This is a genomic window from Burkholderia sp. AU33423 (genome assembly GCF_002223135.1).
Taxonomy (GTDB): Bacteria; Pseudomonadota; Gammaproteobacteria; order Burkholderiales; family Burkholderiaceae; genus Burkholderia; species Burkholderia lata_D.
Genome location: NZ_NKFH01000007.1, coordinates 2,681,197 through 2,852,801, shown reverse-complemented (window position 1 = coordinate 2,852,801; position 171,605 = coordinate 2,681,197). Strand labels below are relative to the sequence as shown.

Below are 171,605 nucleotides of genomic sequence, written 5' to 3'. Positions count from 1 at the left end.
TTGCCTGATGACCATAGCGAGTCGGTCCCACCCCTTCCCATCCCGAACAGGACCGTGAAACGACTCTACGCCGATGATAGTGCGGATTCCCGTGTGAAAGTAGGTAATCGTCAGGCTCCCTAAGCCAAGAACCCCCGCCCGAAAAGGCGGGGGTTTTTGCATTTCGGCGGCGGAAATGCATGGGGGAGCGGAGTGGGCGGCCTGGCCATATCCAGGCGCCGCATGCGTCGATTCCGGCACTTTGCCGTTCTCGAGCAACCAACAGCGCTGCTACCACCAAAATTTTTAGGTGTGTTCCACCACGCCCCCACACCAATCTGGCAGGTACCGAAGCGTCGAATGCGGCGTTGACGCGGGCCTCCATTGTTCTCGAGCGACCTACAGCCCCGTACCACCGAAATCTCCCGGTGCGTTCTCCTTTGGCCCACATCAATCGGCACGTCAATGAGTGCCTATATAAGTCGATCCATTCATGGATGGCGCCGTAATGGCAGAGGATGAGCAATTTTGGCTGAAAATGGCTGGTAATTGAGACGTCTGGGCGAAAGACATCCTGAGGCATCGACCACGCCTTCGACACGTTGTGGCGACGTGATCGTCGGCGCACACAACGAACTCGGCGCCAAATCGTCATAAAAATCTATGCGCATAAAGTCCATTCGGGCGACATGCGCGGCAGAGCGGGGTGCAAGCCCTTCGGGGTAATATCGCCTTTCGTCCCGATTCCCGACGCTTCCAGGCAACCGTGGGTGATCGGTGTCCTCCGTATTCCGTCTCCTGCACAGTTCATGACTGACAGCCCAGCCCAAGGTGGTCGGACGACCGACTTCTTGCCATATCTCGTCGCCGCGACCTTCTTCATGGAGTACCTCGACACGACCGTGATCGCGACCGCGCTACCGCAAATGGCGCGCTCGTTCGGCGTCGGGCCGAACGCGCTGAGCCTCGGGATGACGGCCTACATGCTGGCGCTGGCAGTGTTCATCCCGATCAGCGGCTGGATCGCGGACCGTTATGGCTCCCGCACGGTGTTCGCCAGTGCAATCGTCGTCTTTACCGGTGCATCGGTGCTGTGCGGGTTGTCCGAGGGTGTCGTGACATTCACCGCCGCGCGCCTGCTGCAAGGCGTCGGCGGGGCGATGATGGTGCCGGTCGGGCGCATGATCGTCGTTCGCAGCACCGAGAAAGCGAAGCTGATGCGCGCGATCGCGACGATCACGTGGCCAGGCATCGTCGCACCTGTCGTCGGGCCGCCGATCGGCGGCTTCATCACGACCTATGCGTCATGGCGGTGGATCTTCCTGCTGAACGTCCCGTTCGGCATTGCCGCACTGGTCTGCACCTGGCTGATCGTCCGGAACACGCGGGCCGACGAGCAACGGCCGCTCGACTGGGGCGGCTTCGTGCTCGCCGGGGGCGCGCTGACCTGTCTGCTGATCGGCACCGAAGCGGCCGGCCAGCAGGACGTCCACTTTACGCGCGCAGCCGTCCTGGTGGGTGCAAGTGTGCTGTTCTGCGTCGCCGCCTGGTGGCATGCGCAACGTTGCGCGCATCCGCTGCTCGATTTCACCACATTGAAAGTGCCGACGTTCTCGGTGACCGTGATCACCGGGTCGATCACGAGAATGGCCATCAATGCCGTACCGTACCTGCTGCCGCTGCTGTTCCAGATCGGTTTCGGGCTATCGCCGTTCCAGTCCGGCCTGCTGCTGCTCGCGAGTGCGCTCGGCAATCTCGGGATGAAGGCGGGAACGTCGTGGATTCTCGACCGCTACGGCTTCCGGCGCGTCGCTCTCGTCGACGTGACGATAGTCGGCCTCTTCACGATCGCATGCGGCTGGCTGACTGCATCGACGCCGCTGATGATCACGCTGTTCGTCGTATTCGTCTACGGACTGACGCGGTCGATGCAGTTCACGACGCTCGCCACGCTCGCCTATGCGGATATCCCGGCCCGGCAGACAAGCGCGGCCAGCACCCTGTGGAGCGCTGCTCAGCAGATGACGATCGGGATGGGCATCGCGTTCGGTGCGTTGTCGCTTCGACTCGCGTCGTTGGTGCGGGGCGATGCGGTCGGCATGCACTACGTACTCGACGACTTCCGCTGGGCATTCGTCGCAGCGGGTGTACTGGCATTGCTGACGTTGCCGGGCTATGCACGGCTCGCCTCCGATGCGGGCGACCGGCTGCGGGCAAATGTGGCGCGCGGGTAGGCCGGGTTTTCTGTCGCCTGTGGGCGGCGACAGGTGAGCGTCTGGGCTCTCTGTCGCGCACTCCAAACATGGGCCCAGCGCGCAGCGACGGTCTGACGAGAAGCGAAAAGGTCATCTGTCATGGTGGCTGACCGAACTGACCGCCTGGTGATACCCGCTCGCGAAGAACCCTGATCGATCACGCGCGATTGGCACGTCGGATGCGCGGTATGTCCCGCGAGAATTCACCTGCGTGGCGGATGGCGCGGCAGCGTCGTGTTCGTTCCGATAGCCGTCACTGCGCGTCATGGAAGATGATGCCGACCGTGTGGCGATGGCCGCTCCGAATCCGGCTGACGCCGTGGCGCAGGTTGACGCGATAGACGCCGCGCGTTCCCTGCACGGGCCTGCCGTGCACGGCGAAGATGACGGCGTCGCCTTGTGTCAGCGGCACCACTTCCGCGCGCGACTGCATGCGTGGCCGCTGTTCCGTCAGCACGAATTCGCCGCCGGTGAAATCGCGGCCCGGCGCCGACAGCAGGATCGCGACCTGGAGCGGAAACACGTGCTCGCCATACAGGTCCTGATGAAGGCAGTTGTAGTCGTCGGCGCCGTATTGCAGGATCAGCGGCGTCGGTCGCGTCTGTCCTGCCGCGTGGCAGCGATCGAGGAAGGCCGTGTGGTCTGCCGGATAGCGGACGTCGATCCCGAGTGCCTTGTTCCAGCGATTCGCGATTGGCGCGAGATGCGGGTAGAGCGTCGCACGCAGCTCGGCGACGACCGCGGGGAGCGGATACGCGAAATACTTGTATTCGCCGCGACCGAACCCGTGCCGCGCCATCACGACGCGCGAGCGATAGAGTGCATCGTGCGGATAGCGCGATGCGATCGTCGCGCACTCGCTTGCCGAGAGCAGGCCAGGGACGCGCGCACATCCGTAGCGATCGAGATCGGCGTCGACAGTCGTCCAGTCGATCGCGTCGACGCGTGGCGCAATGTCGAGCGATTCGACGGCAGGTTGCAGGTCGGCAATGTTCACGGGCGTACCTCGGTTCGTCAGCAATGTGGCGCCATGCGGTCGTGCGGAATGCTTCGGGCACGTCGTCCGCACGATTGAGTCCACGGTCAATGTTGATGAGCCCAGTCTACGGATGTCCATGCGCCGGCGCGCTCCAGATCTTGCGCTTCAATTCGGGAAAGAAAGAGGGGGAGCGCTCGCGGCGGCATGGGCGCACCGAGTGCCTCGACGCGTCGAATTGGAGAAGCGGAGAAGCGGAGAAGCGGAGAAGCGGAGAAGCGGAGAAGCGGAGAAGCGGAGAAGCGGAGAAACGAGGGTCGAATTTTGGACGTGTCAGGAATTTCGTGTGCTGAGGCCGGTTAAAAATCTCAGCTGATGGCGGAGGTGAATCGCTCGCCGAACAGAATGGCGAACTGATTGACTGCTTGCCGCCAGGTGATAGGCGGCATCTTCCAATCCTTTTCGATGTTGCGCAAGGCAAGAAACAGCAGTTTGCTGGCGGCTTCGTCGCTCGGGAAGTGGCCGCGATTCTTTACGATCTTGCGCAACTGCATGTGCATGCTCTCGATGGCGTTGGTCGTATATACGATTCGACGCACCTCGGGCGGATAGGCGAAGAAGGGTATTACCTGCTCCCATTGGCGCTGCCACATGGCCGCGACGGTGGGGAATTTGCGGCCCCACTCGCTTTGCGCAAAGGCATCCAGCGCCGCTGCCGCCGCCTCGGCCGTGGCGGCCTGGTAGATCGGCTTGATCGCGGCGGCCAATGGCTTGCGGTCCTTCCAGCTCGCCAGATTCAGCGAATTGCGGATCAGATGCACGATGCAGGTCTGGATCTGGGCGGCCGGATAGACCGCCTCGATCGCTTCGGGAAAGCCGCGCAAACCGTCGACCACCGCGATCAGGATGTCGTGCAAACCGCGGTTCTTCAGCTCGTTGAAGACCTTCAGCCAGAACTTGGCGCCTTCGGTTTGCTCGATCCACAAACCCAGTACTTCCTTGCGGCCGTCGGCGCGGATGCCCAGCGCCAGATAGACCGCTTTGTTCTTGACCGTGCCTTCGTCGCGTATCTTCAGTCGCAGCGCGTCAAAGTACACGATCGGATACATGGCCTCGAGCGGGCGTTGCTGCCATTGCTCGACGTCGGCCAGCACCTCGTCGGTGACTGTCGAAATTAGGTCGGGCGACACCTGCAGTCCGTACAGTTCCAGCAGATGGCCCTGAATCTCGCGCACGCTCATGCCGCGCGCATACATGCTGATGACGTGGTCGTCGAAGCCAGGCAGCCGGCGTTGATACTTGCCGACCAATTGCGGCTCGAACGTCGCCTGCCGATCGCGCGGAATATCCAGCTTCAGCTCGCCGTTGGGCGTCAGGACCGTCTTGGGGCTGGTGCCGTTGCGGTGGTTGCCGGCCTTGCCTTGCTCGGCCTCGGCTTCGAGATGGTGGCTCAACTCGGCTGCAAGCATGCGCTCGGCCAGCTGCTTCTTGAGCTGGCCGGCCAGGCCCGATTCGCCCAGGATCGACTCGGCGTCCTTGCTCTGTACCTGGGCAAGCAGTTGATCGATTAGCTCATCGGGGAACAGCTTCGGCGCCTTCGGGTTCTTGCTCTTCTTGGTCACTGTTACATCGGTCATAGGACGTTATTTCCGTTATCGTCTCATGACCTCGGCACACTAAAAATCTGACAGGCTCCGAATTTTCTACGGCGGGTGGCCGGCTCCTGCCGGCCCCCGCCGCATCACCGCTTACGCCACCGACCGGAACAGCCAATAGAGCCCGCCGGCAAGCACGATCGACGCCGGCAGCGTCAGCACCCACGCCAGCACGAGGCTGCGCACCGTGCCCCACTGCAAGCCCGATCCGTTCGCCGCCATCGTGCCCGCGACGCCCGACGACAACACGTGCGTCGTCGACACCGGCAATCCGTACACGTCGGCCGCGCCGATCGTGAGCATCGCGACGAGTTCGGCCGACGCGCCCTGTCCGTACGTCAGATGCTGCTTGCCGATTTTCTCGCCCACGGTCACGACGATCCGCTTCCAGCCCACCATCGTGCCGAGGCCCAGTGCGATCGCGACCGCAACCTTCACCCACGTCGGGATGAACTTGGTCGCGTGGTCGAGCTGCTTGCGATAGTTGTCGATCGCGAGCTTGTCGTCGGCGGCGAACGCGGGCTGACCGGACTTCTCGATCAGGCGGATGGCTTCGGACACCAGATACATCGTATTGCGCACGTTGTCGACGTCACGTTGCGGCACGGCCGCCATCGAGCCCGATGCACCGACCGCGGTCGCGAGCGACGCGGATAACTGCTGCACGGCGGGGATCACGGCAGGCGTCAGTTCGCGATGCTGTACGTAAAGCTCGACGTCGGCACGCGGGTTCGCGGACGGTGCAACGCCGTTCGTGTACTTCCCGAACGTCGCGGCTGCCTGGTTCGCGACCGCCACGAAGGTCTGTGTCTCGGCCGGCGTGACGGCCTTGTTCAGCGCATAGGCGGTCGGCACCGTGCCGATCAGGATCAGCATGATGAGTCCCATCCCTTTCTGCCCGTCGTTCGAGCCGTGCGCGAACGACACGCCCGTGCAGGTCAGGATCAACAGGCAACGAATCCAGAACGGCGGCGGCTGGTCCTTCGGCGGCTCCTTGTACAGCTCCGGAATCCGCACGAGGGTTTTCAGCACGAGCAGCAGCAGCGCCGCGCACAGGAAGCCGACGAACGGCGAGAGCAGCAGCGACTTGCCGACGCCGAGCGCCTGGCCCCAGTCGACGCCGCTCGTGCCGGACGGCCCGTGCATCAGCTGGTTCATCAGCCCGACGCCGATGATCGACCCGATCAGCGTATGCGAGCTCGACGACGGCAACCCGAAATACCAGGTCGCGAGGTTCCATACGATCGCGGCGATCAGCAGCGCGAACACCATCGCGAAGCCCGCACCGCTGCCGACCTGCAGGATCAGCTCGACCGGCAGCAGTTGCAGGATGCCGAACGCGACGGCGCCGCTCGAGATCATCACGCCGAGGAAGTTCCACAGGCCGGACCAGATCACCGCGACGTTCGGTGTCAGCGAGTGCGTATAGATCACGGTCGCCACCGCGTTCGCGGTGTCGTGGAAACCGTTGACGAATTCGAAGCCGAGCGCGATCAGCAGCGCGGCGCCGAGCATCAGGTACGGGAACAGCGATCCTTCGCGCATCGGCGACAGATCGTCGATCAGGTGCGTGGCGATATAGACCGCACCGATCGCGAGCACCAGCAGGAAGACGGCATAGCCGAGCTGCTTGGTACGCTCGACGGAACCCGAATTGCTCGGGGCAGACGAAGCAGGCTGATTCATGACGGTATCTCGTAAGGGAACCGCGACCGATCCTAGCTTCGGCTAGCAGTCAGTTTGATGACAGCAGGGACAACGGGCGGCGTGTCTTACAGCGATGTAAGGTGAACATCGCCAGGCAATTGCAATACGACGCGACACGTCGGCTTGTGTCGTGGTCGATATCGCGAACGCAACATGGCAGGCGGCTACGTCGCAGTGTCGCGCCGATCGTCGTCGGCGATCAACGTCCATCCGTGCGGCGCCGCAGCGAATGTCGTGCACGACAGCGGTGCGACGTCGATGCGGGTTGCCGCGCCGGGATCCAGTCGCATGGCATGTGCGACGGCCGCGCGAACGATCGGCGCATGCGTGATGGCGACGATGTCGCGGCCGTGTTGCAGCGCGTTCAACCATGTGCCGACGCGGCGCATCGCTGCATCGAACGATTCGCCGCCGTGCGGCGACGCGCAGGGATTGCCGATCCACGCGCCCACTTCGTCAGGCATGTCGCGCGCGAGGTCGTGCAGCCGCTTGCCGCGCCAGTTCCGGTAGTCGATGTCGCGCAGCGCGTCATCGATGTCGGCATGCAGGCCGAGCGCATCGGCGGTCTGCACCGCACAGCGGGCCGGGCTGCACAGCACGAGCGCGCCGGTCACGCGTGCCCACCGATCGTGCAGCGCCGCGGCGTCGGCGAGCCCGTGCGCGTCGAGCGGGTCGTCGTCGGGAAACGTACCGGTGCGCATTGCCCGGGTCGAGGCGTGTGCGATCAGGCGCAGCGAGGCATGCATGTTCATGTCGATTTTCGGATGGGCCGGGACGAGTGAATTCGATCACCTGCCGCCGCTTCAATACGCGAACGTTCGCGCGTACAATTCGCCCGATACGAAACGCGGAAGCCGGTGCAATCCCGGCGCGGTCGCGCCACTGTAACCGGTGATCCATGATCCCGGAAGCCAGACCTGCCTTCGTACCCATCCAACATTTGTCGGGGCGCGATTCCCCCTGAGGTGCATCCATGAGCGAAGCAGTGCTGAAGCCGGCGGTCGTGCCGGCACCCATCCCCGTCCGTGAACTGTTGCCGTGGGCCGTGTTCGTCGGCTTGATCCTGTTGCTCGCGCTGTACTTCGTCGGTGCGGAACAAGGGGCGACGTCGCTCGTGCCGGGCATGTATGTCCACGAGTTCGTCCACGACGGCCGCCATCTGCTCGGCTTCCCCTGCCACTGACGCGGAGTTCACGATGGTCGGAAAGCTGCTCATGCGCGGGATGCTCGCAGGCATCGCCGCAGGCCTCCTCACGTTCGGTTTCGCGAAAATCGTCGGCGAACCGCAAGTCGATCAGGCAATCTCCTTCGAAGAAAAAGCCGAAGCCGCCCGAGGCGAAGCACCGGAACCTGAACTGGTCAGCCGCCACACGCAAGCCGGCCTCGGTCTGCTGACGGGCGTCGTGACCTACGGCGCGGCATTCGGCGGGCTGTTCTCGCTGGTCTTTGCGTATGCGTATGGCCGAGGCAGCCGTCTCCCGGCACGGCCGCTGGCTGCGTGGCTTGCGCTGGCGTCGTTCGTCGCGCTCGTGATCGTGCCGAACATCAAGTACCCGGCCAATCCGCCGTCGGTCGGAGACCCCGACACGATCGGCTATCGCACGGGGTTGTTCTTCCTGATGATCACGATCTCGGTCGCGACGATGGTGTTCTCGGTCAGCGTGCGCCGCCATCTGCTGGCGAAGCTCGGGCAGTGGAACGCGTCGATCGTCGCCGGGCTCGTGTTCGTCGCGATCATCGCGGCCGTGCAGATCGGGCTGCCGTCGGTCAGCGAGTTGCCGGCCGATTTCCCGGCGGCGTTGCTGTGGAAGTTCCGCGTGGCGGCCATCGGCATGCAGGCGATCATGTGGACGACGATCGGCCTGCTGTTCGGCGCATGGGTCGAGCGTACCGAACGCATCGGCATGCGCGCCGCCTGACGCGCATTGCTACGGGGCGCGCCTAGCGCAGCATGCGCGGCGCGCTCCACGTCGATTCGCGTGCCAGCGCGACGAACGCGGCCAGATAGTCGATCGACGAGGCCGCGCTGCGCGGCTGCCGCTGCGCCGCGCGCAGTGGGGCGAGTACCTGAAGTGGGCGGTCGAATCGTTCCGCATCACCGCGAACGGCGTGCAGGAATCCGAACGAAATAGGGCCGGCGTGTACGACATTCATTCGCCGAACATCCCGACGCAGGCGCACATCGTCGGCCTGATGAAGAAGGCGGCCGAGCGGATTCCGGCGGAACGCCTGTGGGTGAACCCGGACTGCGGCCTGAAGACGCGCCAGTGGGCGGAAGTGATTCCGGCGCTGACGAACATGGTCGCCGCCGCGAAGACGCTGCGCAACCAGGTGCACTGATCGGGGCGCGGTGCGGAAAACAGGAAGGGCGGCCAGACGGCCGCCCCCAGATGTACGAGCACCGGGCGGGCGAAGCTGCCGGGCCGGTGCGCGTGTGCGTCAAGCCGTGCGTGCTGCGCGCGGCAACGTGTCGGCCGTCTTGCGGGGCGCGCCCGCATCGTCGATGCTCACGCGGCGCGAGATCAGCCACACGCACAGCGACGACACGATCGCGGCGCTCGTGTACTGGAGCGCGAGCGGCCACCATTGCGGCGCGGTGTTCTGCGCGATGATGGTCGCGACGAGCGGCGTGAGGCCGCCGGCGAGCGCGCCGCACACCTGGTACGCGATCGAGATCGCCGTGTAGCGGATGCGCGCGACGAAGATGCCGCTGACGAAGCCCGCGACCACCGAGTAGTAGCCGGATTCCGCGAGCGTCGCGAGGCCGACGCCGACCGTGATCGACAGCGGCGTGCCCATGTGTACGAGCGGCAGCATGACGAACGGGACGATCGCGGCCCATGCGCCGGTGATCAGCAGCACGCGCGTGGTGCCGAAGCGCTGTGCGAGGAACGCGGCCGCGAGCTGCACGACGAACTGCAGCACGGCGACGATCGTCATGCAATGCAGCACCATCGACCGGTCGAGCGACAGGAACTGCGTCGCGTAGCTGATCATGAAGATGTTGCTGAAATACACGCCGGCGATGCCGTACACGTTCGCACCGATCGCGAGCAGCAGCAGCGGCCAGTACTTGAGCGCTTCGCGCAGCGGCTTTTGCGCGATGTTGCCGCTCTTCTTGACTTCCTCGAACTCGGGAGACTCGGACACGCTCGCGCGGATCACGAAGCCAACGATCAGCAGTACGGAACTTGCCAGGAACGGCACGCGCCAGCCCCAGCTCATCATGTCTTCCTTCGACAGCGTGCTGATCGCGCCGAACGCGAGCATCGACAGGATCAGGCCGCTCGCGCTGCCGAGCTGCGCGAACGACGCGAAGAACGTGCGCTTGCCTTCCGGCGCATGCTCGCCGGCGAGCAGCACCGCGCCGCCCCATTCACCGCCGACCGCGATGCCTTGCAGCACGCGCATCAGCACGAGCAGGATCGGTGCGATCACCCCGGCTTGCGCATGAGTCGGCAGCAGGCCGATCGCGACCGTCGACACGGCCATCAGCATCAGCGTCGCGAGCAGCGAGCGCTTGCGGCCGAAGCGGTCGCCGAGGTAGCCGAACATCACGCCGCCGAGCGGCCGCGCGAAGAAACCGACCGCGAACGAGCCGAACGACGCGAGCAGGCTGATGAAGCGGTTTTCGCCGGGAAAGAACAGCGGCCCGAACACGATGGCGGCGGCGGTCGCGTAGCTATAGAAGTCGTACCACTCGATCGTGGTGCCGACGAACGACGCGAGCGCCGCCCGCTTGGGTTGCTTGACGGAAGTCCCCATCTTTATGTGTGCTCCTCTGAATCCTCTGATTTGGAATAGGTGGCGGCGCGGGGATCAGTCGCGGTACGCGACGCCCGGCAGCACGCACAGCAGCTCGTATGCGAGGTTCGCGCCGAGCAGCGCCGTGGTGCCGAACGGGTCGTACGGCGGCGCGACTTCGACGAGATCGCAGCCGACGATGTTCAGCCCCTTCGCGCCGCGGATGATCTCGAGCGCCTGCGGCACCGTGAGGCCCGCGATTTCCGGCGTGCCGGTGCCCGGCGCGTAGGCCGGATCGATGCCGTCGATGTCGAAGCTGATGTAGACGGGCGTGTCGCCGACGCGCGCGCGCACTTCTTCCATCAGCGGCGCGAGCGACTTGTTCCAGCATTCCTCGGCCTGGACGACGCGGAAGCCCTGCTCGCGGCACCAGTCGAAATCCTCGGCGGCGTAACCCGTGCCGCGCAGGCCGATCTGCGTGACCTTGTCGCCGTGCAGCAGGCCTTCCTCGACCGCGCGGCGGAACGGCGTCCCGTGTGCGATCTTTTCACCCATCATCGTGTCGTTCACGTCGGCGTGGGCATCGACGTGGATCAATGCAACCTTGCCGTGCTTGCGGTGGATCGCGCGCAGGATCGGCAGCGCGATCGTATGGTCGCCGCCGAGCGTGATCGGCTTGCAGTCGTGCTCGAGGATCGCGTCGTACGCCGCTTCGATGCGCGCGATGGAATCGTGCAGGTTGTACGGATTGATCGCGACGTCGCCGATGTCGGCGATCTGCAGCGAATCGAACGGTGCCGCGCGCGTGGCCATGTTGTACGGGCGCAGCAGCACGGATTCGGTACGGATCTGGCGCGGGCCGAAGCGCGCGCCGGTGCGGTTGGAGGTGCCGAGATCGAACGGCACGCCGACGAAACAGGCGTCGAGGCCTTCGGCGCTCGCCACGTGCGGCAGGCGCATCATCGTCGCGATGCCGCCGCAGCGCGGCATTTCATTGCCGCCGAGCGGCTGGAAATGGGTGTGGTCGTTCATGGCTGTCTCTTCCGATGTGGGGTTGCCGTATCATGCGACGCGGCTTGACGCACAGTTTTACGCGCTCGGCCCGGAAAGAAGAATGCGAAGATATCGACGTAAACATCGATTTTCATCGATGTATGGAAGGGGATGAACGTGCTGGGGAATCTGTCGACCCTCGATCTGCGGTTGATCCGCGTGTTTCTCGCGGTCACGGACGCGGGCGGCGTCTCGGCCGCGCAGGCCGTGCTGAATGTCGGGCAGTCGACGATCAGCGCGCAGCTTTCGTCGCTCGAGACGCGGCTCGGCTACCGGCTCTGCGAGCGCGGTCGCAGCGGTTTCCGGCTCACGCCGAAGGGCGAGCGCTTCCACGCGATGAGCCGCAAGCTGCTCGCGGCGCTCGACGAATTCGGGATGGCCGCGCGGCACATGGACCGCCAGCTGGTCGGCACGCTGCACATCGGCCTGATCGGCCATACGCCGGTGAGCCAGAACGCGCGGATCGCCGAGGCGATCGCCGCGTTCCGCACCCGCGACGAGGCCGTGCGTTTCTCGATTTCCGTGCGCGCGCCGGGCGATCTCGAGGAGAAGCTGCTGAGCGACGAGATCCAGATCGCGGTCGGCTACTTCTGGCACCGCGTGCCGACGCTGCACTACACGCCGCTGTTCATCGAGCGCCAGGTCGCGTACTGCGGGCGCGGCCATCCGCTGTTCGACGGCGCCGGCGCGTTGACGCCGGCCGACGTCGTGGGCTTCGAATGGGCGTGGCGCTCGTATCCGCTGCCCGAAGCGCAGATGTCGACGACGCCCGACCGCGTGACCGCGACCGCCGACAACATGGAGGCCGTCGCGCTGCTGATCCTGTCCGGCCACCACCTCGGCTATCTGCCGCAGCACTTCGCGGCGCCGTACGTCGCGCAGGGGCTGCTCACGCCGCTCAATCCGGAGCAACTGCGCTACGACGTGACGTTCCACATGGTCGTCGCGCGCAACGGGCGCGGCAATCCGCTCGTGGAAGCGTTTCTCGAGGACCTCGAACGCGCGCACCAGCCGCCCGACATCGCGTAGGCTGTCGGCATCAACAATGTGGATGAGTGTTGCGGCAGCGTGCTCCGACGCGGCCCACATCGATCGGTGTCGAAGTGACGAACCGGGCGACGGGTTCGGCTTGCGCGTGCCGTTCGCCCGCCGGCATCACGGCACCGGCAGTCCCGCGTCATGCTTGACCTCGCGCAGCGACAGCGCCGATTCGATCGACGTCACGCCCGGCAGCATTCGCAGCGATTCGCGCAGGAACGTGCCGTAGTCGTCGAGGTCACGCGCCACGACCTGCAGCAGATAGTCGGCCGTACCCGCCACGTTGTGGCACGCCAGGATCCGCTCGATGCCGAGCACCTCCCGCTCGAAGCGGTCGGCGGTCTTGCGATCGTGCGTCGCGAACCGCACGAGCACGAATGCGACGACACCGAAGCCGAGCGCCTGGCGCGACAGCTGCGCGCGGTAGCGCTCGATGTAGCCGTCGTTTTCGAGGCGCTTCAGGCGCCGCGCGCAAGGGGTCTCGGAAAGACCCACGGAATCGGCGAGGCGGGCGATCGGCAGGCGGCCGTCGCGCTGCACCGCGGCGAGGATGGCGCGGTCGGTTTTGTCGAGTTCGGTCATGTTGGCGGAATCCTTTTCTGGATTTCGAGATTGTGGCGGATTCCCCTATGGATCGCCAATCCTGAACCAAAGATGGCCAATAATCCCTCGCCCTCTGGCGGCACCATATCGTCGTAAGAGGACAGGGGCAGACCATGATTTCCACGCATTTGCTGTTGATTTATCTCGCCGCGCTGGCGGCCATCTATGCCGTGCCGGGGCCGGACATGGCGCTCGTGCTGCAGACCAGCATCGGCCGCGGCGTGCGGCCGGGGATGGCGGCGGCGGCCGGCCTGTCGCTCGCGCGCACCGCGCACGTGACGCTGTCCGCCTGCGGCGTCGCGGCGCTGATTCGCAGCGCGCCGTGGCTGTACGAAGTGATCCGTTACGGCGGCGCGCTCTATCTCGCCTATGTCGCGATCCAGGTGTTCCGTTCGCCCGTGTTCGCGCTCGGCGACGGCGATGCGGCGGCGACGGCGGGCGAGCTGCGCCAGTCGTTCGTGAAGGGCCTGCTCACTAACCTGCTGAACCCGAAGGCGCTGCTGTTCTGCTCGGTGCTGCTGCCGCAGTTCGTGCGCCCCGAGGCCGGGCCGGTCGTGTTGCAGATGTTCGAGCTGGGCGCGCTGCTGGTGGCGGCCGGCGTGTGCTTCGACCTCGCGTGCGTGTTCGGTGCGTCGCGGATCGCCGCGTGGATGCGCGCGCATCCGCTCGCGCAGACGGTGCAGCGCTGGACGTTTTCCGCGGCGCTGATCGGTTTCGCGCTGCGCCTGTCGATGGACTGAGTGCCGGTGCGGTGTCGCGCCGCCGCGGGTCGCGGCGCGTCGCCGCATCCGAGGCGGGCCGCGCGCAACGCCGGCCCGCGCGTGCGCCCCGTCGCAGAAGGGCGTGCGCGCAAATCGTCTGACTGTTCTAAACTCCCTGTTACTTCGCGCTGCGCGAACCCGACCGACCGAACGGAACCGTCTCCCGCCGGCCCTGTCCGATTGCCTGGTTGTTCCGTGCAACGCGGTACCAAGGAGGGTCTGAACATGGCAAGGCATCTTCACGCCGACCGTGAACCCCGAATCGTCGCCGAGTCCAAGTGCCTCGGCCCGTGCGATCCGGCAGAACGCATCCACGTCACGATCATGTTGCGGCGGCAGGAAGAAGGGCAACTCGATACGCTGCTTCACCAGCTCGCCACCGGCGACGCGCAAGCGAAACCGGTGTCGCGCGCAACCTTCGCGCAACGCTTTTCCGCCAATCCCGACGACATTCGCAAGGCCGAGGACTTCGCGCATCGTCACCAGCTGACGGTCGATCGTGTCGATCCGGTCGAAAGCGTCGTCGTGGTGTCCGGCACGATCCAGCAGTTCGAAGCCGCGTTCAGCGTCAAGCTCGAGCGCTTCGAGCACAAGTCGATCGGCCAGTATCGCGGCCGCTCCGGCCCGATCGCGCTGCCCGACGAGCTCGGCGATGCCGTCACGGCCGTGCTCGGCCTCGACAGCCGTCCGCAGGCGCGGCCGCACTTCCGGCTGCGACCGCCGTTCAGGCCCGCGCGCGGCGGCGCGGCGGCCGTCACGTTCACCCCGATCCAGCTGGCATCGCTGTACGGCTTCCCGGCCGGCGACGGCGCCGGGCAATGCATCGCGATCATCGAGCTCGGCGGCGGCTATCGCGCGGCCGATATCCAGCAGTATTTCCGCGGGCTCGGCATCACGACGCCGCCGACGCTCGTCGACGTGAACGTCGGCACCGGCCGTAACACGCCGACCGGCGACCCGAGCGGCCCGGACGGCGAAGTCGCGCTCGACATCGAGATCGCCGGCGCGATCGCGCCGGCCGCGAAGATCGCTGTCTACTTCGCGCCGAACAGCGACGCGGGCTTCATCCAGGCCGTCAACGCGGCCGTCAGCGACACGACCAACAAGCCGTCGGTGATCTCGATCAGCTGGGGCGGCCCGGAAGCGATCTGGCAGGCGCAGTCCGCGCAGGCGTTCAACCGCGTGCTGCAGGCGGCGGCCGCACAGGGCATCACGGTGTGCGCGGCATCGGGCGACAGCGGTTCGGGCGACGGGCTGCAGGACGGCGCCGATCATGTCGACTTCCCCGCATCGAGCCCGTACGTGCTCGGCTGCGGCGGCACGCAGCTCGACGCGTTGCCCGGGCAGGGCATCCGCAGCGAGGTCACGTGGAACGACGAGGCGGCCGGCGGCGGCGCGGGCGGGGGCGGCGTCAGCACGCTGTTCGACCTGCCGTCGTGGCAGCAGGGGCTGAAGCTCACGCGCGCCGACGGCAGCAGCACACCGCTCGCGAAGCGCGGCGTGCCGGATGTGGCGGGCGATGCATCGCCGCAGACGGGCTACGAAGTGTCGATCGCGGGCACGGCCACGGTGATGGGCGGCACGAGCGCGGTCGCGCCGCTGTGGGCCGCGCTGATTGCACGGATCAATGCGGCGGCCGGTGCGACTGCCGGCTGGGTCAATCCGGTGCTCTACAAGAATCCGGGTGCGCTGCGCGACATCACGCAAGGATCGAACGGTACGTACGCGGCCGCGCAGGGCTGGGATGCGTGCACGGGCCTCGGCAGCCCGAACGGCGCGCAGCTCGCCGCGATCCTGACGCGCAAGCCGTCGAGCTGACGGCCGCGGGACACGTCTTTCCGTATGGCGCGGGCTTCCTGTCCGCGCCTTTTTCTCACCTCCAGGAGCAGCACGATGGGCATCGATTCCGCATCTTCCGGCGGCGTGTATCCGCTGCATCACGGCGACCACAACTCGCATGGCGTGCCGCCGACCATCAACCCGGTCGCGCTGAGCCACGGGCGCGACCAGCCGTTCTTCGATCCGGTCGCGTACGGCAACGGCCCCGACGACTCGGTGACCGACACGACCGAGGCGGCCGCGATCACGCATCACACGATCCTGATCGACGGAAAGCGCATCGCGTACACGGCGACGGCCGGCCATCTCGTGACGGTCGACCCGAGCAGTTCGCAGCCGGCCGCGAAGCTCTTCTACGTCGCGTTCACGGCCGATGGCGCGAAGGAGGAAACGCGGCCCGTGACGTTCTTCTATAACGGCGGGCCGGGCTCGTCGTCGGTATTCGTGCTGCTGGGCTCGTTCGCGCCGAAGCGCATCAAGACGTCGATGCCGGGGTTCACGCCGCCCGCGCCGTACCAGATGGAAGACAACCCGGACAGCATGATCGATCACAGCGACCTGGTGTTCATCAACCCGGTCGGCACCGGCTATTCGGCCGCTGTCGCGCCGAACAAGAACCGCGACTTCTGGGGCGTCGACCAGGATGCGAATTCGCTGAAGCAGTTCATCAAGCGCTACCTGACGAAGAACAACCGCTGGAATTCGCCGAAATACCTGTTCGGCGAATCGTACGGCACCGCGCGCAGCTGCGTGCTCGCGTACAAACTGCACGAGGACGGTGTCGACCTGAACGGCATCACGCTGCAGTCGTCGATCCTCGACTACCGGCAGGCCGGCAACCCGGTCGGCGCGCTGCCGACCGCGGCGGCCGATGCGTGGTATCACAAGAAACTCGGCGTCACGCCGGCGCCCGCCGACCTCGGCGCGTTCGTCGAGGAAGTCGCGCAGTTCGCGCGCACCGATTACCTGACCGCATTGCGCAACGTGCCGCATGCCGACCCGGCCGCCGTGAAGAAGCTGTCGCAATACACGGGCATCGACACGGCGACGCTGCAGACGTGGGGGCTCGACATTGCGGGTTACAACGCGCGCGGCAATTCGCTGTTCCTGACGACGTTGCTGCAGGCACAGGGGCTGGCGCTCGGTTCGTACGACGGCCGCGTGACCGGGATCTCGTCGGGCATCGCCGGCAAGATCGACCCGAACTCCGGCGGCAACGATCCGACGATGACGGCGGTGACGGGCGTCTATACGGCGATGTGGAACAGCTACCTGAACGAGCAGTTGAAGTTCACGTCGAGTTCCGCGTTCACCGATCTGAACGACCAGGCGTTCCAGAACTGGGATTTCCACCACACCGATCCGACTGGCGCGCAGCAGGGCATCGATGCGCAGGGGAACGTGATCCTCTACACGGCCGGCGATCTCGCGGCGGTAATGGCGTTGAACGTCGACCTGAAGGTGTTGTCGGCGAACGGCCTCTACGATTTCGTCACGCCGTTCTACCAGACCGTGATCGACCTGCAGCAGATGCCGCTCGAGGATCAGAAGGTGCGGCAGAACCTGTCCGCGCGTTTCTATCCGTCGGGGCACATGGTGTATCTCGACGGCGGCTCGCGCACCGCGCTCAAGCGCGATCTCGCGGCGATGTACGACGCGACGGTCAGCGATACGGGTGCGCGGATGCGGATTCGTGCGCTGCAGGCGACGAAGACGGGCGGGCACGCGTAGCGGTGCCCGTCGGCTGGACGCCGCGCGCAGCCGTGACGGTGCGCGCGGCGTTATTTTTCAGCGTGGGCGGCCGGCTTATGCCGTCGGCCAGTCGAACATCGTGTACGGCAGCGCGCGCTTGTGGCGCGACGCGTCGTAGAAGCGCAGCACCGTTTCGTACACGCGATCGGCGACGGGCTTGCCTTCGAGGAAGTCGTCGATCTCGTCGTAGGTGACGCCGTACGCGTGCTCGTCGGGGCGCAGCGGGCGCAGTTCCTCGAGGTCGGCCGTCGGCACCTTCATCACGATCAGTTCGTCGCCGCCGAGCGCACGGGCCACCGCGCGCACGCGACGCTTGTTCAGCCCCGCGAGCGGCAGGATGTCCGCGCCGCCGTCACCGAACTTCGTGAAGAAACCCATCAGCGACTCGGCCGCGTGATCGGTGCCGATCACGATGCCGCGCCGCGCGCCGGCCACCGCGTACTGCGCGATCATGCGCTCGCGCGCCTTGACGTTGCCGTGCACGAAGTCCTGCTGGGCCGGCGTCTCGAACGCATGGCCGGACGCGACCAGCGCGCCGAGCATCGCGTCGGCGGCCGGCTTCACGTTGACGGTCAGTTCCTCGTCCGCGCGGACGAACGCGAGCGCGCGCTGTGCATCGGCTTCGTCGTTCTGCACGCCGTTCGGCAGGCGCATGGCGATGAAGCGGGCGTCGTAGCCGCCGGCGCGCAGCTTTTCGACCGACAGCTGTGCGAGCCGGCCGGCCGTCGACGAATCGACACCGCCGCTGATGCCGAGCACGTAGGTCCGCAGGCCGGTCGAACGAAGGTATTGCGCGAGGAACTCGACGCGGCGGGCGATCTCGGCCTCGGCGTCGAAGTGCGGGGCGACGTTCAGTTCGGCAATGATCGCGCGTTGGCGGCTGGCGTAATCGGCGGATGTCATGAAAGGAGTTCCGGAACGAAATCAAGGCGCCCATCATAAGCGCATTCGCGCCGCGGTGCCGCGCCGGGCGTGCGATCCGGCGATTTCGCGTTGCTTCGGCGAGACGGGCCGCATCGCCGTGGTGCACGGTGCGCGTCGCGGGTGCAACGATGCCGCGTAACGGGCGTTCGCGCGGCCGGTATTCGATGCACGTGGCGGCCGGCGTGCATGCACCCGAGCGACCGCACACACGGGCGGCCGCGTCAGCGCCGCGCGAGCACGACGCCCACCAGCGCGAGCGCGAAGCCGGCGAGCTGGATCGCCGCGAGCGTTTCGCCGAACAGCCAGTAGCCCTGTAGTGCCGCCAGCGGCGGCGCGAGGAACAGCAGCGACGTTGCGCGTGCGGCATTGCCGCGCCGCAGCATCCACATCAGCATCGTGACCGCGCCGCCGGACAGGAACACGACGCCCCACACGAGCGACACCCACAGCGCCGGCGCGCCGATCCAGCGCGTCTCGTGCAGCAGCGCGACGAAGACGGCCGCGACGATGGCCGCACCGAGGTTCTGGATGGTAACCGCCGTGCGCAGGTCGCTCTGCGCGAGCTTGCCTTTCTGGTACAGCGACCCGGCGGTGATCGACCCGACCGCGAGCACCGAGACGGCGACGACGAGCCACGCCGGCGCGGCGCCCGGCGGCGGCGCGACGCCGCCCGCGACCTTCGGCGCCAGCACGAGCGCGACGCCGGCGAGGCCGAGCGCCATCCCGAACCAGCCGCGCGCCGGCAGGCGCTCGTTGAACAGCGGGACGGCGAGCACGGCGGTGGCGAGCGGCTGCAGTGCGCCGAGCAGCGCCATGACGCCGGCGTTCAGCCCTTGCGCGACGGCCCAGTAGCTCGCGCCGAGATAGACGCCCTGCAGCAGCGCGCCCGCGATCAGGTGGCGCGGCCATTCGCGGCGGGCCGGCCACGGCGCGCGGGAAACGAGCGCCACCACGCCGAACAGCGCGGCCGTGCCGGCGAAACGCGCGAGCAGGAACAGGTTGGGATCGGCGTAGGGCTTGATTGCCCGCGCAACGATGAAGCCGGTGGACCAGAGGGCGACGAAAGCGGCGGCGACGAGCGAGGTCAGCATGCGTGGCGGGCCGCGACGCGGCCGGACAGAATCGTGAAGTCGGCCAGTATCGGGGAAAGCGCTGCGGGCGTCTTGTCGAATCCTGCACTCATGCTGCGTGCCGCGCATGCGGCCGCCGGTGCCGGAAGAAGGTGGGGCGCCGCCCCGGGGACGCGGAGCGGGCGAGCGTGAAGAGCCGCGGAGATCAGTCGATCGAGAACGTGTCGAGCGGCTGGTTGGCGCGTGCGTCGGTCGCGAAGCGCGCGGCGAGCTGTTCGTAGAGCCGGCGGGCCTCCTCGAGCGTCAGGTCGATCCAGTACGGATCGCCGGCCGCGTCGTTGAGACGTTCGGGCGGAAACTGGATTTCGATCACACTGCCTTTGCGATACATGGCGCGAGCCCCTTTGCTTGGTCTGTCGTTCGGCGAAGCGCAAAGTGTAGCAACCGGCGCCGCGCCGATTCGCGCGCGTCAGGCAATACAGAATTTCGCTTTCGTGAAACGCGGCCCGGCGGGTTTCCCGGCGCAGTCAAATGCCCGTCAAACGGCCGTAATACAATGGGCGGCTTACCCATTACCAGTCGCCTCGGGCGCACACGCGATGCTGGCGGAACAACGTCATCAATTCATCCTGTCGGAACTCGGACGGTCGGGCGCATTGTCGGTCGCGGAACTCGTCCGCTCGCTCGACGTGTCGCGCGAGACCGTGCGGCGCGACCTGAACGCACTGGCCGCACGCGGCCTGCTCGTGATGACGCACGGCGGCGCGCTGGCCGCGGATCGCCGCGAGCCGAGCCTGTCCGAGCGCGAAGCCGCGAACGCGGAGGCGAAGCGCACGATCGGGCGGCGCGCGGCCGAGTTCGTGCCCGACGATGCATCGGTGCTGATCGATTCGGGCAGCACGCCGCATGCGGTTGCGCTCGCGCTCGCCGACCGGCACCGGCTGTCGATCTACACGAACGACTGGCGCACCGCGTTCGTGCTCGCGCGGCGCAACGGCAATCGCGTGACGCTGCTCGGCGGCGAGCTGTCCGACGACGAGGACGCCACCTTCGGGCTCGACACGATCCAGCAGCTTGCGCAGTACCACGTCGATTTCGCGTTCGTCGGCGCCGGCGGCATCACACCCGACGGCGAATGCACCGATTACTCGCGGCTCGCCGCCGAGGTGCGCAGCCGAATGATCGCGGCGGCCGGCACCGCGATGATCGTCGCCGACCATTCGAAATTCGGCCGTGTGACGCCGGTGCGGATCAACGGTACCGGCGCGGCCCGCTATCTCGTGACCGAACGCGCGCCCGACAAGGCCGTGCGCCGCGCGCTGACCGCACGCGGGATCGAACTGCTCGTGTGCGACTGACGCGCGTCCGACATACAAGGTTCATCGAACCGTCATTCGCAGGGAAGATCCGCCGTCAAGACTGACCCATTCACCTCGACCGGCCGCCAGGCCAGGGAGCAACGAATGACCGTCAGCGTGCGCAGCTATCTTTCCCCCACCCTGGTCCTGCTGGCCTTCGACTGGCCCGACGCGGCGTCGCGGTCCGATTTCCTCGGCTTCGCGATCCGGCGCACGCCGGGCTTCTGGTCGGCCGACGGCAAGACGCGCGCGCCGAACAGCTGGCTGCCGAACCGCCTGACGTTCGATGGCCCGGCCGCACACACGCAGGGCGATGCGCCGACCGACCAGGCGCCGATCCAGAAATTCATGTGGTGGGATGCACGCATCGATCCGCAGGATCGCGGTGCGGCGTTCCGCTACGACGTGTATCCGGTCGTCGGCACGCCGGCGAACCTGCAGGTGCTCGACGCGCAAGCCGGCGTGTGCGACGTCGTGCTGCCCGCGCACATCGAGGACGGTATCGGCACGTGGTTCAACCGTGCGGTGGTCAGCTCGCAGGCCTTCGCGAAGCAGGTGGCGGCGCTGGGCCTCGCGCCGAATGCGGCGCCGAGCGCCGCGCAGGCGCTGAAGCTGCGCACGTGGCTCGCGAACGACATGGAGCAGGTGTTCGCGGAGATGCTCGACCCCGCGTCGCGCGCGGCGTCGGCCGTCTATCACCTGACCGACACGCTGTGGGCGCTGCCCGCGTTCGAAGCGTTCGGGCGCACGCACGGCGAAGCGTCGCTCGCGATCGTCTACGACGCGCACACGACGGCGCGCAAGGGCAAGCCGCCGCTGCCGTCGCCGAACCAGCCGGCCGTCGATGCGCTGCAGGGTCTCGCGACGCTCGCGCCGCGCGACAAGACGCACATCATGCACGACAAGTTCATCGTGACCGATGCGTCGTCGAATGCGGTGCCTTCGCGCGTGCTGACCGGTTCCGCGAACTTCACGACCGAAGGGCTCACGGAGCAGGCGAACGTGCTGCACGCGTTCGACTCGCCCGCGCTCGCCGCGCTGTACAACGATCGTGCGCATGCGCTGGCCGGGAATCCGTCGATCGCGGAGACGGCGCGGCTGTCGCCGGGCTGGTCGGAACCGGTGACGATCGGCAGCGCGCAGGTGCGGCTCGCGTTTTCGCCGGAGCCGGCGGGGCAGCGCACCGAGATCGACACGATCGTCGCCGCGATCGCGGCCGCGAAGCATTCGGTGTCGTTCTGCCTGTTCATGCCGACCGACGCGGCGCTGCGCGACGCGTGCTTCGCGGCCGGCGACCGCGGGCTGATGATGTTCGGGCTGGTGAACAAGATCAACGTCGGCAGCGCGACGAAGGCCGATGCCGAGCAGCAGGCCGGCCAGACGCTCGATGCAGCGACGCTCGCGAACCTCGAGCTGTATCACCGCAGCCGCGACAACCACGACGTGATCGATGCCCAGTATTTCTCGCCGGCCACCGTGCCGCCGGGTTTCGAGCCCGAGCTGCGCCTCTTTCCGGGTGAACCGGCGCCGGCTTTTCCGCCCGTCGTGATCCATCACAAGTTCATCGTGATCGATGCGGAGGGCGCGAATCCGGTCGTCTATACGGGCTCGGCGAACATGAGCCGCAATTCCGAGCAGTACAACGACGAGAACCTGCTCGAGATCCGCGACCAGCGGATCGCGGCGATCTATCTCGCGGAATTCCTGCGGCTGTACGAGCACTATCGCGCGCGGGCACTGGCGATCAATGCGAAGCAGCACGGCACGGACGGCGGCACGGGCGCGCATGCGCGGCTCGCGCTTGCGCCCGATTCGAGCTGGGCGAAGAAGTATTACGTGGCGGGAAGCCCGGAAGAGAAGGCGCGGATCGCACTGGCGTCGACCGCGCCGACGGATTGACCCACGAGAGAACGACGGGCGCGGATGTCGCGCGCCCGGCTTGAATCTGGCCGGGAAACCGGCTGACGCCGCCGCTTATGCGGCGACGTAGCGCAGCACGGCGTCGGCGATCGTGTCGCGGTGCCGCACGCGCAGGCGCGGCGCCGACGGATCGCGGCCGAATGCGGCGCCGAACGTGTAGCGGTTCGACACGCGGTGGAAGCAGAACGAGCTGATCAGCAGGTGCAGGTCGAACGCGTCGATGTCCTTGCGGAACGCGCCGCTCGCCGCGCCGCGCTCGACCAGTTCCTCGAGCGTCTTGATGATGCTGACGTTGCGGTTCTTGAACGACTTGAGCTGTTCGAGATACTTCGCGCCGTGGATGTTCTCGATCGACACGAGGCGAACGAAGTCGCGATGCTTGTCGTGATAGTCGAACGTGAATTCGACGAGGCGGCGCATGCCCTCGCGCGGCTCCATGTCGCCGACGTGCAGCTCCTGCTCGAGTGCGCGGATGTCGCCGTACACCTTCTCCAGCACGGCCTCGTACAAGCCTTCCTTGCTTTCGAAGTAGTAGTAGAGCATGCGCTTCGTCGTGTTCGTGCGCTCGGCGATGGCGTCGACGCGCGCACCGGCGAGGCCCATCGCGGAGAATTCCTGCGTGGCGACGTCGAGGATGTTGCGCTTGGTTTGCTCGGGATCGTATTTGCGCCGCGCATCGGACGGAAGCGCGCGGGTGTCGGACGTGGCGGCCTTGCTTCCTGCTTTCATGTGAATTTATTGTGGCTTCGGCGGCTTGGAAAAGCCATTCTAACATGTGGGAAATCCCCGCCCGGCCGACCTTCCGCTCTAATCGGCAGGGCGGTTTCAGCCGCCGTGGCCGCCGCTCAGCGGCGGCAGGACGCGAGCGCGTCGCGGGCCTGGTATGCCGTATACGTGAGCTGCGCGGCGGCGAGGCCCGCCAGCCCGAACGTGCGCGTAAGCCCGAACGCGTTGAAGCCTTCCGGCACCGGCCGGCCTTCGGCCAGCGTGGCCGCGAGCACTTCGCCGGCCACCGTGGTCGGCGCCATCCCGTGGCCGCCGAACGCGATCGCGTGCCATACGCCGTCCGCGTCGCGGCCGATCTGCGGCATCTTGTGCCGCGCATAGCTCATCAGCCCGCCCCACGCGTAATCGACCTTCACGCCCTCCAGTTGCGGATAGACGCGCAGCAGGTCGCGCCGCAGCAGGCGCGCGATCGCGTCGGGGCCGCGGTCGAGCACGGAGATCCGGCCACCCCACAGGATGCGCGTGTCCTTCAGCGGGCGGTAATAGTCGAACGCGAAACGCGTGTCGTAGATCGCGTACGGTGCGTCGATCGCGTCCGGCAGGCGTGCGCCGAGCGGTTCGGTCGCGATCACGTAGGTCGCGATCGGCAGCACCGCGCGCTCGATGCGCGGCGACACGCCGCGCGCGTAGCCGCCGCCGGCGAACACGACGTCCTTCGCGCGCACCGTGCCCTGCGCCGTGCGCACGACGTACCCGGCGCCTTCGCGCGCGATGCCGAGCGCGGCCGAGCGTTCGTACACGCGCGCGCCGCCGTGCGAGGCGGCCGCCGCGACGCCGAGCACGTACTTGAGCGGATGGAAGTGGAACGCGTTCGGCTCGAACAGGCCGCCGTAGTAGCGCTGCGTCTTCAGCCGATTGCGCAGCGCGTCCGTCGAAACGGGTTCCCAGTCGACGCCGAGCTCGTCCTTCATCAGCGTGCGCACGCTGTCGAGCCGGGAAGGATCGTCGAACCAGTTCGCGAGCATCACGCCCTGGTCGACGATGTCGCAGTCGATCCCGTAGCGTGCAATGCGCGCGCGGATCAGGTCGACCGCATCGACGGTGAGCCGGTACAGCCGGCGCCCTTCGTCGCGGCCGAGCGTGCGCAGCAGGTCGGCGTTGTCGAGGCTGTAACCGCCGAAGACGAAGCCGCCGTTGCGGCCCGATGCGCCGAAGCCTACCCGTTCGCTGTCGAGCACGACGACGTCATGCACGCCGCGCTCGACGAGGCCGAGCGCCGTGCACAGGCCGGCGAGGCCACCGCCGACGATGCAGACCTGCGTGTCGATCGTGCCGGTCAGTTGCGGGTAGGGCTGGCGGGTAACGGTGGCTTCGTAGAAGTTCTGCATGCGATTTCGTTGACTCTTGACGGCGGAAAAACAGGCGGCGCGCGTCAATCTTGCCTGAACGTGCGCGCCGCGTCGAATGGGGCGGTGTCGGGGCGCCGGCCGCCGTGTTCGCATGGCGGCCGGTGCGATCCGGGTTGATCCGGGCCGATCCGCGCGATCAGGCGCCCGGCGTCGGGTTGGCCGGACGGGCGACGTAGCCCGCGTAGCCGGCTTCAGCCTGCGGCGCGGGTTCGGGCGTCGCGTTGCGTTCGATCCAGGGAGCGATCTCCATGTCTTCGTAGCGCACGAGACGGCATTTGCGCACGATCGCGTAGCCGAGCCAGATCGCGAGGAAGAACGGCAGGCCGATGTAGGTCGCGGCGACGCCGACCCAGTCGATCTTGTCGGAGAGGAACGCCTGGTAATCCTGGCCGAGCGCGATCACCGCGCACAGCGCGAACGCGAACAGCGGACCGAACGGGAACCACTTCGACCGGTACGGCAGCTGGTCGAGCCGGTAGCCCTGCTTCAGGAAGCCCTTGCGGAAGCGGTAGTGGCTGACCGCGATGCCGAGCCACGTGATGAAGCCGGCCATGCCCGACGTGTTCAGCAGCCACAGGTACACGGTCTTGTCGCCATACAGCGACGTGAGGAAGCACAAGGCGCCGACGGCCGTCGTCGCATACAGCGCGTTGCGCGGCACGCCGCCGCGCGACAGCTTCGCGAAGATCTTCGGCGCACGGCCTTCGACCGCGAGGTTGTAGAGCATCCGCGTCGATGCATACATGCCCGAGTTGCCGGCCGACAGCACGGCCGTCAGGATCACCGCGTTCATCACGCCGGCGGCGAATGCGAGGCCCGCGTGGCGGAACACGAGCGTGAACGGGCTCACGCCGATGTCGGTCACGTCGCTCTTCAGCAGGCTCGGGTCGGTGTAGGGAATCAGCACGCCGATCACGAAGATCGCGAGCACGTAGAACAGCAGGATGCGCCAGAAGATCTGGCTCACCGCGCGGGGGATCGTCGTGCGCGGGTTTTCCGATTCGCCGGCCGCGACGCCGATCATTTCGGTGCCCTGGAACGAGAAGCCCGCGATCATCGCGACGCCGAGCATCGTCGCCCAGCCGCCGGCGAACGGCGCGTCGCCGATCGTGAAGTTGCTCCAGCCCGCGCTCGGGCCGCCCTGCATGATCCCGAAGATCATCAGCAGGCCGACGCCGACGAACGCGAGCACCGTCAGCACCTTGATCAGCGCGAACCAGTATTCGGCTTCGCCGAAGCCGCGCACCGACAGCGCGTTGAGCGCGAAGATCAGCGTGAGGAACAGCGCGCTCCACCAGACGCCCGGCACATGCGGGAACCAGTAGTTCATCACGAGCTGCCCGGCGACGAGCTCCACGGCCAATGTCACGGCCCAGCTGTACCAGTAGTTCCAGCCGAGTGCGAAGCCGAAGCCTTCGTCGACGAACTTCGCGCCGTAGGTTGCGAACGAGCCCGACACGGGCATGAACGCGGCCATTTCGCCGAGGCTCGTCATCAGGAAATAGACCATCAGGCCGATCACCATGTACGCGAGCATCGCGCCGCCGGGGCCGGCCTGCGAGATCGACGCGCCGGACGCGACGAACAGGCCCGTGCCGATCGAGCCGCCGATCGCGATCATCCGCAGATGGCGTGCCTGCAACGCACGGTGGAGGGACGGCTTCGCGGGCGGCGAGCCGGAAGGGCGGGGCGAATCGGGGCGGGCGTCTGAATGCATGGCGGGCGCTGGGCGCTGTCTCCGGGATTGTTTTTCGGTGACGAAGCGCGACGCGTTGCCGGCCGCGGGCCGGGCAGCGGTGATGCGGTGCTGAAACGGACCGGATGAACCGGGCCGCGATGCGTGTCGCCTTCGTCTGTCGTCCGGCAGCCGTGATGGCGGCCGGCGGCGCGCCGGGTGCGGTGCACCCCGACGTCGCCACGATTGTGTGTGCCCGGTGCGCGGGCGGCAAACGATATTTCCGAACAGGGTGATGCGGGATTGTCATCAACTTGCGCCGTGCCGCGATGCGTCCGATCGCCCCGCCACGGGCTTTGGAAACGTCCCATATCGGCGCCAATCCGCATCCGGCCGATCCGTCGAGGTATTGCGTTTTCGGAATGAAGTCGTGAGTTAATATCAATAGCGGGCCGACTTGTGGCCACCGACAATGTGTTTCATGGATCGTGCCCTGCGAGGCGGGGCCGCGCCGGACGGCGCACCGGGCCTGCCGCGCGGCGCATCCGCTTGCACAGGGCGCGCGAACGCGCTCCAATCGAATCACGCGGGCGGCGCTGCCGCCGCACCGATCAATCTGTCCCTGAAGAGGAAGTGATGCAATTCAACGACATTCTTGCCGCGCTCGACATCGATCTCGCCCAGTGGAAAGGCAATGCGCTGACCGCGCGTTCGCCGCTCGACGGCGCGACGCTCGCGACGCTGGCTGTCGACACGCCCGCCGACGCCGAGCGCAAGATCGACGCCGCGCACGACGCATTCCTCAAGTGGCGCACGGTGCCGGCGCCGGTGCGCGGCGAACTCGTGCGCGTGTTCGGCAACGTGCTGCGCGAGCACAAGGCCGAGCTCGGCCGCCTCGTCACGCTCGAAGCCGGCAAGATCACGTCGGAAGGCCTCGGCGAAGTGCAGGAAATGATCGACATCTGCGATTTCGCGGTCGGTCTGTCGCGCCAGCTTTACGGCCTCACGATCGCCTCGGAGCGCCCGGGCCACCGGATGATGGAAACGTGGCACCCGATCGGCGTGTGCGGCGTGATCTCGGCGTTCAACTTCCCGGTCGCCGTGTGGGCGTGGAATGCCGCGCTCGCATTCGTGTGCGGCGATTCGGTCGTGTGGAAGCCGTCCGAGAAGACGCCGCTGACCGCGATCGCATGCCACGTGCTGCTGCAGAAGGCGATCCGCGAATTCGAGAAGACCCACCCGGGCGTCGCGCCGGCGGAACTGAGCCAGCTGGTGCTCGGCATGCGCGATGTCGGCGAGGTGCTGACGGCGTCGAAGAAGGTGCCGGTCGTGAGCGCGACGGGCAGCGTGCGGATGGGCCAGGAAGTCGCGAAGGTGCTGAGCCAGCGTCTCGCGCGCGGCATCCTCGAACTCGGCGGCAACAACGGGATGATCGTTGCACCGAGCGCCGATCTGGATCTCGTGGTGCGCGCGGTCACGTTCGCGGCAGTCGGCACGGCCGGCCAGCGCTGCACGACGCTGCGCCGCCTGATCGTGCATCGCAGCCTGGTCGAGCAGCTGCTGCCGCGCATCGAGAAGGCCTACGCGTCGGTGAAGGTCGGCAACCCGCTTGAAGAAGGCACGCTGGTCGGTCCGCTGGTCGATCGCGCGTCGTTCGATGCGATGCAGAAGGCGCTGGGCGATGCACGCGAGCAGGGCGGCGAAGTGAAGGGCGGCGAGCGCGTCGACGTCGGTCACGCGGATGCGTACTACGTGCGTCCGGCCATCGTGCGGATGCCGAAGCAATCGGCGGTGGTCGAGCGCGAAACGTTCGCACCGATCCTGTACGTGATGGTCTACGACAACTTCGACGACGCGATCGAACTGCACAACGCGGTGCCGCAAGGCCTGTCGTCGGCGATCTTCACGAACGACATGCGCGAGGCCGAGCAGTTCATGTCGGCAGCGGGCAGCGACTGCGGGATCGTCAACGTGAACATCGGCACGAGCGGCGCGGAGATCGGCGGCGCGTTCGGCGGCGAGAAGGAAACGGGCGGCGGCCGCGAGTCGGGTTCGGATGCGTGGAAGGCCTACATGCGTCGCGCGACGAACACGATCAACTACAGCCGTCAGCTGCCGCTGGCGCAGGGCGTGAAGTTCGACGTTTGATGCGGGGCGCCCGGATGGGCGCTGCGCAGGCGTAGAAAGGGCCGGCTGCCGCGTTGCGGTGCCGGCCCTTCGTTCATCTGCGCGACGGCAAGCGCGCGAGCCGCGTCATGCGTCTCCCGCCGCCGGCATGTTCTGCACGACCAGCATCTGCGGGCTCGACAGCGTGATTTCTGCCGCGCGCAATTGCTTCAGGATCTCGAACAGCAGGTCGCTCTTCGTCGAACCGGCGATCCGCGGGCTCGACACGTAGCCGGTCACGCTCAGCGTGATGCCGTCCGGCGTGAGCTGGCTGAACGTGACCGACGGCGCCGGCTTCTCGAGAATCGCCGCATGCGAGCGATAGGCTTCGAGCAGCAGGTCGCGCACCTGCTCGGGATCGGTGTTCAGCGGGAACGTCAGCACCAGCGTCGCGACGCCCTGCGTGCTGTTGCCCATCGTCACGTTGCGCAGGTTCTGCGAGATCAACTGCGAGTTCGGCACGATCACGGTCGAGCGGTCGCTGAGCTGGATCTCGGTCGCGCGCACGTTGATGCGGCGGATGTCGCCTTCGACGCCCGCGATGCTGATCATGTCGCCCACCTTCACCGGGCGCTCGGTCAACAGGATCAGCCCCGACACGAAGTTCTTCACGATCTCCTGCAGGCCGAAACCGATACCCACCGACAACGCACTGACGATCCACGCGAGGTTGTTCCAGCGGACGCCGAGCAACCCGAGCGTCATCAGCACGAGCAGCACGTAGCCGACGTTGGTGAACAGCGTGATCAGCGACACGCGCATCCCGGTATCCATGCCGAGCGCGGGCATGAACTCGTTGTCGAGCCAGCGGCGCAGCGAGCGCAGCAGGTAGAAGCCGATCGCGAACCCGATCACGGCGTTCATGATCCGGTCGGGCATGATGTTCAGGTTCTGCAGCCGCTGGCTGCCGATCATCGCGACCGCGCTGTCGAGCAGGTCGCCCGGCGTCGTGCCGAAGCCGCCCGTCAGCAGCGCGATGGCCGCGATCAGCATCAGCAGGCTCGTGCCGAAGCCGGACAGGACCGTGCGGGCCTGGTCGAGGTGACGATCCTCGAGTGCGAACAGGTGCTTGATCTGCTGGCCCGTCGTCAGGCTCGACGAGAACAGGCTTTCGCTCGCGTCGCGCGTCAACTGGATCAGGATGTAGGTGGCGCCCAGCACGATCTCGAACCACACGAGCTCGTAAGTAATGAAGCGCGCGACCGTGATGTAGCCGATCAGGAGTGCGATCAGGGTCGCGACGATGGCCAGCGTGACGGCGGCATGGATCAGCCCGGCGAGCGTCGAGCGATGCTCGGGCGCTTCGCCGGCGGCCGCGAGCGCGCTGCGCGCGCGGTTCGAGCGCAGCAGCGACGCACCGACCGTCACCGCGACGACGAGCGACACGATCCCACGGCCGAACAGCGTGACCGACAGGCTGGTGTCGACGATCCGGTTGATCGATTCGAGCGTGCCGGACACCAGCAGCAGCGCGGCCAGGATGCCGGGGAACGGCTTCATCGCGAGCGCGACGGGATCGGCGAGCGCGGGCAGGCGCCACGACGGATGCTTCGTGCAGAGCAGCGCACGGCCGAGCCCGGCGATCAGGGCACAGGTCGTGGCGAGCTTCGCGAACTGGTCCCACAGATCGTTCAGCGCCGGCGTGAGGTCGTAATGGCGCGCGACGGCGAGGTAAAAGATCTGGACGGCGATGGCGGTTGCCAGCAGCGTCGCCAGCGCGGTCGACAACGCCAGTGCGCTGCGGCGCAAACGGGTGGCCGGCAAGCGGTTCACGCAGAACCACGCGAGCCCGCGCTCGATGAGCCGGCGGCCGCCCATCCATGCCGCGAACGCGGCGACCAGCAGCAGCACCGTGATCGCCTTTTGTCCGGGCACCCACGACGAGCGCAGCATGTCGAGCATTTCTTCGTCGAAATCCCCGAGGCGCTGGGTGTCGTCCGGCGAAAGATGGAACAGCGGCAGCCAGAACTGCGCGCTGAAAATGCCGCCCGAACGGAACGCGAGCTGGTTCTTCAGCAGGCCGCGATGCAGCTTCGCGAACTGCTCGTTCAGGTTCGTGAGGCTGGCCTTCTGGTCGGCGGCCTGCTTCAGCGCTGCATCGAGCTGCGTCTTGCGCGCGTTGAGCGTGGCCCGTTGCTTCGCGACGGCCGGCGTTTCCGGCGCGGCGCCTTCCGCAGGGGCGGGGCCGAGCACGTCGAGCTGCCCCTGGATCTGCGCACGCTGCGGCACGAGATCGCTCTGCAGCTTCTCGACATCGGTGCTCAGCTCCTGCGTCGAGTCGCTGAGCCCGTCCAGCTCCTTGCTGTTGGACGCGGTCGAGGTCTGCTGCTTGATGCGGTCCAGTTCGGCCTGCATCTGCTTGAGTTGTGCGACCGCGTCGTTCAGCGAGATGGCCGGGACGGGCGCGCCGACGCCGCTCGCGTTCGGGGCCGAGGCGGCCGTCGGAAACGCCGACGCGGTCGCGATCGCCGCAAACTGCAGCAGCGCGATCAGGGCGATCCGGAGAGCGTAGGTGGATAGTCGTTGTATGGACATGGAATGCTTACGATTTGCCGACAATTCAGGTCGCCGAAAGGCGCCCGGAAGCCGGTGGTTGGCCCGGTAGCATGTTACCGGGGTGTGGGGACGAGCGATGTCCGAATCTGCGGGGGCGGAATTGGGGCGCGGTGAGGGGGTGACGGGCCACGTCCGGCGGCTTGTGCCCCGGTTTACCGGGCTTGCGTTGATCGTGCCACGCAGGAAAGGTCGCGGTTCATGGTGCCCGGTGACGCTGATCGGCCAGATAGATGGTTACCGAATTTACATAACATTCGGGGCAAGGCCTGCCAACAAATAGGGTGCAATGGCCCGTTTCGGGTGTGGGCCCGAGAGCCGTGACCTTTCATTTTCCGGTCGTCCATTCGTCGGTACAATGCCGCGGGTCGCTGGCACGACGTCCACGAGATGAACCGGGGACGGCTGCCGCGGGCCGAAAAAACGAACAACGAGAAGAATCCTGAGAGCATGGCAGATCAAAAACTCCCGCCGGGCGCGGAATATGAGCAGGCCACCCCGTGGCTGACCGATGTGCATCCGGACGATGTCGTGGCGTCCGGCGAAGGCTTCAACGCGTGGCTGATCCGCGTGACGGACGGCTACGTGAACGTCGACCGGCTGGCGACGGTGGCCAGCATGATTCCGGTCCTCAACAACCTCATGGCGCTGGCCGACGCGCTGACCGACATCGTCTCGATCATCCGCAAGCGTGGCGGTGAACTGCTCGACTATCTCGGGCTGGCGATCAACCTGATCGGCGTGATTCCGTTCCCGCCGGTACTGGCGCCGATGCGCCTCACGGCACGGCCGCTGCTGGCGCTGATCCGTAACCAGCTTCTGATTCACAAGCGCGACATCGGGGCCGCGGTCGTGTCGATCGTCGTCACGCACGTGCAGGCGTCGTTTTCGACCGAGGTCGAGGACTTCCTGACGAAACTGCAGGCCGTGGTCAACGACCTGATCGACCACTGCGCGGCGAAAGCGCAGGAGATCTTCACGGGTCTGGCCGACGGCATCGACGCGGTGGTGGCGGGCAAGCTGTTCGATCCGACGAAGAACGAACGGGAAGCCGCCGAATACCGGCAGTTGATGAAGAAGAGCGGATGGCTCAGCACGGACCAGGTAAAGGGGGCGTGGGGTTATCTGTCCGAGTCCCTGGTGGCGAAGGGCAAGCGCAACGCCAACTCCGCCGGCAGCACGGCGGCCGGGCTTGTTCCCGAGAAGTACGTCGCGCCGATTCGCTCGATTGCGGCGTCGTTGCGCACGTTGGCGCCGGTGGTGGTCGCCAAGATCAACGAACTGAAGGGCAGCGACGAAGGCAAGCTGATGTGGCTGCTTCTGAAGCTGATCAATGCATTGCGGCACAAGCGTGAAGCGATGCGGACCGCATCGATCAAGTCGCAGGGCACGACGGAAGCAGAGGCCCGGCGGCCGCAGGTACCGATTGCAGCGGCGAGGAAGGAGGCCAAGGCGAAGGGCTCTGGCGTCAACCATTGCGAAGAGTGCGGTAAGGGCGTATCGATCGGTTCGATCAGCTATTCGTTCGGCGACGAGACGTTTTCCCATGCCGATTTTGAATTGCCGGGTGCGATGCCTGTCGTGTGGATGCGGGTCTATCGGTCCCGGCTGGCCGGATACGACGACGGCGAACTGGGCGCGCGCTGGCTGTCGCCGTACATGACGCGGATCGATGTTCGGGGCGGTAAGTGGATCTACAGCGACTCAACCGGCCGCAACATCGAATATCCGGCGCTCGCGGCAGGTGCTGTTCACGACGATCGCGTGGAAGGCGTCACGCTGAGCCGGCTCGACGACACGTGGGTGACTGTCGCGTACGGTCACGATTTGCTTCGTGTCTACGAGAAGCGCGGCGATTCATTCCGCCTCGCATTGCAGAAGGACCGCGCGGGAAATACGATCGCGCTCGATTACGACGACGCGAATCGCCTGGCGCGGCTCGTCAGCTCGGCCGGGCATACGCTCGCGTTTCGTCACGACAGTCACGGGCGTATCGCAACGATCGAGCAGATCGTCGACGCGAACACCCGCAGGACACTCGCGCAGTACCAATACGACGAGAACGGCGACCTGGTTCGGGCAACTGATCGTTACGGCAACGCACGCCAGTATGCATACCATCGCCACCTGATTACCCGCTACACGGATCGCACGGGCCGCGGCATGAACCTCGAGTGGGACGGGGCCGAGCGCGACGACAATACGAACGCACAGTGCGTGCGTGAATATGCCGATGACGGTAGTCACGACATTCGCCTGATGTGGCATCCGAACATCCGGTTGACGTATGTGACCGATGCGCTGGGCAACGTCACGCGGTACTACTACAACATCCGCGGGTACATGTACCGGATCGCGTATCCGGATGGCACCGAGGAGTGGATGCGGCGCGACCAGGACAACAACCTGGTGATGCACGTTCATCGCGACGGCGGCATCGAGGAGATGGACTACGACGCGCGCGGGAACATGACGAAGCACTATCGCGTCGACGGGGCGGTTGTCGCGATGGAGTACGACGACAAGGATCAGCTCGTTCGGCTCAAGGATCCCGAAGGGTACGTGTGGGAGCGTTCGTATGACGACGCGGGCAATCTCGTGGGGCAGAAGGATCCGCTCGGGCGTGAGACGAAGTACGCGTACAACGCGGCAGGGATGCCGATCAAGACGATCGATGCCAAGGGCGGTGCGACTTCGCTCGTCTATGACGACGCCGGGCAATTGCTGCAGTACACCGACTGCTCGGGCAAGGTGACGAAGTGGAAGTACGACGGCGACGGGAGACTCGCGCAGTCGATCGACGCCGCGGGCAATGCCACGGTCTACCACTATGGCAAGAATGGCGGGTTGAGCGAGATATCGTCGGCGGCAGGTACTGTTCGATTCACGCATGATGCGGAAGGCCGGTTGCTGTCCCAAACCGATCCGATGGAGCGCGTCACGCGTTTTTCGTACGACGTGGCGGGGCGTGTGGCAAGCCGCGTCGATGCGCTCGGCTATATGCTTTCATATCGCTATGATCGTCTCGGTCGCTTGACTGCATTGACCGATGCGAATCGCGCGACCTATCAGTTCCACTACGATCCTGCGGGGCGCTTGCTGGAAGAGATCGGTTTCGACGGCAAGCGGACGACATACGGATACGCCGAAGGCACGCTGCAGCCGGTGAAGATCGATGAGGCCGGGCAGGTGACGGAACTCGAGTTCGATCAGGCCGGCCGGATTACGCGCCGGATCTCGGGTGCCAGCGAGGAGCGGTTCGCGTACGACGCGAGCGGACGGCTCATCGAGGCGCGCAACAGTCATAGCCGGATGCAGGTGTTCTTCGATCCGGTTGGTAATCCGGTTCGCGAGCATCACGCTTACCGGTTGTTCGGCGAATCGCGCAGCTACGTTTGGCATCACGAATACGATGAAATCGGCACGCGGATCAAGACGGTTCGACCCGATGGGCATGTGCTGGACTGGCTGACCTATGGCTCTGGTCACGTACACGGGCTCGTGCTCGATGGCGAGGAGCGAATCCAGTTCGAGCGTGACGATCTGCACCGCGAAACGGGGCGGACGCTGTCGAGCAAGCTGGCGCAGCAGACGCAATACGATCCGGCCGGCCGGATTGCCCGGCAGGCGGTTCGGCGATCGAATGCGCCGGCTGCGCTGGCCGAGCGCCGGTATCGGTACGATGCCGTTGGACAACTCGAGCATATCGAGGACAGCCGGAAGGGGCTGATCAGTTATCGCTATGACCCGATCGGCCGCCTCATTGCGGCGATCGGGCCGCTCGGCGCGGAGCATTTTGCGTTCGACCCTGCGAGCAACATCGTTGATCCAGGCAGTCCCAAGCACGCGCGTACGCCGGGGCTGGCGAAAGCGAGCCCGGTGGTGCCGGACAGCGTGGACAGCACGTTGCCGCCCGAAGTGCCGAAGGTGCTTGGCAATCTGTTGAAGGAATACGCTGGCACGCACTTCGAATACGATGCGCGCGGGAATTTGATCGGGAAGCGTTCGCCGTCGGGTAGGCAGCAGTACGAGTGGGACGGATTCAACCGGTTGAGAGTCGCGCGTGTCGAGGAATCTGAGCGGCAGCATGAAGCGCGGTATTTCTATGATCCGTTTGGACGTCGGATTGGGAAGGATGTCGATGGTGTGCGGACGGTGTTCGGCTGGGATGGCGATCAGCTTGCTTATGAAAGCAGCGAGGGCGGCGCGACGCAGTATGTGTACGAGCCGGAATCGTTTGTGCCGCTTGCCCAATATGTAACGGCTCAGCCGGTTGCGGGGATTCAGACACCGGTGTGGCGGGAAGGCGAGGCATATGTGCCGGAGAATGATCCGCTGCAACGTGTGCCGGAACGGCAGTCGGGCGCGCATTTGTTTTACTACCACTGTGATCAGATCGGTACGCCGTTGCTGATGACGGACGAGGCCGGCGAGGTAGTGTGGGAGGCGGCGTATCGGGCCTGGGGCGAAGCGCGGGAGGTTATCGCGCGGGTGTCGCAGCGGGCAGGTATCGTGGCGAGGAACCCGATTCGGTTTCAGGGGCAGCAGGAGGATGCGGAGACGGGGCTGAGGTATAACCGGAATCGGTACTATGATCCGAACAGTGGGCGATTCATCAGCGCGGATCCGATCGGCCTCGCCGGTGGCATCAACGTCTATCAGTATGCCCCAGATCCTGTAGGTTGGATCGATCCGATGGGTCTTGCGAAGGTAGGACAACTCGGCACCTACGGGGATCTTAATGGGGGAGATAATGTTGGCGATGGCCTGCAGGCTCACGAACTTCTTCGCCATGAATATCTAGTGCAAAAGGGGCTGGCTAGTAAAAATTGCAGAGATGCGGATAATCCTTCAATTGCGCTTGATCTCGATAGGCATACCCGAGGTCCTGCTACTGATACTCGCAAGATAGGCGGTGCGCATTATCACGAAGGAAAAATTAGACAGGCTTACGGGCTAGGTAGAAACGAATTTCATGACGATATTAAGCGAGAGCTAGATATTACTCAGGGTGGTTTGAGAAAGGCTGGGATTTCGGCAAGCCAAGCGAGGCGGCTCAGGAAGCGGGCAGAAGCATTCCTGGCAAAAAAATGTCCATGTATATGTGAGGTTTGATATGAAAAGGCTACTAGCAGATGCGGAGTGCCATGACGCACTTGAGCCGAGAATCGGAGGGGGAGCGCTTATAGGTGGGCTTATAAATTGGCCGACGACGTCATCCGGAGAAGAGCTTCAATTAGTGGCCTCTCTGCCCGCCAAGTTCCTTGGGGTTGAGGGCGGTGCGGAGTATGTTTCAGTGTTTTCGTTTTACTCGAGGGATGACTATTTCTTGGATCGCATAACATATCATGGTGATCCCGAGGAAATGGAAATTATTAAGAGGGGCGGGGCGACTCAAGTTGTCTTTCATGAGAAAGGAGGGGAGGTTTTTGGAAGGGATGTCATACCGGCTAGAAGGTTAATTGTCGGGGATGATGTGGCGCAGCCGTATCAAGGTAGCGGAATTGGTGCGCCGCCTGGATTCCTCCAAAACGAAAACTTGGCGCTCGACAAGGGGCTTGAGTTTTCCTTGCAATTGTACTCGGGTGATTTTCCGGCGAACTGGACGGATATATTTGGATTAAGCGATGCGCTGGGTTACTTGTTTGTCGATAGAAAAAGATCCGAAGGATTATTTTTTGTGCAAGTTACGTGATGCCTATTTCTGAAAATCTGGCGGGCTAAATGGAAGCAAGGAATGATCAACCGTGAAGTATTACGTTCTGTCTCAAAGAGCGGATCCAGGATGCCCGATCGGCATGCTGAATGGTGCGCTGTACGACAAGTACCATCAGGACGCCACGAGTGTAGGCGTCGGGCACTTCCCCTGGTATGCAAACCCGTCGCGGGGGAAGGCGCACGAAAAATTTCCGGATGGCGTCGTCTTCATCACCAAAGACGACCGATACGATTTTGATGTCCGCGCAGACTTGGGTTTTCATTACCTGATGAGCGAAAGATTTGGTGCTGTCGTTTCTGAACTGAACGTGCCGATGGTGGACGTCGCACCGGTCAAGATTTTGTCTTTGGAAGGAACGCCCGCATCGGGAGACGGCTATTGTGTTGCGATCTTCCCGAGCTTTCGACCTGAAGAGGTGGATGGCGGCGAATCGAAGTTTGTAGACGGGAAATTTGGCGGAATCGCAAGAATAAAGAAACTGGTTGTATCCGACGATTTCGAATGCCCTATCTTCAAGCTGATCGGCATGGAGGGGAGCAGCAACGCGCTGATCTGCTCCGAGGAATTTCGCCACGAAGCCATCAGGCGTGGCATCAAGGGAGTCGAGTTTCTGGATGCAGAGACCGTCGATTGGCCGGCGGTGAAGCCGGTATGACGTTGTGCTCCGGTCGCCAGTGACGGTGGAACCGGCTTGATCAAGGCTGCTCCCGTGCGTTGCGGAGCGCGACCGCGCGTCAGATGACTGATGTGTTCCGCCGCTCGCCTCGCTAAAATGCGCGAAGCCGCTCGCCAACGCCCCTCTGGTAGCGCCAAGACAATCAAGAATCCGGAGACTTGCCACCATGGCATCCACCCAGCCCGACCCGCTCGCCGCAGCGGCCGCCACCCGCGTCGCGGCGATCGACCCCGGCTCCATCTCGGCCCGTCTCGACCGCCTGCCGCCCACCCGCACCGTCTGGAAACTCGTCGTCCTGCTGAGCCTCGGCTTCTTCTTCGAGCTCTACGACCTGCTCTATAGCGGCTACGTCGCCCCCGGCCTCGTGAAAAGCGGGATCCTGTCGGCGACGACGCACGGCCTGTTCGGCACCACGGGCGTCGCGAGCTTCATCGCCGCGCTGTTCTCCGGGCTCTTCATCGGCACGATCGCCTGCGGCTTCCTCGCCGACCGTTTCGGCCGCCGCGCGATCTTCACCTGGTCGCTGCTGTGGTACACGGCCGCCAACGTCGTGATGGCGTTCCAGGACACGGCCGCCGGGCTGAACTTCTGGCGCTTCGTCGTCGGTCTCGGCCTCGGCGTCGAGATGGTGACGATCGGCACGTACATCTCCGAGCTCGTCCCGAAGCAGATTCGCGGTCGCGCATTCGCGTGCGAGCAGGCGGTCGGGTTCGTCGCGGTGCCGGTGGTCGCGTTCCTCGCGTACCTGCTCGTGCCGCACGCCCCGTTCGGCCTCGACGGCTGGCGCTGGGTCGTGCTGATCGGCGCGCACGGCGCGCTGTTCGTGTGGTGGATTCGCCGCGAACTGCCGGAAAGCCCGCGCTGGCTCGCGCAGCAGGGCCGGGTCGAAGAAGCCGATCGCATCATGCGTGCGCTCGAGGCGAAGGTCGAAGCCGAATACGGCCGGCCGCTGCCGCCGCCCGCGCCTGCCGAGCCCGTGCCGCCGCGCGGCAGCTTCCGCGACATGTGGGTGCAGCCGTATCGCAGCCGCACGATCATGATGACGATCTTCAACGTGTTCCAGACGGTCGGCTTCTACGGCTTCGCGAACTGGGTGCCGACGCTGCTGATCAAGCAGGGCATCACGATCACGTCGAGCCTGATGTATTCAAGCGTGATCGCGCTCGCCGCGCCGATCGGCCCGCTGATCGGCCTCGTGATCGCCGACCGCTTTGAGCGCAAGTCGGTGATCGTCGCGATGGCGGCGGCGATCGTCGTCTGCGGGCTGCTGTTCAGCCAGACGACGGTCGGCGCATTCCTGATCGTGCTCGGCATCGGCCTCACGCTCGCCAGCAACATCATGTCGTACAGCTTCCACGCGTATCAGGCCGAGCTGTTCCCGACGTCGATCCGCGCACGGGCCGTCGGTTTCGTCTATTCGTGGAGCCGCTTCTCGGCGATCTTCTCGTCGTTCGTGATCGCGGCCGTGCTGAAGGGCTTCGGCACCTTCGGCGTGTTCGCGTTCATCGCGGGCGCGATGGTGATCGTGATGGCCGCGATCGGGTTCATGGGGCCGCGCACGAAGGGCATCGCGCTCGAAACTATCTCGAAGTAACCGGTGGTTGCGCACGCATGCCGCATGGTTCGTGCGGCGTGCGTGCGATGCGATGGCGATTGCATCGCACGCAGGGTGTGTACCGCATATCGGGAATGGTCTGGCATGCGAATCGATTTGAAGATCCTGTCGTGCCCTGGCGAAACACACAGCTTCCCGTATCGATCTCGAACGCCCAATAGACCAGAGTGCCACGTAACGAAAAAGCAAGCGGCAACGAGTTGAAACAAAGCGTGACGAAGCACAAAACCGCGACGTTCGCGCCTGCCGATTCTTACCGAAACGCGTAAAATGAAGGGCCTGACGACTCATTAGCCGCCATCGGACCGACCGCGTTGCAACAGCGAACGGCTCCGCCGCGAAGAGGCGTCGGCGCCGGGCGCACACGATGCGCCGGACGTGTCGATGGCTCGCGCGGAAGATGCGCCGCCCGCAACTGCAGCATGCGGCGGACGGATCGGCCGACGGCTTCGAACGTATGATGCCTTTCAGCTTCACGCGGCGATTTGCGAAGCCGCGTTGTCTTGCCCGTGTCGCCGCTGCGTGTATTGGGATCGCTGCGGCACTGCCGATCTCCATGCTCGTCGAGCGGTCTGCCTTTGCGGCGTCCGACGCATCGTCGCCCGTCGCTACGTCCTCCTCATCAGTCGAGTCGCCCGCGTCGGCAGCTTCTCGGGCGCATCCCGCTTCGGCGGCGCATGCATCGTCGGGTGCGTCGGCGGCCAAGCCCGCGCCTGCCGCATCACACGCGCATCCCGTGGAGCCTGCCAGCGCGGCGTCGGGCGCTTCGAGTGCATCGGGCGCATCCGCAGCATCCGCGGCATCCGCCGCCGCACCTGCATCGGCCGCTTCTGCCGCGCCCGCCAGCGAAGCCGAGGCCCCTGCACCGACACCGCCGCGTCAGCATCCGCCCCTGTCGGCCGAAGAGGCAAAAAATGCGACGGCGCGCGCGATCGACATGCGCAAGCGCTTCACGCAGGAAGTCACGCGGCGCCTGAACGTGCCGGCAAGCGAGCAGCGCGCGTACGGCGAGCGGCTCCAGAAGGCGCTCGCCGACGCGGACCTCGGCGACCTCGCCGGCGAATACATCGCGATGGTCGACCGCGCGCCGAACGTCCAGGCGCTGTTCATCTACTTCCGCGCGACGCCGGCCAACGCATGGATGATGATCGGCGCATCGCCGGTCGGCACCGGGCTGCCGGGCAAGTACGACCATTTCCTGACGCCGCTCGGCGTGTTCCATCACTCGCCGGACAACATGGATTTCCGCGCGGAAGGCACGACGAACGAGAACGGCATTCGCGGCTATGGGCACCGCGACATGCGCATCTACGACTTCGGCTGGGTGGACGGCGAGCGCGGGTGGGGCAAGGGCGGCGTGTCGGCGATGCGCTTCCAGATGCATGCGACCGACCCCGATCGCCTCGAAGCGCTGCTGGGCATCCGGCACTCGAAAGGGTGCGTGCGTATTCCCGCATCGCTGAACACGTTCTTCGACCAGCACGGCTTGCTCGACGACGACTATCAGGCGCGCGTCGAGGCCGGCAAGTCGCTGTGGGTACTGCGTCGCGATCGCGACATCACGCCGATCGCGGGCCGCTACCTGGTCGTGATCGACAGCGCACGCAAGACGCGGCCGGCGTGGTCGCCGTTGCCGGGGCGCAAGGCGTGGTCGAAGCTGCCGAAGGGCGGCGACACGGCGGACTGACAGCCGGCTTGGCGGGCACGGGAGCGATCCGGATGAGAATAAATCCGTTTTATTGAACCATAATAAAAGCAAACTTTTATTATCCGATACGGGTTCGTATAGTCGAGGCCAGTTTCGCGGAACCCTGCCGCGCCTGGACCACCACCGATCACACGACCCGATGAAAACTCTCTACAAGCTCGCCCCGCTCGCGATGCTCGGCGCCTTCGCGACGCATGCCTGTGCGCAAAGCAGCATCACGCTGTACGGTCTGATCTCGGCCGGTGTCGGGTTCGCGACCAACCAGGGCGGCAAGAACGCCTGGCAGGCGCTGTCCGGCACGAACCAGAACCCGCGCTGGGGGCTGAAGGGCAAGGAGGATCTCGGGCAGGGGCTGTCCGCCGTCTTCCAGCTGGAGAACGGCTTCAACGTGATGACGGGCACGGCCGCGCAGAACGGCCGCGAGTTCGGGCGGATGGCCTACGTCGGCCTAGCCGACCGCACCTACGGCTCGCTGACGTTCGGCCGCCAGTACGACGCGATCCACGACTACATCGGGCCGGTGATCATCGCGAGCAACGGCGTGAACATCGGCGACAACGACAACGGCTACAACGACATCCGCGTGCAGAACTCGGTGAAGTACGTGAGCCCCGTCTACTACGGCCTGAAATTCACCGCGCTGTACGGCTTCAGCAACGCGACCGGCTTCGCGAACAACAGCGCATACAGCTTCGGGCTCGGCTACGAGCAGGGCCCGCTGCGCTGGAGCGCGGTCTACGCGCAGTACAACCATCCGTACAGCGCGACGAACCAGGACGGCGCGATCGCGAACGACTATGCGTCGCCGCTGCTGATCTTCAGCAAGAGTGCGATGTCGCCGGCGGCTTACGCGAGCCGGCAGCGGATCGCGGGCACGGGCGGCTTCTACACGATCGGCCGCGCGCAGTTCGCGGCGATGTTTACCGACGTGCGCTACGATTACCTCGACAATTCGCACCTGCACCTGCAGAACCTCGGCGTGAACGTCGTCTACACGATGACGCCGCAGCTCTTCCTCGGCGCCGCGTATGCGTTCACGAACGGCAAGTACGACGTGATCGACAAGCGGCCGAAATGGCACCAGGTGAACCTGCAGGCCGATTACTTCCTGTCGAAACGCACCGACGTCGCGCTGACGGTGATCGCGCAGCAGGCGGCCGGCGACGCGGACCATGCGCAGAACTTCGCGTACGCGCGCTCGACCGGCACGCGCCAGATGATGGCGACGCTCGGCGTCCGGCATGTTTTCTGAGCGCCCGACCATGACCCATCCGATCGCATCCCGCCGCACCTTCCTGAAACTGTCCGCCGCGCTGGCCGGCAGCGCGCTGCTGCCCGAAACGGGCGCGTTCGCGGCCGGCGGCGAGGCCGCGCGCCGCACGGTGATCATCGATACCGACCCGGGGCAGGACGACGCCATCGCGATCCTGTTCGCGCTGGGCGCGCAAGACCGGCTCGACGTGCGCGCGTTGACCGCCGTCGCGGGTAACGTGCCGCTCGACCTGACCGAACGCAATGCGCGGATCATTCGCGACTGGGCCGGCCGCACGAAGACGCTGCCCGTCTACGCCGGCTGCCCGCGTCCGCTCGTGCGCGACCTCGTGACGGCCGCGAACGTGCACGGCAAGACGGGGCTCGAAGGCGTCGAACTGCACGAGCCGCGCGCACCGCTTGCCGCCGGTCACGCGGTGTCGTATCTCGTCGACACACTGAGCCGCGCGGCGCCGGGGAGCGTGACGCTGTGCGCGCTCGGCCCGTTGACGAACATCGCGACCGCGTTGGTCGAAGCGCCGCAGATTCGCGGCGCGCTGCGCGAAATCGTGCTGATGGGCGGCGCGTTCTTCGAGCGCGGCAACATCACGCCGGCGGCCGAATTCAACATCTACGTCGATCCGCAGGCGGCCGAAGTCGTATTCGGCAGCGGCGTGCCGATCGTCGTGCTGCCGCGCGATGTCGCGGTGAAAGCGCCGATCACGCCGGCGCGCGTCGCGCCGTTCCGCGCGCTCGGCAACCGCTGCGGCGCGATCGTCGCGGACATCATCGAGGCCGAACTCGCGTACAACAAGAAGCGGCGCGGTGTCGAAGACGCGCCGATGTACGACCCGACGGCCGTCGGCTATCTCGTCGATCCGACGCTGTTCGGCGGACGCAAGGTGAACGTGATGGTCGAGACGACCGGGCAGTGGACGCTCGGCGAGACCGTCGTCGACTGGAACGGGCGCAGCGGCCGCACCGCGAATGCGACGTGGATCAACGAGGTCGATGCGGACCGCTTCTACGCAGCGCTCGTCGAGCGCGTCGCGAAGCTGCCCTGAAGGCGGGCAGTCACGCGGCGAACCATGAACGGTGAACGTGGACGCAATCAGATGTGCTTCGCAATCCACTCGCGGCACGCGCGCACGTGCGGGCCGCGATCGTCGCCGGCGAGCGAGATCAGCGAGATCGCGCGCGTGACGCGCGGCTTGTCGACGCGCAGCGCGACGAGTTCGGGATCGTGCAGATGCATCGTGTAGAGGCTCGGCAGCACGGCGGTCGCGAGGCCGTTGCGTGCGAGCGCGTAGAGCGGCTCGGTGTATTCCATCCGGTACGTGACGTTCAGGCGCAGCTTCTCGGCGCCGCCGGTGCGATGCAGCGATTCGCTGACGCTGCCGCGCACGAACACCGCGAGCTCGCGATCGACGAGCTTGGCCCACGTGACGCTCTTCGCACGGGCAAGCGGATCGTCGTGCCGCACGACGATCACGATCTCGTCCTCGAAGAGCTGCTGGTAGCGCAGCGTGCCGTCGTCGCTGTCCGGTTCGCGCACGCCGATGCCGAGATCCGCGACGCTATCGCGCACGGCTTCGACGAGCGCGCTGTTCGGCAGGTCGGTGAGCGTGAAACGCAGCGTCGGATGCGCGTCGCGCAGTGCGTTGAGCGCGGGCAGCAGGCGGCCCGCGACCGACGGGATGAACGCGATGCGCACGGTCTGGATGCGTTCGCCGATGAGCCGCGTCATGTCGTCGAAGGTGCCGCGCGCCTGGTTGAGCAGGCGTTCAGCGAGCGGCAGCACGGCTTCGCCGGCAGAGGTGAGGGTGAGCCGGTGCGCGGAACGCGCGAACAGGCGCCCGCCGAGCAGGAACTCGATCTGTCGGATCGACGCGGTGAGCGCGGGCTGCGTGAGCGACAGCGCCTGCGCGGCCTGCGTGAAGCTGCGTGCGTGAGCGAGCACGACGAAGTGCTGGACCTGCCGCAGCGTGAGCGCGGGCAGCAGCGACGAGCGGTCGGACGACATCGGGCAATAACGGTCGGGATGCGGTACGCGGCAGTATAAGACCGCACTGCGTGAATCGACACAGGACAATATTCGGAATCACAGGAGAACCACCATGTCAGCGACTGACACGATGCCGGCGCGAGCGCCGGCCAACTGGCTCGAACGCCGCTTCGCGCTCGCCGCGCGCGGCACGAGCGTGCGCACCGAGACGATCGCGGGCGTCACGTCGTTTCTCGCGGCCGCGTACCTGCTCGTCGTGATCCCGTCGCTGCTCGCGACGGGCGGCATGGAGCGCGGCGCGGCGACGACCGCGACGATCATCGTGTTCGTGCTGTTCACCACGCTGATGGGGCTCTACGCGAACCTGCCGTTCCTCGTCGGCCCCGGCATCGGCGGCTCGGTCATCATCGGCGTGACGCTCGCGACGACCGAGCACGTCGGCTGGCAGACGGGCCTCGGCATCGCCTGCGTATCGGGCGTGCTGTTCTTCCTGCTGACGATCCTCGGCGCGCGCGGCGTGGTGGTGCGGCTGATACCGGTGCAGATCAAGCTCGGGCTCGGCGCGTCGATCGGGCTGTTCGTCACGATGCTCGGGCTGCGCAACGCGGGGATGGTCGTCGCGAACGCGAAGACCAACGCGTTCGCGCTCGGCGATTTCTCGCGGCCGGGCGCGCTCGTCGCGCTGATCGGCCTCGCGGTCGCAATCGTGCTGCAGGCGCGCAAGGTGCCCGGCGCGATCCTGATCGCGATCCTCGTCGCAGCCGCGGCCGGTGTGCCGCTCGGCGTCACGCATCTGCCCGCGTCGTTCGTGTCGCTGCCGCACAGCATCGCGCCGATTGCGTTCAAGCTCGACATCGGCAGCGCGTTGAGCCTCGCAGCCGCGCCGTACCTGTTCGCGTTCTTCGCGGCGGAATTCTTCTCGACGCTCGGCACGGCGCTCGCGGTCGGCGCGAAGGCGAACCTGCTCGACGAACAGGGCAACCTGCCGAACATCAACCGGCCGTTCCTCGTCGATTCGCTCGCGGCGACGCTCGGGCCCGTGTTCGGCATTCCCGCGCTGACCGCGCTGATCGAATCGGCGGCAGGCGTCGAGGCCGGCGGCCGCAGCGGGCTGTCGTCGCTGGCGGCGGCCGTGCTGTTCGCCGCGATGCTGCTGTTCGTGCCGGTCGCGCTCGCGATCCCGAAAGAGGCGACCGCGCCGGCGCTGATCCTGATCGGGCTGTCGATGTTCGCGACGATCCGCCATACGCACTTCGACGACTTCACCGATGCGCTGCCCGTGATGTCGATGGTGCTGCTCACGCTGATGTCGAACAGCTTCGGCACCGGCATCGCGGGCGGGCTGCTGTGCTACGTGCTCGTCAAGCTGCTGGCCGGCCGCTGGCGCGACGTGTCGTGGGGGCTCGTCGTGCTCGCGCTTCCGCTCGGCTACTACTTCTGGACCGTCGTGAAGCCGCACTGAGAGACGGCTTTCGCGACGCATTGGCACTACCGAAAAAAGAGACTGCAATGAAGGGAACACCAGGTAACGTCCCGGCCGCGCGCACGGGCATCGAGATCACGCTGGCCCATCGGGCCTTCTTCCACGCGCTGCCGAAGGTCGAGCTGCATTGCCACCTGCTCGGCGCGGTGCGGCACGACACGTTCGTCGCACTCGCGGAGCGCAGCGGCGCGCCGATCGAGCGCGCGGAGATCGACGCATTCTATGCGCGCGGCGAGAAGCCGGTCGGCGTGCTGCACGTGCTGCGCGCGCTCGACCAGTATCTGCTCACGCAGCCCGACGACCTGCGGCGGATCGCATACGAGTATCTGGAGGATGCGGCCGCGCACAACGTCCGGCATGCGGAATTCTTCTGGAATCCGACGGGTACGGTGCGTGTGTCGGGTATCGCGTATGCGGATGCACAGGCCGCGATCGTGACGGGTATTCGCGACGCCGCACGCGACTTCGGGATCGGCGCGCGCCTGATCCCGAGCATCGACCGCGAGCAGGATCCCGACGAAGCGGTGGCGATCGTCGAATGGATGAAGGCGAATCGCGCGGACGAAGTCGCGGGCATCGGGATCGACTATCGCGAGAACGACCGGCCGCCGGAGCTGTTCTGGAAGGCCTACCGCAATGCGCGTGCGGCGGGCTTTCGCACGACCGCGCATGCGGGCGAGTTCGGAATGCCGTGGCGCAACGTCGAGACGGCCGTCGATCTGTTGCAGGTCGATCGCGTCGATCACGGCTATACGATCGTCGACAACCCGGAGCTGTGCGCCCGCTATGCGGAGCGCGGGATCGTCTTCACCGTCGTGCCGACGAATTCGTACTATCTGCGCACGCTGCCGCCGGAGCAATGGGCGGAACGGCACCCGATGCGCAAGATGCCGGGCCTCGGGCTGAAGATCCATCCGAACACCGACGATCCGACGCTGCACAAGGTCAATCCGTCGGAGGCGTGGGAGCTGATGTTCAGCCATTTCGGCTTCACCGCGGCCGAGCTGAAGCAGTTCATGGTGAACGGGATCGACGGCGCGTGGGTGGACGACACGACGAAGGCTGCGTGGCGTGCGGCGTGGGCGCCGGAGTTCGACGCGTTGGCTGCCACGCTCGCGGCGGCCTGAACGCAGCTGCGTTTTACGCCGGCCGGTGCTTCAACCGGCCGGCGACTCGTTGTGACGGAACAGCTCCGCGACGCCCGGCAGGCCGCCGGCGTCGAGCAATTCCGCGTCGCGGTACAGCAGGTTCGCGATCGCGACTGCGCTATGGGTCATGCGGGTTCCACTCTCGTTGAACGATGACGACGATGGTGCGCGACGCGCGGCGGCTCCGCTTCGTCCGGGTGGCCTGAGCCGGCACACGTCACTCCACACCTTTTCATTTCCCTGCACATCGCCGTTATGGGCACGCGCCGGCTGGCACACGTCGCCCGCGTTCGCTATATTGGCGTCCGGTAGCGATGGGTCGTGTCGCAGCCGCCGTGCGCTGTCGCGCCGGATATTCCCAAAACAATTCGAAGAGAGAGGCTTCAGCCGTGCGTACCCCCTTGTTCTGTCTGCTGTTGCTCGCGTCGCTGTCCGCGCGGGCCGGCACTTCCTGTGATGCGTTGCTCGGCGATTACGCGCCGGCGGCCGGCAAACCCGCGACGCTGCGCGTCGAGAAAGTGGGCGGCGAGATCGTGCTGCGTGTGCGCGACGCCGGCCAGTGGAGTGTCGAAACGGCGCCGACGCGCGAGGCCGAGCTGGAAACCGACGGTCCCGACAAGGCGCCGCCGGGCACCTGCGTGCTCGACGTGCCGGGCGGCGAACTGATCAAGCTGCCGATCGGCGCGCCGTATCAGGTCACGTCGATTGCCGGCAAGAACTTCGAGACGAAGCATTCGACGACTGGCGTCGTGATGCTGGCGATGCAGGGTTTTCAGGTCAATGGCATGGAACTGTATCCGGTCGCGCGCAGCGGCGATTCGCCGCCGGAGCCCGTGAAGGCGGTGGCGGGGCGGGAGATTGCCGGCGCGGGCCCGTGCCCGGGCCACCGTCCGCCCGACATGAGCCAGGCCGACTTCGATGCGCTGCCGGAACCCGCGCGCACGTATTTCGCCGAACTCGATCCGGTGCGGCAGCGCGCGTTCGTGTGCGGCCAGGCGCTCGACGAGATCGTTGGCGACGGCCTGACGTCGAACGACGACAAGGAAATCGATACGATGTGGCGCCGGCTCGGCATGCTGTTGCGCGCGCATCAGGTGCCGCGTGACGAACTCGGCCGCGACGATCGCTGGCGCGTGGCCGGCCAGTTGCTGCGGCAGAACCGGCCCGACGCAGGCGCGCAGGCGTCGCCCGATCGCGCGCGCCGGCAGGCACTCGTGCTCGACGCGCTGGTGCCGAACCTGCCGCCACCCGACACGCTGCGCGATGGCCGCGAAGAGCAGGCGAGCGACCTCGTCGCCGAAATCGTGAAACTGCCGGAACCGGATGCGCTCGCCGTGCTCGGCAAGTTGCAGGCGCGAGGCATGCTGCGCTGGCAGCTCCATGACAACAACCCGTACCGGCTCGCCGATGTCGCATTGCGGGACGCATTGAATCCGCCCGTGGCGGCTTCGGTCTTCGTACTGCTCGCGAAGGAGGCGAACCCGGATGTGCTGCATGACGATGCGCTGCTCGACGGCGAGGTGACTGCGCGCCGTGTCGACGGCGTGCAGCGCCTGCTCGACGCCGGCGTGAAGCCGTCCGCGAAAGTGCTGGCGGACGCCGCCGACACGCCGGAGATCCTGCGGCTGCTGAAGGCATCCACCGCACGCTGATGGCGGGCGAACCGACGCAATACGACGACAACAAGAACGAGGGCAACCCTTCCGATGGGCAATCGATCATGGCTGTATCTCCAGGCCGGTGACGGCGACGACGCGCGAACGATCGCGCTCGCGGAATCCAACAATCACTTTCCGCTGCTGTGGCGCGTGCTGCTCGCCGACGGCGGCGCGGGCGAGGCGATCACCGATCAGCGCGTGTTCGGCGATGCCGGCACGCCGAATCTCACCAGCGACGCGCGCACTGCGCTTGCGCGACTCAGCCGGCTCGCGTCGTTCGTCGTCGCGTATCCGCTGCCGGGCGACGATCCGGCGCTCGCGCGCCAGTTCGATGCGGTCGTGCGTCATCTCGGCGAATCGATCGACGCGCTCGGCGACGCGCACGGCGCACCCCGGTTTTCCGCGAATCTCGACGAGTTGTCGTGGCTCGACGGCGGCGATCCGAACGACTACATCGACCAGGAACGCGATACCTGCACGCGGCTGTGGTGGCAGGTGGCGAACTGCATGGATTTCCGCGACGTGCGCGGCGTGCGCGATGTGCTCGAGATCGAGTCGCCGCCCGACTGGCGCGACTGGGCGTGGGGTTTCGGGTTCGGCGGCATGTTGCATCACTATTTCGTTCGTCAGCAGCCGCCGCGCGGCGTGACGTTTGCCGAGCTGTTCGATGCAGGCGAAGTGCACGGCGACCGGCTCGGCTACGGCATGTTCAGCTTTCGTGCGCGCAACGGGCTGTGGGGTGTGCGACGTGAAACCAACGATGCGTGGCACGTGATCGTGCCGCCCGAGTGGACGAACCTGTGGGCGAGCGGCGCGCGTGACGACCGGCTGCTATGGGCCGAGCGCGACGGGAAGGTCGGCCTGCTGTTCGCCGATGGCGATGTCGACCGCGATGGCGACGAGATGCGGGTCGTGCGCGAGCCGTCATTCGACGCCGTGTGGGATTTCAGCGGCGACGTCGCCTGCGTGCGCGTCGGCGAGCGGTTCGGACTCGTGCGCACGGACGGCACGTGGGCGCTCGAACCGTCGCTCGACGATTTCGGCGATTTCACGGGCGGGGTCGCATCCGCGAGCCTGGACGGCCGCTGGGGCTTCGTCGACACGCGCGGCGCATGGGTGATTCCGCCGCGTTTCGACGATGCGCATGAATTCGAGAACGGCACCGTCGCGGCGGTATCCGAGGGCGAACGATGGGGGCTGATCGGGCGCGACGGGCAATGGCGCGCGCAGCCCGAGTGGGACGCGCTCGAATGGTCGTCCGAATGCGGCGCCTTCGTCGCGCGGCGCAACGGTCACGTCGGCCTCGTCGATGCGAAAGGCCGCGTCGTCGTCGAGCCGCATTATGCGGAAGTCGCCCGGCTGACCGACGACGAACGGACGGACATGCTGACCGAGCTCGGCGCGATCCGCCACATCGTGCGGCGTGACGACGGGCGTTGCGCGATCGTCGACGGGCAGGGCCGCGTGCTGACGCCGTTCGACTTCGTCAACATGGCGGCGCTGCCATGGTTGCCCGATGACGAAGCCGTGCCGGGCGAGCTGTTCACGCGTTACGCGATCGGTGTCCTGCCGGGCGAGCCGGTGCAGCTCGCGATCTGCGATCTCGAGACGGGCGCGACGCTCGTGCAGGGGCGCTACGACGACGTGGCCGGCCTGTTCTGGGGCGCCGATCACGGCTGGCTGGCCTGTGTGGAGGATGAGGGCGGAGGCGACGTGAGGGCGACGGTGCTTCGCGCGGACGGCACCGTGCTGCATCCGGCGCGTTACACGCGGATCGGTGACGATGCGCTGTTCGACGACGATCGCGATGCCGCCGACGGACACGCGATGCTGATGCCGTGGTTCGTCCGCCGTGTCGCGGTCGCGCAGAACTGGAGCCTGGGCGAACCGGTCGCCGCATTGCGCGACGACGGCGTGCCCGTTTGGCTGTACGCGGACGGGCAAGCGACGACGACGCTTCGATAGGCCGAGCCGTCGTCGTGGATGCCGGCGTGGCGCGCCGGCACCCCGATCAGCGGAAGAACCTCAGCCAGTCGAACAGGCCCGGATGCGGCGTGCGCCGCCGCGGCACCGGCGCGCTGCGCGGCCGGAAGTCCGGCGAGAACTGTACGTGCGGATCGATCGCCTTCGCGCGCAGCGCCGCATCGTAGAAACTGCCGACGATCGGCAGCGCGCTGTGCGCGCCCGCACCCCAGTAGTCGCTGCGCAGCGTCACGCTGCCGTCGTCGAAGCCGACCCACGCGCCGGCCACCAGCTGCGGATGCATCAGGATGAACCAGCCGTCCGCGTTGTCCTGCGTCGTGCCCGTCTTGCCGGCGACGTCGACGCGAATGCCGTAACGCGAACGGATGTCGGCGCCGGTGCCGCGATCGACGACATCGCGCATCACGTCGACCAGCGTCTGCGCGGCGGGCTCGGGCAACGCACGTTCGGGCGGCGCGCTGCCGAAGACGGCGAGCACCTTGCCGTCGCGATCCTCGATGCGCGTGATCATCTGCGGCGCGACGTACACGCCACGGTTCGCGATCGTGCCGTACGCGGACACCATCTCCTTCAGCGTGACGGGGCTCGTGCCGAGCGCCAGCGACGGCACCGCGTCGAGCGGGCTCTCGCGCACGCCCATCGCGCGGGCGAGCTGCGCGACCTTCGCGGCGCCTTCGTGCTGCATCACCTGCGCGGTGATGCGGTTGCGCGACAGCGCGAGCGCATCGCGCAGCGTCATCGGCTCATCGGTCGGCGGCTCGGCATCGGTCGGGCGCCAGACCGCGCGCCCGTCGATCGGGATCGCCACGGGGCGGTCGACGAACGTATCGCCCGGCCGCATGCCGTCCGCGAACGCGGCGCCATAGACGAACGGCTTGAACGTCGAGCCGGGCTGGCGTCGCGCCTGCGACACGTGATCGAACGGCTCGCTGCCGAAATCGGGGCTGCCGACCCACGCACGGATCGCGCCGTTGCGCGGATCGATCGCGACGAAGCCGGCCTGCACCTGCGTCTTGCGCTCGCACAGCACGCGCATGAAATCCCGATTGGCGCCGAGCCGCTTCAGCGCCACGACGTCGGTCAGCCCCGTGTCACGCGCCTGCCGATAGTCGGGCGTCTGGCGGATGAAGCCGCGGAACAGGTCGTTGCGCAGCCCGCAGCCGGACGGGCCACGCCATGCGCCGTCGGCGATCGCCTGCAGCCGTTTGGTCTGCCGCGTCAGCGCCTGCGTCGCCATGTCCTGCAGCCGCGCGTCGAGCGTCGTGCGCACGACGAGGCCGTCCGAGTAGAGGTCGTAGTTGTTGCGATCGGCCCACGCGATCAACCATTTGCGCAACTGCACCGCGAAGTGCGGGGCGAGGCCGGGCTGCCCCGACTGCGGCTCGAAGTCGACGCGCAGCGGCTGGCGCTGCAGTTTCGCGAGCTGCTGCGGCGTCAGCATGTGCATCTGCGCCATCCGGTCGAGCACGATGTTGCGACGCTGTACCGCGCGCTCCGGGTTCAGCACCGGGTTGTAGTAGCTGTTGCCCTTCAGCATCCCGACGAGCGTCGCGCTTTCGGCGATGTCGAGCTGGTCGGCCGACTTGCCGAAGTAGGTGCGCGCGGCCATTTCGACGCCGTACGCGTTGTACAGGAACGGCACGGTGTTCAGGTAGGTCTCGAGAATCTCGTCCTTGCTGTACACCGACTCGATCTTGAACGCGGTGATCAGCTCCTTCACCTTGCGCGTGAGCGTCGGCGCGCGGCCGACTTCATCCGGATAGAGGTTGCGCGCGAGCTGCTGCGTGATCGTCGAGCCGCCCTGGCGGTCGCCCGAGAACGTGTGCAGCCCGGCCGCGATCGTGCGGCGCAGGTCGATGCCGTGATGCGCGTAGAAACGGTGGTCCTCGGTCGCGATCAGCGCGTCGACCATGTGCGGCGAGATCTGCTTGAGCGGCACCCATTCGCGGTTGACGGGCCGGAACTCGGCGATCAGCTGGCCGTCGGCGGAGAGCACGCGCGCGGGACGGTCGATGCGCGCCTTGCGGATGTCGCCGATGCTCGGCGTGAACGGGACGAACGCGAGCAGCACCAGCAGGCCCAGCGCCGGGATCGCGGCGAGCGTCCGCGCGACGCCGCGGCGCGTCGGATGGCGCAGGCGATGCAGCGCGCCGGCGCCCAGCGCGCGGATGCGCGCGCCGCAGGCGGCGGCGAACGGTGCGACGCGGGCGCGGCAACGGCGCCACGCGTCTCGGAGAAGCGGCACGAAGCGATTCAAGGCGGCAGGAGCGCGGATGGAAGAGGCGCGATCCTAGCAAACGGCACACGTGCGACGCCCGCCAAAACGGCCGTTTGCTTGCAGGATTTACAGACGATTACGTTTGTTGCCCGCCGACAACCTTTTACGGCTCCGCGCGGCGCGATTCTCCCGACGAATCGTGGGCGGCGCCGCCAGCTCGAAGCCGTCTGTCAGCGCGGCACGGCGTCGTCGGCGGCCATTGCGACCACATCCGCGAGCCGTTGCGCGGCCGCCTCCATCTGCGCGCGGCCGAACCCGCCGAAGCCCAGCACGAGCCCCGGGCGGGCCGTACCGGGCGCGAACATCGGCGACACGGCGCGCACCGCGACGCCGGCTTGCGCGGCGCGCTCGACCACGTCGAGATCGTCGATGCCTTCCGCGAGCCACAGCACGACGTGCATGCCCTGATCGCCCGGCTGCACCCACGCCCGTTCGCGCGGCAGCCGCGCACCGAGCGTGTCGATCAGCAGCGTGCGCTGTTCCGCATACACGCCGCGCACGCGGCGGATGTGGCGGTCGAGGTGGCCTTCCGCGATGAACGCGGCCAGCACGTGCTGGTCGGCGGTCGGCACATGACGATCCATCAGCACGCGCGCACCGCAGAACGCCGGCACGAGATCGTCGGGCGCGATCACGTAGCCGAGCCGCAGCGAAGGAAACAGGATCTTGCTGAACGTGCCGAGATAGATCACGCGGTCGGGGTCGAGCCCCTGCAGCGACGGGAACGGATGGCCTTCGTAGCGCAGCTCGCTGTCGTAGTCGTCCTCGACCACCCACGCGTGCTGCCCACGCGCCCATGCGAGCAGCGCATTGCGCCGCGCCATGCTGAGCGGCATGCCGAGCGGATACTGGTGCGACGGCGTGACGAACGCCATCCGCGCATGCGGCGCGAGACGGATGCCGGCGTCGACGTCGATACCGTCGGCGTCGACCGGCACCCGCACCATCGCGTCGCGCCGCCCGGTGCTGTCGAGCAACGCGGTGATGCCGCGATAGGCCGGATTCTCGACCCATGCCTGATCGCCCGCGTCGAGCAACACCTGGCTCGCGAGATGCAGCCCCTGCTGCGTGCCGCTCGTGATCACGACCTGGTCGGCATGGCAGCGCACCGAGCGCGAGCGGCGCACGTAGTCGGCGATCGCCTCGCGCAGCGGCAGCGCGCCTTGCGGATCGGCATAGCCGGACGGCGCGCCGGGGCCGCGTGCGCGCAGGCGGTTGCCGAGCCGGCGCCAGATGTCGTCGGGCGCGGTGAGGCCGATCGGCACCGAGATCGCGAACGGCATGGCCGGCAGCGGACGGAATTCGCCGGCGATCCGCGCGAAGGCGGCGGCCGGCTCCGGGAGGCCGGTGCGCGCCGGCGGGCGGTGTCGGGCGGGCGGTTCGGGCGCGTTGACGGGCGGCGGCTCGGCGAGCGCGAGCGCGTTCGCGACCCGCGTGCCCGCGCCGCCGCGGGATTCGAGGAAGCCTTCGGCGATGAGCTGCGCGTACGCATCGACGACAGTGCCGCGCGCCACCTGCAGCGACGCGGCGAGCAGCCGGGTGGACGGCAACGCGTCGCCCGGATGGACGTCGCCGCGCCGCACGGCTTCGCGCAGCGCCTGCGCGAGTTGGCGGCTCAGGTCGCCGGCTGTTCGATCGAGCGCGCCGAGTGACGGGATGTCGACGTTCCGGGCCGTTCTTGCCATGATTCTGGTCTGCTGAAATTGTTTCAAACCGGCTCTACAGCATAAACCAGTTTGGCGCCACAATCGGCGCATGACGGGCCAGCGCCCGATCCATTCCAACCCCCGCATGACCGTGGAGCCGACATGTACGTCCCCGCCGATTTCAACGAGCCCAACCCCGACGCGCTGCGCGAGTTGATCGTGCAGCATCCGTTCGGCAGCCTGATCACGCACGGCAAGAGCGGGCTCGACGCGAATCACATCCCGTTCGAGCTGCTGCCCGGCGACGGCGGTCTCGGCGAACTGCACGCGCACGTCTCGCGCGCGAATCCGGTCTGGCAGGACGTCGCGAACGGCGACGAGGTGCTCGTGATCTTCCGTGCGGGCGACGCGTATATCTCGCCGACCTGGTATCCGAGCAAGCATGTGGCGCACCGGCAGGTGCCGACGTGGAACTACGTGGTCGTGCATGCGCACGGCCGCGTCACGGTGCGCGACGACGCGAAGTTCGTGCGCGGCGTGGTCGCCCGGCTGACGCGCACGCACGAGGCGTCGCAGCCGGTGCCGTGGAAGATGGGCGACGCGCCGGCGGATTATCTCGATGCGATGCTGCAGGCGATCGTCGGGCTGCAGATCGAGATCACGCGGCTCGTCGGCAAGCGCAAGCTCGGGCAGAACAAGGACGAGGCCGATATCCGTGGCGCCGGCGACGCGCTGGTCGCGAACGGCAACCTCGCGATCGGGGAAGCGATGATCGCGGCGGCCGACGCGAAGCGCGGGTGAGCTCCCGCGACGGGCAGGCATGCGCGGGCAAGCGCCACGCCCGCGCAGCGGCCCGTCATTGCGTGCGCGTCGCGCCCTTCGCGCCTTCACCGGCCTGCGCGAGCGCGCCGCGAATCGCGGCCTCGGTCTTGTCGTACTCGCCTTCGCCGTAGCGCGTATAGACGACCTTCCCGTTCGCGTCGATCAGGTACAGCGCGGGCCAGTACTGGTTGCCGTACGCGCGCCACGTGTCGTAGCGGTTGTCCTGCGCGACCGGATACTGGATGCCGAAGCGCTTGATCGCATCGGCGACGTTGCCCGCGTCGCGCTCGAACGGATACTCGGGCGTATGCACGCCGACCACGACGAGCCCCTGGTCACGATACTTCCGGTCCCACGCCTTCACGTACGGAATCGTATGAATGCAGTTGATGCACGAGTACGTCCAGAAATCGACGAGCACGACCTTGCCGCGCAACTGGCCGAGCGTCAGCGGCGCGCTGTTGTGCCAGCGATCGATGCCGGTGAAATCGGGTGCGGACATGCCGGCCTGCGAAGTCGGCATGCCCGCGTCGTCGCGGGTGCCCGCGAAGGCGGCGAGCCCGGCCGTGGCAGCAAGGGCGAAGACGAGGGCGGCGATCTTGAGTCGGGGCAGCATGGCGTTCTCCTGAGCGGGAGGCCGCCGCGCGGTGGCGGCGGCCGGACGGGTTTCGACAGGCCCCATTAAGCGGCGCCGACGTATCTGCGATGTGTCCGGCGAGCCACGCGTGTGCAATGTTGTGTGTCGTCACGGCGGCGCGATACATTGGGATACAAACGTCTGCCCGCCGTGCGGTATAAAAGCGGACATCACCTGCCCGAATACCTCGACACCGACAACGACTCATGGACAAGATCGACCACGTGCTGATCGTCGACGACGACCGCGCGATCCGCGAGCTGATCGCGGATTACCTGGAGAAGAACGGCATGCGCGTTTCGCTGGCCGCGAACGGCCGCGAGATGCGCAACGTGCTGGACGACGGCGCGCCCGACCTGATCGTGCTCGACCTGATGATGCCGGGCGAGGACGGCCTCACGCTGTGCCGCGACCTGCGCGCCGGCAAGTTCCGTACGGTGCCCGTGCTGATGCTGACTGCGCGCGGCGAGGAAACCGACCGCATCATCGGCCTCGAGATGGGCGCCGACGATTACCTGGCCAAGCCGTTCGCTGTGCGCGAACTGCTCGCGCGGATCCGCTCGGTGCTGCGCCGCGCGCGCATGCTGCCGCCCGGCATGCAGGTGACGGAAACCGCGGAGATGCTCGCGTTCGGCGAATGGCGGCTCGACACGACCGGGCGCCACCTGCTCGATGCGGAAGGCACGCTGGTCGCGCTGAGCGGCGCCGAATACCGGCTGCTGCGCGTGTTCCTCGACAACCCGCAGCGCGTGCTGACGCGCGACCAGTTGCTCAATCTCACGCAGGGCCGGCAGTCCGACCCGTTCGACCGGTCGATCGACCTGCTCGTGAGCCGGCTGCGCCAGCGCCTGCGCGACGGCGCGCGCGAACCGCGCTACATCAAGACGCTGCGCAACGAGGGCTATGTGTTCTCGTCGGCCGTGACCGCCGTCGACGGTGCGCCATGAGCGCGCGCATGCCGTGGCACTGGCCGCGCTCGCTGTTCGCGCGGCTCGCGCTGATCCTGTGCGTGGGCCTCGCGCTCGCGCAGACGCTGTCGTTCTGGCTCACCGTGACCGAGCGCGACCAGGCGACCACCAACCTGATGATGGGCTACATCGAGCGCGAGGTCGCGAGCTCGGTCGCGCTGCTCGACCATCTGCCGCCGGCCGAGCGGGCCGCGTGGCTGCCGCGTCTCGCGCGGCGCAGCTACGCGTTCATCCTCGGGCCCGGCGAGACCGGCACGCCGCCGGAAGCGCGGCTGTCGGCGCGCGTCGAGCGGTCGATTTCCGACGGCATCGGCGGCGACTACCCGCTGACCGCGAATTCGATCCCCGGCGACAGCGAACATCTGCAGGTGCATCTGCGGCTGACCGACGGGTCGCCGCTGACGATCGACATCCATCCGATGTCGACGGTGCCGCTGTCGGGCTGGCTGCCGGTCGTGCTCGTGCTGCAGCTCGCGGTGCTGGCCGCCTGCTGCTGGCTCGCGGTGCGGCTCGCGACGCGGCCGCTCAAGCAGCTTGCGCAGGCCGCCGACGCGCTCGGCCCCGACCTGAAGGGCGAGCGGCTGAACGAAGACGGGCCGTCGGAAGTCGCGCGCGCCGCGCGGGCCTTCAACGCGATGCAGGATCGCATCGCGCAGTACATGGCCGAGCGCATGCAGATCCTCGCGTCGATTTCGCACGACCTGCAGACGCCGATCACGCGGATGCGCTTGCGCGCCGACATGATGGACGACGACGCGCAGGGCGCGAAGCTGCGCCAGGACCTGCTCGAGATGGAGCATCTGGTGAAGGAGGGCGTCGCGTACGCGCGGACGCTGCACGGCAACGAGGAAGCCGCGCGCCGCATCGATCTCGATGCGCTGCTCGACAGCATCGTGTGCGACTACACGGATGCGGGGCAGGACGTCGCGCTGCACAGCCGCGCGCCGCTCGCGCTCGTCACGCGGCCGAAGGCGCTGCGCCGCATCGTCGGCAACCTCGTCGACAACGCGCTGAAGTTCGCGGGCGCGGCCGAGATCGACGTGCACGCCGCGCCGGACGGCGGCGCGGTGATCGCGGTGCTCGACCGCGGGCCCGGCATTCCGGACGATCAGCTCGACGCGGTGTTCGAGCCGTTCCGGCGCGTGGAGACGTCGCGCAACCGCGAGACGGGCGGCACGGGGCTCGGCCTCGCGATCGCGCGGCAGCTCGCGCTGGCGATGGGCGGCACGCTCACGCTGAACAACCGGGCGGACGGTGGCGGGCTGGAGGCGCGGCTGACGCTGAGGAATGCGGGGTGACAGCGTGCGGCGTGTGAGCGCCGCGGCTTCAGGTTTGTGCTGAAGCCGAAGCTGACGCCGTCGCCGACGCGCGCGACGTCACCCGCGCTGCAGATGCGCATCGACGAGCGGCGCGAGCGTTGCTGCATGCACGGCCGCGAGATCGTGGCGGCCGCCCGGCACGACATGCAGCTGCGCGTCGGGCAACCGTTCGAGCAGGCGCCGGCCGGCCGCGATGGGGCTGATCGGATCGTCGTCGCCCCACAGCAGCAGCGTCGGCTGCACGATGCGGCCGATATCCCGCGACAGGTCGGCACGGAACGTCAGGAACCAGTCGGGAAGCTGCGGGTTGGCTTGCGCGAAACCAGTGCGCCAGTCCTGCGCGCCGAGCCCGGCCATGTCGAGGCCGCCGGACGTGACCGTTAGCACGAGGTGCGTGATCAGTTCGGGTTTGTCGAGCGCCGCGCGCATCGCGATCACGCCGCCCATCGATTGCGCGATCACGGCGGTCGGCCGGTCGATCGTTTCCAGCACATGGCGCACGAGGCTGTCGAAATCGTCGACGGCCGGATCGCGCGGCGTGTCGCCGAAGCCCGGATAGCCGACGATCCGGCGCTCGGCCGGATGCGTCAGCAGGCTGGCGAGCGGTTGCCAGAAGGCGGTGCTGCCCGATGCGCCGGGCAGGAAGAGCAGTTGCGACGGAACGGGCATGGCGGTGCGGTTTTCCGATGAGTGAAGTGAAGCGGAAGGGCGCGCGAGGTGAGCCGAACGGATCAGCACCGGCCGGTGCGCAGCGCGACGGTCCAGTCGTCGCGCCCGCGAGAGGCCGCGGTGGCGGCCGCCGTGTGCCAGTCGTATTCGACCGCATGGAATTCGACGTTCCAGCCGGCGGCCGTGCGCGTCACCATCGCGTAGCGCGCATGCGGCGAGCCCGTCTCGATGCGGTGCGGATGCGGCAGGTCGTCCGTGTAGGCCTGCAGCCCGACGCTGCCCGGGTTGACCACCAGCCGGCCGTCGTCGAGCTTGGCCGTGCGCGGGAGGTGCGTGTGGCCGCACAGGATCAGCGATGCCGGTGCGTCGCCCGCGCGCTGCGCGATTTCATCGGGCGTGGCCGCACGGCAGCCGTCGGGCGTGACCGTTTCGAGGAAATAGACGAGGTCGCTGTCGGGCGTGCCGTGCACCATCAGCACGTCGTCGCCGAGCGTCATGCGTTCGGGCAGCGCGGCGATCCAGTCGAGATGATCGGCGCGCAGCGTCTCGTGCGCCCAGCGATCCGACAGCCGCATCGACTCGCGGTCGCCGGTGAGCAGTTGCCGTTCGTGATTGCCCTTGATGGTCGGCAGGTCGAGCGCGATCAGGCGGTCGGCCGTTTCGGGCGGATGGAGCGCGCCGGACAGGATGTCGCCGAGATTGACGATCACGTCGGCGCCGCGGCGGCGGACGTCGTCGAGCACCGCGTCGAGTGCGGCGAGGTTGCCGTGGATGTCGGACAGCGCGGCGATTTTCATGGTGGATCGTCGAGGAACGGAACGGCGATTGTCGTCAATTCGGCGCAGGCCGTCCAATGGCGTGCGCATGCGAAGCGGTGAGCGATTTGACGTGAAGCCGCGGGTGGTGTGTCAGTCGGTCGCGAGGCGCGCGTACATCGCGAAATCGCCCGGCGTGCCGCGCACCATCTTGTACGCGCGCAACAGCCCTTCGTATCGGTAGCCGCATTTCTGCAGCACGCGCGCGGAGCCTGCGTTGCTGGTCAGCACGACGGCTTGCATGCGCATGAAGCCCTCGGCGAATGCCCACGCGGTGACGGCCGTGCACAGCGCGCTCGCGATCCCGCGCCCCCAATGCGACGGCGCGAGATCGTACGCGATTTCCGCCGAGCGGTTCACGGTCGAGACGGTATGCAGGCCGATCGTCCCGGCGAGCACGCCCGATGCGTCGTCGATCACGGCGAGACGCCGGATCGAATCGGGGTCCGTCGATTCGATGGCGTCGAACAGCGGCAGCAGATCGTCGGGCGAGCGCAGGTTCCAGCTCGTGTGGCGGTAGACGTCGGGGTTCGTCAGGTACGCGTACCACGCGTCGAGGTCGGCGCGCTCGATCTGGCGGAGCGACAGGCCGGGAAAGCCGGCGCGGGGCGGCGCAGCGATTTTCATCGGAATCCGCGCCTATGCATGACGCCGGTACAGCGCCAGCGACCCGGCGAGCGCGAGCAGCATCGCGCCGCAGGTGTGTTCGAGCCACAGCGCCCCCGCGCGCTTCAGCAGCCGCACCGCGCGTGCGCCGAGCAGCGCGTAGCCGAACATCACGACCCCGTCGAGCAGCGCGAACGTGATCGCGAGCGCGACGTATTGCGGCGCGAGCGGCGCGGACGGATCGAGGAACTGCGGCAAAAAGGCGGAGAAGAACAGATAGCCCTTCGGGTTCGTCACCGCCGTGAGGAAACTCTTCGCGAAGATCGACGCGTTGCGCCCGGATGTGTCGCCGGCGTGCGCGGCGGCGACGTCGAGCGAGCCCTTCGACATCAGCAGCCGGATGCCGACGTACGCGAGATACGCGGCGCCGAGCCACTTCACCACCGAGAACCAGAACGACGACGCCATCAGCAGCGCGCCGAGGCCGAGCGCGACCGCGACGATCAGCACGAAGTCGGACAGCATCGCGCCCGCGAAGCCGTAGGCCGCGCGACGCACGCCGTAGCGCGAGCCGTTGGTCAGCGCGAGCAGCACGGTCGGGCCGGGTGTCGCGATACCGACGAACGCGACGGCGGCGAAGATCAGCAGGGTCGTTTCATGCATGAAGGCACTCCCGATGGATGGCGCGCGTTCGATTATCGGTTGCGCCCGCCCGGGCTGTACAGGTGCGGCGCGCTGCGCACACGGCCCCGCCCGACTATCTCGATTTTGGCAAAAAACTGTTTTCATTATTCCGCTTTCGATCGGAACCGGTTCCATCTACCATGGCGGCCGCAGTGGGCATGCCCGCCGCGTCGTCGCGCGCGGACGCGGCCGGCCTCGCACCGCCGGCAGATCTCGCCGCCCGCGCGCTACTCGCAACTGACAGCCAGAACAACGGGTTCAACGCCCGGAGACACGACAATCATGAACAAGCAACTGATCGCAGCCCCGCTGCTGCTCTCGCTCGCGGGCATCGCCGCCGCGCAAAGCTCCGTCACGCTGTACGGCATCGTCGATGCGGGCGTGACCTATCGCAGCAACGAGCGGGTCGGCTCCGCGGGCGCGTACACCGGCCATTCGAGCGTCGGGCTCACGACCGGCAACCTGTCCGGCAGCCGCTGGGGGATCAAGGGTTCCGAGGATCTCGGCGGCGGGATGCGCGCGCTGTTCGTCCTCGAGAACGGCTTCGACATCACGAACGGCACGTCAGGGCAGGGTGGCCGCCAGTTCGGCCGCCAGGCGTTCGTCGGCCTCGGCAGCGACCGCTACGGCACGGTCACGCTCGGCCGCCAGTACACGTCGCTCGACGACTTCGTGAGCCCGGTCGGCCCGTCGTCGTACATCGGCGGCTTCGGCGCGCACCCGGGCGACATCGACGACCTCGACCAGACCGCGCGGGTCGACAGCTCGATCAAATACACGAGCGCCAACTACTCGGGCTTCACGTTCGGCGCGCTGTACGGCTTCGGCAGTCAGCCGGGCAGCATGAAGCAGCGCAACACGTGGAGCGTCGGCGCGGCGTACGCGGCGGGCCCGCTGCGCGTCGGCGTCGGCTACGAGCGGTCGGACAACAGCAAGACGGGCGCGACCGACCCGACGGCCGGCAAGTGGCAGAGCACCGACGACGGGCTGTTCAACTCGTCGATCAACGAGGGCTATGCGAGCGCGCAATCGCAGCAGGTCATCGCGACCGGCGCGACCTACGACTTCGGTCCGGCCGTCGTCGGCGTGAACTACAGCAACGTGCAGTACCGCAGCGGCGGCCAGTCGCTGTTCACCGGCCATGCGACGTTCAACGTCGCGGGCGTGTTCACGCGCTGGAACGTGCAGCCGCAGACGCAGTTGTTCGCGGGCTACAGCTACACGCGCGGCAGCGACGTCGACGGCGTGGACGACCGCGCGCAGTATCACAACGTCACGCTCGGCGCCGTGTATGACCTGTCGAAGCGCACCAGCGTTTACCTGCTCGGCGCGTACCAGCATGCATCGGGCATGACGCTCGACGCGCTCGGCCGCCCGGTGGCCGCGACCGCGTCGGTGTCGGACAAGGCGAACGGCCACTCGTCCGATTCGCGCTCGCAGGCCATCGTCAGTCTCGGCCTGCGCCAGAAGTTCTGACGTAAAGCGATCGTTGCGGCTGCAACGTTGCCCGCAGCCGATGCAGGCAACGTTGCCCGCAGGCTCCCATACTGTCGCCTCCTTTCATGGAGGAGACGACATGACCCGAACGCATTCCGCGAGCTGCCTGTGCGGAACCGTCACCGTGACGCTGCGCGGCGAGCCGGCGGCGCGCGCGAACTGCCATTGCGCGACCTGCCGCGATTTCTACGGCACGCCGGTGCTGTCGGCGACCGCGTGGCCGCCCGGGCAGGTCGCCGTCGAAGGCGGTAGCGCGACGTTCCCGCGTCCAGCGAAGTCGATGTCGCGCACATACTGCGCGTCGTGCGGCGAGATCGTGTTCGGCACCAACCGGCTCGGCATGCGCGTCGTGCCGAACAGGGTGGCCGCACGTGCGCACGGCGGGCAACTGCCCGACGACCTGCAGCCGACGATGCACCTGTTCTACCGGCACCGCGTGATCGACGTCGTCGACGCGCTGCCGACATTCCTCGACGGCTGGGACGGCCCGACGCTCGAGGACGCGAGCTGAACGATCGCAGCCGCGTGCCGGCACGGCCGGCGCGCGGGATTTGGGTTTTCTCCACCGTATCCCGCTTTCCTCTTCCTTCGTCCCACCGTATGCCGCTGCGCTAAATCGCGACGACGCGATTGCGCCCGGACATTATTTTTCTCTTTCATTTCAATTTCTATTTGTAATCATTTGGCCCAATTCCGGGGAATGAAAAAGACAATGCGGGCATTTCAGAAAAAATGACGTATTCGCATTGAGTGGGCCGGAAGAAAATGCCGGGGAAAAAGCGCCGAAACCGTGCGCCCGGCAAGCTGATGCGGCGCGGTGAGCGCGTTTGACCATCGTTGACGGAAAAGCGTCGGACAGCAAAAAGAACGGGGTGAATAATTCGTGAGGACGGCGAATGCGTTTTAACCGAAATCACCAATATTTCACGCGCCGCGATTTACAGTGTCGACCATTGAACATTCGGGAGCATTATTCATGTCAATGAAACAAATTCGGGCGGCGTTGCTGGGAATGTGCATGGCAATGCTGGCGCCGGCGAGTCACGCGCAGGTGCAATACTCGACCGACTGGCTCGCGAACACGTACGGCACGCTGGCCCAGCACGTCGGCAATGCCGCGCGCTCGATGTGGGTTGCGCCCGAGGGCGTGATCTACACGTCGTCGCGCTGGGACGAGAATGCGGGCGGCGTCGCGCTCTACCAGAACGGCCAGACGATGGGCACGATCGGCATCCACGACGAATTCCAGGGCGGCGCGATTACCGGCAACGCGACGTCGATCTTCGTCGCGCTCGGCTACAACCGCACCTTCGGCAGCGGTTCGGTGGGCCGCTACAATCGCAGCACGAACAAACGCGACCTGCGCATTCCGGTCAGCACGTGGACGGGCCTCCCGAACCCGGACGTGATCACCGGCCTCGCGACGGGCGGCAACCTGCTGTACGCGAGCGATTTCTACGGCAACCGCGTGCGCGTCTATACGACCGACGGCGTCTGGCAGCGCGACATCGGCGTGACCGGGCCCGGCGCGCTGGCGCTCGATGCGGCGGGCAACCTGTGGGTCGCGCGCATGAGCGCGGGCGTGGTCGTGCAGTACAGCGCGACCGGCACGCTGATGAGCACGATCCAGATGGCGGCCGGCGCGCGGCCGTCGGCGCTGTATTTCGATGCGTCGATGGGGCAGTTGCTGGTGGGCGACCAGGGCCCGGACATGAACATCAAGCTCTACAGCCTCGCCGGGTTGCCGCAGCAGATCGGCACGTTCGGCGTGCAGGGCGGCTATCTCGACACGACCTCGGGCATCAAGGGGCAGGTCGGCGACAAGCGCTTCACGCGCGTGGTCGGCATCGGCAAGGATTCGGGCGGCAACCTGTACGTGCTCAACAACGCGTGGGGCGGCGGCTGGGATCTCGGGCGCAACGGCAGCACCGACCTGCATGCGTACAGCCCGACGGGCGCGCTGCAATGGAAGCTGCAGGCGCTGAACTTCGAGGCGATCGCCGCGCCCGACCCGGCGACCGACGGCGCGTTCTTCTACAGCGGCAACAACGTGTATACGGGCTCGGCGGGCGGCACGTTCGTCGCGAACACGGTCGACCCGTTCACCTATCCGAAGGACCCGCGCCTCGACATGAACGACTACCAGCGCGGCCAGCATTTCGGCCAGCTCGTGATGGTGGGCGGCAACCGGATTCTCGTCGCGTCGGGCCAGAACCCCGGCAACTTCAATTTCTACTACTTCACGCCGGCGACCGGCTACATCGCGAATCCGGCCGGCTCGCTGCCGGGCAAGCCGTTCAACACGACGTTGCAGGTCACGACCGGTTTCGACATCGACGGCAACGGCGACGTGTGGGCCGGGCTGAACGGCACCAACGTGATCACCCGCTACCCGATGACGGGCTTCGACGCGACCGGCAAGCCGTCGTGGGGCAAGCCGGTGACGACGCCCGTGCCGAGCACCGTGGCGCCGACGACGCGCATCGTCTACCAGGCGGACAGCGACACGATGATCCTCGCGCAGGGCCTGGCGAACAACTGGGACTGGACCGCGATGAACGGGCACATCGAGGTCTATCACGGCTGGAAGAACGGCAACACGACCGCACCGAACCCGGTGATCAACCTGACGAGCGCGAACCCGAAATCGATCGCGGCGGCCGGCCATTACCTGTTCGTCGGCTACGTGCACACCGTACCGAACGTCGACGTGTTCGATCTCAACACGGGCGCGCTCGTGACGACGCTGACCAACTCGAACACGTCGGCGATGGACGTCGGCAACGACGTCGACTCGATGTACGGGATCCGCGCGTACCTGCGCTCGACCGGCGAATACGTGATCACGAAGGACAACTACAACGGCACGAGCATGATCGTGTATCGCTGGCATCCGTGAACGCGCAGGCCGTTCGGTCGCGTACGGCACGGCCTGGATTTCGCGCTTGTCGAACGATACCGTCCTATTGATATGGAAACCTGATTATTGAAATCGGGTGGGTAAGGCGACTTGTATAATTGCGGCCAACCAATACATACACGCCTTACCGAGAGAGAACGTTATCCATGAACTGGGACGATGCCCGCGTTTTTCTGGCCGTTCATCGCACCGGGACGCTACGCGAGGCCGCGGCCGTGCTCGATGTCGATCAGGCCACCGTCGGACGGCGGCTGACGGCGCTCGAGAAGGCGCTGGGCGCGAAGCTGTTTCTCAAGACGTCGTCCGGCTATGTCGTGACGCAGGTCGGCGAGCATTCGCTGCAGGCCGCGGAAGCGATGGAGCAGGCGGCGAGCGACTTCGAGCGTCGCGTCCACGGCTCGGACGACCGGCTCGAAGGCGAGGTCCGCGTGACGACGACCGATTCCCTCGCGATGGATTTCGTCGTGCCCGCGATACGGTCGTTGCGACAGAAGTGCCCCGCGATACACGTGGTTCTCACGACGTCGGTACAGGTGCTCAACCTGACCCGGCGCGATGCGGATCTCGCGATTCGAACCGTGATGCCGGAAAACCCCGATCTCGTCCGCCGCAAACTGGCGGAGTGGGCGGTCGGGCTGTTCGCGAGCCGCGAGTATCTGGATGCACATGGTGAGCCTGCGATCGGAGCGGCTTTCGAAGGGCATGACCTGGTCGTCTATCAACCTTCCATCACGTCCAACCAGGGCGACACGCTGTGCGGCGAGTCGATGGAACGCGGGCGCATCGTTGCGCAAGTGAGTTCGAGCCTGATGCTGGCCACGTCGATCCGGTCGGGCATCGGCATCGGTGAACTGCCGGTGTACATGGCGCAAGGGGATGATTCGCTCGTGCGAATCTGGCCCGACCGGTCGCGAGCCGCGCCGTATCAGGTCTGGCTCGTGTCGCATACGGACCTGAACCGGACGGCGCGCGTTCGTGCCGTCACCGCCGAGATTGCTGCTTCGTTCGACCGCTATCGATAGCGGCCGGGTCTCGCCAGTGCGGGGCCGGTTGCTCAACGCGGCAGGGTCTTGCGCATCGAGAGCGTGCGTCGCGTGGCATACCAGCGAGGCACGATCGCGATCGCCGCGACGATCGCGAAGAACGGGATGGCCGTCGCGAGCACATGGCTGCCGGTACCGAGCAGGCCGCCGGACACGGTGGCCGCGAGCGATGCACTGCCGATCTGGAAGAAACCGACGAGCCCGGACGCCGTGGCCGCGCGCCCGTGTTCGCTCGCGATGGCGCCCGAGACGGCGAGCGACAGCGACGATCCGTTCGACAGGCTGACGACGAACATCGGCAACACGATCGCGATGATGCCCTTGACGTGCGACGATTCGCACAGGGCGAACGCGATGCCGCCGGCCACGAAGCAGCCGACGCCGGCTACGACGATCGCGTCGTAGGACATCCGGTCGAGCATGCGGCGCGAGAGCATGTTGGCGGCAATGATGCCGGCGGTCAGCGGCAGATAAAGCCAGCCGCTTTGCTGTTCCGACAGGCCCAGGCCGGAGAAGATGAACGGCGACTGCGTCAGGTAGACGAACCACGCGCAATAGATCGCGCAGACGACGAGCGTGTACCGGATGAATGCCCGATCCCCGAGCACATCGGCGAAGCCGGCCAACGGCGCGGCGTGAGGTTGCCCCGGCGCGACGGTAGGCCGCGTTTCCTTCAGGAGAGGCTGGACGAGCATGAGCGCGACCGCGCCAAACGCGGCGACGAACATGAAATCGCTCCGCCATCCGAACCAGGCAGCCAGATATCCACCGATCGCGGGCGCGATCGCCGGAGACAGCGACACGAGCGGATACACGATGCTGTAGACCTTCGCGGATGCGTGCTTGTCGCAGGTGTCGGCGATGATCGCGCGTCCGATGACGAGGCCGGACGCCGCGCCCAGCGCTTCGAGCACGCGCCAGCCGAGAAAGCTCGCGAAGCCGCTGGCGCTTGCGCAGCCGATCGAGCCCAGGATGTATACGAGGATGCCGACCGTCAGCACGGGTTTGCGTCCCCATCGATCGGAGAGCGGGCCGTAGAACAGCTGCGCACAGGCGAGCGCGATCAGGTACGCCGATACCGTCTGCGGCATCTGCCATGCGCCGATTGAAAACTCATGGGCCATCGACGGCATCGCGGGCAGGTAGACGTCGGACGCGATCAGGCCAAAGGCGCTCAACAGGGAGACGACGAGGATGAGTGAGAAGTGGGACATGTTCGCTGGGTGGTTGGGGCGGAGCGCGCGGAGAGGGCAACGCGCATTGAGCAGCCCGGAGAAAAGGCCGGGGCGATCATACGGCGTGCGATGCGGTTCGGGAGCCGGCGGAATTGCATCGCTCGGATGCATTTCTGCGGGCGGCGAAGCGCGTGCCGGGGAGGCGTGTGGAGGAGGGCGTCGGGTGTCGTACAGGACGCTGGTCAAGAAGAATCCGGTGCCGGTGTTGGCGACGAGCAACGACGCGTTTCGCCGTCGTGCTTGCTGCGCCGGATGATCGAGCGGTGTTTCGTCGCGGCGTTGCTGTTCGACGCAATGCGCGCGCGTTTGCCGCAATCGATCGACCGTGAAGTGGCCGGGGTGCTGCGCCGAGGAGGAGAGGGGGCGGCTGTGCGAGCGTGGAACGCGGCCGCTGACGCGGGATTGCGGGTGGGCCGCCGCTTGCCGGCAAGCCCACGCACGCACAGGCCATCAGCGCATCAGAACGACACCGTCGTCGTCAGCGTGACGAGCCGCGGCTCGCCGACCGCGATGATCAGGTTGTTGTTGCTCGACGGGTAGTAGGTCTTGTCGAGCAGGTTCTTCACGTTGAGCTGGAAGCGCGTCGGGAACTTGCCGATCGTCGTTTCGTAGGCCGCGAACGCGTCGACGGTCACGTAGCCGGGCAGCGTGAAGCTGTTCGCGGTGTCGCCGGAGCGTGCGCCGACAAGACGTGCGCCGCCGCCGAAGCGCCAGCGGCCGGGCAGGTTCGCGATCGCCGTGTCGACCACCGCGAACAGGCTGCCCATGTGGCGCGCGACGTTGACGAGCGGTGTGTTGCTGTCGCGATCGGTCGCATTTGTGTACGCATAGCTGCCGATCACGCTCAGGTGGCGCGTGATCTGCCCGGCGACGTCGAGCTCGATCCCGCGCGAGCGCGCGGTGCCGATCGTCGACGTCAGATCGCCGACCGTGACCGCGACGTTGCGCTTGTCGATCTGGTAGACCGCGAGCGTGCCGGTGATCGCCGGCTCCAGGCTGAACTTCAGCCCGGCCTCGAGCACGCGGCCGTATTCCGGCGCGAGCGGCGCCGCGACGTTCGTGGCGACGTTCGGCTTGAACGAGCGGCTCACGTTCGCGTACGCGGTCAGCGCCGGCGTGAGCGCGTACGCGAGGCCGAACTGCGGCAGCCACACGGTGCCGCGCGAGCGGTCGGCGAACACGAATGGCCGGCCCATCCCCGATTCCTGCTGCCAGTTTTCCCAGCGCAGCCCGCCCACCGCGGTGAGCCGGTCGGTGAGCTTCACCGAGTCCTGCACGATCGTCGAATACGCATGTACGACCGAGCGCGAATCGCTTTGCTTCGGGTTGGGTATGCCGCCCGGTGCGAGCAGGTCGTACACGGGATCGTAGAGATTGAAGCCCTTCGTCGCCTTGCCGCGGATCGTGTCGCCGCGGAAGCTGCGCTGCCGCTCGTATTCGCCGCCGATGTAGATCGCGTGGTGCATCCCGGCGAGCGTCACGTTGCCGAGCAGGCCGAGTGTCGCGATCTGGTCGGAGTCGTTGCGCCCGAGGTTCGCATCGGACGAGCGCGTCAGTGCGCCGGTCGTGCTGTTGAACGCGGTGGCGCGGGTGATGTATTGGTCGTAGCGGTCGCGGCCCCACCCGTAGGTTGCGCGCACGCGCCACGCATCGGAGAAGCGGTGCTCGACGCGTGCACGCAGCGTTTCCTGGATGCCCGTGCTCTGCGACCACGCTTCCTCGTAGCGGCGATAGCGCAGCGCATCGTCGAGTTGGCCGTTCACGAGCACGGTGCCGCGATCGAACGGCGTCGTGTAGTCGACGTACTGGTAGCTGACGTCGATCGACGTGTTCGGGTCATGCCACGACAGCGCGGGCGCGATCAGCGCGTCACGCTGGCGGCCGAAGCTGCGCCAGTAGCGGCTCGTATCGTACTGCCCGGTCAGCCGGAACGCGAGCGTGCCGCCCGCGACCTGGCCCGGCTTGCCGAGCGGGCCCGTGAGATCGAACGTCGCGCTGCTGCCGCCGTGGCTCGTACGCGAGGCCGAGATCGAGCCGCCGAACGTGTCTTCCGGCTTGCGCGTGACGAGGTTGATCACGCCGCCCGGATCCTGCATCCCGTAGAGCAGCGACGCCGGGCCCTTCAGCACTTCGACGCGGTCGATCGTCGCCAGATAGCTGTGCAGCACCGGCGTGCGCACGCCGTCGACGAGCACGGAGCCGTCGTTGTTCGACCCGAAGCCGCGCTTGATGAACGCGTCGCGCGTGCCGCCGAGCGTGTTCGTCTGCGTGACGCCGCTGATGTTGCCGAGCACGTCGTCGAGCGTGCGCGCCTGCTGGTCCTGCATCACGCTGCTGCTGACCACCGCGACCGATTGCGGAATCTCCTTGATCGAACGGTTGTCGCCGCCCGCGATGCTCGTGGTGCGCGGCTGATAGCCGACCGTCGGATCGGCGGTTGCCGATGCGCTGACGCTGATCGCCGGGAGTTCGCGCGCGGCCGGCGTCGCGGGCGTGGTGGCAACGGTGGCGGGCTCGGCTGCGGATGCATGCGTGCCGCTCGCGACGCACAGGGTGACCAGGGCAGGCAGGCTCGTGCGCCACGGGCGCAGGGTCCGGGCACGGCGGGATGTTCGACGGGATGGCATGAATCGATGCAGGACGGAGTGCTAAGGATCGTGTCGCGGGCCGCAGCGTTCCGCCACGACCAGGACGCGAATAATATATGTAATGAGAATCATTTGCAATTGTAATGCGATGAGCGGTGGCATGCGGGCCTTGGTTGCCGGGCCGTTGGCCGTCTGCTACCGTAGCGACCAAAATCAGACGCAGTGAAATTCAATGAGAGAGCCGGGGGCCGCACCATGTCATCTTCCTGTCACGTCGCGTTCAGCGCGACGCTGCGCACCGCACACGACCATGCGGGTGGTGAAGTGATCGCAGCCGTGTTCCGCCATTCGAACGATTAAAGCAACGGAAGCGAATTCATCGGGCGTTGCGCCGGGCAGCCGGCGAAGCGCCGTATTCCATCACTTCAACCACCACGCTTGACGGGAGACCACCCATGCGAAAAATTTCCGCGCCGTTCGCGGCGGCCGCGCTTGCGGCATGCACGATGCTGGCGGGCGTTCAACAGAGCGCCTGCGCCGCGTCGGATACCGAGCCCGCGATCGACGCGCATTACGGTGCCGTGATCGAGGCCTATACGCAGGACATGGCCGCCGCGAAGACGAAGTACGACGGCAAGCGACTCGTGTTCGTCGGCGCCGTGATCCGGATGGGCAGCGATCCGGGCGGCACCTATTTCGGCGCGCTGACGAAGGACGGCGAGCAGTTCGACACGCATTTCGACGTGGCCGACCAGGATGCGCTGAAGCCGAAATTCCCCGGCGGCGAGATCAAGCCGTTCGTCACGTCGTCGGCGTTCCGCTTCAGCTGCGTGAACGAAGGCTATATCGATGCGCCGGTGCTGCCGGGGTTGAAGCTCTCACACTGCCGGCTTGCCAACTGACCCCGCGCCGGCGCGGGGTCCGGCGTTCAGAACTTCTGCTGGATGCCGGCCATCACGCCGAGCTGGTTCATCCCGGTCCCGACCGTCCCGCCGGCAGCGACCGCGTTCGCAGCCAGCTTGCTGTTGAACATGTAGCCCGCCGACGTATAGACGGTCGTCCGCTTCGACAGGAAATAGTTCGCGCGGCCGACGAGCAGCGTGGCATTCGTGCCGCCTTCGCTGTTTTCGCGGCGCTGCAGGTAGCGTACGCCCTGAAGGTCGAGCGCAAGGTAGGGCGTCGCATAGTACGTGCCGCCGGCGAACACGATATCGGCCTGCAGGTGTTCGGCTGCCGCGAGGTTGCGGCGGATCCATCCGGCGCCGAGTTTCGCGGGGCCGATCTTCACGTAGCCGGCGACGATGTCGCGCGTGTCGGTGTACGCCGGATTGTTCAGCGGGGCGAGCGCGCCGCCGCCGCCGCGCATCACGTCGTGCGACGCGGCGAGCCCGAAGTTGCTCGCGTCATACGCGAGCATCGCCGTGTACTGGCGGCAGGCGACGAGGTCACCGGGCACCTGTCCGGCACAGCCCGTCGCCGACGGCCCTGCCGGCCCGGCCGCGTCGCGACCGAAGCTGTAGGTGGCGCCGAGCGTCACGCCGTGGAACGTACCCTTGTAGCCGATCGCATTGTCGCTGCGCGCGTTCGGCAGATAGGAATCGAAATCCGCCATCGAGTGAATCGACGGGCCGATCACGTCGGCATTGGTCAGCACGATCATCGACATGTTCATCTGGCGGCCGAGGGTCAGCGCGCCGAACGGACCGTTCACGCCAACGTTCGCCTGTCGCCCGAACAGGCGCCCGCCGTAGTTCAGTGCGCCGGTGCCGGGCTGGAAGCCGTTTTCGAGCACGAAGAAGGCCTGGTAGCCGCCGCCGAGATCCTCCGTGCCTCTCAGCCCCCACCGTGACGGCACCTCGCCGGTCAGCGTCGGCATGCCCGTGAACGATCCGCCGTGCGCGGCGTTGTTGTAGTAGGACACGCCGGTATCGATGATCCCGTACAGCGTGACGCTGCTTTGCGCGCAGGCCGGTCCGGCCAGCGCCATTGCCGTCGCGAGTGCGACGCCCGGTTTCCTTTTCATGACTGTCTCCAAACAGTATGTAGCTATGCTTATCGATTTTTATGGTGACCCGGATGTATCTGGGGTGCCGACGGGTATCGGCAGGACTGCTGGCGTCGCGTGTTACGAGATCGCCGGGTCGCGTTGCCGGCGCGGCGCCGCGGCACGCGAGCCCGCCATGACGACGGCGATTGCCGCGCCGGCCATCGGCACGAGGAACGCGAGATAGAGATGGGACACGGACCAGCCGTCGTCCAGCAGCGCACCGACCGTCATCGGCGACAGGATCGCGCCGAGGCGGCCGATGCCGACCGCGAGACCGATGCCGGTCGTGCGGATTTCGGCGGGATACGGCGTCGGCGACAGCGCGTACATGCCGGCCACGCACGCATTGATCACCGCGCCGAGGCATACCGCGACGGTCATCCCGATGCCGAGCGAGCCCGTGTTCGCGCCGAACACGACCATCAGCGCACCGCCGAGCAGCAGGGTCGCGCCCAACAGGTTGCGAAGGGCGAAGCGCGTCGACAGCAGGCTGAAGAGTGAGGCGCCCGCAATGCCGCCGAGGTTGAGCAGTACGCCGCCGGTGACGCCTTGCGATGCCGACAGCCCGGCCTGGACCAGCAGCTTCGGCGTCCAGCTCACGACGAAATAGAAGCTGCCCATCACGAGGAAGAACGCGATCCACAACGCGATCGTGCGGCGCGCGAGCGGTGCGCGCAGCACGGCCGTCCAGCTCGACGCGGGGCCTGCCGTGCCGATGGACGAGGCCGCGGCCGGCAGCGAGTCGATCGGTGCGCGCTTCATTCTCGCGAGGATGCGGTTGATTTTCTGCAGCGCGTGGTCCGGCCGCCTCGCCAGCAGGAAATCGAGCGATTCCGGCAGCAGCGCGAGCACCATCGGGATCGACAGCAAGGTCAGGACGCCGCCGAACGCGAACACGCTGCGCCATCCCCACGTCGACAGCAGGTAGCCGGCGATGACGCCGCCGGCGGTGGCGCCGATCGCGTAGCCGGTCGACTGCATGCCGATCGCGGCGCTGCGCCATTTGTTCGATGCGTACTCGCCGCTGATGACGGTCAGGCTCGCCAGCATGCCGCCGATGCCGAGCCCCGTGTAAGCACGCGTGACGGCGAGCTGCAGCGTGCTATGCGTGGCCGCGCAGGCGAGCATCCCAGTCGAGATCACGGCGAGGCAGAGCAGGATGATGCGGCGGCGGCCGACGCGGTCGGCCAGCGGCGCGATCAGCACCGAGCCGATGCCCATGCCGGCCAGGCCTGCGCTCAGCAGCAGGCCGATTTCCTTGCCGCTCAGTTTCCATTCGGCCGCCAGGTGCGGCGCGGCAAACGCGATGGCCAGCACATCGAAGCCATCGAGCATGTTCAGCACGACGCAGGCCGTGACCGCCATCGTCTGGAACGCGCTCATCGGGGATTCGTCGATCGTATTGCGGATATTTGCGCTCACGTCAAAGATCCTTCATAAAGTAGTATGACTAATCAAATGGAATGGAGGCCGGCGGCAATGGATGGGACGAAAGCGAATGCGCCGGCTGACGGGCATCCCCGGGGAACACCCGCCGCGGCCGGCAGGCCCCGCTAGTGCGCCGGCACGATGCTTACGCGGGTTCGGGTTGCAGCAGCAGCCGTTCGATCACGCGCCGCGCGCGATTGGGGCCCGCGTCGCCATGAATGTCGATCTGTCGGCCGTCCGGGAACCGCAGCTGATTCCGGTATTGCGCTTCGATCACGGTCTTGTCCTCGTCGAACGTCGCCGCGGACTGCTCGATGACCGTTTGCGCGACGCGCTCGACATCGTGTTGCGGATTGGTCGCGACGGTCCAGAAGTAGTGCGTCGTCGTTTCCGTTTCGGGCGTGATGCCGTGGAAGCCGCGCATATGAAGGCCGCCGCGTGCCGGATCGCACAGGTCGCCGGTGCCGGCGTCGATCGCACCGGTCCAGATCCGGATGTGCGACACGTGGAACTCGATTTCCTGCCAGCGATCGACGCGGGCCGCGAACGGCCATGCGGCGGTGTAGGTCGGCGGCGGGTCGGAATCCGGCATCCGGCGAACCAGTGTCACCGTGTCGCCGTCGCTGCTGACGCGGGTTTCCGCGCCCATGTGCAGCGGCGCGTTGCCGCCGATCGTTTTCAGATGGACATAGCCGAGGTGGCTCAGGTCCATCAGGTTGTCGTGAATCAGTTGATACGGCGCGTCGTAATGGTAATGGCCGCCGCCGAACCGGTATTGCGGATCCGTATGGAACGCGTAGCGGGGCGGCGCGCAGGTCGGTTGAGCGTGCGCGTCGGCGCCGATCCAGATCCACACGATCGCGTCCTGCTCCTGCACCGGATACGACGACACGCACGCCTTCGCCGGAATCCGGTCCTGCCCGGGAATCTCCACGCATGCACCGCCGCGGTCGAACAGCAGGCCGTGATAGCCGCAGCGCAGGCCGCGCGCTTCGAGCGAGCCGCACGACAGCGGCAGCGACTTGTGGCAGCAGCGATCCTCGAGCGCACCGACTTCCCCGGACGGCAACCGGAACAGGACGACCGGATGGCCGAGCAGCGTGCGGGCGACGGGTTTATCCGTCAGTTCGGATGACAGCGCGGCGACCCACCATCGGTCGACGGGGAATTTAGCAGTCTTGATTGATGGACGGGCAGGTTGCTCCATTGATCGTCTCCAGTATTGTGGTGGGCCGCCTCGGGTCGGGCGTGTCCGTCTACAGATCGAGTACCAGCAGGTCGGTTCGTGCTCGCGAGCAGCAGGGCATGAACTGGTCGCCGGCGGCTTTTTCCTCGTCGGTCAGATACGCATCGCGGTGATCGGGCTCGCCTTGCAGCACGCGTGTCAAGCACGTGCCGCACACGCCTTGCTCGCACGACGTCAGCACGTCGACGCCGTTTGCCGCCAGCGCCGCGATGACCGTGCATTCGGCCGGCACGTCGATCACCTGGCCGCTGCTCGCGATCCGGACCTGGAACGCGCGATCCGCGCCGGACGGTGCAACCACGCCGCCGAAGAACTCGTAGTGCAGTCGCGCTTCCGCCCAGTTGCGCTCGCGCGCGGCGTTCAACACCGCATCCATGAAGCCGCGCGGCCCGCATACGTACAGGTGCGTGCCTTCGGGCGCCGCGGCGAGCACGGCGGCCAGGTCGAAGCGTTGCTCGGGCGCGCCGTCGTCGACGTGGAAGCGGGCGCGATCATGGAACCCGGCCGCGTTGATCCGTTCGACGAAGGCCATGCGGTCGGTCGAGCGCGCGCAGTAATGCATGTCGAACGCGCTGCCGGACGAGTACAACCGTTCCGCCATGCTGAGGATCGGCGTGACGCCGATCCCGCCTGCGAGCAGCAGGTGGTGCGGCGCGTCGGGGGCGAGCGGAAACTGATTGCGCGGCACGCCGATCCGCACGGTATCGCCTTGCCGGACGGCATCGTGAATGGCGCGCGACCCGCCGCGGCCGTCGGCATCGCGCAGCACGGCGATCTGATAGCGGTCGCCGTGCTCCGGGTGGTTGCACAGCGAATACTGGCGCACGAGGCCGCCCGGCAGATGCACGTCGATATGAGCGCCGGCGTCGAAGCGCGGCAGCGGCGAACCGTCAGCGCTGACGAATTCGAAGCCGCAGATGTCACGTGCTTCCTGCCACTTGCGGGCCACCCGGACCGTCAGCGTCGCGGCGCTCATGACGCCTCCTTGATCTGCGCGACCGGAATCACGGGCCGCTGCGGGCTCGACGTGTTCTCGTCAGCGAGCAGCCGCTCGATCACCTTGCGCGACAGCACGCCGCCGGCGTCGATGTTGAGTTTTAGCAGTTGGCGGTCCGGCCATTTCTCGAGGTTGAGCTGCTGGCGCTCGAGCATCTCGAGATCCTCGGCGAAGATCTTGCCCTGGCCTTCGCGGATCTCGGCGGTCAGTGCGTGATCGTCGGGCCGGAAGTTGCGCGCCATTCCCCAGAAGTACCAGATCGAGGTGTCCGTCTCGGGCGTGATGAAATCGACCACGATCGACGATGCCTTCCATTCGGCCGGCGCGTCGTAGCCGCCGTGGCCCGCGTGCGCGACGCCCACTTCGATCATCACGTGGCTCGGCGGCGTGAAGCGGCAGATCTGCCAGCGGTCGACCGGCACGTCGTCGGCCAGCCCGTTGCCGCGCAGCGCCATCTGCCAGAACGGCGGCGGCATCACGTTCTCCATGAAGCGGCTCGTGACGACTTCGTCGCCGTGGCTGGTGGTTTTCGGCGGCGCTTCGTCAATTTCCTTCTGGCCGATGCTCGTCGCATGCACGTAGGTCTCGTGCGTGAGGTCCATCAGGTTGTCGATCATCAGCCGGTAGTCGCAGCGGATGTGATACAGGCCGCCGCCGTGGGCCCAGGCCGGGTCTTCCGCCCACGCCAGCGCGGGCAGTTTCGCGGGATCGGCTGCCGACGCATCGCCCGGCCAGACCCAGATGAATCCGTATCGCTCCACCACCGGGAAACTGCGAATCGGCGGGAAGCCGCCGACACGCTGGCCCGGCATGCCGGTCGCCTTGCCGTTGCAGCCCATTTCCAGCCCGTGATAGCCGCACACGAGTACGCCGTCGCGCACGAATCCCAGCGACAGCGGCGCGCCGCGGTGCGGGCAGAAGTCTTCGAGCGCGGCGATCTGGCCATCCGCCGCGCGGTAAAACACCATCGACTCGTTGCAGATCTTGCGGCCCAGCGGCTTGCCGTCGATGTCATCGGGCGTGCACGCCACGTACCACGCGTTCTTGAGAAACATGTTCCTTGTCTCCTTCGGGGCGGTGCCGCCGGGGAGGCGGCCCGATCTTCATTCCGTGTACTGAATGAGATTCAGTGTACTCATTGAGATTGGCTCGAGCAAGGCGGGCGGTATACTGGTTTTCCCGGGAAATGGCGCGACGCAGCGCCATGCCGTCGGCGCGTGCAACCGGCATGCGCCGCTTATGTCATCGACTCATTCATGGAAAAAACGAATCCCGCCGACCTGCCGGTTTTCCCGCTCGATCTGTACGACGAACCCGGGCACCTGATCCGGCGCGCACACCAGATCGCGGTGGCGATGTTCTACGAGAAGCTGGGCCGGGACGTGACGCCGGTGCAGTACGCGGTCCTGCGGATGCTGTACGAGTGCCCGGGGCTCGACCAGGTGACGCTCGCGCAGCGGGTGGCGCTCGATACGTCGACCACCGCCGATCTCGCGGTCCGGCTCGAAGCGAAAGGACTGATCGTGCGCGAAGTGCTGCCGCGGCGGCAGCGCCGCTTGCTGCTGACGCCGGCGGGCGTCGAACTGCTCACGCACCTGATTCCGTCGGTGAAGGAACTGCGGGCCGGCCTGTTCGACGGAATGGGAGAGGACGATTCGCAGGAACTGATGCGCCTGTTGCGCAAGTTCGTCCATTTGAACAACGAGCAGAGCCGCGCGCCGCTGCGCGTCAGCGACGAGTCGTAGCGCCCCCGAACCCCGCGGCGGCGGGGAAGCGGCGATGAGGCGGCGGGCGCGCTGCCCGCCGCGCGTCACCCGCGCGTGCTTTCGCCTTCCAGCCGCCGCACGGCTTCCGCCACTTCGTTCCTGAAGCGCACGAGCGCCGCCTGTTCCGGCGCCGGCGGCTGCACGGCCGCCCACAGCATGTCGACGAGCTGCGTGGCCGTCGTTTCCGCATCGAGCTTGCGGTGCCCGAGGATCGCATCCCACAGCACGTGCTCGATCGGCCCGAACACCATCGAGCGCAGCAGGCTCAGCGGCAGGTCGGTACGCACTTGCCCGGCCGCCTGGCCGCGCGCGAGCACGTCCATCAGCGGCGCGGTGTAGCGGCGCTGCAGCGCGGTGAGCTCGTCGCTCAGCGCATGCTGCTTCGCGCGGCCTTCCGACAGCACCAGCGCGCACAGGCCCGTGCCGTTCACCAGCATCAGCCGCAGGTGGGTGCGCACGATGAACGCGAACTGCTGCTGCACCGATGCGTCCTGCGGCATCCCTTCCTCGAATGCGGCGATGTTTTCGTCGTACCAATCCGCGATGACGCGCGCACACAGCTCGCGCTTGCCGCGGAAATAGCTGAACACCGTCGCCTCCGACACGCCCACGCGCTGCGCGATCTCGGCGGCCGTCGCATGCTCGTAACCTTTTTCGGCGAACACTTCCCGGCCGGCGCGCAGAATGTCCTGCACGCGTTGCTGGGATTTGCGCCCGGCGGGCACGCGCGACGTGTCGGCGCGGTCGGCTTTGACGGTGGCGGTCATGGTGTCGGCGGTAGCGGCTGTCATCCCGGCATGATATCTGAGTGTCACTCAAAAAACTATTGACGCCGAACCCGACGAGGCGCGAAACTGTGCAAAATTTACGCTGTATTGGTCAATGAATCTACGCATTCATTCGATCTGAGCGAAACTCAGAAATCGGTGAGTGCCACACACTTTCTGGAGACGGAGGAGACATGATCAACCTGCCCGGTGTGCAATTCATGCTCGGTGAAGACATCGAGATGCTGCGCGACGCCGTCGCGACGTTCGCGGCGAAGGAAATCACGCCGCGCGCGGCCGAGGTCGACCGCACCGACCAGTTTCCGATGGATCTGTGGAAGAAGTTCGGCGATCTCGGCGTGCTCGGCATGACGGTGGCCGAGGAATACGGCGGCGCGAACATGGGCTACACCGCGCACATGGTCGCGATGGAAGAGATCTCGCGCGCATCGGCGTCGATCGGCCTGTCGTACGGCGCGCACTCGAACCTGTGCGTGAACCAGATCCACCGCAACGGCACGGAAGCGCAAAAGCAGAAATACCTGCCGAAGCTCGTGTCGGGCGAACACATCGGCGCGCTCGCGATGAGCGAGCCGAACGCCGGCTCCGACGTCGTCAGCATGAAGCTGCGCGCCGACAAGCGCGGCGATCGCTACGTGCTGAACGGCACGAAGATGTGGATCACCAACGGCCCCGATTGCGACACGCTCGTCGTCTACGCGAAGACGGACGTCGAAGCCAACTCGCGCGGCATCACCGCGTTCATCGTCGAGAAGGGGATGAAGGGCTTCTCGGTCGCGCAGAAGCTCGACAAGCTCGGCATGCGTGGCTCGCACACGGGCGAGCTGGTGTTCCAGGACGTCGAGGTGCCGGAGGAGAACATCCTCGGCCAGCTCAACGGCGGCGTGAAGGTGCTGATGAGCGGCCTCGACTACGAACGCGCGGTGCTGTCGGGCGGCCCGACGGGCATCATGGCCGCGTGCCTCGACGCGGTGGTGCCGTACATCCACGACCGCAAGCAGTTCGGCCAGGCGATCGGCGAATTCCAGCTGATCCAGGGCAAGGTCGCCGACATGTACACCACGTTCCAGGCCTGCCGTGCGTACCTGTACGCGGTCGGCCGTCATCTCGACTCGGCCGGCAGCGACCACATCCGCCAGGTGCGCAAGGACTGCGCGGGCGTAATCCTCTACACCGCCGAGAAGGCGACGTGGATGGCCGGCGAGGCGATCCAGATCCTCGGCGGCAACGGCTACATCAACGAATACCCGGTCGGGCGCCTGTGGCGCGATGCGAAGCTGTACGAGATCGGCGCCGGCACGAGCGAGATCCGCCGGATGCTGATCGGCCGCGAGCTGTTCGCGGAAACGATGTAACGCCCCACGTCACGCGAACGGAGCCCCGTCGATGCCGATCATCGAATCGAAACTGAATCCGCGCTCGGAAGACTTCCGCGCGAATGCCGCCGCGCTCGAGGCGGTCGTCGCCGACCTGCGCGCGAAGATCGAACAGCTCGCGCAGGGTGGCGGCCAGGCCGCGCGCGACAAGCACCTGTCGCGCGGCAAGCTGCTGCCGCGCGACCGCATCGCGCAACTGCTCGATCCCGGTGCGCCGTTCCTCGAGTTCTCGCAGCTCGCGGCGAACGGCATGTACAACGACGACGCGCCGGGCGCGGGTGTCATCACCGGGATCGGCCGGATTGCCGGCCGCGAATGCGTGATCGTGTGCAACGACGCGACGGTCAAGGGCGGCACCTACTACCCGGTCACCGTGAAGAAGCACGTGCGCGCGCAGGAAATCGCCGCGGAAAACCGGCTGCCGTGCGTGTACCTCGTCGATTCGGGCGGCGCGAACCTGCCGAACCAGGACGACGTGTTTCCCGATCGCGACCACTTCGGCCGCATCTTCTTCAACCAGGCGACGATGTCGGCGGCGGGGATCGCGCAGATCGCCGTCGTGATGGGCTCGTGCACGGCGGGCGGCGCGTACGTGCCCGCGATGAGCGACGAGTCGATCATCGTGAAGGAGCAGGGCACGATTTTCCTCGGCGGGCCGCCGCTCGTGAAGGCCGCGACCGGCGAGGAAGTGAGCGCCGAGGATCTCGGCGGCGGCGACGTGCATACGCGCCTGTCGGGCGTGGCCGACCATCTCGCGCAGAACGACGCGCATGCGCTGTCGATCGCGCGCAACATCGTCAGTCACCTCGCGCCGAAGATCGCGTCGCCGGTCGCGCTGCGCGAGCCGAAGCCGCCGCGCTACGACGCGAAGAGCCTGTACGGCGTGATTCCGGTCGATACGCGCAAGCCGTTCGACGTGCGCGAGGTGATCGCGCGCATCGTCGACGATTCCGAGTTCGACGAATTCAAGGCGCGCTACGGCACGACGCTCGTCACGGGCTTCGCGCACATCTGGGGCCACCCGGTCGGGATCGTCGCGAACAACGGCATCCTGTTCTCCGAATCGGCCGTGAAGGGCGCGCATTTCATCGAGCTGTGCTGCCAGCGCAAGATTCCGCTCGTGTTCCTGCAGAACATCACGGGCTTCATGGTCGGGCGCAAGTACGAGAACGAAGGCATCGCGCGGCACGGCGCGAAGATGGTGACGGCCGTGTCGAACGCGAAGGTGCCGAAGTTCACGGTGATCATCGGCGGCTCGTTCGGCGCCGGCAACTACGGGATGTGCGGTCGCGCATTCGGCCCGCGCTTCCTGTGGATGTGGCCGAACGCGCGTATTTCGGTGATGGGCGGCGAGCAGGCTGCGTCGGTGCTCGCGACGGTGCGTCGCGACGGCATCGAGGCGAAGGGCGGTTCGTGGTCGGCCGAGGAAGAGGATGCGTTCAAGCAGCCGATCCGCGACCAGTACGAGCGCCAGGGCCATCCGTATTACGCGAGCGCACGGTTGTGGGACGACGGCGTGATCGACCCCGCGCAGACGCGCGACGTGCTGGGCCTCGGCCTCGCCGCGTCGATGAACGCGCCGATCGAAGACACACGCTTCGGCGTGTTCCGCATGTAACGGCCGGGAGGGCTGAACGATGCGATACGAAACGATCAAGGTAAGCGAAGCCGGCCGCGTGGCGACTGTCACGCTCGCGCGTCCCGACGTGCGCAACGCGTTCAACGAGACGACGATCGCCGAGCTGACGACCGCGTTCGAATGGCTCGACGCGCACGAAGGCGTGCGCGCGATCGTGCTTGCCGCGGAAGGCGCGGCGTTCTGCGCGGGCGCGGATCTGAACTGGATGAAGAAGATGGCCGGTTACTCGGACGACGAGAACCGTGCCGATGCACGCAAGCTCGCGCGGATGCTCGAGGCGATCCATCGCTGCGGCAAGCCGGTGATCGCGCGCGTGCACGGCGACGCGTATGCGGGCGGCGTGGGGCTCGTCGCGGCGGCCGACATCGCGATCGCCGCCGACGGCGTGAAGTTCTGCCTGTCGGAAGCGCGGCTCGGGCTGATCCCCGCGACGATCGCGCCGTACGTGGTGCGCGCGATGGGCGAGCGCGCGGCGCGCCGCTACTTCACGACGGCCGAGGTGTTCGACAGCGCGCGTGCGGCGTCGCTCGGCTTCATTCACGACGCGGTGCCGGCCGATGCGCTCGACGAAACCGTCGCGAAGCTGGCCGCGACGCTCGTCGCGAACGGCCCCGACGCGGTGAAGGCGTGCAAGCGGCTCGTCGCCGACGTCGCTGGCCGGCCGCTCGACGCGACGCTGATCGAGCAGACCGCCGACTGGATCGCGCGCACCCGCGCCGGCGCGGAAGCGCGCGAAGGGATTGCGTCCTTCCTCGAAAAGCGCACGCCGTCGTGGCGTGAATGATCGCGCAGCGCGCGTGACCCCCTCTTTCCGGACGACACCGAAGCCATGTTCGACAAGATTCTGATCGCCAACCGCGGCGAAATCGCGTGCCGCGTCGCCGCGACGTGCAAACGTCTCGGGATCGCGAGCGTTGCCGTCTATTCCGACGCGGACGCGAACGCGAAACACGTGGCCGCATGCGACGAAGCCGTGCACATCGGCGGCTCGGCCGCCGCGGACAGCTACCTGCGCATCGAGCGCATCATCGAAGCCGCGCGCGCCACCGGCGCGCAGGCGATCCACCCCGGCTACGGCTTTCTGTCGGAGAACGAAGATTTCGCGCATGCGTGCGAAGCGGCCGGCATCGTCTTCATCGGGCCGCCGGTCGACGCGATCGCGGCGATGGGGTCGAAGGCCGCCGCGAAGGCGCTGATGCACGCGGCGGCCGTGCCGCTCGTGCCCGGCTATCACGGTGACGACCAGGACGCGTCCAACCTGCATCGTGAAGCCGACGCGATCGGCTATCCGGTGCTGCTGAAGGCGAGCGCGGGCGGCGGCGGCAAGGGGATGCGCGTGGTCGAGCGCTCCGACGATTTCCCGGCGGCGCTCGCATCGTGCCAGCGTGAAGCCGCGAGCAGTTTCGGCAACGATCGCGTGCTGATCGAGAAATACCTGACACGCCCGCGCCACGTCGAGGTGCAGGTGTTCGGCGACACGCACGGCAATACCGTGTACCTGTTCGACCGCGACTGTTCGGTGCAGCGCCGTCACCAGAAGGTGCTCGAGGAAGCACCGGCGCCCGGTTTGCACGACGACGTGCGCCAGGCGATGGGTGAGGCGGCCGTCGCGGCGGCGCGCGCGGTCGGCTATGTCGGCGCGGGCACCGTCGAATTCATCATGACGGGCGAAGCGTTCTACTTCATGGAAATGAACACGCGCCTGCAGGTCGAGCACCCGGTGACCGAGATGGTCACGGGGCTCGATCTCGTCGAATGGCAACTGCGCGTCGCATCGGGCGAACCGCTGCCGCTGAAGCAGGACGAACTGCGCGTGCAGGGGCATGCACTCGAGGCGCGCCTGTATGCGGAGAACCCGGCGCGCGGCTTCCTGCCGTCGACGGGCACGCTGAAGCACCTGCGGCTGCCGGCCGGCGTCGAGTTCGCGATCGGCGCATCGGCGCGCGTCGACAGCGGCGTGCGCGAAGGCGATGCGATCACGCCGTTCTACGATCCGATGATCGCGAAGCTGATCGTCCATGGCGCGGATCGTGCGGAAGCGCTGAGCCTGATGCTGCGCGCATTGCGTGCCTGTGAAGTGGTCGGCCTGCACACGAACGCCGCGTTCCTGCAGCGGATCGTTGCGTGCGCACCGTTCGCGACGGCCGATCTCGACACGGGCCTGATCGAGCGCAACCACGACGCGCTGTTCGCGCCGCAGGAGCCGCCGCGCGCGATGCTTGCGCTCGCATGCGCGGCGCTGCTCGCGCGCGAACGCGGCGCGACCGCACCGGGTTCGTCGCCGTGGGGCGCGCTGCCGGACTGGCGGCTGAACGGCCGCTATCGCCGCACGCTCGAATGGCACGCGGCCGAACGCGAAGCGGACGTGACGGTCACGTACGAGGACGACGGCGCGGGTACGCGCCTCGCGATTGGCGACGCCGCCGCGCAGCCGTTCGCGTGGACGCGTGGCGCCACGCCGCTCGATTTCGACGTGACGCTCGGCGGTGTGCGCAGCAGCGGCCGCGTGTATGCGGACGGCGACCACTTCCACGTGTTCACGCAGGGCACGGCGGAGACGTTCGAATGGCGCAACCTGCTCGCGCATGCAGGTGACGCGGAGCAGGGCGGTGGCCGCCTGACCGCGCCGATGCCCGGCAAGGTGATCGCGGTGCTGGTCGAGCCCGGCCAGAAGGTCGAAGCCGGCACGCCGCTGATCGTGATGGAAGCGATGAAAATGGAGCACACGATCGGCGCGCCGAGCGCGGGCGTGGTCGCGGAAGTGTTGTTCGGCGTCGGCGACCAGGTGTCGGATGGCGCGCAGTTGCTGATGATGGCGGAAGGCTAAGCAGCGCTTTCGTCGTACACGGGCCGGCGGCTGCCGGCCCGCGCAAACCGCGTCGCGATCCATCGCAGGCACGCGGTTGCGACAGCACCGCCTTGACCCCATCGACAAGCGGCAGCAGCACGAAGCTTTCGATTGAATTACGCACTCGCTGGCTTGGATGACATGCCATGCCGCACATTCCGCACCATGCGTGTTTCTGCCCGCGTGCACACCGATTTTCTCCCGCCACACGACACCATCGTGTAACACGTCGAAATTAGCATCTCGCCGTCGATATGACCGGTGCGCACCCGCGCCTGTGTCACGTCATCACATCCACGGAGAGACGTTATGCGAAACTCGGCCCTACGGCCCTTCGCGGTCGCTGGTCTGATCGCGCTGACCGCACTCCTCGGCGCCTGCAACGACGACGTGACCGCACCCGCCGCACCCGTCGCGCAGCAGAAGGCCGCCTGCGGCGGCGGCGTGGTCGCCACCGCGCAGATGCACTGCCCGCCCGGTTTCACCGCACCTGCCTCCTCGCCCGCTTCCTGATCCCGGCCGTTTCCACCAGAAATCCAATCAAGAGCAACCAGCATGGCCACCCATTCGCGACGCGACTTTCTGAAGTTCTCCGCCGGCCTCGCCGGTGCGACCGCCGCCACCGCACTGCTGCCGGAATCGATCCGCAAGGCGCTGGCGATCGAGCCGAACACCGTGACGGGCACGATCCAGGATGTGCAGCACATCGTCGTGTTCATGCAGGAGAACCGCTCGTTCGACCACTACCTCGGCCACCTGAGCGGCGTGCGCGGCTACAACGACCGCTTCCCGGTCACGCTGCCGAACGGCAAGCCGGTGTGGTTCCAGCCGCGCCAGGAAGACACGTCGAGCGTGATCGCGCCGTTCCGCTACGACACGACCAACCCGGGCGTCAACGCGCAATGTATTGGCGGCCTGCCGCATACGTGGGCGACGACGCACGGCGCGATCGACAACGGCCGCGCGGACCAGTGGGCGGTGCAGAAGTCGAACATGACGATGGGCTACCACGTCCGCGACGACATCCCGTTCCATTACGCGCTCGCGGATGCGTTCACCGTGTGCGACAACTACTTCTGCTCGATTCCGGGCAACACGCACCCGAACCGCATGTACCTGATGACGGGCATGGTCGACCCGCTCGGCACGGGCGGCGGCCCGCTGCTCGACAACACCGACTACATCGACAACCAGTTCGACAAGATCAAGCTGCCGCCTTTCAACTGGACGACCTACCCGGAACGGCTCGAAAAGGCCGGCATCTCGTGGCAGATCTATCAGCAGGGCACCGGGTTCGACAACTTCACCGGCAACTACGGCACGAACATGCTCGCGTGCTTCAACAACTTCGTGAACGCGCCGGCCGGTTCGTCGCTGCAGACGCGCGGGATGAGCACGCGCCCGATCACGCAACTGAAGGCCGACGTGCAGGCGAACGCGTTGCCACAGGTGTCGTGGCTGCTGCCGCCGGCCGCGTATTCCGAGCATCCGAAGTTCACGCCGCTCTACGGCGCGTACTACCTGTCGACGATTCTCGATGCGCTGACGTCGAATCCGGAGGTATGGAGCAAGACCGTCCTGCTCATCATGTACGACGAGAACGACGGCTTCTTCGATCACGTCGTGCCGCCGTCGGCGCCGACGTTGCCGGGCTCCGGCATGAGCACCGTGGATGTGTCGCTCGAGCGGCACAACGTCGTGACCTCGACCCAGACCGGCACGTACACGGCCGACAACCTGCCGTACGGCCTCGGGCCGCGCGTGCCGATGTTCGTGGTCTCGCCGTGGTCGAAGGGCGGCTTCGTCTGCTCGCAGGTGTTCGATCACACGTCGGTGCTGCAATTCATCGAGAAGCGCTTCGGCGTGATGGAAACGAACATCTCGCCGTGGCGCCGCGCGATCTGCGGCGACCTGACGTCGGCGCTCGACTTCTCGAAATCGGATGCGACGCTGCCGACCCTGCCGAGCACGCAGGCGTATGTCGCGCAGGCGGATCTGCAATGCTCGCGGGCGTCGTCGCAGACTGCGCCGGCCAGCACCGCGCAGCAGGTCGTGACCGCGCAGGAACCCGGCACGCGGCCGGCGCGCGCGCTGCCATACGAACTGCACGTGACCGGCCAGCTTCAGGCGCAGGGCTACGCGCTGACGTTCGCGAATACCGGCACGCAAGGCGCGCACTTCTGGGTCTATACGGGGGACGCGACCGCGATGCCGCGCCGCTATACGGTCGAAGCGGGCAAGCAGCTGACCGATACGTGGGCGCTCGACGCGAACGGCAACTACCTGGTGAGCGTGTGGGGGCCGAACGGTTATTTCCGGCGCTTCGCGGGTTCGGCCGCGGCCGATGCCGGCGCGAAGCCTGAAATCACGCCCTGCTACGACACGGCCAACGGCGACGTGTACGTGACGATCGCCAACGCGGGTACCGGCACGCTCACGGTCACGGCCACCGATGTCGCGTACGGCGGCGCACCGCGCACGCTGACGGTGCCGGCCGGGCAGCGCGTCGAGGCGCACTGGGATCTGTCGTGCAGCAGCCACTGGTACGACCTGCAGTTCACGGTGGCGGGGAATGCCGGGTGGACGCGCCGGATCGCGGGGCACGTCGAAACCGGCAAGCCCAGCCTCACCGACCCGGCCGCCGTCGCGCCGACGATTACGGCGATCTGACCGTAGCCCGTGCGTGCCTTCGCGGGGCCGCGTCCGGCTTCCGGCACCGCGAATGTGCCGTCAATCGTGAAAAAGGCGCCGTGAGGCGCCTTTTTCATTCGTCGTGCAAGCAGGATGCGTCGAGGTCGGATCGCATCACGCGCGTGAAATCAGATCGGGCGAAATACCGCAAATTGGTCGCCATCGAGTTTTTCCATGTACCGGGTGTCATGGAGCGTCAGGTTGACCGGCTGGCGCATTTTTGCATTCCGCGTGCTGACCATCCCTGACAGTATGCGGCCGGCGCTCCGCTAGAATGCCGGCTTGCCGCCGGCGAGCGCCGCTTGACGCGGGCGGCGCATCGCGCGCTACACTGCGTCCATTCCATCCCCATCCAATCTTCCATCCTGCCGACGATGACGTCCCCTGCCCTGAACGGCCTGCGCATCGGTATCACGATCGGACTGCGTGCCCCCGACGAAAGCCTGTGGATCAACGGCATCAAGCAGAACGCGTTGTTTCTCGCGAAGCTGCTGATGGCGTCGCCGCACGGCTACCGCGTCACGCTGGTCAACACCACCGATGTGCCGCTCACGGACGCGCTGCCGTGGGATCGCAACGTATTCGACACGCGCGCGTTCGACGACATGAAGGATTCGCTCGACGTGGTGATCGAGCTGGGCGGCCAGGTCAACGGCGAGCAGACGGCCTACCTGAAGGCGCGCGGCGCGAAGCTCGTCAGCTACTGCTGCGGTGTCGAGTACATCAACGTGATGGAGTCGATGTTGTTCGGCCGCCGGCTGTGGGATTCGCTGTTCATCAACCGCGGCTACGACGAGGTGTGGGCGATTCCGCAGATCGCGCCCTCGTCGCTGCCGTTCCTGCAGTCGCTGCGCCGCTGCCCGGGGCGCGTCGTGCCGTTCGTGTGGGATCCGATGTTCCTGAGTGCGCGCGCCGCGCCGCTGCCCGAGCACGGTGAATACCGGCCGCGCAGCGAGCCCGGCAAGCGGCTGACGGTGATGGAGCCGAACCACGACGTGGTGAAGTTCTGCGTGTATCCAATGCTGATCATCGACGAAGCGTATCGCCGCGATCCCGACGCGATCTGCTTCACGCACGTGACGAATGCCGACCGCCTCGCACACGACAGCCCCGAGTTCGTGATGCTGATGAACTACCTCGACATCGTGCGCGCGGGCAAGGCGAGCTTCGTCGGGCGCTTCGATACGCCGCTGTTCCTGGCCGACCTGACCGATATCGTCGTGTCGCACCAATGGTCGAACCCGCTCAACTATTTCTATTTCGACGTGTGCTGGCAGGGCTATCCGCTCGTGCACAACGCGAGCCTCGCGCCCGATCTCGGCTACTACTATCCGGACAACGACGTGCAGCAGGGCGCCGATGCGCTGCTGCGCGCGCTGCATACGCACGATGACGACTGGGAAGCGTACACGCGGCGCCAGCGCGAGATCCTCGGCCGCTATACGTCGGCCAATCCCGCACTCGTCGCCGAATACGACGCGCTGCTCGCGAACCTGGTCGGCGCATCGGCCGCGTAAGGCACGATTTTTCGCGCGACGCACACACCGTCGCGCCGAATCCCGCCATCGGGATTGTCCCGCCCTCATGTCTGACGAATGGATGCCGTTAAAAAAGAAACCGCCGAACCCGATCGGTTCGACGGTTTTTGAAGGCACGAATTTGACGGCTCCGAGGGAAGTCCGTCAAAAATCATTTTATAGGTTAACAAGTATTTAAGATTGTTAAAAATGGTCCGATCGATAATCGTCATATGAATTAAATTGGTATTATTGATTCAATGTGGCTGGATTCCAGGTTGGAAATTCAATAATTCGTTTGAAACAATAAAATTGAATGCTGCGACGATCGAATGACGTGCGGCGGCCGATTTTCGACCCTGGAAAAACCGGGTGGCCGGCCACCTAGGCGCGCTTGGCAGCGGGCGAAGACACAAGACTTTCCGGGCCGGTATTTATCTGATTAATTGATAATTTCCTGATTTCCGAGATCCGTAAATTGCGAGGAAATCGAGTCGGATCGGGTTGTTTAGGTGCGACGAATAAACAGTATCTGGGTCGGGGGTTCCGTAATTTGCGTTAATGTGACCTGTCGCACATTCGGTATCGTGCACACATGGTGTATTTCCAGTAACTGAATATCGTTGAAAAATATCGAATTTGACGGCGCGCCGAAGCGAAAAGTACGCCCCCGGAAAAGATCGACATAACAGGATAGGCCGGGTAGGCGGCGGAGCGCGTCATGGTCGGCTTGCTCCGCATGTTTCTTGAGGTCGAGCCGCGATCGGCGGCTCGCCATTTGCCGGAGCGCCGGATGAATGCGGTCGAAGCTCGCCAGGAGGCGAATCGGGAAGCGAATCGTGACGAAATCGATCTCGTGTTCGGCACCCCCGACGATCATCCCGACCTTGCGTCGGTACGCAGTTTCGTGGAAAGCCGGCTCGGGTTCGCACAAGAGCCCGTGTGCCGGGCCGACCTGTCGGGTGGTGTGCTGTACCAGGAATGCCTGGCGCGATTGCGGTGGGGTGAGCGCGATGCGCTGCCGCCGGTCGCGTTCCTGCCGCGCCTCGAGGCGCTCGGGCTGATGCGGTGGTTCGACCGGCTCGTGGTCGGCCGGACGATCGACGCGCTGCGTGCCGATCCGGCTGCCGTCTACGGCTGCAACGTGGCGGCGGCGAGCGCGGTGGTCGACGACGCGTGGCTGGCCATCTTCAGGCGGCTCGAGCGCGAGCCGTCGGTCGCGGCGCGCCTGGTGGTCGAGATCACGGAGACGGGGCCGCTGAATCCCGTCGCGGGGCGATCGTTCGTGAACCGCTTCCAGCAGGCCGGGTGCCGCATCGCGATCGACGATTTCGGTGTCGGCTTCAGCGCATTGAACAACCTGGTGGTCGGCAATCCCGACATCGTGAAGCTCGACCGGTCGATCCTGTCGATGATCAAGCGCAACGCGATCGGGCGTTACCAGTTCCGCCGGCTGATCGCGTTCGCGCATGAAGGTGCGCGACACGTCGTCGTCGAAGGCGTGGAGAGCGAGGGCGACCGGCAGATCATCGTGGATGCCGGCGTCGCCTGGGCGCAGGGCATCCGTTTTTCGTGGCGGTCGCCGGCCGCCGCGTGACGACGCGGGAACGGGCGAGGTGGCGTGCATGATGCGCGCCGATGTCGGGCGTGATCGGCGCGTGGCCGGGACGAATCGCAAAGGGGCTGAGCATGGCAGGGACGAAGGCCGGAGGCGGAACGGGCACGCAGGCGGCCGGTGTGCGCGACCTCGTCGCGATCACCGAGCTGGCCGACATGCTGTGGCAACTGGGCGCCGAATCGACCGATGTGACGATCGACGTCGCGCCCTATCTCGACGGCCTGACAGCCATTGCGCGCCGCATTCAGCGAATGAAGCCGCTCGACGCCAGCGGCCGCGAGCTGGCGGCGCGGCACTATTACGCGGCTGTCATCGCGGGTGCGTGCGGCGACGATTCGGCCATCGCGCGCGGCGTATCCGACGGCCTCGTCAAGCAATCCGGCGGCGCCAGCCGGCCGGTGGCGCATTGCTTCGCGGTGCTCGCGCGGATGGGGCGGCGGCACGGCCGCACGTTCGCCGCGCAGAGCGGCGATCGGGTGCTAGTCTAGCGCCCGTTCACGCCAGTCCCGGGCCCTGGCGCAGCGCGAGACGCGCGCCCCGCGTCGACATCGTCCGCACGCCGCGGCCGCGATCCGCATCCCGTCGATCAATCCTTCCCGAATCCGCCGAGCACGAGCGCCATCGCGCGGTCGACCGCGTCGTCCCATTGGCCGACGCGCGCGGCGCGCACGATCCGGATGCCCGGATAGAGCGCGGTGCGCGAGCCGGTTTCCCAGCGCGCGTCGGCTTTCGGGCTGAGCAGCAGCACGGCCGGCACGCCGAGCGCGCCGGCGAGGTGGATGTGCGCGGTGCAGGTGGTCACCACGGCATCCAGCGCCAGCATCAGCCCCGCCAGGTCGCTGAAGTCGCCGATCGCGTGATGCGGAAACGTCACCGGCAGGTCCGATTGCTCGGACTGCGCGGACAGGTCGCGGTTGATGCAGTACGCGGCGTGGCCATGCATCCGCGTCAGCGGCGCGAAGTCGCGCAGGCTGGCCGCGCGATGGAAGCGCGCGTCGCTTTCGTCGCGACCGCGCCAGTTGAGCCCCATGCGGCGCGTGCCGGCGGGATGGCCGTCGCGCGACACGCGCTCGCGCCACGCGGCCGCGCGCTCGGGCGGGCACGACAGGTAGGCGGCCGCCGAGCCTGCGGGCGCCGGCGCGTAGCCGAACTGCGCGGCGAGCATCAGGAACGAACACCAGTAGTCGTGCGCGAGCGGCGACGTGTCGACCCATGCGCCATGTGCGCCGACGAATTCGATGTGCGGGAACGTGTGACGCAGCAGGCCCGTCAGCGCGTCCGGCACGACAACGGTCACGCTCGTGCAGCCGAGTGCGCCGAGCGCAGGCAGGTAGCGCGCGTACTGGAGCTGGTCGCCGACGCCGCCGTAGCTGAGCACGAGCAGCCGTTTGCCGTGCAGCGGCTGGCCCTGGTAGAGCCGCTCCGTCGGCAGCCCGAACTGGGCGGCCGTCAGCACGTTTTCGCTGGCGATGGTGGCGCGGGCGGCCTCGTCGCGCCGGCCGGCGCGCAGCAGCAGCGCCGAGCGCGCGAGTTCGATGCGCCCACGCGTCGCGTCGGGCAGGGCGGCAGGATCGCCGAAGCGTTCGAGCGCTTCGAGCCCGGCTTCGGGTGCGCCGGCGAAGCCGTAGCACGACGCGAGCTGCAGCGCGATCGCATCGTCGTCGAGCCCGCGGCCGCGCGCACGCTGCCAGCGCTCGATTGCATGGCCCCATTCGCCGCGTGACTCGTGGTCGAGTGCGAGATTCCAGTTCGTTTCCGGCGCCTCGGCGTCGGCGGCTGCCGCTGTCGCTGCCGGGAGCGCCGCATCGTCTTCCGCCTTCGACGTGACGGCGAGCGGTTCGCCCGAGATGATCAGCTTCTGCCGGTCCCAGCGCGGGTTCGGCACACACAGCATGTTCAGGCCGTCGATCCGGTAGAACGTGTAGTCGAGGCCGGCGAAGGTGGCGATGATCGGCGCCTCGCCGACTTTCCAGTATTCGATCCAGCACCACGGCAGGTGCGTCTCGATCAGCCGGCGCGCGCCGCGCAGCGCGTCGATCTCCATCCCTTCGATGTCGAGCTTCAGGAAATCCAGCCGAGGCAGCCCGAGCGAGTCGAGCCGCACGACGGGTGTCGGCGTGCCGCCGTCGGCTTGCCCGTCGACGAGCGAAATCTGGCCGAAGTCGGCCTCCTGTCCGTAGTCGACGTCGGGCACCTTCATCGTCCCGTTGACGCCGGCGAGCCCCATGTTCAGCAGATGGACGTTGTCGAGCTGGTTGAGCGCGACGGTGCCGCCGAGCGCATGGAACAGCGTGCGCTGCGGCTCGAACGCATACACGCGGCCGCCGCGCGCCCGCAGCCGGTGCGCGATCGGCACGCACACGAGCCCCGCATTTGCGCCGCCGTCCACCGCGATCGCATCGTCCGGCAACTGGTCGATCACGTGCAGGATCGTGTCGAGCTCGTCCTGGATGTGCGGCCGGCCGGTCTTGATCAGCGCTTCGGCCTGAAACGCGCAGTGCCGGTTGATGACGAACGGGCCGTGGATCGAATCGATCACGACGAAATTGCGGACGGTCTGATTCATGGGCGGGGCGTGTGCGAAGGAGGTCAGCCGAGCGCGCGGCCGTCGAACAGCTGCCGGATCTGCGCGGAATATGCGTGGACGTTGTGCTCGGCGAGCGTGTCGACCTGGTGCAGGCAGCGGCGGGCCGCGGCCGCGTAGTCGTCGAGCCGCCCGTCGTGCGTCTGCGCGGCGGTCGCGATCGCACGCGCCGCATCGAAGATCTCGAAGTCCGGGTAGTAGTAGCCGACGTCGCGCAGGAACGGCGAGTTGTGCACGAGCGGGTAGTTGCCGTACAGCGCGTCATACAGCAGGTAGTTGAGGCCGTTTTCCCAGTGATGGGACACGACGATGTCGGTGTGGTGCGCGGCCCACGCGACGAACGGCGCGCGCACGTCGGCGGTTGCCTTGCCGTCGCGCACCATCTCGAGCCCGAGCGCGAGATGCTTGAAGGTGACGTTTTCCTTCTTGTCGAACGTGTTGGTCATGAACACGTGCTCGACGAGCTCCGGATGCTCGACGTAGCACGCGTTCGCGGCGAGCATCGGCACGATCGAGCTCTTCACGACATTCAGGTTCGGTTCGAAGAACGCGATGCGCTTCGCGGTGCCGTGGTTGCGATAGCCGAAGCGCGCTTTCAGTTCAGGATCGGCGTCGAGGCTGCGTTCGATGAAATACGGCGACCAGATGTGCGGCAGCTCGATCACCGGCGCGCGATAGACAGCCTGGAAATACGCCGCGCACGTGTGCATGTGCTGCGGGTTGGTCCAGATCTCGTCGAACTGCACGCGGTTCGGGTTCGGCCGCCACTGATTCTTCTCGAAGTTGATCGTCTCGACCGCGATCACGTAGTCGTTGCCGAAGCGGTACGACACGCACTTGCCGCCGCGCCGGCGCACGGCATCCGTGTGGGTCTGATCGATGAACGCATTCATCTCGATCAGCAGGTCGGTCTGGTGGACGACGGCCGACAGCGGCCGCAGCGCGTCGCCGAACGCGTCCATCATCAGCGCTTGCGGATAGTCGGTGATGCCGTCGTCGTGCGCGAGCCAGACCTCGCCGATCAGCGGCGACTGCTTCAGCAGCATGTACAGGAACACGCAGTGCTGGTTCGCGCCGTTGTACCAGATCGACTGCGTCGCGTCGCGCTGCACGTTCATCGTTATCGCGACATTGAGTTTCATCGGATGCTCCGTGGAGGCGCGGCGCGCGGTTTATTGCGCGAAATTCTGCGACTGGCGCGGCACGTAGCCCGTCAGGTGCCAGCGGCCGTCATCTTCGAGTCGGAAGCTCAGCTTCTCGTAGACGGTCGCGCCGCTCGTCAGCGTGGTCGTGTAGTCGACGTTCGCGTAAAGCCCGTCGGGCGTCGTCGCCGCATTCGTGTAGCGGATGCGCGTGATCTGCGCCCAGCCGCGACGGCTGACCGTGCCGACCGACTGGCGTGCATGCTGCATGTCGGCCGCGAACTGGTCCTGCTTGATGCGCGCCTTCACGAATGGGGCCGCGTCGGTCCATACCGCGCCGTACTGGCCGGCATCGAGCTGCTTGAACACCGCATCCGAGTCGCGGAGCAGCGCGTCGGCCGATTCGCCGGCGGATTGCGCGTGCGCGCCGATCGCGATCGTAGCGACGGCGCAGCCGATCAGCCATTTTGCTCGGGTGAGGGACGGGCGTGCGTTCATGTCGGAGTCCGGACGGGGCGGTGCGTCACGCGTCGCGATAGAGGGTGGCGATCGCGTCCGTATAGGCGGCGACGTTCTCGGGGTTGTAGATGCTGACGGAGCTGAGCACGTGCTTCGACTGCTCGCGGTACGCCTCGAGGTTCGCGTCGTGCTCGGTGAACGCCTTCAGCAGCGCGCGGCCGCCGGCCTGGCAGTCGAAGTCCGGATAGAAATACCCGGCCTTGCCGAGGAACGGCGAGTTGTGGATCAGCGGGTAGTCGCCGTACAGCAGCTCGTAGTACAGGTAGTTCTGCGCGTTTTCCCACGTGTGCGATACCACCGCATCGCCGTACGCGGCCATGAACTCGTACACCGCATAGCGGCTTTCGAACGTCGTGATCCCGTGGTTCACGATGTCGAGGCTCTTCGCGAAGTGGACGAACGTCGCATGTTCCTTCAGGTGCAGCGTGTTGCACACGCGCACGAACTCGAGGAAATCGGGCTTGGCCCGATACGCTTCCTCGGCCACCAGCATCGGGATGATGCTCGTTTTCACCATGCAGATGTTCGGCTCGAACATCGTCACGCGCCAGCGCGGCTTGCCGGGCTCATAGCCGAACGACAGCCCGGCGCCGAGCGTCGCGCGCGCCTTGTCGAACAGCATCGGGTGCCAGATGTGCGGGACGATCGTGACGGGCGCGCGCAGGCCCGTCTGGTAGTAGTGCAGGCACGAGCGCTCGAACTCGGGGATCGTCCACACGGCGTCGTACGGCGCGCCCGAGAACAGGAAGCCCGACGGCTTGTCGAACATCGCGCGTTCGATGTCGATCACGTAGTCGTTGCCGACCCGCATCGTGACGACCTTGCCGCCGCGCTCGCGGAACGCGCGCAGGTAGTCGGCGCCGAACTGGGCGCTCATTTCGATCAGTACGTCGCAGCGCTGCAGCGCTTCGTCCATCGACAGCAGCGGCACGTCCCATTCGCCGAGCATCATCTGCGGATCGGCGACCTGTTCGCCGCCGTTCACCATCACGGCTTCTGCGACGAGCGGCGACTGGCGCAGCAGCAGGATCAGCAGCAGGCAGTTCTGGAAGATGCCGTTTTCCCACAGCGACTGGCCGGCGCCGCGCACGAACAGCGACACGCCGACGACGAGACGCTTGCCCTCGCCGGGCGCTTGACGGGCATTGGAGTCCGACATGCGTATGCTCCGGTTCAGGCGACCAGACGCGAGACGAACGCGTCGAGGTTCGCGGGGTTGTCGATCGAGACCGACTGCAGCAGCCGGCCGGCCTTCGTGCGGTAGTCGTCGAGGCGTTCGTCGTGATGCAGCCACGCTTCGAGCAGCGCGCGGCCGCCCGCGGCGGAATCGAAGTCCGGGTAGTAGTAGCCGGCGTCGCCGATCAGCGTCGAGTTGTGGATCAGCGGGTAGCCGCCGTACAGCACGTCGTAATACAGGTAGTTCTGCCCGTTTTCCCAGTGATGCGACACGACCGCGTCCGCGTGGCGCGCCATGAAGCCCGGCAGGTCGAGGCGCGGCTCGAAGGTCGCCTTGTGCTGGCGCACGAGGTCGAGGCTGTTCGCGAAGTGCACGAAAGTCGGATGTTCCTTCATGTGCAGCGCATTCACGACGAACATGTGCTGAACCGCGTCCGGGCGCGCACGGTAGAACTCGTCGCACGCGAGCATCGGGTAGTGGCAGGACTTGGCGACCGAGATGTTCGGTTCGAGCATCGCGAGGCGCCATGGGCGGGCGCCGGGCTGATAGCCGAACGTCGCGCCTTCCGCGGCGAGCGCGGCGATGCGGCGCTCGAGGAAGTACGGAGACCAGATGTGCGGCATCAGGTGGACCGGCGCGCGCAGGATGGTCTGCAGCATCGGTGCGGCCGTCTTGTCGTATTGTGGCAGCAGCCACACTTCGTCGAACGGTGCGCCGTTGAAGATGTGCCCCGACGGTTTGCCGAAGATCGGGGTTTCGCACAGGCCGGCATACACGTGCCCGCAGAAGAACGCGGCGATTTTCTTGCCGAGCGCCTTCATGTGCCTGAGCCATTCCACCGGCAGCTGCGCGCCCATTTCGATCACGACGTCGAGTTCGTGCGTGACGTCGGAGGGCTTCACGAGCGGGATGTCGAGGCCGTCGAGTTCGAGGCCGGCCGGCAGCGCGCTGGCGTCGCCGCCGTTCAGGAAGTAGACGGGGCCGACACGATCCGAGCGCTTGAGCATCATCGCGAGGAACGCGATGTTCTGGTGTATGCCGTTTTCCCAGATCGCCTGGCCGTCGCGTGCAAACAGCGAGATGCCGACCGCCGGCCGTTGCTTGCGGGTGCCGCCCGAGGCGGCTTCATTGATGTCCGTCACCGGTTGGTTTCCTCTGCGGCGTCGTGCGTCCGGGCATCGCGTCGAGCGTCTGGCCTGGAAGCGGCGCGCCGTGGATTGTCATGGTTGCATGTGCGCCGGTGCGCCGCGGCGGGCGAATCGGGCGACCTGGTTCGCGAGGGCGGCAGCCGGTTTCCGGCGTGTCGTCGCGCACGCCTGGCACGGCGTGCGATTCGGGCTGGCTGCCCCGGCGACTGTCTGCGGCGATTGTGGCACGGAAACCACCGGTTTTGGCGGGACGTGACGAACTTTGACATAGCCGCCGGCCAACGGAAACGGGCGCCGGCGAAGCGGCGCCCGGGCGGTCCGGCGGCGGTCGGGTGCGGGGCCGGCGCGGCGCTGGCGGCCGGCCGGACCGGGGTGCCGCGCGCGGCGGCGGCCCGCTCAGTGCTGCAGGCGGATTTCGACGCGGCGGTTGCTGGCGCGGCCTTCCGGCGTCGCGTTGGACGCGACCGGATCCGCCTTGCCGCGACCGGTGACCGTCAGCGAGTCGGTCTTCAGGCCGTGCGCCTTCAGGTACGCCGCGACGGATTCGGCGCGGCGCTTCGACAGCGCGAGGTTGTAGTCGTCGCTGCCCACCGAATCCGTAAAGCCGGTGACGCTCACCTGCGAGTACGTGTGGTCGGCGCGCTCGCTCAGCAACCGGTCGAGCGATTCGCGCGCGGTCGGGGCGAGCGTCGCGTGGTCGGTCGCGAACAGCGCGTCGCCCGACAGGTTCACCTGTTCGACGACGGCAGCCGCCGGCGCGCCGGCCGACGCCGCTTCGGCCGGCGCCGCGCCGCACTGGAACACGAGTGTCGCGGGATCGGATTTGTCCCGCAGCGCGCGGGCCGAGTCGACGGCGCGCACCGGCTCTTCGCCGCAAATCTTGCGGGCGGCCTTCATGCAGGTCTGCGGGCCTGACAGCAGGCCGTGGCAGTCCACCTGGAAGGTCCGCACGCCGTCGCGCGGCTGCAGTTCGGAGGCGCTGAAGGTCGGGCCGGATGCGGTCGAGCACGCGGCGAGGGCCGTTGCGGAAAGTGCGAGCGCAAGAGCGAGTTTGTTCACGGTTACATCCTCAATGCTTGGGTTGACTGAAGCCCGCCACGGGTGGCGCGGCGGGCTCGTCCGGCCGTCGGGGCCGCCGCGGGCCGTCCGGCTGGCGAGCCGGGTGGCCTGGCGGCGCGACGCGTTACTTCCACTGGTACAGCATGCCGGCGCCGATCACCTTCTGGCCGCCGCTGAAGCCGCCGTTGATCGACGCCTTCAGGTTCTCCGTGATGCGAGCCTGCATGTTGACCGCCATCGCCTTCTGGCCGAGGAAGGTCGACGTACCCACGCCCATCCCGAAGTTGGCATCGCGATCGAGCTGCGGGATCGATGCCATCGCGCCGACGGCCGCGATACCCTGCTTCGCCATCTGGTCGGTCTGCTGCAGTTGCGAACCCAGCGAGTTGATCTGCGCCTGCTGGCCCGACAGTGCCGTCGACAGCGTCGTCTGCACCTGCGTCAGCTGGTTCACGTTCACCGCGTCGGTGCCTTGCGTACCCGGCGCGACGTTCGTGATCTGGCGCTGCTGCTGGTCGCTGCCGACCGACACCACGTTCGAGCGGCCGCCGTCGTTGGAGCCCGCGCCGATCGCCACCGAGTTCGAACCGGCGGTGACGGTCGGGACGTCGGTGCCCTTGCCGTTCATGTCGGCCGCGATGCCGTTGTTGTTCACCGAACGCGTCGTGTTGTTGTTGATCGTCGTCGACAGCGAGTTCAACGTGTTGTTGATGTTGTTCACGCCGGTCGACAGCGAGGCCACGTTGCTGTTCGTCGTGCTCAGGCCGGTGGACAGCGAGCCGATGCCGGTCGAGGTCGACGTCGACAGCGAGTTGACGTTGCTGTTCGTCGTGCTCAGGCCGGTCGACAGCGAGTTGATCGCGGTCGAGGTCGACGTGGACAGCGAGGCCACGTTGCTGTTCGTCGCGCTCAGGCCGGTGGACAGCGAGTTGATGCCCGTCGACAGCGACGCGACGTTCGACGCGGTCGACGTCGACAGCGTGTTGATCGCGTTGTTCGTCGCGTTGAGCTGGCTGCCGTTGATCGCGTCCGTGCTGCTGGCCGAGATCCGGCCTGCGGCGACGTTCGTGATCTGGCGTTCCTGGCCCGGTGCGCCGACGCTCACCACGCCGACCGGCGAGCCGCCTGCGAAGGGGTACGTGACGCCGCCGATCGTGGCGCTCGACGTCGGGTTCGCGGCGCTCGTGACCGAGTTCGCGCCGAGTGCGATCGAGTTGGCGACGTTGGCCTGTGCGTTCGTGCCGAAGGCGAGTGCGTCGGCGGCGGTTGCCTTCGCTGCCGAGCCGTACGCTTGTGCGCCGGTGGCGCTTGCCGTGGCCTGGTTGCCGAGCGCGATCGTGTTGTCCGCGGTGGCCTGGTTCGAGCTGCCGAGTGCGAGCGCGCTCGCGCCATTGGCCGTGTTCGCGTTGCCGAGCGCCACTGCGCCGTTGCCGGTCGCCGTGTCGTTCGCGCCCATCGCCACCGCGCCGGTACCCGTTGCGATGCTCGGGTCGCCGATCGCGACCGCGCCGTCGCCGGTTGCCGTGTTGCCGGAGCCGATCGACACGGCCTTGCCGCCCGTTGCCGATGCGTTCTGGCCGATCGCGACCGCGCCTGCCGTCTGCGCGTTCGAGCCGTCGCCGACCGCGACGCTGCTGGTGCCGGCCGCGCTGGCGTTCACGCCGGCTGCGAGGGCGTTGGTGCCCGTTGCGCCCGTGTTGTCGTAGTTGGCTTGCTGCACGCCGTTGTCGTTGACGCTGTAGTAGTGCGTCTTCGCGGCGTTGATCGCGGTCGAAGTCGAGGTCGACAGCGAGGTGATCGAGCTATTCGCCGAGGACAGGCCGGTCGAGGTCGAAGTCGACAGCGAGGTTACCGAACTATTCGTCGAGCTGAGGCCCGTGGAAAGCGAACCGATCGAGCTGTTGGCTGACGAGAGGCCGGTCGAGGTGGAAGTCGACAGCGAGGTGATCGAGCTGTTCGCCGACGAAAGGCCCGTCGAAGTCGACGTCGACAGCGACGTCACCGAACTATTCGTCGAGCTGAGGCCGGTCGACAGCGAGCCGATCGAGCTGGTGGCTGACGAGAGGCCGGTCGAGGTGGAGGTCGACAGCGAGGTGACCGAGCTGTTCGTCGAGCTCAGGCCGGTCGACAACGAGCCGATCGAGCTGGTAGCCGACGAAAGACCGGTCGACGTGGAAGTTGACAGCGAGGTGACCGAGCTATTCGTCGACGACAGGCCCGTCGAGGTCGAGGTCGACAGCGAATCGATCGAGCTGTTGGCCGACGAGAGGCCCGTCGACGTGGAAGTCGACAGCGACGTGATCGAGCTGTTGGCCGAGGACAGACCGGTCGACGTGGAAGTCGACAGCGACGTGATCGAGCTATTCGCCGAAGACAGGCCGGTCGACGTGGAAGTCGACAACGACGTGATCGAGCTGTTGGCCGAGGACAGACCGGTCGAGGTCGAGGTTGAGAGCGAATCGATCGAGCTGTTGGCCGACGAGAGGCCGGTCGAAGTCGAGGTCGACAGCGAGGTGATCGAGCTATTCGCCGAGGACAGGCCGGTCGAGGTCGAAGTCGACAGCGAGGTTACCGAACTATTCGTCGAGCTGAGGCCCGTGGACAGCGAACCGATCGAGCTGTTAGCCGAAGACAGACCGGTCGAGGTCGAAGTCGACAACGACGTCACCGAACTATTCGTCGAGCTGAGGCCCGTGGAAAGCGAACCGATCGAGCTGTTAGCCGAAGACAGACCGGTCGAGGTCGAAGTCGACAACGACGTCACCGAACTGTTCGTCGAGCTGAGGCCCGTGGACAGCGAACCGATCGAGCTGTTTGCCGACGAGATACCGGTCGACGTCGAGGTCGACAGCGAGGTGATCGAGCTGTTCGCCGACGACAGACCGGTCGAGGTCGAAGTCGACAACGACGTCACCGAACTATTCGTCGAGCTGAGGCCCGTGGAAAGCGAACCGATCGAGCTGTTAGCCGACGACAGGCCGGTCGAAGTCGAGGTGGACAACGAGGTGATCGAGCTATTCGCCGACGAAAGGCCCGTCGAAGTCGAAGTCGACAGCGAGGTTACCGAACTATTTGTCGAGCTGAGGCCCGTGGAAAGCGAACCGATCGAGCTGTTTGCCGACGACAGGCCGGTCGAAGTCGAGGTGGACAACGACGTGATCGAGCTATTCGCCGAGGAAAGGCCGGTCGACGTCGACGTGGACAGCGACGTGATCGAGCTATTCGCCGAAGACAGGCCGGTCGACGTGGAGGTCGACAACGACGTCACCGAACTGTTCGTCGAGCTGAGGCCCGTGGAAAGCGAACCGATCGAGCTGTTCGCCGACGAGAGGCCGGTCGAAGTCGAGGTGGACAACGAGGTAATCGAGCTATTCGCCGACGACAGGCCAGTCGAGGTCGAAGTCGACAGCGACGTCACCGAACTATTCGTCGAGCTGAGGCCTGTGGAAAGCGAACCGATCGAGCTGTTAGCCGAAGACAGACCGGTCGAAGTCGAGGTGGACAACGAGGTGATCGAGCTGTTTGCCGACGAGAGACCGGTCGAAGTCGAGGTCGACAGCGACGTGATGGAGCTATTCGCCGAAGACAGGCCGGTCGACGTGGAGGTCGACAACGACGTGATCGAGCTGTTAGCCGAGGACAGGCCCGTCGACGTGGAAGTCGAGAGCGAGGTGATCGAGCTGTTGGCCGACGACAGACCCGTCGACGTGGAAGTCGACAGCGAGGTTACCGAACTATTCGTCGAGCTAAGGCCCGTGGACAGCGAACCGATCGAGCTGTTGGCTGACGAGAGGCCGGTCGAGGTGGAAGTCGACAACGACGTGATCGAGCTGTTTGCCGACGACAGACCCGTCGACGTGGAGGTCGACAGCGAAGTGATCGAGCTGTTAGCCGAGGACAGGCCAGTCGACGTGGAAGTCGAGAGTGACGTGATCGAGCTGTTAGCCGACGAGAGGCCGGTCGACGTGGAGGTCGACAGCGAGGTGATCGAGCTATTCGCCGACGACAAGCCGGTCGAGGTCGAAGTCGACAACGACGTCACCGAACTATTCGTCGAGCTGAGGCCCGTGGAAAGCGAACCGATCGAGCTGTTAGCCGAGGATAGGCCAGTCGAAGTGGAGGTCGAGAGCGACGTGATCGAGCTGTTAGCCGACGAGAGGCCGGTCGACGTGGAGGTCGACAGCGACGTGATCGAGCTGTTAGCCGACGACAGACCCGTCGACGTGGAAGTCGACAGCGAAGTCACTGAACTGTTAGTCGTGCTCAAGCCCGTCGACAGCGACGAAATGGCGCTGGTCGCGGTGTTGACCTGTTGGGCGACCGAATAGAGTTGGCTGCCGTTGATCGCGTCGGTACTGGTCGACGTTACCTGGCCAGCGGCGACGTTGGTGATTTGGCGCTCGTTGTTGAGGCTACCGACGCTAACGGTGCCGACCGGCGTGGTGCCTGCGAATCCGCCGAACGTGACGCCGCCGACGGTCGCGCTGCTCGTGGCAGTGGCCGTGCCGGTCTGCGAATTTGCGCCGAGCGCCACGGAGTTGCTGTTGCCGGCGGAGGCGCCGTTGCCGATGGCAATGGCATTCTTGGCGCTGGCGACGGCGCTGGTGCCGATGGCGACAGCGTCGGTGCCGGTCGCGGTGCTGTCGGCGCCGGTCGAGTTCGCGTGGAAGTACTTGATGCCCTGGCTGTTGATGTTGTTGATCGCCGAGCCGACGCTGTTGGCGGTCGACGTCGTGCCATTCGCGTTATAGGTCGTGTACGCCGGCGCGGAAACGGTCCCGGTCGTCGGGTCGTACGTGGACCCGCCGCCGAGTGCCGACGCCGTGCTGGTACCAAGGTTGTTGGTCTTGGTCGTAATCGTGCTCAGGCCGGTCGACGTGGAGGTCGACAGCGATGTGACCGAGCTATTGGTCGAGCTCAGGCCGGTCGACAACGATCCGATCGAGCTGGTAGCCGACGACAGGCCGGTCGACGTGGAAGTCGACAGCGAGGTGACCGAGCTGTTGGTGGAGCTCAGGCCAGTCGACAGCGATCCGATCGAGCTGGTAGCCGACGACAGACCCGTCGACGTCGACGTGGACAGCGAAGTGACCGAGCTATTGGTCGAGCTCAGGCCCGTCGACAGCGAGCCGATCGAGCTGGTAGCCGACGACAGACCGGTCGACGTGGAAGTCGACAGCGAGGTGACCGAGCTGTTGGTGGAGCTCAGGCCTGTCGACAGCGAGCCGATCGAGCTGGTAGCCGACGACAGACCGGTCGACGTAGAAGTCGACAGCGAGGTGACCGAGCTGTTGGTCGAGCTCAGGCCGGTCGACAGCGATCCGATCGAGCTGGTAGCCGACGACAGACCCGTCGACGTCGACGTGGACAGCGAGGTGACCGAGCTGTTGGTGGAGCTCAGGCCGGTCGAGAGCGAGCCAATCGAGCTGGTGGCCGACGACAGACCCGTCGACGTGGAAGTCGACAACGACGTAACCGAGCTATTGGTCGACGAGAGACCGGTCGACAGCGAGCCGATCGAGCTGGTGGCCGACGACAGACCCGTCGACGTGGAAGTCGACAGCGAAGTGACCGAGCTGTTCGTCGACGAGAGACCGGTCGAGAGCGAGCCGATCGAGCTGGTAGCCGACGAAAGACCCGTCGACGTGGAAGTCGACAGCGACGTGATCGAGCTGTTCGCCGACGACAAACCGGTCGAAGCCGACGTCGACAGGCTCGTGATGCTCGACGTCGTCGTGCTCGCGACCGAGTAGAGCTGGCTGCCGTTGATCGCGTCGGTGCTGGTCGCCGTGACGAGGCCGGCGGCGACGTTCTGGATGCGGCGCTCGTTGCCCGCCTGCCCGACGCTAACCACGCCGCCTGCCGCGCCCGCGCCCGCGAAGTTGCCGAACGTCTGGCCACCGATCGTGGCGTTGCTGACGGTGGTGGTGCCGCCGGACGTCGTTGTTGCCGCGCTGGTCGTCAGGGAGTTGTAGCCGAGGGCGACCGATTTGGCGACGCTTGCCGTCGAATTCGAACCGATTGCCGTCCCGTAGGTACCGGACGCCACGGCTGCGGCGCCTACGGCGACCGCACCGGCGGCGCCGCTGGCCGTCGAGCCGTTGCCGAGTGCGAGCGCGTCCGTGCCGCTCGCGATCGAGGTGGCGGCGAAGCTGCCGGAGTTGCCGAGCGAGATCGCGCCGGTGCCGGTTGCTGTCGACGAATTGCCGACGGCGATCGAGCCGTTGGTGCCAGTTGCCACCGCCGAACTGCCGAGCGCCACGGAGCTATTGGTTGCCGTGCTGGTGTTACCGAGTGCAACCGAGCCCGTACCGCTTGCCGAGTTGCCGTTACCGATGGCAACCGCGCCGTCGCCACTGACCGTCTGCGAACGACCGATCGCCACGGCACCGCCGGTCGCGGAACCGCTGTTGGCCGTCGTGCCCGACGAGCCGATTGCGACGTTCTGGCCCGTCGCGCCGGAGATGACGCCGTCACCTTGTGCGATGCCATACGCCCCATTGACGGTCGCGCCGCGGCCGAGTGCGATACCCGACGTGGCGGTCGATGCGACGGACGACTGTCCGCCGATCGCGATGCCGTCCGAGGCGGCCGACTGCGCGCCCTTCGTTGCGTTGCTGCCGATTGCGATCGAGCCCGCGCCCGACGCGAGCGTCGAGTTTGCCTGCGAGAGCGGCGTCGTGCCGTTGCCGCCCGCGCCGCCGATCGCGACCGAGTTCAGCGCGCTCGCCGTCGAGCCGAAGCCGAGTGCGGTTGCACCGGCGCCGCTGGCAGTGGTTTCGAGGCCGGCCGCGACGCCCCACAAGCCGGCCGACGACTGCATCCCGGTGGCGACGGCGCCGTTGCCGGTCGCCTGTGCGAATGAGCCATATACCGTGACACCGGTCCAGCCGTTGCCGTTGGAGTTACACCCGACCACGACCGAATACGTACCGGAGCCGTCGCCGGCCTGGTTTTGCGTGCCGCCCGGGTTCACGCGGCCGACCGCGCCGTTGCTGCCCGTAAAGCAGGTCTGCTGTGTGTTGAGCGTATTGGCCTCGGCGAGCCCCGGCAGGCTGATCGCCAGCGCTGCGACAGCAGCGACCACGACAGCCGACTTGTTCGGCTTGCCCCGTGCCGAATCGTGTTCCGATGCCGCGACCCAGGCGCCAAGTGCTTCGTTCCAGATCGAGCGGTATGTGCGGTTCATGTCCTGCTACCTCCAAATATGCACGCCACACACCGGTCTCTTTCGTTAGAGGAATACTCCGTGCGCTCGCGCGAATCTCAAAATTGATGGGCGGAGTTTATTGGAGTAGGATTTTTCGGATTGATAAAAAGTGACAAATAGAGCGTTTTGAAAGTTAAAGGATGGTTAATAAGTCGTGTTTTGATGTATCCGCTCAGAATGTATTTGAAAGTTGCAAGAATGTTTGGTGCAGGGTTTGAAACTTCCGCGCGCCTCGTGATTTTTCGTATAAAAATCATGGAGTTGCGTTGGTTTTGTGCGATGGATTACACAACGGCGATGCTCAATCGTAAGACGAATGAAATAGCAAACGTTTGCGAGAGGAGTATTTCTTTCATTGATGTAATGTTTGTTGAGATGCCGACGGATAATATGATTGATATCTTGTTAATTTGTTAATTCAAGATTTGAGCGTCGATTTTCTATTGATTTTATCGATTATCTTTAAATCGATTTAATTTGAAATATCGAACATCGGACTATGCTGATCTGCGCATCTGGTCCGCTGCGATGGCCCGCGAGACGGGCGTTTCGGGCCGACTGGCTCGTCGAATTTGTAAAAAAATGCTACAAGGCGGTGGACCGGACCGTCACCATTCATCTTTCGAATTTGTCCTATTGACTATTTCGGTGATGGTGACAATCGAACGGGTTCGGCGACGGGGGCGAATCGGTCAGGCAGGCGTGATCTGCGTCGACGGTGCGCCTGGCGGCGACAGGTTGCTAAAGAGGCTGTCCGGCATCGGTGGCGACGTCCCCGAATCGTCAAATCCCGGGTGTGACAATTTGTCCGCGCGCGCCGAAGCACTGAAGAAAAAAGGGCGGGAGTGAATGTGTCCGGTGCGCCACATCCGGCACGTCGATGCAGGTCGGTGAGGCTCACACCGCACGCGAAGGGTCGGCCTCGAGCGAGCGGCGGGCAGGATAGCCCTAGTGATGCGGCTCGTCATGGAAGTGCAACGAACGCGTAGCGAAGTTCGAACGTGACCCGGGTGCGGGCCGCCGAACGGGACGGATGCGTCGAACGTCGTGTATCGCTTGCGGTGCGGCCGGATGCTGGCGATGCCGTCGCAGACACCTGGATCCCGGTGGAATTCAGCGGCCCGAGGTTTCGAGCGTCGAGGAAGGCGTTGCCCGGTTGCCCGATCGGGCAACCGAGGCAACCGGGGCAACCGGATTTCCGCCCGGTGCGGCAGCCTTACTTCTTGAGAAACCGCAGCGCGAACCGCGCCATGCGCGGCACGAACATCGGGCGCAGCAGGCGCTTGTCGTAGCCGGCCATCCGCCGGTCGTTCTCCGCGAGACACAGTTCGATCAGCTCGCGCGGATTGAGCGCGTCGCCGATATCGGCGGTGCCGGTTGCCGGGAAGTTCGCGTCACGTGCGACGCCGTCGGAATCGATGCCGCGCGCGATGCCGATGCGCTCCCGGATCAAATGCACCCACACGGCCGCGACCCGCGCGAAGAACCACGGTCGGCGCCACCACGGGAGCGAGCGCCAGTACCACGCGTACCAGTTCACGAAGAACAGGATATGGCGGCCTTCTTCCTGGATCACGGGCTCGAAGGTGTCGACGAGTTCGGGCGGGAAATAGCCGGAGCGCTGCGCGGAACGGAACAGGCCGAACGCGAAGAAGCTGTCGATGCATTCGCTGAAGCCCGTGACGATCCACCACCACTCGGGATCTTTCGGCGCAGGGTAGGCGGGCTCGGGGGCGAGCCGGATGCCGTATGCCGCGACGAGCTTCGACAGTACGACCTTGTGGCGCGCTTCCTCGCCACCGTCCATCTCGAGCGCGCGGCGCAGCAGCGGATCGCCGATCGTCGCCGCATAGGTGGCCACGCGGATCGATGCGCGGCCTTCGGTCTGCACCGCGATGTCCCAGATCGGCAGCGACGTGAGCCGCTTGAGCTCGGCGGGTGTGAGCGCTGGCCAGTCGATCACTGCCGGCTTGTACGGATTGTGTGTGTCGAGCAGCATGCGGCAGAACATCTGCATATGCGCATCGGAACCGATCCGGACCGGACCTTGCCTCTCGAAGGTCCAGTTGCGCATTGCGTGATCTGCTGCTGCATGCTCTTCCTGCAGCGTGTCACTCATGGCTGTTGTTGTGCGATTACGGGTCGAAAGATTCTTGCATAGCTTCCGTAAACGCGTATTTTCGAGCGGCCATGTGCACGCCGGCCAGGCGTGCGTCACGCGTTCGTGTCGACCCAGAGGCGACCCCAGCGGGACGCGTAGGCCAGTGCGTGCTCTTCCTCGAAGAAGAAATCGATCGCGTCGAACGAAACGGCGCGTGGCGACGGGCCGCCGCTCGCCTTCTCGATCGTCAGGTTGGCGGCGAACAGCCCGTTCGGCAACCGGGCGGCAGCGGGGGCGACTTCGTAGCCCTTGTAGCGGATCGTACGGTTCATGGCGTGCGCGGAGAAAGTTCGGAGGTTCAGCGTACGAAAACCCGCCCGCGGCGTGAACCAATCTTTCGGCCAATGCAAATCACGCGGCGGGCCGAATCGTTATCGGCACGAGGGGCGCGGAAGGGCAGGCGGGGAGAGGCGTCGGCGTGCACGGCGCGTGGCCGTTGGTCCGAATGGGCACCGCCCGCGCCGGCGAATGGCGTCGGCGCGGGCGGTGGAAGGCGGGGGAAATTACTGGTTGGCGATCTTCAGCACGGGCGCGAGTGCGTCGACCGAGGCCGCATGCGAGGCCGCGCGATGCGATGCGAACGCCAGCGCGAACTCGGCTGCCTGCGTGCCGACCGTCTCGAGCTGTGCGACGACCTTCGGATCCGAGCAGCTGTCGGCGCTGTCGAAGCGCGTTTCGAGCGTGTTCACGGTCGCACCGAACGGCGTCGGCCAGCCGCGCAGCGCATGCACGATCGAACGCAGCGACGTCAGCACGGTGCCGGCCGCCTGCCAGCCGTAGGCGGTGACGATCAGGCCGACCGCACGGCCGTCGAGATACGGGCGATCGTCCGCGCGAAGTTCCTCGAGCGTGTCGAGCGCGTTCTTCACGAGGCCGGAGACGCCGCCGTGATAGCCGGGCGTCGCGATGATGATGGCATCGGCCTGGCGCACGGCGTCGATCAGTTCGCGCTGCGCGTCGGTCAGCGTCTTGTGTTCGGGCGCGTAGTGCGGCAGCGTATGCAGGAACGGGCCGTCGAACAGCCGCGTGCGTGCGCCGGCCGCCTGCGCGCCGCGCAACGCGAACGACAGCGCGCGTTCGGTCGACGACGCTGCCCGGGTGGTACCGCCAATGCCGACGACGAACGGGCGGCGGTGTTGATCGAATGCAGTCAAGGGGCGCTCCTTGGGGATGGCTTGCCCGGCTAAGCACAGGCTTAAAACCAGATGGTAACGACCCCGCCGCCACTCTGAAAACGACTTTTCGTTCTATCGATATGCCGCGCGGCAGGGGCAATCGTGTGCGCGGCCGCCCAGATCGATAGCAGAAATGCTTGGTTGGGACGGCGGGCCGCGGTCGATAAGATGGGCCCGTCTCCTCCATGATGTCTCTACTGACATGGGTTGGCCCCGCCGCGCGGATGCAGGCGGGGCTTTTTTTCGTCCCGGCCAGGAAAAGGGGGCCGATGTGCCGGGCCGTTGCCCGTCGCCCGTTACCCGTTACTCGAACACCGGCCGGAAGAAGCTGCGCTCGTAGCTGACGATGCAGCGTGTTTCCTCCGCGTAGCGGAACGCGGCCTGGCAGGCCGGATCGTCCATCGAGCGTTCGCGGTAACGCTCGTATTCGGCGAGGCTCGGGAACGAGAACATGGCGAGCGCGATGTTGTTCGCCCCTTCGGACGGCAGGAAGTAGCCGTGATGCGTGCCGCCGAATTTTTCGACGAGCGGAATCCACATCTTGCCGTACGTTTCGAACTGGTCGAGCTTGTACGGATCGATGACGTAGCGAAGGTGGCAGGTGATCATGAGCGCGCTCGGAGCGGGGAGGATCCAGCGAGTCTGGATGGCGCCGCCGCAAGTGTCAACGACACATGCCGACGCGTAATCCGGCCACGAGATGCGTTGCTTGCGCAAACAACGATCGGCGCTTTCATCTGTTCGCAACGACCCACGCAGCGCGGCGGCTCGCACCGTTACGCGCGTCTCTCCCGCGTGCATTTCCCCAAACTTTTACGACATTTTTTCTTGCGAGGGCGGCTGGCGCGCTCATAGACTTCGGGCATCCCAACCACGGAGCAAGGCAATGTCGATACCCTGGAACGCGATCGCCGAACACACCCCTGCCGCGCCGCCTTCCGTGTGCGCCGATCGGGTGATCGTGCGGCGTTTCGATCCGGCCTTCGACAGTTATGCACAACTCACGCCGATGCTGCATCGCGCGTTCGCGCGGCTCGGCGCGATGGGACTCAACTGCACGTGCGTCGACCAGAGCGAGGACGTCACGCGTCGCCGCGCGGAAGCGGGCGAGTGCTACGTCGCCGTGTGCGGCGGTCGCGTGATCGGCACGGCCACGCTGTATGCGACCGATCCTTCGTCGGCGTGCTCGCTGTACCGGCGCGAAGGCGTCGCGAGCGTGCGCCAGGTGGCGGTGGACCCCGATTGCCAGAGCCGCGGGATCGGCGCGTTGCTGCTGTCGTTCGCCGAACAGTGGGCCGCGTTGCGCGGCTACACGCTGCTCGCACTCGATACGCCGCATCCCGCTTCGCACCTGCTTGCGTTCTACGGCGCACAGGGTTTCGAGGTCGTCGACGTGATGCGCTTCGACGGCAAGCGCTACGACAGCGCGATCCTTTGCAAGCGGCCGGTCGCGCAGATCGTGCGCCGCGTGTCGCCGGCGTCACGCATGGCCGCGCGCGTGGCGGCCGTGCGGCGCCTTGCGCATGCGTTGCCGTCGCGCGTGGTCGCCGTGGCCCGGCGCGGCCAGCATGTGCGCCGTGGCGCAGGCTGGGCGGCACGACGCGCGGCCGGTGCCGCGAGTTGCCGCTCGTCGCCGTGGCGTCCGCGTCAGCACGGGCGCTACACGTTCGGCTGAACGCCGCGCCCCGGTTCGGTTTCCTGCTTTGCCGCGTAAGCGTCGGATGAGCGGAGTGTGGCGCTCCCGCTCGTGTACGGCCCTTGAGACACCCCCGCCGCGCCGCGGCGAAACGGACGTTTACGCGCTTTTTATACCCCGACGCGATCCTTTGCCGCGATCTTCACGCGAACCTTCATAAGATGGTTGCGTGGAAATCGGAAGCCGCACGCGAGCATGCGCGAAGGCCGCCGGCTCGCCTGACCGATGCCGGATGCCGATGCGCGGGCGTGCCGGCAAAAGGAAACCGCCATGTCTCTCTCGCCCATGACAGGTCCGCGCCCGGCGCAGCCCGGTCATCCGCGCACGGCCGTGCGCTCGATGTTCGATCCCGCGCTCGTGCGCCCGGCGATCGCCGATTCGTTCCGGAAACTCACGCCGCGCACGCAGTTCCGCAATCCCGTGATGTTCTGCGTGTACGTCGGCAGCATCCTGACCACGATCCTGTGGATCGCCGCGCTGTTCGGCCAGGCTGAAGCGCCCGCCGGCTTCATCGTCGCGATCGCGCTGTGGCTGTGGTTCACCGTGCTGTTCGCGAACTTCGCCGAAGCGCTCGCGGAAGGGCGTTCGAAGGCGCAGGCCGCGTCGCTGCGCAGTGCGAAACACAACGTGGTCGCGAAAAAGCTCTCGGCGCCGCGTGCGAAGGCGGTCGTCGAAGTGATGGCGTCGACCGACCTGCGCAAAGGCGACGTCGTGCTCGTCGAAAACGGCGACACGATCCCGGCCGACGGCGACGTGATCGAAGGTGTCGCGTCGGTCGACGAATCGGCGATCACCGGCGAATCCGCGCCGGTGATCCGCGAGGCGGGCGGCGATTTCTCGTCGGTGACGGGCGGCACGCGCGTGCTGTCCGACTGGATCGTCGTGCGGGTCGCCGTCAATCCGGGCGAGGCGTTCCTCGACCGGATGATCGCGATGGTCGAGGGTGCGAAGCGCAAGAAGACGCCGAACGAGATCGCGCTGACGATCCTGCTCGTTGCGTTGACGATCGTGATGCTGCTCGCCACCGCCACGTTGCTGCCGTTCTCGACGTTCGCGGTCGAGGCGATGAAGGCCGGCCATGTCGTGACGATCACCGCTTTGGTTGCGCTGCTCGTGTGCCTGATCCCGACGACGATCGGCGGCCTCTTGTCCGCGATCGGCGTGGCCGGGATGAGCCGGATGATGCAGGCGAACGTGATCGCGACGTCGGGCCGTGCGGTGGAAGCCGCGGGCGACGTCGACGTGCTGCTGCTCGACAAGACCGGCACGATCACGCTGGGCAACCGCCAGGCGTCGGCGTTCGTGCCCGCGCCGTTCGTGACCGAGGAAGCGCTGGCCGATGCCGCGCAGCTGTCGTCGCTTGCCGACGAAACGCCGGAAGGCCGCAGCATCGTCGTGCTCGCGAAGCAGCGCTTCAACCTGCGCGAGCGCGACATGCAGGCACTGCACCCGGTGTTCCTGTCGTTCAGCGCGCAGACGCGGATGAGCGGCGTCGACCTCCCGGGCCGCGAGATCCGCAAAGGCGCGGCGGATGCGATCAAGCACTACGTCGAGTCCCACGGCGGCCGCGTCACCCGCGAAGTCGAGGCCGTCGTGACCGACATCGCGCGTCGCGGTAGCACGCCGCTCGCGGTGGCGGAGCGCGTCGACGGCGTTGCCCGCGTGCTTGGCGTGATCGAGTTGAAGGACATCGTGAAGGGCGGCATCAAGGAGCGCTTCGCGGAGCTGCGCAAGATGGGCATCAAGACCGTGATGGTGACGGGCGACAACCGGCTGACGGCCGCGGCAATCGCGGCGGAAGCGGGCGTCGACGATTTCCTCGCGGAAGCGACGCCGGAAACCAAGCTCGCGACGATCCGCGAACACCAGGCCGCAGGGCGCCTCGTCGCGATGACCGGCGACGGCACCAACGACGCGCCGGCGCTCGCGCAGGCAGACGTGGCGGTCGCGATGAACACGGGTACGCAGGCGGCGAAGGAGGCCGGCAACATGGTCGACCTCGACTCGAACCCGACGAAGCTGATCGAGATCGTCGAGATCGGCAAGCAGATGCTGATGACGCGCGGGTCGCTGACGACGTTCTCGATCGCGAACGACGTCGCGAAGTATTTCGCGATCATCCCGGCCGCATTCGCGACGACGTATCCGCAGCTGCGCGTGCTCGACGTGATGCACCTCGCGTCGCCCGCGTCGGCGATCCTGTCGGCGGTGATCTTCAACGCACTGATCATCGTCGCGCTGATTCCGCTCGCGCTGAAGGGCGTGCGCTATCGTCCGCTCGGCGCCGCGCCGCTGCTGCGCAGGAACCTGCTGTTGTATGGCCTCGGTGGCGTGCTGTTGCCATTCCCGTTCATCAAGCTGATCGACATGGTGCTGGTGGCATGCGGATGGGCCTGAGCATGGGCGCGCACAACGCACTGGACGAAGGCGCTGCCGCATGAGCGAACCGAACGTCGTCATCGTGATCGTCGACGAAGACAGGTTCATCCGGCATTTCGTCCGTGTCGCGCTGAAGGCCGAGCACATGCACGTCTTCGAGGCCGCGACCGGAGCGGCGGGCGTGGCGGCCGTCGGCGCGCGACGTCCCGACCTGATCGTCGCGGACACGAACCTGCGCGACATCGGCGGCACCGACCTGATCCATGCGCTGCGCGCGCGCTCGGCCGCGCCGCTGATCGTGCTGTCGGCACTGAGCGCGGAAAGCGACAAGGTGGCGGCGCTCGACGCGGGCGCGGACGACTACCTGACCAAGCCGTTCGGTGCCGCCGAGCTGATCGCACGGATTCGTGCGCACCTGCGGCGGCAAGCCGGCGGCGGGCGCATCGATGCGGCGTACGTCCGCTTCGGCGACGTGACCGTCGATCTCGGCGATCGCCGGGTGCTGCGCGGCGGGACGCGCGTGCATCTGAGCCCGATCGAATTCCGGCTGCTGGCCGCGCTCGCGCATCACGCGGGCCGGCTACTGACACACGACCGCCTGTTGAGCGAAGTGTGGGGCGCGGCGCACGGCAAGGATGCGCACTACCTGCGCGTGTATGTCGGCCACCTGCGGCGCAAGCTGGAATGCGATCCGCGACGGCCCGCGTACATCGTCACGGAGACAGGCATCGGCTACCGGCTCGACGGTGCGCGATAGCGACGCGCTCAGGGATTCGCGGCAGTCCGCAGCGCGTCGTTTGCCGCGTCGTTCGAACGGCGCAGCTGCGCATCGAATTGCTGCACGCGCAGCGCGACCCGCTGCGCATAGCGCTTCGTGCCGCCGTTGTAGCGCACGAGCGCGGTTTCGACGTCGCCATCCGCATCGTCGAGATAGCCGCGGAAGATCGCCGCGCCGATCCGCACGTTGGTGGCCGGATCGGAGAGATCCTTCACATGCGCGACGAGATCGCGATGGGCGGTGGGCATCACCTGCATCAACCCGCGCGCGCCGGCGACACTGACCGCGTGGCGATCGAAGCCCGACTCGACCGCGATGATCGCGAGCAGCAGTGCCGGTGCAAGCCCGTAGCGATCCGATTCGGTCTGCACCGCGCGGGCGATCGTGCGCGCGTCGGCATACGCGATGTGAAAGCGGTTGCGCAGCGCGGTGACGATCGTGTCGAGGGTCGGGGGAAGCGAGGGTTCGGGCGTGCTGGCTGCGCTGGCCGGCGCCGCTGGCGTGTCGTCGGCATGCGCGGGCAACGCGATCGACAGCGGCAGCACGATCGGGAAGAGCAGCAGAAGCCGCTTCAGCCGCAGGGCCGGGCGCACGCGTGTGCGTGGCAGCGGCCGGTCATACGATGGATAGGTTTCCTGCATGTCGTCGCATCGTGGTTCCGATGCGACGACTGTACGCAGTTATGTATTGCGACCGTCGAAAGAAACCGACACGCGAGATAAACGGCGCGTAAAGACGGGGGCGCATGGCTGCGCGGCGTCACCCGTCGCGGCCGCCGTGCGTATCGCCACCGCCTTTTGCGAGGCGCCACGCAATCGTGCCGAGCACGCCGACCGCGACGACCAGCGCGCCCCACAGCACGTAGCGGCGCGGTGCATCCGTATCGGCGGCTGATGCCGGCGCGACCGCCGACGCCGGCAACGCCGCGCCGACGCGCGCGGGCCGCACTTCGGGCGCCATGCCCACCAGCAACGCGTCGCGGCTCACGGCCGACGACACGAGCGACGCGTCGCCGACGCCGAGCGTAAACGGCGGCGTGCCGCGCGCGACGAACGTCAGCGCGGCCGGATGCCAGCCGATCGCGACGGCCGGCTGGCCGCCGCCAAATCCGCCATTGCGCATGTCGACGACGATCCGCCACGCGCGGTCCGTATTCGCCGCGAATTCGAGCGGCGGATTGCGCTGCTCGCCGGCCTTGCCCTGCAACCGGAACAGCACGGCGCCCGCGACGTCGCGCCACGGCGCCTGCGCGTCGGCGCGGCTCTGCAGCGTCGCGCGCGCGACGGTATTCGGCTGCGGCAGGTCGATGCGCACGCGGTCGACCGGATACGCACCATCGGTGTCGAACAGATACTCGCCTGGCGTGCTGCCGGCCCGCACGCGCACGGCGTCGCGCCATTGGCGCGGCACGGATGCGGTGTCGGTCCCGCGTGCGTCGCGCGGGTGCGTCTCGACCTCGATCGACGCGATCGCGGGCGCACCGTCGAGCCAGTCGAGCCTCAGATAGCGCGGCGCTGCGCCTTCGAGCGCGATGCGTTCCTGCACCAGCATCGCGTCGCCGTGGCCCACCTTCAGCAGTTGCGTGCTGCCGAGCGACCGCCAGCTGCGCAGGTCGTCGCTGGCTTCGACGGCGACACGCCCCTGGTAGCTGTCGTCGCTCACGTGCACGAGCAGCGCGTCGATCTCGCCGTCCGCATGCGACAGGTCGACGAGATCCGCGCCGTGCTTCGCACGCACCGGTGCGGCGACGCCCGCGCGCAGCGCGCCGTCGGGGCCGACCGTCACGCCGAGCGGCGCGTTGCCGTTGTCGGCGCGCGCGGGTGGCAGCGGAAACCCGTGCACCGGCGTGCGCTTCGGCGGGACGGCGGGCGCGGCAGCGGCGGGCGCGTCGAGCGAATACGGTACCGGCTCCCCCGCGCCGTTGAAGATACGCACGTCGCCGAGGTCGTCGCGCCGGCTCGCCGCGTAGACGGGCTGCGGCACGGTGAGCTGGTAATACGCGGCGGTGCCGTCGAGATCGAGCGAGAAGCGCTGCGCGACGCGCCCGTCGGCCGCCGCGAGCGACGCGAGCAGGCTCAGTCCGAGCAGGGCGGCGAGTCGTTTCATGGCGTGTCGTCCTGCGGCGCAGCGGCCTTCGGCGGCAGCGGCGAGAAATACCCGATCAACAGCAGCAGCACGCCGATGCCGATGAACGACACGATGCGCTCGATACCGGTCACGTGCGACAGGTCGAACAGGAACAGCTTGACGACCGTGAGCGCGAGCAGCGCGGCGCCGACGAACCACAGCGGGCGCAGCCCGCGGCGCGTGGCCCAGATCGTGATGGCGAGCGCGCAGAGCGTCCAGTACACGGACACCGACGCCTGCACGAGCGTCGATTCCGCCATCGCGCCGAGTTCGTACGGCACGCCGGCCCAGTGATGCAGCGTACGCAGCAGGATCGCGTTCAGCCACAGGAACGCGGTCGCGCCGGCCGCGCTCAGCAGCTCGACGCGATACTTGCCGAACGACCAGCCGAGCTTGCGTGCGCGCACGAACCACGAGGCGGCGAGCGCATAGACCACCGCGAGCACGAGGTCGAGCGGGTTGAAGAGCGGCACGCGCGCCCAGCTTCCGCCGTCCTGCGTGAAGTTCGCGTAGAAGGTCCACGCCCACATCACGACGATGAGCGGCAGCGACGCGAGCGCGCACACGCGGGCGATGCCGTCGCGGCGCGTCAGCCACATCCCGGCGAACGCGAACAGGCTCCAGCCGACCATGAACACCTGCTGGATGCCGAACGACGACAGCACGGTGTCGATGTCGTAGGCCAGGTGGAAACGGTGATGCAGCGTGCGCAGCATCAGCGCGTTGAACCACAGGAACACGGTCGCGATGGCCGCATGGTCGACGACGCGCGGATGCCACACGATGCCGAGCGTCTTCAGTCGGCGCAGCCACACGGCGAATGCAATGAACACCAGGCACTGCGCGATGTCGAGCGGGTTGAGCAGCGGCAGCCAGAAGAGCGGCGCCGCGTTGCCGTCGCTGATCACGCTGGCGAGGCTCCACAACCACAGCAGCGCCGCGAGCGGCGCCGCGCCCCACACCTGGTACGCGCGCGGAAACGCCGCGACGGGCCAGCGCAGCCGCGAGCCGGGGCCCGACACCAGCAGGAGCAGCGCACCGAAGCCGTAGGCCCACGCGCTCCAGCTCCATGCACCTTCGGGCACGTACGCACGCAGGCGCCAGAAGCCTTCGAGCGACAGCAGCCCGCACACGGTCCAGAACATCAGCGTATGCAGCGGCGCGATGATGCCTGCGGAGATGGATGGCGAGACGCCGCGCGCCGAGCCTTGCGTGGAATCGACCCCTGCCGTGCCGCGCGACTGGCGCCACAGCAGCGCAAGGCCTGCGCCGACGGCGACGGGCCACGCGAACGCGCCCATCCCCGACAGCGGCGCTTCGTGCGCATCGAACGCACGCAGCGCGAGCAGCGCCAGCACCGGCGTCAGCGCGAGCGCCGGCCATTCGGCGAGCGGCCACGCCAGCCGGCGGCGCGCGACGTGCGCGAGCCATGCGGTGCCGGCCGCGAACAGCGCGGTCGTATCGACGACGAAGCGGTCGGCATGCAGGTCGACGTGACGGCTCGCGTAGAGGAGGATCTCGTGCAGGCCGCCGCTCACCCACCACAGCAGTCCCCACGCGGCGGCCGCGGCGCCGATCTCGGGCATCCACGCATGCCACGCGCGCGCTTCGCCGCGTCCGTGCAGCCACCAGCCGGTGAACAGGCCGGCGAGCGCGATCAGCAGCATCGCGATGGTCGGGCTGTTCAGCACGGGCAGCGCGTTCACATCGGCCGGCCCGAGCAGGCTCGTGAAGAATGCGCCGGCCGCGGCAACCTGCATCAGCAAGCCGAAGCCGAACCGCAGCATGCGCTTTTCGCGCACGCCGAGCCAGACGACGGCCGCGCCTTCGATCGCCCACGCGGCGCTGGTCGTCGGACCGGAGAACGCGAGCGGCACGGCCAGAGTCGCGAAAATCACCGCGAGCGCGAGCGTGGATTCGAACAGCAGCGCGAGGCGGTCGCGGCGGCGCGCGAGCCACGTGGAGACCACGACGTAGAACGCGGACAGCGCAACGGCGCTCCACGCGAGCCCGAACGGCATGTCCTTCACGAGCGACGCCTGCAGCGCGGTCGCGACGATCGGCGTGCCGAACACGAGCGTGCCGTCCACGTAGTGCCGCAGCGCGAGTTCGCGCTTCACCGCATACGGCAGCGCGATGCCGACATACATCAGGAAGAACAGGATGAGGAACGGCTCGGTGCTCGCGAACAGCGCGGGGCGATAGGCCGTCACGCCCCACGCCGAGCCGATCGTGAACGTGAAGACGAAGCCGAGCAGGTTCAGCGGACGCCAGGCCTTGAACCAGGCGATCGCGAAGATGCCCGCGTTCAGCAGCGCGTAGTAGCTGAACAGCGCGACATGGTTGCCCTGGCCGGTCGACAGCAGCACCGGCGCGAGAAAGCCGCCAGCGGTGCCCATGAACGCGAGCGGCAGTGCGTTCTGCCGCACCGCGAGGAACGCGCTCAGCGCGCACACGGCCACCATCAGCGGGAACGCGGCGCCGACGGGCAGCAGCGTGTAAAGCTTGGTCGCGGCGAAGATCGTCAGGTACAGGATGCCGACGCCGCCGCCCTGCAGCACGAGCCCGTACGCCGCACGGCGCGCGCGCACGCGCCAGCCGATCACGAGCAGCGCGGCCGCGGCGAGCGCGGTACCCGCGAGGCGGAATTCGATCGGCAGCATGCTGTTGTCGGCCGCGTACTTGAGCAGGAACGCGACGCCGAAGAACAGCACGATGATCCCGACGCGCACGACCGTGTTGCCGCCGAGCAGCCAGTCGCGTGCGGCGCGGAATGCGCGCTCGACGAGGTCGGGTTCACGTGGTTTGGGCGGCGCGGGAGGCGCCGACGGTGCGGGCGCCCGGGCGGCAGGTGTTTCGCTCGCGCGGATCGCGGCGGCTGGTGTCGGTGCCGGCGTGGCGGCGCGAGCGGGGGTGGGCGCCGGTGCCGATGCGGACGCCGGTGCGTCCGGGCGTGCAGCGGCCGGCTGGGCGGGCGCGCGCGGCGGCAAGGCGGCCGAAGGCGGGATGGGCGCGGATGGGGTGGCAGAGGCGGTGCCGGAGGGCGTGTGCACGGTCGCGTCAGTCGCGGCCGAGCCGGCCTTCGTGCCGGCCAACTGGCCGCGCAACGACGCGACTTCACGCGTCAGCGTCTCGACGGTCGCCTCGAGGCGCGCGACGCGCTCGGCCAGGGGAACCGGCGGCTGGGCGGGCGGTGCCTGCATCGCGAACGCATCGGAGGCCGTGCCTTTGCTTTTGCGCTTGCGCTGTTGCAGCGTGTTGTCGAGGCAGAACCCGATCGCGGCGCCGAGCACTGCGCCGGTGATGGCGGAGAAATCCCCGATCAATGCGGCAATCCCGCCCACGATGAAGCCGATTGCGGTAAAAGCCCAGTTCATCTCGCCCTGCTCCCTCTCTCGTATCGTTATCGGCCTGCGATCGGATGTTTGCCGGTCGAGGCGGTATCGGCATGGCCGGCAGGCGAACCGGCATGCGCTGCTGACCACGGTGGCCGCGTGGCGGCCTGCGTCGCGGTCAGCCTGTTGGCGGGGAATGTATCACAGCGGCCGTCGCGGATTTTCCGGGTTGGCGCGGTATCGTGGCGTGCCCCGTCCGGTGTCGCCGCGTGGCTTTTTGCACGGTCATGCTTTTTACTGGCGGAGGCGATGCGCTTTCGTCTGAACAGATCGGCGCGTGATCGGACGTGAAATTGTCGTAAAGCGACGCGTGCCCGATGCGAATTGGCGCAAGGCGAGACGCGATATGCGCCGCGCTGCTGCGCACAAGTCCGACGCGCGATGCCCGTCGTTGCTGGCCGTGCGCGTATTGCGCCGCCGCAATCGGGTGCCGTCGCGTGCCGCGGCCCGCCCGGCGGGGCTGGCGGCCGTGTCGTATTTGCGCAAGCGTTTGTCGTAATTCGTCGGCAGGTCGGGGTTTTTTCTGGCAACTATGTAGGCACGCTAAGACAAGCGCGAGTCCCCGCTACACGAGGAGAAGGTTTCGATGGATGCCCCCAAGGTCGTGGTCGAAGGTCTGTGCAAGGTGTTTGGAAGCAACCCGCAGCAGGCGCTCGACATGCTCGCCGCCGGCGCGACGAAGGACGATGTGCTCAAGCGCACCGGCCAGGTCGTCGGCGTGCACAACGTCTCCTTCGATGTGCAGGAAGGCGAAATTTTCGTGCTGATGGGCCTGTCCGGCTCCGGCAAGTCCACGCTGATCCGCCTCGTGAACCGGCTGGTCGATCCCAGCGCCGGCAAGGTGATGATCGACGGGCTCGACGTCGCGTCGGCGCGCCGCTCGGCGCTGACCGCGCTGCGCCGCAAGGACATGAGCATGGTGTTCCAGTCGTTCGCGCTGATGCCGCACCGCACCGTCGTGTCGAATGCCGCGTTCGGACTCGAAGTCGGGGGCATGGGCAAGAAGGAGCGCGAGCGGCGTGCGATGGAAGTGCTCGAGCAGGTCGGCCTCGCACCGTTCTCGCACAAGCTGCCGTCCGAGCTGTCGGGCGGCATGCAGCAGCGCGTCGGCCTTGCCCGCGCGCTGGCCGTGAACCCGTCGCTGATGATCATGGACGAGGCGTTCTCCGCGCTCGATCCGCTCAAGCGCCGGGAAATGCAGGATGTGCTGCTGCAGCTGCAGAAGGAACAACGCCGCACGATCATGTTCGTGTCGCACGATCTGGAAGAAGCGCTGCGCATCGGCAACCGCATCGCGATCATGGAAGGTGGCCGGCTCGTGCAGGTCGGCACGCCGCAGGACATCATCGCGAACCCGGCCGACGATTACGTGCGCGCGTTCTTCGACGGCATCGACACCAGCCGCTACCTGACGGCCGGTGACCTGATGCAGACGGGCGCCGTGCCGATCGTGTCGAAGTGCGATGCCGCGAACGTCGCGGCGACGCTGAACGGCAGTGCCGACTATGCGTTCGTGCTCGATGCGCAACGCAAGATCCGCGGCTTCGTCACGCGCGATGCGATCGGTCAGGCGACGCCGTCCGTGAGCCCGATCGAATCCATCCGGCGCGACGCGTCGCTCGAACATGTCGTCGCGCGCGTGGTCGCGAGCCCGAATGCACTGCCGGTCGTCGACGACGACGGCTGCTACTGCGGCTCGGTCGATCGTGCGCTCATCCTGAAGGCCATCACGCGTTCGCGAGGTTCCCATGTCTGAAATGATTCCGCTCGGTACCTGGGTCGACCAGTCCGTTCACTACCTGCTCGACCACGACGCCAAGACGTTCGACACGATCGGCCAGGCGATCGAGGGGCTCGCGGCATTCGTCGAGCACGGCCTGCAGGCGATCCCGATGTGGCTGATGATGGCGATCTTCATCGGCGTCGGGCTGTGGCGGGTGGGCTGGCGCTTCGCGCTGTTCACGACGCTGTCGCTGCTGCTGATCTTCGCGACGGGCTTCTGGGACCAGACGGTCATCACGCTCGGCCTCACGCTGTCGTCGACGATCATCAGCCTCGTGCTCGGCATCCCGCTCGGCATCTGGGCGGCGAAGAGCAAGTGGGTCGCCGCGATCGTGCGCCCGATCCTCGACCTGATGCAGACGATGCCCGCGTTCGTCTACCTGATTCCGGCCGCGATGCTGTTCGGTCTCGGCCGCGTGCCGGGGATCCTGTCGACGGTGATCTTCGCAATGCCGCCCGCGGTGCGCCTCACGAGCCTCGGCATCCGCCACGTGAACCGCGAGATCGTCGAAGCCGGCCAGGCCTTCGGCTGCACGCCGTGGCAGCTGCTGTACAAGGTGCAGTTCCCGAATGCGCTGCCGTCGATCATGCAGGGCGTGAACCAGACGATCATGATGGCGCTGTCGATGGTGATCATCGCGTCGATGGTGGGTGCAGGCGGCCTCGGCAACGACGTGCTCGCCAGTATCCAGCGCCTCGACATCGGCCTCGGTTTCGAAAGCGGTCTGTCGGTCGTGCTGCTCGCGATCATTCTCGACCGCATCACCGAAAGCTTCGGCCGTGCGCCGGGCACCGTGAAGGCGCCGCTGTTCTCGGGTCTCAAGCAGCTGTTTCGCGTGAAGGCCGCGCCCGCCCAGGCTTGACCTCCAGCGGCCGGAACCCTCCGGCCGCTCATCCTGAATAGAGATAACGGCCTCCGCGGCATCTGCCGCGGGGTTGGCCCCCTGCAACCTCCTCGCCAGGAGACCGATGTGACGTCCGCCGTCGCTGTCGCGCCCGCAGCCTGCGTTTCACCGGTTTCATCTCTCGCCCATTTCGGCTTCCTGACGCTGCCGAACTTTTCGATGATCGCGTTTTCGAGCGCCGTCGAAGTGCTTCGGATGGCGAACTACGTCGGGCGCGCCGATCACTACCAGTGGTCGATCTATTCGCTCGACGGCAGTCCGGTGCACGCCAGCAACGGCATCGCGGTACGGCCCACGCAGGCGCTCGACTATACGAACCTGCCCGACGTGATGATCGTGTGCGGCGGCATCCGCATCCGCGACGTGGTCGACGAGGGTGCGCGCGATACGCTCGCGGCGCTCGCCGAACGTGGTCTGCCGCTCGGCGGCATCTGCACGGGCGCGTATGCGCTGATGTCGAGCGGGCTGCTCGACGGCTATCGCTGCACCGTGCACTGGGAGAACCTGTCCGCGCTGCATGCCGAGTTTCCGCAAGTGGGTTTTGCGGACGAACTGTTCGTCGTCGACCGCGACCGGCTGACCTGCACCGGCGGCACCGCGCCGCTCGACCTGATGCTGAACCTCGTCGGCATGCGCTTCGGCCAGCAGCTGGCCGCGCAGGTATCCGAGCAGTTCATCCTGGAGCGCATCCGCAGCTCGACGGACACGCAGCCGATTCCGGTCGATGCGCGCGTCGGCTTCTCGCGCGCGGAGCTGATCGAGGTCGTGCGGCTGATGGAGGCGAACATCGAGGAGCCGCTGTCGCTCGAGGAGCTCGCGCGGCTCGTGCGGCTGTCGCAGCGGCACCTGCAGCGCATGTTCAAGGTGTACCTGAACGTGTCGCCGACCCACTATTACCTGACGCTGCGCCTGAAGCGCGCACGCGACCTGTTGCGCACGACCGACGCGTCGATCGCACGCGTGACGACGGTCTGCGGTTTTCATTCGCCGTGCCATTTCAGCAAGGCCTACCGTGCGCAGTTCGGCCACGCGCCGAGCTATGAGCGCCGGTTGCCCGGGCGCTGACCGAACCTCTGGTCCGCGACGCCGCCGGGATCGCGGCGCGCGGCTTCAATAAACGATCCCGGATTCAAGCAAACGACATCACTTTGAGGAGAAGCAAGATGAAGCGCCTATTGATCGCAGCGGTGTGCGGGATCGGGATAACCGCGCCGATGTCGGCCGTGTATGCGGCCGATCCGCCCGTGTGCAAGAACGTGCGCTTCGCGGACGTCGGCTGGTCCGACATCGCGGCGACCACGGGCCTCGCGTCGACGATGCTGCAGGGGCTCGGCTACAGCCCGACGAAGACGATCGCATCGGTGCCGATCACGTTCGCCGGCATCAAGAGCAAGCAGATCGACGTGTTCCTCGGCTACTGGTCGCCGACGATGGACCCGATCATCCAGCCGTTCACGAAGGCCGGCCAGATCAAGGTGCTTTCGACGCCGAACCTGACCGGCGCGAAATACACGCTCGCGGTGCCCGACTACGTGTACCAGGGCGGCCTGAAGTCGTTCGCGGATATTCAGAAGTACGCGGACAAGCTGAACGGCAAGATCTACGGGATCGAACCGGGCAACGACGGCAACCTGCTGATCAAGAAGATGATCGACGGCAACCAGTTCGGCCTCGGCAAGTTCAAGATGGTCGAGTCGAGCGAGGCCGGGATGCTGGTCGAGGTGAATCGCGCGATCCGCGACAAGCAGTGGATCGTGTTCCTCGGCTGGGAACCGCATCCGATGAACGTGCAGATGAAGATCGACTACCTGACCGGTGGCGACGACGTGTTCGGCCCGAACTACGGCGAAGCGAAGGTGCTGACGGCGACGCCGCCCGACTACGCGCAGCGCTGCCCGAACGTCGCGAAGTTCGTGTCGAACCTGCAGTTCACGACGTCGATCGAGAACCACGTGATGATGCCGATCATGAACAAGGAAGATCCGAACAAGGCGGCGGCCGAGTGGCTGAAGGCGAACCCGCAGGCGCTCGACAAGTGGCTCGCGGGTGTGACGACGCTCGACGGCAAGCCGGGCCTGCCGGCGGTGAAGGCTTATCTCGGCGTGCATTGAGCGAGGTGTGTTGGCTTTTTCCGCTTGAGCCTATGGTTTGACGGTGGTCCTGCGCCCCCGAACGACAGAGTTGTTATCTGGGTTCGGGGGTTTTTTGTACGCCTACCAAGCGTCTTGGTTGTGTGGTCTTTGAATGATACGAGTATAAGAAAAATTAGTTATACGAATTTCGTACTCGTATTATTGAAAACCCTTTCGGAATCGCGCATTTTGGTGTTGGTTAATCGCACCAATTTCACGAAGGGGAATCAGGATGCCGCATACGCAGAAGTTGCCCGCGCATTGGTTTGCCGTTGTCGACTCGCATCTCGAGAGCAACTGGCGCGGTGACGCTACCAATAGAGAATGGACGGTCGCGGAGCTTGCCGTCACACGCGGCGCGCGGGGGGATGGCGCATGATCCGCTATTTTCTTGCTCAAGGTGATCGAGGTGGCAGCGCGACAATCACGGAAGGCCTGCCGACCGTCACCTGTTCCAATCCGCCCCCGCGCGTGCATATCGCGACACTGGATATGCAGACCTACTGCACGGCGTGTGGACGGAAGGGCTTTATTGCTCCGAAAGGGCCGCGGTGGCCGGGAACCGGGCCGAACGGCAAACCTTGGGCGCTGAGCGGCGACGTCAACGTCTGTGGTTGCAATCCACAGCCGGTGTTCTTTGCCCAGCGCGGCATGATGATGCGATTTACGGCTGAACAAGCGGCGGCGTTGACCGGGCAGATCCGAAACCACACGGATTCTGCACGGACAACCGACGCTGAGCATGGTGAGCAGTATGTCTTGTGCGATGAGCAGAGCGGTCGACCGCTCGCGCGTGTTCGGTACCGCATATACACGGCATCAGGTCAGATCGTCAGTGGTGTCACGGATTTCGAGGGAAATACCCAACGAGTAACAACGCGTCACGCCGAGAAACTTAGGCTCGAGGTCGTGGAGGGCAATAGCGATGTCCTGTAACGAATACGTTTGCGTCCACGAATCTGCGGTAACGAACACCACGCCGGGCTCGAAGCTGAAAGTTTTTCTGACGCTCAACGGCCCGCCAATCTGCTCGACCATGACCGACGCGGAATTTAGAAAACTGATGATGCAACTTCGTGATGAAGGAGCCGATCTGGTGAAGGAGCGGCTCAATAGATTGGCCGAATGGGCACCTGAGGAACGTAGACGTGTCTGGACGTGGTTTGGCGCGAATGACCAAGAGATTCGTCATAGTCTTACCACTGGATTGACGGCTACTCTTGCCGTCATGCGATCACTCGGCCCCGGGAATTTTCTGAGGGCCCATCCCGATCTGGATCGGTCTTTGGGATGCTTGCCGACCAACAAGAACGTCGGCACTGTAGCGCACGTATGTGGTCCCGACACTGAAACACACACAATAAGCATCCACGAGGAATTTTGTACGATTCGCGATCGAAGCCGTGCGGCTACCTCGAAGTTGTCGACTATTATCCACGAGTGTACTCACTTCGAGGATACGTTTGGGGCGGGCGATCCAAAGTACGGAATCACGCGATTTCTCCCTGAGTGGGGGCAAAGTAACCCGGAAATGGCGATAAAAAATGCAGACAGTATTTCGGCATATGTTATCTGGCTGGATTAGCGCCGCAGTCTTACTGTTTGTGGGGGAAAACTCGTATGCTTGCGATGGGTCCGGGAATTTGCCAGGGCAAAACTTCGATCTGATGTTCGAGCAGAACGCTGCAACGGTGAGCGAAGAGCAGGCGAAGAAGCTGGAAGATTGGGTATCGAAAATGTTGTTGCAGTTTCCGATTCGCGAAGGCGTAGGGGTGAGCGGCGTAGCCGAGCCTGTGGAAACCGATCCTGAAGAGCTGTCTGCCAGACGCGCCGAGTCCGCCCGGCAGTTGTTGGTGCATCTCGGGCTGAATCAGGAGCGCTACGCAGTTCATAGTTACGTTTATGAGCGCATGAGCGTTCAGGACGATGAAAATGCGAAACGCGCTGAGATAACATTGCTCCCTGGCTGCCCCGACAACTGTTGCGTCAATAAGTAATGCGCCTCGTGACGCCGGGCGGGGTGTATCCCGGCCGGCGCCTTGCAATAGCAGCAGCGTCACTCACGACCCCTTCGTCGCCGCCGGCACGTCGAACACCCGATCGAATGCCCACTGGAACACGAACGCGTAACAGAAGAAGAACGCGAACAGCCCGATGTCGACGACGAGCGCGTCGAGCCACGAGATGTCGAGCCATCCCGCCACGACCGGCACCAGGATGAAGATCAGCCCGCCTTCGAATCCGGTCGCGTGCAGGATCCGCCGCCCGAGCGTGCGTGATGGCTGACGGCGCGACGCTTCCCAGCGCTCGAACAGCGCGTTGAAGATCATGTTCCACAGCATCGCGATCGCCGACATCGTCGCCGACAGCGCGCCCGAATAGACGAGGTCCTGCTTGAAGATCGCCGCGATCGCGGGCGAGATGCAGGAAATCGCGATCGCTTCGTAGAGCACCGCCTGCGTGATCCTGCGCGGTAGGCCTTGCACGTTGTTGCTCCGGTTGGACGTCACTCGACGCGGCACCGTGCCGCGACGTCCCGCAAGGCTATTCGCGTTGCACGCCCGCTTCAATTCACCTAATCTCACCCCGACTCAATTGAATTCAACCCGGCCCGATCCGGCCCGCGAGGCCCCGTGTTCTCGAAAATCCCCCTGACCGCATTGCGTGTATTCGAGTCGTCGGCACGGCTCGGCGCGTTCAAGGCTGCCGCGGACGAACTGTCCGTGACACCGGCCGCCGTGTCGCACCAGATCAAGTCGCTCGAAAGCCGGCTCGGCGTGCTGCTGTTCGAGCGCGGTGCGAGCGGCGTGCGGCTCACGGACGAAGGCGAACGCCTGTTTCGCGCGAGTCACGATGCACTGCTCGCATTGAGCCGCGGGCTCGACGCGGTGCGGCCCGAAACGACCGGCGAGCGCACGCTCGTGCTGACCACCACGCCCGCGTTCGCCGCGATGTGGCTGATTCCGCGCCTCGGCCGGTTTCGTCGCATCGATCCGCAACTGCACATCAAGGTTGAAACCGGCAACACGCTTGCGGATCTCGAACGCGATGCGCGGATCGACCTCGCGATTCGCGCGACGTCGCGCACGTTTCCGGCGCTGCACGAGATTGCGCTGATCGACGAGTATTTCGGTGCGTATGCAGCCGCCGGGTTCGACGCGCATCGGACGGACGAACCGCTCGACCTGATCGAGACCGTGTGGGATACGCCGCTGCCGGTGTCGGTCGACTGGGCGTCGTGGTGTCGCGCGGCTGGCCGCGAAGCGTGGCTCGAGCGCGCGGTGTTTCGCCACTACGACGACGAGCATTACGCGTTGCAGGCGGTGCTGCACGGGCAGGGCATCGCGTTGCTCAGCTCCGTGCTGGCTGCCGAGCATGTCACGCATGGGGCATTGACGCCGATCGAGCCGTCGGTGCGGATCGAGGGCGCGCGTTTTGTCGCGCTGTGCCGGCCCGGGCGGGAGCGCGAGCCGCAGGTCAGGTCGTTTCTCGACTGGCTCGAGGCGGAGATTGTGCTGACGCGGGAGGCGGTGGGGCGGATGGGGGCGGGCATTGAGCGGTAAAGCGGGCCGTGCGGACCGCGCGAGCCGTATGCGAACCGACCCGCTCGCACACCATCACGCGAACCTGACGCAATAAACCGGCGGCAAATGCGCAGACACCAACTGCCAGTTTTCGCCGCCATCAGCGGACGTCCATAACCCGCCGGTGGTCGATCCCATCGCGAGGCGCGTGCCGGTGTCATCGATCGCGAGCCCGTGCCGATACACGAGGTCGTACGCCGGCGCACTCGGCAGCCCGTTCGCGAATTGCTCGAAACTGCGCCCGCCGTCGCGCGTGCGCGTGACGACGAACCTGCCGTTCACCGGAATCCGGCACGCGTCCTTCACGGCCGGCACGAACCACGCGGTGTCCGGTTCGTGCGGGTGCACGGCTACCGCGAAACCGAAGCTCGAAGGTTGCGCCTCGATGCGCCGCCAGTGCTCGGCGCCGTCGGTCGAGCGGAAGATCGCGCAGTGATGCTGCGTCCACAGCACGTCCGGGTTGGCCGCGCACTGCACGACGCGGTGCGGGTCCTGCATGTTCGGTTCGCCGCGCCGCTCGGGCGGCATGTAGTCGGCTTCCATGCCATCGGCGGTCACGCGCCAGGTCGCGCCGCCGTCGGTGGTCTGCCAGACGCCGCCGCACGAGACGCCGATCGCCACGTGCCGGCTGTCGCGCGGATCGACCATCACCGAATGGATGCCCGGTGCGTCGTATCCGCCGCCGCCCCATTCGGCGCGCTCCGGGCGATCCCACAGTGCCCGGTTGAGCACCCAGGAGCTGCCGCCGTCGTCGGAGCGGAACAAGCCGCCGGGAATCGTGCCGGCCCACAGCACGCCCGGCTCGTCGGCGCCGCCGGCTTCGAGCGACCAGATCTGCTGGAGCGTCCATGGCGGCTGCGGCGGCCCGGATGGCGCGTCGTCGTCGTCGCCGGTGCCGGCATTCACGCTGGCGCTGGCGGGTGGGGCGTCGGTGGGCTGCGGCGGATAGACGGGAACCGCGCATTCCTCCCAGTCGGTGGCGCCTGCGCGCCGGCGGTGCAGCTTGACGCCGAAATGGCCCAGGTTCAGCGCGGCGTACAGCGTGCCGTCGCGCGGGTCGGCGAGCGCCATGCTGACCGGCTCGCCGGCGAAGTGCGGCTCACCGAGCGTCCAGCCGCCGTGGCCGTCGGCCTGCAGGACGAACAGGCCCTTGCGGGTGGCGACGAGCAGTCGATCGTTCATGTGCGATGTCTCCTGAGGGCCCGGCCTGACGTCGGGGTGCGCGGTCGGTGCTGGTGCATATGTCCCCTTATCCGCCCGTCAGCGCCTGCACGACATAGACCCGGCTGGCATCGCCGAGCACATCGGACAGGTGTTGCCGGTCGCGTATCGGCTGGCCGTCGATGAATACCGACAGATGTTTGCGCAGCGCACCCTGGTCGTCGAGGATGTAGCCGCGCAGCCGCGGCTGCTCGCCGAAAACGGTGTCGAATGCTTCGCCGACCGAGTGGGCGTCGATTTCGCGCTCGGGCGTTTCGATATGCCGCTGGATCGAGGCGGCGAAGAAGAGGTGCGCCATGGCGGTGGCTGGCAGGAGCCGTGCGGAGGGGACGGTCTGTAGTTTAGGCGATCCTTTGGGGGCGGAAAGGTGGCGTCGCGTAGTCGCGCGGTGCCGGCGTGTCCGGTCCGTCCCGGTCGACACGTTCAGGCGATTCGGCAACAATCCTGCCCGGATCGTCATCGCATGCCGGGTTCGGCTGCCATGCCGGTCGACGGCCGCCCGCTCTCCATTTACCGATGAAGGAAACCCTTGCCATGCCGCGATTCGCGCTGTCGATCGTCCAACCCGCCGTCGACGATATCGTTGCGGGCCGGAAGCAGGTCGAAATCCGGTCGTGGGCGCCGCCGACCATCCCGTTGCGTGTTGGGAACTGACGAACGTGCGGGCGATCGATCCGCCATTCCGATGCGTGGCGAAACGAGGGGTCTATGCTCTGGAGACCCCGCGGCGTCATGCATCCTGACTCCCGCACCCGGGAACGACGGAGCCATTGGTGAGGTTTGCCGGGCAGATATCGTGCAGTCGTACTACGCGTACTTGTCGCCCACCGCCGCCCTGACAGGATGCGTGTCGTAGACGATGACCATGCGCTCGACGAGTCCGCTGTCGTCGAATTCGAACACGTCGACACATTCGAACTGCACCGCCGAGCCGTCCTTCAGCCCCCAGTCGTACACGAAGTAACCGGTTGCACGTCGCGCGCCGGTCGCACTGACACAGATGTCGATCGTCGTGATCCGACTTTGTCCGGATGCCGCAACGACCTTTTCGAAGAACGGTTTCGGCTGCATCCAGCCGAGAAACGGAGAAAAAATCCGTGCATCCGGCGTGAACTGCGCACAGATCGAGGCGACGTCGCCGCGCTCGAGCGCCTTCAGGTAGGTGTCGACCTGCCGCGTGTATAGTGCCTTCGACGATGGGACCATTCTCTTTCTCCGCTGGTTGTTGACAAGCCGGGCCGCGACAGGTGATGCGGGTCCGGCGCAACCAAGATAGCGATGCACCGATGTCCGAACAATCGAAAAATCCGCAACCCGGGCATGCGGCCCGTGCATACCCGCTTGCCGAACTCACGCGAGCCCTGCCGCCGTTGACGGCGTTCCAGGCCTTCGTTGCCGCGGCCGAACTCGGCAGCTTCAGCCGGGCTGCCGATCATCTGTGCCGGACCCAGGGTGCGGTGAGCCGTCAGGTGCAGCAACTGGAAGTGCATTACGGGTGCGCACTGTTCGTGCGTCATGCGTCGGGGCTGACGCTGACCGCGGAAGGCGGTGCGTTGTTGGCGGTGGCGGTCGACGTCCTGACGCAACTGGCACGCCACGCGGAGGCGCATTGCGGCGTCGCGCCGGTTCTCACGTTGCGTTTGCCGTCGACCTTCGCGATCCGCTGGCTGCTGCCGCGTCTTCCGGCGATCAATCGCGCACTCCCGCGGACCGAACTGCGTATCCAGACGTCGGCGGACGACACGCCGGATTTCGCCGGAACCGACGTCGACGCGATCGTCGTACGAGGCGCCGGGCACTGGGCCGGAATGGTGTCGGTTCCGCTCTTTGCAGAGCGGCTGACACCGATGTGCACCGGCACGCTGGCCGCTTCATTGAGATCGATCGCCGATCTTGCGCAGGCCACGTTGCTTCATCCCGCCCACGGGCACGAAGAGTGGCGCTGCTGGCTCGCTGCCGTCGGCGCGACGCAGGTCGACCCTGAATCCGGGCTCATACTGGACACGCTCGAATTGACGCTCACCGCCGCCGAGCAGGGGCACGGCGTGGCGATCGGTGACCCGCGCATGGCCCGGGACCGGCTCGCGGCCGGATCGCTGGTTGCCCCCTTTGGCGACCTCGTGGACAACGGTCTCGGCTATTTTCTCGTGTACCCGTCGCCGCGTGCGATGCAGCCCAAGATTCGCGCGCTGACGTCGATCCTGACGGAGCTGGCACAGGACGATTCACCGCGCATGGCGTGACAGGAGGTCGCGCCGCTCACACGCGCTAAACCGGAATCGATCGCCCGCGAATCCTGATCCCGATCCGCACGACACCGATTACCGCATTCGACAGCCACGTGAGCAGGCGCGGCATCCCGCGCCGGCGGATATCGAGCAGCAGCACGATCCGCACCGCGTCACTGTCGTTCCACACCTCGTGCATGAAGGTGTCGTCCCACAGCAGGAAACGTCCTTCCTCGAGCCGGTATTCGTGGCCGTCGACCTTCAGCACGGCGGCCGGCGTGCCGTCCGCGCGCTTCGGCATCGACAGCACGAGATAGCCGCGCAGGATGCCGCGAAACGGCCCGCGATGCGGTGGAATGTGCTTGCCGGGTGCGAGAAACGACAACGATGCCGATAGCACGTCCGGCGATGCCGCGACGATCGATGCGACGGTCGGGCAGCGCGACAGGTTGCGCGGGAACGGCTGGCCGTACGCCTGCATGATGAACATCCGCCAGTCGCGTGCATCGTTGGCCGAGATGTCGTACTGCTCGCGCATGATCTCGTGAAAGCGCGGGATGCGCGGCATGTCGCGCGCCACGGCGAATGCCTCTGCCTGGATGTCGGTCCATGCACGAACGAAACGCTCGGCGTCGGGAAACGCGGCCGGATCGAGCACCGCGCCGCCGTCGATATGGCGGTCGTACAGCGTGCGCAGCAAGCCGGCTGCATAGTCGTAAGCGACGGACATGGTCGATCGATCGGCGATCCGTAAGGGGTGACGTCAGTCTGCCCGAAGCGCGGCGGGCGCTGCGTTACGTCAGGTTACGCCGGCTGACGAAAGAATGACAGTTTCATGAATGTGCATTCCGGGCGCTCCAGGCGCCGGAGAGGCCGCGTGATCCGAGTTGCGCGACGCGCGGGAATAAATGCACGCGCTCCGTCGTCATACGGGTGTAGCACGTCGTCTCGTGGACTTCTCAAGGAGTGGAACATGAACACGCATTGGCTGGTGGCCGCCGCGGTGGCGGCAATTTCTCTCGCGGGTATCGCGACGCAAGCGTCGGCACAGGAGCTGACGCGCGCGCAGGTCAGGCAGGAACTGATCGACGCCGAAAACAACGGGCTGCGCTTCGTGACCGATACGTCGTATCCGGATGCGAGCCCGCTGTTCCAGCGGCAGGTGGAACAGATGCCGGAGCATCAGGCCAGCACGGCGGTCGGCAGCGATCCGGCCGCGTCATCCGAAGCGGGCAAGCCGGCGACGATGTCGCCGCGCCGGGGTTCCACCGCATGCGTCGGCCCCGCGAGCTTCTGCGCGATCTATTTCGGAAGCTGACGCAGCCGCCTGCGTTCGCAGGTCAGGCATTCAAGGTATTCGACACGGTTGATCGATACGGAACATTGAAGGAGTTCATGATGAAAACATATATCGCAGTACTGACGATGGTCGGAGCGATCGTTGCTCAGTCGGCCTTCGCGCAATCGGCCGCGCCGCTCACGCGTGCCCAGGTTCGCGACGAATTGATGCGTCTGGAAGCAGCCGGGTACGACCCGGCGAAGGGAGACGAAGGGGAGTATCCGGCGGACATCCAGGCGGCGGAAGCGAAGCTTGCCGAGCAGGACCGGGCCCGGATGGCGGCTGCCGCCGCGCGCGCACCGGCCTCCGGTATGCCGGCGCAGACGAGCAACTAGGTGTCGACATGGTCTTGTGTGACTTCAGGCCATCGTGTTCGCGGCACGGCAGTACGGCAGCCCTTCGTGCCGCTCGACGCGGCAGAAGGGCGCCGGCCGCGCTGCCGGTCATCGCGCGCCGCTTCGCGCGGCGGCGCGATCATCTCATCGGCCGCGTGCGATGAGCGGCTGGTCGGTCGTGCGATGAACCGGAACGAAGGCGGTATCGGTATCGGCGGCAATCCGGCTCATGCACGCGATGGCATGCGGTGCCGCCGGCATGGCGATCACCAGGGCATCATGCGCTGCATGACCTGATCGCGCAGCACGAAGCGGTGCGCGAGCGCGGCTGCCACGTGCAGGCAAATGGCGACGAACAGCGCCCAGGCGAGGATGCCGTGCACGTCGCCCATCGCGTGGCCGAATCCGGAGCCGGCCGCCGACAGCGCGGGCAACGGCACGATCCCGAGCAACGTCACGCTCCATGCGCGCGACGACGCGTTGATCCAGCCGAGCAGCGGCACCGCGATCAGCAGCGCATAGAGCGCGAAATGCGTCGCGCCCGACAGTGCGCGCATCGCGGGCGGCAGGTCACTCGCGGGCGGGCGATGCGTTGCGCGCCACAGCACGCGGCAAGCCATCGCCGCGAGCAGCGCGGTTCCCACGAGGAGGTGCGCGGCGATCAGGCCAACGGGCTGCGTGTCGCGATGCACGTCGGGCATCGTCCAGCCGATCGCATATTGCGCGATGACCAGCGCGACGATCAGCCAGTGAAGCAAGCGCGCAACGGTGTCATATCGGGCGGGCATGGACATGGAGACTCCTGCGGACGACGGGGACGATATCGGTCGGTGGATTCTACGTTCGGTTTCTTAACGAAACGTTAAGCAGGCGTCGCCACAATCGTTCTCCGCTGGACCTTCTCTTTTCCTGATCCTGATCCACGCGACCTTTCGAATCTTTCAGATCGATACCGGTCGTCCGCACGGGAGAGTCTTTCACCATGGCATCTTCGACGATCGAGCGATGGCGTGCCCACCTGCTGATCGCCGCGCTGGCCGGCATGTTCATTCAGTGCTTCGTGCTGGTGTCGTTGCTTGCATGGCGCGTACCCGAAGCATTTTTCACCACGATGACGTTTCGTATCTGGGTCGTCATCGCGGTTGCCACCGCGATCCTTTCGGCCCGCAAGCTTGCCGACGTCGCGTTCCGGGCCGCGCTCGCCTGCGGCTACGTGCGCGTGACAGGAATCGATCGCCGCACGGTAGTTGTGTCATCTGATTGCGCGTATCGTCGCTTGGTCGTCCTTCACATCCGGCTCCACGGGAATCGATACGGCGGCGCGCACGGGTGAACCCGCGTGCGCGCGGCGGCTCCCGGGTGTCGTGGTCGTACGGGTCACCACTGGGGAGAAGCATGGTTTTGCTGCATGTGCTGCGCGCGCTGGTTGAGGCAATGTCGATCGTCTGCGGGCTGGGCGGCTTACTGGGCATTGCCTACACGATCACGGCCAGCGTGCTGGTGGGCCGGTTCTTTTCCCGGGCGGCGGCCGAGCCGCGCGATTATCCGGGCGTCACCGTCGCGAAGCCGCTGCACGGCGACGAGTGGCAACTCGTACAGCATCTCGAAAGCTTCTTCGTGCAGAATTATCCGGGGCCGGTCCAGCACCTGTTCGGCGTGCACGATGCGAACGACAAGGCGCTCGTGGCCGTCGAGGCGCTGCGCGCGCGCTATCCTGACGCGAACATCAAGGTCGTCGCCGATGCGCGGCTCTACGGGCCGAACCGCAAGATCGCCAATCTCGTGAACATGCTCGAACACGCGGAGTATTCGGTGCTCTGTCTCGCCGACAGCGACGTGCTGGTCGAGCGCGATTATTTGCGCGCGGTCGTCGGCGCGCTGCAGCAGCCGGATGTCGGCATCGTGACGAGCGTGTATCGCGGCATCGCGTCGCCGGGCTTCTGGCCCGGTGTCGCCGTCGCGATGACGAACTACCATTTCCTGCCGGGCGTGATCACCGGACTCTTCATCGGGCGCGCACGGCCATGCTTCGGCCAGACGATTGCGATCACGCGCGCGACGCTCGAACGCATCGGCGGGCTCACGCGTTTCGCGCATCACCTGGCCGAGGATCATGCGCTGGGCGAGGCGGTGCGGCAGGTGGGCGCGCAGGTCGTCATTCCGCCGTTCGTCGTCGGGCATGCCTGCGTCGAGGAGACGTTCGCGAAGCTGTACGCACACGAATTGCGCTGGAGCTGCACGATCCGCGCGGCGGACCGGCTCGGTCACGCCGGCTCGGTGCTGATGCACCCGGTGCCGCTCGCGCTGCTGGCGCTGCTGTTCTCCGACGGCACGGCCGTCGCGTGCGGGCTGGCGGTCGCGGCGCTGGCCGCGCGGGCGCTGCTGATGCTGAAAACGAGCCGGGCGACCGGCGCGGGCCTGCGCGGCGCGCTCTGGCTGCCGTTCGTCGATCTCCTGCAGTTCTTCGTGTTCGTGTCGAGCTTCTTCTCGTCGCATGTCGTGTGGCGCGGCACGCGTTTTCGTGTCGACCGGGAAGGCCTGCTGTCGCCCGCGAGCGAATCATGACGACCCAAACGAACCCCGCTGCCGATGCCGCGGAGCGCAACGCCGCGCGGGGCGACGCACGGCTGCGCCACGTGGGGCAGGTGGCGGCGCTGGGCGGGCTGGCGCTCGCCGTGTGGCTGATCTGGCGTGAGCATCCGCTGGACATCCTGCATCGCCTGCAGATCGCCGGGGCCGGGCTGTTGCTCGCGGCCCTGGCGCACATCCTGCCGATGCTCGCGAATGCGTGGGACTGGCGGATGCTGATCCGCGGCCCGCGCCGTCCGTCGTTCGCGGCGATGCTGAAGCTCGTGTGGATCCGTGAATCGATCAACGGGTTGTTGCCGGTCGCGCGGATCGGCGGCGAGATCGTGTCGTTCGGCCTGCTGCGGCAGGCGGGCGTGCGACCGGCGACCGCCGTCGCCAGCCTCGTCGCCGACATGCAGCTGACGCTGATCAGCCAGCTCGTGTTCGCGCTGGTCGCGATCGGCTACGTGCTCGAGCATGTGTCGTCCGATACCGCGCGGGTGGCCGGCAACCTCGCGATCGGCATGGCCGCGCTGGTGCCGGTGCTGCTGCTGTTCGCGCTGGTGCAGCATGCGCGGCCGTTCGAGCGCGCGATGCGCGTGCTCAATCGCGTCACGAGCGGCAAGGTGGTGGCGCTGGTCGGCGAATCGGCGCGCACCGATCAGTCGATCCGGATGATCTGGAGAAAGACTGGCATCGTCGTGCGCTATCTCGTGATCTGGCAGACGCTGCAGTTCGTCGGCTATGCACTGGAAATCTGGCTCGCGCTGTATTTTCTCGGCGCGGAGCCGACGTTCGCGCAGGCGCTCGCGATCGAGGCGCTGATCCAGCTGGTGAGCAGCATCGCGTTCCTGATGCCGGGCGGGCTCGGTGTGCAGGAAGGCGGGTTCGTGCTGATCGGCGGGCTGCTCGGGTTCGACCCGCCGACCTGTCTCGCGCTGGCCGGCGCCCGCCGGGTGCGCGACCTGCTGTTCTATCTGCCGGGCCTGCTGGCGTGGCAGTGGGCGGCCGGTTCGGCGAACCGGTCGGGCGGAACGAAAAACGCGCCGCTGCCCATCGGGGAATCCGCCCGGCCGCGTTGATGCGGCCGGGGCGCCGGTGCCTGCGCGGCCGGCGGCGCGGGAATCAGCGTCGTTCGTCGGCGAGATGGCTGCGGATCACGTCCGCGAACGACGTATCGCCCTTCAGCCCGAGCGCTTCCGCGCGCGACGTATCCCAACGGCCCGGCCAGCTGCCGACGATCTTCTCGACGCGCTCGTCCGGCACATGGCGGATCAGCTTCACGACTTCGTCACCCGCGACTTCGCGCAGCGCCGCGATCATTTCGTCGACCGACACCGACAGGCCGGGCAGATTGATCACCCGTTTGTTGCCGAGCTTCGCGCTGTCGATCTCGCAGCCCGCGACGAGCGCTTCGATCGCGCCGCGCGGCGACAGCAGCCACAGCCGCGTCGAACCCGGCACCGGGCACACGCTTTCCTCGCCGTTCAGCGGTTCGCGGATGATGCCGCTCGCGAACGACGACGCAGCCGCATTCGGGCGGCCCGGCCGTACGCTGATCGTCGGCAGCCGCAGCACGCGGCCGTCGACGAAGCCGCGCCGCGCGTAGTCGCACAGCAGCAGTTCGGCGATCGCCTTCTCGGCGCCGTACGACGATTGCGGGTTCAGCGCGGTGTCGTCCTGCACGACGTCGGGCAGCGTGCCGCCATAAACCGCGACGGAGCTCGTGAACACGACGCGCGGCCGATGGCCACGCGCGCGGCACACTTCGAGCAGCGTGCGCGACGCGTCGAGGTTGATCCGCATGCCGAGATCGAAATCGGCTTCGGCCTGCCCGCTGACGATCGCCGCGAGGTGGAAGATCGCGCCCGTCTGCGTGTCGATCGCGCGGTCGAGCACCGCGCGGTCGGCGATGTCGCCGACGATCGACGTCACGCGCGCATCGCCGAAATCGCTGCCTGCGACGACGTCGAGCAGCACCAGCTCGTCGATCTTCTCGCTGCGGCCGTCGGGGCCGGTGAGTTCACCGCGCTCGAGCAGCTTACGCGCGAGACGCTGGCCGAGAAAGCCGGCGCCGCCGGTGATCAGTACTTTCATGTTCTTTACCCTCAGAAGAATGCTGGAATTACAGGTACGGCTTGAGCCAGCCGAGCCCTTCCGACGTGCCGGCCTTCGGGCGGTATTCGCAGCCGATCCAGCCGTCGTAGCCGAGCGCGTCGATCAGCGCGAACAGATACGGGTAGTTGAGTTCGCCGATATCCGGCTCGTGGCGCTCGGGCACGCCCGCGATCTGGATATGGCCGATGCCCGCGAAATCGCGCTTGAGCTTCATCGCGAGATCGCCTTCGACGATCTGGCAGTGGTAGCAGTCGAACTGCACCTTCAGGTTCGGCGCGCCGACTTCCGCGCAGATCTCGTGCGCATCGTCCTGGCGGCTCAGGAAATAGCCGGGCATGTCGCGCTGGTTGATCGGCTCGATCAGGATCGTGATGCCGCGCGCGAAGGCGGCCTGCGCCGCATGCCGCAGGTTCGCGAGGTAGGTGTCGCGATGGCGTGCGCGGTCGGCGCCCGGCGGCACCATGCCGGCCATCACGTGCAGCTTCCTGTTGCCGAGCACGCGCGCATAGTCGAGCGCCTGGTCGATGCCGCGCCGGAACTCGTCCTCGCGGCCCGGCAGTGACGCGATCCCGCGCTCGCCGGCGGCCCAGTTGCCAGGCGGCGCGTTGAACAGCGCCTGCTCGAGGTTGTGCGCGTCGAGCCGCGCACGGATGTCCTCGGCGGCGAAGTCGTACGGGAACAGGTACTCGACGGCCTTGAAGCCGTCGTACGAGGCAGCGGCGAAGCGTTCGAGGAACGCGTGCTCGGTGTACATCATCGAGAGGTTGGCGGCGAAGCGTGGCATGGCAGCGGGTCCTGTGAATGAACGGGGCGGGGCGCAGGGCGCCCCGCGTCGAATGGCGGCCGGATCGTTCGTTTGGCGGATCAGCGGTTCACGAGTTTCGCGGGCGTGAGCCACACGGCGATCGCGCCGATCACGAGCATCGCGGCGAGCACGTACATGCCGGACGCCGTGCTGTGCGTGACGTCCTTCAGGTAGCCGATCACGTACGGGCTCGCGAACCCGGCGAGGTTGCCGACCGAGTTGATGATCGCGATCCCGGCCGCGGCCGCGGAGCCCGCGAGGAACGCGGTCGGCAGCGACCAGAACAGCGGGGCGCAGGTCAACACGCCGCCCGCCGCGAGCGACAGGAACACGATCGACACCGCCGTATTGTGCGAGTACGACGCGGCGACCGCAAACCCGAGCGCGCCCATCAGCGCCGGCACGATCAGGTGCCAGCGGCGTTCGCGGCGCTTGTCTGCGCTGTGGCCGAACAGGTTCATCACGACGATCGCGACGAGGAACGGAATGGCCGACAGCAGGCCGATCTGCAGCGTATCGGTGATGCCGGTCGACTTGACGAGTGTCGGCATCCAGAATGTGAGCCCGTACTGGCCCGTGACGAACGCGAAGTAGATCAGCGACATCCACCACATGCGCGGGTCCGCGAACACGGCCTTCAGCGAATGGCCGTGCTTCTGCTGTTCCTGCGGCTGCGCGGCGATCTCGTCCTCCAGCAGCTGCTTCTCGCGCTCGTCGAGCCACTTCGCGCTGCGGATGCTGTTGTCGAGATACAGGATCGTCGCGATGCCGACGAGCACGGCCGGCACGGCTTCGATCATGAACATCCATTGCCAGCCGTGGAAGCCCGAGCCGCCGTGGAAGCGTTCCATGATCCAGCCCGACAGCGGGTTGCCGAAGATGCCCGACACGGGGATCGCGGACATGAACACCGCGATGATCTTCGCGCGGCGATGCGACGGGAACCAGTACGTGAGGTACAGGATCACGCCGGGATAGAAGCCGGCTTCCGCGAGGCCGAGCAGGAAGCGCAGCACGTAGAACTGCGTCGGGGTCTGCACGAACGCGAACAGCGCGGACAGCAGGCCCCACGTGATCATGATCCGTGCGATCCAGATGCGTGCGCCGATGCGATGCATCAGCAGGTTGCTTGGCAGTTCGAACAGAAAATAGCCCAGGAAGAAAATCCCGGCGCCGAGCCCGAACACCGTTTCGCTGAACGCGAGATCCTGCGACATCTGCAGTTTCGCGAAGCCGACGTTCACGCGGTCGAGATACGCGACCACGTAGCAGAGCATCAGGAACGGCACGATGCGCCAGAACACTTTCTTGTAGGTGCGGTCGAGTTCCGCGGCATGGGCGGGCGAGGCGGGCGAGCGGCCAGCGGCCGCGTCGAGAGCAGTCATCGTCGTCTCCAATGATGTCGTGTGCCGGCGGCGCGTACGTCGCCGGTCGTGTGTGTGCTGACGGAAGGGCCCGCGCACACGGCGGGCATGGGAATCGTTGCGTGGCGCGTCGCTACCAGCGCGCGCCGAAGCTGGCACGTAGTTCGTCGAGCGCGGCGTCGTCGAGCGGCTCGGGTTTCGGGTGCGTCATCAGCCACAGCCGCGCCGTCTCCTCGAGCTCTTCGAGCGCATACGACGCATGCGACACCGACGGTCCCCACATCACGGGGCCGAGGCGATCGAGCAGCACGCCGCGCACCTGGCCGGCGAGCGCCGCGACTTCGGCCGCGACGCCCGGATCGCCGGGGCGGCGGTAGCGGATCAGCGGAATGTGGCCGACCTTCATCACGTAGTACGGCGTGATCGGCGGCAGCACGTCGGTGTCGCGCCACACGCCCGCGAGCGTCAGCGCGACGAGATGCGTCGAATGCGTGTGGACGACGCCGTTCGCTTCGGCATTGCGCGCGTAGATGCCGCGATGCAGCGCGAGCGTCTTCGACGGCTTGCCGCCCGATACGGGCTGGCCGTCGAGGCCGACCTTCGCGATGTCGTTCGGATCGAGCCGGCCGAGGCACGCATCGGTCGGCGTGATCAACCAGCCGTCGGGCAGGCGCGCGCTGATGTTGCCGGCGCTGCCGACCGCGTGGCCGCGCGCATACAGGCTCGCGCCGACCACGCAGATCTCTTCGCGCAGTTTCGCTTCGTCGTTCATCGTGCGGCTCCGTCCAGCGCGCGCAGCGCCTTGTCGAAAAAGTCCGTGGTGCCGAAGTTGCCGGACTTCAGCGCGAGGCCGAGCGGCTGCGCGTCGATGGTGGCCGTTGCCGGCACGCCCGGATCGATCTGCGCGCCGATTTGCAGCGACTTCACGTCGAGCGCCTGCACGACTGCGCCGGACGTCTCGCCGCCCGCGACGACGAACTTGCGCACGCCGAGATCACGCAGGCCGCGCGCGATCGCCGCGAGCGTGGCTTCGACGAGATGCCCGGCCGCGTCGACGCCGAGCGCCTGCTGCACGGCCTTCACTTCGTCGGGCGTGGCCGTTGCATAGATCAGCACCGGCTGCGGCAGGTGCGAGCGCGCAAAGGTGAGTGCTTGCTCGACGACGGGCTCGCCGCGCGATGCCGCGAGCGGATCGATGCGGAAGCTCGGCCGCGTGGCGCGCCATGCGGCGACCTGCGCATTGGTGGCCTTCGACGCGCTGCCGGCAAGCACGGTCGAAAGCCCTTCGATGCGCGGCAGCGACGCCGCGTTGTCGCGCTCGGGCAGTTGCTCCGCGCGGCGGAAATTCGCGGGCAGGCCGAGCGCGATGCCCGAGCCGCCGGTGACGAGCGGCAGGCCCGCGCAGGCTTCGCCGAGCACGTAGAGGTCGCGATCCGACAGCGCGTCGGCGATCGCGAAGCGCGCGCCTTCCGCGCGCAGTTGCTCGATCCGCGTGCGCACGGCGGCCGCGCCCAGCGCGATCGTGTCGTAGCGGATCAGGCCGACCGGCGACTTCGTCTGCCGTTGCAGCACGCGTACGAGGTTCGCGTCCTTCATCGGCGTGAGCGGATGATTCTCCATCCCCGATTCGTTCAGCAGCACATCGCCGACGAACAGGTGGCCGCGATAGATCGTGCGGCCGTTCTCGGGGAACGCCGGGCACGCGATCGTGAAGCCGCCGCCGGCCGCATCGAGCAGTGCATCGGCGACGGGCCCGATGTTGCCTGCGTCGGTCGAATCGAACGTCGAGCAGTACTTGAAGAAGAACTGCCGGCAGCCTTGCGCGCGCAGCCATTCGTATGCGGCGAGCGATTGCGCGATGGCGTCGGCGGCAGGGATCGTGCGCGACTTCAGCGCGACGACGATCGCGTCGGCGTCGAGCGTGGTGTCTGCGGCGCCGTCGGCGGGCACGCCGATCGTCTGCACGGTGCGCATGCCGCTCTTCACGAGCATGTTCGCGAGATCGGTCGCGCCGGTGAAATCGTCGGCGATGCAGCCGAGCAGGGGACGGGAAGCGGAAGCGGTCATGGCAGAAGCGTCGTTCGAATCAGCGGGCGGGCGGCAGCGTGATGCCGGGGAATGTCTTGATCACGGCGGAATCGTCCTCGCCGCCGTGGCCGGCGCTCGACGCGCTCATGAACATCTGGTGTGCGGTCGCCGACAGCGGCAGCGGGAACTTGCTGCGGCGCGCGGTATCGAGCACGAGGCCGAGATCCTTCACGAAGATGTCGACGGCCGACAGCGGCGTGTAGTCGCCGTTCAGGATGTGCGGCACGCGGTTCTCGAACATCCACGAATTGCCGGCGCTGTGCGTGATCACGTCGTACAGCGCGTCCGCATCGACGCCTTCGCGCAGGCCGAGCGCCATCGCCTCGGCCGCTGCCGCGATGTGCACGCCGGCCAGCAGCTGGTTGATGATCTTCACCTTCGAGCCGATGCCGTGCGCGTCGCCGAGGCGATAGACCTTGCCGGCGATCGCGGCGAGCACGTCCTCGCAGCCCGCATAGGCGGCGGCCGGGCCCGACGTCATCATCGTCATCTCGCCGGAGGCCGCGCGCGCGGCGCCGCCGGATACCGGCGCATCGAGCATCTGCAGGCCGGCCGCCTCGATGCGCGCGCCGAGCGCGACCGCGAATTCCGGCGCGACGGTCGCGCTTGCGATCACGACGCCGCCCGGCTTCATCGCCGCGACCGCGCCGTGCTCGCCGAACAGCACCGTTTCGGTCTGCGCGGCATTGACGACGAGCGTGACGACGACGTCGCACTGCGCGCCGAGTTCGGCCGGCGTCGCGCAGGCGATGCCGCCTTCGGCGGCGAACGCCTGCAGCACGGTGTCGCGCACGTCGCATGCGTGCACGCGCAGGCCGGCGCGCAGCAGCGAGCGGGCGACGCCGAGGCCCATCGCGCCCAGGCCGATGACTCCAACATTTCGTGACATGGTCAACCTTGATCGATTCGGAAGAGGGGCGGCGCGGCGGCCGCCGGGTTCAGCAGATACCGGCTTCCGCGAGGCGGCGCGCGGCGTTGTACATGTGCGTGCGCGCCGCGTTGCGTGCGGCCATCGGGTCGCGCGCGCGGATCGCGTCGGCGATCGCTGCGTGTTCCTCGCGCACCTGGCGCGAGAAGTCCTCACGCGTCGCTTCGTTGCGCCGCGTGACCTTCACGCCGGCTTCGAGGTACTGGTTCAGGAACTGCAGCGTCTTCAGGAAATACGGGTTGCCGGTGACGGCCGCAATCGTGCGGTGGAACGCGACGTCTTCCGGGACGCCATCGCGCCCTTCGGCCACCGCGTCGTCGATCTTGCGCAGCGCATCGTCGATGTCGGCCATGTCTTCATCGGTGTGGTTCAGCGCGGCTTCGGCCGCGACCTCGGCCTCGATCGCGCGGCGCACCGCGAGCAGGTGCGGCAGCGACGTGGCTTCGACGGCCTCCGCATAGTCGATCCGCAGCGGCCGGATCGCGCCGTGCTGGTTCACGTACACGCCGCTGCCCTGGCGCGGCTCGACCACGCCTTCGTTCTTCAGCCGCGAGATCGCCTCGCGAATCACCGTGCGGCTCACGCCGAATTCCTGCGCGAGCACGGCCTCCGTCGGCAGCTTGCCGGTGGCGGAGAAACTGCCGACTTCGATCTGCTTGAGCAGTTGCTGCGCGACATGGTCGCTCATCGCACGGGCGGGAATTTTCTCGAACATGGTGCTCTGGTTTGTAAGGTTATGTGGTCATCATACAAATTTGAAGGTGCGTCAGCATCCGGGATAACCCTCGGTTAACGGAGGGTAACGTCGGCTAAATTGATTGGAACCGGTTCCAATTGAGTCGAAATCGATGCGTTCGAGTGTCGTGTCGCGATCGGTTGGTAAAGGGGCGGGGGCCCGTCGCCGTCAGTCGGCGATGTCCTCGACGGGGTCCGCCGCGATTGCCGCGCCGGCTTCCGCCACTTCCCCGCCACGCTCCCGATAAGTCGCCGGCGGCACGCCGAACTGCTTGCGGAATTCGCGCCCGAGGTGCGACGCATCGGCGAATCCGCAGCTCGACGCGATATCGGCCACCGTGCGGTCGGAGCTGGTCAGCAGCCACGCGGCCGTGCGCAGCCGAACCTGCTTCGCGAACGCCTGCGGGCTCTTGCCCGTTTCCGCCTTGAACAGCCGCTCGAGCTGCCGCGTCGACAAATCGAGCTTGCTCGCGAGCTCGTCGAGCGACAGCGCGCGCCCGACATGCTGTTCCATCAGGAGAATCGCGCGCTTGACCTTCGGGTGCGTCGCCGGCTCGAGGCCCGGCGGATGCGGCTGCGGCGCGTTGCCTTTCTGCATCTCGCCGACCAGCAGGATGCGCAGCGCCTTCTGCACGGTCGCGTGATCGAAGTGGCGCAGCAGGATCGCGGCGGCGACGTCGATCGACGCGCGGCCGCCCGAGCAGGTGATCCGGCGCCGGTCGATCACGAACAGGCGGTCGGCGATCAGCAGGTCGGGATCGGCGGACGGAAAGCGCTCGATGAAATCCCAGTAGTGGAACCAGCTCACGCAGGTGCGGTAGCCGTCGAGCACGCCGGCACGCATCAGCGTGAACACGCCGGTGCAGATGCCGACGACCGTCGCGCCGCCTGCCGCCGCGCGGCGGATGAAGTCGAGTGTCTCGGGGCCCGCCTGCGGCCCCGAATGCAGCAGCCCGCCCACCACCACCACATAGTCGAACGGCTCGGACGCGTCGAACGTTTCCCACGGCGTGATCTGGATCCCGCAACTCGCGCGCACCGGCGCGAGGGTCTCGCCGATCACGCTCCACGCGCAGCGCACGGGCTTGCTGTAGTCGCCGTCGTCCGCCGACAGCCGCAGCATGTCGACGAAGCCGGAGAAGGCCGTCAGCGTGAAGTTCGGCAGCAGCACGATGCCGAAGCGGATACGCCGCGGCGCGGGTTCTGCGAGGGGGGAAGCGGGTACGTCGGTTGTCATCGCGGCCAATCTCTTCACGCCGGGCGGGCGGTCTCACTCAGTCTGTTGATACGGGGCATGCGGGTACGGCGGTCGGGCGGGGCGGATGCAGCCAGCGTCGCTGATCGGTTCCGGCACGACTTGTGGTTTTCCGTCGCGAACCATCGCCAAAACGCACTTTCGGGCCTGCCGACGTGGCGCTTGGCGGCGCTATCCCACGCCGATGCCGTTTTTGTTCTATCGGCCGATTTTACGCTTTGATGTACTGGCGCCAACGTCATTTCACGTGTGTCCCACCCAGAGGAAGCCAGATGAACGTCAGCGTCTTCGACCTGTTCAAGATCGGCATCGGCCCGTCCAGTTCGCATACGGTCGGCCCGATGATCGCCGCGTGCCGCTTCGCGTCGCACGTGGAGGACGCGAACCTGCTCGGTTTCGTGCGCCGCGTGCGGGTCGAACTATACGGCTCGCTCGGCGCGACCGGCAAGGGCCACGGCACCGACAAGGCCGTGCTGCTCGGTCTCGAGGGCCACCTGCCCGACACGATCGATCCGGACCTGATCGAGCCGCGGCTTGCCGCGATCCGCGCGGAGAAATCGCTGTCGCTGCTCGGCAAGCAGACCGTCCGCTTCGAGGAAAAGGAGCACATCGGCTTCTATCGCAAGCTGATGAGCGGCACGAGCATCGTGCACCCGAACGGGATGCGCTTCCAGGCCTTCGACGAGCACGGCCAGCTGCTCGTCGAGAAAGAGTATTACTCGGTCGGCGGCGGCTTCGTCGTGAACCGCGACGGCGATCGCGTGAACGGCGTGCGCGCAGCGGTCGAGGTGCCGTATCCGTTCCGCACCGGCGACGACCTGATGCGCCAGTGCCGCGAGCACGGGCTGTCGATCGCCGAGCTGATGATGCGCAACGAATGCGCGCTGCGTCCCGCCGACGAAGTGCGCGCCGGGCTGCTCGCGATCTGGCGCACGATGGCCGCCTGCGTCGAGCGCGGCTGCAAGGTCGAGGGCGACCTGCCGGGCCCGATGCGCGTGAAGCGCCGCGCGGCCGAGCTGAACGCCCGCCTGCGCGAGCGCTCGGAAGAGTCGCTGCGCGACCCGCTGTCGATGCTCGACTGGGTCAACCTGTATGCGATGGCCGTCAACGAGGAGAACGCGGCGGGCGGCCGTGTCGTCACCGCGCCGACCAACGGCGCGGCCGGCGTGATTCCCGCGGTGCTGCACTACTACGTGAAGTTCGTGCCGGGCTCGAACGAAGCCGGCATCGTCGAATTCCTGATGACGGCCGCGGCGATCGGGATCATCTACAAGGAAACCGCGTCGATTTCCGGCGCGGAAGTGGGGTGCCAGGGCGAGGTGGGCGTCGCGTGCTCGATGGCCGCCGCCGCGCTCGCCGCGGTGATGGGCGGCACGCCCGACCAGGTCGAGAACGCCGCCGAGATCGGCATGGAGCACAACCTCGGGATGACCTGCGACCCGGTCGGCGGGCTCGTGCAGATCCCGTGCATCGAGCGCAACGCGATGGGCGCGATCAAGGCGCTGAACGCGTCGCGCATGGCGCTCAAGGGTAACGGCCAGCACTACGTATCGCTCGATTCGGTCATCAAGACGATGCGCGAGACGGGCGCGGACATGAAGACGAAATACAAGGAAACGTCGCGCGGCGGTCTGGCCGTGAACGTCATCGAATGCTAAACGAAGGATCACTCACATGAGCCGCTACTCGATATTCAGCCTGTTCCGCAACGGCCTCTCGTATCACGAGAACTGGGAAAAGCAGTGGAAGAGCCCGGAACCGAAGAAGGAATACGACGTCGTGATCGTCGGCGGCGGCGGCCACGGCCTCGCGACCGCGTATTACCTCGCGAAAGAGCACGGGATCACGAACGTCGCGATCCTCGAGAAAGGCTGGATCGGCGGCGGCAACACCGCGCGCAACACGACGATCGTCCGCTCGAACTATTTGTGGGACGAATCGGCCGCGCTGTACGAAAAGGCGATGAAGCTGTGGGAAGGGCTGTCGCAGGACCTGAACTACAACGTGATGTTCAGCCAGCGCGGCGTGATGAACCTGGCCCACACGCTGCAGGACGTGCGTGACACCGAGCGCCGTGTGAACGCGAACCGGCTGAACGGCGTCGACGCCGAATTCCTGACGCCCGCGCAGATCAAGGAAATCGAGCCGACCATCAACCTGAACAGCCGCTACCCGGTGCTCGGCGCGTCGATCCAGCGCCGCGCGGGCGTGGCGCGTCACGATGCGGTGGCCTGGGGCTTCGCACGCGGCGCGGACCGCGCGGGTGTCGACATCATCCAGAACTGCCAGGTGACGGGCATTCGCCGCGAAGGCGGCGCGGTGGTCGGCGTCGATACGGTGAAGGGTTTCATCAAGGCGAAGAAGGTTGCGGTGGTCGCCGCCGGCAACACGACGACGCTCGCCGACATGGCCGGCGTGCGCCTGCCGATCGAAAGCCATCCGCTGCAGGCGCTGGTGTCCGAGCCGATCAAGCCGGTCGTCAACTCGGTGATCATGTCGAACGCGGTGCACGCGTACATCAGCCAGTCCGACAAGGGCGATCTCGTGATCGGCGCCGGCATCGACCAGTACACGGGCTTCGGCCAGCGCGGCAGCTTCCACATCATCGAAAGCACGCTGCAGGCGATCGTCGAGATGTTCCCGGTGTTCTCGCGCGTGCGGATGAACCGCCAGTGGGGCGGCATCGTCGACGTGTCGCCGGACGCGTGCCCGATCATCACCAAGACCGACGTGAAGGGCCTCTATTTCAACTGCGGCTGGGGTACCGGCGGCTTCAAGGCGACGCCCGGCTCGGGCTGGGTGTTCGCGCACACGATCGCCCGCGACGAACCGCATCCGCTGAACGCGCCGTTCGCGCTCGACCGTTTCTACACGGGCCACCTGATCGACGAGCACGGCGCCGCCGCCGTCGCGCACTAACCGCACACGAGGAGAAAGAAACATGTTGCTGATCGAATGTCCGTGGTGCGGGCCGCGCGCCGAATCCGAGTTCTCGTGCGGTGGTGAAGCCGACATCGTGCGCCCCGTGAACAGCGAGAACATGACCGACCGCGAATGGGGCGAGTACGTGTTCATGCGCGAGAACAAGCGCGGGCTGCACAAGGAGCAATGGCTGCACGCACAGGGCTGCCGCCGCTGGTTCAAGGCCACGCGCGACACGGTGACCTACGATATCAAGGGCTACGAAAAGTTCGGTGGCGAAGCTGCCGGCAACGCACACGAAGAGGGCACGAGCAAATGAGCCAGAAAGACCGCCTCGGCACCGGTGGCCGCATCAATCGCGCGATTCCGTTGACCTTCACGTTCAACGGCCGCACGTATCAGGGCTTCCAGGGCGACACGCTCGCGTCCGCGCTGCTCGCGAACGGCGTGCACTTCGTCGCGCGCAGCTTCAAGTACCACCGTCCGCGCGGGATCGTGACAGCGGACGTCGCGGAACCGAACGCCGTCGTGCAGCTCGAATCGGGCCCGTACACGGTGCCGAACGCACGCGCGACCGAGATCGAGCTGTACCAGGGGCTCGTCGCGTCCAGCGTGAACGCGGAGCCGTCGCTCGAGAACGACAAGTACGCGATCAACCAGAAGCTGTCGCGCTTCCTGCCGGCCGGCTTCTATTACAAGACGTTCATGTGGCCGCGCAACATGTGGCCGAAGTATGAAGAGAAGATCCGTGAAGCAGCCGGCCTCGGCAAGGCGCCGGAAGCGCTCGATGCCGATCGCTACGACAAGTGCTACGCGCACTGCGACGTGCTTGTGGTCGGCGGTGGCCCGTCGGGTCTCGCGGCCGCGCATGCGGCGGCTACGGCCGGTGCGCGCGTGATCCTCGTCGACGACCAGCGCGAGCTCGGCGGCAGCCTGCTGTCGTGCCGCGCCGAGATCGACGCGAAGCCCGCGCTGCAGTGGGTCGAGAAGATCGAGGCCGAGCTGCGCAAGATGCCCGACGTGACGATCCTGTCGCGCAGCACCGCGTTCGGCTACCAGGACCACAACCTCGTGACGGTCACGCAGCGTTTGACCGATCACCTGCCGGTGTCGATGCGCAAGGGCACGCGCGAGCTGCTGTGGAAGGTCCGCGCGAAGCGCGTGATCCTCGCGACCGGTGCGCACGAGCGTCCGATCGTGTTCGGCAACAACGACCTGCCGGGCGTGATGCTTGCCGGCGCGGTGTCCACCTACGTGCATCGCTTCGGCGTGCTGCCGGGCCGCAACGCGGTCGTGTTCACGAACAACGATCGCGCCTACCAGACCGCGCTCGACCTGAAGGCATGCGGCGCGAAGGTGACGGTCGTCGATTCGCGCGCATCGTCCAACGGCGCGCTGCCGGCCGCCGCGAAGCGGCAGGGCGTGACGGTGATGAGCGGCGCGGTCGTGACGGTCGCATCGGGCAAGTGGCGCGTATCGTCGGTCGACGTCGCGTCCTACTCGAACGGCCAGACCGGCGGCAAGCTGCAGACGCTGCCGTGTGACCTCGTCGCGATGTCGGGGGGCTTCAGCCCGGTGCTGCACCTGTTCGCGCAGTCGGGCGGCAAGGCCTGCTGGAACGACGAGAAGGCATGCTTCCTGCCGGGCAAGCCCGTGCAGGCGGAAGCGAGCATCGGTGCCGCGGCCGGCGAATTCGGCCTGGCGCGCGCGCTGCGGCTCGCGGTCGATGCGGGCGTGGAAGCCGCGAAGGCGGCGGGTTTTACCGCTGAGCAGCGCGCGGTCGCGCCGCAGGTTGCGGAAACCGTCGAAGGCGCACTGCAGCCGCTGTGGCTGGTCGGCAGCCGCGAAGCCGCGGCGCGCGGGCCGAAGCAGTTCGTCGACTTCCAGAACGACGTGTCGGCCGCGGACATCCTGCTGGCCGCACGCGAAGGCTTCGAGTCGGTCGAGCACGTGAAGCGCTACACGGCGATGGGCTTCGGCACCGACCAGGGCAAGCTCGGCAACATCAACGGGATGGCGATCCTCGCGGGGGCGCTCGGCAAGACGATTCCGGAAACGGGCACGACGACGTTCCGCCCGAACTACACGCCCGTGTCGTTCGGCACGTTCGCGGGCCGCGAGCTCGGCGATTTCCTCGATCCGATCCGCAAGACCTGCGTGCACGAGTGGCACGTCGAGCACGGCGCGCTGTTCGAGGACGTCGGCAACTGGAAGCGGCCTTGGTACTTCCCGAAGAACGGCGAGGATCTTCATGCGGCCGTGAAGCGCGAATGCCTCGCGGTGCGCAACAGCGTCGGCATCCTCGACGCGTCGACGCTCGGCAAGATCGACATCCAGGGTCCGGACGCGGTGAAGCTGCTGAACTGGATGTACACGAACCCGTGGAACAAGCTCGAAGTGGGCAAGTGCCGCTACGGGCTGATGCTCGACGAAAACGGGATGGTGTTCGACGACGGCGTGACGGTGCGCCTCGCCGACCAGCATTTCATGATGACGACCACGACGGGCGGCGCGGCGCGCGTGCTGACGTGGCTCGAGCGCTGGTTGCAGACCGAATGGCCCGACATGAAGGTGCGGCTGTCGTCGGTCACCGATCACTGGGCGACGTTTGCGGTGGTCGGCCCGAAGAGCCGCAAGGTCGTGCAGAAGGTGTGCCAGGACATCGACTTCGGCAACGAGGCGTTCCCGTTCATGAGCTACCGGAACGGCACCGTCGCGGGTGCGAAGGCGCGCGTGATGCGGATCAGCTTCTCGGGCGAGCTCGCCTATGAAGTGAACGTGCCGGCGAATGCGGGCCGCGCTGTGTGGGAAGCGCTGATGGCGGCCGGCGCCGAGTTCGACATCACGCCGTACGGCACCGAGACGATGCACGTGCTGCGCGCGGAGAAGGGCTACATCATCGTCGGCCAGGATACCGACGGCTCGATCACGCCGTACGACCTCGGGATGGGCGGCGTCGTCGCGAAGTCGAAGGACTTCCTCGGCAAGCGTTCGCTCTCGCGTTCGGACACCGCGAAGGAGGGCCGCAAGCAGTTCGTCGGCCTGCTGACCGAGGACGAGCAGTTCGTGCTGCCGGAAGGCGCGCAGATCATCGCGAAGGACACGCAGGTGTCGGCGGTCGATCCGACGCCGATGATCGGCCACGTGACGTCGAGCTATTACAGTCCGATCCTGAAGCGCTCGATCGCGCTCGCGGTGGTGAAGGGCGGCCTGAACAAGATGGGCGAGAGCGTCGTGATTCCGCTGGCCAACGGCAAGCGCATCACCGCGAAGATCTCGAGCCCGGTTTTCTACGATACCGAAGGGGTGCGTCAGCATGTGGAATGAAACGAGAAACCAGACGCAGGTGGCGGGCGCGGGCGGCGTGACGCTTGAATCGCCGTTCGTCGGCGCGGCCGACGTGCTGAAGCCGCACCAGGCGCGCGCATCGAAGAAGTTCACGCTGCGCGAGCGGCCGTTCCTCGATCTCATCAACGTGCGCGGCGAGTTGAGCGATCCGGCGTTCGTGAGCGCGTTCGAGCGCGTGGTCGGCTGCCGGCCGCCTGCGGCGCCGAACACGGTCGCGCGTAGCGCCGAGTACGACGTGCTGTGGCTCGGCCCCGACGAGTGGCTCGTGCGCTCGAACGGGCCCGTGCAGGCCGGCGTGCTGGAGGCGCAGCTCGCGGAGGCCGTGCAGGGTTCGTATGCGGCGGCCGTCGACGTCGGCAGCGGCTATACGGTCGTCGAGATCAGCGGCGAACGCGTGCGCGACGTGCTCGCGCGCGGCTGCCCGCTCGATCTCCACCCGCGTGTGTTCAAGCCGGGCCAGTGCGCGCAGTCGCATTACTTCAAGTCGTCGATCGTGCTGATCCCGACCGGTGACGATGCGTTCGAGATCGTCCTGCGCCGCAGCTTCGCCGACTACTTCGTGCGCATCATGCTCGACGCGGCCGCGCCGCTCGCATCATGAAGCCGTTCGACGAACCGTTCGTGGCGATCGACGCGCCGCGCCTGCGCGGGCGCGGCTGGAGCGTGTTCGTCGACGAACTGAAGGTGCCCGCGCGGATCGGCATTCATGCGCACGAGCATGAAGCGCCGCAGCCGATCGTGATCGATGCACGGCTCGGCTATCGGTGCGAGCCGAGCGAGCAGGGCGAGTGGATCGATTACGACGGCTATTGCGCGCGCCTTGCCGCGTTCCTGTCGCACAAGCCGCATACGCGGTTGCTCGAGACGCTCGTCGCCGATATCGCGGTGCTGTCGTTCCGCGAATGGCCGGCGCTGGAGTCGCTGACGCTGTCGGTGTACAAGCCGAAGATCCGGCCCGGCACGAGGCGGGTCGGCGTGTCGCTCGACTGGACGCGCGGGGATTATTTGCGGTGGACGGGCGCGGCGGGGCAGTTTTGATGCGGGTGGGCGGGGAAGCGATCCGCCCACGCGATTGCCCATAGTTCCTGGAATATCGGAACTATGGGTCGTTGGTGGTTGCCGCTCGTCTTTATTCCTGAAATATCGGAACAATGAGACGTCCACCGCCCGTCACTTGTAACGCGAGCGCTTTTGGGCAATCCATTGCGGACCCGATCAAGCCGCTTGCGCTGGCCTTCCCGGCCACTGTTTGCAGTTCCGCCCGCTACGAGCCCTGCCAGCGGCAGTCTTTTCAGGATCGTTCTCCGTACCCCTTGCACCGCCTGTTTCAATCCCCGTCGAACTTCCTCTGACCGCTTTTCGATGTTTCCCACGTAATATTCGCTATTGGGAAAAATTCACGAAGACCATCGGGAAGGCGATGATAAAACGCGCTGTGACTTGCGTTGTTGCCGCTTTGGCGCCGCTCATCGCACATGCAGGATGCAGTGAGCGCCTCCAGAACTGGTTCGCACAACTCCATCCCGGCCAAACGCTGGATGCTGCTCACGCGGTTTGCAAGGTCTGGCCCGCGAGTGAGGCGCTGACGATCGGGGTGTTACCTCTGGAGCAGAGCAGCGGCAGCGACGGGCCGAGCGTCGTCGACATCGAAGTACTGGTTGCCGATACGGCTACGGGCGAGATTGTCGCGCATCGTTTTCAGCGATCGGCAATTCACTACGGAGAGGATCACTACTTTGACGGCATCGAGCTCGACACGGCGCGCTATCAGCTGACCTCCACCCAACGTGCGTTCGGCGTGCGCCTGAAGTCGTCTGGCGGCCCACCCGCGGATATGTCGGGGATCGCTACGCTGAGTCTCTATTTGATCGATGGGCAGCATTTGCGCACGGTGTTGGATCGCCTGATCGTGAGCGATTGGACGGGCGACCGCGATGGTCCTTGTACTAGCATTTCAGAAACGTCACGCACACTCGCACTCGGCCCGGCTAACACGCAAGGCTATGCGGTTTTGCGGGTCAGCGAAAAGTACGTCGAGCGCGTGAACCGGCTCGAAGTCGATCAATGCTCGGGTCACACGTCACCCGCTCAACGCCGCAACATTACACTCGACTATCGCGATGGCGCGTACCGTATTCCGGATACCTTGCGAAATGCCGATTGATCAGTTGCCTCCGCTTCGCGATACTCCCGTTCCGTTCAAAGTGACAGGCGAGGCGCAATGAGACGTTCTGTCTTTGACGGATATCGCGCGGTTCACCTGCGATAGCTGCGAGACATTTCAGGCGTGTCGCAGCTATCGCTCCGTGCGACAGCATCAAGCCGCAGCCGCCCCATCCAGCGCCGGATAGTCGACATACCCACGCGCATCGCCGCCGAAGAACGTCTCGCGCCGCGCATCGTTCATCGGTGCGCCGGTCTTCACCCGCGTCACGAAATCCGGATTCGCCAGCACCATCTGCCCGTACGCTTCGAGATCGGCCAGCCCCGACGTCACGTCCGTGCCGATTTCGTCGCGCGTGCGGCCCGGACGGTTCAGGATCAGCGTGCCGTTCCAGCGCGCGCGCAGGTCGGCCAGCAGCGCTTCGTTGCCCTGATGCATCACGTGCAGGTAGGCGAGGCCGAGACGGTCGAGTTCCGTCGCGAGATGGCGATACAGTTCCGGCCCTTCCGCACCTTCGTCGAGGCCGCCCAGCGTGTTGCCGGGCGACACGCGGATGGCCGTGCGATCCGCACCGATCTCGTCGGCGATCGCCGCGGCTACCTCGATCGCGAAGCGCGCGCGGTTCTCGATCGAGCCGCCGTACGCGTCGGTGCGCGTGTTGGCATTCGGCGCGAAGAACTGCTGGATCAGGTAGCCGTTCGCGCCGTGAATCTCGACACCGTCGGCGCCCGCCTCGATCGCGCGGCGCGCGGCGATGCGGAAGTCGTTCACGGTCTCGCGCACTTCGTCGAGCGTCAGCGCGCGCGGTGCAGGGATGTCCAGCATCCCCTTCATCGTGAACATCGGCGCGTTTGGCGCGATCGCCGACGGCGCGACGGCCTGCCGGTGATGCGGCGTATTGTCGGGATGCGACATGCGCCCGACATGCATCAGCTGGATGAACAACCGGCCGCCGCGTGCATGCACGCGGTCGCTGATCGCCTTCCAGCCGGCGACGTGCGCGTCGGTATAGATGCCGGGCGTCGTCAGGTAGCCTTGCCCGTCGTCCGACGGCTGCGTGCCTTCGCTGACGATCAGGCCGAGGCTCGATCGCTGCGCGTAATACTCGGCGGCCCATTCGCCGGGCGTGCCGTCGAAGGCGGCGCGGCTGCGGGTCATCGGCGCCATGACCAGGCGGTTTTCCAGCGTGTATCGGCCCACGCGGACCGGGGTGAACAGTTGGCTCATGATGCGTCAGCTCCTCGAGATTCGGGATAGCGGCGCCGGCCGCGCACGGGGTGTGCCGACCTCGCCTCCACGCACCCATCATCCATTGCTTCCTTTTCGGGATAAACCGGGTAATCTGGATAACATTGATCCATTGATGGAGCAGTGAGCATGGAACTGCTGAACGACATGGCGCTGTTCGTCGAAGTCGTGAAGGCGAAGGGTTTTCGCAGTGCGGCCGAGACGCTGGGGATGCCGAACTCGACACTGTCGCGACGCATCAGCGCGCTGGAAAAGGCGATCGGGCTGCGGCTGCTGCATCGCACGACGCGCCGGATCGAGCTGACCGAGGCCGGCCAGCTCTACTTCGAGCGCTGCAAGCGCATCGTCGACGAGGCGCGGCTCGCGCACGAGCAGCTCGGCGGCCTGCTGGCGGAGCCGACCGGCGTGCTGCGCGCCTCGTTTCCGGTCGATTTCGCGGTGGTCATTCTGGCGCCGCTGGTCGTCGAATTCGGCAACCGTTATCCGAAGCTGACCTTCGAATTGGAACTGACATCGCGGCGTGTCGACCTGGTGAGCGAACCGTTCGACGTGGCGATCCGCATGGGGCCATCCGAGGACTCGCAACTGATCGCGCGGCGGCTCGCGACGCTCCGGAACTACCTGTATGCGTCGCCCGGCTATCTCGCGCGCGCCGGCGAGCCGCGCGAGCCTGAAGACCTCGCGCGGCATGCGTGCCTCGGCCTGCAGCGGAGCGGGTCATGGACGCTGCACGACGGCGCGCGTTCCGTCGCGGTGCCAGTGAGCAGCCGGTTCGGGGCGAACAGCGTCGGCATGCTGCGGCGTCTGGCCACGCTCGATGCGGGCATCATCATGCTGTCCGAGGCGATCGTCGCGGACGACCTGGCCGCCGGCCGGTTGCGCCGCGTGATGCCGGCATGGGAAGGCGAGCCGATTGCGGTCTACGCGATGACGGAAACGCGGCTGCTGCCCGCGAAGACGCAGCATTTCATCGAGTTCTTGCGGGAGCGTTTCGCGCAGGCGTGACGGGCGGGTAGCCGTTCGTCGTTCAGTTCTGCGCCGGTGGCGGTGCGTCGAGCTGCGCTTCCCATTTCTTCAGGATGCGCACGCGTGCCTGGCTGAAATCGACCCGGCAGTTCATCCGCGCGTCTTCCGGGATCATCTGCTGCGGATTGGCGGCTTTCACGTAGTCGCAGGTGTCGTCGGCGAAGCGGGTCCAGCTTGCCTGCGACTTCGCGAGCGCGCTGGCGGCATCGGGGTTGCGCTGCTTGAGCTTGCGCTCGAGCGACCGGTATGCGCGCTCGACGGCCTGATCGTCCTGACCGAGTACGCAGGTCCGCACGTCGTTCATCGTCAGCGCGTGTTTCTCGCAATCGACGGCGGCGAACGCAGCGGTGTGGCCGATCGTCAGCGCGGCGACGGCAATGAGGCGGGTGGCATGGCGCATGCGCGTCGAACGAAGGGGGAGACTAGTTGCCGCGGGCCGACGTCGGGCTCGTCTTTTCGCTGACCGGCACCATGCGGGCCTTCGCGTCGTTCGCGGGATTCGCGGCTTTCGCATCGTCGTCAGGTTCGAGCACGAAGCGGAACGAATCGACGCGCTGCATCACCTTTGCCGCATACGCGTTCGAACCGCCGCTGTAGCTCCTCAGTCCGGCCCGCACGTCGCCACCGGCGGCCCTCACGTAGCCGGACAGGATCGCGGAGCCGACTTCGACGTTTGCGTTCGGGTCGGTCAGGTCCTTCACGTTGCGCACCAGGCCGCGGTGCGCGGTCGGCACGACCTGCATCAGCCCGGTCGCGCCATGCTGGCCGCGTGCCTTTTCCTGGAAGCGCGATTCGATCGAAATAATGGCGTAAACGAGTGCGGGAGGCAGCGAATATTTCGTCGCAGTAACGCTCACGATATCGGCAAGCTTCGCGGCCCGTTCCTTCGCGACGCCGAACTTCTTCGTCAGGTAGGACGTGATGCGGCGGTTTGCTTCGTTCGGCTGATCGTTGGCGTCGGCGAGCGGCGCGGATGCGACGGACGGCGCCGATGCGGCTGCTTCGGGCGCGGACGCAGGCAGTGCGGGCGCTTGCTGCGCCGACACCTGTTGCGCGATGCCGAGCGAAAGCACGATCAGCCAGAGAAACCGTCGCATGGTGGAGTGCGGGGAATGGGAAGGCGCCTAGTATATCGGCCAATCGCGGCCGGTGGTCGAGTGCCGGTTCGAATGAAAGCGGCATGTAGGTTTGTGTCGCGGCGAGCCGATCGTGGAACCGATTGTTGCGCGGACACGCATCGGAGTCCGGATGAACGCTAGTTGATGATCTCGCCGATGCCGGTTTCGATGCGGATTCTGAGCTGCTGGATGAACGCCGGATCGTAGGGTTCCCAGCTCTCGAGTTCGCCAACGATCTTCAAAGGCGATGTGCTCCGATACGATCGCGTCGGATTGCCCGGGAATTTCTTGTCCGTGACGTTCGGGTCGTTTTCGAATTCGCCGGTGGGTTCGACGATGTAGACCCGCGGTCGGCCGTCGCCTTTGGCCATTTCCGCAGCCAGGCCGGCGCCTTTGGGCAAGGCCGTGAAGTAAATGTGATTCATCACGACGTCATCGCGATAATTCGATCGGAAGCCTGCCGTCAGCAAGTCGCCGATCCGCAAATCCGCTTTCGTGCCATGAAAAAACGGGCCGGTGTCCGGAACGGTCATGGTTTCTCCTTCAAAAAATCGCGCAACGGCTTCTACGCGCGCCGTGCGGCCGCCACCCGTGCAATCGCGCCGATCGCATCGCTGACGAGCACCGCGAGCAGCCCGACGATCACGCCGCCCTGCAGCACGAACGCGGTATTCGACGTCTGCAGCCCTGCGATGATCACGTCGCCGAGCCCGCGCGCGGCGACCGTCGAGCCGATCGTCGCAGTGCCGAGATTGATCACGACCGCGAGCCGGACGCCGTTGACGATCACCGGAAACGCGAGCGGCAGCTCGACCGATATCAGTTGCTGCCAGCCGCTCATCCCCATCCCGCGCGCGGCATCGACGACGTCGCGCGGCACGTCCTCGAGCCCCGCGATCGTGCTTTCGAACACGGGCAGCAGGCCATACAGCACGAGCGCGATCAGCACGGGCTTCAACCCGAAGCCGACGGCCGGCACCGCGAGCGCGAGCACCGCGACGGGCGGGAAGGTCTGGCCGATGTCGACGACGCTGCGCGCGACCGGCAGGAAATCCGCGCCCCACGGCCGCGTGACCGCGATGCCGGCCGCGACCGCGACGATCGTGCCGATCACGCTCGACAACGCGACCGTGCCGAGATGCGCGAGCGTGAGGTCGAGCAGACTCGCGCGATCGTAGATGACGGGCGCGCCGTTGTCCGCGAACGGCGCGAACAAGCCTTGCAGCCAGGCGGGTCGCAACAGCAGCACGAGCAGCAGTGCGAGCGCGGCCGCGCGTGCGATGTAGGCGGGAAGTGCCGACCGCCCGAGCCGCGTGCTGCCGTGCGTCGTCATGCGGGTTTCCTTGCGTGCGCACGGATCGCATCGAGCGTGATGCGGCGCGTGTTGCGGCCATCGCCATCTTCGACCGGCAGCGCATCGACGCCGCGCCACAGCAGCTCCGACACCGCATCGCGCAGCGTGCGCGTCGCGGCGATCGGTTCGCCGTCGGCATGACCGGGTTCGGCCACTGCGTCGATCGGTGTCAGCGCGAGCAGGCGCAGCGGCCGGTCGACGCCAGCGACCAACTGCTCGACGACGCCGGCCGCCGGCTTGCCGAGAATCTCGGCCGGCGAAGCGACCTGCAGCAGCCGGCCGCCGTCCATCACCGCGATCGTGTCGCCGAGCTTCAGCGCTTCCTCGATATCGTGCGTGACGATCACGACCGTGATGCCGAGGCGGCGCTGCAATGCAAACAGGTCGTCCTGCGCCTTGTTGCGGATGATCGGATCGAGCGCGCCGAACGGCTCGTCCATCAGCAGCATCGCGGGCTCGGCCGCGAGCGCGCGCGCCACGCCGACGCGCTGCTGCTGGCCGCCCGACAGTTCGTGCGGCAGCTTGTCCGCGAACTCGGCGGGCGCGAGATGAAACAGGTCGAGCAATTCGTTCACGCGCGCATCGATGCGCTCGGCCGGCCAGCCGAGCAGGCGCGGCACGGTCGCGATGTTGCGCGCGACGCTCCAGTGCGGAAACAGCCCGTGCCCCTGGATCGCATAGCCGATGCCGCGACGAAGCTGCTCGGGCGCGACGGTGGCCGTATCGACGCCGTCGATGCGGATCGTGCCGCTGGTGGGCGCGATCAGCCGGTTGATCATGCGCAGCAGCGTCGACTTGCCGCTGCCCGATGCGCCGACGAGCGCGGTGATCGTGCCGCGTTTCATCGTCAGCGAGACGTCGTCGACGGCGACGATATCGCCGAAGCGTTTGCCCGCACGTTCGATCTCGATCATCCTGCACGCCCCTTCGCGAGCGTGGTCGCGGCTTCGAATATGACGGCCGCCACCAGCGCGAGCGCGATCGTCGGGATCGCGCCGAGCAGCACGAGATCGGCGGCCGATTGCCCGATCCCCTGGAAGATGAAGGTGCCGAAGCCGCCGCCGCCGATCAGCGCGGCGACCGCGGTCAGCCCGATGTTCTGCACGAGCACGATGCGCACGCCGCTCAGGATCACCGGCAGCGCGAGCACGAGATCGACGCGCAGCAACCGCTGCGCGCGCGTCATGCCCATCGCGCGCGCCGCTTCGGTCACGTGCGGCGGCACTTGGCCGAGCCCGACCACGACGCTCGACGCGATCGGTAGCAGCGAATACAGGAACAGCGCGAGCACGGCTGGTGCTACGCCGATGCCGCGGATGCCGAGCGCGGCCGCGAGCGGCACATGTGCGGCGAGCAAACCGAGCGGCGCCATCATCAGCCCGTACATCGCGATGCTGGGGATCGTCTGCACGATATTGAGCACGGGCATCGCGACGGTACGCACCGCCGCGATGCGCGCACAGGCGATGCCGAGCGGCACGCCCGCGACGAGCGCGGCAGCCACCGAGCCACCGGTGAGCGACACGTGCCGGATCGCCTCGCTCCAGAAGTCGTCGCTGCGCACCGCGTATTCGCGCATCACGGAAAGGCCGTCCCACCAGCCGGTCGCGAGCGGCACCGAAATCGCTGCTATCGCGACGACGAGCGCGGCGAGACGCCGCCACGGGCCGAATGCGAGCCGTGCGAGCGCATCCGCGACGAGCACGGCCCACGCGAACAGCAGCAGCCAGACGCCGGAGGAAGGCGACACGCGCGCGAGCATGTCGTCAGGTGCGACGACGTGCGCCGCGGCCGCGCCGACCGCGTACGCGAGCGTGGCGAGCCACGCGCAGCCGGCCATGAGGCGCCACGCGGGGCGGCTCGCCGTCATCGCCCACAGCGCGCCGACGATCCACAGCGCGGCGAGCCCGGCGCCCTGCAGGGCCGGCAGCGCGGCGAACACCGACAGGTCGGTGCCGGCCGCGATGCGGTTCGGCCGCAGCACCGCGAACGGCAGGCCGAGCACGGCGACGATCGTCAGGACCCCGATCAGGATGCCGACCTTGTCCGCCGTGATGCGCCGCGCGGACGCTGCCGCGCGACCCGTCATTTAACGAAGCCCTTCGATTTCAGGTAGCTTTTCGCGACGCCGGCGGCCGGTTCGCCGTTGATCTGGATGCGCGCGTTCAGCGTCTGCAGCGTCTTCAGGTCGAGGCTTGCGAACACGGGCTTCAGGTAGTCGGCGATTTGCGGATGGGCTTTCAGCACGGCTTCGCGGATCACTGGCGCGGGGGCATAGACGGGCTGCACGTGCTTGTCGTCGTCGAGCACCGCGAGGCCGCTCGACGAGATTCCGCCGTCGGTGCCGTAGACCATCGCGGCATTTACGCCGTCGGTCTGGTTCGCGGCGGCCTTGATGGTCGCGGCCGTGTCGCCGCCGGACAGCACGACGAGCTGGTCGGGCTTCAGCTTGAAGCCGTACGCTTTCTCGAACGACGGCAGCGCCGACGCGCTGTTCACGAATTCGGCCGACGCCGCGAGCTTCACCTTGCCGCCGCCGGCAACCCACTTGCCGAAATCGGAGAAGGTCTTCAGGTGCTGCGACTGCGCGACCGGTGCGAGCACGGCGACGCCCCACGTGTTGTTCGCGGGCGCCGGGGTGAGCCAGACGAGATGGTTCGCCGCGTAGTCGAGTTGCTTCGCGGTGTCGTAGCCCTGGCTCGCGTTCTTCCACAGCGGATCGTCCGCCTTGTTGAAGAAGAACGCGGCATTGCCGGTGTATTCGGGGTAGACGTCGATCTCGCCGCTCGTGAGCGCCTTGCGCACGATCGGCGTCGTGCCGAGCGCGATCTTTTCGGTGACGGGAATGCCGTGGGCCTTCAGCACCTGTGAAATGACGTTGCCGAGCAGGTTGCCTTCGGTGTCGATCTTCGACGACACCACGACGGGCGTGTCGGCGTGCGCGCCGGGCGCGACGATCGCGGCGGCGAACGCGAGGCCCAGGATCCGGGCGGGCAGGGCGAGCTTCATACGGGCCAATCTCCAGGACGGGGGCGTACGCCGAAAGTTACTTGACTGAGCCGGCTTTGGCAAACCGCGTGCGGCGGCGTGCCCACAGCCCGTGTGGGGATTACCCGCATCCGTGTTGCAGGCTTGTTACACTGAATCCGTTCCCGCCTTGCCGACACTTCCTGACATGAAGCCCGAGCTGCTGGTTCTCATCGCATTGCGCGGTGACGCGCATCGCGAGATCGCCGCGTCGTTCGACGTGCGCTACGCCCCGACATCCGAAGCACGCGAACGCGCGATCGCCGAGCACGGCGGCACCATACGCGCGGTGCTGACCAACGGCAGCACGGGGCTCACCGCCGCCGAGATCGATCGTCTTCCGCAACTCACGTTCGTCAGCGCGCTCGGCGCCGGCTACGAGCACATCGACGTGACGCATGCCAAGGCGCGCGGCGTTACCGTGGTCACGGGCGCCGGCACCAACGACGATTGCGTCGCCGATCACGCGTTCGCGCTGCTGCTCGCGGCCGTGCGCAACGTCGTGCAGCTCGATGCGAAAACCCGCTCGGGCGTGTGGCGCGACGGACTGGCGATGCCGCCGAACGTGTCGGGCAAGAAGCTCGGTATCGTCGGGCTCGGCAAGATCGGCGAGAAGTGCGCGCGCCGCGCGGCCGGCTTCGACATCGAGATCGGTTATCACAACCGGTCGGAGAAGCAAGTCCCTTATCGCTATTTCGACCGCGTCGACGCGCTCGCGCGGTGGGCCGATTTCCTGATCGTCGCGACGCCGGGCGGCGCGGGCACGCGGCATCTGATCGATCGTGCGGTTCTCGACGCGCTCGGCCCCGGCGGATTCGTCGTCAACGTGTCACGCGGCAGTGTTGTCGATACCGCTGCTTTGGCAGAGGCGTTGCGCGAAGGCCGCATCGCGGGCGCGGGGCTCGACGTGTACGAAGGCGAACCCGAGCCACCGCGCGCGCTGACGGATCTCGACAGCGTCGTGCTGACGCCGCACATGGGCGGCTGGTCGCCCGAGGCGCTCGACCGGTCGGTGCGGCAGTTCATCGACAATGCCGAGCGGCACTTTTCAGGGCGGCCGGTGTTGACGCCGGTTTGAGCGCGGCTGGCCGGGTGCGGTGGCTTCTTGCACCCGAACCGTGCACCGCCACGGATTGGTGCGGCGCCGGCGCAAGAAGATGAAACATTGCGTCGCGGCGGCCAATCAGGCGCCGAAATAACGATCTGCGTGAAACGGCCTTTCACTCCATAGCGTCCGGCGGTTGGCCGGATACGTGCCGCAGATGGAGATGTCCGTTGCCGTTGTTTCGACCGTATCGACGCGTTTGCGTGGCCGATCCGGTTGCCTTAATTCATGGGGCGGACACCGGCCAGATCTGCCGCCGCGACTTCATCCGTGGAGGGGAGCGGCCGAATGGTCACCTCACCGGAAATGAACCGTTTCCCCTTGAAATCCCGGCCATGGTAGCGCGTGCTGATCGCGTGAAATTCCGCATTGCCGGACGCCAGATGCTCGAGCTCGGTCACGTAGGCGCGCACATCCGCCCGATTCCCGAGCGGGCCGGCAAGGACGCGATCGCGCGCTGCCATCAGATTGCGCTCGTTCTCTGCAACCAGCGTTGCCAGCTTGTTCAGCGCATCCTGGAGTTTCAGGCCGTCGCGGTACATCAGCAGCCAGACGGAGTTGACCGAATCGGCGATGTGAATTTCCTTTCGGAATGAGTACGGGTCGTTGACCAGCGTAATCGAATCGATAGCGGCCGTTCTCATTTCCGCCAACGAGCGGTCGGCCACCAGGTGCTCGGTCATGTCGACGTCGATGGCGTACTCCGTCATGATGGCTGCCCATTCCCCGTAGTTGTCGATGCGCCGCATCTCCAGGTAGGCGTCGAACGTGAGTTCGTCCATCTTCAGGGCCAGCGGATCCGTCTGCCTGATGATCAGCGTATGCAGGGCGTCCTCCATGCGTTTCCAGACACGCGGTTTCGACGCCAGATGCGCCTTGACGGGCAGCAGCCCCTCGTACAGCAATTGCGCGATGGGCGCGGTGTCCGGCGGGCGGATGCCGGCGATTGCGTCGAAGTAGTGCTGGCGCAATGTCGAGCGCTTGTGCGCCTGCTCCAGCATGGCGGGGTTGGTGATGGTGTCGTCGATCAGCGTGGTGATGCTCATCATCCGTTCCAGATCGTAGATCCTGTCATTCAGGGTGTGCGGATAGCACAGGCCACCGAATGACGGCATGCTTTGCGCCAGATAGTGTTCGACGGCCTTCTGGCTGCCATAGTAGGCCAGGATGTACGGGCTGTCCGTGAGCGCGATCCGGCGTTCCGCCTCGTCATGGAGCGGATGCCACATGGGTTTCAATTGCAGATGGAAGTCCGGATGGAAGATTGTCTCCCCGGGCTTCGGCAGGCCAGGCAGGTTGCGAACGAAGTTGGGAATATCTGTCATGGCGGGTTCTCGGGCTTGATGTCCGGCGGCGGGAACGGGCGGCCTTCATCGACCGTGCTTGAGCACGAAGCTATAGATGGAAACCTGATGCTTCACGATGGCGACGGCCAGGCTTTCGCACATCACGCGGAGTTCCTCCAGCGCGCCGACCGCGCCCGTCGGGAAATTGCGCTCGATGTTGTCCTGAACGTTCAACAGCCATCGCGTCGCATCTGTCCGGTCCGGCAGGATCTGCATATCCTGGACGCGGAAGCCGCTTTGTTCGAACACCTGGCGCAGGTACGCAGGTGTCTTGCGATATTTGCACGCGAGCCTGTCGACCAGGTCGGGCGTATCGGAGCGGTATTCGGAGAAGTCGACGTTATATAAGTTATCCGAAACGATGACCGTCCCGTTTTCTCCCAGCCGCTGTCGCAATTTCGCCATCACGATTTCGAAGAGATCGTAGGGGAAATGGGAGATCACGCCACGCATGATCACGAGGTCGTAGGGCTGGTCGAAATCCGGCAGCAGGTCGATGTCCAGCGCATTGCACTGGAACAGGTTGATCCTGTCGGACAATCGCCGCGCGGCGTTTACCTCGGCGCAGTATTCGAGCTGGCGGCTGCTGATGTTGATGCCGTCCAGGCGATGGCAGTCGGGAAACCGCTCGGACAGATCGCGCAGCACGGTTCCCCATCCGCATCCGATATCGAGTACCCGGTTGATCGGCTGGCGCCCGGGCGTCTCCAGACCGGCGATCTTCAATTGCCGTTCGAAATACCTGAGGCCGGATTCGTCGAGATCGACCGGCCTCGGCGATTGGGGATGGTCAAAGACGCCGAACTGGAACCAGAGGCGATCGCCGATGGCCTTGCTCCAGTTCACCGGGTCGTCCTGGTAGGCCTCCATGACCCGCGATTCGTAATCGTTTCGCTCTCGGCCGCGAATTGCCGCGAATGGCGGGTTACGCCGATCGTTCAAGGGCGACGCGGATGCGACGGTTGTGCCGGTAACCAGGTTGTTCATTGTCATTCCCCGCAGCGACCGGCTACAAATGTCCGGATTATTGATTTTTAAATCTAGCCGGCGAGGAATCGATGTCAAGCGATATCAGATTATTTCTGATTTCGATTCAATAATGCAATTGATTGATGAAGCGTGGAATTATTGTTTTAAAGAGCCGTTGCTTCCGTTTCCATAAGAATCGGGAAAGGGAACCGAATGAATGAAGCTATCCCGGGACGCCGGTGCGCTGGCGTCTCGGGACGGCTTCAGGACGGGCATGCCGACGTTCAGGAAGCCGTCAGCGGCACCGTCACCGACGTACCGGCCGGGTCAAGCGTCAGCCCGGTGCCCGGCGTCGGCCGCAGCGTCGCCTCGTTGTCGCTGGACAGCACGACGAGCCCCAGCCGGTGGCCGGCTTCCAGCTTGTAGTCGCGCGGCATGAACGTCAGCTTGAGGTCGTACGGCATGCCGGGCAGAACCGGCTGCGAGACCCACTCCGACACGCGGTTGCGCGGGTCGGTCCACGCCCGCGTGACGATCGTGGCCGTACCGTCCGGCGCGCGATCGACCAGCAGGGCCGTCACGTTGGCTACGGCCGTGAAGGTCAGCCTGACGCGTGCGGTCGCTGAACCGGACAGGCGTGTCGCGGCCGTGAGCGGTGCGGTTTCGAAGCGGCTGCGGTTCTCGCCCGTCGGTGCGTTCGCCAGCGTGAGCGCGGTGATGCGCGCATCGTCGGTGAAGCGCGCGAGCGGGCCGCCGGTCGGCAGCCGCAGCAGCGTGCCGGTGCCCGCGCCGTCGCCGCCCGCGAAGTACGTGACCGGCGTGGCGTGGCGCGCGGCCCAGTCCGCTTCCTTCAGCAGCGTGCCGTCCGCCTGCTCGATCACCGCGCGCGGATCGCGTTCGACGCCATTGTCGAAACCGATCAGGTAGCGCGTAAACCAGCGGTTCACTTCCGCGGTCCACGCCTCGGCCATCGCCGGCACGCGGGTCGGGTCGGTGTGCTTCAGGCGATGCAGCCACAGCTGCGTCGGCACGCCCTGGCGCCGCATCGCGAGATGCCACAGCGTCGACTGGTCGACGCGCACGTTGTCGTCGGTGAGCCCCTGGGCGACGAGCGCCGGCGCGACCGCGTATGCGGTGGGAATGTCGCGCGCGGCCCAGAACGGCGAATAGTCGCCGGTCTTGCGGTCTTCCTGCTGCAGCGCTTCGTCGATCAGGTGCGTGCAGCGCTCCGGATGCGCGTTCGTCAGCAACGCCTTGATGTACACGTCGACGTCCTCGCCCTGATAGCCTTCCGGCGCACGCACGAGCCCGCCCGAGCGGTAGTAGCCGTACATGTTCGTCAGCCCGGCGACCGGCACGATCGCGTCGAGCCCGCGCGTGCGCAGGCTCGCGACCATCTTCGGCAGCGTGCCGTCGTACGACACGCCGTACATGCCGACGTGGCCCGTCGACCAGTTCGCGACGACTGTCTTGCCGTTCGCGTCCTTCGCGGTCGCGTCGCGGCCGAGCCAGCGGATCACCGATGCCATCGCGACCGATTCGTCGCGCGTGAGGATCGTCGGGCAGCCGTCCGAGCCGGCGGTGCCGAGCGAATCCGCGTAGACGATCGTGAAGCCGCGCGGGATGAAGTAGCCCTCGATCCACGAGCGCCCGGCGGCAGCCGCCTCGACCTGCTGCAGCATCCGCACCTGCGGCGCGGCGGCCATGATGCGCGCGGAGGCGCCGGTCGCTGCCGTGGCCGCCGTGGCGGCCGGATGCGGCGTGCCGTCGAGTTCGACGTCGACGTTGTGGTCGGGGCTGTCGGCGAGGCCCGCGTAGTACGGGCTCGCGAGCACGATGACGGGCGTGCGCGCGCCGTTCGCGGTTTCGGTCGGGCGCACGATGCGCACGTGGATGCGGTCGCGCGTGCCGTCGCCGTCGGAATCGACCGGCGTGTCGACCCACGCGTTTTCCTCGATCGTGCCGCCCGACAGCGACGGCTGCACCTGGCCGTTCGCGATCACGGGCCGGTAGCGGCCGCCGCTGGCCGGATTGGCGTACGGGACGCCGGACGGTGAAATGCGTGAGGCGAGCGACTGCTTGTCGGCCGCCGAGGCGGCGGCCTCCTCCTGTTTGCCCTGCGCGAGCGCGGAGACGCCCGCCACGCTGCCGCCGTCGTCACCGCCGCACGCGGTGAGCGTCGCGGCTGCAACGAGCGCGGGAAGCCACGCGCGACGCAATCCGGTTCGATGAATGTCCATTGTCGACCTCTTCTTGTGATTGTCTGGAACCGGACGGCCCGCGATATGCCCCCTGCGGGCCGGCCGGGTGCTGCATCGGATGAAACGGAACTGCACCTTCGAAAGCGCCGGGCGCGAGGCCCGGGTGTCACGGCCGGTGTCGACGCGCGTCACGCATCGCGCGACCCGGCGAGCGTCGGGGCGATTGCGTCGCCCCGACCGGAAAGCGTCAGCGCGGCGGCTGATTCGGGCCGCCCGGTCGAAGCGAGGCCGGCGGCGCGAAATGAATACAGGAGTGCGAATCAAATGCGGGCATGCCCGATCTTCCTTCAGGTTTCAGATGAAACGGAACGGCACGATGCGATGAGGCGGGGATGGTGCGAACGGCGGTGCTGCAACGGCAGGAAAGCGCGACGCGAGTCGGCAGGGCTGGCCGGAATGCTTTCCGGAAGCTTGCGCAAAACTTATCTCAGTGAAATCTCGGTGTCAAACTTTTTTAGTTCGAGTCAAACAAAGTTTTCAGGCGTGCGGGGCGATGGACCTGCGATCGGTCTAAATTTCCGGGAAATCTGTCCGCAAACGGTAAAAAACAGATTGAAAGGAGAGAGAGAGGGCATGACGATTTCAGTCGCGGCAGCGAGCGGCTTTTCGCTCGTGCAGATGGCGCAGCAGGCTGCGCTCGACGGGCGCCAGCAGACGGACGCGGCGGCCGGGCAGCCGCAGGACACGCCGATTACCATCCGGGCGCTGGACCAGGACGCGATGCAGGCGGCGCGCATGAAGCAGATGTCGATACTGGGCAACCTGTCGACGAAGCTGCGCGACGTCACCAGCCAGCTCGCGACGAGCCTGCACGAGATCATCGCGAAGCGGCCGGACCTGGCCGACGCGCAGTTCGACTTCATGACCGATAACGGCCAGATCAAGGTCGTGTCGAAGACGATGACGGAAAGCGATCGCGCGTGGGTGGAGTCGACACTGAATGCGAACGCGGGCCTTGTGCTCGCGACGCGCGCGTTTCACCAGCAGGCCGTCGACTTCGCGGAGCAGGGCGCGGCCGCCGTCGGCGAGACGTTCACGGACGACGATCGCAAGGTGGCCAGCCGGCGCGCCGACGCGGACTTCCTCTTCATGAGCGAGATCAACGCGTCCGTCGCGCGCAACCGGAAGTTCGAGGAGGTGGGCGGGCACTTCACCACGCAGGACGGCACGCGGCTGACGTTCGACCCGTCGGCCGGCACCGTGCGCGGCACGCTGGCGCTGCTGGATACCGACCGTCAGTTTTCGTCGGGTGCGGCGATCTTCGTCGACGAGTCGGGGCAGAAGACCTACGGCCGGCGCGCGGGCCTCATCGACGTCGGCTTCGGGGCCGCGTTCGAGGACATCCTGAACGGCCGCAACAGCATCGGTTTCCACGAGATCGCGTAGCCACGCGCGTCACGGAGCCGGACGCCGCGCGCCTATTCGTCGCGCAGCGCTTCCGCCGGCCGTACCCGCGCGGCGCGCCAGCTCGGGTAGAGCGTCGCGACGCACGACATCAGGAACGCGGCCGCGGCGATCTCGATCACGTCGGTCGCCGCGAGCTTCGACGGCAGCGAGCTGAGGAAATACACGGACGGCGTCAGGAAGCGGATGCCGAGCAACTGTTCGATCGCCGGCAGCACCCACGGGATGCTCACCGCGATCGCGCAGCCGAGTGCGACACCCGCGAGCGTGCCGGCGAGGCCGATCGTCATCCCCTGGATCGCGAAGATCTTCATGATCGACCCGGGCGGCGCGCCGAGCGTGCGCAGGATCGCGATGTCGCCTTGCTTCTGCGTGACGGTCATCACGAGCGACGACACGAGGTTGAACGCGGCGACCGCGACGATCAGCATCAGGATCAGCGACAGCATGCGCTTTTGCAGCCGCTCGGCCTCGAACCACGTGCGGTTCTGCCGTGTCCAGTCGCGGATATAGAGGTCGCCCGACAGCGTGCGCGACAGTGCCAGTGCGATGTCCGGCGCGCGCTGCAGATCGTCGAGGCGCAGCCGGATGCCGGTCGGCGCACGCGCGTTGAACAGCGTCTGCGCGTCGCGGATGTGGATGTAGGCGAGCGCGCTGTCGTACTGGTAGTGGCCCGACTCGAACGTGCCGACCACGTTGAACTGCCGGAACCGCGGCAGTGCATCGCCGATGCGTGCGGTGTTGCCGGGCGCGAAGAATGTGATGCGGTCGCCGATCTTCACGTGCAGTGCGTCGGCCAGCGCCGAGCCGAGCACGATGCCCATCTCGCCCGGCACGAGCGCGTCGAGCCGCCCGGTCTTCAGCTTGCGCGCAATCTCGGACACGCGCGGCTCCAGCACCGGATCGATGCCGCGCAGCGCGACGCCCGTCACGCTGCCCGCGTTCGTCAGCAGCGCCTGTGCGTCGACATAGGGCGCGACGGCGCGCACCGCCGGATTCTGCAGCGATTCGTGCGCGGTGAGCCGCCAGTCGGGCATCGCGCCGGTCGGCGAGAAGATTTCCACGTGCGCGAGCACCGACAGCATCCGGTCGCGCACTTCGGTCCGGAATCCGTTCATCACCGACAGCACGACGATCAGCGCGGCGACGCCGAGCGCGATGCCGGCCATCGCGGCGCCGGCAATGAACGACACGAAGCCGTCGCCGGCCGAGCGCCGGCCGCCGCGCGCATAGCGCAGCCCGATCTGCCATTCGAACGGGAGTTTCAAGCGGTTTCCTTTCATTTCGATTCGATCCTGCCGAGCCGCGCATTCTAGCGAACGCGGCGCCGCCGTGTGCAGAGGTTGCGCCACGGACGACCGATATTCGCCCGGCCCGCCGGTCATCCGGCGGCGTTGCGCGCCGGCACACCGATATTTCCATCGTTTCGGGTCTGATCGATAATGGCGCCCAGCATCCGGTCGAACATACCAAGTAATTACGGCGCAACCGGGCCGCGCCGTCACAGACCCATAACAATTCGGGGAAGGTTGCCGTACCAGGCAGCATGTCCTTGATAAGGAAATAACAATGGATTTGCTGCGTTTCCTGCTGCTCCTGCCGATTCGCGTGGCGGGCTTCGTCTGGTGGCTGCTCGGCTGCGCGCTGCGGCCGCTGGTCGGCGACGTGTCGTGGACGGCGCCCGCGTGGATGGGCGTGACCGCCGCGGCCGTGCGCCGCCGCCCGTGGCATGCCGGCGGCCTCGTGCTGCTCGCGGCCGCGCTCGGCTACGGCGGCTACTGGTTCAAGCATCGCCCGAAGCCGCCCGAGCCCGCGACGGTCAGCTTCACCGTGAAGGCGCCGGCGATCACCACCTACGAGGTGGACGACACCGACAAGCCGAAGATCACCGTCCATCCGCTCGAAGTCGTGTTTGCGCAATCGGCGGCGCCGATCGAACAGGTCGGCAAGCCGGCCGGCGACGGCATCGAGATGACGCCTGCGCTGAAGGGGGCATGGGAGTGGGCCGACGACAAGACGCTGCGCTTCACGCCGGCCGCCGACTGGCCGGTCGGCGCGCACGTCGAGGTGCGTTTCGCGGTGCACCGGGTGTTCGCACCGCAGGTGCTGATGCACGACGACCGTTTTGCTTTCGACCTGCCGGCGTTCGCCGCGACAGTCGGCAACAATGAGTTCTACCAGAACCCCGACAATCCGGCGGAGAAGCAGGCGCTGCTGCAGTTGCGCTTCAACTACCCGGTCGATCCCGCCGAGTTCGAGAAACGCATCGGCCTCGTGCTGGTCGGCCGCGACGGCAAGAATACGACGCCGCTGCGCTACACCGTCAGCTACGACAAGATGAAGACGAGCGCATGGGTCCGCTCGCAGTCGCTAGAGATCCCGCTCAACTCGATGGCGGCACGGCTCGACGTCGACAAGGGCGTGAAGAGTTCGCGCGGCGGCAACGGCACGCCGGACGTGCTGCATGCGTCGGTCGACGTGCCGGGGCTCTACAGCCTGTCGATCGACAACATCGCGCCGACGCTCGTCGACAACGAGCGCTACGAGCCCGAGCAGGTGCTCGTCGCGGAGGCATCCGACGGCGTGCGCAGCGCCGACCTGGCCGCACGCGCCAAGGCGTGGGTATTGCCGAAGCGCAAGCCGGGCGTCGATCAGTCGGACGACGATCCGCCGTACGCATGGAACGTGGCCGACATCAGCGATGCGGTGCTGAAACAGTCGAAGCCGCTGGCGCTCGACGTGGTACCGACCGAGAACGACTACGCGACGCTGCAAAGTTTCAAATATCACGCGACGCCGGGCGATCGCATCTTCGTGCGGTTCGCCGAAAATCTGAAATCGGCCGGCGGCTACCTGCTCGCCGAGCCGGTGACGACCGCGTTCACAGTGCCCGATTATCCGAAGCTGCTGCGCTTCATGGCCGACGGTTCGCTGCTGTCGATGAGCGGCAGCAAGCGGCTGTCGGTCGTGTCGCGCAACCTGCCGGGGATGAAGGTCGAGATCGGCCGCGTGCTGCCCGACCAGCTCCAGCATCTCGTGAGCTTCAACAACGGCACGTACGCGCGGCCCGAGCTGTCGTATTCGTTCAGCGAGGATCACATCGTCGAGCGCTTCGTGCAGACGCGTGCGTTTCCGGCCGGCGACCCCGGCAAGGCGCATTACGAAGGCATCGATCTCGGCCAGTACCTGAAGGGCGGCAAGCGCGGCGTGTTCCTGCTGCACCTGACGAAGTACGACCCGGCGGCCGAGAAGAAGAAAGCCGACGATGCGAAGGACAGCGATGCATCGTCCGGCGACGGCAGCCAGGATCAATCGGACAACGCCGATTCGGGCGACAGCAGCGGCAACGGCGACGACAGCGACAACGCGCTCGGCGACACGCGCCTGATCGTCGTGACCGATCTCGGGATGCTCGTCAAGAAGGCGCTGGACGGTAGCCAGGACGTATTCATCCAGTCGATCCGAACGGGCAAGCCGGTTGCGGGCGCAACCGTATCGGTGCTCGCGGTGAACGGCCAGGCGCTGTTCACGCAGACCACGAGCGCCGACGGCATTGTGCATTTCCCCGCGTTCAAGGGGCTCGACCGCGAGAAGCGGCCGCAGCTGTACGTCGTGAAGAAGGACACCGACCTGTCGTTCCTGCCGGTGGCCGGCAGCGATCGCCAGCTCGACTTCTCGCGTTTCGACGTCGACGGTGAGCGCAATGCGACGGGCCAGGGGCAATTGTCCGCGTACCTGTTCTCGGATCGCGGGTTGTATCGCCCCGGCGATCCGTTCCACATCGGCCTGATCGTGCGGGCGGCGAGCTGGGCGCGCAGCCCGGCCGGCGTGCCACTGCAGGCGGAGATCGTCGACCCGCGCGGGATCACCGTCGAGCGCAAGCCGGTGACGGTCGATGCGACCGGCTTCACCGAGCTCGGCTATACGACGGCCGAAACGGCGCCGACCGGCACGTGGACCGTCAACCTGTACATCGTCAAGGACGGCCAGCCCGGTGCGGAGCCGATCGGCAGCACGACGGTGCAGGTGAAGGAGTTCCTGCCCGACCGGATGAAGGTCGACGCGAAGCTGTCGCAGCAGGTCGTCGAAGGCTGGGTGAAGCCGAAGGGGCTGAAGGGTATCGTCGATGCGCAGAACCTGTTCGGCACGCCGGCGGAGAAGCGCCGCGTCGCGGCGACGCTGACGCTGCGCCCGGTGTGGCCGTCGTTCCGCAGCTGGCAGGGCTATCACTTCTTCGATGCCCGCCGCGCGAAGGAAGGCTATACGACGACGCTGCAGG

General features: G+C 66.6%; 138 protein-coding genes, 1 rRNA gene, 2 pseudogenes and 1 riboswitch (1 of these 142 running past the window's edge). Of the genes and pseudogenes, 71 read left to right on the top strand and 70 right to left on the bottom strand.

Annotated features, from left to right (window positions below; genetic code table 11):
- Positions 1-3: 3 nt before the first annotated feature.
- A 5S ribosomal RNA gene (gene rrf / locus CFB50_RS31300) occupies positions 4-116 on the top strand.
- Positions 117-788: 672 nt separating this feature from the next.
- Complete coding sequence (locus CFB50_RS31295; protein ID WP_089448354.1) at positions 789-2,213, top strand: DHA2 family efflux MFS transporter permease subunit; 1,425 nt, start codon at positions 789-791, stop codon at positions 2,211-2,213.
- Between the two features lie 274 nt (positions 2,214-2,487).
- On the opposite strand, the gene CFB50_RS31290 is transcribed toward CFB50_RS31295, so the two are convergent.
- The 4 genes from CFB50_RS31290 to CFB50_RS31270 all read right to left on the bottom strand — a co-directional run bounded on the left by CFB50_RS31290 (position 2,488) and on the right by CFB50_RS31270 (position 7,324).
- Positions 2,488-3,231 carry a 2OG-Fe(II) oxygenase gene (locus tag CFB50_RS31290; RefSeq protein WP_089448353.1) on the bottom strand — a complete coding sequence of 248 codons (744 nt, stop codon included), beginning with the start codon at positions 3,229-3,231 and terminating at the stop codon, positions 2,488-2,490.
- 347 nt (positions 3,232-3,578) lie between these two features.
- Positions 3,579-4,847, bottom strand: coding sequence for an IS256 family transposase (locus tag CFB50_RS31280; RefSeq protein WP_089445088.1), 1,269 nt, complete (start codon positions 4,845-4,847; stop codon positions 3,579-3,581).
- 111 nt (positions 4,848-4,958) lie between these two features.
- Complete coding sequence (locus CFB50_RS31275; protein ID WP_089448351.1) at positions 4,959-6,551, bottom strand: inorganic phosphate transporter; 1,593 nt, start codon at positions 6,549-6,551, stop codon at positions 4,959-4,961.
- A 185-nt stretch (positions 6,552-6,736) separates the two neighbouring features.
- A complete protein-coding gene (locus CFB50_RS31270; protein WP_089448350.1) occupies positions 6,737-7,324 on the bottom strand; it encodes a histidine phosphatase family protein in 588 nt (195 codons plus the stop codon).
- A gap of 49 nt (positions 7,325-7,373) precedes the next feature.
- A riboswitch (cobalamin riboswitch) is annotated at positions 7,374-7,511 on the top strand.
- Between the two features lie 34 nt (positions 7,512-7,545).
- On the opposite strand from CFB50_RS31270, the gene CFB50_RS31265 reads away from it, so the two are divergent.
- The 3 genes and pseudogenes from CFB50_RS31265 to CFB50_RS31255 all read left to right on the top strand — a co-directional run.
- On the top strand, positions 7,546-7,755 hold the full coding sequence (locus tag CFB50_RS31265; RefSeq protein ID WP_006488502.1) for a CbtB domain-containing protein: 210 nt from the start codon (positions 7,546-7,548) through the stop codon (positions 7,753-7,755).
- Between the two features lie 13 nt (positions 7,756-7,768).
- Positions 7,769-8,491, top strand: a complete 723-nt coding sequence (locus CFB50_RS31260) for a CbtA family protein (RefSeq protein WP_089448349.1) — start codon at positions 7,769-7,771, stop codon at positions 8,489-8,491.
- Between the two features lie 88 nt (positions 8,492-8,579).
- Positions 8,580-8,912 (top strand): annotated as a pseudogene (locus CFB50_RS31255) (5-methyltetrahydropteroyltriglutamate--homocysteine S-methyltransferase); the annotation flags it as partial.
- 99 nt (positions 8,913-9,011) lie between these two features.
- Here CFB50_RS31255 and CFB50_RS31250 read toward each other — a convergent pair.
- The gene (locus CFB50_RS31250; protein ID WP_089448348.1) at positions 9,012-10,337 is read right to left on the bottom strand and encodes an MFS transporter; all 1,326 of its coding nucleotides are present in this window, start codon (positions 10,335-10,337) and stop codon (positions 9,012-9,014) included.
- A 54-nt stretch (positions 10,338-10,391) separates the two neighbouring features.
- Positions 10,392-11,348, bottom strand: a complete 957-nt coding sequence (speB, locus tag CFB50_RS31245; RefSeq protein WP_011353980.1) for an agmatinase — start codon at positions 11,346-11,348, stop codon at positions 10,392-10,394.
- Positions 11,349-11,486: 138 nt separating this feature from the next.
- On the opposite strand from speB, the gene CFB50_RS31240 reads away from it, so the two are divergent.
- Complete coding sequence (locus tag CFB50_RS31240) at positions 11,487-12,398, top strand: LysR family transcriptional regulator (protein ID WP_089448465.1); 912 nt, start codon at positions 11,487-11,489, stop codon at positions 12,396-12,398.
- A 126-nt stretch (positions 12,399-12,524) separates the two neighbouring features.
- Here the strand turns inward: CFB50_RS31240 and CFB50_RS31235 are convergent, their stop codons facing one another.
- On the bottom strand, positions 12,525-12,989 hold the full coding sequence (locus tag CFB50_RS31235; RefSeq protein WP_046549763.1) for an Lrp/AsnC family transcriptional regulator: 465 nt from the start codon (positions 12,987-12,989) through the stop codon (positions 12,525-12,527).
- Positions 12,990-13,123: 134 nt separating this feature from the next.
- On the opposite strand from CFB50_RS31235, the gene CFB50_RS31230 reads away from it, so the two are divergent.
- The 3 genes from CFB50_RS31230 to CFB50_RS31220 all read left to right on the top strand — a co-directional run bounded on the left by CFB50_RS31230 (position 13,124) and on the right by CFB50_RS31220 (position 17,341).
- Positions 13,124-13,750: a LysE family translocator gene (locus CFB50_RS31230; RefSeq protein WP_027790530.1), complete on the top strand. Its 627-nt coding sequence runs from the start codon at positions 13,124-13,126 to the stop codon at positions 13,748-13,750.
- 246 nt (positions 13,751-13,996) lie between these two features.
- Positions 13,997-15,589, top strand: a complete 1,593-nt coding sequence (locus tag CFB50_RS31225; protein WP_089448347.1) for a S53 family peptidase — start codon at positions 13,997-13,999, stop codon at positions 15,587-15,589.
- Positions 15,590-15,664: 75 nt separating this feature from the next.
- On the top strand, positions 15,665-17,341 hold the full coding sequence (locus CFB50_RS31220; protein ID WP_089448346.1) for a S10 family peptidase: 1,677 nt from the start codon (positions 15,665-15,667) through the stop codon (positions 17,339-17,341).
- Positions 17,342-17,416: 75 nt separating this feature from the next.
- Here CFB50_RS31220 and nadE read toward each other — a convergent pair whose 3' ends face one another.
- The 3 genes from nadE to CFB50_RS31205 all read right to left on the bottom strand — a co-directional run bounded on the left by nadE (position 17,417) and on the right by CFB50_RS31205 (position 19,747).
- Positions 17,417-18,265 (bottom strand): ammonia-dependent NAD(+) synthetase, encoded by an 849-nt coding sequence (nadE, locus tag CFB50_RS31215; protein ID WP_089448345.1) that lies wholly within the window; start codon positions 18,263-18,265, stop codon positions 17,417-17,419.
- Between the two features lie 242 nt (positions 18,266-18,507).
- Positions 18,508-19,377 carry a DMT family transporter gene (locus CFB50_RS31210; protein WP_089448344.1) on the bottom strand — a complete coding sequence of 290 codons (870 nt, stop codon included), beginning with the start codon at positions 19,375-19,377 and terminating at the stop codon, positions 18,508-18,510.
- Between the two features lie 184 nt (positions 19,378-19,561).
- On the bottom strand, positions 19,562-19,747 hold the full coding sequence (locus CFB50_RS31205; protein WP_089448343.1) for a hypothetical protein: 186 nt from the start codon (positions 19,745-19,747) through the stop codon (positions 19,562-19,564).
- A 208-nt stretch (positions 19,748-19,955) separates the two neighbouring features.
- Here CFB50_RS31205 and CFB50_RS31200 point away from each other — a divergent pair, with 208 nt between their 5' ends.
- Both CFB50_RS31200 and CFB50_RS31195 read left to right on the top strand, forming a co-directional pair.
- Positions 19,956-20,714 (top strand): DeoR/GlpR family DNA-binding transcription regulator, encoded by a 759-nt coding sequence (locus CFB50_RS31200; protein ID WP_069252505.1) that lies wholly within the window; start codon positions 19,956-19,958, stop codon positions 20,712-20,714.
- A 105-nt stretch (positions 20,715-20,819) separates the two neighbouring features.
- Complete coding sequence (locus CFB50_RS31195) at positions 20,820-22,613, top strand: phospholipase D-like domain-containing protein (protein WP_089448342.1); 1,794 nt, start codon at positions 20,820-20,822, stop codon at positions 22,611-22,613.
- A gap of 75 nt (positions 22,614-22,688) precedes the next feature.
- Here the strand turns inward: CFB50_RS31195 and CFB50_RS31190 are convergent, their stop codons facing one another.
- From CFB50_RS31190 to CFB50_RS31180, 3 genes are all read right to left on the bottom strand, one after another.
- Positions 22,689-23,363, bottom strand: coding sequence for a TetR family transcriptional regulator (locus tag CFB50_RS31190; RefSeq protein WP_069252503.1), 675 nt, complete (start codon positions 23,361-23,363; stop codon positions 22,689-22,691).
- Positions 23,364-23,479: 116 nt separating this feature from the next.
- Positions 23,480-24,748 (bottom strand): NAD(P)/FAD-dependent oxidoreductase, encoded by a 1,269-nt coding sequence (locus CFB50_RS31185; RefSeq protein WP_089448341.1) that lies wholly within the window; start codon positions 24,746-24,748, stop codon positions 23,480-23,482.
- 157 nt (positions 24,749-24,905) lie between these two features.
- Positions 24,906-26,486: an amino acid permease gene (locus CFB50_RS31180; protein WP_089448340.1), complete on the bottom strand. Its 1,581-nt coding sequence runs from the start codon at positions 26,484-26,486 to the stop codon at positions 24,906-24,908.
- Positions 26,487-27,080: 594 nt separating this feature from the next.
- Here CFB50_RS31180 and amaB point away from each other — a divergent pair.
- Positions 27,081-28,592 (top strand): L-piperidine-6-carboxylate dehydrogenase, encoded by a 1,512-nt coding sequence (gene amaB / locus CFB50_RS31175; RefSeq protein WP_069252500.1) that lies wholly within the window; start codon positions 27,081-27,083, stop codon positions 28,590-28,592.
- Between the two features lie 105 nt (positions 28,593-28,697).
- Here amaB and CFB50_RS31170 read toward each other — a convergent pair whose 3' ends face one another.
- Positions 28,698-31,145: a DUF3772 domain-containing protein gene (locus CFB50_RS31170; protein ID WP_089448339.1), complete on the bottom strand. Its 2,448-nt coding sequence runs from the start codon at positions 31,143-31,145 to the stop codon at positions 28,698-28,700.
- A 468-nt stretch (positions 31,146-31,613) separates the two neighbouring features.
- On the opposite strand from CFB50_RS31170, the gene CFB50_RS31165 reads away from it, so the two are divergent.
- From CFB50_RS31165 to CFB50_RS31140, 7 genes are all read left to right on the top strand, one after another.
- Positions 31,614-36,278, top strand: a complete 4,665-nt coding sequence (locus CFB50_RS31165) for an RHS repeat-associated core domain-containing protein (protein ID WP_089448338.1) — start codon at positions 31,614-31,616, stop codon at positions 36,276-36,278.
- A 1-nt stretch (position 36,279) separates the two neighbouring features.
- Positions 36,280-36,858, top strand: coding sequence for a hypothetical protein (locus tag CFB50_RS39130; RefSeq protein WP_144020721.1), 579 nt, complete (start codon positions 36,280-36,282; stop codon positions 36,856-36,858).
- 52 nt (positions 36,859-36,910) lie between these two features.
- Positions 36,911-37,537 (top strand): hypothetical protein, encoded by a 627-nt coding sequence (locus tag CFB50_RS31160; RefSeq protein WP_144020720.1) that lies wholly within the window; start codon positions 36,911-36,913, stop codon positions 37,535-37,537.
- Between the two features lie 187 nt (positions 37,538-37,724).
- Positions 37,725-39,152 carry an MFS transporter gene (locus CFB50_RS31155; RefSeq protein WP_089448336.1) on the top strand — a complete coding sequence of 476 codons (1,428 nt, stop codon included), beginning with the start codon at positions 37,725-37,727 and terminating at the stop codon, positions 39,150-39,152.
- A 388-nt stretch (positions 39,153-39,540) separates the two neighbouring features.
- Complete coding sequence (locus CFB50_RS31150; RefSeq protein WP_089448335.1) at positions 39,541-40,860, top strand: hypothetical protein; 1,320 nt, start codon at positions 39,541-39,543, stop codon at positions 40,858-40,860.
- Between the two features lie 160 nt (positions 40,861-41,020).
- Positions 41,021-42,133: a porin gene (locus CFB50_RS31145; protein WP_089448334.1), complete on the top strand. Its 1,113-nt coding sequence runs from the start codon at positions 41,021-41,023 to the stop codon at positions 42,131-42,133.
- A gap of 10 nt (positions 42,134-42,143) precedes the next feature.
- Complete coding sequence (locus CFB50_RS31140; RefSeq protein ID WP_089448333.1) at positions 42,144-43,196, top strand: nucleoside hydrolase; 1,053 nt, start codon at positions 42,144-42,146, stop codon at positions 43,194-43,196.
- A gap of 47 nt (positions 43,197-43,243) precedes the next feature.
- On the opposite strand, the gene CFB50_RS31135 is transcribed toward CFB50_RS31140, so the two are convergent.
- Positions 43,244-44,155, bottom strand: coding sequence for a LysR family transcriptional regulator (locus CFB50_RS31135; RefSeq protein ID WP_089448332.1), 912 nt, complete (start codon positions 44,153-44,155; stop codon positions 43,244-43,246).
- Positions 44,156-44,249: 94 nt separating this feature from the next.
- Here CFB50_RS31135 and CFB50_RS31130 point away from each other — a divergent pair, with 94 nt between their 5' ends.
- From CFB50_RS31130 to CFB50_RS31115, 4 genes are all read left to right on the top strand, one after another.
- Complete coding sequence (locus tag CFB50_RS31130) at positions 44,250-45,599, top strand: NCS2 family permease (protein WP_071331954.1); 1,350 nt, start codon at positions 44,250-44,252, stop codon at positions 45,597-45,599.
- 47 nt (positions 45,600-45,646) lie between these two features.
- On the top strand, positions 45,647-46,747 hold the full coding sequence (gene add, locus CFB50_RS31125; RefSeq protein WP_089448331.1) for an adenosine deaminase: 1,101 nt from the start codon (positions 45,647-45,649) through the stop codon (positions 46,745-46,747).
- Between the two features lie 410 nt (positions 46,748-47,157).
- A complete protein-coding gene (locus CFB50_RS40280; protein WP_256979348.1) occupies positions 47,158-48,420 on the top strand; it encodes a hypothetical protein in 1,263 nt (420 codons plus the stop codon).
- A 54-nt stretch (positions 48,421-48,474) separates the two neighbouring features.
- Positions 48,475-50,391 carry a WG repeat-containing protein gene (locus CFB50_RS31115; protein ID WP_089448330.1) on the top strand — a complete coding sequence of 639 codons (1,917 nt, stop codon included), beginning with the start codon at positions 48,475-48,477 and terminating at the stop codon, positions 50,389-50,391.
- Between the two features lie 46 nt (positions 50,392-50,437).
- On the opposite strand, the gene CFB50_RS31110 is transcribed toward CFB50_RS31115, so the two are convergent.
- Both CFB50_RS31110 and pdxR read right to left on the bottom strand, forming a co-directional pair.
- Entirely contained in the window at positions 50,438-52,666 is a 2,229-nt protein-coding gene (locus CFB50_RS31110; RefSeq protein WP_089448329.1) for a penicillin-binding protein 1A, read from the bottom strand.
- A gap of 191 nt (positions 52,667-52,857) precedes the next feature.
- A complete protein-coding gene (gene pdxR, locus CFB50_RS31105; protein ID WP_089448328.1) occupies positions 52,858-54,372 on the bottom strand; it encodes a MocR-like pyridoxine biosynthesis transcription factor PdxR in 1,515 nt (504 codons plus the stop codon).
- 123 nt (positions 54,373-54,495) lie between these two features.
- Between pdxR and CFB50_RS31100 the strand changes: the two genes are divergently transcribed.
- Positions 54,496-55,134, top strand: a complete 639-nt coding sequence (locus CFB50_RS31100) for an FMN-binding negative transcriptional regulator (protein WP_089448327.1) — start codon at positions 54,496-54,498, stop codon at positions 55,132-55,134.
- Between the two features lie 55 nt (positions 55,135-55,189).
- Here CFB50_RS31100 and CFB50_RS31095 read toward each other — a convergent pair whose 3' ends face one another.
- The gene (locus CFB50_RS31095) at positions 55,190-55,771 is read right to left on the bottom strand and encodes a thioredoxin family protein (RefSeq protein WP_089448326.1); all 582 of its coding nucleotides are present in this window, start codon (positions 55,769-55,771) and stop codon (positions 55,190-55,192) included.
- Between the two features lie 227 nt (positions 55,772-55,998).
- Between CFB50_RS31095 and CFB50_RS31085 the strand changes: the two genes are divergently transcribed.
- Both CFB50_RS31085 and CFB50_RS31080 read left to right on the top strand, forming a co-directional pair.
- Positions 55,999-56,739 carry a response regulator gene (locus CFB50_RS31085; RefSeq protein WP_089426714.1) on the top strand — a complete coding sequence of 247 codons (741 nt, stop codon included), beginning with the start codon at positions 55,999-56,001 and terminating at the stop codon, positions 56,737-56,739.
- On the top strand, positions 56,736-58,058 hold the full coding sequence (locus CFB50_RS31080; protein WP_089448325.1) for an ATP-binding protein: 1,323 nt from the start codon (positions 56,736-56,738) through the stop codon (positions 58,056-58,058). Before CFB50_RS31085 ends, CFB50_RS31080 begins: the two co-directional genes overlap by 4 nt.
- Before the next feature lie 78 nt (positions 58,059-58,136).
- Here the strand turns inward: CFB50_RS31080 and CFB50_RS31075 are convergent, their stop codons facing one another.
- From CFB50_RS31075 to CFB50_RS31060, 4 genes are all read right to left on the bottom strand, one after another.
- Positions 58,137-58,748: an alpha/beta fold hydrolase gene (locus CFB50_RS31075; protein WP_089448324.1), complete on the bottom strand. Its 612-nt coding sequence runs from the start codon at positions 58,746-58,748 to the stop codon at positions 58,137-58,139.
- Between the two features lie 62 nt (positions 58,749-58,810).
- Positions 58,811-59,545: a metallophosphoesterase family protein gene (locus CFB50_RS31070; protein ID WP_089448323.1), complete on the bottom strand. Its 735-nt coding sequence runs from the start codon at positions 59,543-59,545 to the stop codon at positions 58,811-58,813.
- Positions 59,546-59,656: 111 nt separating this feature from the next.
- Positions 59,657-60,190, bottom strand: a complete 534-nt coding sequence (locus CFB50_RS31065) for a GNAT family N-acetyltransferase (protein WP_089448322.1) — start codon at positions 60,188-60,190, stop codon at positions 59,657-59,659.
- A 12-nt stretch (positions 60,191-60,202) separates the two neighbouring features.
- The gene (locus tag CFB50_RS31060) at positions 60,203-60,832 is read right to left on the bottom strand and encodes a LysE family translocator (RefSeq protein ID WP_089448321.1); all 630 of its coding nucleotides are present in this window, start codon (positions 60,830-60,832) and stop codon (positions 60,203-60,205) included.
- A gap of 303 nt (positions 60,833-61,135) precedes the next feature.
- On the opposite strand from CFB50_RS31060, the gene CFB50_RS31050 reads away from it, so the two are divergent.
- The 4 genes from CFB50_RS31050 (at position 61,136) to CFB50_RS31035 (ending at position 66,292) form a co-directional block, all read left to right on the top strand.
- Positions 61,136-62,329: a porin gene (locus tag CFB50_RS31050; protein WP_089448320.1), complete on the top strand. Its 1,194-nt coding sequence runs from the start codon at positions 61,136-61,138 to the stop codon at positions 62,327-62,329.
- Between the two features lie 100 nt (positions 62,330-62,429).
- The gene (locus CFB50_RS31045; protein ID WP_089448319.1) at positions 62,430-62,861 is read left to right on the top strand and encodes a GFA family protein; all 432 of its coding nucleotides are present in this window, start codon (positions 62,430-62,432) and stop codon (positions 62,859-62,861) included.
- Between the two features lie 465 nt (positions 62,862-63,326).
- Positions 63,327-65,249, top strand: coding sequence for an SMP-30/gluconolactonase/LRE family protein (locus CFB50_RS31040; RefSeq protein ID WP_089448318.1), 1,923 nt, complete (start codon positions 63,327-63,329; stop codon positions 65,247-65,249).
- Between the two features lie 167 nt (positions 65,250-65,416).
- The gene (locus CFB50_RS31035; protein WP_089448317.1) at positions 65,417-66,292 is read left to right on the top strand and encodes a LysR family transcriptional regulator; all 876 of its coding nucleotides are present in this window, start codon (positions 65,417-65,419) and stop codon (positions 66,290-66,292) included.
- Between the two features lie 32 nt (positions 66,293-66,324).
- On the opposite strand, the gene CFB50_RS31030 is transcribed toward CFB50_RS31035, so the two are convergent.
- Positions 66,325-67,527: a multidrug effflux MFS transporter gene (locus CFB50_RS31030; protein ID WP_089448316.1), complete on the bottom strand. Its 1,203-nt coding sequence runs from the start codon at positions 67,525-67,527 to the stop codon at positions 66,325-66,327.
- Between the two features lie 479 nt (positions 67,528-68,006).
- Positions 68,007-70,175, bottom strand: coding sequence for a TonB-dependent siderophore receptor (locus CFB50_RS31025; protein ID WP_089448315.1), 2,169 nt, complete (start codon positions 70,173-70,175; stop codon positions 68,007-68,009).
- A 416-nt stretch (positions 70,176-70,591) separates the two neighbouring features.
- On the opposite strand from CFB50_RS31025, the gene CFB50_RS31020 reads away from it, so the two are divergent.
- Positions 70,592-71,038 carry a hypothetical protein gene (locus CFB50_RS31020; RefSeq protein WP_089448314.1) on the top strand — a complete coding sequence of 149 codons (447 nt, stop codon included), beginning with the start codon at positions 70,592-70,594 and terminating at the stop codon, positions 71,036-71,038.
- Between the two features lie 26 nt (positions 71,039-71,064).
- Here the strand turns inward: CFB50_RS31020 and CFB50_RS31015 are convergent, their stop codons facing one another.
- The 5 genes from CFB50_RS31015 to CFB50_RS30995 all read right to left on the bottom strand — a co-directional run bounded on the left by CFB50_RS31015 (position 71,065) and on the right by CFB50_RS30995 (position 76,909).
- A complete protein-coding gene (locus tag CFB50_RS31015) occupies positions 71,065-72,159 on the bottom strand; it encodes a porin (protein ID WP_089448313.1) in 1,095 nt (364 codons plus the stop codon).
- Positions 72,160-72,261: 102 nt separating this feature from the next.
- Positions 72,262-73,605, bottom strand: a complete 1,344-nt coding sequence (locus tag CFB50_RS31010; RefSeq protein ID WP_089448312.1) for an MFS transporter — start codon at positions 73,603-73,605, stop codon at positions 72,262-72,264.
- Positions 73,606-73,756: 151 nt separating this feature from the next.
- Positions 73,757-74,818, bottom strand: a complete 1,062-nt coding sequence (locus CFB50_RS31005; RefSeq protein WP_089448311.1) for a Rieske 2Fe-2S domain-containing protein — start codon at positions 74,816-74,818, stop codon at positions 73,757-73,759.
- 49 nt (positions 74,819-74,867) lie between these two features.
- On the bottom strand, positions 74,868-75,833 hold the full coding sequence (locus CFB50_RS31000) for a PDR/VanB family oxidoreductase (RefSeq protein ID WP_089448310.1): 966 nt from the start codon (positions 75,831-75,833) through the stop codon (positions 74,868-74,870).
- Positions 75,830-76,909 (bottom strand): aromatic ring-hydroxylating dioxygenase subunit alpha, encoded by a 1,080-nt coding sequence (locus tag CFB50_RS30995; RefSeq protein ID WP_089448309.1) that lies wholly within the window; start codon positions 76,907-76,909, stop codon positions 75,830-75,832. Before CFB50_RS30995 ends, CFB50_RS31000 begins: the two co-directional genes overlap by 4 nt.
- Before the next feature lie 201 nt (positions 76,910-77,110).
- Between CFB50_RS30995 and CFB50_RS30990 the strand changes: the two genes are divergently transcribed.
- Positions 77,111-77,599 carry a MarR family winged helix-turn-helix transcriptional regulator gene (locus CFB50_RS30990; RefSeq protein WP_069252472.1) on the top strand — a complete coding sequence of 163 codons (489 nt, stop codon included), beginning with the start codon at positions 77,111-77,113 and terminating at the stop codon, positions 77,597-77,599.
- A 65-nt stretch (positions 77,600-77,664) separates the two neighbouring features.
- Here CFB50_RS30990 and CFB50_RS30985 read toward each other — a convergent pair whose 3' ends face one another.
- Positions 77,665-78,411 carry a TetR/AcrR family transcriptional regulator gene (locus tag CFB50_RS30985; protein ID WP_089448308.1) on the bottom strand — a complete coding sequence of 249 codons (747 nt, stop codon included), beginning with the start codon at positions 78,409-78,411 and terminating at the stop codon, positions 77,665-77,667.
- Positions 78,412-78,581: 170 nt separating this feature from the next.
- Between CFB50_RS30985 and CFB50_RS30980 the strand changes: the two genes are divergently transcribed.
- From CFB50_RS30980 to CFB50_RS30940, 9 genes are all read left to right on the top strand, one after another.
- A complete protein-coding gene (locus tag CFB50_RS30980) occupies positions 78,582-79,763 on the top strand; it encodes an isovaleryl-CoA dehydrogenase (RefSeq protein WP_039339638.1) in 1,182 nt (393 codons plus the stop codon).
- Positions 79,764-79,794: 31 nt separating this feature from the next.
- A complete protein-coding gene (locus CFB50_RS30975) occupies positions 79,795-81,402 on the top strand; it encodes a carboxyl transferase domain-containing protein (protein ID WP_089448307.1) in 1,608 nt (535 codons plus the stop codon).
- 19 nt (positions 81,403-81,421) lie between these two features.
- Positions 81,422-82,207 (top strand): enoyl-CoA hydratase/isomerase family protein, encoded by a 786-nt coding sequence (locus CFB50_RS30970; RefSeq protein WP_034190576.1) that lies wholly within the window; start codon positions 81,422-81,424, stop codon positions 82,205-82,207.
- 45 nt (positions 82,208-82,252) lie between these two features.
- A complete protein-coding gene (locus tag CFB50_RS30965; protein ID WP_089448306.1) occupies positions 82,253-84,250 on the top strand; it encodes an acetyl/propionyl/methylcrotonyl-CoA carboxylase subunit alpha in 1,998 nt (665 codons plus the stop codon).
- Between the two features lie 330 nt (positions 84,251-84,580).
- The gene (locus CFB50_RS30960) at positions 84,581-84,784 is read left to right on the top strand and encodes a hypothetical protein (protein ID WP_039339629.1); all 204 of its coding nucleotides are present in this window, start codon (positions 84,581-84,583) and stop codon (positions 84,782-84,784) included.
- A 42-nt stretch (positions 84,785-84,826) separates the two neighbouring features.
- Positions 84,827-86,941, top strand: a complete 2,115-nt coding sequence (locus CFB50_RS30955) for a phosphocholine-specific phospholipase C (RefSeq protein WP_089448305.1) — start codon at positions 84,827-84,829, stop codon at positions 86,939-86,941.
- Between the two features lie 395 nt (positions 86,942-87,336).
- Positions 87,337-88,479 carry a DUF2827 domain-containing protein gene (locus tag CFB50_RS30950; protein ID WP_069252464.1) on the top strand — a complete coding sequence of 381 codons (1,143 nt, stop codon included), beginning with the start codon at positions 87,337-87,339 and terminating at the stop codon, positions 88,477-88,479.
- Positions 88,480-89,272: 793 nt separating this feature from the next.
- Positions 89,273-90,076, top strand: coding sequence for an EAL domain-containing protein (locus CFB50_RS30945; protein WP_069252463.1), 804 nt, complete (start codon positions 89,273-89,275; stop codon positions 90,074-90,076).
- A gap of 92 nt (positions 90,077-90,168) precedes the next feature.
- Entirely contained in the window at positions 90,169-90,585 is a 417-nt protein-coding gene (locus CFB50_RS30940) for a hypothetical protein (RefSeq protein ID WP_089448464.1), read from the top strand.
- A 98-nt stretch (positions 90,586-90,683) separates the two neighbouring features.
- Here CFB50_RS30940 and CFB50_RS30935 read toward each other — a convergent pair whose 3' ends face one another.
- The 11 genes from CFB50_RS30935 to CFB50_RS30855 all read right to left on the bottom strand — a co-directional run bounded on the left by CFB50_RS30935 (position 90,684) and on the right by CFB50_RS30855 (position 108,881).
- The gene (locus CFB50_RS30935; RefSeq protein WP_089448304.1) at positions 90,684-92,663 is read right to left on the bottom strand and encodes an FkbM family methyltransferase; all 1,980 of its coding nucleotides are present in this window, start codon (positions 92,661-92,663) and stop codon (positions 90,684-90,686) included.
- A gap of 23 nt (positions 92,664-92,686) precedes the next feature.
- A complete protein-coding gene (locus CFB50_RS30930) occupies positions 92,687-93,823 on the bottom strand; it encodes a DUF2827 family protein (RefSeq protein WP_089448303.1) in 1,137 nt (378 codons plus the stop codon).
- A 30-nt stretch (positions 93,824-93,853) separates the two neighbouring features.
- The gene (locus CFB50_RS30925; protein WP_089448302.1) at positions 93,854-94,321 is read right to left on the bottom strand and encodes a DUF4019 domain-containing protein; all 468 of its coding nucleotides are present in this window, start codon (positions 94,319-94,321) and stop codon (positions 93,854-93,856) included.
- A gap of 25 nt (positions 94,322-94,346) precedes the next feature.
- The gene (locus CFB50_RS30920) at positions 94,347-95,501 is read right to left on the bottom strand and encodes a DUF2827 domain-containing protein (RefSeq protein WP_089448301.1); all 1,155 of its coding nucleotides are present in this window, start codon (positions 95,499-95,501) and stop codon (positions 94,347-94,349) included.
- A 14-nt stretch (positions 95,502-95,515) separates the two neighbouring features.
- Positions 95,516-96,661, bottom strand: coding sequence for a DUF2827 domain-containing protein (locus CFB50_RS30915; protein ID WP_089448300.1), 1,146 nt, complete (start codon positions 96,659-96,661; stop codon positions 95,516-95,518).
- Positions 96,662-97,063: 402 nt separating this feature from the next.
- Positions 97,064-97,726, bottom strand: coding sequence for an OmpA family protein (locus CFB50_RS30910; protein WP_089448299.1), 663 nt, complete (start codon positions 97,724-97,726; stop codon positions 97,064-97,066).
- 124 nt (positions 97,727-97,850) lie between these two features.
- The gene (locus CFB50_RS39120) at positions 97,851-104,915 is read right to left on the bottom strand and encodes an ESPR-type extended signal peptide-containing protein (protein ID WP_144020723.1); all 7,065 of its coding nucleotides are present in this window, start codon (positions 104,913-104,915) and stop codon (positions 97,851-97,853) included.
- A 1,237-nt stretch (positions 104,916-106,152) separates the two neighbouring features.
- Positions 106,153-107,055, bottom strand: coding sequence for an aminomethyltransferase (locus tag CFB50_RS30870; RefSeq protein ID WP_089448297.1), 903 nt, complete (start codon positions 107,053-107,055; stop codon positions 106,153-106,155).
- Between the two features lie 95 nt (positions 107,056-107,150).
- Positions 107,151-107,369, bottom strand: coding sequence for a hypothetical protein (locus CFB50_RS30865; RefSeq protein WP_011354057.1), 219 nt, complete (start codon positions 107,367-107,369; stop codon positions 107,151-107,153).
- Positions 107,370-107,600: 231 nt separating this feature from the next.
- Positions 107,601-108,251, bottom strand: a complete 651-nt coding sequence (locus CFB50_RS30860) for an NADPH-dependent FMN reductase (protein WP_027790596.1) — start codon at positions 108,249-108,251, stop codon at positions 107,601-107,603.
- Positions 108,252-108,575: 324 nt separating this feature from the next.
- Complete coding sequence (locus CFB50_RS30855; protein WP_089448296.1) at positions 108,576-108,881, bottom strand: NIPSNAP family protein; 306 nt, start codon at positions 108,879-108,881, stop codon at positions 108,576-108,578.
- 277 nt (positions 108,882-109,158) lie between these two features.
- On the opposite strand from CFB50_RS30855, the gene CFB50_RS30850 reads away from it, so the two are divergent.
- The 3 genes from CFB50_RS30850 (at position 109,159) to CFB50_RS30840 (ending at position 113,104) form a co-directional block, all read left to right on the top strand.
- Positions 109,159-109,947 carry a GNAT family N-acetyltransferase gene (locus CFB50_RS30850; RefSeq protein WP_089448295.1) on the top strand — a complete coding sequence of 263 codons (789 nt, stop codon included), beginning with the start codon at positions 109,159-109,161 and terminating at the stop codon, positions 109,945-109,947.
- Positions 109,948-110,307: 360 nt separating this feature from the next.
- A complete protein-coding gene (kdpB, locus tag CFB50_RS30845; protein ID WP_089448461.1) occupies positions 110,308-112,365 on the top strand; it encodes a potassium-transporting ATPase subunit KdpB in 2,058 nt (685 codons plus the stop codon).
- 40 nt (positions 112,366-112,405) lie between these two features.
- Positions 112,406-113,104, top strand: a complete 699-nt coding sequence (locus CFB50_RS30840) for a response regulator (RefSeq protein WP_089448294.1) — start codon at positions 112,406-112,408, stop codon at positions 113,102-113,104.
- Positions 113,105-113,112: 8 nt separating this feature from the next.
- Here the strand turns inward: CFB50_RS30840 and CFB50_RS30835 are convergent, their stop codons facing one another.
- From CFB50_RS30835 to CFB50_RS30825, 3 genes are all read right to left on the bottom strand, one after another.
- A complete protein-coding gene (locus tag CFB50_RS30835) occupies positions 113,113-113,766 on the bottom strand; it encodes a lytic transglycosylase domain-containing protein (RefSeq protein WP_089448293.1) in 654 nt (217 codons plus the stop codon).
- Between the two features lie 118 nt (positions 113,767-113,884).
- Entirely contained in the window at positions 113,885-115,231 is a 1,347-nt protein-coding gene (locus CFB50_RS30830) for a DUF3999 domain-containing protein (RefSeq protein WP_089448292.1), read from the bottom strand.
- The gene (locus CFB50_RS30825) at positions 115,228-118,629 is read right to left on the bottom strand and encodes a DUF2339 domain-containing protein (RefSeq protein WP_089448291.1); all 3,402 of its coding nucleotides are present in this window, start codon (positions 118,627-118,629) and stop codon (positions 115,228-115,230) included. Before CFB50_RS30825 ends, CFB50_RS30830 begins: the two co-directional genes overlap by 4 nt.
- Positions 118,630-119,111: 482 nt before the next feature.
- Between CFB50_RS30825 and CFB50_RS30815 the strand changes: the two are divergent.
- From CFB50_RS30815 to CFB50_RS30785, 7 genes and pseudogenes are all read left to right on the top strand, one after another.
- Positions 119,112-120,403, top strand: a pseudogene (locus CFB50_RS30815) (quaternary amine ABC transporter ATP-binding protein); the annotation flags it as partial.
- A complete protein-coding gene (gene choW, locus CFB50_RS30810; RefSeq protein WP_046549695.1) occupies positions 120,396-121,292 on the top strand; it encodes a choline ABC transporter permease subunit in 897 nt (298 codons plus the stop codon). The pseudogene CFB50_RS30815 and the gene choW, both read left to right, overlap by 8 nt.
- Positions 121,293-121,400: 108 nt before the next feature.
- Complete coding sequence (locus CFB50_RS30805) at positions 121,401-122,399, top strand: GlxA family transcriptional regulator (RefSeq protein ID WP_011354068.1); 999 nt, start codon at positions 121,401-121,403, stop codon at positions 122,397-122,399.
- Positions 122,400-122,497: 98 nt separating this feature from the next.
- Positions 122,498-123,445: a choline ABC transporter substrate-binding protein gene (locus CFB50_RS30800; RefSeq protein ID WP_011354069.1), complete on the top strand. Its 948-nt coding sequence runs from the start codon at positions 122,498-122,500 to the stop codon at positions 123,443-123,445.
- A 396-nt stretch (positions 123,446-123,841) separates the two neighbouring features.
- Positions 123,842-124,402 (top strand): hypothetical protein, encoded by a 561-nt coding sequence (locus CFB50_RS30795; protein ID WP_089448290.1) that lies wholly within the window; start codon positions 123,842-123,844, stop codon positions 124,400-124,402.
- Positions 124,392-125,051, top strand: coding sequence for a M35 family metallo-endopeptidase (locus CFB50_RS30790; protein WP_089448289.1), 660 nt, complete (start codon positions 124,392-124,394; stop codon positions 125,049-125,051). Before CFB50_RS30795 ends, CFB50_RS30790 begins: the two co-directional genes overlap by 11 nt.
- Positions 125,011-125,463: an OmpA family protein gene (locus CFB50_RS30785; protein WP_089448288.1), complete on the top strand. Its 453-nt coding sequence runs from the start codon at positions 125,011-125,013 to the stop codon at positions 125,461-125,463. The genes CFB50_RS30790 and CFB50_RS30785 overlap by 41 nt, the downstream gene beginning before the upstream one ends.
- A gap of 63 nt (positions 125,464-125,526) precedes the next feature.
- Here CFB50_RS30785 and CFB50_RS30780 read toward each other — a convergent pair whose 3' ends face one another.
- A complete protein-coding gene (locus CFB50_RS30780) occupies positions 125,527-125,952 on the bottom strand; it encodes a PACE efflux transporter (RefSeq protein WP_089448287.1) in 426 nt (141 codons plus the stop codon).
- Positions 125,953-126,099: 147 nt separating this feature from the next.
- On the opposite strand from CFB50_RS30780, the gene CFB50_RS30775 reads away from it, so the two are divergent.
- Entirely contained in the window at positions 126,100-127,029 is a 930-nt protein-coding gene (locus CFB50_RS30775) for a LysR substrate-binding domain-containing protein (RefSeq protein WP_089448286.1), read from the top strand.
- 54 nt (positions 127,030-127,083) lie between these two features.
- On the opposite strand, the gene CFB50_RS30770 is transcribed toward CFB50_RS30775, so the two are convergent.
- Positions 127,084-128,232 carry a WD40/YVTN/BNR-like repeat-containing protein gene (locus CFB50_RS30770; protein WP_089448285.1) on the bottom strand — a complete coding sequence of 383 codons (1,149 nt, stop codon included), beginning with the start codon at positions 128,230-128,232 and terminating at the stop codon, positions 127,084-127,086.
- Positions 128,233-128,299: 67 nt separating this feature from the next.
- Positions 128,300-128,569 carry a MoaD/ThiS family protein gene (locus tag CFB50_RS30765; protein ID WP_043180651.1) on the bottom strand — a complete coding sequence of 90 codons (270 nt, stop codon included), beginning with the start codon at positions 128,567-128,569 and terminating at the stop codon, positions 128,300-128,302.
- Positions 128,570-128,787: 218 nt separating this feature from the next.
- On the opposite strand from CFB50_RS30765, the gene CFB50_RS40275 reads away from it, so the two are divergent.
- Positions 128,788-128,925: an ASCH domain-containing protein gene (locus CFB50_RS40275; protein ID WP_256979347.1), complete on the top strand. Its 138-nt coding sequence runs from the start codon at positions 128,788-128,790 to the stop codon at positions 128,923-128,925.
- Positions 128,926-129,078: 153 nt separating this feature from the next.
- Here CFB50_RS40275 and CFB50_RS30755 read toward each other — a convergent pair whose 3' ends face one another.
- On the bottom strand, positions 129,079-129,477 hold the full coding sequence (locus tag CFB50_RS30755; protein ID WP_089448284.1) for a nuclear transport factor 2 family protein: 399 nt from the start codon (positions 129,475-129,477) through the stop codon (positions 129,079-129,081).
- An 80-nt stretch (positions 129,478-129,557) separates the two neighbouring features.
- Here CFB50_RS30755 and CFB50_RS30750 point away from each other — a divergent pair, with 80 nt between their 5' ends.
- A complete protein-coding gene (locus CFB50_RS30750) occupies positions 129,558-130,514 on the top strand; it encodes a LysR substrate-binding domain-containing protein (RefSeq protein WP_089448283.1) in 957 nt (318 codons plus the stop codon).
- Between the two features lie 25 nt (positions 130,515-130,539).
- Here the strand turns inward: CFB50_RS30750 and CFB50_RS30745 are convergent, their stop codons facing one another.
- Positions 130,540-131,229, bottom strand: a complete 690-nt coding sequence (locus tag CFB50_RS30745) for an aspartyl/asparaginyl beta-hydroxylase domain-containing protein (protein WP_069252439.1) — start codon at positions 131,227-131,229, stop codon at positions 130,540-130,542.
- A gap of 243 nt (positions 131,230-131,472) precedes the next feature.
- Here CFB50_RS30745 and CFB50_RS30740 point away from each other — a divergent pair, with 243 nt between their 5' ends.
- The 3 genes from CFB50_RS30740 to CFB50_RS39115 all read left to right on the top strand — a co-directional run bounded on the left by CFB50_RS30740 (position 131,473) and on the right by CFB50_RS39115 (position 132,470).
- Entirely contained in the window at positions 131,473-131,817 is a 345-nt protein-coding gene (locus tag CFB50_RS30740) for a DUF4148 domain-containing protein (RefSeq protein ID WP_089448282.1), read from the top strand.
- Positions 131,818-131,897: 80 nt separating this feature from the next.
- Positions 131,898-132,173: a DUF4148 domain-containing protein gene (locus CFB50_RS30735; protein ID WP_089448460.1), complete on the top strand. Its 276-nt coding sequence runs from the start codon at positions 131,898-131,900 to the stop codon at positions 132,171-132,173.
- 66 nt (positions 132,174-132,239) lie between these two features.
- The gene (locus tag CFB50_RS39115; protein ID WP_144020719.1) at positions 132,240-132,470 is read left to right on the top strand and encodes a hypothetical protein; all 231 of its coding nucleotides are present in this window, start codon (positions 132,240-132,242) and stop codon (positions 132,468-132,470) included.
- Here CFB50_RS39115 and CFB50_RS30730 read toward each other — a convergent pair.
- Positions 132,440-132,967 carry a cytochrome b gene (locus tag CFB50_RS30730; protein WP_089448281.1) on the bottom strand — a complete coding sequence of 176 codons (528 nt, stop codon included), beginning with the start codon at positions 132,965-132,967 and terminating at the stop codon, positions 132,440-132,442. The genes CFB50_RS39115 and CFB50_RS30730 overlap by 31 nt on opposite strands.
- Positions 132,968-133,155: 188 nt before the next feature.
- On the opposite strand from CFB50_RS30730, the gene CFB50_RS30725 reads away from it, so the two are divergent.
- The 3 genes from CFB50_RS30725 (at position 133,156) to CFB50_RS30715 (ending at position 135,823) form a co-directional block, all read left to right on the top strand.
- The gene (locus CFB50_RS30725) at positions 133,156-133,506 is read left to right on the top strand and encodes a hypothetical protein (protein WP_089448280.1); all 351 of its coding nucleotides are present in this window, start codon (positions 133,156-133,158) and stop codon (positions 133,504-133,506) included.
- A 62-nt stretch (positions 133,507-133,568) separates the two neighbouring features.
- The gene (gene hpnI, locus CFB50_RS30720) at positions 133,569-134,738 is read left to right on the top strand and encodes a bacteriohopanetetrol glucosamine biosynthesis glycosyltransferase HpnI (protein WP_089448279.1); all 1,170 of its coding nucleotides are present in this window, start codon (positions 133,569-133,571) and stop codon (positions 134,736-134,738) included.
- Positions 134,735-135,823 (top strand): lysylphosphatidylglycerol synthase domain-containing protein, encoded by a 1,089-nt coding sequence (locus CFB50_RS30715; protein WP_089448278.1) that lies wholly within the window; start codon positions 134,735-134,737, stop codon positions 135,821-135,823. The genes hpnI and CFB50_RS30715 overlap by 4 nt, the downstream gene beginning before the upstream one ends.
- A 43-nt stretch (positions 135,824-135,866) precedes the next feature.
- Here the strand turns inward: CFB50_RS30715 and denD are convergent, their stop codons facing one another.
- The 8 genes from denD to CFB50_RS30675 form a co-directional block, all read right to left on the bottom strand.
- Positions 135,867-136,838 carry a D-erythronate dehydrogenase gene (denD, locus tag CFB50_RS30710; RefSeq protein ID WP_069252433.1) on the bottom strand — a complete coding sequence of 324 codons (972 nt, stop codon included), beginning with the start codon at positions 136,836-136,838 and terminating at the stop codon, positions 135,867-135,869.
- A gap of 28 nt (positions 136,839-136,866) precedes the next feature.
- Positions 136,867-137,643, bottom strand: coding sequence for a 2-oxo-tetronate isomerase (otnI, locus tag CFB50_RS30705; protein ID WP_089448277.1), 777 nt, complete (start codon positions 137,641-137,643; stop codon positions 136,867-136,869).
- 80 nt (positions 137,644-137,723) lie between these two features.
- Positions 137,724-139,049 carry an MFS transporter gene (locus CFB50_RS30700; protein WP_089448276.1) on the bottom strand — a complete coding sequence of 442 codons (1,326 nt, stop codon included), beginning with the start codon at positions 139,047-139,049 and terminating at the stop codon, positions 137,724-137,726.
- Between the two features lie 112 nt (positions 139,050-139,161).
- Positions 139,162-139,800 carry a 3-oxo-tetronate 4-phosphate decarboxylase gene (gene otnC, locus CFB50_RS30695; protein WP_089448275.1) on the bottom strand — a complete coding sequence of 213 codons (639 nt, stop codon included), beginning with the start codon at positions 139,798-139,800 and terminating at the stop codon, positions 139,162-139,164.
- Positions 139,797-141,095: a 3-oxo-tetronate kinase gene (gene otnK / locus CFB50_RS30690; protein WP_089448274.1), complete on the bottom strand. Its 1,299-nt coding sequence runs from the start codon at positions 141,093-141,095 to the stop codon at positions 139,797-139,799. The genes otnC and otnK overlap by 4 nt, the downstream gene beginning before the upstream one ends.
- Before the next feature lie 19 nt (positions 141,096-141,114).
- Positions 141,115-142,005: an L-threonate dehydrogenase gene (ltnD, locus tag CFB50_RS30685; RefSeq protein ID WP_006489132.1), complete on the bottom strand. Its 891-nt coding sequence runs from the start codon at positions 142,003-142,005 to the stop codon at positions 141,115-141,117.
- 49 nt (positions 142,006-142,054) lie between these two features.
- Positions 142,055-142,759, bottom strand: a complete 705-nt coding sequence (locus tag CFB50_RS30680; protein ID WP_089448273.1) for a FadR/GntR family transcriptional regulator — start codon at positions 142,757-142,759, stop codon at positions 142,055-142,057.
- Positions 142,760-142,948: 189 nt separating this feature from the next.
- Positions 142,949-144,016: a GlxA family transcriptional regulator gene (locus tag CFB50_RS30675; protein WP_089448459.1), complete on the bottom strand. Its 1,068-nt coding sequence runs from the start codon at positions 144,014-144,016 to the stop codon at positions 142,949-142,951.
- A gap of 290 nt (positions 144,017-144,306) precedes the next feature.
- Between CFB50_RS30675 and CFB50_RS30670 the strand changes: the two genes are divergently transcribed.
- The 7 genes from CFB50_RS30670 (at position 144,307) to CFB50_RS30640 (ending at position 152,468) form a co-directional block, all read left to right on the top strand.
- Positions 144,307-145,692 carry an L-serine ammonia-lyase gene (locus CFB50_RS30670; RefSeq protein WP_043180619.1) on the top strand — a complete coding sequence of 462 codons (1,386 nt, stop codon included), beginning with the start codon at positions 144,307-144,309 and terminating at the stop codon, positions 145,690-145,692.
- Between the two features lie 16 nt (positions 145,693-145,708).
- Complete coding sequence (locus CFB50_RS30665) at positions 145,709-146,953, top strand: sarcosine oxidase subunit beta family protein (protein ID WP_006480591.1); 1,245 nt, start codon at positions 145,709-145,711, stop codon at positions 146,951-146,953.
- A 22-nt stretch (positions 146,954-146,975) separates the two neighbouring features.
- Positions 146,976-147,275 carry a sarcosine oxidase subunit delta gene (locus tag CFB50_RS30660; RefSeq protein WP_069252427.1) on the top strand — a complete coding sequence of 100 codons (300 nt, stop codon included), beginning with the start codon at positions 146,976-146,978 and terminating at the stop codon, positions 147,273-147,275.
- Positions 147,272-150,283 carry a sarcosine oxidase subunit alpha family protein gene (locus tag CFB50_RS30655; RefSeq protein ID WP_089448272.1) on the top strand — a complete coding sequence of 1,004 codons (3,012 nt, stop codon included), beginning with the start codon at positions 147,272-147,274 and terminating at the stop codon, positions 150,281-150,283. The genes CFB50_RS30660 and CFB50_RS30655 overlap by 4 nt, the downstream gene beginning before the upstream one ends.
- Entirely contained in the window at positions 150,273-150,905 is a 633-nt protein-coding gene (locus tag CFB50_RS30650) for a sarcosine oxidase subunit gamma (protein WP_089448271.1), read from the top strand. The genes CFB50_RS30655 and CFB50_RS30650 overlap by 11 nt, the downstream gene beginning before the upstream one ends.
- The gene (locus CFB50_RS30645) at positions 150,902-151,342 is read left to right on the top strand and encodes a dihydroneopterin aldolase (RefSeq protein WP_089448270.1); all 441 of its coding nucleotides are present in this window, start codon (positions 150,902-150,904) and stop codon (positions 151,340-151,342) included. The genes CFB50_RS30650 and CFB50_RS30645 overlap by 4 nt, the downstream gene beginning before the upstream one ends.
- Before the next feature lie 211 nt (positions 151,343-151,553).
- Positions 151,554-152,468 (top strand): hypothetical protein, encoded by a 915-nt coding sequence (locus CFB50_RS30640; RefSeq protein WP_144020718.1) that lies wholly within the window; start codon positions 151,554-151,556, stop codon positions 152,466-152,468.
- Between the two features lie 153 nt (positions 152,469-152,621).
- Here CFB50_RS30640 and CFB50_RS30635 read toward each other — a convergent pair whose 3' ends face one another.
- Positions 152,622-153,695: an alkene reductase gene (locus CFB50_RS30635; protein WP_089448268.1), complete on the bottom strand. Its 1,074-nt coding sequence runs from the start codon at positions 153,693-153,695 to the stop codon at positions 152,622-152,624.
- A 150-nt stretch (positions 153,696-153,845) separates the two neighbouring features.
- Between CFB50_RS30635 and CFB50_RS30630 the strand changes: the two genes are divergently transcribed.
- Positions 153,846-154,721: a LysR family transcriptional regulator gene (locus CFB50_RS30630; RefSeq protein WP_089448267.1), complete on the top strand. Its 876-nt coding sequence runs from the start codon at positions 153,846-153,848 to the stop codon at positions 154,719-154,721.
- Between the two features lie 22 nt (positions 154,722-154,743).
- Here CFB50_RS30630 and CFB50_RS30625 read toward each other — a convergent pair whose 3' ends face one another.
- The 7 genes from CFB50_RS30625 to osmF form a co-directional block, all read right to left on the bottom strand.
- Positions 154,744-155,142, bottom strand: coding sequence for a lysozyme inhibitor LprI family protein (locus tag CFB50_RS30625; RefSeq protein WP_089448266.1), 399 nt, complete (start codon positions 155,140-155,142; stop codon positions 154,744-154,746).
- A gap of 22 nt (positions 155,143-155,164) precedes the next feature.
- Positions 155,165-155,839, bottom strand: coding sequence for a lytic transglycosylase domain-containing protein (locus CFB50_RS30620; RefSeq protein ID WP_089448265.1), 675 nt, complete (start codon positions 155,837-155,839; stop codon positions 155,165-155,167).
- Positions 155,840-155,997: 158 nt separating this feature from the next.
- Positions 155,998-156,393 carry an NAD(+)--rifampin ADP-ribosyltransferase gene (arr, locus tag CFB50_RS30615; RefSeq protein ID WP_069252417.1) on the bottom strand — a complete coding sequence of 132 codons (396 nt, stop codon included), beginning with the start codon at positions 156,391-156,393 and terminating at the stop codon, positions 155,998-156,000.
- A 32-nt stretch (positions 156,394-156,425) separates the two neighbouring features.
- Positions 156,426-157,193 carry an ABC transporter permease gene (locus CFB50_RS30610; protein ID WP_089448264.1) on the bottom strand — a complete coding sequence of 256 codons (768 nt, stop codon included), beginning with the start codon at positions 157,191-157,193 and terminating at the stop codon, positions 156,426-156,428.
- Positions 157,190-158,128 carry an ABC transporter ATP-binding protein gene (locus CFB50_RS30605; protein ID WP_069252415.1) on the bottom strand — a complete coding sequence of 313 codons (939 nt, stop codon included), beginning with the start codon at positions 158,126-158,128 and terminating at the stop codon, positions 157,190-157,192. The genes CFB50_RS30610 and CFB50_RS30605 overlap by 4 nt, the downstream gene beginning before the upstream one ends.
- Entirely contained in the window at positions 158,125-159,303 is a 1,179-nt protein-coding gene (locus CFB50_RS30600) for an ABC transporter permease (protein ID WP_089448263.1), read from the bottom strand. Before CFB50_RS30600 ends, CFB50_RS30605 begins: the two co-directional genes overlap by 4 nt.
- A complete protein-coding gene (gene osmF, locus CFB50_RS30595) occupies positions 159,300-160,223 on the bottom strand; it encodes a glycine betaine ABC transporter substrate-binding protein OsmF (protein WP_089448262.1) in 924 nt (307 codons plus the stop codon). Before osmF ends, CFB50_RS30600 begins: the two co-directional genes overlap by 4 nt.
- 166 nt (positions 160,224-160,389) lie before the next feature.
- Between osmF and CFB50_RS30590 the strand changes: the two genes are divergently transcribed.
- Positions 160,390-161,319, top strand: coding sequence for a 2-hydroxyacid dehydrogenase (locus CFB50_RS30590; protein WP_089448261.1), 930 nt, complete (start codon positions 160,390-160,392; stop codon positions 161,317-161,319).
- Between the two features lie 248 nt (positions 161,320-161,567).
- On the opposite strand, the gene CFB50_RS30585 is transcribed toward CFB50_RS30590, so the two are convergent.
- The 3 genes from CFB50_RS30585 to CFB50_RS30575 form a co-directional block, all read right to left on the bottom strand.
- The gene (locus CFB50_RS30585) at positions 161,568-162,671 is read right to left on the bottom strand and encodes a terpene synthase family protein (protein WP_144020717.1); all 1,104 of its coding nucleotides are present in this window, start codon (positions 162,669-162,671) and stop codon (positions 161,568-161,570) included.
- A gap of 45 nt (positions 162,672-162,716) precedes the next feature.
- Positions 162,717-163,679 (bottom strand): SAM-dependent methyltransferase, encoded by a 963-nt coding sequence (locus tag CFB50_RS30580; protein WP_089448259.1) that lies wholly within the window; start codon positions 163,677-163,679, stop codon positions 162,717-162,719.
- Positions 163,680-163,945: 266 nt separating this feature from the next.
- The gene (locus CFB50_RS30575; protein WP_089448258.1) at positions 163,946-165,901 is read right to left on the bottom strand and encodes a Xaa-Pro dipeptidyl-peptidase; all 1,956 of its coding nucleotides are present in this window, start codon (positions 165,899-165,901) and stop codon (positions 163,946-163,948) included.
- A gap of 594 nt (positions 165,902-166,495) precedes the next feature.
- On the opposite strand from CFB50_RS30575, the gene CFB50_RS30570 reads away from it, so the two are divergent.
- Positions 166,496-167,308 carry a hypothetical protein gene (locus CFB50_RS30570; RefSeq protein ID WP_089448257.1) on the top strand — a complete coding sequence of 271 codons (813 nt, stop codon included), beginning with the start codon at positions 166,496-166,498 and terminating at the stop codon, positions 167,306-167,308.
- 32 nt (positions 167,309-167,340) lie between these two features.
- Here CFB50_RS30570 and CFB50_RS30565 read toward each other — a convergent pair whose 3' ends face one another.
- Positions 167,341-168,594: a lipoprotein-releasing ABC transporter permease subunit gene (locus CFB50_RS30565; RefSeq protein WP_256979346.1), complete on the bottom strand. Its 1,254-nt coding sequence runs from the start codon at positions 168,592-168,594 to the stop codon at positions 167,341-167,343.
- A 301-nt stretch (positions 168,595-168,895) separates the two neighbouring features.
- Between CFB50_RS30565 and CFB50_RS30560 the strand changes: the two genes are divergently transcribed.
- Positions 168,896-171,605: the beginning of an MG2 domain-containing protein gene (locus tag CFB50_RS30560; protein ID WP_089448255.1), read on the top strand. It continues 3,293 nt past the right edge of the window; 2,710 of the gene's 6,003 nt are visible here — the first part of the coding sequence; the start codon lies at positions 168,896-168,898; its stop codon lies off the right edge, out of view.

Coding starts and splice junctions, on each gene's coding strand:
- CFB50_RS31295 (WP_089448354.1), top strand. CDS start 789: ATGACTGACAGCCCAGCCCAAGGTGGTCGGACGACCGACTTCTTGCCA.
- CFB50_RS31280 (WP_089445088.1), bottom strand. CDS start 4,847: ATGACCGATGTAACAGTGACCAAGAAGAGCAAGAACCCGAAGGCGCCG.
- CFB50_RS31275 (WP_089448351.1), bottom strand. CDS start 6,551: ATGAATCAGCCTGCTTCGTCTGCCCCGAGCAATTCGGGTTCCGTCGAG.
- CFB50_RS31270 (WP_089448350.1), bottom strand. CDS start 7,324: ATGAACATGCATGCCTCGCTGCGCCTGATCGCACACGCCTCGACCCGG.
- CFB50_RS31265 (WP_006488502.1), top strand. CDS start 7,546: ATGAGCGAAGCAGTGCTGAAGCCGGCGGTCGTGCCGGCACCCATCCCC.
- CFB50_RS31260 (WP_089448349.1), top strand. CDS start 7,769: ATGGTCGGAAAGCTGCTCATGCGCGGGATGCTCGCAGGCATCGCCGCA.
- CFB50_RS31250 (WP_089448348.1), bottom strand. CDS start 10,337: ATGGGGACTTCCGTCAAGCAACCCAAGCGGGCGGCGCTCGCGTCGTTC.
- speB (WP_011353980.1), bottom strand. CDS start 11,348: ATGAACGACCACACCCATTTCCAGCCGCTCGGCGGCAATGAAATGCCG.
- CFB50_RS31235 (WP_046549763.1), bottom strand. CDS start 12,989: ATGACCGAACTCGACAAAACCGACCGCGCCATCCTCGCCGCGGTGCAG.
- CFB50_RS31230 (WP_027790530.1), top strand. CDS start 13,124: ATGATTTCCACGCATTTGCTGTTGATTTATCTCGCCGCGCTGGCGGCC.
- CFB50_RS31225 (WP_089448347.1), top strand. CDS start 13,997: ATGGCAAGGCATCTTCACGCCGACCGTGAACCCCGAATCGTCGCCGAG.
- CFB50_RS31220 (WP_089448346.1), top strand. CDS start 15,665: ATGGGCATCGATTCCGCATCTTCCGGCGGCGTGTATCCGCTGCATCAC.
- nadE (WP_089448345.1), bottom strand. CDS start 18,265: ATGACATCCGCCGATTACGCCAGCCGCCAACGCGCGATCATTGCCGAA.
- CFB50_RS31210 (WP_089448344.1), bottom strand. CDS start 19,377: ATGCTGACCTCGCTCGTCGCCGCCGCTTTCGTCGCCCTCTGGTCCACC.
- CFB50_RS31205 (WP_089448343.1), bottom strand. CDS start 19,747: ATGTATCGCAAAGGCAGTGTGATCGAAATCCAGTTTCCGCCCGAACGT.
- CFB50_RS31200 (WP_069252505.1), top strand. CDS start 19,956: ATGCTGGCGGAACAACGTCATCAATTCATCCTGTCGGAACTCGGACGG.
- CFB50_RS31195 (WP_089448342.1), top strand. CDS start 20,820: ATGACCGTCAGCGTGCGCAGCTATCTTTCCCCCACCCTGGTCCTGCTG.
- CFB50_RS31190 (WP_069252503.1), bottom strand. CDS start 23,363: ATGAAAGCAGGAAGCAAGGCCGCCACGTCCGACACCCGCGCGCTTCCG.
- CFB50_RS31185 (WP_089448341.1), bottom strand. CDS start 24,748: ATGCAGAACTTCTACGAAGCCACCGTTACCCGCCAGCCCTACCCGCAA.
- CFB50_RS31180 (WP_089448340.1), bottom strand. CDS start 26,486: ATGCATTCAGACGCCCGCCCCGATTCGCCCCGCCCTTCCGGCTCGCCG.
- amaB (WP_069252500.1), top strand. CDS start 27,081: ATGCAATTCAACGACATTCTTGCCGCGCTCGACATCGATCTCGCCCAG.
- CFB50_RS31170 (WP_089448339.1), bottom strand. CDS start 31,145: ATGTCCATACAACGACTATCCACCTACGCTCTCCGGATCGCCCTGATC.
- CFB50_RS31165 (WP_089448338.1), top strand. CDS start 31,614: ATGGCAGATCAAAAACTCCCGCCGGGCGCGGAATATGAGCAGGCCACC.
- CFB50_RS39130 (WP_144020721.1), top strand. CDS start 36,280: ATGAAAAGGCTACTAGCAGATGCGGAGTGCCATGACGCACTTGAGCCG.
- CFB50_RS31155 (WP_089448336.1), top strand. CDS start 37,725: ATGGCATCCACCCAGCCCGACCCGCTCGCCGCAGCGGCCGCCACCCGC.
- CFB50_RS31150 (WP_089448335.1), top strand. CDS start 39,541: ATGCGCCGGACGTGTCGATGGCTCGCGCGGAAGATGCGCCGCCCGCAA.
- CFB50_RS31145 (WP_089448334.1), top strand. CDS start 41,021: ATGAAAACTCTCTACAAGCTCGCCCCGCTCGCGATGCTCGGCGCCTTC.
- CFB50_RS31140 (WP_089448333.1), top strand. CDS start 42,144: ATGACCCATCCGATCGCATCCCGCCGCACCTTCCTGAAACTGTCCGCC.
- CFB50_RS31135 (WP_089448332.1), bottom strand. CDS start 44,155: ATGTCGTCCGACCGCTCGTCGCTGCTGCCCGCGCTCACGCTGCGGCAG.
- CFB50_RS31130 (WP_071331954.1), top strand. CDS start 44,250: ATGTCAGCGACTGACACGATGCCGGCGCGAGCGCCGGCCAACTGGCTC.
- add (WP_089448331.1), top strand. CDS start 45,647: ATGAAGGGAACACCAGGTAACGTCCCGGCCGCGCGCACGGGCATCGAG.
- CFB50_RS31115 (WP_089448330.1), top strand. CDS start 48,475: ATGGGCAATCGATCATGGCTGTATCTCCAGGCCGGTGACGGCGACGAC.
- pdxR (WP_089448328.1), bottom strand. CDS start 54,372: ATGGCAAGAACGGCCCGGAACGTCGACATCCCGTCACTCGGCGCGCTC.
- CFB50_RS31100 (WP_089448327.1), top strand. CDS start 54,496: ATGTACGTCCCCGCCGATTTCAACGAGCCCAACCCCGACGCGCTGCGC.
- CFB50_RS31095 (WP_089448326.1), bottom strand. CDS start 55,771: ATGCTGCCCCGACTCAAGATCGCCGCCCTCGTCTTCGCCCTTGCTGCC.
- CFB50_RS31085 (WP_089426714.1), top strand. CDS start 55,999: ATGGACAAGATCGACCACGTGCTGATCGTCGACGACGACCGCGCGATC.
- CFB50_RS31080 (WP_089448325.1), top strand. CDS start 56,736: ATGAGCGCGCGCATGCCGTGGCACTGGCCGCGCTCGCTGTTCGCGCGG.
- CFB50_RS31075 (WP_089448324.1), bottom strand. CDS start 58,748: ATGCCCGTTCCGTCGCAACTGCTCTTCCTGCCCGGCGCATCGGGCAGC.
- CFB50_RS31070 (WP_089448323.1), bottom strand. CDS start 59,545: ATGAAAATCGCCGCGCTGTCCGACATCCACGGCAACCTCGCCGCACTC.
- CFB50_RS31065 (WP_089448322.1), bottom strand. CDS start 60,190: ATGAAAATCGCTGCGCCGCCCCGCGCCGGCTTTCCCGGCCTGTCGCTC.
- CFB50_RS31060 (WP_089448321.1), bottom strand. CDS start 60,832: ATGCATGAAACGACCCTGCTGATCTTCGCCGCCGTCGCGTTCGTCGGT.
- CFB50_RS31050 (WP_089448320.1), top strand. CDS start 61,136: ATGAACAAGCAACTGATCGCAGCCCCGCTGCTGCTCTCGCTCGCGGGC.
- CFB50_RS31045 (WP_089448319.1), top strand. CDS start 62,430: ATGACCCGAACGCATTCCGCGAGCTGCCTGTGCGGAACCGTCACCGTG.
- CFB50_RS31040 (WP_089448318.1), top strand. CDS start 63,327: ATGTCAATGAAACAAATTCGGGCGGCGTTGCTGGGAATGTGCATGGCA.
- CFB50_RS31035 (WP_089448317.1), top strand. CDS start 65,417: ATGAACTGGGACGATGCCCGCGTTTTTCTGGCCGTTCATCGCACCGGG.
- CFB50_RS31030 (WP_089448316.1), bottom strand. CDS start 67,527: ATGTCCCACTTCTCACTCATCCTCGTCGTCTCCCTGTTGAGCGCCTTT.
- CFB50_RS31025 (WP_089448315.1), bottom strand. CDS start 70,175: ATGCCATCCCGTCGAACATCCCGCCGTGCCCGGACCCTGCGCCCGTGG.
- CFB50_RS31020 (WP_089448314.1), top strand. CDS start 70,592: ATGCGAAAAATTTCCGCGCCGTTCGCGGCGGCCGCGCTTGCGGCATGC.
- CFB50_RS31015 (WP_089448313.1), bottom strand. CDS start 72,159: ATGAAAAGGAAACCGGGCGTCGCACTCGCGACGGCAATGGCGCTGGCC.
- CFB50_RS31005 (WP_089448311.1), bottom strand. CDS start 74,818: ATGGAGCAACCTGCCCGTCCATCAATCAAGACTGCTAAATTCCCCGTC.
- CFB50_RS31000 (WP_089448310.1), bottom strand. CDS start 75,833: ATGAGCGCCGCGACGCTGACGGTCCGGGTGGCCCGCAAGTGGCAGGAA.
- CFB50_RS30995 (WP_089448309.1), bottom strand. CDS start 76,909: ATGTTTCTCAAGAACGCGTGGTACGTGGCGTGCACGCCCGATGACATC.
- CFB50_RS30990 (WP_069252472.1), top strand. CDS start 77,111: ATGGAAAAAACGAATCCCGCCGACCTGCCGGTTTTCCCGCTCGATCTG.
- CFB50_RS30985 (WP_089448308.1), bottom strand. CDS start 78,411: ATGACAGCCGCTACCGCCGACACCATGACCGCCACCGTCAAAGCCGAC.
- CFB50_RS30980 (WP_039339638.1), top strand. CDS start 78,582: ATGATCAACCTGCCCGGTGTGCAATTCATGCTCGGTGAAGACATCGAG.
- CFB50_RS30975 (WP_089448307.1), top strand. CDS start 79,795: ATGCCGATCATCGAATCGAAACTGAATCCGCGCTCGGAAGACTTCCGC.
- CFB50_RS30970 (WP_034190576.1), top strand. CDS start 81,422: ATGCGATACGAAACGATCAAGGTAAGCGAAGCCGGCCGCGTGGCGACT.
- CFB50_RS30965 (WP_089448306.1), top strand. CDS start 82,253: ATGTTCGACAAGATTCTGATCGCCAACCGCGGCGAAATCGCGTGCCGC.
- CFB50_RS30960 (WP_039339629.1), top strand. CDS start 84,581: ATGCGAAACTCGGCCCTACGGCCCTTCGCGGTCGCTGGTCTGATCGCG.
- CFB50_RS30955 (WP_089448305.1), top strand. CDS start 84,827: ATGGCCACCCATTCGCGACGCGACTTTCTGAAGTTCTCCGCCGGCCTC.
- CFB50_RS30950 (WP_069252464.1), top strand. CDS start 87,337: ATGACGTCCCCTGCCCTGAACGGCCTGCGCATCGGTATCACGATCGGA.
- CFB50_RS30945 (WP_069252463.1), top strand. CDS start 89,273: ATGAATGCGGTCGAAGCTCGCCAGGAGGCGAATCGGGAAGCGAATCGT.
- CFB50_RS30940 (WP_089448464.1), top strand. CDS start 90,169: ATGGCAGGGACGAAGGCCGGAGGCGGAACGGGCACGCAGGCGGCCGGT.
- CFB50_RS30935 (WP_089448304.1), bottom strand. CDS start 92,663: ATGAATCAGACCGTCCGCAATTTCGTCGTGATCGATTCGATCCACGGC.
- CFB50_RS30930 (WP_089448303.1), bottom strand. CDS start 93,823: ATGAAACTCAATGTCGCGATAACGATGAACGTGCAGCGCGACGCGACG.
- CFB50_RS30925 (WP_089448302.1), bottom strand. CDS start 94,321: ATGAACGCACGCCCGTCCCTCACCCGAGCAAAATGGCTGATCGGCTGC.
- CFB50_RS30920 (WP_089448301.1), bottom strand. CDS start 95,501: ATGTCGGACTCCAATGCCCGTCAAGCGCCCGGCGAGGGCAAGCGTCTC.
- CFB50_RS39120 (WP_144020723.1), bottom strand. CDS start 104,915: ATGAACCGCACATACCGCTCGATCTGGAACGAAGCACTTGGCGCCTGG.
- CFB50_RS30870 (WP_089448297.1), bottom strand. CDS start 107,055: ATGAGTGACACGCTGCAGGAAGAGCATGCAGCAGCAGATCACGCAATG.
- CFB50_RS30865 (WP_011354057.1), bottom strand. CDS start 107,369: ATGAACCGTACGATCCGCTACAAGGGCTACGAAGTCGCCCCCGCTGCC.
- CFB50_RS30855 (WP_089448296.1), bottom strand. CDS start 108,881: ATGATCACCTGCCACCTTCGCTACGTCATCGATCCGTACAAGCTCGAC.
- CFB50_RS30850 (WP_089448295.1), top strand. CDS start 109,159: ATGTCGATACCCTGGAACGCGATCGCCGAACACACCCCTGCCGCGCCG.
- kdpB (WP_089448461.1), top strand. CDS start 110,308: ATGTTCGATCCCGCGCTCGTGCGCCCGGCGATCGCCGATTCGTTCCGG.
- CFB50_RS30840 (WP_089448294.1), top strand. CDS start 112,406: ATGAGCGAACCGAACGTCGTCATCGTGATCGTCGACGAAGACAGGTTC.
- CFB50_RS30835 (WP_089448293.1), bottom strand. CDS start 113,766: ATGCAGGAAACCTATCCATCGTATGACCGGCCGCTGCCACGCACACGC.
- CFB50_RS30830 (WP_089448292.1), bottom strand. CDS start 115,231: ATGAAACGACTCGCCGCCCTGCTCGGACTGAGCCTGCTCGCGTCGCTC.
- CFB50_RS30825 (WP_089448291.1), bottom strand. CDS start 118,629: ATGAACTGGGCTTTTACCGCAATCGGCTTCATCGTGGGCGGGATTGCC.
- choW (WP_046549695.1), top strand. CDS start 120,396: ATGTCTGAAATGATTCCGCTCGGTACCTGGGTCGACCAGTCCGTTCAC.
- CFB50_RS30800 (WP_011354069.1), top strand. CDS start 122,498: ATGAAGCGCCTATTGATCGCAGCGGTGTGCGGGATCGGGATAACCGCG.
- CFB50_RS30795 (WP_089448290.1), top strand. CDS start 123,842: ATGATCCGCTATTTTCTTGCTCAAGGTGATCGAGGTGGCAGCGCGACA.
- CFB50_RS30790 (WP_089448289.1), top strand. CDS start 124,392: ATGTCCTGTAACGAATACGTTTGCGTCCACGAATCTGCGGTAACGAAC.
- CFB50_RS30785 (WP_089448288.1), top strand. CDS start 125,011: ATGCAGACAGTATTTCGGCATATGTTATCTGGCTGGATTAGCGCCGCA.
- CFB50_RS30770 (WP_089448285.1), bottom strand. CDS start 128,232: ATGAACGATCGACTGCTCGTCGCCACCCGCAAGGGCCTGTTCGTCCTG.
- CFB50_RS30765 (WP_043180651.1), bottom strand. CDS start 128,569: ATGGCGCACCTCTTCTTCGCCGCCTCGATCCAGCGGCATATCGAAACG.
- CFB50_RS40275 (WP_256979347.1), top strand. CDS start 128,788: ATGAAGGAAACCCTTGCCATGCCGCGATTCGCGCTGTCGATCGTCCAA.
- CFB50_RS30755 (WP_089448284.1), bottom strand. CDS start 129,477: ATGGTCCCATCGTCGAAGGCACTATACACGCGGCAGGTCGACACCTAC.
- CFB50_RS30750 (WP_089448283.1), top strand. CDS start 129,558: ATGTCCGAACAATCGAAAAATCCGCAACCCGGGCATGCGGCCCGTGCA.
- CFB50_RS30745 (WP_069252439.1), bottom strand. CDS start 131,229: ATGTCCGTCGCTTACGACTATGCAGCCGGCTTGCTGCGCACGCTGTAC.
- CFB50_RS30740 (WP_089448282.1), top strand. CDS start 131,473: ATGAACACGCATTGGCTGGTGGCCGCCGCGGTGGCGGCAATTTCTCTC.
- CFB50_RS30735 (WP_089448460.1), top strand. CDS start 131,898: ATGAAAACATATATCGCAGTACTGACGATGGTCGGAGCGATCGTTGCT.
- CFB50_RS30730 (WP_089448281.1), bottom strand. CDS start 132,967: ATGTCCATGCCCGCCCGATATGACACCGTTGCGCGCTTGCTTCACTGG.
- CFB50_RS30725 (WP_089448280.1), top strand. CDS start 133,156: ATGGCATCTTCGACGATCGAGCGATGGCGTGCCCACCTGCTGATCGCC.
- hpnI (WP_089448279.1), top strand. CDS start 133,569: ATGGTTTTGCTGCATGTGCTGCGCGCGCTGGTTGAGGCAATGTCGATC.
- CFB50_RS30715 (WP_089448278.1), top strand. CDS start 134,735: ATGACGACCCAAACGAACCCCGCTGCCGATGCCGCGGAGCGCAACGCC.
- denD (WP_069252433.1), bottom strand. CDS start 136,838: ATGAAAGTACTGATCACCGGCGGCGCCGGCTTTCTCGGCCAGCGTCTC.
- otnI (WP_089448277.1), bottom strand. CDS start 137,643: ATGCCACGCTTCGCCGCCAACCTCTCGATGATGTACACCGAGCACGCG.
- CFB50_RS30700 (WP_089448276.1), bottom strand. CDS start 139,049: ATGACTGCTCTCGACGCGGCCGCTGGCCGCTCGCCCGCCTCGCCCGCC.
- otnC (WP_089448275.1), bottom strand. CDS start 139,800: ATGAACGACGAAGCGAAACTGCGCGAAGAGATCTGCGTGGTCGGCGCG.
- otnK (WP_089448274.1), bottom strand. CDS start 141,095: ATGACCGCTTCCGCTTCCCGTCCCCTGCTCGGCTGCATCGCCGACGAT.
- ltnD (WP_006489132.1), bottom strand. CDS start 142,005: ATGTCACGAAATGTTGGAGTCATCGGCCTGGGCGCGATGGGCCTCGGC.
- CFB50_RS30680 (WP_089448273.1), bottom strand. CDS start 142,759: ATGTTCGAGAAAATTCCCGCCCGTGCGATGAGCGACCATGTCGCGCAG.
- CFB50_RS30675 (WP_089448459.1), bottom strand. CDS start 144,016: ATGACAACCGACGTACCCGCTTCCCCCCTCGCAGAACCCGCGCCGCGG.
- CFB50_RS30670 (WP_043180619.1), top strand. CDS start 144,307: ATGAACGTCAGCGTCTTCGACCTGTTCAAGATCGGCATCGGCCCGTCC.
- CFB50_RS30665 (WP_006480591.1), top strand. CDS start 145,709: ATGAGCCGCTACTCGATATTCAGCCTGTTCCGCAACGGCCTCTCGTAT.
- CFB50_RS30660 (WP_069252427.1), top strand. CDS start 146,976: ATGTTGCTGATCGAATGTCCGTGGTGCGGGCCGCGCGCCGAATCCGAG.
- CFB50_RS30655 (WP_089448272.1), top strand. CDS start 147,272: ATGAGCCAGAAAGACCGCCTCGGCACCGGTGGCCGCATCAATCGCGCG.
- CFB50_RS30650 (WP_089448271.1), top strand. CDS start 150,273: ATGTGGAATGAAACGAGAAACCAGACGCAGGTGGCGGGCGCGGGCGGC.
- CFB50_RS30645 (WP_089448270.1), top strand. CDS start 150,902: ATGAAGCCGTTCGACGAACCGTTCGTGGCGATCGACGCGCCGCGCCTG.
- CFB50_RS30635 (WP_089448268.1), bottom strand. CDS start 153,695: ATGAGCCAACTGTTCACCCCGGTCCGCGTGGGCCGATACACGCTGGAA.
- CFB50_RS30630 (WP_089448267.1), top strand. CDS start 153,846: ATGGAACTGCTGAACGACATGGCGCTGTTCGTCGAAGTCGTGAAGGCG.
- CFB50_RS30625 (WP_089448266.1), bottom strand. CDS start 155,142: ATGCGCCATGCCACCCGCCTCATTGCCGTCGCCGCGCTGACGATCGGC.
- CFB50_RS30620 (WP_089448265.1), bottom strand. CDS start 155,839: ATGCGACGGTTTCTCTGGCTGATCGTGCTTTCGCTCGGCATCGCGCAA.
- arr (WP_069252417.1), bottom strand. CDS start 156,393: ATGACCGTTCCGGACACCGGCCCGTTTTTTCATGGCACGAAAGCGGAT.
- CFB50_RS30610 (WP_089448264.1), bottom strand. CDS start 157,193: ATGACGACGCACGGCAGCACGCGGCTCGGGCGGTCGGCACTTCCCGCC.
- CFB50_RS30605 (WP_069252415.1), bottom strand. CDS start 158,128: ATGATCGAGATCGAACGTGCGGGCAAACGCTTCGGCGATATCGTCGCC.
- CFB50_RS30600 (WP_089448263.1), bottom strand. CDS start 159,303: ATGACGGGTCGCGCGGCAGCGTCCGCGCGGCGCATCACGGCGGACAAG.
- osmF (WP_089448262.1), bottom strand. CDS start 160,223: ATGAAGCTCGCCCTGCCCGCCCGGATCCTGGGCCTCGCGTTCGCCGCC.
- CFB50_RS30590 (WP_089448261.1), top strand. CDS start 160,390: ATGAAGCCCGAGCTGCTGGTTCTCATCGCATTGCGCGGTGACGCGCAT.
- CFB50_RS30585 (WP_144020717.1), bottom strand. CDS start 162,671: ATGACAGATATTCCCAACTTCGTTCGCAACCTGCCTGGCCTGCCGAAG.
- CFB50_RS30580 (WP_089448259.1), bottom strand. CDS start 163,679: ATGAACAACCTGGTTACCGGCACAACCGTCGCATCCGCGTCGCCCTTG.
- CFB50_RS30575 (WP_089448258.1), bottom strand. CDS start 165,901: ATGGACATTCATCGAACCGGATTGCGTCGCGCGTGGCTTCCCGCGCTC.
- CFB50_RS30570 (WP_089448257.1), top strand. CDS start 166,496: ATGACGATTTCAGTCGCGGCAGCGAGCGGCTTTTCGCTCGTGCAGATG.